The 230,686-nt window shown below is 68.0% G+C and carries 209 protein-coding genes, 4 tRNA genes and 4 pseudogenes (1 of these 217 cut by a window edge); 126 read left to right on the plus strand and 91 right to left on the minus strand.

What is annotated here, in order from left to right; translation table 11 throughout:
• The 3 genes and pseudogenes from A5758_RS09740 to A5758_RS09750 form a co-directional block, all read right to left on the minus strand.
• Positions 1-268: pseudogene (locus A5758_RS09740) on the minus strand (hypothetical protein); the annotation flags it as partial.
• On the minus strand, positions 265-1,095 hold the full coding sequence (locus A5758_RS09745; RefSeq protein WP_067739467.1) for a carbon-nitrogen hydrolase family protein: 831 nt from the start codon (positions 1,093-1,095) through the stop codon (positions 265-267). The pseudogene A5758_RS09740 and the gene A5758_RS09745, both read right to left, overlap by 4 nt.
• A 27-nt stretch (positions 1,096-1,122) precedes the next feature.
• Positions 1,123-1,647 (minus strand): DUF2505 domain-containing protein, encoded by a 525-nt coding sequence (locus A5758_RS09750; RefSeq protein ID WP_067209466.1) that lies wholly within the window; start codon positions 1,645-1,647, stop codon positions 1,123-1,125.
• 26 nt (positions 1,648-1,673) lie between these two features.
• Here A5758_RS09750 and A5758_RS09755 point away from each other — a divergent pair, with 26 nt between their 5' ends.
• Together A5758_RS09755 and A5758_RS09760 are read left to right on the plus strand one after the other, a co-directional pair.
• Positions 1,674-2,771 carry a UDP-N-acetylmuramate dehydrogenase gene (locus A5758_RS09755; RefSeq protein ID WP_067739469.1) on the plus strand — a complete coding sequence of 366 codons (1,098 nt, stop codon included), beginning with the start codon at positions 1,674-1,676 and terminating at the stop codon, positions 2,769-2,771.
• Positions 2,772-2,804: 33 nt separating this feature from the next.
• Positions 2,805-4,178, plus strand: a complete 1,374-nt coding sequence (locus tag A5758_RS09760; protein ID WP_369816422.1) for an Ig-like domain-containing protein — start codon at positions 2,805-2,807, stop codon at positions 4,176-4,178.
• Here the strand turns inward: A5758_RS09760 and A5758_RS09765 are convergent.
• Complete coding sequence (locus A5758_RS09765) at positions 4,162-4,911, minus strand: SDR family NAD(P)-dependent oxidoreductase (protein WP_067739474.1); 750 nt, start codon at positions 4,909-4,911, stop codon at positions 4,162-4,164. The genes A5758_RS09760 and A5758_RS09765 overlap by 17 nt on opposite strands.
• Before the next feature lie 243 nt (positions 4,912-5,154).
• Between A5758_RS09765 and A5758_RS09770 the strand changes: the two genes are divergently transcribed.
• The 6 genes from A5758_RS09770 to regX all read left to right on the plus strand — a co-directional run bounded on the left by A5758_RS09770 (position 5,155) and on the right by regX (position 11,103).
• On the plus strand, positions 5,155-6,405 hold the full coding sequence (locus A5758_RS09770; RefSeq protein WP_231987285.1) for an ROK family protein: 1,251 nt from the start codon (positions 5,155-5,157) through the stop codon (positions 6,403-6,405).
• A 29-nt stretch (positions 6,406-6,434) separates the two neighbouring features.
• Positions 6,435-7,736 carry a D-inositol-3-phosphate glycosyltransferase gene (gene mshA, locus A5758_RS09775; RefSeq protein ID WP_231987270.1) on the plus strand — a complete coding sequence of 434 codons (1,302 nt, stop codon included), beginning with the start codon at positions 6,435-6,437 and terminating at the stop codon, positions 7,734-7,736.
• A complete protein-coding gene (locus tag A5758_RS09780; protein WP_067209488.1) occupies positions 7,733-8,242 on the plus strand; it encodes a YbjN domain-containing protein in 510 nt (169 codons plus the stop codon). Before mshA ends, A5758_RS09780 begins: the two co-directional genes overlap by 4 nt.
• 10 nt (positions 8,243-8,252) lie before the next feature.
• Positions 8,253-9,002: a phosphoglyceromutase gene (locus tag A5758_RS09785; protein ID WP_067209491.1), complete on the plus strand. Its 750-nt coding sequence runs from the start codon at positions 8,253-8,255 to the stop codon at positions 9,000-9,002.
• A gap of 153 nt (positions 9,003-9,155) precedes the next feature.
• A complete protein-coding gene (locus A5758_RS09790; RefSeq protein WP_156622570.1) occupies positions 9,156-10,370 on the plus strand; it encodes a cell wall metabolism sensor histidine kinase WalK in 1,215 nt (404 codons plus the stop codon).
• A 49-nt stretch (positions 10,371-10,419) separates the two neighbouring features.
• Entirely contained in the window at positions 10,420-11,103 is a 684-nt protein-coding gene (regX, locus tag A5758_RS09795; RefSeq protein ID WP_007167631.1) for a two-component sensory transduction protein RegX, read from the plus strand.
• 111 nt (positions 11,104-11,214) lie between these two features.
• Here regX and A5758_RS09800 read toward each other — a convergent pair whose 3' ends face one another.
• Positions 11,215-11,433 carry a ferric uptake regulation protein gene (locus A5758_RS09800; RefSeq protein ID WP_067209498.1) on the minus strand — a complete coding sequence of 73 codons (219 nt, stop codon included), beginning with the start codon at positions 11,431-11,433 and terminating at the stop codon, positions 11,215-11,217.
• Positions 11,434-11,982: 549 nt separating this feature from the next.
• Here A5758_RS09800 and A5758_RS09805 point away from each other — a divergent pair.
• The 4 genes and pseudogenes from A5758_RS09805 to A5758_RS26515 all read left to right on the plus strand — a co-directional run.
• Entirely contained in the window at positions 11,983-12,405 is a 423-nt protein-coding gene (locus A5758_RS09805) for an MmpS family transport accessory protein (RefSeq protein ID WP_197503837.1), read from the plus strand.
• Positions 12,402-15,338 carry an RND family transporter gene (locus tag A5758_RS09810; protein ID WP_067212885.1) on the plus strand — a complete coding sequence of 979 codons (2,937 nt, stop codon included), beginning with the start codon at positions 12,402-12,404 and terminating at the stop codon, positions 15,336-15,338. Before A5758_RS09805 ends, A5758_RS09810 begins: the two co-directional genes overlap by 4 nt.
• Before the next feature lie 189 nt (positions 15,339-15,527).
• Positions 15,528-16,757, plus strand: coding sequence for a PPE family protein (locus tag A5758_RS26415; protein ID WP_067739483.1), 1,230 nt, complete (start codon positions 15,528-15,530; stop codon positions 16,755-16,757).
• A gap of 17 nt (positions 16,758-16,774) precedes the next feature.
• Positions 16,775-16,960: pseudogene (locus tag A5758_RS26515) on the plus strand (PE/PPE C-terminal domain-containing protein); the annotation flags it as partial.
• 35 nt (positions 16,961-16,995) lie between these two features.
• On the opposite strand, the gene A5758_RS09820 reads toward A5758_RS26515, so the two are convergent.
• The 3 genes from A5758_RS09820 to A5758_RS09830 are packed head-to-tail and all read right to left on the minus strand — an operon-like array spanning position 16,996 to position 20,128.
• Positions 16,996-18,849 carry a GMC family oxidoreductase gene (locus A5758_RS09820; protein WP_067739485.1) on the minus strand — a complete coding sequence of 618 codons (1,854 nt, stop codon included), beginning with the start codon at positions 18,847-18,849 and terminating at the stop codon, positions 16,996-16,998.
• The gene (locus A5758_RS09825) at positions 18,846-19,175 is read right to left on the minus strand and encodes a hypothetical protein (RefSeq protein WP_067212893.1); all 330 of its coding nucleotides are present in this window, start codon (positions 19,173-19,175) and stop codon (positions 18,846-18,848) included. The genes A5758_RS09820 and A5758_RS09825 overlap by 4 nt, the downstream gene beginning before the upstream one ends.
• Positions 19,172-20,128 (minus strand): hypothetical protein, encoded by a 957-nt coding sequence (locus A5758_RS09830; protein ID WP_067739487.1) that lies wholly within the window; start codon positions 20,126-20,128, stop codon positions 19,172-19,174. Before A5758_RS09830 ends, A5758_RS09825 begins: the two co-directional genes overlap by 4 nt.
• Positions 20,129-20,170: 42 nt before the next feature.
• On the opposite strand from A5758_RS09830, the gene A5758_RS09835 reads away from it, so the two are divergent.
• On the plus strand, positions 20,171-20,923 hold the full coding sequence (locus tag A5758_RS09835) for a FadR/GntR family transcriptional regulator (protein WP_067739489.1): 753 nt from the start codon (positions 20,171-20,173) through the stop codon (positions 20,921-20,923).
• Here the strand turns inward: A5758_RS09835 and A5758_RS09840 are convergent.
• Entirely contained in the window at positions 20,886-21,671 is a 786-nt protein-coding gene (locus tag A5758_RS09840; protein WP_067212899.1) for a hypothetical protein, read from the minus strand. The genes A5758_RS09835 and A5758_RS09840 overlap by 38 nt on opposite strands.
• A 115-nt stretch (positions 21,672-21,786) precedes the next feature.
• On the opposite strand from A5758_RS09840, the gene A5758_RS09845 reads away from it, so the two are divergent.
• The 9 genes from A5758_RS09845 to A5758_RS09885 all read left to right on the plus strand — a co-directional run bounded on the left by A5758_RS09845 (position 21,787) and on the right by A5758_RS09885 (position 29,270).
• Entirely contained in the window at positions 21,787-22,803 is a 1,017-nt protein-coding gene (locus tag A5758_RS09845) for a Ppx/GppA family phosphatase (RefSeq protein ID WP_067212902.1), read from the plus strand.
• Positions 22,800-23,735, plus strand: coding sequence for a hypothetical protein (locus A5758_RS09850; RefSeq protein ID WP_067739491.1), 936 nt, complete (start codon positions 22,800-22,802; stop codon positions 23,733-23,735). Before A5758_RS09845 ends, A5758_RS09850 begins: the two co-directional genes overlap by 4 nt.
• Before the next feature lie 24 nt (positions 23,736-23,759).
• A complete protein-coding gene (locus A5758_RS09855; protein ID WP_067739492.1) occupies positions 23,760-24,602 on the plus strand; it encodes a sugar phosphate isomerase/epimerase in 843 nt (280 codons plus the stop codon).
• A 14-nt stretch (positions 24,603-24,616) separates the two neighbouring features.
• Complete coding sequence (locus tag A5758_RS09860; RefSeq protein ID WP_067739494.1) at positions 24,617-25,462, plus strand: thioesterase family protein; 846 nt, start codon at positions 24,617-24,619, stop codon at positions 25,460-25,462.
• A gap of 27 nt (positions 25,463-25,489) precedes the next feature.
• On the plus strand, positions 25,490-26,365 hold the full coding sequence (proC, locus tag A5758_RS09865) for a pyrroline-5-carboxylate reductase (protein WP_197503839.1): 876 nt from the start codon (positions 25,490-25,492) through the stop codon (positions 26,363-26,365).
• 140 nt (positions 26,366-26,505) lie between these two features.
• On the plus strand, positions 26,506-26,760 hold the full coding sequence (locus tag A5758_RS09870) for a cell division/environmental response transcriptional regulator (RefSeq protein WP_066956383.1): 255 nt from the start codon (positions 26,506-26,508) through the stop codon (positions 26,758-26,760).
• A gap of 159 nt (positions 26,761-26,919) precedes the next feature.
• A complete protein-coding gene (locus A5758_RS25155; RefSeq protein ID WP_003402602.1) occupies positions 26,920-27,021 on the plus strand; it encodes a 30S ribosomal protein bS22 in 102 nt (33 codons plus the stop codon).
• A 51-nt stretch (positions 27,022-27,072) separates the two neighbouring features.
• On the plus strand, positions 27,073-28,200 hold the full coding sequence (locus A5758_RS09880; protein WP_067212914.1) for an SDR family oxidoreductase: 1,128 nt from the start codon (positions 27,073-27,075) through the stop codon (positions 28,198-28,200).
• Positions 28,182-29,270, plus strand: coding sequence for a lysophospholipid acyltransferase family protein (locus A5758_RS09885; RefSeq protein WP_197503841.1), 1,089 nt, complete (start codon positions 28,182-28,184; stop codon positions 29,268-29,270). Before A5758_RS09880 ends, A5758_RS09885 begins: the two co-directional genes overlap by 19 nt.
• A gap of 59 nt (positions 29,271-29,329) precedes the next feature.
• On the opposite strand, the gene A5758_RS09890 is transcribed toward A5758_RS09885, so the two are convergent.
• The 5 genes from A5758_RS09890 to A5758_RS09910 all read right to left on the minus strand — a co-directional run bounded on the left by A5758_RS09890 (position 29,330) and on the right by A5758_RS09910 (position 32,500).
• Positions 29,330-30,259 carry a cyclopropane mycolic acid synthase family methyltransferase gene (locus tag A5758_RS09890; RefSeq protein ID WP_067739496.1) on the minus strand — a complete coding sequence of 310 codons (930 nt, stop codon included), beginning with the start codon at positions 30,257-30,259 and terminating at the stop codon, positions 29,330-29,332.
• A 10-nt stretch (positions 30,260-30,269) separates the two neighbouring features.
• Positions 30,270-30,779, minus strand: coding sequence for a MaoC family dehydratase N-terminal domain-containing protein (locus A5758_RS09895; protein WP_067739498.1), 510 nt, complete (start codon positions 30,777-30,779; stop codon positions 30,270-30,272).
• 45 nt (positions 30,780-30,824) lie between these two features.
• Positions 30,825-31,730 carry an HAD family phosphatase gene (locus tag A5758_RS09900; protein ID WP_067739500.1) on the minus strand — a complete coding sequence of 302 codons (906 nt, stop codon included), beginning with the start codon at positions 31,728-31,730 and terminating at the stop codon, positions 30,825-30,827.
• A gap of 178 nt (positions 31,731-31,908) precedes the next feature.
• Positions 31,909-32,199 (minus strand): WXG100 family type VII secretion target, encoded by a 291-nt coding sequence (locus A5758_RS09905; protein WP_067739961.1) that lies wholly within the window; start codon positions 32,197-32,199, stop codon positions 31,909-31,911.
• Positions 32,192-32,500 carry a WXG100 family type VII secretion target gene (locus A5758_RS09910; protein ID WP_067739502.1) on the minus strand — a complete coding sequence of 103 codons (309 nt, stop codon included), beginning with the start codon at positions 32,498-32,500 and terminating at the stop codon, positions 32,192-32,194. Before A5758_RS09910 ends, A5758_RS09905 begins: the two co-directional genes overlap by 8 nt.
• 59 nt (positions 32,501-32,559) lie before the next feature.
• On the opposite strand from A5758_RS09910, the pseudogene A5758_RS09915 reads away from it, so the two are divergent.
• The 7 genes and pseudogenes from A5758_RS09915 (at position 32,560) to A5758_RS09945 (ending at position 38,751) form a co-directional block, all read left to right on the plus strand.
• Positions 32,560-32,924: pseudogene (locus A5758_RS09915) on the plus strand (glutaredoxin family protein).
• Positions 32,925-32,931: 7 nt separating this feature from the next.
• Complete coding sequence (locus A5758_RS09920) at positions 32,932-34,302, plus strand: glutamyl-tRNA reductase (RefSeq protein WP_067739504.1); 1,371 nt, start codon at positions 32,932-32,934, stop codon at positions 34,300-34,302.
• 13 nt (positions 34,303-34,315) lie between these two features.
• Positions 34,316-35,260 (plus strand): hydroxymethylbilane synthase, encoded by a 945-nt coding sequence (gene hemC, locus A5758_RS09925; protein ID WP_067213192.1) that lies wholly within the window; start codon positions 34,316-34,318, stop codon positions 35,258-35,260.
• A gap of 23 nt (positions 35,261-35,283) precedes the next feature.
• Positions 35,284-36,939, plus strand: coding sequence for a uroporphyrinogen-III synthase (locus A5758_RS09930; RefSeq protein ID WP_067212935.1), 1,656 nt, complete (start codon positions 35,284-35,286; stop codon positions 36,937-36,939).
• Positions 36,940-36,942: 3 nt separating this feature from the next.
• The gene (hemB, locus tag A5758_RS09935) at positions 36,943-37,923 is read left to right on the plus strand and encodes a porphobilinogen synthase (protein ID WP_082939642.1); all 981 of its coding nucleotides are present in this window, start codon (positions 36,943-36,945) and stop codon (positions 37,921-37,923) included.
• A gap of 1 nt (position 37,924) precedes the next feature.
• Complete coding sequence (locus tag A5758_RS09940) at positions 37,925-38,491, plus strand: DUF3093 domain-containing protein (RefSeq protein WP_067739506.1); 567 nt, start codon at positions 37,925-37,927, stop codon at positions 38,489-38,491.
• Entirely contained in the window at positions 38,488-38,751 is a 264-nt protein-coding gene (locus tag A5758_RS09945) for a hypothetical protein (RefSeq protein WP_067739508.1), read from the plus strand. Before A5758_RS09940 ends, A5758_RS09945 begins: the two co-directional genes overlap by 4 nt.
• On the opposite strand, the gene A5758_RS09950 is transcribed toward A5758_RS09945, so the two are convergent.
• On the minus strand, positions 38,738-39,163 hold the full coding sequence (locus tag A5758_RS09950; RefSeq protein WP_067739965.1) for an STAS domain-containing protein: 426 nt from the start codon (positions 39,161-39,163) through the stop codon (positions 38,738-38,740). The genes A5758_RS09945 and A5758_RS09950 overlap by 14 nt on opposite strands.
• A 320-nt stretch (positions 39,164-39,483) precedes the next feature.
• Between A5758_RS09950 and A5758_RS09955 the strand changes: the two genes are divergently transcribed.
• Positions 39,484-40,722, plus strand: coding sequence for an acyltransferase (locus A5758_RS09955; protein ID WP_067739967.1), 1,239 nt, complete (start codon positions 39,484-39,486; stop codon positions 40,720-40,722).
• A gap of 91 nt (positions 40,723-40,813) precedes the next feature.
• Positions 40,814-41,500 (plus strand): GDSL lipase, encoded by a 687-nt coding sequence (locus A5758_RS09960; RefSeq protein ID WP_067213202.1) that lies wholly within the window; start codon positions 40,814-40,816, stop codon positions 41,498-41,500.
• 1 nt (position 41,501) lies between these two features.
• Here the strand turns inward: A5758_RS09960 and A5758_RS09965 are convergent, their stop codons facing one another.
• The 3 genes from A5758_RS09965 to A5758_RS09975 form a co-directional block, all read right to left on the minus strand.
• Positions 41,502-44,819 (minus strand): LuxR C-terminal-related transcriptional regulator, encoded by a 3,318-nt coding sequence (locus tag A5758_RS09965; RefSeq protein WP_067739510.1) that lies wholly within the window; start codon positions 44,817-44,819, stop codon positions 41,502-41,504.
• A 257-nt stretch (positions 44,820-45,076) separates the two neighbouring features.
• A complete protein-coding gene (locus tag A5758_RS09970) occupies positions 45,077-47,224 on the minus strand; it encodes an acyltransferase family protein (RefSeq protein WP_067739512.1) in 2,148 nt (715 codons plus the stop codon).
• Between the two features lie 8 nt (positions 47,225-47,232).
• Positions 47,233-48,096: an alpha/beta hydrolase family protein gene (locus tag A5758_RS09975; protein WP_304441255.1), complete on the minus strand. Its 864-nt coding sequence runs from the start codon at positions 48,094-48,096 to the stop codon at positions 47,233-47,235.
• 389 nt (positions 48,097-48,485) lie between these two features.
• Here A5758_RS09975 and A5758_RS09980 point away from each other — a divergent pair, with 389 nt between their 5' ends.
• The 4 genes from A5758_RS09980 to A5758_RS09995 are packed head-to-tail and all read left to right on the plus strand — an operon-like array spanning position 48,486 to position 53,202.
• On the plus strand, positions 48,486-49,631 hold the full coding sequence (locus A5758_RS09980) for an LLM class flavin-dependent oxidoreductase (protein ID WP_067739514.1): 1,146 nt from the start codon (positions 48,486-48,488) through the stop codon (positions 49,629-49,631).
• 4 nt (positions 49,632-49,635) lie between these two features.
• On the plus strand, positions 49,636-50,991 hold the full coding sequence (locus A5758_RS09985) for an MFS transporter (RefSeq protein ID WP_067739516.1): 1,356 nt from the start codon (positions 49,636-49,638) through the stop codon (positions 50,989-50,991).
• Positions 50,992-51,046: 55 nt separating this feature from the next.
• A complete protein-coding gene (locus tag A5758_RS09990; RefSeq protein ID WP_156622574.1) occupies positions 51,047-51,787 on the plus strand; it encodes a class I SAM-dependent methyltransferase in 741 nt (246 codons plus the stop codon).
• Positions 51,788-51,807: 20 nt separating this feature from the next.
• On the plus strand, positions 51,808-53,202 hold the full coding sequence (locus A5758_RS09995; RefSeq protein ID WP_067739518.1) for an amino acid permease: 1,395 nt from the start codon (positions 51,808-51,810) through the stop codon (positions 53,200-53,202).
• On the opposite strand, the gene A5758_RS10000 is transcribed toward A5758_RS09995, so the two are convergent.
• Positions 53,199-53,726 (minus strand): hypothetical protein, encoded by a 528-nt coding sequence (locus A5758_RS10000; RefSeq protein WP_067739520.1) that lies wholly within the window; start codon positions 53,724-53,726, stop codon positions 53,199-53,201. The two genes, A5758_RS09995 and A5758_RS10000, sit on opposite strands and share 4 nt — an antisense overlap.
• A gap of 144 nt (positions 53,727-53,870) precedes the next feature.
• Between A5758_RS10000 and A5758_RS10005 the strand changes: the two genes are divergently transcribed.
• A complete protein-coding gene (locus A5758_RS10005; protein ID WP_369816415.1) occupies positions 53,871-54,257 on the plus strand; it encodes a MarR family winged helix-turn-helix transcriptional regulator in 387 nt (128 codons plus the stop codon).
• 106 nt (positions 54,258-54,363) lie between these two features.
• Positions 54,364-55,326 carry a non-homologous end-joining DNA ligase gene (gene ligD, locus A5758_RS10010; RefSeq protein WP_067739524.1) on the plus strand — a complete coding sequence of 321 codons (963 nt, stop codon included), beginning with the start codon at positions 54,364-54,366 and terminating at the stop codon, positions 55,324-55,326.
• Positions 55,327-55,353: 27 nt separating this feature from the next.
• Here the strand turns inward: ligD and A5758_RS10015 are convergent, their stop codons facing one another.
• Complete coding sequence (locus A5758_RS10015) at positions 55,354-55,746, minus strand: nitroreductase family deazaflavin-dependent oxidoreductase (RefSeq protein ID WP_067739526.1); 393 nt, start codon at positions 55,744-55,746, stop codon at positions 55,354-55,356.
• Positions 55,747-55,819: 73 nt separating this feature from the next.
• Between A5758_RS10015 and A5758_RS10020 the strand changes: the two genes are divergently transcribed.
• Genes A5758_RS10020 through A5758_RS10055 form a run of 8 tightly spaced genes read left to right on the plus strand, consistent with a single transcriptional unit; the run spans position 55,820 to position 63,467 of the window.
• A complete protein-coding gene (locus A5758_RS10020; RefSeq protein WP_067739528.1) occupies positions 55,820-56,164 on the plus strand; it encodes a hypothetical protein in 345 nt (114 codons plus the stop codon).
• Between the two features lie 57 nt (positions 56,165-56,221).
• Positions 56,222-57,553, plus strand: coding sequence for a glutamate-1-semialdehyde 2,1-aminomutase (gene hemL, locus A5758_RS10025; RefSeq protein ID WP_067739530.1), 1,332 nt, complete (start codon positions 56,222-56,224; stop codon positions 57,551-57,553).
• Positions 57,553-58,161 (plus strand): histidine phosphatase family protein, encoded by a 609-nt coding sequence (locus tag A5758_RS10030; protein WP_067212977.1) that lies wholly within the window; start codon positions 57,553-57,555, stop codon positions 58,159-58,161. The genes hemL and A5758_RS10030 overlap by 1 nt, the downstream gene beginning before the upstream one ends.
• Positions 58,162-58,163: 2 nt before the next feature.
• Positions 58,164-58,751 (plus strand): TlpA disulfide reductase family protein, encoded by a 588-nt coding sequence (locus tag A5758_RS10035; RefSeq protein WP_067739535.1) that lies wholly within the window; start codon positions 58,164-58,166, stop codon positions 58,749-58,751.
• On the plus strand, positions 58,748-59,527 hold the full coding sequence (locus A5758_RS10040) for a cytochrome c biogenesis CcdA family protein (RefSeq protein WP_067739537.1): 780 nt from the start codon (positions 58,748-58,750) through the stop codon (positions 59,525-59,527). The genes A5758_RS10035 and A5758_RS10040 overlap by 4 nt, the downstream gene beginning before the upstream one ends.
• Before the next feature lie 47 nt (positions 59,528-59,574).
• Positions 59,575-61,152 carry a cytochrome c biogenesis protein ResB gene (locus tag A5758_RS10045; RefSeq protein WP_067739539.1) on the plus strand — a complete coding sequence of 526 codons (1,578 nt, stop codon included), beginning with the start codon at positions 59,575-59,577 and terminating at the stop codon, positions 61,150-61,152.
• Positions 61,149-62,126, plus strand: a complete 978-nt coding sequence (gene ccsB, locus A5758_RS10050) for a c-type cytochrome biogenesis protein CcsB (RefSeq protein WP_067212988.1) — start codon at positions 61,149-61,151, stop codon at positions 62,124-62,126. The genes A5758_RS10045 and ccsB overlap by 4 nt, the downstream gene beginning before the upstream one ends.
• Before the next feature lie 42 nt (positions 62,127-62,168).
• Positions 62,169-63,467: a MinD/ParA family protein gene (locus tag A5758_RS10055; RefSeq protein WP_231987272.1), complete on the plus strand. Its 1,299-nt coding sequence runs from the start codon at positions 62,169-62,171 to the stop codon at positions 63,465-63,467.
• 8 nt (positions 63,468-63,475) lie between these two features.
• Here A5758_RS10055 and A5758_RS25710 read toward each other — a convergent pair whose 3' ends face one another.
• Positions 63,476-63,637: a hypothetical protein gene (locus A5758_RS25710; RefSeq protein ID WP_156622576.1), complete on the minus strand. Its 162-nt coding sequence runs from the start codon at positions 63,635-63,637 to the stop codon at positions 63,476-63,478.
• Positions 63,638-63,722: 85 nt separating this feature from the next.
• Between A5758_RS25710 and A5758_RS10060 the strand changes: the two genes are divergently transcribed.
• Positions 63,723-64,043 carry a DUF4229 domain-containing protein gene (locus A5758_RS10060; RefSeq protein ID WP_067212992.1) on the plus strand — a complete coding sequence of 107 codons (321 nt, stop codon included), beginning with the start codon at positions 63,723-63,725 and terminating at the stop codon, positions 64,041-64,043.
• Positions 64,044-64,049: 6 nt separating this feature from the next.
• Here the strand turns inward: A5758_RS10060 and fabH are convergent, their stop codons facing one another.
• Positions 64,050-65,057, minus strand: a complete 1,008-nt coding sequence (gene fabH, locus A5758_RS10065; protein ID WP_067739543.1) for a beta-ketoacyl-ACP synthase III — start codon at positions 65,055-65,057, stop codon at positions 64,050-64,052.
• A gap of 168 nt (positions 65,058-65,225) precedes the next feature.
• On the minus strand, positions 65,226-66,098 hold the full coding sequence (locus A5758_RS10070) for a 1,4-dihydroxy-2-naphthoate polyprenyltransferase (protein ID WP_067739546.1): 873 nt from the start codon (positions 66,096-66,098) through the stop codon (positions 65,226-65,228).
• A gap of 71 nt (positions 66,099-66,169) precedes the next feature.
• Between A5758_RS10070 and A5758_RS10075 the strand changes: the two genes are divergently transcribed.
• A complete protein-coding gene (locus A5758_RS10075) occupies positions 66,170-66,949 on the plus strand; it encodes an S-methyl-5'-thioadenosine phosphorylase (RefSeq protein ID WP_197503903.1) in 780 nt (259 codons plus the stop codon).
• Positions 66,946-67,974 (plus strand): NAD(P)-dependent oxidoreductase, encoded by a 1,029-nt coding sequence (locus tag A5758_RS10080; protein WP_067739550.1) that lies wholly within the window; start codon positions 66,946-66,948, stop codon positions 67,972-67,974. Before A5758_RS10075 ends, A5758_RS10080 begins: the two co-directional genes overlap by 4 nt.
• A 5-nt stretch (positions 67,975-67,979) precedes the next feature.
• Here A5758_RS10080 and A5758_RS10085 read toward each other — a convergent pair whose 3' ends face one another.
• Positions 67,980-69,653 carry a hypothetical protein gene (locus A5758_RS10085; RefSeq protein ID WP_067739552.1) on the minus strand — a complete coding sequence of 558 codons (1,674 nt, stop codon included), beginning with the start codon at positions 69,651-69,653 and terminating at the stop codon, positions 67,980-67,982.
• A gap of 278 nt (positions 69,654-69,931) precedes the next feature.
• Here A5758_RS10085 and A5758_RS25715 point away from each other — a divergent pair, with 278 nt between their 5' ends.
• The 3 genes from A5758_RS25715 to A5758_RS10100 are packed head-to-tail and all read left to right on the plus strand — an operon-like array spanning position 69,932 to position 72,865.
• Positions 69,932-71,548 (plus strand): hypothetical protein, encoded by a 1,617-nt coding sequence (locus tag A5758_RS25715; RefSeq protein ID WP_067739554.1) that lies wholly within the window; start codon positions 69,932-69,934, stop codon positions 71,546-71,548.
• Positions 71,549-71,555: 7 nt separating this feature from the next.
• On the plus strand, positions 71,556-72,209 hold the full coding sequence (locus A5758_RS10095; RefSeq protein WP_067739556.1) for a glycosyltransferase family 2 protein: 654 nt from the start codon (positions 71,556-71,558) through the stop codon (positions 72,207-72,209).
• Entirely contained in the window at positions 72,206-72,865 is a 660-nt protein-coding gene (locus A5758_RS10100) for a DUF2064 domain-containing protein (RefSeq protein WP_067739558.1), read from the plus strand. Before A5758_RS10095 ends, A5758_RS10100 begins: the two co-directional genes overlap by 4 nt.
• Positions 72,866-72,871: 6 nt before the next feature.
• Here A5758_RS10100 and A5758_RS10105 read toward each other — a convergent pair whose 3' ends face one another.
• The 10 genes from A5758_RS10105 to A5758_RS10150 all read right to left on the minus strand — a co-directional run bounded on the left by A5758_RS10105 (position 72,872) and on the right by A5758_RS10150 (position 81,053).
• Positions 72,872-74,224 carry a hypothetical protein gene (locus A5758_RS10105; RefSeq protein WP_067739560.1) on the minus strand — a complete coding sequence of 451 codons (1,353 nt, stop codon included), beginning with the start codon at positions 74,222-74,224 and terminating at the stop codon, positions 72,872-72,874.
• 11 nt (positions 74,225-74,235) lie between these two features.
• On the minus strand, positions 74,236-75,315 hold the full coding sequence (menE, locus tag A5758_RS10110) for an o-succinylbenzoate--CoA ligase (RefSeq protein WP_067739970.1): 1,080 nt from the start codon (positions 75,313-75,315) through the stop codon (positions 74,236-74,238).
• Between the two features lie 68 nt (positions 75,316-75,383).
• Positions 75,384-75,686 (minus strand): DUF3349 domain-containing protein, encoded by a 303-nt coding sequence (locus A5758_RS10115; protein ID WP_067739566.1) that lies wholly within the window; start codon positions 75,684-75,686, stop codon positions 75,384-75,386.
• Between the two features lie 56 nt (positions 75,687-75,742).
• Complete coding sequence (locus A5758_RS10120) at positions 75,743-76,042, minus strand: hypothetical protein (protein WP_067739568.1); 300 nt, start codon at positions 76,040-76,042, stop codon at positions 75,743-75,745.
• Entirely contained in the window at positions 76,042-77,277 is a 1,236-nt protein-coding gene (locus A5758_RS10125) for an inorganic phosphate transporter (protein ID WP_067213027.1), read from the minus strand. The genes A5758_RS10120 and A5758_RS10125 overlap by 1 nt, the downstream gene beginning before the upstream one ends.
• Before the next feature lie 97 nt (positions 77,278-77,374).
• Positions 77,375-77,782 carry a VOC family protein gene (locus A5758_RS10130; RefSeq protein WP_067213030.1) on the minus strand — a complete coding sequence of 136 codons (408 nt, stop codon included), beginning with the start codon at positions 77,780-77,782 and terminating at the stop codon, positions 77,375-77,377.
• Between the two features lie 27 nt (positions 77,783-77,809).
• Positions 77,810-78,706, minus strand: a complete 897-nt coding sequence (locus tag A5758_RS10135; protein WP_067739570.1) for an SDR family oxidoreductase — start codon at positions 78,704-78,706, stop codon at positions 77,810-77,812.
• A 40-nt stretch (positions 78,707-78,746) separates the two neighbouring features.
• Positions 78,747-79,649: a 1,4-dihydroxy-2-naphthoyl-CoA synthase gene (locus A5758_RS10140; RefSeq protein ID WP_067213034.1), complete on the minus strand. Its 903-nt coding sequence runs from the start codon at positions 79,647-79,649 to the stop codon at positions 78,747-78,749.
• A gap of 13 nt (positions 79,650-79,662) precedes the next feature.
• A complete protein-coding gene (locus A5758_RS10145; protein ID WP_067739572.1) occupies positions 79,663-80,118 on the minus strand; it encodes a nitroreductase family deazaflavin-dependent oxidoreductase in 456 nt (151 codons plus the stop codon).
• 11 nt (positions 80,119-80,129) lie between these two features.
• Positions 80,130-81,053 (minus strand): aldo/keto reductase, encoded by a 924-nt coding sequence (locus A5758_RS10150; protein ID WP_067739574.1) that lies wholly within the window; start codon positions 81,051-81,053, stop codon positions 80,130-80,132.
• Positions 81,054-81,134: 81 nt separating this feature from the next.
• Between A5758_RS10150 and A5758_RS10155 the strand changes: the two genes are divergently transcribed.
• On the plus strand, positions 81,135-81,689 hold the full coding sequence (locus tag A5758_RS10155) for a TetR/AcrR family transcriptional regulator (protein ID WP_067739576.1): 555 nt from the start codon (positions 81,135-81,137) through the stop codon (positions 81,687-81,689).
• 117 nt (positions 81,690-81,806) lie between these two features.
• Here the strand turns inward: A5758_RS10155 and fadD8 are convergent, their stop codons facing one another.
• Positions 81,807-83,408, minus strand: coding sequence for a fatty-acid--CoA ligase FadD8 (fadD8, locus tag A5758_RS10160; RefSeq protein WP_067739578.1), 1,602 nt, complete (start codon positions 83,406-83,408; stop codon positions 81,807-81,809).
• 66 nt (positions 83,409-83,474) lie between these two features.
• Between fadD8 and A5758_RS10165 the strand changes: the two genes are divergently transcribed.
• From A5758_RS10165 to A5758_RS10190, 6 genes are read left to right on the plus strand one after another with little or no spacing between them, the layout of a single operon-like run.
• Positions 83,475-85,079, plus strand: a complete 1,605-nt coding sequence (locus A5758_RS10165; protein WP_067739580.1) for an amidohydrolase — start codon at positions 83,475-83,477, stop codon at positions 85,077-85,079.
• 50 nt (positions 85,080-85,129) lie between these two features.
• A complete protein-coding gene (locus A5758_RS10170; RefSeq protein WP_231987287.1) occupies positions 85,130-86,056 on the plus strand; it encodes an o-succinylbenzoate synthase in 927 nt (308 codons plus the stop codon).
• Positions 86,053-86,835: an alpha/beta fold hydrolase gene (locus tag A5758_RS10175; RefSeq protein ID WP_067739584.1), complete on the plus strand. Its 783-nt coding sequence runs from the start codon at positions 86,053-86,055 to the stop codon at positions 86,833-86,835. Before A5758_RS10170 ends, A5758_RS10175 begins: the two co-directional genes overlap by 4 nt.
• A gap of 57 nt (positions 86,836-86,892) precedes the next feature.
• The gene (menD, locus tag A5758_RS10180) at positions 86,893-88,518 is read left to right on the plus strand and encodes a 2-succinyl-5-enolpyruvyl-6-hydroxy-3-cyclohexene-1-carboxylic-acid synthase (RefSeq protein WP_067739586.1); all 1,626 of its coding nucleotides are present in this window, start codon (positions 86,893-86,895) and stop codon (positions 88,516-88,518) included.
• Complete coding sequence (locus tag A5758_RS10185; protein WP_067739588.1) at positions 88,493-89,059, plus strand: DUF3592 domain-containing protein; 567 nt, start codon at positions 88,493-88,495, stop codon at positions 89,057-89,059. The genes menD and A5758_RS10185 overlap by 26 nt, the downstream gene beginning before the upstream one ends.
• A gap of 38 nt (positions 89,060-89,097) precedes the next feature.
• Positions 89,098-90,252 (plus strand): glycosyltransferase family 1 protein, encoded by a 1,155-nt coding sequence (locus tag A5758_RS10190; protein WP_067739590.1) that lies wholly within the window; start codon positions 89,098-89,100, stop codon positions 90,250-90,252.
• A gap of 89 nt (positions 90,253-90,341) precedes the next feature.
• Here the strand turns inward: A5758_RS10190 and A5758_RS10195 are convergent, their stop codons facing one another.
• Positions 90,342-91,196 (minus strand): hypothetical protein, encoded by an 855-nt coding sequence (locus tag A5758_RS10195; RefSeq protein WP_067739592.1) that lies wholly within the window; start codon positions 91,194-91,196, stop codon positions 90,342-90,344.
• 396 nt (positions 91,197-91,592) lie between these two features.
• Here A5758_RS10195 and A5758_RS10200 point away from each other — a divergent pair, with 396 nt between their 5' ends.
• Positions 91,593-92,216, plus strand: coding sequence for an FHA domain-containing protein (locus tag A5758_RS10200; protein WP_067739594.1), 624 nt, complete (start codon positions 91,593-91,595; stop codon positions 92,214-92,216).
• A 12-nt stretch (positions 92,217-92,228) separates the two neighbouring features.
• Here the strand turns inward: A5758_RS10200 and A5758_RS10205 are convergent, their stop codons facing one another.
• From A5758_RS10205 to A5758_RS10230, 6 genes are all read right to left on the minus strand, one after another.
• Positions 92,229-92,990 carry an RNA polymerase sigma factor gene (locus tag A5758_RS10205; RefSeq protein WP_067213072.1) on the minus strand — a complete coding sequence of 254 codons (762 nt, stop codon included), beginning with the start codon at positions 92,988-92,990 and terminating at the stop codon, positions 92,229-92,231.
• A 189-nt stretch (positions 92,991-93,179) separates the two neighbouring features.
• A complete protein-coding gene (locus A5758_RS10210; RefSeq protein ID WP_067213074.1) occupies positions 93,180-93,365 on the minus strand; it encodes a hypothetical protein in 186 nt (61 codons plus the stop codon).
• Between the two features lie 214 nt (positions 93,366-93,579).
• Complete coding sequence (locus A5758_RS10215; protein WP_067739596.1) at positions 93,580-93,816, minus strand: hypothetical protein; 237 nt, start codon at positions 93,814-93,816, stop codon at positions 93,580-93,582.
• 90 nt (positions 93,817-93,906) lie between these two features.
• Entirely contained in the window at positions 93,907-96,990 is a 3,084-nt protein-coding gene (locus A5758_RS10220) for a lantibiotic dehydratase (protein WP_067739598.1), read from the minus strand.
• 9 nt (positions 96,991-96,999) lie between these two features.
• Positions 97,000-99,156, minus strand: a complete 2,157-nt coding sequence (locus tag A5758_RS10225; protein ID WP_067739600.1) for a peptidase domain-containing ABC transporter — start codon at positions 99,154-99,156, stop codon at positions 97,000-97,002.
• Positions 99,153-99,608: a hypothetical protein gene (locus A5758_RS10230; protein ID WP_067739602.1), complete on the minus strand. Its 456-nt coding sequence runs from the start codon at positions 99,606-99,608 to the stop codon at positions 99,153-99,155. The genes A5758_RS10225 and A5758_RS10230 overlap by 4 nt, the downstream gene beginning before the upstream one ends.
• A 309-nt stretch (positions 99,609-99,917) precedes the next feature.
• Between A5758_RS10230 and A5758_RS10235 the strand changes: the two genes are divergently transcribed.
• Positions 99,918-100,115, plus strand: a complete 198-nt coding sequence (locus A5758_RS10235; protein WP_231987274.1) for a hypothetical protein — start codon at positions 99,918-99,920, stop codon at positions 100,113-100,115.
• Here the strand turns inward: A5758_RS10235 and A5758_RS10240 are convergent.
• Positions 100,096-101,364, minus strand: coding sequence for a cytochrome P450 (locus A5758_RS10240; RefSeq protein ID WP_067739974.1), 1,269 nt, complete (start codon positions 101,362-101,364; stop codon positions 100,096-100,098). The genes A5758_RS10235 and A5758_RS10240 overlap by 20 nt on opposite strands.
• A gap of 225 nt (positions 101,365-101,589) precedes the next feature.
• Here A5758_RS10240 and A5758_RS10245 point away from each other — a divergent pair, with 225 nt between their 5' ends.
• The gene (locus tag A5758_RS10245; RefSeq protein WP_067739604.1) at positions 101,590-104,763 is read left to right on the plus strand and encodes an adenylate/guanylate cyclase domain-containing protein; all 3,174 of its coding nucleotides are present in this window, start codon (positions 101,590-101,592) and stop codon (positions 104,761-104,763) included.
• Positions 104,764-104,785: 22 nt separating this feature from the next.
• Here the strand turns inward: A5758_RS10245 and A5758_RS10250 are convergent, their stop codons facing one another.
• Together A5758_RS10250 and A5758_RS10255 are read right to left on the minus strand one after the other, a co-directional pair.
• The gene (locus A5758_RS10250; RefSeq protein ID WP_197503843.1) at positions 104,786-105,325 is read right to left on the minus strand and encodes an SRPBCC family protein; all 540 of its coding nucleotides are present in this window, start codon (positions 105,323-105,325) and stop codon (positions 104,786-104,788) included.
• 209 nt (positions 105,326-105,534) lie between these two features.
• Complete coding sequence (locus A5758_RS10255) at positions 105,535-106,998, minus strand: FAD-dependent oxidoreductase (RefSeq protein ID WP_067739609.1); 1,464 nt, start codon at positions 106,996-106,998, stop codon at positions 105,535-105,537.
• A gap of 478 nt (positions 106,999-107,476) precedes the next feature.
• Here A5758_RS10255 and A5758_RS26520 point away from each other — a divergent pair, with 478 nt between their 5' ends.
• The 6 genes from A5758_RS26520 (at position 107,477) to A5758_RS25170 (ending at position 115,143) form a co-directional block, all read left to right on the plus strand.
• Positions 107,477-109,501 (plus strand): AAA family ATPase, encoded by a 2,025-nt coding sequence (locus A5758_RS26520; protein WP_369816416.1) that lies wholly within the window; start codon positions 107,477-107,479, stop codon positions 109,499-109,501.
• Entirely contained in the window at positions 109,482-110,498 is a 1,017-nt protein-coding gene (locus A5758_RS26525) for a hypothetical protein (RefSeq protein ID WP_369816417.1), read from the plus strand. The genes A5758_RS26520 and A5758_RS26525 overlap by 20 nt, the downstream gene beginning before the upstream one ends.
• Positions 110,495-113,149: an adenylate/guanylate cyclase domain-containing protein gene (locus tag A5758_RS10265; protein WP_067739976.1), complete on the plus strand. Its 2,655-nt coding sequence runs from the start codon at positions 110,495-110,497 to the stop codon at positions 113,147-113,149. Before A5758_RS26525 ends, A5758_RS10265 begins: the two co-directional genes overlap by 4 nt.
• A 475-nt stretch (positions 113,150-113,624) precedes the next feature.
• On the plus strand, positions 113,625-114,299 hold the full coding sequence (locus tag A5758_RS10270; protein ID WP_067739611.1) for a LuxR C-terminal-related transcriptional regulator: 675 nt from the start codon (positions 113,625-113,627) through the stop codon (positions 114,297-114,299).
• A gap of 257 nt (positions 114,300-114,556) precedes the next feature.
• Entirely contained in the window at positions 114,557-114,868 is a 312-nt protein-coding gene (locus A5758_RS25720; protein ID WP_156622579.1) for a hypothetical protein, read from the plus strand.
• Positions 114,868-115,143, plus strand: coding sequence for a DUF3761 domain-containing protein (locus tag A5758_RS25170; RefSeq protein WP_231987288.1), 276 nt, complete (start codon positions 114,868-114,870; stop codon positions 115,141-115,143). Before A5758_RS25720 ends, A5758_RS25170 begins: the two co-directional genes overlap by 1 nt.
• Before the next feature lie 100 nt (positions 115,144-115,243).
• On the opposite strand, the gene A5758_RS10280 is transcribed toward A5758_RS25170, so the two are convergent.
• Positions 115,244-116,068 carry an SDR family oxidoreductase gene (locus tag A5758_RS10280; protein WP_067739613.1) on the minus strand — a complete coding sequence of 275 codons (825 nt, stop codon included), beginning with the start codon at positions 116,066-116,068 and terminating at the stop codon, positions 115,244-115,246.
• 55 nt (positions 116,069-116,123) lie between these two features.
• Between A5758_RS10280 and A5758_RS10285 the strand changes: the two genes are divergently transcribed.
• Positions 116,124-116,816: a demethylmenaquinone methyltransferase gene (locus A5758_RS10285; RefSeq protein WP_067739618.1), complete on the plus strand. Its 693-nt coding sequence runs from the start codon at positions 116,124-116,126 to the stop codon at positions 116,814-116,816.
• Positions 116,817-116,823: 7 nt separating this feature from the next.
• On the opposite strand, the gene A5758_RS10290 is transcribed toward A5758_RS10285, so the two are convergent.
• Both A5758_RS10290 and menJ read right to left on the minus strand, forming a co-directional pair.
• The gene (locus A5758_RS10290; RefSeq protein WP_067213104.1) at positions 116,824-117,177 is read right to left on the minus strand and encodes a DUF732 domain-containing protein; all 354 of its coding nucleotides are present in this window, start codon (positions 117,175-117,177) and stop codon (positions 116,824-116,826) included.
• Positions 117,178-117,268: 91 nt separating this feature from the next.
• Positions 117,269-118,507 (minus strand): menaquinone reductase, encoded by a 1,239-nt coding sequence (gene menJ / locus A5758_RS10295; RefSeq protein ID WP_156622580.1) that lies wholly within the window; start codon positions 118,505-118,507, stop codon positions 117,269-117,271.
• Between the two features lie 15 nt (positions 118,508-118,522).
• On the opposite strand from menJ, the gene grcC1 reads away from it, so the two are divergent.
• The 3 genes and pseudogenes from grcC1 to A5758_RS25175 all read left to right on the plus strand — a co-directional run.
• Positions 118,523-119,539, plus strand: a complete 1,017-nt coding sequence (gene grcC1 / locus A5758_RS10300; protein WP_067739620.1) for a nonaprenyl/(2E,6E)-farnesyl/geranylgeranyl diphosphat synthase — start codon at positions 118,523-118,525, stop codon at positions 119,537-119,539.
• An 84-nt stretch (positions 119,540-119,623) separates the two neighbouring features.
• Positions 119,624-120,484 (plus strand): zinc metalloprotease HtpX, encoded by an 861-nt coding sequence (htpX, locus tag A5758_RS10305; protein ID WP_067739622.1) that lies wholly within the window; start codon positions 119,624-119,626, stop codon positions 120,482-120,484.
• Positions 120,485-120,535: 51 nt separating this feature from the next.
• Positions 120,536-120,679: pseudogene (locus A5758_RS25175) on the plus strand (toxin-antitoxin system HicB family antitoxin); the annotation flags it as partial.
• A 9-nt stretch (positions 120,680-120,688) separates the two neighbouring features.
• Here the strand turns inward: A5758_RS25175 and A5758_RS10310 are convergent.
• The 6 genes from A5758_RS10310 to A5758_RS10335 form a co-directional block, all read right to left on the minus strand.
• On the minus strand, positions 120,689-122,242 hold the full coding sequence (locus A5758_RS10310; RefSeq protein ID WP_067739624.1) for a SulP family inorganic anion transporter: 1,554 nt from the start codon (positions 122,240-122,242) through the stop codon (positions 120,689-120,691).
• A gap of 245 nt (positions 122,243-122,487) precedes the next feature.
• Positions 122,488-123,513: an NAD(P)H-dependent glycerol-3-phosphate dehydrogenase gene (locus tag A5758_RS10315; protein WP_156622581.1), complete on the minus strand. Its 1,026-nt coding sequence runs from the start codon at positions 123,511-123,513 to the stop codon at positions 122,488-122,490.
• Between the two features lie 71 nt (positions 123,514-123,584).
• Complete coding sequence (locus A5758_RS10320) at positions 123,585-125,096, minus strand: NAD(P)/FAD-dependent oxidoreductase (RefSeq protein ID WP_067739628.1); 1,512 nt, start codon at positions 125,094-125,096, stop codon at positions 123,585-123,587.
• A 71-nt stretch (positions 125,097-125,167) separates the two neighbouring features.
• Entirely contained in the window at positions 125,168-125,794 is a 627-nt protein-coding gene (locus A5758_RS10325) for an RES family NAD+ phosphorylase (protein WP_197503845.1), read from the minus strand.
• Entirely contained in the window at positions 125,791-126,297 is a 507-nt protein-coding gene (locus tag A5758_RS25725) for an antitoxin Xre/MbcA/ParS toxin-binding domain-containing protein (protein ID WP_197503846.1), read from the minus strand. Before A5758_RS25725 ends, A5758_RS10325 begins: the two co-directional genes overlap by 4 nt.
• Positions 126,298-126,360: 63 nt before the next feature.
• Positions 126,361-126,852, minus strand: coding sequence for a YajQ family cyclic di-GMP-binding protein (locus A5758_RS10335; protein ID WP_066956577.1), 492 nt, complete (start codon positions 126,850-126,852; stop codon positions 126,361-126,363).
• 69 nt (positions 126,853-126,921) lie between these two features.
• On the opposite strand from A5758_RS10335, the gene A5758_RS10340 reads away from it, so the two are divergent.
• A tRNA-Tyr gene (locus tag A5758_RS10340) sits at positions 126,922-127,005 on the plus strand.
• Between the two features lie 166 nt (positions 127,006-127,171).
• Here A5758_RS10340 and A5758_RS25730 read toward each other — a convergent pair.
• The 4 genes from A5758_RS25730 to A5758_RS10355 all read right to left on the minus strand — a co-directional run bounded on the left by A5758_RS25730 (position 127,172) and on the right by A5758_RS10355 (position 131,457).
• A complete protein-coding gene (locus A5758_RS25730) occupies positions 127,172-127,405 on the minus strand; it encodes a hypothetical protein (protein WP_156622583.1) in 234 nt (77 codons plus the stop codon).
• 241 nt (positions 127,406-127,646) lie between these two features.
• Entirely contained in the window at positions 127,647-128,783 is a 1,137-nt protein-coding gene (locus A5758_RS10345) for a PPE family protein (RefSeq protein WP_067739634.1), read from the minus strand.
• Between the two features lie 828 nt (positions 128,784-129,611).
• Positions 129,612-130,541: a DMT family transporter gene (locus tag A5758_RS10350; protein WP_067739636.1), complete on the minus strand. Its 930-nt coding sequence runs from the start codon at positions 130,539-130,541 to the stop codon at positions 129,612-129,614.
• A gap of 46 nt (positions 130,542-130,587) precedes the next feature.
• Positions 130,588-131,457 carry an oxidoreductase gene (locus A5758_RS10355; RefSeq protein ID WP_067739638.1) on the minus strand — a complete coding sequence of 290 codons (870 nt, stop codon included), beginning with the start codon at positions 131,455-131,457 and terminating at the stop codon, positions 130,588-130,590.
• A gap of 91 nt (positions 131,458-131,548) precedes the next feature.
• Between A5758_RS10355 and A5758_RS10360 the strand changes: the two genes are divergently transcribed.
• From A5758_RS10360 to A5758_RS10385, 6 genes are all read left to right on the plus strand, one after another.
• A complete protein-coding gene (locus A5758_RS10360) occupies positions 131,549-132,535 on the plus strand; it encodes a diacylglycerol kinase family protein (protein ID WP_067739640.1) in 987 nt (328 codons plus the stop codon).
• Between the two features lie 459 nt (positions 132,536-132,994).
• The gene (locus tag A5758_RS10365) at positions 132,995-136,234 is read left to right on the plus strand and encodes a fatty acyl-AMP ligase (protein ID WP_067739642.1); all 3,240 of its coding nucleotides are present in this window, start codon (positions 132,995-132,997) and stop codon (positions 136,232-136,234) included.
• An 18-nt stretch (positions 136,235-136,252) separates the two neighbouring features.
• Positions 136,253-137,161 (plus strand): metal-dependent hydrolase, encoded by a 909-nt coding sequence (locus A5758_RS10370; protein ID WP_067739644.1) that lies wholly within the window; start codon positions 136,253-136,255, stop codon positions 137,159-137,161.
• A 17-nt stretch (positions 137,162-137,178) separates the two neighbouring features.
• Complete coding sequence (locus tag A5758_RS10375) at positions 137,179-138,084, plus strand: alpha/beta fold hydrolase (protein ID WP_067739646.1); 906 nt, start codon at positions 137,179-137,181, stop codon at positions 138,082-138,084.
• Positions 138,085-138,094: 10 nt separating this feature from the next.
• A complete protein-coding gene (locus tag A5758_RS10380; RefSeq protein ID WP_082939650.1) occupies positions 138,095-139,171 on the plus strand; it encodes a PDR/VanB family oxidoreductase in 1,077 nt (358 codons plus the stop codon).
• Between the two features lie 191 nt (positions 139,172-139,362).
• Entirely contained in the window at positions 139,363-140,658 is a 1,296-nt protein-coding gene (locus tag A5758_RS10385; RefSeq protein ID WP_067739648.1) for an NRAMP family divalent metal transporter, read from the plus strand.
• Between the two features lie 6 nt (positions 140,659-140,664).
• On the opposite strand, the gene A5758_RS10390 is transcribed toward A5758_RS10385, so the two are convergent.
• Positions 140,665-141,654, minus strand: a complete 990-nt coding sequence (locus A5758_RS10390) for a cation diffusion facilitator family transporter (protein WP_067739979.1) — start codon at positions 141,652-141,654, stop codon at positions 140,665-140,667.
• Between the two features lie 180 nt (positions 141,655-141,834).
• On the opposite strand from A5758_RS10390, the gene A5758_RS10395 reads away from it, so the two are divergent.
• Positions 141,835-142,056 (plus strand): hypothetical protein, encoded by a 222-nt coding sequence (locus A5758_RS10395; protein ID WP_067213164.1) that lies wholly within the window; start codon positions 141,835-141,837, stop codon positions 142,054-142,056.
• An 84-nt stretch (positions 142,057-142,140) separates the two neighbouring features.
• Here A5758_RS10395 and A5758_RS25735 read toward each other — a convergent pair whose 3' ends face one another.
• The gene (locus tag A5758_RS25735) at positions 142,141-142,386 is read right to left on the minus strand and encodes a hypothetical protein (RefSeq protein WP_156622584.1); all 246 of its coding nucleotides are present in this window, start codon (positions 142,384-142,386) and stop codon (positions 142,141-142,143) included.
• Between the two features lie 580 nt (positions 142,387-142,966).
• Positions 142,967-143,707, minus strand: coding sequence for a 2-thiouracil desulfurase family protein (locus tag A5758_RS10400; RefSeq protein WP_156622585.1), 741 nt, complete (start codon positions 143,705-143,707; stop codon positions 142,967-142,969).
• A 174-nt stretch (positions 143,708-143,881) separates the two neighbouring features.
• On the opposite strand from A5758_RS10400, the gene A5758_RS26035 reads away from it, so the two are divergent.
• The 3 genes from A5758_RS26035 to A5758_RS10415 all read left to right on the plus strand — a co-directional run bounded on the left by A5758_RS26035 (position 143,882) and on the right by A5758_RS10415 (position 148,424).
• Positions 143,882-144,826 (plus strand): rubrerythrin family protein, encoded by a 945-nt coding sequence (locus A5758_RS26035; protein ID WP_197503848.1) that lies wholly within the window; start codon positions 143,882-143,884, stop codon positions 144,824-144,826.
• A 2-nt stretch (positions 144,827-144,828) separates the two neighbouring features.
• On the plus strand, positions 144,829-147,381 hold the full coding sequence (locus A5758_RS10410; protein ID WP_067739652.1) for a cation-translocating P-type ATPase: 2,553 nt from the start codon (positions 144,829-144,831) through the stop codon (positions 147,379-147,381).
• Between the two features lie 128 nt (positions 147,382-147,509).
• The gene (locus A5758_RS10415; RefSeq protein ID WP_082939509.1) at positions 147,510-148,424 is read left to right on the plus strand and encodes an alpha/beta hydrolase; all 915 of its coding nucleotides are present in this window, start codon (positions 147,510-147,512) and stop codon (positions 148,422-148,424) included.
• 5 nt (positions 148,425-148,429) lie between these two features.
• On the opposite strand, the gene A5758_RS10420 is transcribed toward A5758_RS10415, so the two are convergent.
• The 4 genes from A5758_RS10420 to A5758_RS10435 form a co-directional block, all read right to left on the minus strand.
• A complete protein-coding gene (locus A5758_RS10420) occupies positions 148,430-149,779 on the minus strand; it encodes a hypothetical protein (protein WP_067739654.1) in 1,350 nt (449 codons plus the stop codon).
• Positions 149,780-149,883: 104 nt separating this feature from the next.
• Positions 149,884-151,122 (minus strand): cytochrome P450, encoded by a 1,239-nt coding sequence (locus A5758_RS10425; RefSeq protein WP_067739981.1) that lies wholly within the window; start codon positions 151,120-151,122, stop codon positions 149,884-149,886.
• Positions 151,123-151,272: 150 nt separating this feature from the next.
• Complete coding sequence (locus A5758_RS10430) at positions 151,273-152,466, minus strand: MFS transporter (RefSeq protein ID WP_231987275.1); 1,194 nt, start codon at positions 152,464-152,466, stop codon at positions 151,273-151,275.
• Complete coding sequence (locus A5758_RS10435) at positions 152,453-153,343, minus strand: NYN domain-containing protein (protein WP_067739656.1); 891 nt, start codon at positions 153,341-153,343, stop codon at positions 152,453-152,455. The genes A5758_RS10430 and A5758_RS10435 overlap by 14 nt, the downstream gene beginning before the upstream one ends.
• A gap of 109 nt (positions 153,344-153,452) precedes the next feature.
• Here A5758_RS10435 and A5758_RS10440 point away from each other — a divergent pair, with 109 nt between their 5' ends.
• Both A5758_RS10440 and A5758_RS10445 read left to right on the plus strand, forming a co-directional pair.
• The gene (locus A5758_RS10440; protein ID WP_067208783.1) at positions 153,453-154,325 is read left to right on the plus strand and encodes an alpha/beta fold hydrolase; all 873 of its coding nucleotides are present in this window, start codon (positions 153,453-153,455) and stop codon (positions 154,323-154,325) included.
• 45 nt (positions 154,326-154,370) lie between these two features.
• Positions 154,371-155,741: a cytochrome P450 gene (locus tag A5758_RS10445; RefSeq protein WP_067208786.1), complete on the plus strand. Its 1,371-nt coding sequence runs from the start codon at positions 154,371-154,373 to the stop codon at positions 155,739-155,741.
• Here the strand turns inward: A5758_RS10445 and A5758_RS10450 are convergent, their stop codons facing one another.
• The gene (locus A5758_RS10450) at positions 155,742-156,908 is read right to left on the minus strand and encodes an FAD-binding domain (RefSeq protein WP_067739658.1); all 1,167 of its coding nucleotides are present in this window, start codon (positions 156,906-156,908) and stop codon (positions 155,742-155,744) included.
• Between the two features lie 151 nt (positions 156,909-157,059).
• Positions 157,060-158,313, minus strand: a complete 1,254-nt coding sequence (locus A5758_RS10455) for a cytochrome P450 (RefSeq protein ID WP_067739660.1) — start codon at positions 158,311-158,313, stop codon at positions 157,060-157,062.
• A 99-nt stretch (positions 158,314-158,412) separates the two neighbouring features.
• On the opposite strand from A5758_RS10455, the gene A5758_RS10460 reads away from it, so the two are divergent.
• Positions 158,413-158,820 carry a hypothetical protein gene (locus tag A5758_RS10460; RefSeq protein ID WP_067739662.1) on the plus strand — a complete coding sequence of 136 codons (408 nt, stop codon included), beginning with the start codon at positions 158,413-158,415 and terminating at the stop codon, positions 158,818-158,820.
• Positions 158,821-158,827: 7 nt separating this feature from the next.
• Here A5758_RS10460 and A5758_RS10465 read toward each other — a convergent pair whose 3' ends face one another.
• Positions 158,828-161,041: an FUSC family protein gene (locus tag A5758_RS10465; protein WP_067739986.1), complete on the minus strand. Its 2,214-nt coding sequence runs from the start codon at positions 161,039-161,041 to the stop codon at positions 158,828-158,830.
• Between the two features lie 107 nt (positions 161,042-161,148).
• Here A5758_RS10465 and galT point away from each other — a divergent pair, with 107 nt between their 5' ends.
• From galT to A5758_RS10485, 4 genes are all read left to right on the plus strand, one after another.
• On the plus strand, positions 161,149-162,228 hold the full coding sequence (gene galT, locus A5758_RS10470) for a galactose-1-phosphate uridylyltransferase (protein ID WP_197503850.1): 1,080 nt from the start codon (positions 161,149-161,151) through the stop codon (positions 162,226-162,228).
• Entirely contained in the window at positions 162,225-163,316 is a 1,092-nt protein-coding gene (locus A5758_RS10475) for a galactokinase (RefSeq protein ID WP_067739669.1), read from the plus strand. The genes galT and A5758_RS10475 overlap by 4 nt, the downstream gene beginning before the upstream one ends.
• A complete protein-coding gene (locus A5758_RS10480) occupies positions 163,313-164,032 on the plus strand; it encodes a Mut7-C RNAse domain-containing protein (protein ID WP_067739673.1) in 720 nt (239 codons plus the stop codon). The genes A5758_RS10475 and A5758_RS10480 overlap by 4 nt, the downstream gene beginning before the upstream one ends.
• Before the next feature lie 411 nt (positions 164,033-164,443).
• Positions 164,444-165,127 carry a PAS and ANTAR domain-containing protein gene (locus A5758_RS10485; RefSeq protein WP_197503859.1) on the plus strand — a complete coding sequence of 228 codons (684 nt, stop codon included), beginning with the start codon at positions 164,444-164,446 and terminating at the stop codon, positions 165,125-165,127.
• A 3-nt stretch (positions 165,128-165,130) separates the two neighbouring features.
• Here A5758_RS10485 and A5758_RS10490 read toward each other — a convergent pair whose 3' ends face one another.
• Together A5758_RS10490 and A5758_RS10495 are read right to left on the minus strand one after the other, a co-directional pair.
• The gene (locus A5758_RS10490; protein ID WP_067739674.1) at positions 165,131-165,616 is read right to left on the minus strand and encodes a hypothetical protein; all 486 of its coding nucleotides are present in this window, start codon (positions 165,614-165,616) and stop codon (positions 165,131-165,133) included.
• Positions 165,617-165,706: 90 nt separating this feature from the next.
• Positions 165,707-166,381: an LpqN/LpqT family lipoprotein gene (locus A5758_RS10495; RefSeq protein ID WP_067739677.1), complete on the minus strand. Its 675-nt coding sequence runs from the start codon at positions 166,379-166,381 to the stop codon at positions 165,707-165,709.
• A gap of 189 nt (positions 166,382-166,570) precedes the next feature.
• On the opposite strand from A5758_RS10495, the gene A5758_RS10500 reads away from it, so the two are divergent.
• Positions 166,571-169,201 carry a GH92 family glycosyl hydrolase gene (locus A5758_RS10500; protein ID WP_067739679.1) on the plus strand — a complete coding sequence of 877 codons (2,631 nt, stop codon included), beginning with the start codon at positions 166,571-166,573 and terminating at the stop codon, positions 169,199-169,201.
• 13 nt (positions 169,202-169,214) lie between these two features.
• On the opposite strand, the gene A5758_RS10505 is transcribed toward A5758_RS10500, so the two are convergent.
• Positions 169,215-171,593, minus strand: a complete 2,379-nt coding sequence (locus A5758_RS10505; protein WP_067739681.1) for a lysylphosphatidylglycerol synthase transmembrane domain-containing protein — start codon at positions 171,591-171,593, stop codon at positions 169,215-169,217.
• Positions 171,594-171,753: 160 nt separating this feature from the next.
• On the opposite strand from A5758_RS10505, the gene A5758_RS10510 reads away from it, so the two are divergent.
• Positions 171,754-172,701 carry a class I SAM-dependent methyltransferase gene (locus A5758_RS10510; protein ID WP_067739988.1) on the plus strand — a complete coding sequence of 316 codons (948 nt, stop codon included), beginning with the start codon at positions 171,754-171,756 and terminating at the stop codon, positions 172,699-172,701.
• On the opposite strand, the gene A5758_RS10515 is transcribed toward A5758_RS10510, so the two are convergent.
• The gene (locus A5758_RS10515; RefSeq protein WP_067211651.1) at positions 172,698-173,420 is read right to left on the minus strand and encodes a TVP38/TMEM64 family protein; all 723 of its coding nucleotides are present in this window, start codon (positions 173,418-173,420) and stop codon (positions 172,698-172,700) included. The genes A5758_RS10510 and A5758_RS10515 overlap by 4 nt on opposite strands.
• A gap of 110 nt (positions 173,421-173,530) precedes the next feature.
• On the opposite strand from A5758_RS10515, the gene A5758_RS10520 reads away from it, so the two are divergent.
• Positions 173,531-174,649: a DUF2235 domain-containing protein gene (locus A5758_RS10520; RefSeq protein WP_067739682.1), complete on the plus strand. Its 1,119-nt coding sequence runs from the start codon at positions 173,531-173,533 to the stop codon at positions 174,647-174,649.
• Positions 174,650-174,661: 12 nt separating this feature from the next.
• Positions 174,662-175,222, plus strand: coding sequence for a phospholipase D-like domain-containing protein (locus A5758_RS10525; protein ID WP_067739684.1), 561 nt, complete (start codon positions 174,662-174,664; stop codon positions 175,220-175,222).
• An 11-nt stretch (positions 175,223-175,233) separates the two neighbouring features.
• Here the strand turns inward: A5758_RS10525 and recD are convergent, their stop codons facing one another.
• From recD to recC, 3 genes are read right to left on the minus strand one after another with little or no spacing between them, the layout of a single operon-like run.
• Entirely contained in the window at positions 175,234-176,940 is a 1,707-nt protein-coding gene (gene recD, locus A5758_RS10530) for an exodeoxyribonuclease V subunit alpha (protein WP_369816423.1), read from the minus strand.
• A 2-nt stretch (positions 176,941-176,942) separates the two neighbouring features.
• Complete coding sequence (gene recB / locus A5758_RS10535; RefSeq protein WP_067739990.1) at positions 176,943-180,242, minus strand: exodeoxyribonuclease V subunit beta; 3,300 nt, start codon at positions 180,240-180,242, stop codon at positions 176,943-176,945.
• The gene (gene recC / locus A5758_RS10540) at positions 180,242-183,544 is read right to left on the minus strand and encodes an exodeoxyribonuclease V subunit gamma (protein WP_067739689.1); all 3,303 of its coding nucleotides are present in this window, start codon (positions 183,542-183,544) and stop codon (positions 180,242-180,244) included. The genes recB and recC overlap by 1 nt, the downstream gene beginning before the upstream one ends.
• A gap of 157 nt (positions 183,545-183,701) precedes the next feature.
• On the opposite strand from recC, the gene A5758_RS10545 reads away from it, so the two are divergent.
• On the plus strand, positions 183,702-184,535 hold the full coding sequence (locus A5758_RS10545) for a lysophospholipid acyltransferase family protein (protein WP_067211667.1): 834 nt from the start codon (positions 183,702-183,704) through the stop codon (positions 184,533-184,535).
• Positions 184,535-184,969 carry an SRPBCC family protein gene (locus A5758_RS10550; protein ID WP_067739691.1) on the plus strand — a complete coding sequence of 145 codons (435 nt, stop codon included), beginning with the start codon at positions 184,535-184,537 and terminating at the stop codon, positions 184,967-184,969. The genes A5758_RS10545 and A5758_RS10550 overlap by 1 nt, the downstream gene beginning before the upstream one ends.
• Before the next feature lie 7 nt (positions 184,970-184,976).
• Here the strand turns inward: A5758_RS10550 and A5758_RS10555 are convergent, their stop codons facing one another.
• On the minus strand, positions 184,977-185,843 hold the full coding sequence (locus tag A5758_RS10555) for a cyclopropane mycolic acid synthase family methyltransferase (RefSeq protein ID WP_067739694.1): 867 nt from the start codon (positions 185,841-185,843) through the stop codon (positions 184,977-184,979).
• 176 nt (positions 185,844-186,019) lie between these two features.
• Here A5758_RS10555 and A5758_RS10560 point away from each other — a divergent pair, with 176 nt between their 5' ends.
• Genes A5758_RS10560 through A5758_RS10575 form a run of 4 tightly spaced genes read left to right on the plus strand, consistent with a single transcriptional unit; the run spans position 186,020 to position 188,827 of the window.
• A complete protein-coding gene (locus tag A5758_RS10560) occupies positions 186,020-186,535 on the plus strand; it encodes a nitroreductase family protein (RefSeq protein WP_067739696.1) in 516 nt (171 codons plus the stop codon).
• Positions 186,536-186,559: 24 nt separating this feature from the next.
• Entirely contained in the window at positions 186,560-187,309 is a 750-nt protein-coding gene (locus A5758_RS10565) for a class I SAM-dependent methyltransferase (RefSeq protein ID WP_067739698.1), read from the plus strand.
• A gap of 41 nt (positions 187,310-187,350) precedes the next feature.
• Positions 187,351-187,818, plus strand: coding sequence for a cyanase (gene cynS, locus A5758_RS10570; RefSeq protein WP_067739699.1), 468 nt, complete (start codon positions 187,351-187,353; stop codon positions 187,816-187,818).
• 1 nt (position 187,819) lies between these two features.
• Positions 187,820-188,827 (plus strand): patatin-like phospholipase family protein, encoded by a 1,008-nt coding sequence (locus tag A5758_RS10575; protein ID WP_067739701.1) that lies wholly within the window; start codon positions 187,820-187,822, stop codon positions 188,825-188,827.
• 124 nt (positions 188,828-188,951) lie between these two features.
• Here A5758_RS10575 and A5758_RS10580 read toward each other — a convergent pair whose 3' ends face one another.
• The 3 genes from A5758_RS10580 to A5758_RS10590 all read right to left on the minus strand — a co-directional run bounded on the left by A5758_RS10580 (position 188,952) and on the right by A5758_RS10590 (position 191,284).
• On the minus strand, positions 188,952-189,647 hold the full coding sequence (locus tag A5758_RS10580; protein ID WP_067211692.1) for a crotonase/enoyl-CoA hydratase family protein: 696 nt from the start codon (positions 189,645-189,647) through the stop codon (positions 188,952-188,954).
• Between the two features lie 20 nt (positions 189,648-189,667).
• Positions 189,668-190,501: a hypothetical protein gene (locus tag A5758_RS10585; protein WP_067739703.1), complete on the minus strand. Its 834-nt coding sequence runs from the start codon at positions 190,499-190,501 to the stop codon at positions 189,668-189,670.
• Between the two features lie 69 nt (positions 190,502-190,570).
• Positions 190,571-191,284 (minus strand): MBL fold metallo-hydrolase, encoded by a 714-nt coding sequence (locus tag A5758_RS10590; protein ID WP_067211698.1) that lies wholly within the window; start codon positions 191,282-191,284, stop codon positions 190,571-190,573.
• A gap of 137 nt (positions 191,285-191,421) precedes the next feature.
• Here A5758_RS10590 and A5758_RS10595 point away from each other — a divergent pair.
• The 11 genes from A5758_RS10595 to rplA all read left to right on the plus strand — a co-directional run bounded on the left by A5758_RS10595 (position 191,422) and on the right by rplA (position 196,188).
• Positions 191,422-191,494: transfer RNA gene (locus A5758_RS10595), tRNA-Thr, on the plus strand.
• 51 nt (positions 191,495-191,545) lie between these two features.
• Positions 191,546-191,619 (plus strand) — tRNA-Met (locus A5758_RS10600).
• Between the two features lie 43 nt (positions 191,620-191,662).
• A complete protein-coding gene (gene rpmG, locus A5758_RS10605) occupies positions 191,663-191,830 on the plus strand; it encodes a 50S ribosomal protein L33 (protein WP_007167776.1) in 168 nt (55 codons plus the stop codon).
• 48 nt (positions 191,831-191,878) lie between these two features.
• A complete protein-coding gene (gene hadA / locus A5758_RS10610; RefSeq protein WP_067211701.1) occupies positions 191,879-192,358 on the plus strand; it encodes a (3R)-hydroxyacyl-ACP dehydratase subunit HadA in 480 nt (159 codons plus the stop codon).
• Positions 192,345-192,773 carry a (3R)-hydroxyacyl-ACP dehydratase subunit HadB gene (hadB, locus tag A5758_RS10615; protein ID WP_067211706.1) on the plus strand — a complete coding sequence of 143 codons (429 nt, stop codon included), beginning with the start codon at positions 192,345-192,347 and terminating at the stop codon, positions 192,771-192,773. The genes hadA and hadB overlap by 14 nt, the downstream gene beginning before the upstream one ends.
• A gap of 12 nt (positions 192,774-192,785) precedes the next feature.
• Complete coding sequence (gene hadC, locus A5758_RS10620; RefSeq protein ID WP_067211708.1) at positions 192,786-193,286, plus strand: (3R)-hydroxyacyl-ACP dehydratase subunit HadC; 501 nt, start codon at positions 192,786-192,788, stop codon at positions 193,284-193,286.
• Between the two features lie 145 nt (positions 193,287-193,431).
• Positions 193,432-193,504: transfer RNA gene (locus A5758_RS10625), tRNA-Trp, on the plus strand.
• A 93-nt stretch (positions 193,505-193,597) separates the two neighbouring features.
• The gene (gene secE / locus A5758_RS10630) at positions 193,598-194,053 is read left to right on the plus strand and encodes a preprotein translocase subunit SecE (RefSeq protein WP_066952009.1); all 456 of its coding nucleotides are present in this window, start codon (positions 193,598-193,600) and stop codon (positions 194,051-194,053) included.
• A gap of 27 nt (positions 194,054-194,080) precedes the next feature.
• A complete protein-coding gene (gene nusG / locus A5758_RS10635; RefSeq protein ID WP_067739705.1) occupies positions 194,081-194,875 on the plus strand; it encodes a transcription termination/antitermination protein NusG in 795 nt (264 codons plus the stop codon).
• A gap of 44 nt (positions 194,876-194,919) precedes the next feature.
• Complete coding sequence (gene rplK, locus A5758_RS10640; protein WP_067211717.1) at positions 194,920-195,348, plus strand: 50S ribosomal protein L11; 429 nt, start codon at positions 194,920-194,922, stop codon at positions 195,346-195,348.
• Positions 195,349-195,480: 132 nt separating this feature from the next.
• A complete protein-coding gene (rplA, locus tag A5758_RS10645) occupies positions 195,481-196,188 on the plus strand; it encodes a 50S ribosomal protein L1 (RefSeq protein WP_067739707.1) in 708 nt (235 codons plus the stop codon).
• 19 nt (positions 196,189-196,207) lie between these two features.
• Here the strand turns inward: rplA and A5758_RS10650 are convergent, their stop codons facing one another.
• From A5758_RS10650 to A5758_RS10690, 9 genes are all read right to left on the minus strand, one after another.
• The gene (locus tag A5758_RS10650) at positions 196,208-197,425 is read right to left on the minus strand and encodes an RNA polymerase sigma factor (protein WP_067739709.1); all 1,218 of its coding nucleotides are present in this window, start codon (positions 197,423-197,425) and stop codon (positions 196,208-196,210) included.
• Positions 197,426-197,434: 9 nt separating this feature from the next.
• Positions 197,435-198,130, minus strand: coding sequence for a YciI family protein (locus A5758_RS10655; RefSeq protein WP_067739711.1), 696 nt, complete (start codon positions 198,128-198,130; stop codon positions 197,435-197,437).
• A gap of 94 nt (positions 198,131-198,224) precedes the next feature.
• Positions 198,225-199,121, minus strand: a complete 897-nt coding sequence (mmaA4, locus tag A5758_RS10660; RefSeq protein WP_067739992.1) for a hydroxymycolate synthase MmaA4 — start codon at positions 199,119-199,121, stop codon at positions 198,225-198,227.
• An 84-nt stretch (positions 199,122-199,205) separates the two neighbouring features.
• Complete coding sequence (locus A5758_RS10665) at positions 199,206-200,087, minus strand: cyclopropane mycolic acid synthase family methyltransferase (RefSeq protein ID WP_067739714.1); 882 nt, start codon at positions 200,085-200,087, stop codon at positions 199,206-199,208.
• A gap of 136 nt (positions 200,088-200,223) precedes the next feature.
• The gene (locus A5758_RS10670) at positions 200,224-201,084 is read right to left on the minus strand and encodes a cyclopropane mycolic acid synthase family methyltransferase (protein WP_067739716.1); all 861 of its coding nucleotides are present in this window, start codon (positions 201,082-201,084) and stop codon (positions 200,224-200,226) included.
• An 88-nt stretch (positions 201,085-201,172) separates the two neighbouring features.
• Positions 201,173-202,078, minus strand: a complete 906-nt coding sequence (locus A5758_RS10675; RefSeq protein ID WP_067739718.1) for an alpha/beta fold hydrolase — start codon at positions 202,076-202,078, stop codon at positions 201,173-201,175.
• Entirely contained in the window at positions 202,078-203,421 is a 1,344-nt protein-coding gene (locus tag A5758_RS10680) for an AarF/ABC1/UbiB kinase family protein (RefSeq protein ID WP_067739720.1), read from the minus strand. The genes A5758_RS10675 and A5758_RS10680 overlap by 1 nt, the downstream gene beginning before the upstream one ends.
• A 41-nt stretch (positions 203,422-203,462) precedes the next feature.
• Positions 203,463-204,068, minus strand: a complete 606-nt coding sequence (locus tag A5758_RS10685) for a DinB family protein (protein WP_067739722.1) — start codon at positions 204,066-204,068, stop codon at positions 203,463-203,465.
• Positions 204,069-204,070: 2 nt separating this feature from the next.
• Positions 204,071-204,604: a DinB family protein gene (locus tag A5758_RS10690; RefSeq protein ID WP_067739724.1), complete on the minus strand. Its 534-nt coding sequence runs from the start codon at positions 204,602-204,604 to the stop codon at positions 204,071-204,073.
• Between the two features lie 45 nt (positions 204,605-204,649).
• On the opposite strand from A5758_RS10690, the gene A5758_RS10695 reads away from it, so the two are divergent.
• From A5758_RS10695 to rplL, 5 genes are all read left to right on the plus strand, one after another.
• Positions 204,650-208,822 (plus strand): NEW3 domain-containing protein, encoded by a 4,173-nt coding sequence (locus tag A5758_RS10695; protein WP_067739726.1) that lies wholly within the window; start codon positions 204,650-204,652, stop codon positions 208,820-208,822.
• Complete coding sequence (locus A5758_RS10700; protein WP_067739729.1) at positions 208,819-209,430, plus strand: malonyl CoA-ACP transacylase; 612 nt, start codon at positions 208,819-208,821, stop codon at positions 209,428-209,430. The genes A5758_RS10695 and A5758_RS10700 overlap by 4 nt, the downstream gene beginning before the upstream one ends.
• Positions 209,431-209,435: 5 nt before the next feature.
• Positions 209,436-210,344: an ROK family protein gene (locus tag A5758_RS10705; RefSeq protein ID WP_067211757.1), complete on the plus strand. Its 909-nt coding sequence runs from the start codon at positions 209,436-209,438 to the stop codon at positions 210,342-210,344.
• Positions 210,345-210,610: 266 nt separating this feature from the next.
• On the plus strand, positions 210,611-211,213 hold the full coding sequence (rplJ, locus tag A5758_RS10710; protein WP_067211760.1) for a 50S ribosomal protein L10: 603 nt from the start codon (positions 210,611-210,613) through the stop codon (positions 211,211-211,213).
• Positions 211,214-211,246: 33 nt separating this feature from the next.
• A complete protein-coding gene (rplL, locus tag A5758_RS10715; protein WP_066951972.1) occupies positions 211,247-211,639 on the plus strand; it encodes a 50S ribosomal protein L7/L12 in 393 nt (130 codons plus the stop codon).
• 57 nt (positions 211,640-211,696) lie between these two features.
• Here rplL and A5758_RS10720 read toward each other — a convergent pair whose 3' ends face one another.
• Entirely contained in the window at positions 211,697-212,398 is a 702-nt protein-coding gene (locus A5758_RS10720; RefSeq protein WP_369816418.1) for a TetR/AcrR family transcriptional regulator, read from the minus strand.
• A 62-nt stretch (positions 212,399-212,460) separates the two neighbouring features.
• Between A5758_RS10720 and A5758_RS10725 the strand changes: the two genes are divergently transcribed.
• The 11 genes from A5758_RS10725 (at position 212,461) to A5758_RS10775 (ending at position 229,608) form a co-directional block, all read left to right on the plus strand.
• Positions 212,461-213,954 carry a carotenoid oxygenase family protein gene (locus A5758_RS10725; protein ID WP_067739730.1) on the plus strand — a complete coding sequence of 498 codons (1,494 nt, stop codon included), beginning with the start codon at positions 212,461-212,463 and terminating at the stop codon, positions 213,952-213,954.
• A gap of 169 nt (positions 213,955-214,123) precedes the next feature.
• Positions 214,124-215,134, plus strand: coding sequence for an ABC transporter ATP-binding protein (locus A5758_RS10730; protein ID WP_046186730.1), 1,011 nt, complete (start codon positions 214,124-214,126; stop codon positions 215,132-215,134).
• A 393-nt stretch (positions 215,135-215,527) separates the two neighbouring features.
• Positions 215,528-219,034, plus strand: coding sequence for a DNA-directed RNA polymerase subunit beta (locus tag A5758_RS10735; protein WP_156622586.1), 3,507 nt, complete (start codon positions 215,528-215,530; stop codon positions 219,032-219,034).
• Between the two features lie 42 nt (positions 219,035-219,076).
• Positions 219,077-223,027: a DNA-directed RNA polymerase subunit beta' gene (locus tag A5758_RS10740; protein WP_067739733.1), complete on the plus strand. Its 3,951-nt coding sequence runs from the start codon at positions 219,077-219,079 to the stop codon at positions 223,025-223,027.
• Between the two features lie 186 nt (positions 223,028-223,213).
• A complete protein-coding gene (locus A5758_RS10745; protein ID WP_067739736.1) occupies positions 223,214-223,861 on the plus strand; it encodes a dihydrofolate reductase family protein in 648 nt (215 codons plus the stop codon).
• A gap of 27 nt (positions 223,862-223,888) precedes the next feature.
• Positions 223,889-224,644, plus strand: coding sequence for a deoxyribonuclease IV (locus tag A5758_RS10750; protein WP_067739738.1), 756 nt, complete (start codon positions 223,889-223,891; stop codon positions 224,642-224,644).
• Positions 224,645-224,654: 10 nt separating this feature from the next.
• A complete protein-coding gene (locus A5758_RS10755) occupies positions 224,655-225,494 on the plus strand; it encodes a PHB depolymerase family esterase (RefSeq protein ID WP_067739740.1) in 840 nt (279 codons plus the stop codon).
• Between the two features lie 51 nt (positions 225,495-225,545).
• Positions 225,546-227,174: an acyl-CoA dehydrogenase family protein gene (locus A5758_RS10760; protein ID WP_067739744.1), complete on the plus strand. Its 1,629-nt coding sequence runs from the start codon at positions 225,546-225,548 to the stop codon at positions 227,172-227,174.
• A gap of 8 nt (positions 227,175-227,182) precedes the next feature.
• On the plus strand, positions 227,183-228,121 hold the full coding sequence (locus tag A5758_RS10765) for a crotonase/enoyl-CoA hydratase family protein (protein WP_067211782.1): 939 nt from the start codon (positions 227,183-227,185) through the stop codon (positions 228,119-228,121).
• A 3-nt stretch (positions 228,122-228,124) separates the two neighbouring features.
• Positions 228,125-228,844 (plus strand): PaaX family transcriptional regulator C-terminal domain-containing protein, encoded by a 720-nt coding sequence (locus A5758_RS10770; protein WP_067739746.1) that lies wholly within the window; start codon positions 228,125-228,127, stop codon positions 228,842-228,844.
• Complete coding sequence (locus A5758_RS10775; protein WP_067739748.1) at positions 228,841-229,608, plus strand: crotonase/enoyl-CoA hydratase family protein; 768 nt, start codon at positions 228,841-228,843, stop codon at positions 229,606-229,608. The genes A5758_RS10770 and A5758_RS10775 overlap by 4 nt, the downstream gene beginning before the upstream one ends.
• Positions 229,609-229,629: 21 nt before the next feature.
• On the opposite strand, the gene A5758_RS25180 is transcribed toward A5758_RS10775, so the two are convergent.
• Positions 229,630-230,391, minus strand: a complete 762-nt coding sequence (locus A5758_RS25180; RefSeq protein ID WP_082939652.1) for a DUF732 domain-containing protein — start codon at positions 230,389-230,391, stop codon at positions 229,630-229,632.
• A gap of 193 nt (positions 230,392-230,584) precedes the next feature.
• A protein-coding gene (locus A5758_RS10785) for a DUF3060 domain-containing protein (protein ID WP_067211794.1) crosses the window boundary here: on the minus strand, positions 230,585-230,686 show its end. 384 nt of this gene lie beyond the right edge of the window; 102 of the gene's 486 nt are visible here — the last part of the coding sequence; the start codon falls outside the window, past its right edge; the stop codon is at positions 230,585-230,587.

Genomic DNA, 230,686 nt, shown 5'->3' on the forward strand with positions numbered 1-230,686 from the left:
TGATGGTGCCCTGGAAGGCCGGACCGGCCTCGGTGACGCCGAGGTGCAGCGGGTAGTCGGGCCGCTGCATGTTCGGCGGGGGCGTGCCGATCCGTTCGGTCTGACCCGGCGGCGGACCTGCGGCGGGAGGCGGCGGCGCGGGGGCCGGGCCGCCGGTGTTGATCCGCTCGGTCGGCCGCTCGGTGGGGGGCTGGCCGAAGGGGCCTTGGTTGGCCGGACGGCCCCACGTCGACGGGTCGGAGTTCGGTGGTCCCTGTGGGTTCGTCACCCGACTGATTCTGCACTATCGAGCTGAGCAAAATCTGAGTGGTTGCGCAGCACCGCGATGCTCTCGCGAGCCTTGGCGACCCGATCGACGTCGATGTCGGCAAGCACCAACTGCGGTGCGGAGCCGGCGGACGCGACGACCTCGCCGAACGGGGAGGCCACCAGGCTGCCGCCCACCCCGGTGGGCGCGCCCGACCCGGTCAGGGACTCGCCCGGGTCGGCCTGGCCGGCAGCGGCGACGTAGCTCATCGAATCGAGCGCGCGGGCCCGCGCCAAGAGCGTCCACTGGTCGAGCTTGCCGGGCCCCGCGCCCCACGATGCGCAGACGGCGATCAGCTGGGCGCCGCGGCGGGCCAGCTCGGTGTACAGGGCCGGGAAGCGGATGTCGTAGCAGACGGTCAGCCCCACCCGCACGCCGGCGACCGTGATCACCACCGGCTCGCGGCCGGGTGCGACGGTGCGTGACTCGGTGAAGCCGAAGGCGTCGTAGAGGTGGATCTTGTCGTAATGCGTGTCCGGCTCGTTGGGACTGCCCGGACCGGCCGCGATCAGTGTGTTCTTCACCCGTCCGTCCCCGGCCGGGGTGAACATGCCGGAAATCACCGTGATGCCGCAGTCGGCCGCGATGCCCCGCACCCCGGCCGCCCACGGCCCGTCGACCGGCTCGGCGATCGGCGCCAGTGGAACGCCGAACCGGCACATGGTCGCCTCGGGGAACACCACCAACTTCGCGCCGGCGTCGGCGGCCCGGCCGCTGTACTCGTGCACCAGGTCCAAGTTGGCGGCCGGATCGGTGCCGCTGAGGATCTGCGCCAACGCGATTCGCATGAGCGCCAGCTTAGGCTCGACGCGGTCTCACGCCATTCCCGCGATCCACTCCGTGGTGAACCGCTGCTCCGCCGCCACCAGCTCGGCCAGTCGGGTGCCGATGATGTTCTCCAGCTTGCCGCCGATGATCGGGACGCGTACCTGGACGGTGGCCCGGAAGGTCAGTCGGGCACCGCCCGTCTGCAGGATTGTCGAGAGCGTGGCGGAGCCCTTCAGATTCACCGGGGCGTCCAATATCGAGCCGGCGACCGAACCCTGCGCGGCGCCGTCCGCAACGGGTCCCCAGATCTCCTCGCGCCTGATGCGGAGGTCGCCGCTGTGCAACTGCGTGACCATCCCCGGCAACTTGTGACTGTGGATCACCTGCACGGTGACAACCTCGACGGTGTCTTCGTCCCCGGTTTCACCGCCGACCCGCATCGATTCCAGCGTGGCGAGGTCAACACCGGACCCGGCCAGCCGTGCCCGCCAATAGGTCTCGTCCGTGAACGCCCGATGCACCTCTTCAACGCTGCCGTCGTAGTCGGCCGACAAGTCGAATGAACGCGGCATAGCAGGTGAGGCTACCGTTACGGGCCATGAAATCCAGCGATGCCGGTTCGACATTCGCCGGCGCGCATGTCGCCGAGGCGGTGTCGCTCGCGCCGCTGACGACGTTGCGGGTGGGGCCGGTCGCGCGCCGCCTGATCACCTGCGCCAGCACCGAACAGGTGATCGCGGCGGTGCGGGAGCTGGATGCCGAAAGCCGTGCGGGAGAACATGCCCCGGTGCTGGTGTTCGCCGGCGGGTCCAACCTGGTGATCGCCGATACCCTGACCGACCTGACCGCCGTGCGGTTGGCCAACAGCGCCATCACCATCGACGGCGGCCTGGTGCGCGCGGAGGCGGGCGCGGTGTGGGACGACGTCGTGGTCAGTGCCATCGAGCACGGTCTGGGCGGGCTGGAATGCCTGTCCGGGATCCCCGGGTCGGCCGGGGCCACCCCGGTGCAAAACGTCGGGGCCTACGGTGCGGAAGTCTCCGACACCATCACCCGGGTCCGGGTATTGGACCGCGGCAGCGGCCAGGTGCACTGGGTGCCGGGCGGCGAGCTCGGCTTCGGCTACCGCACCAGCGTGTTCAAGCAGGCCGCGCCCGAAACTCCTTGGGTGGTACTGGAAGTCGAGTTCGCCCTGGACTCGTCGGGCCGCAGTGCGCCGCTGCGCTACGGCGAACTGGCCGCCGCGTTGGGGTTGAGCGGCGGCGAGCGGGCCGATCCGCTGGCGGTCCGCGAGGCGGTGCTGACGCTGCGGGGGCGCAAGGGCATGGTGCTCGACCCGGACGATCACGACACCTGGAGCGTGGGGTCGTTCTTCACCAACCCGGTGGTCGCGCCCGAGGTGTACGAGCGGCTGGCCGCGAGCGTCCAGGGGGCGGTTCCGCACTACCCGGCGCAGGACGGCGTCAAGCTGGCGGCGGGCTGGCTGGTGGAGCGGGCCGGTTTCACCAAGGGTTATCCCGACGATCCAGCGGCGCGCTGCCGGCTGTCCACCAAGCACGCGCTGGCGCTGACCAACCGCGGCGGCGCCACCGCCGACGAGGTGATCGCACTGGCCCGCGTCATCCGCGACGGGGTTCGTGATGTGTTTGGTGTCACATTGCAACCCGAGCCTGTCCTGCTCGGCTGCAGGCTGTAGCTCCGAATCCTTCGGAAGACCGACCCGGCCCCGATTTGTCGCGGCGGAGTTGATGGATTTTGCCCGGTATCTTTGACTTTCGTGAGCACGTCGCACCCCCCGCCGCCGATCAACCGGCGTGTGGCTTTGGCGACCCTCGGACTGGGGGTCTTCGCCCCCAGCCTGTTGGCCGCGTGTGGCGGCACCACGGCCAAGCAGGCCGAGAAGAAAGAGCAGCCCGCGCCGCAGCTGAAGTTCCAGCCGGCCGATGCGACCGAAAACGTCGTGCCGATCGCGCCGATCAGCGTCCAGATCAGCGACGGCTGGTTCCAGCACGTCGCGCTGACGAATTCCGCGGGCAAGCCCGTGGCGGGCAAGTTCAACTCCGACCGCACCGTCTACACCACCACCGAGCCGCTGGGCTATGACGCGACCTACACGTGGAGCGGCTCGGCCGTCGGGCACGACGGCAAGGCGATCCCGGTGAAGGGCAAGTTCACCACGGTGTCTCCCACCAAGAAGATCGGTGGGGCCTTCCAGTTGGCCGACGGCCAGACCGTCGGGGTGGCGGCGCCGATCATCATCCAGTTCGACGCGCCGATCTCCGACAAGGCCGCCGTCGAGAAGGCGCTGACCGTCACCACGAATCCGCCCGTCGAGGGCAGCTGGGCGTGGCTGCCCGACGAGGCGCAGGGCGCCCGGGTGCACTGGCGCACGCGCGAGTACTACCCCGCGGGCACGACCGTCAACGTCGACGCCAAGTTGTACGGCCTGCCGTTCGGCGACAGCGCGTACGGGGCCGAGGACATCTCACTGAACTTCCAGATCGGCCGCCGGCAGGTGGTTAAGGCCGAGGTCACGTCGCACCGCATTCAGGTGGTCAGGGACGAAGGCGTCATCATGGACTTCCCGTGCAGCTATGGCGAGGCCGACAAGGCGCGCAACGTCACCCGAAACGGCATCCACGTGGTCACCGAGAAGTACGCCGACTTCTACATGTCCAACCCGGCCGCCGGCTACAGCCATGTGCACGAACGTTGGGCGGTGCGGATCTCCAACAATGGCGAGTTCATCCACGCCAACCCGTCGAGCGCCGGCGCGCAGGGCAACACCAACGTCACCAACGGCTGCATCAACCTGTCGACCGGCGACGCGGAGCAGTACTTCCAGTCGGCGATGTACGGCGACCCGGTCGAGGTGACCGGGAGCTCGATCCAGCTGTCCTACTCCGACGGTGACCTCTGGGATTGGGCCGTCGACTGGGACACCTGGGTCGCCATGTCGGCGCTCCCGCCTGCCACCGCGCACCCGCCGTCCACTCAGATTCCGGTGACCGCACCGGTCACGCCGTCGACCGCACCGACCCTGTCCGGCACGCCGACGACGACGACCACCTCGTCCAGCCCGGCGACTAGCCCCGGCGGTTGAACCGGGTGGCCGACGCCTGGTCGCGCGGCTTCATGACGATCAGGTCGAGGTCGACGTGGGGCGGCCGCGAGGCCACGAAGCCGATCACCTCGGCGACGTCGGCGGCAACCAGCGGTGTGAGGCCGGTGTAGACGGCGTCGGCGCGTTGTTGATCGCCGTCGAAGCGAACCAGCGAAAACTCGGTCTCGACTGCGCCGGGCGCGATCTCGGTCAGCCGCACCGGCTTACCCAGCAGCTCGCCGCGCAGCGTGCGGTGCAGCGCTCCCTGGGCGTGTTTGGCCGCCGTGTACCCGGCGCCGCCGTCGTAAACCTCAAGTGCGGCAACCGAAGTCACCGTGACGATCAGGCCGTCACCGGAGTCGATGAGCTTGGGCAGCAGCGCTCGGGTGACCCGCAGCGTGCCCATCACGTTGGTCTCCCACATCCACCGCCAATGCTCGAAGTCTGAATCGGCGACCGGTGCCAGCCCGCGGGCGCCGCCGGCGTTGTTGACCAGCACGTCCACCCGGGCCAGTTCGTCGGCCAGAGCGGCGACCGCCGCGTCGTCTGTGACGTCAGCCACAATCGCGGTTCCGCCGATCTCCCGTGCCAGGGCGATGATCCGCTCCGCCCTGCGCGCCACCGCGACCACGTGGAAGCCCTGCGCAGCGAGGGTCTGGGCCGTGGCCTCGCCGATTCCCGAGCTGGCGCCCGTGACGACCGCGACCCGTTCATTCCTGACATTTCCAACCATAGAAACAACCTTAGTGAGCGTGCTAAATTTTCTTGGTGCACCTCAGCGCCCTGTCCAGCACCACCACCGCGTGTCTTCGCGCGGCGGGTGCGTGTTGTTGTCGCGCACTTTGCCGCTCCTGACTTTTTCAGGCGTGGCCAGTGACGGCCAACAAAAATCGGACAAAGGACGCTCGTGCGCTCGAATACCCTCACCCAGCCTCATCGTTCGCCCACCCGTGCCAGCTACCAGGGCCACCGGTCGGTGCGTCGTCAAATCGTGCCGCCGGCACTGCACATCGCCGACTCGGCGGCGGCCTCGGTGTTCCGGGCCGTCCGATTGCGCGGCCCCGTCGGGCGTGACGTCATCGCCGGCGTTACCTCGCTGAGCATTGCGACGGTCAACCGCCAAGTCATCGCCCTGCTCGAGGCCCGGTTGCTGCGGGAACGCGCCGACCTGGCCGTCTCCGGAGCGATCGGACGGCCACGCGTGCCGGTCGAAGTCAACCACGAACCGTTCGTGACGCTGGGCATCCACATCGGCGCCCGGACCACCAGCATCGTGGCCACCGACCTGTTCGGTCGCACGCTCGACACCGTCGAGACACCGACACCGCTCAGCCCGGCCGGGCCCGCGCTGGCTTCGCTGGCCGAGAGCGCCGCTCGTTACCTGCGGCGTTGGCATCGGCGCCGCCCACTGTGGGTCGGCGTCGCGATCGGCGGCACCGTCGACAGCGCCACCGGTCACGTCGACCACCCCCGGCTCGGTTGGCGGCAGGCGCCGGTCGGCCCGGTGCTGGCCGACGCGCTGGGACTGCCCGTGTCGGTGGCCTCGCACGTCGACGCCATGGCCGGGGCCGAGCTGCTGCTCGGCATGCGGCGATTCCTGCCCAGCTCGCCCACCAGTCTCTACGTCTACGCCCGCGAGACCGTGGGCTACGCGCTGGTGATCGGCGGACGGGTGCACTGCCCGGCCAGCGGCCCCGGCACCATCGCGACGCTGCCCGCCCACTCCGAGCTGCTGGGCGGCACCGGCCAACTGGAATCCACCGTCAGCGACGAGGCGGTACTGGCCGCCGCCCGCAGGCTGCGGGTCCTGCCGTTCGCTTCCCCGGGCCGGCCCAACGCGCCGGCCGCCGGCATCGCCGACCTGCTGAGGCTGGCCCGGGCCGGCAACGAGCAGGCCAAAGAACTGCTGAACGAGCGCGGCCGGGTGCTCGGGGGGGCGGTCGCGTTGCTGCGCGACATGCTCAACCCCGACGAACTGGTCGTCGGCGGCCAGGCTTTCACCGAGTACCCGGAGGCGATGGAACACGTGGAGGCGGCCTTCGCCGAGCGCTCGGTGTTGCCGCCGCGCGATATACGCGTCACCGTCTTCGGCAACCGGGTCCAGGAGGCGGGCGCGGGGACCGTGTCGCTGGGCGGGCTGTACGCCGATCCGCTCGGGGCGATGCGGCGGGCCGGGGCGCTGAATCCGCGGCTGCGCGACGTCGCCGTCGACGAGTCTTCCGCTTAGCGCGAAGCCATGTCCTGGGCGTTGGGCTGGTGAGCGGAACGTCCTGTAAAGATGACAGAGTGCGGCACGATGACGTATTCCGGCTGAAACCGCGCCGCGTCGCAGTGTTGGCGGTGCACACCTCACCATTGGCCCAGCCGGGCACCGGCGACGCCGGGGGCATGAACGTCTATGTGCTGCAGACCGCGCTGCACCTGGCGCGGCGGGGCATCGAGGTGGAGATCTTCACCCGGGCCACCGCGTCCGCTGACCCGCCCGTCGCGCGGGTCGCGCCCGGCGTGCTGGTGCGCAACGTGGTAGCGGGGCCGTTCGAGGGCCTGGACAAATACGACCTGCCCACCCAGCTGTGCGCGTTTGCCGCCGGGGTGCTGCGCGCGGAAGCGTCGCACGAACCGGGTTACTACGACATCGTGCACTCGCACTATTGGCTGTCCGGCCAGGTCGGCTGGCTGGCCCGCGACCGCTGGGCGGTGCCGCTGGTGCACACCGCGCACACGCTCGCCGCGGTCAAGAACGCGGCCCTGGCCGCGGGTGACGCGCCCGAGCCGCCGCTGCGCACCGTCGGTGAGCAGCAGGTCGTCGACGAGGCCGACCGCCTGATCGTCAACACCGACGATGAAGCCGGGCAACTGATCTCCATCCACCGCGCCGACCCGGCGCGCATCGACGTCGTCCACCCAGGAGTGGATCTCGAGATGTTCCGCCCGGGCGACCGCCGGGCGGCCCGGGCCGCGCTGGGGTTGCCGCTCGACGAAGACGTGGTGGCGTTCGTCGGGCGGATCCAGCCGCTGAAGGCGCCCGACATCGTGCTGCGCGCCGCTGCGAAATTGCCGGGCGTGCGCATCGTGGTGGCGGGCGGGCCGTCGGGCAGCGGCATGGCCTCCCCGGACGGGCTGCGGCGGCTGGCCGACGAGCTCGGCATCGCGGCCCGGGTGACCTTCCTGCCCCCGCAGTCCCGCAACGACCTGGCCACCTTGTTCCAGGCCGCCAGCCTGGTCGCCGTGCCCAGCTATTCGGAGTCGTTCGGCCTGGTAGCCGTCGAGGCGCAGGCGTGTGGCACGCCGGTGGTGGCCGCCGCGGTCGGCGGTCTGCCGGTGGCCGTGCGCGACGGGGTCACCGGCACGCTGGTGTCCGGCCACGACGTCGATCAGTGGGCCGACGCCCTGGATCGGGTGCTGCGGCTGCGCGCGCCACAGGCCGAGGCGATGAGCCGCGCGGCCGCCGAGCACGCGGCCACGTTCTCCTGGGAGAACACCACCGACGCGCTGCTGGCCAGCTATAGGCGCGCGATCCGCGCGTACACCGCCGAGCGAAGTGGGGTGGGCGCATGACGTCCACTGTGGAGCAGGTGATCGAGGACGCGCTGCAGGCGAGCGGTCTGGAGTACTCGAAACACGAGGGGGCGCACGGCGGGCTGTCCGGCCTCTTGGTGGAGCTGCCCGGCGAGCGCAAACTCAAGACCAACACCATCCTGAGCGTCGGCGAGCATTCGGTGCGCATCGAGGCGTTCGTGTGCCGCAAGCCCGACGAGAACCACGAGGGCGTCTACCGCTTCCTGCTCAAGCGGAACCGCCGCCTCTACGGGGTGGCCTACACGCTGGACAAGGTCGGCGACATCTACCTGGTGGGCCGCATGTCGCTGGCGTCGGTGGACGCCGACGAGATCGACCGGGTGCTCGGGCAGGTGCTCGAAGCGGTGGATTCGGACTTTAATACGTTGCTGGAGTTGGGTTTTCGCTCGTCGATACAGAAAGAGTGGGAGTGGCGGGTGTCCCGCGGCGAATCGCTCAAGAACCTCGAGGCGTTCGCTCACCTGATCGACGAAGACGACGAATAAGCTAGCCGGCATGGGAGACACTGCCACGCTGGTGCTGCTGCGCCACGGCGAGAGCGACTGGAATGCCCTGAACCTTTTCACAGGTTGGGTGGACGTCGGGCTGACCGAAAAGGGCCGGGCCGAGGCGGTGCGCAGCGGGGAGCTGCTGGCCGAACAGAACCTGTTGCCCGACGTGCTCTACACCTCGCTGCTGCGCCGCGCGATCACCACCGCGCACCTGACGCTGGACGCCGTCGACCGGCTGTGGATCCCGGTGCGGCGCAGCTGGCGGCTCAACGAACGGCACTACGGGGCGTTGCAGGGGCTGGACAAGGCCGAGACCAAGGCCCGGTACGGCGACGAGCAGTTCATGGCCTGGCGGCGCAGCTACGACACGCCGCCGCCGCCGATCGAGAAGGGCAGCCGGTTCAGCCAGGACACCGACCCCCGGTACGCCAACATCGGCGGCGGCCCGTTGACCGAATGCCTGGCTGACGTGGTGGTCCGGTTCCTGCCGTACTTCACCGACGTCATCGTCCCGGACCTGCGCAGCGGCAAGACGGTGTTGATCGTCGCGCACGGCAACTCGCTGCGGGCCCTGGTCAAGTACCTCGACCAGATGTCCGACGACGACGTCGTCGGGCTCAACATCCCGACCGGGGTTCCGCTGCGCTACGACCTGGACGCCGACCTGCGGCCGGTCGTGCCGGGCGGCACCTACCTGGACCCGGAGGCGGCCGCCGCGGGTGCGGCGGCGGTTGCCAGCCAGGGGCGCGGGTAACGCCGGGCCGCGGGGCAATTGCGAGTTTTAAAGGCCTGTTTGCCGAACATCGCGTTAACGGGAGTGGAACACCTGAAGCGCAAAGTGTGACTTGTCCGATTTTGGCCTCGTTCCGCTAGGGCGGCGTTCAGGAAGATTTGTAGGATTTGCTATGTGACTGTGTTCTCGGCGCTGTTGCTGGCCGGGGTCTTGTCCGTGCTGGGGCTGGCCATAGGGGTAGCAGCCGGGACGCGGCTGTCGCCGAAAGCTCGCCGGCAGCGGGCGAGCACCGAATGGACCGGGATCACCGTCGCGCAGATGCTGCAACGCATCGTCGCGCTGATGCCGCTTGCAGTCGCGGTGGTGGATTCCCACCGCGACGTCGTCTACCTCAACGACCGGGCCAGGGAACTGGGCCTGGTGCGCGACCGGCAACTTGACGACCAGGCGTGGGAGGCGGCCCAGCAGGCGCTGAGCGGGGTCGACGCCGAATTCGACCTGCGGCCGGCCAAACGGGCGGCGGGCCGGTCCGGGCTCTCGGTGCACGGGCAGGCCCGGCTGCTCAGCGAAGAGGACCGCCGGTTCGCCGTGGTGTTCGCCCACGACCAGTCCGACTATGCGCGCATGGAGGCGACCAGGCGTGACTTCGTGGCCAACGTCAGCCACGAGCTGAAGACCCCGGTTGGCGCCATGGCCCTGCTCGCCGAGGCCCTGTTGGCGTCCGCCGACGATCCCGAAACCGTTCGCCGCTTTGCCGAGAAGGTGCTCGTCGAGGCCAACCGGCTGGGGGACATGGTCGCCGAGCTGATCGAGCTGTCCCGGCTGCAGGGCGCGGAGCGGTTGCCCAACGTCACCGAGGTGGACGTGGATACCGTTGTGTCCGAGGCGATTTCACGCCACAAGGTGGCCGCCGACAACGCGCATATCGAGATTCGCACCGATGCGCCCAGCGGCTTGCGGGTGCTGGGCGACGAAACGCTTCTGGTCACCGCGCTGGCCAACCTGGTGTCCAACGCGATCGCCTATTCGCCACCCGGTTCGCCGGTCTCGATCAGCCGCCGGCGCCGCGGCGACAACATCGAGATCGCCGTCACCGACCGTGGCATCGGGATCGCTTTGGAAGACCAGGAGCGGGTCTTCGAGCGGTTTTTCCGGGGGGACAAGGCACGCTCGCGCGCTACTGGCGGCAGCGGGCTGGGCCTGGCCATCGTCAAACATGTCGCGGCCAACCACAACGGCAGCATCGGCGTGTGGAGCAAGCCGGGGACCGGATCGACATTCACGCTGTCGATTCCGGCCTACACGGACAATGACGAACAACCCGAGCAACCGCAGGGTCGCGAAGTGCGGCCCAACAGGTCACAACGAGAGGAAGAACTAAGTCGATGACCCGCGCTTACGACGATGCAGAGCATCGCGATGACAAGGAGTGGCGCGCATGACCAGTGTGCTGATTGTGGAAGACGAGGAGTCGCTGGCCGATCCGCTGGCATTCCTGTTGCGCAAGGAGGGCTTCGAGGCCACGGTCGTGACCGATGGACAAGCCGCGCTGGCTGAGTTCGATCGTGGGGGCGCCGACATCGTGCTGCTCGATCTGATGCTGCCGGGCATGTCGGGGACCGATGTGTGCAAGCAGCTGCGCGCTCGCTCGAGCGTGCCGGTGATCATGGTGACCGCGCGGGACAGCGAGATCGACAAGGTCGTCGGGTTAGAGCTGGGCGCCGATGACTATGTGACCAAGCCGTATTCCGCGCGCGAGCTGATCGCCCGGATCCGCGCGGTGCTCCGCCGCGGCGGTGACGACGATTCCGAAATCAGCGACGGTGTGCTCGAGTCCGGACCGGTACGGATGGACGTCGAGCGGCACGTCGTCTCCGTCAACGGCGACACGATCACGTTGCCGCTCAAGGAGTTTGACTTGCTGGAGTACCTGATGCGCAACAGCGGTCGGGTGCTGACGCGCGGACAGTTGATCGACCGGGTGTGGGGCGCCGATTACGTCGGCGACACCAAGACGCTCGACGTCCACGTCAAGCGGTTGCGGTCCAAGATCGAAGCCGACCCGGCCAACCCGGTCCACCTGGTGACCGTGCGAGGGCTGGGCTACAAGCTCGAGGGCTAGCTTTTCGGCTCGAAATGCGGGTGGTCGTTTCGGCGCTCCCCGGTAATTCAGTCGGCACCGAGCCGTCAGAGCGCACGAAATGATGAGCGCGTTGATTGGTGGAAGCGCCGATTATCGCGCGGCCCTGGCGCCTTCGCGACGGCCCTTCTCTTTCGCGTGGGTGGAGCAGCAATGCGCCATGTCGCAATGGAACCGGTCACTGCATTCATGCGAACAATAGATTGACGCGGCCGGAAGCCAGCCCGGATCGGACAGGTCGCGCCGTCGGTCGTTTGGATCGAAGGTGTGGCCGCAATGTACACAGGTCTTGACCTTGGTCTTGGTGGCCATATCGGTCAGGGTACGCGCCGCGGCCCCAAATCGGTGCCGGTTTCAGATCGACGAGACGCGCCTATTGTGCAATTCCACGCAAAGGTCTTTGCGTCAGCGAATTACTTTTTGAAACTAACTCAGTCGTCGTCCGTTGCCGCCTGCGCCGCAGTTCGGCACGACCGGCGCGGTCATCTCAATGAAATCGACGGCGCAACAGGTTAATAGGCGGTAAACTCGGCGCCTCGTAGCGAATTGGCCTGCAGGACAGAACGTTTCCATGTCGCGACGCAAGCTGCCGTTCCGAGGGTCTTTCGCCTTGCAATGCGGTTGTGCTGTGCACACGCGAGTGACCCACCCCGGTGCCGCGTCAAACGGATCAGGTGGGGTACGACGAGCGGCGCGGTCACGGCCCGGGCGGTGACGTGGTTGCGACACGGCGGCCCACCGCAGGAATTAATTCGGCAGCGATGGCGTTTGGGGTAGCCGTGGCGCACGCGACGAAATGCTCGAACGGATGAAGTCCCTTAGCATCGGCCCATCGGGCAATCGTGGTCGGGGGGAACGGTGTTGACGCTGCTCAAGCGGGGATGGGTCGCGCTCGTCGTGGTCGTGGCAGCGGTGATCGGAGGCGTTGCGGTGGACCGCCTCAACGGTGTCTTCCCGGGGCCCGGCGTACCCAAGCCCGATCCGCGGGACGCGACCCCGCCGTACGCGGCCAAGACCGCCATCTACGAAATCCTGGGACCGCCCGGCACGACCGGCGTCGTCAACTGGATGGATGCGGACGCGCAACCGCAGAAGGCCAGCTTCACCACGCTGCCGTGGTCGCAGACGATCGTCGCCGAGATGCCCGGCATCTTCGCCTACGTCATCGCCCAAGGTGACAGCCCCTCCCTCGGCTGCCGGATCACCGTCGACGGCAAATTGGTCGACCAGCAACAGGTCGACGCGCGTGATGCGCAGGTTTCCTGCTTGGACAAGTCCGCGTGACCGACGACGCCGGCGACACTGACGAAATCCCCGTCGCACAGCCCACCGACGTTGAGCACAAACCGCGGCTGGCCCGCACCATCCGCGTGCTGGCGCTGCCTATCGTCGTGTTCTGGGTGCTGATCGCGGTCGGCGTCAACGTCTTTGTCCCACAGCTGGAAAAGGTTGCCGAGGAGGTCTCGGTGCCGCTCTCGCCATCCGACGCGCCGTCGGTGACCGGGATGAAGAGAATCGGGGAGAAATTCAAGGAGTACGACTCCGACAACCTCGTCCTGGTGACCCTGGTTGGTGACAAACCCCTCGGCGAGGACGCTCACCGGTACTACGACGATCTGGTCAAGAAGCTGCAGCAGGACACCGAACACGTCGAGCATGCGCTGAATTTCTGGGGGCAGCGATTCACGTCTTCGGGTGTCGAGAGCTACGACCACAAGGCCGCCTACGTCCAGGTCAACCTGCGCGGTGACCAGGGCGGGGCCGTCGGCGACAAGTCGGTCGCCTCGGTTCGCAAGATCGTTGCGGACTCGAAGCCGCCGCCGGGGGTGAAGGCATACGTCGCCGGTCAGGGAGCCCTCACGGCCGACACGATCGTTGTCGGCGACGCGAGTCTGGCCAAGATGACGATCATCACCATCGTGATCATCGCGATCATGCTCACGTTCGTCTACCGATCCGTCGGCACCGTGCTGTTGACGATGGTCATCCTGTTCGCCGGACTGGCCACCGGCCGAGGCGTGGTCGCGCTGCTGGGCGCGACCGGCATCATGGGGCTCTCCACCTTCGCCGTCAACTTGCTGACGGCACTGGCCATCGCGGCCGGTACCGACTACGCGATATTCATGGTGGGCCGCTACCAGGAGGCTCGCGAACGGGCCCTGGACCGCGAAGCCGCCTACTACGACACGTTCGCCGGTGTCAGCAAGGTGGTGCTGGGCTCGGGACTGACGATTGTTGGGGCGCTGGCCTGTCTGCATTTCACTCGGCTGCCCTACTTCAGTTCGCTGGCATTTCCGTGCGCAGTGGGTCTGCTGGTCGTGGTGGCCGCCGGGGTGACCCTGACGCCGGCGCTGATCGTAGTCGCCAGCCGCTTCGGTCTTTTCGACCCGAAACGAAAGTTCAACTACACGCGCTGGCGCCGTCTGGCGACGGCCATCGTGCGGTGGCCGGCGCCCATCCTCGCGACTTCCGTCATCCTGGCGATCGTCGGCGCCCTGGGCTTGATGGGCTTCAATCCGCGCTACAACGACCTGTACTACCTGCCGCAGAGTGCTTCCTCAATCCGCGCGTACACCGCGGCCGATCAACACTTCACCCAGGCCCGTTTGAATCCGGACCTGCTGATGATCGAATCGGACCACGATCTGCGCAATCCCGCCGACATGCTGGTCCTCGACAAGGTTGCTGGAGCAATCTTCCGGGTGCCGGGCATCGAACGGGTGCAGAGCATCACCAGGCCACTGGGTCCGCCAATTCAAAACGGATCCATCCCGTTTCAGCTCAGTGTGCAGAGCGCGCCGATCCGGGACAACCTCAATTACCTGAAGGCCCGTGTCGGCGACATCAAAAAGATCACCGGGTTTCTCGACACCCAGATCGCCCTGTTGGAGCGCCAGTACGCGGTGACGCAAAAGCTTGCGAACGCAGCGGACGACAGCTCGAAAACCACGGGGGAGACGGCTGCCATCACGGACGAGATTCGCGACCATATCGCGGATTTCGACGACTTCTGGAGACCGATTCGCAGTTACTTTTATTGGGAGAGGCACTGCTACGACATCCCGATCTGCTGGTCGTTACGATCGCTCTTCGACGCGCTGGACGGCTTCGATGAACTCGCCGAAAAGTTCCACGCCCTCACCAGCGACCTCACCAACACGGCTGCGGCCACCCGCGAATTGCTGGCGATCATTCCCGAGAATATCGCTGTCTCGAAAGCGATCCGGGATACGACGCTGACCATCTACAGCACGTTCGACAACCTCATCGTCCAGTTCGACCGGCTGACCGACACGAACTCCGTGATGGGCAAGTCCTTCAACGACTCTCAGGTGGAGAGCCTCTTCTACTTGCCGCCGGAGATCTTCCAGAACCCGGACTTCCAGCTGGGGTTGAGCTTGATGGTGTCGCCGGACGGCAGGGCCGCTCGCTTCATCATCACTCACACAGTGGATCCCGCGACGACGCAGGGAATCTCGTCGGTTGATCAGGAGCGCCAAGCGGCCAAGGAGGCGCTGAAGCTCACCTCGCTGCAGAACGCCGACATCTACCTCGGCGGTACGGCAGCGACGTTTTACGACATCGCCAACGGCGCGAAGTATGACCTGATGATCGCCGGGGTGGCCTCGATCGTGCTCATCTTCATCATCATGGTGCTCGTCACCCGCGCCTTGGTCGCTGCGGCAGTCATCGTCGGCACGATCGTGATGTCGCTGGGGGCCGCGTTCGGGTTCTCGACACTAATCTGGCAACACCTTCTCAATTTCCAGTTGCACTGGGTGGCAACCGAATTCGCACTTATCGTGCTGTTGGCTGTGGGCTCGGATTACAACCTGATGCTGGTGTCGCGGATCGAGGAAGAGATCGGAGCCGGCTTGAAAACGGGACTCATCCGCGGCATGGGTGTTACCGGCCCGGTGGTGACTGCCGCCGGTGTGGTGTTCGCCGTAACCATGGGCGCGATGATCACCAGCGATCTGCGGGCGATCGGCCAATTCGGCACAACGATCGGCCTCGGCCTCCTGTTCGACACCTTCGTCGTCCGGTCGCTCATTACGCCGTCGATCATGACGGCGATGGGACGCTGGTTCTGGTGGCCGAAGCGGGTGCGCGTCCGTCCGGCCAGCCAGATGCTTCGGTCCGTCGGGCCGCGCCCGCTGGTGCGTGCGCTGCTGTACCAACCGCGCCACGCGGTTTCGCGGGACTCGCAGACCTAGCACGCGTCAGAGGGATTCCCGCAGCTGCGGGCCGCCGGCCTCGGGGCCGAATCGGCGCGGCTTGATTTTCACGCGCCGTCTACGCCAAACGCTGGTGCTTTACCACCTCGACCGTTATTCTATCGCCGTTGAAAAATTATTCCATAACTGTTGAAAACCGCCCTGACGGCCGCGGAGAGGACTGACGACATGGACTTTGCGTCACTGCCTCCGGAGGTCAACTCCGGACTGATGTATGCCGGCCCCGGGGCGGCGCCGATGCTTGCGGCGGCGGCGGGTTGGGACGCGCTGGCCGCCGAGCTGGAGTCCACGGCCGGCGGCTACGCGGCAGAGCTGGCCGGACTGACCGGCCAGTCGTGGTCGGGCCCCTCGTCGCTGCTGATGACGGCCGCGGCCACCCCCTATGTGGAGTGGCTGTCGATTGCAGCTGCTCAGGCTGCGCAGACCGCCGCCCAGGCCTACGCGGCGGCCGCGGCCTATGAGGCGGCGTTCGCGATGACGGTGCCCCCGCCGGTGATCGCGGCCAACCGGGTACAGCTGATGGCGCTGATCGCGACCAATTTCTTCGGGCAGAACACAGCGGCGATCGCGGCCACCGAAGCCCAATACATGCAGATGTGGGTACAAGACGCCACGGCGATGTATGGGTATGCCGCCGCGGCTGAGACCGCCGCCACCCTGACCCCGTTCGACGAGCCGCCGCAGACCACCAACCCGGCCGGGCAGGGCCTCCAGGCCCAGACGGTGGGGCAGGCCACCGGCAACGCCACCCAGCAGCTGGCCTCAACCAACGCCACGATGCACACCCTCAGCTCCACCACCGTCGGGCCCGTCGCTCCCGGCGAAACCGCCACCGCCGCGCCGGGCGACACCATCACCCTCGGGGCAAACACCGGCATGTTCGTCAACAGCGGCTCCATCACGATCACCGGCCCGGGCACTAACCTCATCAGCTTCGGCTCCGTGATCGTCAACCCCGGCAGCACAATTCACACGATCATCGACTGTTCCGAGGGCGGTGTTCTGATCCCCGGGGGCGTTGACGTGACCGCCGGCTCCGGCCCCCTCGTCCTTACCCCCGGCTCGTTCCAGGAAGTCTTGGTCACCCTCGTCAACGGCTCCGCCACGCTCCCCGTTGTCGGCACGGAACAGGTCGCCGTCCAGACCTTCGCAAACACCGCCACCGCTATCGCCGGCCCCGCCGGCGCGTCCATCACCAACGTCTTCGGCACCGTCAGCATCGCCTCCGTTACCCCCATCCCCAGCTCATCGAGTGCATTGGGGGCCGCTGTAGGCGGGCTGGCCTCGCCAGGCCTGGCGGGTACCGCAGGCATTCAGCCTCAGCTCGACGTGGATGGGTTGTTGGAATGGGCTCAAACCATTTCGGGCGCCGACCTGGCAACTGCCGGTTCAGGGTAGGCATGGCAGGAGGCGACATGCGGTGGCCGTTCCACCCCTCGTCCGGGGTTGGCGCGCCGTCCGCAGGAGTCGGCGAGGCGGCCTCACTCGGTTCGCTGTCCGTGCCGCCGGCCTGGACGACGACCGCCCCGCAGGTCGAACCGGCGCTGTCCGCAACGGTTTTCAGCGTTGACGCCGCCCCGCCGGGGCGCACGTTCCGGGAGGCGCTCATGGCAACGGTGACTGGGCGCGCACTCGATCAGCTGCGTGCGCCCACCACTTCGTCGGCTACGCCCAACGCCAGCGCCATGATCGACACCTGCGGGTTGACCTCCGGGCAGCTCGGCAAGATCGAGGCGTCGGCGACCCATACACCGTCCACGCCGCGCAGCCGCCCGGTCTCGTCGACCGGACAGAGCTGAGCGTCGACGCCGGCGGCGGCCGTGCCGGTCGGGTGAAAGGCGGCCAGGTGCAAGCTCTTTGGGTCGCTGCGGCGCAAGGCGTCCTGCAGGGCGGGCAGCGATGTCACCGTCGTCGCGCCCGGTAAACCCGTGAGCACCTCGGTCGCCCCCGCCGCGAACAACAGCCGGCCCATGGCCTCGATTGCGACGACGAGCTTGGCGATGTCGGCGCGGGAGATGTTGTAGCGCACCAGCGTTTCGCCGCGCACAGACGACACCGAGCCGACGCCGCGATCGGCCACCATGGCGCCGAACGTCGCCACCCGGGGCGCGGTGTCCAGCCAGCCGAGCAGCTCGGCGCCATAGCCGGGAAACACCATCGAACCCATGCCGGGCGGGGTTGAGGTCGCTTCGATCAGCACGCCGTGTGATTCGTGAAGCTCGTGAACCGCTGCGCTTTGCAGCACCCCGTGCCAGGCGACGACGTCGTCCTCGAAACGCCCGGCGAGCATCGTCGCCGGATGCAGCGCCAGGTTGCGACCGAGCCGCGGGTGCGCACCGAAGCCGCTGCGCCGCAACAGCCCCGGCGTCTCGGTGGCGCCGGCCGCCACGATGACCGTGTCGGCCAGCACGTCCAGCGCCGTGCCGTCGGCCCGGCGGGCCCGCACGCCCCGGGCGCGCCCGTGCCGATGCAACACCCGCTCGACGCGGGCATCGGAGATGATCCGCGCGCCCGCCGCGCACGCCTCGGGCAGCGCGTTGAGGTGCACGCCGAACTTGGCGTTGCGGGGACAACCGATCGCGCACTGGCAACAGCCTTCGCAGCCCGGCGCGTTGCGCGGAATCGGCGCCGCCCGCCAGCCCAGCGTGGCAGCGGCATCCAGCAGCAGCCGCCCGTTGCGGCCCATGACCTCCAGCGGCACCGGGGCGACCCGCAGCGTGTGCTCGACGTCGTCGAGGCGCTCGGTCAGCCGGTCCGAATCGGCGAGGGCAAGCCCGAACTCGTCACGCCAGCGCCGCTGCACGGCCGCCGGCGGGCGGTAGCAGGTGCCGGAGTTCACCACCGTGGTGCCGCCGACCGCCCGGCCGATGGGCAGCACCACCGACGGACGTCCCAGGGCGATGGTGGCCCCGGCGCCGCGGTACAACCCGGCATAGCGGTCGATGGGATGAGTGGTGCGGAATTCCTCGACCGTCCAGCGGCGCCCCTCCTCGAGAACGACGACGTCCAGTCCGGCCCGCGCCAGGGTGCGGGCCACCATCGCGCCGCCGGCACCGGACCCCACAATCACCGCATCCGCGGTGACGACGGACCCGCTCTCGGCCGAGGAGACGACGTTCAACGTCGCGTCGGGCCGGGCCGTTCCCTGTTCTTTGGCGTGCGAAAGTAGTTCCGGCGCATAGGTTTCAGCGCCGTTAGCCAAGAGTACAATCGCCTTCATGGCCTCGACGGCCGCGCCGGCGTCCGGGCTCAGCGCGGCGACGCGCCGCACCACCTGCTCGCGCCGGTCGGGGCCGAGCCGGGGCAGTGACCGCCCGGTGGTGACGTAGCTCGCCGCGGCCAGCGCGAGCATCCCGGCGCGCATCGCGACCCGCGATGTCGTCGGCAGCTGTCGCAGGTAGCGCTCGACGCGGTCGGTCAGCTCGGGCGGTGTCGGGCCGCCGTATTCCTCGGGTAGTAACGCGCTCCCGAACGACGCGACCAGGCTCATATCACCCGCGCGAGCCGGCGGCCCATCTTGATGAAGAACGGATAGGTGGCGAAGATGGCAGCCGCCGCGGCGTGCAGCGGCCAGTCCGCTTCAGCGGTGTTCACGCCGAAAACCCCGCTGTTCCACATGAAGTCGCGGCCATTGCGGGCGCGGAAGGGCCGCCACAACACCCCCAATCCGGGGACGTTGTTGTACAGCCCGAACGACCCGCCGAAGAAGACGCCCAGCGTGGCGGCCTCGGCGACATCGCGACGGTCGGCGGGCAGCCGCCGCTCGATGAGCACGCCGGAGGCGAACAGCAATGGTGGGTCCAGCAGAAAGCTCATGTCGGAATCCTTTCGTTGACGTCGGGTGCCGCGCGGCCGCGCAGGCCCACTTCGGCGTGCCCGGTGCCCAGCACCGACCAGTGCCGGTCGTCGATCTCGATGTGGACGTCGGCTTGTTCGGTGTTGGTGCACACCGCCTTACCGCCGTCGGGATCGGTGTATTGCAGGCTCACGCATCTGTCCGCCGGCTGGTCGATCCGGATGAGCACCCGGCGGCCACCGATGCGTCCCTCCAGCTGCCAGTGCTGCAGACCGAGCGTCGTGCGCATCCGCAGTGACGGCAATGGGCTTGCGGGCCAATCCTTTCCGTCGATCCGAAACCGGACGAACGCCATCGGCGCGAGCCTGTTCAGGCCCGGCTTGTGCGAGACGGCGGTGACCGCCTCGCACACGTCACCGTTGCCGAGGTCGGCATGGACCCATGCCCAGCGTTTGGCATTGCCGTGTCCGTAGATGTGGGCGACGCCGCCGCGCCACCCCTCGATGCGCGCGGCGGCGTCGTTGATGGTCAATGAGCCGGTGAAGTCGGCGGTGGGGGCCAGGACGACCTGGGCGCCCGGCAGCAGCTCGCGCTCCCAGGCGGCGCGGGGAAACGTCCACAGCGGTCCGCCGGTGTCGGTCCAGGACAGATCCCAGGCGAGTGATCCGGCGCGTCCGCTCAGCCGTTCGTCGCCCACCCGCACGTCCTCGGCGTCGAACCACCAGGGGCCGGCCGCGGGCCGGGCGGGCACGGGCCCGAACCGCTCGGTGCGGGGCGGCCCGTCGGGCGCAAACCAGGTGGCCCAGCCGTGCGCGTAGGCAGCGTCGGCGCCGGCCAGCGGGGCCACCGTCTCGCAGTGCACCCACAGCCCGGCGCGCGTCACCGGATCCGAGAGGGTGGCGTACCAGACCTCCAGGCGCCCGGCCTTGCCGCGCCAACGCGGGGCCGCTGCCGATCGCATCTCGCCGTCCATTGCTCACCTTCCGTGGATTCGTCCACTATATTGGTTGAGCCAATGAACCAGTCAAGTCCGCTGCGTCCGCCCGACCGCCAACGCGTCGATGAACAGATCGCCGCGTCCATCACCGACGCCATCCTCGACGGCGCGTTTCCGCCGGGTTCGGCGTTGCCTCCCGAGCGCGAACTGGCCGAACAGCTCGGTGTCAACCGCACGTCGCTGCGGCAGGGTCTGGCCAGGCTGCAGCAAATGGGCCTGATCGAGGCCCGGCACGGCAGCGGCAACGTGGTGGCTGACCCGCAGGCGCTCACCCACCCCGCGGTGGTCGAGGCACTGGTCCGCAAATTGGGCCCCGAGTTCCTGGTGGAACTGTTCGAAATCCGGGCCGCCCTGGGCCCGTTGATCGGGCGGTCGGCCGCGCGGCACGGCGCCCGCGGGGATGCCGAGGCCCTACGCGCCGCGTTGGACGCGGTCCGCGGGGCCGACAGCCCGGCCGCGCGCCAGGCCGCCGACCTCGCCTACTTCCGGGTGCTCATCCATCACAGCCGCAACCGCGCGCTGGCGTTGCTGTACCGCTGGGTCGAGCACGCCTTCGGCGGCCGCGAGCACGACCTCACCGCCGCTTATGACGACGCCGCACCCGTGGTAGCCGGCCTCAGTGCCATCACCGACGCCGTGCTGTCGGGCGACGAGGCTGCGGCGGCCGCCGCGGTGGAGGAGTATCTGCGCGCCAGCGCACAGCGAATGATCTTGTCTTACAACAAGACTGGAGCTACTCGGCGAGGCGAGTCGCCGGATGGACCGCGATGAGCCCCAACTTGCTACGGCGCTTGCACATCGCCGCCAGTTCCGCGTAGGCCTTGGCGCCGAGCAGCTCGGTGAGCTCATCGGCCATGCTCTCCCACACCTGCTTGGCGCCGACGTGGGCGCCGGGGTCGCCGGTGCAGTACCAATGCAGGTCGGCACCCCCGGAGCCCCAGCCGCGCCGATCGTATTCGGTAACAGTGGTTTTGAGGATTTCGGTGCCGTCGGGCCGCGTCACCCACTCCTGGCTGCGCCGGATGGGCAACTGCCAGCAGACGTCGGGCTTCATGGTCAACGGCGCGACGCCCAGCTTGAGGGCTTTGCTGTGCAGCGCGCACCCGGGGCCGGCGGGGAAGCCGGGCCGGTTCAAGAAGATGCAGGCGTCCTTGTGTTTGCGGGTGCGGTACTGGGCTTGTCCGTCGTGCTCGTCGAGCTCCAGATATCCCTTGCGGCCCAAGCCCTTTTCGCGGAACTGCCAATCTTCGTCGGTCAGGTGCTGCACGGCGTCGTCGAGCCGGGCGCGGTCGTCGTCGTCGGATAAGAACGCCCCGTGCGAACAGCATCCGTCGTCCGGGCGGCCGGCCACCGTGCCGTGGCAGGCGGGCGTGCCGAACACGCATGTCCAGCGCGACAGCAACCAGGTGAGATCGGCCGCGACCAGGTGCTCGGGATTGTCCGGGTCGTAGAACTCCACCCACTCACGGGCGAAGTCGAGTTCGACCTCGTGCCCCGGTTCCGGATAAGCATTCGCCACGGGTCCACGTTAGTCGACGATTCCGGCTCTTCGGCTTGCTGACACTCTGGGCCCGACGGTGCAACATCGGCAACCTCCACAGCGGGCCGCATCTTCGCCGACTAGGTTGTTTCCCGTGCGATTGGGCGTGCTCGACGTGGGCAGCAACACGGTGCATCTGCTGGTGGTTGATGCGCACCGTGGTGGGCATCCCACGCCCATGAGTTCGACCAAGGCCACGCTGCGCCTCGCCGAGTCCATCGACAGCTCGGGCAAGATCACCAAGCGCGGCGCCGAGAAACTTATCTCCACGATCGACGAGTTCGCCAAGATCGCGGACAGCTCGGGCTGCGCCGAGCTGATGGCCTTTGCCACGTCCGCGCTCCGTGACGCGGTGAACTCCGACGACGTGCTCACCCGCATCCGCAAAGAAACCGGTGTCGAGCTGGAGGCTCTCAGTGGCGTCGACGAGTCGCGGCTGACCTTTCTGGCCGTGCGCCGCTGGTATGGGTGGAGCGCGGGGCGGATCATCAACCTCGACATCGGTGGCGGCTCGCTGGAAATGTCCAGCGGCGTCGACGAGGAGCCCGAGGTTGCCCTGTCGCTGCCGCTGGGTGCCGGCCGATTGACCCGCGAATGGCTGCCCGACGATCCGCCCGGCCGCCGCCGGGTGGGGATGCTGCGGGACTGGCTGGACGCCGAGCTCGCCGATGCCGCCGTGACCGTGTTGGAAGCCGGCGCCCCCGACCTGGCGGTGGCGACGTCGAAGACGTTCCGCTCCTTGGCACGGCTCACCGGCGCGGCGCCGTCGGCGGCCGGACCGCGGGCGAAAAGGACGCTCACAGCAAACGGCCTCAGGCAACTCATATCTTTCATCTCTAGGATGACGACCGCTGACCGGGCCGAACTGGAAGGGGTGAGCGCCGAGCGGGCGCCGCAGATCGTGGCGGGTGCGCTGGTGGCGGAGGCGAGCATGCGAGCGCTGTCGATTGAATCGGTGGATATCTGCCCGTGGGCATTACGGGAAGGTCTCATCTTGCGCAAACTGGACAGCGAAGCCGACGGAACGCCCCTCATGAAGCGATCCGTGCGCGATGCTGGAGGCCAGGCAGGTGATCGGGACGGGAACCGATCGAGAGGCGACAAAGCATGACCGGACCACATTCCGAGACCGAGAGCCCCGGCACTCGGCCGATCTCGGTGGCCGAACTTCTGGCCAAGAACGGAACCATCGGCGCCCCGGCAGTCACGCGGCGTCGGCGCCGCCGGCGCGGCGATAGCGACGCGGTGACCGTCGCCGAGCTGACCGGCGAGATTCCGGTCATCCGCGACGACCAAGAGGACCCCCGCACGGCCGAACGGCCCGGCGCCGAACCCGTCGTTGCCGCCTCCGAGCAGCAAACCGAAGACAAGCCCGCCACCGCGTACTGGTCGCAGCCGGAGCCGCGCTGGCCCAAGTCGCCGTCGCAACCCGGCAAGGCGGCGGGGCCTGAGCGCAGCGCGTACCCGCGCCCCCTGAGCCACGTCGAGCCGGGGGACGCCAACGGCACCGGGCAGTCCGGTGCCGAGGGCATGAATCCCGACCCGCTGGACCACTACAGCGATCTCCCGGTGGACGTGATGGATTCGGAGGTGCGCGACGCCGAACCCGCGCTGGAGGACTCCGCATACGTGCGTTCCTTCCTGCGCACCGAGATCGATGAGGCCGAAGAGGACGCAGACCCGCTGGCCACTGGATTCGTAGCGGACGAGCATCACCTCGACGGCGAGACCGTGCGCGCGGGCGCGGCCACCGACGTCCACCCGGCGCAGGGCAGGCTCGAGTCGCTGTGGCGTGGCAGCTTGGTCGTATTTCAGTCGATTCTGGCCGTCGCTTTCGGCGCGGGATTGTTCGTCGCCTTCGACCAGTTGTGGCGCTGGAACAGCATCGTGGCCTTGGTGCTCTCGGTGCTGGTGATCCTGGGCCTGGTGGCCGGCGTTCGGGTGGTGCGCAAGACCGAGGACATCGCCAGCACGTTGATCGCGGTCGCGGTGGGGTCGCTGATCACCCTGGGCCCGTTGGCGCTGTCGTTGCAGTCGGGCTAGGCGGACCCGGGACCACACAGACCGTTGCGCCCAGCTATCAAAGTCGGACTTTCGACGGCCTCGGTGTACCCATTGCGGGCCGAGGCCGCCTTCGAGTACGCGGCCCGGCTCGGCTACGACGGCGTCGAGCTGATGGTGTGGGCCGAGTCGGTCAGCCAGGACATCGACGCCGTCCAGAAGCTGTCCCGCCGCTACCGCGTACCGGTGTTGTCGGTGCACGCGCCCTGCCTGCTCATCTCGCAGCGGGTGTGGGGCGCCAACCCGATCTCCAAGCTGGACCGCAGCGTGCGGGCGGCGGAGCAACTCGGCGCGCAGACCGTCGTCGTGCACCCGCCGTTTCGCTGGCAGCGTCGTTACGCCGAGGGATTCAGCGACCAGGTCGCCGAGTTGGAAGCGTCGAGCGACGTGATGGTCGCGGTGGAAAACATGTTCCCGTTCCGGGCGGACCGGTTCTTCGGGTCCGGCCAATCGCGGGAGCGGATGCGCCGGCGCGGCGGCGGCCCGGGGCCGGCGATATCGGCGTTCGCGCCCTCGTACGACCCGCTGGACGGCAACCACGAGCACTACACGCTGGACCTGTCCCACACCGCGACCGCCGGCAGCGACTCGCTGGACATGGCGCAGCGGATGGGGGGCGGGTTGGTCCACCTGCACCTGTGCGACGGCAGCGGGCTGCCCGCCGACGAGCACCTGGTCCCCGGACATGGCACGCAGCCCACCGCCGAGGTGTGCCAGATGCTGGCCGGCAGCCACTTCGCCGGCCACGTCATTCTGGAGGTGTCCACGTCCAGCGCGCGCAGCGCCAGTGACCGCGAAAGCATGCTCGCCGAATCGTTGCAGTTCGCCCGCACACACCTGCTGCGCTGATAACCCAGGAGACCATGAACGCGTTATTCACCACCGCAATGGCCTTGCGGCAGGTTGACCCCGGCGTCTTTGAGGGTGAGCTCAACAAGCACTGGACCATCGGTCCGAAGGTGCACGGCGGCGCGATGCTGGCGCTTTGCGCCAACGCCGCCCGCACCGCCTGCGGCGCACAGTCGCCGTCCGGCTTCGAACCGGCCCAGCAACCCGTCGCGGTGTCGGCGAACTTCCTGTGGGCCCCCGATCCGGGCCCGATGCGGTTGGTGACCTCGATCCGTAAGCGCGGCCGCCGGATCAGCGTCGTCGACGTCGAGCTCACCCAGGGCGACCGCACCGCGGTGCACGCCGTGGTCAACCTCGGCGAGCCGGAACATTTTCCGCCCGACGGTGATGCCAAGCCGCTGCTGTCGGCCAACCCGGTCGTGGGCCTGATGGCACCCGAGCCCCCCGACGACATCGCGCCGATCGGGCCCGGGCATCCCTTGGCCGGCCTGGTGCACCTCGGCGAAGGGTGCGATGTGCGTCCGGTGCTGTCGACCCTCGGGCCGTCCGCCGACGGCGGCCCGCCGGTGATCCAGATGTGGGCGCGCCCGCGCGGGGTGGCTCCGGACGCGCTGTTCGCGCTCATGTGCGGGGATCTGTCGGCGCCGGTCACCTTCGCCGTGGAGCGCACCGGCTGGGCTCCCACCGTCCAGCTGACCGCCTTCCTGCGCGGACTGCCTGCCGACGGGTGGCTGCGAATCATCGCGACGTGCACCGAGATCGGACATGACTGGTTCGACGAGGACCACACCGTCGTCGACAGCCTGGGTCGCCTGGTGGTGCAAGCCCGCCAATTGGCGTTGGTCCCTGCCGCCGGGTAGCCGCCGCTGTCTGCGATGCTGTCGGGCATGGCAAGAATCGCGATCGTCGGTGGCGGCAGCATCGGGGAGGCACTGCTGTCGGGTCTGCTCCGCGCGGGCCGGCAGGTGAAAGACCTGGTGGTCGCCGAACGTGTTCCCGAGCGCGCCCAGTATCTGGCCGACACCTACTCGGTGTTGATCACTTCGGTGGCCGACGCGGTGGAGAACGCATCCTTCGTCGTGGTCGCGGTCAAGCCCGGCGATGTGGAGCCCGTGATGGCGGAGCTGGCAAAGGCGGCCGCCGCGTCCGAGAGTGACAGCGCCGAGCAGGTGTTCGTCACCGTCGCGGCGGGGATCAGCATCTCGTATTTCGAGTCGAAGCTCCCGGCCGGAACGCCGGTGGTCCGCGCGATGCCGAACGCGGCGGCACTGGTCGGCGCGGGGGTGACGGCGCTGGCCAAGGGCCGGTTCGTCACCGTCCCGCAGCTCGAGGGCGTCTCGGCCCTGTTCGACTCGGTCGGCGGGGTGCTGACCGTGCCGGAAGCCCAGATGGACGCCGTGACGGCGCTGTCGGGGTCCGGCCCGGCGTACTTCTTCTTGATGGTGGAGGCCCTGGTGGACGCCGGGGTCGCCGCGGGCCTGAGCCGGGACGTGGCCGCCGACCTGACGGCGCAGACGATGGCCGGGTCCGCGGCCATGCTGCTGGAACGGATGGACGCCGAGCGGCGGCCGGGCGAGGGGGAGGCGCCGGGGTTGCGGGTGGACGCCACGGCGACGCAGCTGCGGGCGACCATCACGTCACCCGGTGGCACCACCGCCGCGGGGCTTCGCGAACTGGAAAAGGGCGGACTGCGGGCGGCCGTCGATGCGGCGGTTCAGGCCGCCAAAACGCGCTCTGAGCAGCTAAGAATTACATCGGAGTAATCCAAGAATTTTAAACTGATTGTCCCCCACCAGTACCAGTAACCCCATTAGTCCCGCTATTCTCCTCTTTGTATGCACGTGTGGGTGCCAGCGGAGGGGAAGCCGCTGGCATTGCGCGGGCCTGACACGATTGGGTTGCGATGACGTCTACGAACGGGCCATCGGCGCGAGATTCCGCTGGTAAGCGGGACGCCGGTTCCGGCGAGGGCCAGCAGGGCAGGACACAATTCTTGACGGTCGCCGAGGTGGCGGCGTTGATGCGGGTCTCCAAGATGACGGTGTACCGACTGGTGCACAACGGCGAGCTGCCCGCGGTCCGGGTCGGGCGGTCTTTCCGGGTGCACGCCAAGGCGGTGCACGACATGCTGGAGACGTCTTACTTCGACGCGGGCTGACCCCGAAACTGGCTGCTTGCGCGGAGTGTGCGGGCAGCCGGCGGTGCGCTTCGCGGTTACGCGGCGGTCGTCGACGCCGGTTTGGTGTTCGGTGCGTCCCGCCGGGTAAAGTATCCGGGTCAATCCTGCTTGCAGGTCACGGGTCAGATAGCGGAGTTCATGGGTTCAGTAATCAAGAAGCGGCGCAAGCGCATGTCCAAGAAGAAGCACCGCAAGTTGTTGCGCCGCACACGGGTGCAGCGCAGAAAACTCGGCAAGTAGGCCCGCCCGCGGCGTAATGCTGCGGTCTCTCCCGGTGGATAGGCTGTTTGGGTGGATCAGTCGAGTGGGGATGGCGCCGGAACCGGCGACACCGCGAGCAACACGGTGCATTACCCCAAGGTTGTGCTGGTTACCGGTGCGTGCCGGTTCCTGGGCGGCTACCTGACCGCTCGGCTCGCGCAGAACCCGATGATCAACGCGGTCATCGCGGTGGACGCGATCGCGCCCAGCAAGGACATGCTGCGCCGGATGGGCCGCGCCGAGTTTGTGCGTGCCGACATCCGTAATCCCTTCATAGCCAAGGTGATTCGCAACGGCGACGTCGACACCGTGGTACACGCGGCAGCGGCGTCGTACGCCCCGCGGTCCGGGGGCACCGCGGCGTTGAAGGAAATCAACGTGATGGGTGCGATGCAGCTGTTCGCGGCCTGCCAGAAGGCGCCCTCGGTGCGCCGCGTCGTGCTCAAGTCGACCTCCGAGGTGTACGGGTCGAGCGCTCACGATCCGGTGATGTTCACCGAGGACAGCACCAGCCGTCGACCGCTGCGCGGGGGTTTCGCCAAGGACAGTCTCGACATCGAGGCGTACGCGCGCGGTCTGGGCCGGCGCCGCCCCGATATCGCCGTGACGATCCTGCGGCTGGCCAACATGATCGGGCCGGCCATGGACACCACGCTGTCGCGGTACCTGGCCGGGCCGCTGGTGCCCACGATGTTCGGCCGCGACGCGCGCCTGCAGCTGCTGCACGAGCAGGATGCGCTGGGCGCGCTGGAGCGCGCGGCGATGGCCGGCAAGGCCGGCACCTTCAACATCGGCGCCGACGGGATCATCATGCTGTCGCAGGCGATCCGGCGGGCCGGCCGGATTCCATTGCCGGTGCCCGGTTTTGGCGTCTGGGCGCTCGATTCGCTGAGGCGGGCCAATCGCTACAACGAGATCAGCCGCGATCAGTTCGCCTACCTGAGTTACGGCCGGGTCATGGACACCACCCGGATGCGCTCGGAGCTCGGATATCAGCCGAAATGGACGACGGCCGAGGCTTTCGACGACTACGTCCGCGGCCGCGGCATGACTCCCATTATCGACCCGCATCGGGTACGCTCCCTGGAGGGTCGAGCCATATCTTTAGCTCAGCGCTGGGGTAGCCGAAATCCAGTTCCGTGGGGTGGGGTCAGGTAGGTATCGTGGCTGGTGAAACCAGAGCCAATGTCATTCCACTGCATACAAATCGGGGTCGGGTAGCGGCGCGTAAAAGAGCCGATCAGCGGGCGGAGTCAGCTCGCCAGCATCCTTCCTTGCTTTCGGACCCGCACGGCCGGGCTTCAGCCGAACAGATCGCCGCTGTCGTCCGCGAGATCGACGAGCATCGGCGTGCCGCGGGCGCTGGATCGGCGGACGCCCCGCTCAACGAACTGGCTCAGCGCGTCGCCGCGGTTGCCGGCTTCCTGCGTCAGCGGCTCACGGGTGACTACACCGTCGATGAGTTCGGCTTCGATCCGCACTTCAACAGCGCGATCGTCCGGCCGTTGCTGAGGTTCTTCTTCCGGTCGTGGTTCCGGGTCGAGGTCAGCGGAATCGAAAACCTGCCCAGCGACGGGGCCGCGTTGGTGGTGGCCAACCATGCCGGGGTGTTGCCGTTCGACGGGCTGATGTTGTCGGTGGCCGTCCACGACGAGCATCCCGCCCAGCGGGACATGCGGTTGCTCGCCGCCGACATGGTGTTCGACCTGCCCGTGGTGGGTGAGGCCGCCCGCAAAGCGGGCCACACGATGGCCTGCACGACGGACGCGCACCGGCTGCTCGCCGCCGGGGAACTGACCGCCGTGTTCCCGGAGGGCTACAAGGGGCTGGGGAAGCGCTTCGAGGACCGCTACCGGTTGCAGCGGTTCGGCCGCGGGGGCTTCGTGACGGCTGCGCTGCGCACCAAGGCGCCCATCATCCCGTGCTCGATCATCGGTTCGGAAGAGATCTATCCGATGCTGACCGATGTGAAGATGCTCGCCCGGCTGTTCGGCCTGCCCTACTTCCCGATCACGCCGCTGTTCCCGCTGGCGGGGCCGGCCGGGCTGGTGCCGCTGCCGTCGAAGTGGCGCATCGCGTTCGGTGAGCCCATCTACACCAACGACTACGCCGCCTCCGACGCCGAGGACCCGATGGTCACCTTCGAGTTGACCGATCAGGTTCGCGAGACGATCCAGCAGACGCTGTACCGCTTGCTCGCCGGCCGGCGCAACATCTTCTTCGGCTGAACCTCTCCTGACGCGAAAACGCCCCGGAGCCAACGGCTTCGGGGCGTTTTGCGCTTGGATTACTTGACCATTGTGAACTGGCAGACGTTGGTGTAGCCGTCGCGGAACAAGTCCGAGCAGCCCCGCAAGTACTTCAGGTAGATGTCGTAGGTCTCCTGCCCCTTCAGGGCGATCGCCTCGTCCTTGTGCGCCTCGAGGGCATCGCCCCAGGCGGTCAGCGTCGGCACGTAGTTCTTGCCGATGAAGTGGCGTCGCTCGATCTTGAAACCCGCATCGTTCGCGTACTTGTCGACCAGGTTGACCTGGGGCAACTTTCCGCCCGGGTAGATCTCCTTCAGGATGAAGCTGATGAACCGCAGCAGGGTCATGTTCACCTGCAAGCCCATCGCTTTGCCCTCCTCGGCGGTGGGCACCACGATCGAGTGCAGCAGCATGCGGCCGTCGTCGGGCAGCAAGTCGTAGTACTTCTTGAAGAAGGTGGCGTACCGCTCGTATCCGGCGTCGCCGGCTCCGTCGGCAAAGTGCTCGAACGCGCCCAGCGACACGATGCGGTCGATCGGTACGTCGCCGGGGAATTCCTCCCAGCCTTGGATCCGCACCTCCTTGCGGCGGGGGCTGTCCATCTTCTCGAATTCGGCCACGCAGTGGGCGTACTGGTTCTCGCTCAGCGTCAGGCCGATGACGTTGACGTCGTACTCGGCCACCGCGTGCCGCATGGTCGAGCCCCAGCCGCTGCCGATGTCGAGCAGCGTCATGCCGGGCTCGAGGTTCAGCTTGTCCAGGGCCAGCTTGCGCTTGGCGTACTGCGCCTCTTCCAGCGTCTTGGTCAGATTCTGCGGGTCTGGATTCTCGTCGAAGTATCCGCAGCTGTAGGTCATCGACGGGTCAAGCCAGAGCTTGAAGAATTCGTTCGACTTGTCGTAATGGGACCGGACTTTCTCGACCGGTGGCTTGAGCTGGGTGCTACCCGTTTCCCCCTGTGAAGTCATAGATTCGACCCTACTTTCCGGCTGATATGGATGCGACTGCGGCCACTGTTGCATCAGTGTCGGCTTGGGTTGTGGCTTCCCCCAGCATCGTCACGACGCTGGTGATAAGCGGGTTCCCGTCGGCATCGGTGACTTCGCTGCGGATCTCAGCGAGCACGGTGCCATGGGATTCGATCACCGAGTCTAGATAGGTGTCGAAGAAAAGCATATCGCCGGCCACGATCGGTCGGTGGAACTTGAACTTCTGATCGCGGTGGATCACCCGGGCGATGTTGATCGGAATGCTGAACTTGGTGAAGATCTCCAGCTGCACGCGCCGTCCGGCGATAGCGAGGAACGTCAGCGGGGCCAGCAGCGAGTCGTAGCCGGCAGCGGCGGCATCGGCCTCGCTGAAATGCGTCGGATGCTCATCCTTGATCGCGATCGCGAACTCCCGAATCTTCTCGCGTCCGACCAGGAAGTAATCCGGGGCCCGATAATGGCTGCCGATGAGTCCTTCGGCTTCTTTGGGGGTCGTCATGCCGCTGTCGCTCTCCGCTCGAATAGGTCTCAGCGGCGCAGCCTATCAGCGCGATTGTCGTCGGGACGCCACCGCGGCCAGTGCGCCACCCGCCGCGCCCAGCGCCAATGCCGACGGCACCCCGATCCTCGCGGCCTTGCGGGCGGTGCGAAAGTCGCGGATCTCCCAGCCGCGTTCGCGGGCCAGTGTGCGCAGGCGGGCGTCGGGATTGATGGCGACGGCGGTGCCAACCAGCGACAGCATGGGCACGTCGTTGAAGCTGTCGGAGTACGCCGTGCAGCGTTTGAGGTTCAGCCCCTCCCGGATGGCCAGCGACCGCACGGCGTGTGCCTTCCCGGTGCCGTGCAGGATGTCGCCGACCAGCCGCCCGGTGAATACGCCGTCGACGGACTCGGCGACGGTGCCCAGGGCGCCGGTCAGGCCGAGCCGCCGCGCGATGGTCGCCGCGAGTTCGTACGGCGTGGCGGTGATCAGCCAGACCTGCTGGCCCGCGTCGAGGTGCATCTGCGTGAGCTCGCGGGTGCCCGGCCAGATCTTGTCGGCGATGATCTCGTCGTAAATCTCCTCGCCCAGAGCCACCAGTTGTTCGACGGAGCGGCCCTCGATGAAGGCGAGCGCTTTGCGCCGGCCGGCGGCGACGTCGTTGCTGTTCTCCTTGCCGAGGATCTGGAATTTGGCCTGGGCGTAGATGAAGCCGAGCACATCGCGGTACGTGAAGTAGTTGCGCGCCGCCAGCCCGCGGCCGAAGTGCACCGCCGAGGAGCCCTGCACCAACGTGTTGTCCACGTCGAAGAAGGCGGCCGCGGTCAAGTCGATCGGCGGCTGCGGGCGATCCTCGGCGGCGGTTTCCTCCCGCAGGCCTTCCAGCGCGCGGGCGGCGCTGGCCTCGGCGGCCAGCGACTCCAAGTCAGCGCGACTGAGGTCTCCGTTGACCGGGTCAGAGGAAGTCATCGCCAAACCTCCTAGATCGCTGTGTTGCCTGGCGACCCAGTGGGTCCCGATGTTCAACCCTATCCGGGAGGCGTGGGGAGGGCTGTGTATGTCCGGCTTCTCGTCCACGTCCGATGGGCTCGGGGGTGCGGCCTATTGTCTTCCCCCCGGGCAGCGCCGCCCCAGCGGCGCCATCTGCTCACGACCACATACCGAGATTCGTCGACACGGCGCCGGTGTAGTTGCCGTGCGCGGTCGTGGCTACCTTCTCGAGTTGCGCCAGCGCCTCACGCATCATCGCCTCGCCGCGCACCCAGTGCTGATGCGCCCCGGCATGGGCCGCGGCGGCCTCACCCGTCCACGCGGCGTGCAAACGTCTTACCCGAGAATCGATTTCGGCGATCATGTCCTCGGCGTAACGCTGAAACATCGCCATCCGCTGCACCGCATCGGCCAGCGCCTGGGGATCCACCCGGAACGCCTCAGCCACCACGCACCGCCCGCTCCGCCTGGGCGGACCCGGCCTCGTTGGCCTGGTAGCCCTCGCCGGCCTGACCCACCAGGTGCGCCAGCATCGACAGCCCGAGCTGTACCTCTCGGGCGCCCCGATGCCATAGCTCCCATGCCGAGGCGTATGCCGTTCCCGACGCCCCCTGCCAGCCGCCCAGCACCCGACCGACCTGATCGTCGAGCCGGCTCAACTCGGCCGAAAGGTGCTCGGCCGCGCCGCCGATGGAAACGGCATGGCTTTGCATCACCACCGGATCAACCCGCAGCGTGTCGTCAGCCATGGCCGGAACATAACGCCTGGTAGGTGGCCTCACAAGTCACCGATGCCACACTGGTGGCCATGACCGACGCCCCCCGGCGGCCGCACGTGGAGCTACTGACCCGAGACGGCTGCACCATCTGCGAACGCGTACACGCGCGACTCGGTGAATTGGCGGCTGAGCTGGGCTTCGACCTGTCGACGATCGACGTCGACGCCGCCGCATCGGCCGGCAACCCGGCGCTGCGGGCCGAGTTCGGCGACCGGCTGCCCGTGATCCTGCTCGACGGCCGCGAGCACAGTTACTGGGATATAGACGAGGCCCGGCTGCGCGCGGATCTCGCTCGATGAGGGCCGCCGGGCAATTATTTGGTAGCCCACCTGATAAACGATTACCGTGGAAACCAGTTCAATTACTGGAGAAAGCAAGGGAGCTGGCCAGGTGATGCTGCCGTGAGCGTCTTGCTTTTCGGGGTTTCGCACCGCAGTGCGCCGGTCTCCGTCCTGGAACAACTCACCATCGACGAATCCGATCAGGGCAAGATCGTCGACCGGGTGTTGCAGTCGCCGCTGGTAACCGAGGCGATGGTGCTGTCGACGTGCAACCGGGTCGAGGTCTACGCGGTGGTGGATGCCTTCCACGGCGGGCTGGCGGCAATCGGGCAGGTGCTGTCGGATCACTCCGGAATGTCGATGGGGGACCTGACCAAGTACGCGTACGTCCGCTACAGCGAGGCCGCCGTCGAGCACCTGTTCGCGGTGGCCAGCGGTCTGGACTCCGCTGTCGTGGGTGAGCAGCAGGTGCTCGGCCAGGTGCGCCGCGCGTATGCCACCGCGGAAACCAACCGCACGGTCGGCCGGGTCCTTCATGAGCTGGCCCAGCGGGCGCTGTCGGTGGGAAAGCGGGTGCATTCCGAGACCGCCATCGACGCGGCCGGCGCCTCCGTGGTGTCGGTCGCCCTGAACATGGCCGAACGCCGGCTGGGCGGGCTACAGGGCAAGACCGCCGTGCTGGTCGGTGCCGGCGCGATGGGCGCCTTGGCGGCGGCCCACCTGACCCGGGCCGGTATCCGGCACGTGCACGTCCTGAATCGGTCGCTGTCCCGGGCGCAGCGGTTGGCCCGCAAACTCCGCGAATCCGGTGTCCAGGCCGACGCGATGTCGCTCGACCGCTTGGCCGACGCGGTGGCCGACGCCGACGTCATGGTCAGCTGCACGGGCGCGGTGAGCCCGGTCGTCACGCTGGCGGACGTGCACCACGCGCTGGCCGCCGCGCGCCGCGACGAGTCGGCCCGCCCGTTGGTGATCTGCGACCTGGGCATGCCGCGTGACGTGGACCCCGCGGTCGCCGGTCTGCCCGGGGTCTGGGTCGTCGACGTGGACCGCGTGCAGCACGAGCCGTCGGCGCACGCCGCGGCCTCCGATGTCCACGCCGCGCGCCACATCGTGGCCGCCGAGGTCGCCGCCTACCTGGCGGGGCAGCGCATGGCCGAGGTCACGCCGACGGTGACCGCATTGCGCCAGCGCGCCGCGGACGTGGTGGAGGCGGAGCTGTTGCGCCTGGACAACCGGCTGCCCGGCCTGGAGAGCGCCCACCGCGAGGAGGTGGCGCGCACCGTGCGGCGGGTGGTGGACAAGCTGCTGCATGCGCCCACCGTGCGGATCAAACAACTCGCCAGCGCCCCCGGCGGGGACAGCTACGCCGAAGCGCTGCGCGAACTCTTCGAACTCGACCAGACCGCCGTCGACGCCGTCGCCGCGGGCGAATTGCCCGTCATATCAACGGGATTCGACGCCGGAACGCAAGAACCGTCCGCCGAGTAGCCGATTGCCGAACGTGATCCGGATAGGTACCCGGGGCAGTCTCTTGGCCACCACCCAGGCCGGCGTCGTCAGGGACGCCTTGATCGCCAACGGTCATCCCGCGGAGCTGGTGATCATCACCACCGCCGGCGACCGCTCGTCGGCGCCCATCGAGACCCTGGGCGTCGGCGCCTTCACCACCGCGCTGCGGGAGGCCATCAACGACGGCCGGGTGGACGCCGCCGTGCACTCCCACAAGGATTTGCCCACGGCGGACGACCCGCGGTTCACCATTGCGGCCATCCCGCCGCGCAACGACCCCCGCGACGTGGTGGTTGCCCGCGACGGGCTGGTGCTCGGGGAGTTGCCGGCCGGTTCGCTGGTGGGCACCTCGTCCCCGCGGCGGGCAGCGCAGCTTAGAGCATTGGGTCTCGGTTTGGAAATCCGCCCCCTACGAGGCAACCTAGATACCAGGTTGAACAGGGTAAGCAATGGTGATCTCGACGCGATCGTGGTAGCTCGGGCCGGACTGGCCCGACTCGGTCGCCTCGACGATGTCACCGAGACGTTAGAGCCGGTGCAGATGTTGCCAGCACCGGCTCAGGGTGCGCTCGCGGTCGAATGCCGCGCCGGCGATGGGTTGGTGGCAGTGCTGGCGGAGTTGGACGACGCCGACACGCGCGCGTCGGTCACTGCGGAGCGAGCCCTGTTGGCCGAACTGGAGGCCGGTTGTTCCGCACCGGTGGGCGCGATCGCCGAGGTGGTCGAGTCCATCGATGAGGAAGGCCGAGTCTTCGAAGAGCTGTCGCTGCGCGGGTGCGTGGCGGCACTGGACGGATCTGACGTGATCCGCGCGTCCGGCATCGGCACCGCCGATCGGGCGCGTGAGCTGGGGGTTTCGGTCGCCGCAGAGTTGTTCGAACTCGGCGCCCGAGAACTCATGCAGGAAGCGCGGCAGGACCCGGCACGAGGAAATTAATTGCGAGTGACGTGGGAGCGACAATGACGACGCGAGGGCGTAAGCCGAGACCCGGCCGCATCACGTACGTGGGCTCTGGTCCCGGCGATCCGGGACTCTTGACTACCCGGGCCGCCACGGTATTGGCGAACGCCGCCTTGGTGTTCACCGACCCCGACGTGCCGGAGCCGGTGCTGGCGCTGATCGGCAAAGACCTGCCGCCGGTTTCGGGCCCGGCGCCCGCCGATGCCCCTGCCGGGCACGGCGACGCCGCCACCGGCGCGGAGCAACCCGCGGTGATATCGGCCGGTCCCGATGTCCGCCCGGCGCTGGGCGAGCCCGCCGAGGTGGCGAAGACGCTGACCGCCGAGGCCCGCACCGGCGTCGACGTGGTGCGGCTGGTGGCTGGGGATCCGCTGACGGTCGACGCGGTCATCACCGAGGTGAACGCCGTCGCGCGGAGCCACCTGCACCTCGAGATCGTGCCCGGCCTGGCTGCCACGGACTCCGTGCCCACCTACGCGGGGTTGCCGCTCGGCTCGTCGCACACGGTTGCCGACGTCCGCGACCCACATGTGGACTGGGACGCTTTGGCCGCGGCGCCCGGCCCGCTGATCCTGCAGGCGACCACGTCGCATCTGGCCGATGCGGCGCGCACCCTGATCGAGCACGAGCTGGCCGAGTCCACTCCGTGCGTGGTGACCGCGCACGGCACCACCTGCCAGCAGCGTTCGATCGAGACCACGTTGGGCGGTCTGACCGACTCGGCCGTGCTGGGCGCGACGGACCCGGCGGGCCCGTTGACCGGGCCGCTGGTGGTGACCATCGGCAAGACGGTGGCCAGCCGGGCGAAGCTGAACTGGTGGGAGAGCCGCGCCCTGTACGGCTGGACCGTGTTGGTACCGCGCACCAAGGACCAGGCCGGCGAGATGAGCGAGCGGCTGACGTCCTACGGTGCGCTGCCGATCGAGGTGCCGACCATCGCCGTCGAGCCGCCGCGCAGCCCCGCGCAGATGGAGCGGGCAGTCAAGGGTCTGGTCGACGGCCGCTTCCAGTGGGTGGTGTTCACCTCCACCAACGCGGTGCGCGCGGTGTGGGAGAAGTTCGGCGAGTTCGGTCTGGACGCCCGCGCCTTCTCGGGCGTGAAGATCGCCTGTGTCGGCGAGTCCACGGCCGATCGGGTGCGCGCCTTCGGGATCAGCCCCGAATTGGTGCCGGCCGGGGAGCAGTCGTCGCTGGGTCTGCTGGACGACTTCCCGCCCTACGACAGCATTTTCGACCCGGTGAACCGTGTCCTGCTGCCGCGGGCCGACATCGCCACCGAGACGCTGGCCGAGGGGCTGCGCGAACGGGGCTGGGAGATCGAGGACGTCACCGCCTACCGGACGGTGCGGGCCGCCCCGCCGCCGGCGGAGACGCGGGAGATGATCAAGACCGGCGGGTTCGACGCGGTGTGCTTCACCTCCAGCTCCACGGTGCGCAACCTGGTGGGCATCGCCGGCAAGCCGCACGCGCGGACGATCATCGCCTGCATCGGTCCCAAAACCGCCGAGACCGCCGCCGAGTTCGGTTTGCGGGTGGACGTGCAGCCCGAAACGGCCGCGGTCGGTCCGCTGGTCGATGCTTTGGCCGAGCACGCCGCGCGGTTGCGCGCCGAGGGTGCGCTGCCACCGCCGCGTAAGAAGAGCCGCAGGCGCTAGCCGATGGCCTACCCGCGGCAGCGCCCGCGTCGGCTCCGCTCCACCCCCGCGCTGCGTCGTTTGGTGGCGCAAACGTCTTTGGAGCCAAGGCATTTGGTGCTGCCGATGTTCGTCGCCGACGGTATCGACGAGCCGCGGCCGATCGCGTCGATGCCCGGCGTCGTGCAGCACACCCGCGACTCGCTGCGCAGCGCCGCGGCCGACGCCGTCAACGCCGGCGTTGGTGGGCTGATGCTGTTCGGCGTGCCTCGCGACGAGGACAAGGACTCGATGGGGTCGGCCGGCACCGACCCCGATGGCATCCTCAATATCGCCCTGCGGGACCTGGCCAAGGATCTCGGCGACGCGACGGTGCTGATGGCCGACACCTGCCTGGACGAGTTCACCGACCACGGCCATTGCGGCGTGCTGGACGCCAGGGGCCGGGTCGACAACGACGCCACCCTGACCCGGTACGTGAAACTGGCTGTCGCACAGGCGGAGTCGGGCGCACACGTGGTCGGGCCGAGCGGGATGATGGACGGCCAGGTGGCCGCGATCCGCGACGGCCTGGACGCCGCCGGTTACACCGACGTGGTGGTCTTGGCCTACGCCGCGAAGTTCGCCTCGGCGTTCTACGGCCCCTTCCGAGAGGCGGTCAGTTCCAGCCTGTCCGGGGACCGGCGCACCTATCAGCAGGAGCCGGGAAACTTCCGCGAGGCGCTGCGCGAGATCCGGCTGGACCTCGACGAGGGCGCGGACATCATCATGGTCAAACCCGCGATGGGTTACCTCGACGTGGTGGCCGCCGCGGCGGACGTCTCGCCGGTGCCGGTGGCGGCCTACCAAGTCTCGGGGGAATACGCCATGATTTGTGCTGCGGCCGCGAATAATTGGATCGACGAGCGGGTGGCGGCGCTTGAGTCGTTGACCAGCATCCGCCGTGCCGGAGCCGATATCGTGCTGACCTATTGGGCCGTGGACGCGGCCGGTTGGCTTTCGTGAGATGGGGCTTGCTTTGACATCACAGTCGACGAGGGGCGAGCCGAAGCCGTTGTTCTACGAGCCGGGCGCCAGCTGGTGGTGGGTGGCATGGGGCCCGGTGGCCGCGGGCTCGATGATCCTGATCGAGGTCTGGAGCGGCGCCCCCGTGTCGTTCTTGATCCCGGTGATCTTCCTGATCCTGGTGTCCGGGTTCGTCGGATTGCAGGTCAAGGCCGCCCGGATCCACGTCTCGGTCGAGCTCACCGAAGACGCCCTGCGTCAAGGCACCGAAACCATCCTGGTGCGCGAGATCCTCAAGGTGTATCCCGACGCCGAAAACCACGAAGCGTCCGGTAAGGAGCTGGCCCGGTGGCAGTCGGCGCGGGCGCTCGGCGAATTGGTCGGGGTGCCCCGGGGCCGGATCGGCATCGGGCTCCAGCTCACCGGAAAACGCACCGTTCAGGCCTGGGCCCGCCGGCATCGCCAGCTCCGCGATGCGCTGACCCCGCTGGTTCAGGAGCGGGTCGAACCCGCCGGCTCGGATGCCATCGACGCCGACCGTGACGACGAAGCCGGGCCCGCACAGTGAGCGCCCCACGCTGGGGTACCAGGGTCCTGGTCGAACTGGGCCTGGCCTGCGCGGCGTTCGTCGGCGCGGGAGTGAGCTGGTCGCGTTCGCACCACCTGGTGGCGGTGGCGCCCATCGCGGACGGGCAGCCGTTCACCACGTCAACGGTGTATGACCCGCAGCTGCTGTTGCTGACCCTGTTGCTGCTGGCGAGTGCTGGGGTGCTGGCGGTGGTCGGAACCGCCCGACACCTCCGTGAGCGGCGCTCTAAGACGTCCTGACCAGCGGTAGTGCCAGCCGACGGCGCCGGGCGATGGCGTCGGCCAGGTCGTGCAGTGCCTCGGGCACCGAGTGTTCGTCCGAAAACCCGCTGTCACCCAGGGATTCGGTGACCGCCGGGCTCGCGACCAGCGTCCATTGCACCCCTTCGGCGCGGCAGTCGTCATCGAAGGTTTGCAAAAGCGAAATGCCCGGCCCAGCAAATTGGGTGACGCCGCTCATGTCGAGCACCACGCGGTCTTCTCCGACGATGAAACGGCGAATGTACCCGGCGACTCGTTCGGCATTGAGAGCGTCGATTTCACCCCGGATCGTCACCACGGTGGCCAGCTGGCGACGGTGGGCCCGGATCCAAGCGCCGTCGCAGTGGAGGATGCCGTTTTGCTCCCGCGTCAGGACTTCGGCGATCGTCATGAACACCCCTCGCTCTCCGTGGCGTTCGCTGTGCTTCTGACGCTAAACCCCAAGCTTAAGGAGGGTGAAAGCCGCATCTAACGTTTTGCTAAGAAGCGATTGTCCCCGCCATTCCCGCCCTTTCCGAGCAAAGGTCGCCAGGCGCGAATTGTCGGCGAAAGGCCGCATGCCACACCACAACCGTCCGCGCACCGGGGCCATTGCGCTGCTAGGCTGCCATGGCTGCCGGTTGCGATGCGGGGGCTTGTGACATCGCGTGGTCGCCCGGTCAGCCGACTAACAGGCGAATGGAACAGCAGAGTCCAGGCGGAAAGAGCATCGTGCGCGGCGCAGAGATCAGGGGCGAGATCAAGGCCCTGACGGGGCTCCGCATCGTCGCCGCGCTGTGGGTCGTGCTGTTTCACTTCCGCCCGATGCTGGGCGACGTGGGGACCGATTTCCACGACGCCCTCGCGCCGGTGCTCAACTGCGGAGCCCAGGGCGTCGACCTGTTCTTCATCCTCAGCGGATTCGTACTGACCTGGAACTACCTCGACCGGATGGGTCGGTCATGGTCGACGCGCGCGACCCTGCACTTCCTGTGGCTGCGGCTGGCCAGGGTGTGGCCGGTGTACCTGGTCACGCTGCACCTCGCCGCCCTCTGGGTGATTTTCACCCTGCACGTCGGCCACGTTCCGTCGCCCGACGCCGCCCAGCTCACCGCGATCAGCTATGTGCGCCAGATCCTGCTGGTGCAGCTGTGGTTCGTGCCGTTTTTCGATGATTCGAGCTGGGACGGGCCCGCCTGGTCGATCAGTGCGGAATGGCTGGCCTATCTGCTTTTCGGCCTTCTGGTGCTGGTGATTCTGCGGATGAAGCAGGCGACGCGGGCGCGGAGCCTGATGTTGCTGGCGTTCGCGGCGGCACTGCCCCCCGTGGTCATGCTCCTGGCCAGTGGCCACTTCTACACCCCGTGGAGCTGGTTGCCGCGGATCGTCACCCAGTTCACCGCCGGCGCGCTTGCTTGCGCCGCGGTGCGCAGGCTGCGGCTGACCGATCGCGGCCGCCGACTGGCGGGCTACCTGTCCCTGCTTCTGCTGGCCGCCATGGTGGGCGTCCTCTACTGGTTCGACGCGCACCCGATCTCCGGGGTGGTGGAGAACGACAGCGGCGGCGTGGTCGACATCCTGTTCATTCCGCTGGTGATCACGCTGGCCATCGGCGTCGGCAGCCTGCCGAGAGTGCTCTCTACCCGGTTGATGGTCTACGGAGGCCAGATCTCGTTCTGCCTGTACATGGTTCACGAGCTGGTGCACACCGCATGGGGCTGGTCCGTCGAGCAGTTCGAGCTTCGGCCGCAGGACAATCCATGGAAATGGAACATCATTGGCCTGCTTGCGATCGCCGTGGTCATCTCGATCGTGATGTATCACTTCGTGGAAGAGCCCGCCCGCCGCTGGATGCGCCGGATGGTCGACGTCAAAGCCGTCACCGCGAGAAGCGAGCCCGACGAGCCGCCGAACGGCACGGTCCATCCGATCGACCGCTCGCTGGAAGCCGTTTCGGTCCGCGCGGTGTGACGGTTGCGTTAGCGCACGGCCGCGAGCCGGCGGCGGATAATCGATGAAAATACGGTGGCACATGACGATGCCGTTGACGGGGGAGGTAGTGGTGAGTCGTCTGGCCACCTTTGTCATCGGCCTGACTTTTCTGGTCGGCGTCGGCATCGCATACCCCGCTCAGGTGCGCACGTACGACACGCTGACCCTGGATTTCCGGTTGAACCACATTGCCGTAGTAGGGGACTCGTATACCACCGGCACCGGTGAAGGTGGGCTGGGCCCGAGGTCATGGCCCGCCCGCGCCTGGGACGTACTCGCCGCGCGCGGCGAACGGATCTCGGCCGACGTCGCGGCCGAGGGCAGGGCCGGCTACGGCATGCCGGGCGACCATGGCAGCGTGTTCGAGGACCTGACCGCAAGGGCGGTGCAGCGCGACGATGTGCTGGTGGTGTTCTTCGGCTCCCGCAACGACGAGACCATCGATCCGGGTCTGATAGCTCAAAAGGCCCGCAGCACATTCGATCTGGCTCGCCAGCTGGCGCCGTCCGCACGGTTCCTGGTGATCGGACCGCCGTGGCCGACCGCCGATGTGCCCATCCCCATGCTGCAGGTTCGCGACGTGCTCGGCGCGGCGGCGGCGGCCGCGGGTGCGACGTGGGTCGACCCGATCGCTGAAAGCTGGTTCGTGGGTAGGCCCGATCTGATCGGGGCGGACGGTGTGCACCCGAACGACGCCGGGCATCAATACATGGCGGACAAGATCGCCCCGCTGATCCGCACGCAACTGTCGACCTGACCTAGCCGTGCCGGGCCGCTTCCTGAGCGAGCTGCACACGCGATGACACGGCGAGCTTGGTGTAGACGTGCGTGAGATGAGACTGCACGGTGCGCGGCGAGACGAACAGCCGCGCGGCAATGTCCTTGTTGGGCAGCCCTTCGCCGACGAGCCGTACGACGTCGAGCTCGGTCGGCGTCAGCGACTCCCAACCGCTGGCCGGTCGCCCGCGTGCACCGCGGCCCCGCTGCGCGTAGCTGATGGCCTCGGCGGTGGACAGCGCGCTGCCCTCGGACCATGCGGTGTCGAAAGGTTTGGGACCCAAGGTTTCTCGTACCTGGGCCAGCGCCGCGTCGAAGTCCGCTTGAAAGACTTCGAAGCGTACCTCGCCGTGCCGCTGCCGCATGCCGTGGGCTGCACCCAGAAGCCGGGCGGCGTGCTCGGGATTGGCTTCGGTGGCCAGTGCTGCCAGGCGTTCCAAAGTGTCGGGGATCTGCAGGTACCTCCCGGTACCCTCGGCGGACTCGATGGCCGCGTGCAGGTCGCGCTCGGCCTGTTGGAGCTCACCTTGGGCGGTGGCAATCGAGGCGCGCGCCGTCAGCGCCTTCACCTGATGACATCCTGGAACCGACGCCACCGTTTCGTCCGCCCAGCGGCGGGCGGCAACCAGGTCGCCGCAGGCCATGGTCGCCTCGGCCGTCGGCACCAAGCTTCTGACGAACAGTTCCTTCAGGTCAGAGGTGTGCCCCCAGGCGGCATCGCAGGCCTGCTTGGCCGCCGCGAAGTCGCCGCTTGCCAGCGCCGCATTCGCCAGTGCCAGGTACGCGGTGTCCTCGTGGAAACCGCCCATGGCTGCGCCGTTTTCGAGGGCGGCTTGCGCCGCGGCCCGGGCAGCCGCGGCATCGCCGGTGAAGGCGAGCGCTTGTGCCAGCGTCATCAGACCGAAAGTCTCCATCGGCAGGTCCTCGGCGGCGCGCGCCTCCTCGACCAGCCAATTGGATACCTGCAGAGCCTCGGCCAGCTTGCCCTGCAAGGCAAGCGCACCGCTGAGGAAAACCCGGCTGTACCGAGACATGAAGCTGTCGCCGAGCGCGTCGGCGAGGGCTCGCCCCTCCTCGCCGGCGGCCTGCGACGGGACGGGATCACCGGAGACGTTGCCGACGAAGCACTGGTAGGCGCGCACGTGGTAGAGCGCCGCACGATCGCCCGTAGCGCGAGCCAGATCGGCCGCCTCGGCGAAATACGACCCCACCAGTTCGGCGTCATTCATCGCCAGCATCCCGCAGGTCAGCAGGGTGTGCACGACGAGCTCCTGATCGTCGAGCTGGCGCGCGGCGGCCAGGGCTTCTTCCGCGCGCTGCAGGCTGAATGGGGCGGAGAACCAGACCGCCAGCAGACCCGCGTCGGCGACCGCCCGCGCCCAGACCCCGGGCGCGACGTCGGCGTCGCGGTACCGCTCGTCGCCGAAGACGGCCTCAAACCCCGCCACGCCTTCGCGGAACCGTGCGCGCGTCACCCATAGCCGCTGCAGGGCCGAGACGAGCTGCAACGCCGGCTCGAACTCCCCGGCGTCGCAACTCCACGAGTGGGCCGCCCGCAGGTTGGCCATCTCGAGTTCGGCCCACGGGACCAACGGCGTCCCGTCGCCGCGCATCCGCGCTTGCAATGCCACTGCAGCGCCGGTGTAGTGATCGCGGTGCCGAATGCGCACGGCCTCGGCCTCGCCCGACTCGGCCAGCTTTTCCAGGCCGTACTGGCGGACGGTCTCCAGCAGCCGGTAGCGCATCATGCCGTCGATTTCCTCGGTGACGATCAGCGACTTGTCGACGAGCAGCCCGAGCAGGTCGATGAGCTGGAATTGCTCCACGTCGGTGCCGGCGCCGACGGCGTGGGCGGCGTCCAGGTCGAACCCGCCCATGAACACTGCCAGACGGCGAAACAGGATGCGTTCGGGTTCCGTGAGCATGGCGTGGGACCAGTCGATGGAAGCGCGCAGCGTCTGCTGGCGGCGAACCGCGTTGCGCGCGCCTCCGGCCAGGAGGCGGAAGTTGTGATGGAGGCTGTCGACGATCTGGGTCAGCGACAGGGTGCGGGTCCGCGCAGCCGCCAGCTCGATCGCCAGCGGCATGCCGTCCAGGCGCCGGCAGATCTCGGCGATGGTAAACGAATTATCCTCGGTGCGTTGGAAATCCGGTCTGGTGCGGCGGGCGCGGTCGACGAACAATTCGAGGGCTTCGCCGTCGACCGACAGTGACGGCACGCGCCAGGTCAGTTCTCCGGCGACGCCGATCGGCTCCCGGCTGGTCGCCAGCACGGTGACATCCCGGCCCGCATCGAGCAGCGCCACGACCAGAGCCGCGCTGGCGTCCAGTAGGTGCTCGCAATTGTCCAGTACCAACAGCATTTTGCGGTCTCGAACGAACTTCGACACCGTCTCCATGGTGGAGCGGCCCGGCTGGTCGGCAAGACCCAAGGTGCGCGCCAGGGTGACCGGCACGACGAGGGGATTGGTGACCGGAGCCAGGTCGACAAACCAGGCCCCGCCGGGGAACGCGTCCGCAACCTGCTCGGCGACCTGCACCGCCAACCGTGTCTTGCCGACACCCCCAGCGCCGGTCAGGGTCGCCAACCTGTTGTCCCGCAAGATCTGTCCGATGTCGCTGATCTGCGTGCCACGGCCGACGAAGCTGGTCAACTGTGTCGGAAGATGGCCATTGGCAACGTCATTCGCCCCGCGCAACGGTGGGAAGTCGTTGGTCAGGCCGGGATGATTGAGTTGCACGATGCGTTCCGGCCGCGGCAGGTCGCGCAACGGGTGGACGCCCAGATCGGTCAGCCAGGCATCGGCCGGTAACCGGTCGAGCACCAGCGGTTCCGTGGCACCGGACAGCACGGTCTGCCCACCGTGGGCAAGGTCGCGCAGCCGCGCCGTGCGATTGATGGTGGGTCCGGCGTAGTTGCCCGCATCGCGCAGCTGGACCTCGCCGGTGTGCAGGCCGATACGGATCCGGATCGGCGGCAACACGGCTAGTTGAAGTTGAAGCGCACAGGCGACGGCGTCGCTGGGGCGCGCGAAGGCGACCACGAAGCTATCGCCCTCGCCCTGCTCGACGGGCCGGACCCCGCCGTGGTCGGCGACGAGATTGTTCACGGTTTGATTCAGCTGCTCGAGCGCCGTCGTCATGGCGTCGGACTGGGTCTCCCACAGCCGGGTGGAGCCCTCCACGTCGGCAAGCAGCAATGTCACGGTCCCTGTGGGCAGCTCGCTCACGCTCTGCTCGCTCCAGTCCAGCAGCGGCGTGTCCGCCGACGAATGAATGTCGATCATGTTAGCCAGCATGCAGGGACGGTGAGTGGCAAACATCAGCGAAAGCGCGTAACTCCGCCTGCCACTACGCGGAGCTACGACCCGGGTTCAGTCCTCGGCGTGCCGTTCGTAGTCCCATCGCTCCAGGCGGGCTTGCAAGTTCAGCAAGCCGAACCCGGCGATCGGAGCGGCGGCCGTAATGCAGGCCAGCAGCAGCGGAGTCATCCCCACAACCTCCTAAAACCCTTTGCTGATATGACGTTCGTCGACCACCAGAAGTTCATTGCCGTTCACCCGCCTGCCAGGGCGCGATCTGCCAGCGCGCCCATCACCGGCGCGAGCAACTGCGCGTACTCGGTCGTCACGTGGTTGTCGTCGCGGAACACCAGCGTGTTGCCGACGATCGTCGGGCAGCGGTCGGGGGTGCAGAACAAGTCGGTGAGATCGGCGTACTGGCCGCCGCCGGCCGTGGTTGCCGCCCGCTCGGCGGCGATGCCGTCGTCGTCGACCGCGGCGGACCGCGCCGGCGCGCAGGCGCCGGCGTCGGCGAGGTGGGCGGAAAGGCAGGTGGGCACGGAGGAACGGGGATCCGGGGCGGGCCCCAGAATCAGTACCGCCGCGCCGCTGCTGCGCAACTGCGCCACGGTCCGGCCCAAGGTGTCGATCCAGGTGGGGTCGTAAGAGGTGAAGCTGAAGTCCGCGCCGTAGCGCCGGCTCATGTCGACCACGACCAGGCGCGGGTGTTCGGCGGCCAGGCGGCCCATGATCTGGCCGCGCCACTGCTCGCACTCGGTGTACTCGCGACCCAGGTAAGGGCTGAGGATGTGCAGATCCTGCAGCGGGCAGGTCACTTTGGCCAGCGTCTCCAACCGCCAGTGCCGCTGCTCGGCGACCAGCTGGAACGCCGGGTCCCACATGGCGGCGTGCGAGTCGCCGATCAACGCGACGGTCGTCGGAGACGCGAAATCACCTGTAGCACACTCATTTTGCCCTACTTCGCGCCAGGAGCGCACACACCCGTTGACGAAGACGGCGGCCTTGTCGGCGGGCGCTTTGGCGAGCGGGGGATCCAGATTGGCGGGGACGGCCTTCAGGTTCGCCGATGCGGCGACGGCCGCGCGGGCCTGCGCGAAGACGTCACGCACCGCGGCCTCCTGCGGGCTGACGTTGGGGGCGGCGGTGGGAGGCACCGCGAGGATGTTGGCCCGCGGGGCGGCCATCCCGTGACCGACCGGCACCGGCATCACATTCAGCAGCAGCACGCAGGCGCACGCGGCGGCCGCGCTGGCGGCGCCCGCGACGGCCAGGCTCGCCTTCGCCGACCGGCGTAGGGCGGCGGCGAACCGGCCGGGGTTTTCGACCAGGTGCAGGGTGATGATGGCGAGCCCCGCCGAGACGGCCGTCGCGGTCAGCCTGGCCGGCAGGCCGGCGGGCTCACCGAGCAGCGCCGGCATGAGCAGCAGCACCGGCCAGTGCCACAGGTACCAGGAATAGGAGATCCGGCCGATCGCGCGCATCGCCGGCCGGCACAGCAGCCGACCGGCCCCCAGGCCGCGGGTGACGCTGCCGCCGCCGATGACCAGCGCGGTGCCGAGGACCGGCAGCAGCGCGGCGGTGCCGGGGTAGGGGGTCCGGGCGTCCAGCTGCGTGGAGGTCAGCAGGATCAGCGCCAGGCCGCCCCATCCGGCGATCGACGCGGTCAGCAGCGACAGGTGACGCCAGTGCCGGATCGAAAGGGCCACCAGGCCACCCGCGGCCAGTTCCCAGGCGCGGGTCGGCAGCGAGAAGAACGCCCAGGGCGGCGACGTCCGGGTCCACAGCACGGCCGCCGCCAGCGACGCCGCCCCGACCACTCCCAGGACCACCGCGTACGGCGCCGCGCCCCGCAGCGCCGGGACGCGCCGCACCAGCCAGGCCGTGCCGATGATCAGGACCGGCCAGACCAGATAGAACTGCTCCTCCACGCCCAGGGACCAGTAGTGCTGGAACGGCGACGCCAGGTGCGCGGTCAGGTAGTCGGTGCCCTGGGTGGCAAACCGGTAGTTGCCGACATAGAGGGCGCTGGCGATGCCGTCGAGGAACACGCTGCGCGCCTGCAGCGGCGGCAGCACGGCGGCCGCACCGATGGCGGTGAAGACGCCGACGACGGCCGCTGCCGGCAGCAGGCGACGGGCGCGCGCCGCGTAAAAGCGGCCCAGCGCAACGGTATTGGTGTCATTGACTTCGCGGACCAGCAGCCCGGTGATGAGGAACCCGGAAATGACGAAGAACACGTCTACGCCTATGTAGCCGCCGGTTACCCCCGGGATGCCCGCGTGGTACAGCACGACCGCGATGACCGCGACCGCCCGCAAGCCCTCGATGTCGGGGCGAAATCCGGTCCGCTTCACCGCCCGCTCCTCGGGACGGGTGGGGAGTTCGTTCGGCCGGACGCTCATGGTCTCCGCTAGGACGCCATCCAGGCAAGCTCGCCGGGCAATTGCGCCCGCCAGTAGACGATGTCGTGGCCGCCCAGCGAGAAGCTGCCCGCCGGCGGCGTCTTCAGCTGATTCACGAATTGCCGGGTGGCCGAATAGAACCGGTCGAAAGTGCCGCAATCCACGCGCAGCGGAATCTGCGACAACGCCGGCACGCCCAGCACGCTGTTCTGCGTAAAGTCGTCATCGCTGTCGAACGCCTTGGGGGCGCTGTCGGCGAACGACGTATACAGCGCCGGACTGATCGCGCAGATCCCCGCGGTCCGCGCCGGCCCCAGCTTGGCGCCCAGGTGCAGCGCCCCGTAACCCCCCATCGACCAGCCCATGAAGCCCACCCGGGAGGTGTCGAAACCCATCGAGGACAGCATCGGCAACAGCTCGTCGAGCACCATGGCGCCGGAGTCGGTGCCGTCGGCCCGTTTGTGCCAGTAGGAGTCGCTGCCGCCGTCGACGCCCACCACCGCGAACGGCGGCTTGCCCTCCTTGACCAGCTGGACCAGGCCCCTCTCGGCGCCGCAATCGAGCATCATGTTCGCGTCGCCGTCCTTGCCGTGCAGGGCGATCACGGGTCGCAGCATCCCGGTTTGGCCCGGCGGCAGCGCGATCACGTAATTCGTCTTCACCCCCCCGCGGGCGGCGGAGACGAACGAACCCGTGAGCTTGGTCGGGAGGTTGCTGCTCGCCGCCGACGGCTCGAACGGGGCGGGAGCCTGCGGCAACGTCGCGGCTAGCGGCCTGACCGGATCGAGCAGGGCGCTTAACGCGAACACGCCAGCGGCTCCCAGGCCGGTGCCGGCTCCCCTCAGCACCGCCCGGCGTGTCAGGTCAGGCATGATCGCAATAATGCCGCGCTGACCGGGCATTCCTGCCCGAGCCACGCCGAAATGGAACATTTGTGTGATCTCGCGTGACCGATCGGTCATGAACCGGTTACCTGTGGTGCACCGGAGGGCGGGTCTAGCGGCCGAGTTGCGCCACCGTGCTACGGCCATCATTGCGACGCCTACCGGTATCGCCGCGCGCTGCTATTCCCTTGTGCCAGAGGAGAAAAGACGGGTATGGGGCGGGTTAGGTCGATTCCCCGGCAGGACGCCTCCCGCCGCGGCGCCACCACTTCCGGACGGGGATGCAATCTCGACGGTTTCAACCCTCCCGTGCCGGACGCAAGTTCCGCAGGATGGAGCTTTCGTGCCTGGCGTCGTGGAGTGAAAGAGGATTGAGGATGAGTCTGGCGTTCCATTGGTTTCTGCCGACCTACGGTGATTCCCGGAACCTGGTGGCGGGCGGACACGGGACGCCGATGTCCGGGGACCGGCCCGCCACGCTGAAGTACCTGCACCAGATTTGTGCGGCCGCCGAAGACAATGGCTTCGAGGCGGTGCTCACCCCCACCGGATTGTGGTGTGAGGACGCCTGGTTGACGACGGCGATGCTGGTCGAGGCCACCGAGACGCTGAAGTTTCTGGTCGCCTTCCGGCCCGGGCTGCTGAGCCCCACCCTGGCCGCCCAGATGGCCGGGACCTTCCAGCGGCATTCCGGCGGGCGGCTGCTGCTCAACGTCGTCACCGGCGGCGAACCGCACGAGCAGCGGGCCTACGGGGACTTTCTCGACAAAGAGGCGCGTTACGCGCGCACCGCCGAGTTCTTGCACGTGGTCCGCCAACTGTGGACCTCATCGCAGCCGGTCACCTTTGCGGGAGAGCACATTCGCGTCGAGGGCGCGCAGCTGAACAATCCGCCCGATCCGGTGCCGGCGGTGTTCTTCGGCGGATCGTCGGCATCCGCCGGCCCGGTCGCCGCCAAACACAGCGACGTCTACCTCACCTGGGGTGAGCCGCCTTCGGCGGTCGCGCAGAAGCTCGACTGGATCCGTGGGCTGGCCGGGGACGCCGGCCGAATCCTGCAGTACGGCTTGCGTATTCATGTGATCAGCCGCGAAACGTCCGAGCAGGCGTGGGCCGAGGCCGACCGGCTGCTGGCCGCCGTCGACCCGGCCGACGTCGAGCGGGTGCAGGCCAGCCTGGCCCGCAGCGAATCGGAGGGCCAGCGCCGCATGCTGGACCTGCATGGCGGAAGCAGCAGCCGGCTGCTGGTCGGACCCAACCTGTGGGCCGGCGTGGGGCTGGTCCGCGGGGGAGCGGGCACCGCGTTGGTCGGGTCGCACGCCGAGGTCGCCGAACGGCTGGCCGAATACGCCAAACTCGGCATCACGCACTTCATCCTGTCGGGATATCCGCACCTGGAAGAGGCCTACTGGTTCGGCGAGGGCGTCCTGCCGCTGCTGGAGCGAATGGGCTTGTGGCGCCGCCCCAACGGCCAGCCGCACCCGGCATCGGCGACGCCGTTCGCGGTCGCCTCGGCCCACTAAGACCATGGCGGCCACCCTGCCCGCGCCGGCGACCGGCGCAGGCCTCAACGCGAGCGCCCGCGCGGTCGAAGAGTCCGCAGCGCAGCAACGCGGGCGGCTGCGCATCGTCGTCGCGGCCAGCCTGTTGGGCACCACCGTGGAGTGGTACGACTTCTTCCTCTACGCGACCGCGGCGGGCCTGGTGTTCAACAAGGTCTTCTTTCCCAGCGAGAGCTCACTTGTCGGCACGCTGCTGGCCTTCGCGACATTCGCCGTCGGGTTCGTCATGCGGCCGGTCGGCGGGCTGGTCTTCGGCCACATCGGCGACCGGATCGGTCGCAAACGCAGTCTCGCGCTGACCATGCTGATCATGGGCGTCGCCACGGCGTTGATCGGGGTGTTGCCCACCGCCGCGCAGATCGGGGTGTGGGCGCCGCTGCTGCTGTTGGCGCTGCGGATCCTGCAGGGATTCGCCCTCGGCGGCGAGTGGGCCGGTGCCGTGTTGCTCGCCGTGGAGCACAGCCCAAAGGGCCGGCGCGGCCGCTTCGGGGCGATCCCGCAGATCGGACTGGCGCTCGGATTGGCTTTGGGTACAGGGATTTTCGCGTTCCTGCAAATCGCCTTGGGTCCGGCCCGCTTCCTCGCCTACGGCTGGCGCATCGGTTTTCTGCTCAGCCTGGTGCTCGTGGTGATCGGAGTCGTGGTGCGGTTGCGGGTCGAGGAGACACCGGCCTTCCGCGAGCTGCGTGAGCTCGAGGCCACGGCCACGGTGCCCATTCGCGAGATCGTCCGCGAACCCCGCTCGCGGCGAAACACCGTGTTGGGCTTGCTGTCTCGCTGGGCCGAAGGCTCGGCGTTCAACACCTGGGGCGTCTTCGCGATCAGCTACGCCACCGGGGCGTTGGGCTTCAACCGGGTGTCGGTACTCGTCGTGGTGACCATCGCCGCCCTGTTGATGGCGGTGCTGCTGCCCGTGTCCGGGGCGCTGACCGACCGGTTCGGCGCCCGCCGGGTGTACCTGGCCGGCGTGGCCTGCTACGGCATCGCGGCGTTCCCCGCCTTCGCGCTGTTCGGCACCAGGAACCTGGTCTGGTTCGCGGTGGCGCTGATCGTCGTGTTCGGCGTGGTGCACGCGCTGTTCTACGGGGCGCAGGGCACGCTGTACTCGTCGCTATATCCCACCAGCACGCGCTACACCGGTCTGTCGTTCGTGTATCAGTTCTCGGGCATCTACGCCTCCGGCGTTACTCCGATGATCGTGACCGCGCTCATCGCGGCCCTCGGCGGTGCGCCATGGCTGGCGTGCGGGTACTTGGTGGCGACGGCCGTCATCAGCGTGCTCGCCACGGCACTGATCCGCGAGCAAGACCTACATCTTTGAGCTGACTTCGCACTAGTGTCGTTCCCGTCGGGAGTCGCGAGGAAGCGAGAAGGCAATGACTGACGGGAACGTCGCCGGTTTCGAGCCGCTGTATGACGAGGCAGAACATACCGACGGGTGGATTCCGTGGGACATCGGCGGCCCCCAGCCGGCCGTGCAGCAGTTGGTGGCATACGGCGGGATCCGCGGCGACGTACTCGATCCGGGCACGGGCCCCGGGTATCACGCCATTCACTTTGCAGCGCATGGATATTCGGCAACAGGGATCGATGATTCCCCCTCGGCTATCGAGCGCGCCAAGCGCAACGCCGAGCGGGCCGGGGTCCAGGTCGATTTCCAGGTGGCCGACGCCACCAGGCTAGAGGGTTTCGAGGGTCGATTCGACACGGTGGTGGACAGCGCGTTCTATCACGTGTTCCTGAATGACGAGGACACCCAGACGCGGTACGCGCAGGCGCTGCACCGGGCCACCAGGCCCGGGGCGCGGCTGTACATGTTCGAATTCAGCCCCCACAACGTCAACGGCCTGCAGTGGACGGCCATACCCGCCGACAACTTCGAGCGGGTGTTCGGCGCCAACGGATGGCGCATCGACTACCTGGGCAGCACGACCTACCAGGCCCGCTTCCTCAAGGAGACGTTCGACGCCATGAAGACGCTCGCGTCCGAGCAGCAGGGCGAGATTCTGCAGCGGATGCGGCCGCTGGTACACCGGCTGGGCGTCATCGACCCCCTGCTGGAAGACCACCGGGTGCACCTCCCGGTGTGGTCGGTGGTGGCCACCCGCCTCGACTGATCACCGCTGCACCGACCGGCATGGCTAGCACTCCGCAACTGCGCCAAGGGCTGTCACAGCGCCAGCTCAGCATGATCGCCCTCGGCGGCGTCATCGGTGCCGGCTTGTTCGTCGGCTCGGGTGTGGTGATCAAAGACACCGGCCCCGCGGCGTTTCTGACGTACGCGCTGTGCGGCCTGCTGATCGTCCTGGTGATGCGAATGCTGGGCGAGATGGCGGCCGCGGACCCGTCGACCGGATCGTTCGCCGATTACGCGGTCAAGGCGCTGGGCGGCTGGGCGGGTTTCTCGGTTGCCTGGCTGTACTGGTACTTCTGGGTGATCGTGGTCGGCTTCGAGGCCGTCGCCGGCGGGAAGGTCCTCAACTACTGGTTTCACGCGCCGCTGTGGCTGCTGTCGCTGTGCCTGATGGTCTTGATGACAGCGACCAACCTGTTCTCCGTCTCATCCTTCGGTGAGTTCGAATTCTGGTTCGCCGGAATCAAAGTCGCGACCATCGTGATCTTCCTCGGTGTGGGCACGGCCTTCGTGCTGGGACTCGTGCCGGGCCATCACGGCGGGCTGGCCAACCTCACCGCGCACGGCGGCTTCTTCCCGAAGGGCGTCGGGGCCGTCTTCGCCGCCATTGTGGTGGTGATCTTCTCCATGGTCGGCGCCGAGATCGTCACCGTGGCCGCCGCGGAAAGCCGGGACCCGGAACTGGCGGTCCAGAAGGCCACGAGATCGGTGGTGGCGCGGATCGGCGTCTTCTTTGTGGGGTCGGTGTTCCTGCTGGTGGCGATATTGCCTTGGGACTCCGTGGAACTCGGCGCCTCGCCATACGTGGCCGCGCTGAACCACCTGGGGCTGCGTGGCGCGGACCAGGTGATGAACGCCGTGGTGCTCACCGCGGTGCTGTCCTGCCTGAACTCCGGACTGTATACCGCGTCGCGCATGCTGTTCGTGCTAGCCGAGCGGGGCGAGGCCCCGACACGGTTGGTCAGATTGAGCGGGCGTGGTGTTCCACACATCGCGATTTTGTGCTCGTCGGCGGTCGGGTTCGGCTGCGTCATCATGGCGCGCGTCGCGCCCAACACCGTGTTCCTGTTCCTGCTCAACTCCTCGGGCGCCATCATCTTGTTCGTCTACTGGCTGATCGCGCTTTCGCAGATCGTCCTGCGCCGCCGCACCCCCGCCGAAAAGCTGCGGGTGAAGATGTGGTTCTTCCCGGTGTTGTCCATCCTCACCCTGGCCGGTATCACGGCCGTGCTGGTGCAGATGGCCTTCGACCGCTCGGCGCGCAGCCAGCTCTGGCTCAGCCTGTTGTCGTGGGCGGTGGTGATCGGGGTGTACTTCGCCGCCCGCGCCCGCGGCCGAATCGGTAGTCGCGGCGCGATCCCCGCGGGCGAGCAGGGAACTGAGGCCTCGGGCCGTTAATCGTCGGTGCTTTGCCGACCGGGCGCCATGCGGCGGGGCATCCGCATGTGTTCCTCGGCGCGACGCCATGTCACCGTCGGGACGAATCGCTCGTCAGTCCAAGTCGCCGATTCCACCCGCACCCGTCCCCGCCAATTCTTCACGATTTCGGCGTGCACCGGCCAACGGATGAAACGGCGTAAATCGCTTCTGCTGTCCCAGACGGATAGCGATCCGCCGCGCCGCTCCGCAGGCTTGCCCCAGAGCCACAGCCCGACCGCCCCGTGCATGATCGGCCAGCTTTCCGCCAGCTTGATACCGAGTTCGGCGACCTGCTGCCAGTCCTTTTCGGATTCGGTATGAAAGTCGGTGAAACTCACCACAACCGGGAGCCGGGTTGAGTCGGACGGGCCCGGCAGCCAGTCGGTGCTGATGAGTCCGGCGCCGGGCGTGATCGGCGGTTGGCCGGCCGCTTTCGCCCCACCCGAGGATGACCGGCCATCCTCACCGTTGGCCAGGACGTCGCCGGGTTGGGTTGTGGTCATGGACAGCTCCTATGTCAGATGGCAGGCCCGTACCGGTGCGGATAAAATAATAAGCGATAGTAGGTAATATGACAATGCATATAAAATACCAATGTCTATCATCACGACATGGCACGAAAGTCGACGCGTCCAGATCTTGCGGCAATGCTCGTGCCGCTGACCCGTCAAGCCGTGGCCGCCGAGCGGCCGGTGCTGGCGGCGCACGGCCTGTCGATGTGGGGTTACGTCATTCTCAGCGCGCTTGACGGCTCGCCGATCCGCACGCAGGCGGCTCTCGCCGAGGCGATCGGCGCCGACAAGACGCGCATCATTCCCATCCTCGACGAACTGCAGGAGCGCGGCTACATCGAACGCTCACCCGATCCCGATGACCGTCGCGCGCGCCTGCTTGCGATCACTAGCGCCGGACGCTCGATCAAGAGTGCCGCCCAGCGCGACATCCAAAGCGGCGAGGAGCGCTGGCTTGGGCAGCTGTCCACCAGCGACCGAAACGTATTTCTGCGTGTGCTGCGCCAGCTGGCGTTCGGTTGAACAAGTCGACCGATGACCTAGTGTTCTGCTATGTGACCCACGCCGTGAACCGCGCCGCGGGGCGTCGGTCCCGTCGCGGCTGGTGTGGACCGCCGGTCGGTGTGTCATGACAGCCGACGAGCGCCCCGCCGGTGTTGATGTGACCAACCTGGACCAGCCGCTGAGCCCGGACGCCGGAGCCACCAAGCGCGACCTGATCGACTACCTGGATGCGGTGGCCGACCGAATGTTGCCCGTCCTGGCCGGTCGCGCGCTCACGGTGTTGCGCTTGCTGCGGGGCCAAGCCGCATTCATGCAGAAGAACGTGCCGAAATACGCACCGGCCTGGGTGCGGACCGTCCCGGTATGGGCTGAAGCATCGAAACGCCAAGTGCACTATGTCGTCTGCGATGACCTGCGGACGCTGCTTTGGCTGGCCAATCAGCGCGCCCTCGAATACCACCCGTCGCTCGGACTGGCCGATGACCTGCGTCGGCCCACCCATTTGGTGCTCGACCTCGACCCGCCGGCCGACGACGACTTCCCCGCCGTGGTCGCCGTCGCCCACCTGGTCCGGCAGGCGTTGGCCGACAGCGGCTTGGCGGGCGCGGTGAAGACCAGCGGCGCCAAGGGGATTCACGTCTTCGTACCGGTCGACGGTGCCGCCGCGGTGGACGACGTCGCGGCGGCTACCCGGGCGCTCGCCGCCCGCGTCGAAGCACTCGACCCGCGAAGGGCGACAACGGCTTTCATCGTGGCCGACCGCGCCGGGAAGGTGTTCGTCGACTCCACCCGGACCGGCGGGGCGACCGTCGTCGCCGCCTACAGCCCGCGCCTGCGCCCGGGCATGCCGGTGTCCTTTCCGCTCGCCTGGTCGGATCTCGATTCCGCACGCCCCGGCGACTTCACCATCCACACGGCGATCGATGCCCTTGCCGGGCGCGACCCGTGGGCCGAGCACATGCCCGATCCGCAGCGTCTGCCTGACGATCTGATCGAGCAGGGCCGCGCGATTCCGGTCGCCCGGGTGGCCGCGATGCACGAGGGCAAACGGCGCGCGCGGGCCCGCCGGACGACTCCTGGGGCTTGACGACCTTCCGGGCGTGCGGGCACCACCTCACTCGGTCCTGGTGAGCATCACCGCCTGCTCGAACGGCAGCCGGGCGAACACCGAGCGGCCCCGTGTCACATACCGGGCCGCCTCGTCCTTGGTGACCACTCGCGGCTCGGCGATGCCGAAGCTCTTGCCGTTGCGGCGCATGCGGCCGCCTCCCGACGCGGTCAGGTTCTTCAGCCAGTCCCGGTCCGGCCCGTAGGTCAGCAGGATCGCCACCCCGGGCTTGCCGTCGACATCTGTGCTGAACACATTCACCGGGGTGCGGTACGGCTTGCCCGAGCGGCGGCCGACGTGTTCGACGATGGCGAACGGTGGCAGCCGGCCGGCCCACAGCCGCTGAACCGGATTGGTGACGCGACGGTTGAATCGGGCGAGCCCCTGCGGCATCTGCATACCGCTATCCAACTCGCCTGCGCCGCCGGGTATCAACCCAACTCTTGGCTGCGATCGGGTCTAGTGTCTGAACATGGGCGACTCGCCAGGTAACGAAGCGGCCCAGCGTGCCGAGGAGTTGCTGCTCAGGGGCCGAGACTTGGCGGCGCGCAAGCCCGTCACCTGCGAAGACGTCGAGCGCGCGACCGACCGCGCCCAGCATGCGCATGAGCGGGATCAGGAGGCGCACCGCCGGGAGCGGCAGCGTCACTACGAGGCCGCCGCCGCGCACGAGCGGGCCGCCGAAGTGCACGAGCTGGCGGTCGACGAGGGGCTCGGGGACGTCGACGAGCACCGGCGCTCCGCGGAACGAGAGCGCGAGGCCGCCCGGCGTGACTTCCAGGCCGCGCAGCAAGCGGAGCGGCAAGGCGATGCCTAACCCTTCCTGCTACACCCTGTAGTTGAACCGGCCGCGGGGGCTGGGACACTGGTTGTCATGGGAAGCAGTGACCAGGCGACCGCGCACGCCGCGACGACGGCGGCGTCGGCCCGGTTGTTCGAGGATGCCTGCGCCGTCATCCCCGGCGGGGTGAACTCCCCGGTGCGCGCGTTCACCGCGGTGGGCGGGACCCCGCGCTTCATCACCGAGGCCCGCGGGTGCTGGCTCACCGACGCCGACGGCAACCGCTACGTCGACCTGGTCTGCTCCTGGGGCCCGATGATCCTGGGCCACGCGCACCCCGCCGTCGTCGAGGCGGTCGTCCGGGCGGCGTCTCATGGGCTGTCGTTCGGCGCGCCCACGCCGTCGGAGAGCGAGCTGGCCGCCGAGATCATCGGGCGGGTGGCGCCGGTCGAACGGATACGGCTGGTCAACTCCGGCACCGAGGCGACGATGAGCGCGATCCGGCTGGCCCGCGGGTTCACCGGCAGGCCCAAGATCGTCAAATTCTCCGGCTGCTATCACGGCCACGCCGATGCGCTGCTCGCCGACGCGGGCTCCGGGGTGGCGACGCTGGGTCTGCCGTCCTCGCCCGGGGTCACCGGCGCGGCGGCGGCCGACACGATTGTGTTGCCGTACAACGATATCGACGCCGTGCGGCGGGTGTTCGCCGAATTCGGCGACCAGATTGCCGCGGTGATCACCGAAGCCAGCCCGGGCAACATGGGCGTCGTCGCGCCCGCGGCCGGGTACAACGCCGGGCTGCGCGCGATCACGGCCGAGCATGGCGCGCTGCTGATCGTCGACGAGGTGATGACCGGTTTCCGGGTCAGCCGAAGTGGTTGGTACGGAATCGATCCCGTCGCCGCCGACCTGTTCACCTTCGGCAAGGTGATGAGCGGCGGACTGCCCGCGGCCGCGTTCGGCGGGCGCGCCGAGGTGATGGAGCGGCTGGCGCCGCTGGGGCCGGTGTATCAGGCCGGCACGCTGTCGGGCAACCCGGTGGCGGTGGCCGCCGGCTTGGCGACGCTGCGCGCCGCCGACGCCGACGTCTACGCCGCGCTGGACGCCAACGCCGACCGGCTGGCCGGCCTGCTCTCCGAGACGTTGACCAGCGCCGCTGTGCCGCACCAACTTTCGCGGGCGGGCAACATGCTCAGCGTGTTCTTCGGCGACGCGCCGGTGACCGACTTCGCGTCCGCGCGGGCCAGCCAGACGTGGCGTTATCCGCCGTTCTTCCACGCCCTGCTGGACGCGGGCGTCTACCCGCCCTGCAGTGCTTTCGAGGCATGGTTCGTCTCGGCGGCGCTGGACGACACGGCGTTCGACCGGATCGCCGACGCCCTGCCCAACGCGGCCCGCGCGGCCGCCCAGGAGGACAAGCCCTGATGGCCGAGCAAACCCGCATCCACGTCGTGCGCCACGGCGAGGTGCACAACCCCAGCGGCGTCCTCTACGGCCGGCTGCCCGGGTTCCACCTGTCCGACCGGGGCCGTGAGCAGGCGGCCGCGGTCGCCGATGCGCTGTCCGGCCGCGACATCGTCGCGGTGGTCGCCTCCCCGCTGCAGCGGGCCCAGGAAACCGCCGCGCCCATCGCCGCCAAGTACGACGTGGCCGTGGACACCGACCACGACCTGATCGAATCGGCGAACTTCTTCGAGGGCCGCCGCGTCGGCCCCGGCGACGGCGCCTGGCGCGACCCGCGGGTCTGGTGGCAGCTGCGCAATCCGTTCACCCCGTCGTGGGGCGAGCCGTACGCCGAGATCGCGGCGCGGATGGCGACCGCGGTGGACAAGGCCCGAGCCCGCGCAGCCGGCAGCGAGGTCGTATGCGTCAGCCATCAGCTGCCGGTGTGGACGCTGCGGCTGCACCTGACCGGCCGGCGGCTGTGGCACGACCCGCGGCGCCGCGAGTGCGGGCTGTGCTCGATCACCACCCTGGTGTACGAGGGGGAGCGGCTGGTCGACGTCGAGTACCAGGAACCGGCGGGCGCTTGATCATGCGGCGACTGGCGACGGCCGGGGTCGTACTGACGACCCTGGTTGTCGGCTGTTCTTCCGGTCGCGACGCGGTGGCGCAGGGCGGCACGTTCGAATTCGTCTCGCCCGGCGGGAAGACCGACATCTACTACAACCCCCCGTCCGGCCGCGGCCACCCCGGTCCGCTGTCCGGGCCGGACCTGGCGGACCCCGCTCACCCGCTGTCGCTGGACGATCCGATCTTCGCCGGCCGCGTCGTCGTCATCAACATCTGGGGGCAGTGGTGCGGCCCATGCCGGGCCGAGGTCAGCCAACTGCAGCAGGTGTACGACGCCACCCGCGACAAGGGGGTGTCCTTTCTCGGCATCGACGTGCGCGACAGCAACCGGCAGGCAGCGCTGGACTTCGTCAACGACCGCCACGTGACGTTCCCCTCCATCTACGACCCGGCGATGCGCACGCTGATCGCGTTCGGCGGCAAGTACCCGACCACCGTGATCCCGTCCACGCTCGTCCTGGACCGTCAGCACCGGGTCGCGGCGGTATTCCTGCGCGAACTGCTGGCGGCCGACCTGCAGCCCGTGGTGCAGAAGGTGGCCCAGGAGTGAGCGGGTTCACCCAGATCGCCGCCGCCGGACCGCTCCTGGTGGCCCTCGGCGCGTGCCTGCTGGCGGGGCTGGTGTCGTTCGCCTCGCCCTGCGTGGTGCCGCTGGTACCCGGCTACCTGTCCTACCTGGCCGCCGTCGTGGGCGTGGACGAGCAGCCGCCGCCCGGCGCCATCAAGGCCCCACCGTCGGCGCGGTGGCGGGTCGCGGGCTCGGCGGCGCTGTTCGTCGCCGGATTCACCACGGTGTTCGTGCTGGGTACCGTCGCCGTCCTCGGCATGACGACGGCGCTGATCACCAACCAGCTGCTGCTGCAACGGGTCGGTGGCGTGCTGACGATCGTGATGGGGCTGGTGTTCGTCGGCCTCGTTCCCGCCCTGCAGCGCCAGGCCCGGTTCAGCCCGCGGCAGCTGACGACGGTCGCCGGGGCACCGCTGCTGGGCGCGGTGTTCGCGCTGGGCTGGACGCCGTGCCTGGGGCCGACGCTGGCCGGGGTGATCACCGTGGCCTCGGCCACCGACGGCGCGAGCGTGGCTCGGGGGATCACGCTAGTGATCGCGTACTGCCTGGGGCTGGGCATCCCGTTCGTGCTGCTGGCCTTCGGCTCGGCGGGCGCGGTGGGGGCGCTGGGCTGGCTGCGCCGCCACACCCGGGCCATCCAGATCTTCGGGGGCGCGCTGCTCATCGCGGTGGGTGCGCTGCTGGTCAGCGGCGCGTGGAACGACTTCGTCTCGTGGCTGCGCGACGCCTTCGTGTCCGACGTGAGGCTGCCGATTTGAGGCAAGTTCTCGCTTGGGCCCGCAACACCTGGCGCGCGCTGACGTCGATGGGCACCGCGCTGGTGCTGCTGTTCCTGCTCGCGCTGGGAGCGATCCCCGGGGCGCTGCTGCCGCAGCGCAGCCTCAACGCCGGCAAGGTCGACGACTACCTGAAGGCCCACCGCGTCATCGGGCCATGGCTGGATCGGCTGCAGGCCTTCAACGTGTTCTCCAGCTTCTGGTTCACCGCCGTCTACGTCCTGCTGTTCGTCTCGCTGGTCGGCTGCCTGACCCCGCGGATGATCGAGCACGCCCGCAGCCTGCGCGCCACCCCGGTGGCCGCCCCGCGCAACCTGGCCCGGCTGCCCAAGCACGCCAGCGCCGAGATCGAAGCCGACGCCGACGAACTGAACGCGCTGGCGAACCAGATCACCGGCCGGCTGCGCGGCTGGCGCACGGCCATCAGGCATGACGGTGAAGCCGTCGAGGTGTCCGCCGAGAAGGGCTATCTGCGCGAGTTCGGCAACATCGCCTTCCACTTCTCGTTGCTGGGCCTGCTGGTCGCGGTGGCCGTCGGCAAGCTGTTCGGATACGAGGGCAACGTCATCGTGATCGCCGACTCCGGCCCGGGCTTCTGCTCGGCCTCGCCGGCCGCATTCGACTCGTTCCGCGCCGGCAACACCGTCGACGGCACGTCGCTCAACCCGATCTGCATACGCGTCAACGACTTTCAGGCGCACTACCTGCCGTCCGGGCAGGCCACCTCGTTCGCCGCCGACATCGACTACCAGGCCGGGCACGATCTGGCGGCCAACAGCTGGCGGCACTACCTATTGGAGGTCAACCACCCGCTGCGGGTCGGCGGTGACCGGGTGTACCTGCAAGGCCACGGCTACGCACCCTCCTTCACCGTGACCTTCCCGGACGGTCAGACGCGCTCGTCGACCGTGCAATGGCGACCCGACAACCCGCAGACCCTGCTCTCGTCGGGGGTGGCGCGCATCGACCCGCCCGCGGGCAGCTATCCCAACGCCGCCGATCGCCGACAGCACGAGATCGCGATCCAGGGCCTGCTGGCGCCGACCGAGCAGCTCGACGGCACGCTGTTGTCGTCGCGCTTCCCGGCCCTGAACGCCCCCGCGGTGGCCGTCGACATCTACCGCGGTGACACCGGGCTGGACACCGGACGACCGCAATCGCTGTTTACGCTCGATCCGCGGCTGATCCAGCAGGGCAGGCTGACCAGGGAAAAGCGTGTCAACCTGCGCGCCGGGCAGGAGGTGCGGATCGACCAGGGTCCGGCGGCCGGGACCGTCGTCCGCTTCGACGGCGCCGTGCCGTTCGTCAACCTGCAGGTATCCCACGACCCCGGGCAGGCCTGGGTGCTGGTCTTCGCCATCACGATGATGGCGGGCCTGGTGGTATCGCTGCTGGTGCGCCGGCGCCGGGTGTGGGTCAGGCTTACCCCGGGGGCCGGTACGGTGAACGTCGAACTGGGCGGGCTGGCGCGCACCGACAACTCCGGCTGGGGCGACGAGTTCGAGCGGTTGACCGAGCGGGTGCTCACCGGCCTGGATGAGCCCGGCGCGGCGCAGTCACCCAAGCCGCCCGCGTCCAAAAGGAGTTCTCAGGTGGACGTCAAATGAACACGGTGCACGTCAACATCGGCTTGGCGCGGTACTCCGACTGGGCCTTCACCTCGGCCGTGGTGGCGCTCGTCATCGCGCTGTTGCTGTTGGCCTTCGAGCTGGCCTACGCCGGCGGCCGCCGCGTCGACCGGCGCGAGCAGATGCTGGTCGGTGCGGTGTCCTCCGACAGCTTCACCCCCGGCATCGTCGAGGAGGCGCCCGGCCGGCCGTTGGACGAACGGGTGGGGCGGGCCGGGCTGGCCGTCGTCTACCTCGGCATCGGGCTGCTGCTCGCCTGCATCGTGCTGCGCGGCCTGGCCACCCTGCGGCCGCCGTGGGGCAACATGTACGAGTTCATCAACCTGACCTGCATGTGCGCCCTGCTTGCCGGGGCCTTCGTCCTGCGCCGCCCGCAGTACCGCCCGCTGTGGGTTTTCCTGCTGGTGCCGGTGCTGATCCTGCTCACGGTGTCCGGCCGCTGGCTCTACACCAACGCCGCGCCGGTGATGCCCGCCCTGCAGTCCTATTGGCTGCCCATCCACGTGTCGGTGGTCAGCCTGGGCTCCGGGGTGTTCATGGTCGCCGGCATCGCCAGCATCCTGTTCCTGTTGCGTACGTCTCGGCTGGGCGAACCCGGGGCCGAGGGCGCCCTGGCCCGGATCGTCCGGCGATTTCCCGACGCGCAGACCCTCGACCGCGTCGCCTACCGGACCACGATCTTCGCCTTCCCGGTGTTCGGCTTCGGGGTCATCTTCGGGGCGATCTGGGCCGAGGAGGCCTGGGGCCGGTACTGGGGTTGGGACCCCAAGGAGACCGTGTCCTTCGTCGCGTGGGTGATTTACGCCGCGTACCTGCACGCCAGGTCGACGGCGGGCTGGCGCGACAGGAAGGCGGCCTGGATCAACGTCGCGGGGTTCGTGGCCATGGTCTTCAATCTGTTCTTCGTTAACCTGGTGACTGTGGGCCTGCATTCGTATGCGGGCGTGGGGTGACCGCAGCGACCGACCCAAGTAACACAACAAGGGGGAGTGCACGTGTCCGACCATCCAATGACGGGCGTCGGGACGCCCGATCAACCGACGACGCAATTGCCTCCGCAGGAGTTGTCCGCCTCGCCGTCGCCGGAAAACGCTGACGAGTCGCTGGCCGACGGCGGCGAAGCGCCGACTCGCGCCTTCGCCGGATTCCGCACCGAGCGGCGGGTCCCCGGCCCCGAGCGGCGCGAGGCGCCGCCGCCCACCACGCCCAGGCCCGCGGGGATGCCGCCGTGGGACGCCACCCCGGTGACCGGCATCCCGCGGGTCGACCCGACCGCGTACGGCGCCTACTACACGGGCCCGGCCGACGCGCCGCCCCCGCAAGCCCCGCCGCGCCCGGAGCCGCTGCCGCACACGCCGTACCCGGAGCTGTCCACCGGCATGCTGCTGCGGCCCGTCAAGCCGCCGCCCTCCGAAGGCTGGCGGCGACTGCTCTACGAACTGTCCGGCCACCTGATCAACCTCGGGGAGGGCCCCCGGGCCGCCCGCTACAACAACCTGGTGGCGCAGGTGAACCGGCCGTTGCGCGGGTGCTACCGGATCGCGCTGTTGTCGCTCAAGGGCGGGGTCGGCAAGACGACCATCGCCGCGACCATGGGCGCCACCTTCGCCTCCATCCGCGGTGACCGGGTGGTCGCGGTCGACGCCAACCCGGACCGCGGCACCCTGAGCCAGAAGATCCCGCTGGAGACGGCGGCGACGGTGCGCCAGCTGCTGCACGACGCCGGCAGCATCGAGCGCTACAGCGATGTCCGCCGCTACACCTCGAAGGGCCCGAGCGGGCTGGAGGTGCTGGCGTCGGAGACCGACCCGGCCATCTCGGAGGCGTTCGGCGCCGACGACTACACCCGGGTCCTGGACGTCCTGGAGCGGTTCTACGGCTTGGTGCTCACCGACTGCGGCCCGGGACTGCTGCATTCGGTGATGTCGTCGGTACTGGAGAAGGCCGACGTTCTCGTCGTGGTCAGCTCGGGATCCATCGACGGGGCCCGCAGCGCGTCGGCGACGCTGGACTGGTTGGACGCGCACGGCCACGAGGAGATGGTCCGCAACTCGGTCGCGGTCATCAACGGGGTGCGGTCGCGAACGGGCAAGGTCGACATGAACAAGGTGGTCGACCACTTCTCCCGCCGCTGCCGCGCGGTTCAGATCGTGCCGTTCGACCCGCACCTCGAGGAGGGCGCCGAAATCGAGTTGGACCGGCTCAAGCGGTCGACCCGCGAGGCGCTCACCGAGCTGGCGGCCATTGTCGCCGACGGGTTCCCGGGTGACCAGCGCAATCCCGGAGTCGCGTAGAGCGAGCCTTAACGGGGGTTGTTGTCCCCGTGCCCTAACCGCCGTAAGAAGTCTGGATCGTCGTCCGGCCCGATAACGCGCGTCTTCGCCCGGTTGGTTTGTGACCGAGCCGTCCGCCAGCCAACGTAGATCAGCGTCCCCAACATCAGGACGAGCAGCAGGTAGAGCACTCAACACCTCCGTTGACGAATATACCCGCGTCGTAGGCTCTCCCCTGTGTCAGAAGGAGCTAGCGACAACAGCGCTGGGGACCGCGTGGACGAGGGCGGGCCGCAACGCGCCGGCCGTCGGGCGGTCGTCGACGTTCTGCTCTACGCGGGGGCGCGGCTGCTGCTGGCGGTGGCGCTTGCCGCGGCAATCTACGGGGTGGCGCGCCTGATGGGTGTCAGCCAGTTTCCGATCGCGGTCGCCGCGTTGTTCGCTCTCATCATCGCCATGCCCCTGGGCATTTGGCTGTTCGGCCCGCTGCGCCGGCGCGCTACCGCGTCGCTGGCGATCGCCGGCGAGCGCCGGCGCCGGGAGCGCGAGCAATTGCGGGCGCGGTTGCAGGGTGAGGCGCCGACCGACGACGCGTGAGACCGGTCAGAAGTTGGGCATCCGGACGACCTGCGCGGCGTAACTGAGGCCCGCGCCGTAACCGATCAGCAGGGCGAGGTCGCCCGGCCTGGCCGCCCCGGTCGCCAGCAGTTCGGCCATCGCCAGGGGGATGGAAGCCGCCGACGTGTTGCCGGTGTGCTCGATGTCGTTGGCGACGATGGCGTCCGGCCGCAACTCGAGGCCCTTGGCCAGGACCTCGTTGATGCGGCTGTTGGCCTGGTGCGGCACGAACACGTCGATCTCATCGGGCCTGACGCCCGCCGCGTCCATCGCCTGCCGGCCGACCTTGCCCATCTCGAATGCCGCCCACCGGAACACCGCGCTGCCCTCGAGCCGCAGGAACGGGCGGGGCCCCGTGGGGGCGTCCATGTAGTCGATCCAGTCGATGTCCTGGCGTATCGCCAGGGCCTGCTCGCCGTCACTGCCCCAGACGGTCGGCCCGATGCCCTGATCGGGCGTCTCGCCGACCACCACTCCGGCCGCGCCGTCGGCGAAGATGAAGCAGTTGGTGCGGTCCTGCATGTCCACGGTGGGGGACAGCTTCTCCGAACCGAGGACCAGCACCTTGGCGGCGGTCCCGCCGCGGATCATGTCGGCCGCGACACCGAGCGCGTAGCCGAACCCGGCACACCCCGCCGAGACGTCGAACGCGGGCACGCCGGTGGAGCCCAGCGCCGCGGCGACGGCCGGGGCGCAGGCCGGGGTCTGCAGAAAATGCGTGCTGGTCGCGACGATCACGCAGTCGATGTCCGACGACGTCAACCCGGCGTTCGCGATCGCCTGCCGTCCGGCCTCGGTGGCCATCGACGCGGCGGATTCGTCGCGGGCGGCGAACCGGCGGGTCTTGATCCCGGTGCGGGAGTAGATCCACTCGTCGGACGATTCGATGTTCTCGCAGATCTCGTCGTTGGTGACCACCCGTTCGGGGCGGTACGCCCCGACGCTGAGCATGCCGATGTTCGTCGGTCCACTGGTCGCGGCGATCTGCTTCATTGCTGTCCCCGATCGGTGCTCGCTGTGAACGGCCATCGGTCCCCGACGCCGGTCCCTCATTGTTATCGGATCCGGTCGCGCTAGTTCACTCGAGTGTGCATTTACGGCGGCGACACGCCGCGAAACGCCGCCGCCAGTGCACAGTCAACGCCGCGGGCGCACGCTCGGTCAGCCGGCCAGCGCCAGCGCCGCGGCCACCGCGATCGCCCAGGCGACCATGGCCAGCCCGGTATCCCGCAGCACGGGAATCAACTCTCGGCCGCCGCGTCCCGATCGCACCGGACCCGCCGCACGCAGCGCCAGGGGCGTGGCAACGAATCCCACGGCGCACCACGGCGTCGCCGCCATCAGCACCAGGGTCAATATCCCGGCGGTCGCCAGCAGCGCCTGGTACAGCAGGCGGGTGCGGGCGTCGCCCAGCCGCACCGCCAGCGTGATCTTCCCCGACTGCGCGTCGGTGGGAATGTCCCGCAGGTTGTTGGCGACCAGCACCGACGACGACAACGCCCCGATCGACACCGCGAGCGCCACCCCCACCCAGTCCACCCGCAGCGACTGGGTGTACTCGGTGCCGAGCACGGCCACCAGGCCGAAGAACACGAACACCGCGACCTCACCGAAACCGGCGTAGCCGTAGGGTTTCGAGCCGCCCGTGTACAGCCACGCGCCGGCGATGCACACCGCCCCCACGGCGATCAGCCACAGCGCGCTGACGAGCGCGAGCGCCAGGCCGGCCGCCGCCCCGAACGCCAGGCTCGCCACCGCGGCGGCCAGCACCGAGCGGGGGGACGCCAGCCGCGAGCCCACCAGGCGCACCGGGCCGGCCCGGTCGTCGTCGGTGCCGCGGATGCCGTCGGAGTAGTCGTTGGCGTAGTTGACACCGACGGTCAGCGCGACCGCGACGGCCAGCGCCAGCAGCGCCTTCCACCACACCGCGGATCCCAGCCACGCCGCCGCGCCGGTGCCCGCGACCACCGGCGCCACCGCGTTGGGCAGCGTCCGCGGCCGCGCACCAGAGATCCACTGCCCGAAATTGGCCACGCACGCATCCTGCCAGGGGCCCGGCGCGCCCCCGCACCCGCGATCGGCGTGGGGCCATGCACCACAATGGGCTGATGCTCGGAGTCATCGGCGGCAGCGGCTTCTACACCTTCTTCGAGTCCGACACCCGCGCCGTCGACGTCGACACCCCGTACGGCCCGCCCAGCGCCCCGGTGACGATCGGCGCCGTCGGGGGACACGAGGTCGCGTTCTTGCCCCGGCACGGGACCACACACCAGTTCTCGGCGCACACCGTGCCGTATCGGGCCAACATGTGGGCGCTGCGCAAGCTCGGGGTGCGACGGGTTTTCGGCCCGTGCGCCGTCGGCAGCCTGAACCTCAACAACGGACCGGGCGCGGTGGTGGTGCCCGACCAGCTGGTGGATCGCACCAGCGGCCGCCCCGACACGTACTTCGACTCCGGCGGCATCCACGTCGACTTCGCCGACCCGTACTGCCCCACCCTGCGCGCCGCGGTGGCCGGCCTGCCCAATGTGGTCGACGGTGGCACCATGGTCGTGATCCAGGGCCCGCGGTTTTCCACGCGCGCGGAAAGCCAGTGGTTCGCCTCCGCCGGGTTCTCGCTGGTCAACATGACCGGCTACCCGGAGGCGGTGCTCGCGCGTGAACTCGAAATGTGCTATGCCACAATCGCTTTGGTCACCGACCTGGACGCCGGTATCGCGGCCGGCGAGGGCGTGACGACCGTCGAGGTGTTCGCCGAATTCGAGAAGAACATCGGGGGATTCAAGGAGCTGGTGCGCCAGGCCATCGGCCGCGTCGCCGACGAACACAACTGCACGCACTGCCTGCCGCACACCGGCGTCACGCTGCCCCTCGAGCTGCCGTGAGGGTGTTGCTCACCGGGGCGGCCGGTTTCATCGGTTCGCGGGTGGCCGCGGCGCTGCGGTCGGCGGGCCACGACGTGGTCGGCGTCGACGTGTTGCTACCGGCGGCCCACGGCCCGAATCCGGTGCTGCCGCAGGGATGTCACCGCGTCGACGTCCGCGACGCCGACGCCCTGGCGCCCCTGCTGGACGGGGTGGACCTGGTCTGCCACCAGGCGGCGATGGTCGGTGCGGGCGTGGACGCCGCCGACGCCCCCGCCTACGGCGGCCACAACGATTTCGCCACCACGGTCCTGCTGGCGCAGATGTTCGCCACCGGGGTGCGCCGCCTGGTGCTGGCGTCGTCGATGGTGGTGTACGGGCAGGGCCGTTACCACTGCGGGCAGCACGGACACGTCGACCCGTTGCCGCGGCGGCGCGCCGACCTCGACGCCGGGAGCTTCGAACACCGTTGCCCGATCGGGGATGAGGAACTGCAGTGGCGCCTCGTCGACGAGGACGCCGCGCTGCGACCGCGCAGCCTGTACGCGGCCAGCAAGACCGCGCAGGAGCACTACGCGCTGGCGTGGTCGGAGTCGACGGGCGGTTCGGTGGTGGCGTTGCGCTACCACAACGTCTACGGCCCCGGGATGCCGCGCGACACCCCGTATTCCGGGGTGGCGGCCATCTTCCGGTCGTCGCTCGAAAGGGGCGAGCCGCCAAGGGTTTTCGAGGACGGCGGCCAGATGCGGGACTTCGTCCACGTCGACGATGTGGCCGCCGCGAACCTCGCGGCGACCCAGGAGATCGACGGATTCACCGCGGTCAACGTCTGTTCCGGGCGGCCCGTCTCCATCCTGCAGGTGGCCGGCGCGCTGTGCGACGCGCGCGGCGGTGCACTCTCGCCCGTGATCACCGGCCAGTACCGCAGCGGCGACGTGCGCCACATCGTCGCCGATCCGTCCCGGGCGGCCGAGGTGCTCGGCTTCCGCGCGGCCATCGACCCGGCCGAGGGCCTGCGCGAGTTTGCGTTCGCCCCGCTGCGCTGAGCGCCCTACGCCTGCGGCGGCCGGTAGATCTTGGGCTTCTGGACCGGAATCTGTCGCGTCGCGGAGTCGTCGCCGCGGAAGAGCCGCGGGCCGGTGGTGATCCGGGTGGTGGCCGCGGCCGACGGCGGGGCGGCGTGGCCCACCGGGACCCGCGCCCTCGGCGCGGCCGGAGCGCCGCCCGCCGGCACGGCGGGCTTGGGGACGGCGCGGCGGCGGCGCACGCGGCGGCCGCGCAGCTGCCCGGTGACGATGGCGGCCCCCAGGATGCACAACGCCAGTCCGCACAGCGTCACATCGAAGGTGCTGGTGATCTGCTGGGCGAGGTTGTTGCCGTAGACCGGGTGCTGCGCGGGGGAGTTGGCTGAGTCCGCGAACCGTGGCGCCAGCACCACGCCCACGACGACGCGGGCGACGCTGAGCGTGGCGACCAGACCGCACAGCGACGAGATCAGTCGCGCCGAGTGAGCGGCGTGGCGCAGGTTGATGCGCAGCCAGATCGCCAGCACCGCGGTGGCCAGATCGAACGCGGCCAGGACCATGCTGTCGTACCGGGAGAAGGGGTAGTCCAGGCTCACGGCGACGAAGAGGTCGGTCAACCGCATCAGCATCGAGCCCACGCTCCATACGGCGATGAGCAGCAAGCCATTTCGGGCCGCCACCCGCCAAGCGCTCTCCTCGGCCCCGGTCGTGTTGCGGTGACCGAACAGGGTTTGCGGCGCGAACATCGCGGCGGCCGCCGCCCACGCCAAATAGCCCTCGAAGCCCACCCCGGCGGTCGACGTGTTCTGCGCGATGCCGTGGAACGCGTCGACATCCCGCCCCAGGGGCAGGATCCACACCAAGATCCCGGCGACCAGTGTCGACGTGCCGAGCGCGACGGTGGCCAGCCGCCCGGCCCTGGTGCTGCGCAGCAACCACCTGGCGGCGACCAGCACGGCCACCAGCGCCACGGCGCCGTACACCACCGCCGTCACAATGACCGCCACGTTCTGCTTGCCGAATGCGCCGGCGCCGCCGGTGTTCTGCAGCGCGTAGCGAACCCGCCAGTACAGGTTGAAGCCAAAGCTGAGCGCCGCCAACGCCATCGACGCGTAGCCGATGAGCCGGGCCGACCTCAGCCAGCCGGTGTGCTCGTCGCCCTCGGGAACCGGTCCCGTGTGGGCGCCGGCGGCCACCGCTTGGGCGCTCAGCATGCAGCCGGCGATTCCCACCCACGCCCCCGGCCCCACCCCGCCCGGCACGTTGACCGTGCCACCGAACCGGACGGTCTCGAACGCGTCGAAGACCACGAACGCCAGCACCAGCAGCGCGTAGGGGACGTTGAGTCCCAGGCGAATCCGGCCCGCCCCCGCGGGGTTGAAACGCGCGCCGGAGGACCTCCAGGAACCGGCCACGGCGACGGCGACGACGGACAGCGCGGTCACGGCGAGCAACATCGCGAAGAGGGTCGGACTGCTGCCGGGGATCCCGACGCCGAAGTACAGATTCCACGGCAGGAACAGCGCGAAGACGAGCAGCGCGATCGCGGTCAGGTCGCTGACGATGTGCCAGCGCCGTGTCGTCGCGTTCCCCGCCACCGGCGGAGCGCCGGCGGCCGGCCGGATGATGCGAGCGGTTTGCTGCGCCTGACCGGGATCGATGGGGCCGGTCGGCGCGTCGTCACTGCTCTGGATCACCATGCCCCCCGGAATTCAAGGACGGTCAATCGTGGCGCAGGTTCGGTCGCGCTGCGGGTGAATACCCTGCCGAGGCGGCCGGACTGCTCGCTTGCGAACATATTCTCCGTTCGGACGCCCTCGCAGATTCCCCCGCGACCGTCCTGTCGTTCGAGAAGCTGGTTACGCTGCGCTATGGGCAAACATTGTCGCCCGAATAACGGATACTGCCAACGGTATCGCAAGTGTAATGATGCCGGGACATTGCTGGTCGTGGGGTAGCCAGCCGAAGGAGAACCGGGATGGACGTCGTGTTGGGGGTCGCGGTCACGGGCCCGGTTGCCCGCTTGGCGCTTGTCGGGCCGGGCGCGGACGTGATCGACCAATCCGTCGTCGACCTGGAGGAGAACCCGGTCGGCAAACTCACCGAGACGGTGGTGGGCACCAATCGGCTCCTGGCGGACGAGAACCACCGGCTGGTCGGCACCCGGGTGTGCTGGAGCGACGATCCTCGGGCCGGCCAGCTACGGCAGGCGCTGGAAGATTCCGGCGTTTCCAACGTCGCGTTGCTCTCCGATTCGCAGGCGGTGGCCGCCCTGATGCGCGCGGCCGGCCGCCCCGGCGCCGCCGCGCTGGTGCTGGACGACGCGACGGCGACGCTGTCGGTGCCGGGTTCCGCCGATGACCAAAACGCGCCGCCGACCGTGCTGGCCAGGGAGGCGGTCGCCGGCGGCGACGCGACCGCGATGTTCAACACGATGATGGCCCAACTCAGCGCCCAGGCCGACGCCCCGGGCGACGTGTACCTGGTGGGCGCTTCGCCCGAGCTGGCCCAGGTCGCCGACCAGTTCCGCGATGCGTCGACCATGCGGGTGCAGGTCGCCGACGACCCCTCCTTCGCGATCGCCCGGGGCGCGGCGATGGCCGCCGCGGCGCAGACGGCGTTGTCGGCCGGGGATGCCACGGCGATGGCGCCGGCCGTGGGACTCACCGGCGACGAGACCGCGATGGCGCCCGGGCTCACCGGGGATGAGACCGCCATGGCGCCCGGGCTCACCGGGGATGAGACGACGCTCGTGCCGCCGGCAGATGTGGAGGAACCACAGCTGGCGTACTCGATGACCGACGATGCCGAGCCGTTCGCCGGCGACGAGTACGGCCCCGAATACGACGACGTCGACGACTTCGACGAGACCACGGCCATCCCCTCGCGGTTGAGCCGCCGATCCTTGGTGGTGGGCAATGCCGTGCTCGCCTTCGCGGTCATCGGTTTCGCGTCGCTGGCCGCCGCGGTGGCCATTGCGGTCCGTCCCACCGCGAGTCAACAGCCGGTGGTGGGACACCAGAACGCCGCCCCGGGCAAGTTCATGCCGTTGCTGCCGACCCAGCAGCAGGCGCCGGTGCCACCGCCCCCGGTTGATCAGCCCAACGCGGGTTTCCAGGGCGGCGTCATCCCGGACGCCAACGGTCTTATTCCGGCACAGGGCGGCGGGCCGGCCGTCCCCGCTGCGCCGGTGTCGCCCGGCTTCGTACCCAACCCGAATCCCGCTGTGCCCGTTCCGGTCCCGATCATCGTTCCGGTCCCGGTGTATCCCCCATACAACCCGCCGACGTTCACGACGCCGACGACCACGACGACGATCACTACCACGACACCGACGACCACGACACCGACCACGACGACGCCCACCACGACGGAGCCGTCCACCACAACGCCAACCACGACCACGCCGACGACAACGACACCGCACGTGACCACGACCACCCCGCCGACGAGCTCGAAGGAGCCGTACACCTCGACCCAAGCGCCGACAACCCAGGCGCCGCCGCCGAGCACGCACGAAACGACGGCGGCGCCGCACACGCAGAACCCGCAAACGCTCGCCCCGCAGGAGCCACGCATCCATCGCGGGTTCTGAGGCGTCCATGCCCGAGGCCGTCACGGTGGTGCTGCCGTGTCTCAACGAGGAGGAGTCGCTGCCCGCGGTGCTGGCGGCCATCCCCGCCGGATACCGGGCGCTGGTCGTCGACAACAACAGCACCGACGACACCGCCGGGGTCGCGCGGCGGCACGGCGCCGAGGTTGTGGTCGAGCCGCGGGCCGGGTACGGCTCGGCGGTGCACGCGGGCGTGGTGGCCGCGAGGACGCCGATCGTGGCGGTGATCGACGCCGACGGCTCGATGGACGCCGGGGAGTTGCCGCGGTTGGTCGCCGCGCTCGAGCAGGGTGCCGATCTGGTGATCGGACGGCGCCGGCCGGTAGCCGGGCTGCATTGGCCGTGGGTGGCCCGGGTCGGCACCGTGGTGATGAGCTGGCGGCTGCGCACGCGCCACGGATTGCCGGTTCACGACATCGCGCCGATGCGGGTGGCCCGGCGCGAGGCGCTGCTGAATCTCGGTGTCGCCGACCGACGTTCGGGTTACCCGCTGGAGCTGCTGGTCCGGGCCGCGGCCGCCGGCTGGCGCGTGGTCGAATTCGACGTCAGCTACGGCCCCCGCACCGGCGGTAAGTCGAAGGTCAGCGGTTCGCTGCGGGGGAGCATCACCGCGATCCTCGACTTCTGGAAGGTGATCTCGTGACACTGCCGGTGACGCTGCTGGTGGTCGCGAAGGCACCCGAGCCGGGCCGGGCCAAGACCCGGCTCGCGGCGACGGTCGGGGACCTCGTTGCCGCCGAAGTCGCCGCCGCCGCACTGCTGGACACGCTGGACGCGGTGGCCGCCGCGCCTGTGGCGACCCGGGTGGTGGCGATGACCGGCGACCTGAGCGCCGCAGCCGCCGCCGACGAGATCCGGCAACGGCTGCGGTCCTTCACGGTGATTCCTCAGCGCGGCGAAGACTTCGCCGACCGCCTCGCCAACGCGCATGCCGACGCCGCGGACGGCTATCCGGTGGTGCAGATCGGAATGGACACCCCGCAGGTGACCGCCGACATGTTGATCGACTGCGCGCGACGCTTGCAAGAGGCGCCGGCGGTGCTCGGGCCGGCCGTTGACGGCGGCTGGTGGGTGCTCGGTTTGCGGAGCCCCGAAGCGGCCGAGTGCCTGCGCACAGTCCCGATGTCGCAGCCCGATACCGGACTGCTGACGTACCGGGCGTTGCACGACTTGGGAATTGGAGTGTACCCGGCGCCGGAGCTCGCCGACTTCGACGTCGTCGACGACGTGGCCGCGGTGCGCGAGGCGTGCGGGCCCGCCAGTCGCTTCGCGAAGGCGACCCGGGCGGCCGGCCTGTAGCCGCGCCTACCAGTTCGTGACGATGAGGGTGTTGAGCAACAGGGCGCCGGCGACGTTGAGCGCGAGCCACACCCGGTGCGACCGGACGGGCAACAGCGCGGGCGCCGCGGTGAGCCAGATGGTGAAGGGCAGCCAGATGCGCTCGACCTCGGCCTTGCTGAGCATGCTCAGGTCCGCGCAGGCGATGGCGGCGAGCGCCGCCAGCAGCAGCAGGTGGAACCCGGAGCGGCGGCGGATGGCCACCGCGTCGAACACCCGGCTGACGCCGGCGACGCTGCCCAACCCGATCGCACACACCACCGCCGCCAGGTTGGCCCAGCTCCAGTACGCAAACGGGCGGTCTTTGGCGATGCCCTGCCAATAGCGTTGCTGCACAAGGGTATAGCCGTCGAACCAGTAGAACCCCGCGACCGCGAAGGCGACCGCCACCGCCACCGCGGCCAGCGTCGCCGGGCCGAGCGCCCGCAGCACCGCGCGCCAGTCGGCGGCCGATGCCAGCACCGCCAGGGCCGGGAGCCCCATCAACATCAGGCCGTAGTTACAGAACACGCCCCAGCCCAGCAGCAGGCCCGCGGCGGCGCCTGTCAGGGCGGGGAACCGGACCGGTCGGTGCACCGCCATGGCCAACAGCGCGATGCCCCATGCCGCGACCCCGGCGAAGTAGCCGTCGGCGGAGACCGCGACCCAGATTGCGGTCGGCGCCACGGCCACGAACGGCGCGGCGCGTCGCGCGGTCTGCTCGTCGGCCAGCGCGCGAACGGCGATCAGCACCGCGGCCGCGGCGCTGGAGCCGACCAGCAGGCACAGCAGCCCAGCCCACGCGCCCCCGTGCAGGCCGATCCGATCCAGCCAGACGAAGGTCAGCAGCGCCCCGGGTGGATGCCCGGACACGTGGGTGGTCCAGGAGTTCGGTTGGTAGTCGACGATCCGGCTCGCGAACGTGCGCACCGTAGCCGGGATGTCGGCGATGCTTCCCACCTGGGACAGGTACTCGTCCCGGGTGGTCAGCCGGCCGGCGAAGCCGCGCTGCCACCCGTCGATCATCGCCAGCGCGAAGGCCCAGGCGCAGGCGGTGGTCCAGGTGCTCAGCGTCAGGATCCGCCACGAAAGGCGTTGCGCCAGAAGCGGTCCCCACGCAACGGCGGCAATCGCTAGGGCGACGGCAGGCCCGGTACCCCAACTGGCGTGGATCTCCCAGGCGCCGAAAATCGGCGCGGCCCCGGTGTGCGTGCCGAACCGCTCCTGCCCCACATCGGTCCGCGGCCGCACGCCCCAGTGCAGCCGCGGCAGGATGAACGCCGCCCCGACCAGCACCACCCCGGCCGCGACGGCCGCTAACTCCCGACGTGCCACCCTCACGGTCGACCAGCCTATTGATCGCCGGAACCGGCGAAGCGGCGCACCAACGCCGCCCGGTCGACCTTGCCGATGCCGCGCCGCGGCAGCGCGTCGACCACGTGCAACTCGCGCGGGGCGGCGGTGACGTCCAGGGTGCGCGTCACGTGGGCGCGCAGCGCGTCCAGCGTCGGCGCCGAGCAACCCTCGACCAGCACGATCGCGGCCACCACCCGCTGGCCCAGCCGGTCATCGGGCACGCCGAAAACCGCGCAGTCCACCACGGCGGGATGGGCGCCCAGCGCCGCTTCGACCAGCTGCGGCAGCACGGTCAATCCGCCCGTGCTGATCGCGTCGTCGGCGCGGCCCAGCACGGTCAGCACGCCCGCCTCGTCGACAACGCCGAGATCGTCGGTGCGGAACCAGCCCGGCTCGGCGAACGGGTCGGGGTCCACCGGATTGCGATAGCCCTTGGCCAGGGTCGCGCCCCCGAGGGCGATGCGCCCGTCGTCCACCCGGACCAATACGCCGCGCAGCGGTACGCCGTCGTAGACGCAGCCACCGGCGGTCTCACTCATGCCGTAGGTCCGAACCACGGTGATGCCGGCCGCCGCCGCGGCGTCGAGCACGCCCTCCGGGGCCGGTCCGCCCCCGAGCAACACGGCATCGAGTTCGGCGAGCGCGCCCGCGGCCGCCGGATCGGCCAGCGCCTTGGCCAACTGCGCCGCGACCAGCGACGTGTAGCGTCGGCCAGGTCCCAATCGCCTTATCGCGCCGGGCAATTCGGCCGCATCGAAGCCCTCGGAGACGTCCAGCTCGACGGGCGTCGAGCCCGCGAGCGCGCTGCGCACCAGCACCTGCAGCCCGGCGATGTGGTACGGCGGCAACGCCAGTAGCCAGCCGCCCGGGCCGCCCAGGCGGTCATGGGTGGCCGCGGCGCTGGCCGTCAGCGCGGCCGCCGTCAGCAGGGCGCCCTTGGGCGCACCCGTGGTTCCCGAGGTCGTCACCACCAGGGCCACGTCGTCGTCGATGTCTGCCCCGACCCGCAGGGCCGCCGCCAACGCTTCCGAGCCGGGGGCCAGGGCGACCAGGGCGGGGTCGCGGCCAGCCAGCACCCGTTCCAGGGCGGGCAACAGTGACGAGACGGCCGAACCCGGCAGGACGGTCTGGGCGCGCAGTACGGCTATGCGGGGTCCTCGACCTGGTCCGCGTCATCGAACGGCCAGCCCTGCGCTTCCAACCGGACCCGCACCCGCTCGACGTCGTCGGGGGTGGGCAGCTCGTCGGTGATCTTGCTGATCAGCACCCCGATGTCGACGTCGTCGAACTCGCTGCGCCGGATCAGCTCGCAGGCAACCTCTTTGACCTCATCGTTGGACATGCGGCGCGCCAGCAGCGCCAGCACCGGGAAGGTGTCCGTCGGCGGGACACCTTCCGGGTATCCCGCGCGCAGCCACGAGACGATCGAATTGAGAAATCCGTTCACGCTGGTCCAACTCCCCCCGGTGTCCGGCTCGTTGACGCGGTGGGCATCGCTCGATGCTACTTGGGCTTGGCTCCAAGGAACGCGACGCCGGTGTGATGGGCGACGAAGTCCCGGGAGATGTACGCCAGAGCAAAGGCGATCGCCAGCAGGACCACCGCATAGATCGCCCATGCGAGGGCCAGCAGCATCGGGTTCTTCTGTGCCGAGCTGCCATCGGTGCTCACCTGCCCGGCTCCCACCGCGTGGAATCGGAGCCCCAGGGCGAACAGCCCCGGCAACGCGGCTCCGGCCAGCATGGCGAAGAGCAGGATCTTGAGGGAGGCCTGGTAGTTGAACCAGTCGCTGAAGTGACTCATCAAGCGTTCGCCTTCATCGTGGGGTCGTCGGAGTCGTAACGCGGGGTGCTGCCCACCTTGGGGCCACCGTCGGAGGGCGGTTCGTGGCCGTCCGCGGCGTCGAGCCCGGCGGTCAGATCGCCCTGCCATTCGGCGTTGACGTTGTTGTGGTCGACCTTGACCTTGCGCGACCGGACGTAGATGGTCGCCGAAACCGCGATCAGCAGCGCGAAGCCGACGATCGCCCCGGGGTAGCCGCCGATGTAGTGCACGATCCAGTAGGTGACCGCACCGACCAGCCCGGCCAGCGGCAGCGTCACCAGCCAGGCGACACCCATGCGGGCGGCGACGCCCCAGCGGACCTCGCCGCCGGGCTTGCCGAGCCCACTGCCCAGCACCGAACCCGTGCACACCTGGGTGGTCGACAGCGCGTAGCCGAAGTGGGCGGAGAGCAAAATCACTGCGGCCGAGGAGGACTCGGCCGCCATGCCCTGCGGCGACTGGATCTCGACCAGCCCCTTGCCCAGGGTGCGGATGATGCGCCAGCCACCCAGGTAGGTGCCCAACGCCATCGAGACCGCGCAGCCGACGATGACCCACAGCGGGGGCATGGCGGCATTCTTGCTGATCGAGCCGTAGGACATCAGCGCCAGGAAGATGATGCCCATCGTCTTCTGCGCGTCGTTGGTGCCGTGCGCCAGCGAGACCAGCGACGCCGAACCCCACTGGCCGTAGCGGAAGCCGGCCTCGGTGCGCTTGGTCGGGATGCCGCGGGTGATCCGGTAAACCAGCCAGGTCGCCACCGCGCCGACCAGGATGGCCAGGATCGCCGACACGACGGCCGGGATGATCGCCTTGGACACCACGCCCTTCCAGATCACCCCGTGCGCGCCGACGGCCGCCATGGTGGCGCCGACGATGCCGCCGATCAAGGCGTGCGAGGAGCTGGAGGGGATACCGAGGAGCCAGGTCATCAGGTTCCACACGATGCCGCCGACCAGGCCGGCGAAAACCAACTCCAGCGTCACGATGTGCCCATCGATCAGGCCCTTGGCGATCGTGGCGGCGACGGCGGTGGACATGAACGCGCCTACCAGATTCAGCACCGCGGACAGTGCGACCGCCGCCTTGGGCTTGAGCGCGCCGCTGGCGATGGAGGTCGCCATCGCGTTGCCGGTGTCGTGGAAGCCGTTCGTGAAATCGAAAGCCAGTGCCGTGATTACGACGATGATCAAGAGGAACAACTGGATGTTCACAGCGCCCGATTCTGGTGGTAGTGGGATTCCATTGTCGAATGCAGGAAGACCTGAATCGCGGGTGTATTTTGAGTCGTCGCCAGATGTTACCTCTCAGTTAACCGGAATTTCCCTGCGGTTTACCCCGGGTGTCGCGGCGTAGCGGGTGGTCAGGCGGGATTTGAACGAAGATCAGCGTGATCCCGTCCGGGTCGGTCACGTGCATCTCGTATAGGCCCCACGGTTCTTGGCGCGCCTCGCGTGCGATCGGCACGCCGCGGCTTTGCAGCTCGGCCTGGGTCGCTTCGATGTCGCGAACCTGGAGCCACAGCGCGCCGGGGAACGGGCCCCGGGAATGGTCCGGGGAGCCGTAGCCCGCCAGCTCCAGCAACGACTGGCCGGCGAAAAAGACTGTGCCCGCGCCGTATTCGCGGGCTATCGCGAGCCCGATCTGGTCCCGGTAAAACGTCAACGACTGCTGATAGTCCGCCGGCCGGAACAGCATCCGGCTGGCCAGGATCTCCATAGCGTCGTGTCTATCACATGGGCCGGTTCAGCTGCCGTTTTCGCGGTTGGGTTGGATCCGCTGCCGCTGCATGAGCGTGTTCACCAGCCGGGGACCAAACGTGTCGATCGCCTTCGCGGCGATCGCCATCCGCGGCGCGATCCGCACCGGCCGGGTGCGGGCGGCGGTCAGCATCCACTCGGCCGCCTCGTCCGACGTGAGCGCCGGCATGCCCTCGTACGCCTTCGTCGGCGCGATCATCGGTGTGGCCACCAGTGGGTAGTACAGCGTCGTCGAATGCACACCCTTGCGGCCCCACTCCGTCTCCACGACGCGGCTGACCGCCGACAGCGCCGCCTTCGATGCGTTGTAGACCGCGAACAGCGGCGACGCCTCCGACAGCACCCCCCAGGTGGAGACGTTGATGATGTGGCCGTCGCCGCGCTCGAGCATGCCGGGCGCCAGCCCACGGATCAGCCGCAGCGGCGCGTAGTAGTTGAGCGTGATGGTCCGCTCGACGTCGTGCCAGCGCTCCAGCGACTCGGCCAGCGGCCGGCGGATGGACCGGCCGGCGTTGTTGATCAGGATGTCCACCCCGCCGAGCCGCTTCTCGACGTCGGCGACCAACGTGTCGACGGCGTCCATGTCGGAGACGTCGCACGGCAGGGACAGCGCGGTGCCGCCCGCCGTGGTGATCCGTTCCGTGAGCGCATCGAGCAATTCCTGTCGGCGCGCGACGACGGCCACCGTCGCGCCCTCGCGGGCCAGCAGTTCGGCGGCGGCCTCGCCGATGCCCGACGAGGCGCCGGTGAGCAGGATGCGCTTGCCGTTGAGGTCGACCGGCCTGATGGCGGGCCGGTTGATCAGCACCTGCGGGGCCATCGGGGGGCGCATGGTGGCCAGGACGAGCTGATCGGTGATCCGGCGCAGGGGACTCTTGCTCACGTGGGGAGTCTAGGGGCGGGGCTCGTCGGCCCGTTCGGCGCTAGAAGTAGCGCGGGAACCGGCTCCAGTCCGGCGGCCGCTTCTCCAGGAAGGCGTCGCGGCCCTCGACGGCCTCGTCGGTCATGTAGGCGAGCCGGGTGGCCTCGCCCGCGAACAGCTGCTGACCGACCAGCCCGTCGTCGAGCAAATTGAAGGCGAACTTCAGCATCCGTTGCGCCTGAGGCGATTTGGCGTTGATCTCGGCGGCCCACTCGATTGCGGCCTGCTCCAGGTCGGCGTGGTCGACGACCGCGTTGACCGCGCCCATGTGGTGCATCTGCTCGGCGGTGTACGCGCGGCCGAGGAAGAAGATCTCGCGGGCGAACTTCTGTCCGACCTGGCGCGCCAGGTAGGCGCTGCCATAGCCGCCGTCGAAGCTGCCGACGTCGGCGTCGGTCTGCTTGAACCGGGCGTGCTCGCGGCTGGCCAGGGTGAGATCGCAGACCACGTGCAGGCTGTGCCCGCCGCCGGCCGCCCAGCCGTTGACCAGGCAGATGACCACTTTCGGCATGAACCGGATCAGCCGCTGCACCTCGAGGATGTGCAGCCTGCCGGCGCGGGCGGGGTCGACGGTCTCGGCGGTGTCGCCGCTTGCGTACTGGTAACCGCTGCGCCCGCGGATGCGCTGATCGCCGCCGGAGCAGAACGCCCAGCCGCCGTCTTTGGGGGAGGGGCCGTTGCCGGTCAGCAGCACCACGCCCACGTCGGGGGACATCCGGGCGTGGTCGAGCACCCGGTAGAGCTCGTCGACGGTGTGCGGCCGAAACGCGTTGCGCACCTCGGGCCGGTCGAACGCCACCCGCACGGTCGCATCGGTGACGTGGCGGTGGTAGGTGATGTCGGTCAGGTCGTCGAACCCGGCCACGGGCCGCCAGGCCTGGGCGTCAAAGGGATTGTCAGTCAAGGTTTTCGAACTCCTATACCGGGTCCAGGCGAAATACTGCGCAGCGGCCGGCCAGGGCTTCGAACTCGTCGGGGCGCCCTTCGCTGACGAGCCCCGCCCGCTTCATGAAGCCGACGCCCGTCGGCACTTCGGTGGGGAAGAGCCGCAGGATCGGCCGCGCGTCGGCGGCGGACAGCTCGGCCATCCGCACCCTCTGGACGTGACGGCCGCGCGCGATCGTGGCATCACCGGAGGCCCGCACGTTGGCCACCCAGTCGGCGCCCGGGAACCCGGCGACGACGTACTGCCGGCCGTCGACGGTCATGGGGGTCACCGGGGTCGAGCGGGCCGCGCCGGACTTGCGGCCGGTCACCGTCAACACGACGGGGCTCTCGCCGCCGAAACTCATTCCCAGCCGCGACATCTGGATGAAGACCTTGTTGGCCGGCTTCAGCCACCACGGCGGCTTGATCGGTTTGCCGCTTCCCATACCCAGCGACGTTACCTCTGGAAGGACTCCACACCATGGGGCTGGGGCTCGGTTGCGCCGATGGCGTCCAGCCTTTCCAGCGCTTCGGCATCCAGGGTGACGTCGCCCGCGCCGAGGTTTTCCTCGAGGTGCCCGACGGATCGCGTGCCGGGGATCAGCAACGTGTTCGGCGCGTGCGCCAGCAGCCACGCCAAGCCGACCTGGGCGCCGGTGGCGCTGAGCTGGCCGGCGATCTCGGCCACGACCGGATGGTCGGCGACCTTCGGGAAGCCCGGGAACGACGAGCCCAGCGGGAAGTAGGGCACCCACGCGATGCCCTCGTCCGCGCAGAGTTGCAGGGCGGCTTCCTGTGAGCGGTCGAGCAGGCTGTAGGCGTTCTGCACGCAGACGATGCCCGCCGGCAGCGCGCGCCGCACCACGTCCACCGGCACGGCGCTGATGCCGATCGCGCCGATCTTGCCCTCGTCGCGCAGTGCGATCATCTCGGCGAGCTGGTCGTCGACGTCCACGAGCTGATCGCCCTCGGCGGCCACGCCGGGCCCGAGGTCCATGCGGCGCAGGTTGACCACCGGGACGGAATCCAGGCCGAGCTGTCGCAGGTCGTCCTCGACCGCGGCGCGCAGCTCCGCGGGCTTTTGCGCAGCCGCCAGCGGGATGGGCTGTTCGCCGGTGAAGCGCGCCCCGACCTTGCTGACGATGACGAGGTCGTCGGCGTAGGGGAACAGCGCCGCCCGGATCCGGCGGTTCACCTCGCCGGGGCCGTAAAACGACGCCGTGTCGATGTGGTTGACGCCGAGCTCGACCGCGCGGCGCAGCACCGCGGCCGCGTCCTCGACGGACGGGGCCTCGAACAACTGCATTGCGCCGTAGCCGATGCGCGCGACGGTCGACGCGCCGATGGTGCCGGGACCGCCGGGCCGTGGTTTGTCCGTCATGGTGCTCCCTAGTGCCACACTGGAGGAAATGCGGAGGATCCTCCGCTTATCGCAGCGTAGCAGAAACGGAGGTGCCTCCGCTTGGCGGAGATCCGATCGGACGCGCGCCGGAATCGCGAGCGGCTGCTCGAGGTGGCGACGGCGGCGTTCGCCACCGCCGACGGGCGACCGGTGTCGCTGGAGGCCATCGCGCGCGAGGCCGGCGTGGGGATCGGCACGCTGTACCGCCACTTCCCGAATCGAGAGGCGCTCGTCGAGGCGATCTACCGCGCCGAGCTCGACGAAGTGGCCGCGGCGGCCGAACGGCTGCTCAAGCGCCACCCGCCCGAGACGGCGCTGCGCCGCTGGATGGACCGCTACGCATCATTCGTGGCCGCCAAGCGTGGGATGGCCGAGTCGCTGCAGGCGATCTTCGCCTCCGGCGCCATGCAGGCCAGCCAGACTCGTGACAGCATCGTCGGCGCCGTCGACCTGCTGTTGCGGGCCGGCGTCGAGGACGGCAGCCTGCGCCCCGACGTGCAGGCCGACGATGTGGTGTCCAGCCTGATCGGCATCTTCCTGGCCAGCGGCTCGCCCGAGCAGACCGGCCGCATGCTCGACCTGCTGGTCGCCGGCGTCACTGCACCCCCAACGTGAAGCTGGTTTCACGCACGGCCCCGAACGTGAAGCTAATTTCACGCCCGGCGCAGCCCGACGCCCGGCTGGCCGGGCGCTAGGCCGCGAGCGCCCGCACAGCCGGGCGCTCGAGCACAATCAGCCGACGGCGCGGCCGGCGCCCTCCCAGAACTGGGCGCGCACGGCTTTCTTGTCCGGCTTGCCCAGCGCGGTCACCGGCACCGACTCGACGACGATCACCTGCTTGGGCGATTGCACCGAACCCTTGCGCTCTTTAACCGCGGACTGGATCTCGACCGTCACCCGCGCCACCGACTCCTCGTCGGAGGGATGGTCGGGTCGCAGCACGATCACCGCGGTAACGGCTTCGCCCCACTTCTCGTCCGGCGTGCCGATCACGCACACTTGCGCGACGGCCGGGTGCTCGGCGACGACGTCCTCCACTTCCCGGGGGAACACGTTGAATCCACCGGTGACGATCATGTCCTTGACCCGGTCCACGATGAACCAGAAGCCGTCCTCGTCCTCGCGGGCCATGTCACCGGTGTGCAGCCAGCCGTCCTTGAAGGTTTTGGCCGTCTCCTCCGGCAGGTTCCAGTACCCGCCGCTCAGCAATGGCCCCGACACGCAGATCTCGCCGACCTCACCCTGTGGCACCTCGTTGCCGTCGGCGTCCAGCAGTGCGGTGCGGGCAAACAGGGTGGGCCGCCCGCAGGAGGTGAGCCGCTTCTCGTCGTGGTCCTTCTTGGCGAGGTAGGTGATCACCATCGGGGCCTCGGATTGCCCGTAATACTGGGCGAAGATCGGCCCGAAGCGGCGGATGGCCTCGGCCAGTCGCACCGGGTTCATCGCTGACGCGCCGTAATAGACCGTCTCCAGCGAGGACAGGTCGCGGGTATGCGAATCCGGGTGATCCATCAGCGCGTAGATCATCGACGGCACCAGCATGGTCGCGGTGATCTTCTGTTCCTCGATCACCCGCAGCACCTCGGCCGGATCGAACTTGGTCAGCACGACCAGCTCGCCGCCCTTGATGATCGTCGGCACGAAGAACGCCGCCCCGGCATGCGACAGCGGCGTGCACATCAGGAAGCGCGGGTTCTCCGGCCACTCCCACTCGGCGAGCTGGATCGTGGTCATCGTGGTGATCGACTGCGCGGTGCCCAGCACACCCTTGGGCTTGCCGGTGGTGCCGCCGGTGTAGGCCATCCCGCCGATGTGGTCGGGCGGAAGGTCGGCGGCCACCAACGGCTGCGGCGGATACTTCGCGGCTTCGGCCACCAGGTCCACCGCGGAATCACCCAACGCTTCGGGGACCGGGCCGATTGTCAGCACCTGCTTGAGGCCGGGCACCTTCTCCAGCAGGCCCAGCGCCCGCTCGACGAACATCGGGTTGGGATCGATGATCAGCGACGTCACGCCGGCGTCGCCCAGCACGTAGGCGTGGTCGTCCAGGGAGCCCAGCGGGTGCAGTGCCACGCGCCGGTAACCCTGGGTCTGGCCGGCGCCGATGATCATCAGCACCTCGGGCCGGTTCAGCGACAGCAGCCCGACGGTCGCGCCGGTGCCCGCACCGAGCGCCTCGAACGCCTGAATGTACTGGCTGATGCGCTCGGCGAGCTGTCCACCGGTCAGCGTGGTGTCGCCGAGATGCAGCACCGGCTTGTTCTTGTTGCGCTTGAGCGCACCGACGGTCAGGTGTCCGGAATGAATGGGGTGGCGCAGCAGATCGTCACTCATGGGGCAAGACTAGAACGTGTTGCAATTCCGGTCAGCCACCCCCTCGCAGCACTAGCATCCCTGCACATGGCCGATGCAGAGCTCGTCATCACCGGAACGATCCTCACCGTCGACGACGCGCGGCCCACCGCCGAGGCGCTCGCCGTCGCCGGCGGGCGCCTCGTCGCCGTCGGCAGCCGCTCCGATGTGGCCAAGCTGACCGGCCCCGACACGCAGACAATCGAAGTCAGCGACGGCTGCGTCATACCGGGATTCGTTGAGGCGCACGGTCATCCGCTGATGGAGGCCTTGGCGCTGTCGGACCGCATCGTCGACATCCGGCCCGTCACCATACGAAACGCCGACGACGTCGTCGCCGCCGTCCGCCGTGAGGTCGCCGCCAGGGGAGCGGCCGGCGCGTACTTGAATGGCTGGGATCCGCTGCTGCAGTCCGGGTTGCCCCAGCCGACGCTGGCCTGGCTGGACGAGGTCGCCCCCGATGGGCCGCTGATCATCATCCACAATTCCGGGCACAAGGCCTACTTCAATACGCACGCCGCACAGCGCGCCGGCCTGACTCGTGACACGCCCGATCCCAAGGGCGCCCGGTTCGGCCGCGACGCGCACGGGGACTTGGACGGCACCGCCGAAGAAACCGGCGCGGTGTTCCCGCTGCTGGCCGGCGCCATCGCGCCCGGCGACTACCCGGCGATGCTGCGCGCCGAATGCGCCCGGCTCAACCGCGCCGGCCTGACCACCTGTTCGGAGATGGCCTTCGACCCGGCGTTCCTGCCGCTGGTCGAGCAGCTGCGCGACGAGCTGACGGTCCGGCTGCGCACCTACGAGATCTCCAATCCGCAGATGCACACCGACGCCACCCCCGGCCAGGGCGACGACATGCTGCGCCAGGTCGGCATCAAGATCTGGGTGGACGGCTCCCCGTGGGTCGGCAACATCGCCCTGTCTTTTCCGTACCTGGACACCGACGCCACCCGCACCATCGGGGTGCCGCCCGGCTCCTGCGGGCACGCCAACTACACCCGCGAGCAGCTGAGCGAAATCGTCGGCGCCTACTTCCCGCTGGGCTGGCCGATGGCCTGCCACGTGCAGGGGGACGCCGGGGTGGACACCATCCTCGATGTCTACGAGGAGGCGCTGAAACGCCACCCGCGCGACGACCACCGGCTGCGCCTCGAGCACGTCGGCGCCATCCGGCCCGAGCAGCTGCAGCGCGCCGCCGGCCTCGGGGTCACCTGCAGCATCTTCGTCGACCAGATCCACTACTGGGGTGACATCATCGTCGACGGCCTGTTCGGGCCGGAGCGCGGATCCCGTTGGATGCCAGCGGGTTCCGCGGTGGCCACCGGTATGCGCATCTCGCTGCACAACGACCCCCCGGTCACACCCGAGGAGCCGCTGCGCAACATCAGCGTCGCCGTGACCCGGACGGCGCCCAGCGGCCGGGTCTTGGCGCCCGAGGAGCGGTTGACGGTCGAGCAGGCCATCCGCGCGCAGACCATCGACGCGGCCTGGCAGTTGTTCGCCGACGACGTGATCGGCTCGCTGGAGGTGGGCAAGTACGCCGATCTGGTGGTGTTGTCGGCCGACCCGCGGGCCGTGCCGCCCGAGGAGATCGCCGACCTGGACGTCCGCGCGACGTTCTTGGCGGGCCGGCAGGTCTACGGCGCGTGACGCCCGCGTGTCAGGACCTGCTTGACGGCCTGCACGTGGTGGCGCTGCCGATGCGGGTGCGCTTCCGCGGCATCACCACCCGCGAGGTCGCGCTCATCGAGGGCCCGGCGGGCTGGGGCGAGTTCGGGGCCTTCCTGGAATACGCGCCGCCCGAGGCCGCGCACTGGCTGGCCGCCAGCATCGAGGCCGCCTACCGCCCGCCGCCGCCGCGGCGGCGCGACCGCATTCCGATCAACGCGACCGTGCCGGCCGTCGACGCCGGCCGAGTGGCCGAGGTGTTGGCCCGGTTCCCCGGCGCCCGCACGGCCAAGGTGAAGGTCGCCGAGCCTGGCCAGACGCTGGCCGACGACGTCGACCGGGTCAACGCCGTGCGCGAACTCGTGCCGACCGTGCGGGTGGATGCCAACGGCGGCTGGACCGTCGAGGAGGCGGTGCGGGCGGCCATCGCGCTGACCGCCGACGGCCCGCTGGAATACCTCGAACAACCGTGCGCGACCGTCGACGAGCTCGCGGCCCTGCGCCGGCGGGTCGACATGCCGCGCGTGCCGATCGCCGCCGACGAAAGCATCCGCAAGGCGGACGACCCGCTCGCCGTGGTCCGCGCCGGCGCCGCCGACATCGCGGTGCTGAAAGTCGCCCCGCTGGGCGGCGTTGCGGCCATGCTTGCAATCGCCGCGCAGATCGACATCCCGGTCGTGGTTTCCAGCGCGATCGACTCGGCGGTCGGCATCAGCCAGGGCCTGGCCGCCGCGGCGGCCCTGCCGGTACTGAGCCACGCGTGCGGGCTCGGCACCGGCGGGCTGTTCGTAGAGGATGTGGCCGACGTCGCCGCCCCGGTCGACGGCACCCTGGCAGTCGGGCCGGTCACCCCCGACCCGGCGCGGCTACGGGCCCTCGCCGCGCCCGCGGAGCGGCGGCAGTGGTGGATCGACCGGGTCAGGGCATGCCACGCACTCCTTGTACCGTCGTCCGAGTGATCAACCTGGCTTACGACGACCGCGGCTCCGGTGAGCCGGTGGTGTTCATCAGCGGTCACGGCGGGGCCGGCCGGACCTGGCAGCCGTATCAGGTTCCCGCGTTCTTGGCGGCCGGCTACCGCGTCATCACCTTCGACAATCGGGGCATCGGCGCCACCGAGAACGCGCAGGGTTTCACGACGCGGACCATGGTGGCCGACACGGCGGCGCTGATCGAAGGACTGAATGCGGCTCCGGCCCGCATCGTGGGGATGTCGATGGGTGCATTCATCGCCCAGGAACTCATGCTTGCCCGGCCCGAACTCGTCAGCTCCGCGGTGTTGATGGGCACCCGGGGCCGCATGGACAAAACCCGCGAGTTCTTCCGCGACGCCGAGGCCGAGCTGGCCGACGCCGGTGTCCAGTTGCCGAGCTCGTATGAGGCGAAACTCCGTCTGCTGGAAAACTTTTCGCACAAGACGCTCAACGACGACGTCGCGGTCGCGGACTGGATCGCCATGTTCAGCATGTGGCCCGTCAAGGCCACCCCGGGAACGCGTTGCCAGCTCGACATCGCCCCGTACACCAACCGGTTGCCGGCCTACCGCAGCATCGCGACGCCGGTGCTGGTGATCGGCTTCTCCGACGACGTGTTGACGCCGCCCTACCTGGGGCGCGAGGTCGCCGACGCGCTGCCCAACGGCCGTTACGTGCAGATCCCCGACGCCGGCCACCTCGGCTTCTTCGAGCGCCCGGACGCCGTCAACGAGGCGGCGCTGAAGTTCTTCGCCAGCAACTAGTTCTGGCGCCACCTCTGCTCCGCGCCCCCGGTGGGCGGGTTGTGACAGGCTGTACTGGTGAACCCCTCGACGACACAGGCGCGCGTCGTCGTTGACGAGCTGATCCGCGGCGGCGTCCGCGACGTGGTGCTTTGCCCCGGGTCGCGCAATGCGCCGCTGGCGTTCGCGCTGCAGGACGCCGACCGTTCCGGCCGGATCCGGCTGCACGTCCGCATCGACGAGCGCACCGCCGGCTACCTGGCCATCGGGCTCGCGATCGCCGCCGGCGCCCCGGTGTGCGTCGCGATGACGTCGGGCACCGCGGTGGCCAACCTCGGGCCGGCCGTGGTGGAGGCCAACTACGCGCGGGTGCCACTGATCGTGCTGTCGGCCAACCGGCCCTACGAAATGCTGGGCACCGGGGCCAACCAGACCATGGAGCAGCTGGGCTACTTCGGCACCCAGGTCCGCGCCGCCATCAGCCTGGGCCTGGCCGAGGAGGCGCCCGAACGGCTGGAGGCCCTCAACGCCACCTGGCGATCGGCCACCTGCCGGGTCCTGACTGCCGCTACGGGATCTCGCACCGCCAACGCGGGCCCGGTGCAGTTCGACATCCCGCTGCGCGAGCCTCTGGTGCCGGATCCCGAACCGCACGGCGCCGCGATCCCGCAGGGACGACCCGGCGGACGGCCGTGGACGTACACACCGCCGGTCACGTTCGACCAGCCGCTGGACATCGACCTGTCGCCCGACACCGTCGTCATCGCCGGACACGGCGCGGGCGCGCACCCCAACCTGGCCGAGTTGCCGACCGTCGCCGAGCCGACGGCACCGGCCCCGGCCAACCCCCTGCATCCGCTGGCCCTGCCGCTGCTTCGTCCCAAGCAGGTGATCATGCTCGGCCGCCCGACGCTGCACCGGCCCGTCTCGGCGCTGCTGGCCGACCCGAAGGTGCCGGTGTACGCGTTGACCACCGGGCCGCGCTGGCCGGACGTCTCGGGCAACTCACAGGCGACCGGCACGCGGGCGGTGACCACCGGGACGCCGAATCCGGCGTGGCTGAAGCGCTGCGCGGAGGTCAACAGGCACGCGATCGACGCGGTGCGCGGCCAACTTGAGGCGCACCCGCTCACCACCGGCCTGCACGTCGCCGCGGCGGTGGCCGGCGCGCTGCGGCGCGGAGACCAGCTGGTGCTAGGCGCGTCCAACCCGGTCCGGGACGCGGCGCTGGTCGGCCTGGACACCCACGGCATCCAGGTCCGCTCCAACCGCGGGGTCGCCGGCATCGACGGCACCGTGTCCACCGCGATCGGGGCCGCGCTCGCCTACGAGGGACGCACCGTCGCGCTGATCGGTGACCTGACGTTCGTCCACGACAGCTCCGGTCTGCTGATCGGCCCCACCGAGCCGACACCGCGCAACCTGACCATCGTGGTCTCCAACGACAACGGCGGCGGCATCTTCGAACTGCTCGAGCAGGGCGACCCGCGGTTCTCCGATGTGTCGTCGCGAATCTTCGGAACGCCGCACGACGTCGATGTAGGCGCGCTGTGTCGCGCCTATCACGTTGAGAGCCGCCAGATCGAGGTGGACCAGCTCAGCGCGGCCCTCGATGAACCCGCGGCCGGGATGCGGGTGCTGGAGGTCAAGGCCGACCGGTCTTCGCTGCGGCAGCTGCATGCGGCCATCAAGGCGGCCCTGTGAGGGTTTCGTGAACTACCCGAAAAGGGTGCTGCACATACTGATTCATGGCCGCAGCGATAAGCCGCCGAGCACCCCGTCGAGAATTGCGTTGCGCTGGGCGCGGATTGCGGTGCTCATCGTGGCCGGCTTGGTCACCTTGCAATCGGCCCTGCTCGTCGCGGGCGCCTGGCGCAACGACCTTGCGATCCAACACAACATGGGGGTGGCGCAGGCCGAGGTGCTCAGTGCCGGGCAGCGCCGCTCGACTATCGAATTCGTCACACCCGAGCGGGTCACGTACCGTCCGGAGCTCGGCGTGCTGTACCCGTCGCATCTGGCCACGGGCATGCGAATTTACGTCGAGTACAACAAGAACGACCCGAATCTGGTTCGTGTGCAGCACCGCAATGCCGGGCTGGCCATCATCCCGGCGGGGTCGATCGCGGTGGTGTGCTGGCTGGTGGCGACGGTCCTCCTGGTAGGCCTGGCGCTGCTGGACAAGATGCTCGATCGTCGCGCTGAGGCTCCCGACCAGCAGATTTCGCACGACGTATGCCCGTAGGCAACCTTGTCGAAAGTCGGTGCTGACACTGTGGTGTTGTGCGCGTTGCCATCGTCGCCGAATCGTTCCTGCCGGAAGTCAATGGTGTCAGCAACTCGGTGATCCGGGTGCTCGAGCACCTGCGCCGGACCGGTCACGAAGCCCTCGTCATCGCCCCGGACACCCCGCCCGGTGCGGCCCCGGCGGATCGCGTCTACGACGGGATCCGCGTGCATCGGGTTCCGTCGCGGATGTTTCCCAAGGTGACCACGCTGCCCCTCGGTGTGCCGATGCCCCGGATGGTGAGCGTGTTACGCGGATTCGACCCGCACGTTGTGCATTTGGCCTCGCCGGCGCTGCTGGGTTACGGCGGGGTGAAGGCGGCCCGGTGGCTGGGGGTGCCGACGGTCGCCGTATATCAAACGGACGTACCGGGTTTCGCGGCGAGCTATGGCATTCCCATGACGACACGGGCCGCGTGGGCCTGGTTCCGCCATCTGCACAGCCTCGCCGACCGAACCCTGGCGCCGTCCAGCGTGACAATGGAATCACTTGTGGCGCATCGCTTCCCGCGGGTTCACCACTGGGCACGCGGGGTCGACGTGCTGCGGTTCGCCCCGTCGGCGCGTGATGAGGCACTCAGGCGGCGATGGTCGCCGCAAGCCAAGCCGATCGTCGGCTTCGTGGGCCGGCTGGCGCCCGAGAAGCACGTCGAGCGGCTGATCCCGCTGGCGGGCCGAGACGACGTGCAACTCGTCATCGTCGGTGACGGCGTCGACCGAAGCAGGTTGCAAAAGGCGATGCCGACAGCGGTTTTCACCGGAGCGCTGTACGGCGACGAACTCGCAACGGCGTACGCCAGCATGGACGTCTTCGTGCATCCCGGCGAGCACGAAACGTTTTGCCAAGTCGTGCAGGAAGCGCTGGCGTCGGGGTTGCCGGTGATCGCCCCCGACGCCGGCGGCCCACGCGACCTCGTCACGCCGTGGCGCACCGGTTTGTTACTGGGCGTCGGCGAATTCGAGGCGAGGTTGCCCGCGGCCGTCACCCATTTGATCGACGAACGCCACCGCTACGCGCTGGCCGCCCGGCGCAGCGTGCTCGGCCGCAGCTGGCCGGTCATCTGTGATGAGCTGCTCGGCCACTATGAGGCGGTGCTCTCGCCGTTTGCCCGCAGGCGGATGTTCGCCAAGCGGTACGCACTGGGCCAGTGAGTTAGCGGTCAGCCCTGCGGACAACGCTTATGGCGAGTCCTCGAAAGGGCTGGCTCGGACGTCTCGTAGTTAACCCCAGGGTACTGACGTCAGTCCTCAGGCCGATGGAATTCGCCGGGCGGGGCGTCCTGAATCGGATTGTCGGGTCGCCCCATATGTGGTCGCTCTCCTGCCTGGCCGGAGCGCGCCGCTAGCAGATGCGCAATCCGTTGCGGATCTGCCACACCCGCCAGTTCCTTGAGAAAGGAATAGACCCCCTGCAAGGGAAAGCGGAACGGTTCGTCCGTCGTCTTACGCAGCACGGCGCACGCGAGACTGTCCCGGATGCCCGGATTGGCGGCGACTATCTCGGAAGTGATCTGGCCTGGGATGATCGGCACCATCATGCTGTCGCTCGACAGCACGGCTAGCAGGACCTCATAGCCGTTCGCGGTGGCCAGATCGTGGAAGAACCCCGGCTGAATGTTGTATAAGCCGTGGTCGACCCATCCCAGGCACGGCGTCCAGTGGATCATCACGCCCCCCGGGGCGGTGTGATCGTGAATCGCCTTGTAGCAATTGGCCTGATTGAAGACATGTTCAGTCGTGCCGTTGTTGATGCAGACGTCGAACCTTGTCCCAAGGTCGAAGGGCAGGTTGAGATCCTGCTGCAGGCGGTAGTGATTGGGCGGGAGCAGATCGATGGCGTTGTAGCTGCGGAAGTCGAACAGGGCTCTGTAGATTCGCTTGGCGTCGGCATAGACCTGGGCCATGCCGTCCGGCGCCGTCTCGGCCAGCAACGCGTCGCTCCGTGGCCCTTCGGGGAGCAGGAGCGGGATCGCCTGCGCCACATCGATCATGGTCTCGGCTTCGCCGAATTCCAGGAGGCGGCCTTGCTGAGGAAGCAGACCGCGGCGCGACGCCTCCAGCAGGAAGCTGAGCTCGATATTCGTGATTGCCATCATGAAGTTGGGCTAGGGATGCTGCGACGCATGCTCGTAGATTTTATGGCTTGTGGCCGGCACGGAAGACGGCTTCCAGCGATACCGTTATCTTCGGAACACATCCCAGGCCTGGCCTGTCGGCCTTCGTCGCGGCTAATGAGCTGTGTCGAAAATGCCCACCACGGTCCAACCGCAACTGGGCATCGCCGACCCGATACTCCGATAGGGGTCGATCCCGACGCACGGCGGCGACGCCATCGACACCGGTCGGTGATGGTCAGACGATGACGGGATCCCGGACAGGCTTGCGATACTGGGGGAATGTCGGCAGCCAAGCGGGCGATTTTTGGCTCAGCGGACGGTTCCCGGCCAAGCTCTGCGTCGCAGGGGCAGAATTGGCCTGATAGGAGGGTCAGCATGTCTTCCCATTTGGAGGTGTGGAAACCGTCAGGGCGGGAGCTGATCGCGCTGAGCGGTGAACGACTGACCCTCGGCAAGTCCTTGACCAACGCGGTGTCGTTCGAGCACGATCCGACCGTGTCCCGCGTACACGCCGTCTTGGAGAACTTCGGTCAAGCGTGGTCCGTGCGGGACCTGGGTAGCCGCAACGGCACCTATGTCAACGGAGAAAAGATCGCTGCGGAACGGATTCTGCGGTCTGGCGACGAATTGCGGCTCGGCAGTTCACGGTTGGTCTTCTGGATGACCAGGGGCGCTGACGAAGCACCGGCCGATCAAGAAACCGAAACCGGCAAGTCCATCCTGCGGCCGCCTCGGATGACCCAGCGCGAACTCGACGTCCTCAAAATTTTGTGTCGCCCCTTCGTATCCGACGACCCGTTTCCCGAGCCTGCATCGGTTCGTCACATGGCCCAGGAGCTATTCGTCACGGAAGCAGCCGTCAAGCAACATCTGCAACATCTGTACGACAAGTTCGGCATCAAAACCGATGGAGATCGACGGGTAAGACTGGCCAACGCGGCCATCCGGCTCGGTGCCGTCAACCGCTCCATGCTGCGTGACCGTCGCACGCAAGGGTGAGCGGCCCGGTGACTAGGAGATCTTGTCGAGCACCCCGCCGCCGAGCATGGCGACCGCATTGAGGGCACTGCGACGGTATTCGTCACATGTGGGGCACGACTCGATATGGCGGGCAATGCGTTTCCGCATCAGCACGGTGAACTGTTCGTCCCAGCCCGACAGATCCGCGGCGAGCCGGGGGCATCCGTTCCGCGGGGCGCGCCGTGCCACCAATAGCGCACCCAGCGAGCGTTCGATGGTGTCGCGCAGCCGCTGCAGGAGCTTCTTGGTGGAGTCATAGCTGATGCCCAGCGCTTGCGCGAGCTCGGTTCCGGTCACGCCGTGACGGTAGGCAAGATCCAGCACGTGGCGGTCGCGCTCGGACAATCCGCAGGCGGCTTGGGCGATCAGTTCGCGGAGCTCGTTCTGGGCCGTCAGCGTAAACGGCCCCGGACCCGTCGCCACATCATCGGGCAGCTCGTCACAGGCGGCCTCCCGGCGACGTTCGGATAGGGCCCGCAGGGCGCGGCGACGGGCGATGGCGTAAAGCCAGGGCCTCAGCTTGTCCGCATCACGGAGCTTCGGCAACTCTGTCGTCGCGATGCAGAAGACCTCCTGTACGCAGTCGGAGGCCGCGTGGCGGTCACGCAGCATGCCGACGCAGTAGGCGTGAAGTGGGGCTGCATAGCGGTTGTAGATGCTGGCCAACGCCGCCCGATCGCCGGTCGCCGCTGCGCGGGCGAGGTCCGTGTCGCTGATAATGCGATGCTTCGGCACCGTGGTCATGAAAGTCATGACTGAAATGCTCGGGGATGGTGGGTGATTTCGTAATTACCGTGGAAGCCAGTTTCACCTTCCGCAGGGGAAGGGTTTCCTACCTATTTGGTAAGGGTCGGTACCTGGAGAACGCGTACGACCACCGCCCCATAACCGATGTAACGGTTATGGGGCGGTGGCGACGATTGTGACGTGTGTTGGAGCAGCTCACGCCTTCGTCTTGGTGTGCGCCGTGCGCGTGCCGGTGCCGTTTCCGGTGCCCGTTCCGGTGCCGTTTCCGGTGCCGGTACCGGTGCCGTTGCCGCGGCCGCCGTGGGCGATGCGCAGCTCGTCAGCGGTCAGGGTGCGGATGCTCTGTCGGCGCAGCGCAATCTTGTCGTGGTTGATACTCATTTGATCTTTCCTTCTTGTGTGATGTGGTGACGGCAAGCCCGGGCGGGCCCGCTCATAGGTAGGAGCGCCGGCGACCTCGAAGGGTGACCATTTTTCCGCGGAATTCGCAGATTCGTGGCACCCGGCCGGTTACTTGCCGCACGGCGAGAACCGCCCCGCAACCGATGGCAAATCGGTTGTGGGGCGGTTTGTTTGGGACGAGCGCCGTACTCTGCTAGGCCACCGTCAGCGTCTGCGGGGGTGAATGCGTAGCCGTCAGCGTCGGATTGGGGCGGGTGCCTGTGTGCGTTCCCGTGGTGGGCAGCGTGGTGTGCTTGGTGGTCTGGCCCGAGCCGTTGCCACCGCCGGTGCCGTTGCCGCCCTCGCCGCCGTGGGCCATGCGCAGCTCGTCGGCGGTCAGGGTGCGGATGCTCTGCCGGCGCAGTGCCAGCCTGTCGTGATTGGTGTTCATTTTGTTTCTCCTTGCTGTGATTTGTGTTGGCGCGGAACTGTTTTGGGCCGTGCTCACAGGTAGAAGCGTCATGCCAGGCAAAACGTGACGCTATTTTGCCCGCGCTAATTGGCTCGCGTAGTGGCGATCAAGAAAGCTCAGCAGGATGAGTTCGTGGGTGCGGGCGGCCGAGCGCAGCAGCCGCACGGCGTTCAGGTGGCTGAGGCTGTGCAGTATCCGCGCATAGGGCTGAGTCAGCTCACCGCGCCCGGACAGGTCCGCCAGCTCCGAGAGCAAGGGCACTATTCGCTCGGATCGCTGCCTGAACGCCTGGCGTACGGGTTCGTATGGGTGGTCCTTGGTGTCGTCGAGCAGCGCGGTGACTTCCGCACGCTCGCGGCGCCAGTGCTGGCCGATCCCGGGATCCAGGTTGGCTGCGTTGGGGTATTCCGGCCGGTAGCCGTCGGCCCCGTCCTTGGCCCAGTCGCGCCGCTCCTGTATGTCCAGGCCGGCATCGGCCAGCAGGCGGTCGGTGGCGTATAGGCACAGCCGCCAGCGCGCATCGGCCGCGTCGCCGCCATAGAGGTCAAGCAGGCCCATGATTTTCAGCACGGCCTCACTGTCGGCCGCGTGGATCCGCTCGGCCAGTTCGATGCCGGCGTCGCCGCCGTACCGTTCGATCTCGCGGTGGTACGTGTCCGTCGCGAACTTCCATATCGTCCCGTCGCCGAGCTGTGGTGCCAGTGCGTCGGTCAGCGCCGGCAAGGCGTGGTCCCGCAATGCCGTCGGGTCACCGTGCAACCGAAGCCGCAGATGATGTTCGGGGTCGGCGTAGCGCAGGAAGAACCAATGGTCGACGACGCCGCTTTCGCGCAGCTGTTTCACGACGGGTCCCACGGCGTCGGTGAGAATGCGATCGGCGGACGCGGTGCCCGTATACGCCTTGAGGTAGAGCCACTGGCTGCCCGGGCCGAAGGTCCGGCGCACCTTCGGCGGGGTCCACAGCCCGGGCGCCGGTGCCGGCTCGCCACGCCGGATGAACGGCACGATGAGTTCGTGGGCGAATCGGCCCTGTGGCCCGGTGGCGATCCCGGTGGGCAGGACCTCCTCGATGATCGCCTCGGTCCGCCCGCGCAGCACCTTGGCGGCCGCGGCCGTGAGAACAGGGCTTGTGGTGTCGACGTACAGGCGGTTGTCGCCGTCGGCGATGAGCAGCTCACCGGGCAGTCCCCGCTCGCGAGCCAGGGCCGCCCATCCGGCTAAAGCGTCGGAGGCGTCGGGTTTCGTGACCTTGGAGATCTCGGCCGCCGACAGCCGCCAGCGGGCCCGGGCCAGCACCAGGCGCCCGGCGGTGACCCGCGGCAACGCCGGCGCCGCTGACAGGGCGCCCCAATCCCACGCCAGCCCGCCGGTCACCCCGTCGCTTTGCAGCGCCGCGAGGAACCGGTACACCCCGAAGCCGCGCCACGCCGGATTGTGCGCCGTGGTCAGCCGCGGCCTTACTTCGGCGCCCAGCCGCGGGCTGTGGAGGACGACGCGGTCACCGTCGAGACGCACGGTCAGCTCATCGACACTGAGCTGACGATCCGCGGGTGCGCCCGAACGCCCCAGCAGGACCAATTCGTAGTCGCGCAGCACCGGCCGGGCCAAGACATTGCCGACTCGGCCTTCCGGCAGGTGCACGATCTCGGCGAACACCACACCGGGGGACTGGACTTCCTCGGCGCGCAGGTGGGCTCGTACCGCGTGGTGCAGTCGCGTGTCGCCGTGACAGAACCGGCCGAGCAGCTGTGCTCCCGAAGGCCCGTAGGCGCAGTCGATTTCGACACCGTCCTCGAGCAGGTTCGCGTTGACCGCCAGGCCGTCGGGCAATGGCAACGGCGGTGGCAGATCTTTCTGTGACGATTCAAGGCGCGCGACCGTGGGGGCGTCGAGTTCGAGGCTCGCGGCGCCGCTCTCACGCGTGCGCATGACCAGATCGAGCAGGGCGGCGTCGCGCGCGGTGAACGCGTACTGCGGAGTGACGCCGCCGAGGTCGAGCCCGGCCAGCAGCGGCGACTCGTCGGCCGCCGGGTGCGCCGACGGGTCGAACCCGATCCCCATCTCCTCGTCGAGCGCCTCCATCAGCGCGACCTCTCGGTCCTCGTAGCGCGCCGCGAACTGCTGCTTGAACCGAGTCAGCGCCAGATCCTCGCCGCCCGTGGACAACCGGTGCAGCAGTTGCACCCCCTCGGCCAGCAGCTTCACCGTGTCGGATCCCAGGGTCAGACCCGACCCGGCCCGGTGCAGGTCGACCTGGATCAGCCGGGCTTCGTCGCCTTCACCGGCCAGCTCGAGCAGCTGTGTGGCGGTCGCCGCGTAGGCCTCGGGCGGATTACCCAGCCCGGCGGCGTCCAGGCGTGCGAGCTCGTCGGAGACCCGCCGCAACGCGTCCGAGGTGGCGGCGAAGTCCGGCCCGCTCAGCGACGACATCAGCTGGGTCAGCGGTTCCGGGCCCGTCACCGCGGGCTCGGCCACCGGCGTCAAGACCTTGGCCTCGATCAGGGCATCGACGTATTCGCGTGCCTCGTCGCGCTCGACCCCCACCCGTTTGGCCACGGCGTCGACAACCTTGTCCACCGCGCAGCCACCGGCTGCCGCATCCAACGCACAACGCAACGGCGCGTCGTCCTCGACCACGACCAGATGATGCGTGCGACGGCCCTCGCGAAGCCGGCTTTCGATGAGCCGCATGGCCCCGGCGGCGTGGTAGCGGCTGGAGTTGGGCTCCACCATCATGGTCTGTCGTGTCGACGCATCCGCCAACAGCCGCTCGACCAGCGCCGCCAGCACCTCCGTGTCGGGTCGGCTGTGCCGGCTGATCCCCTCCGGGCCGTCGACCACCAACGCGGTGGTGTCGCTCAGCTCTCCCAGCGAGCAGCCGGCGAAGAGTCCGAAAGGCGTTGCGCGGGTGCACATGCGGGTCAGATACGCAGTCACCGAGGCGATCACCCGGTCGTCCGCATCGCCGGCTGCCAAGCGGCGCATCAACCCGGGCGAGGCGAGGTGGAGCGCCTCACGAATCTCCGGCCGTGCGACCAGGTTGCGCCAGTAGGTGGAATCGGCGCGCAGGCGCTCCAATTCGTTCAGCGGCAGCAACGGCGCGCGCATCACGAAGAAGCCACTCGGCGTCAGCGCGGATGTTGAATCGTTCATTTCCAGCTCCTAATGCGTTGTCTCGCCGACGAGTTGGCCCGCGACGAGTTGTGCGTAGTGACCACCCGCGGCCATCAGGTCGTGGTGGCAGCCTGATTCGACGACCCGGCCCGCGTCCATCACCACGATGTGGTCGGCGTCGATCACGGTGGCCAGTCGATGCGCGATCACGATGACGGTGCATCCGAGCCGGGCAATGTTGTCGTGGACCCTCGCCTCGGTGACGGTGTCGAGACTGCTTGTCGCCTCGTCAAGCAACAAGATCCGCGGCCGGGGAGCGAGCGCGCGGGCCAGGGCAAGCCTTTGACGTTGACCACCCGACAGCGAGGCGCCCGCGTCCACGAGCGGGGTGTCGAGCCCCATCGGCATCGCGCGAATGTCCTCGGCGATGCCGGCCAGCTCAGCCGCCGACTCGAGCCGGTCCAGCGGCAGGCTGGGGTTGCCCAGCACCAGGTTGTCGCGAATGGACAGCCCGAAAATGTAGGGGTCCTGCGTCACGACTCCGATTTGAGAGCGCACACTGCGCGGGTGCAGGGTGGCAAGGTCCACGCCGTCGAGCAGGACACGCCCCTCCGAGGGCGAGTAGAGACCGAGTAGCAGCCGGCCCAGCGTGGATTTGCCTGAGCCCGAACGCCCCACGATGGCCAGGACCTGTCCGGGCTGCACCTCGATGCTGGCACCATCGACGACCGGTGGGCCATGTGGGGTGTAGCGGAAGGTGACCCGTTCGGCGCGCACCGATCCGGTTAGCTCGGGCGCTTGCCGGAGCTCGCGGCCGGCGGTTTCGGTAGGGGTGTCGAAGACGTCGTCCAGGCGGGCGAGGTAGCTGCCGAGCAGCTGCACCTGCAGCGCAGTGGCGACCAAGATGCCAAGTGGCTCAAGGAATCCGGTTGCCAGCGCAGCCAGGGCAAGCATCGTGCCCAGCGAGAGCTTTCCGCTCGACGTGAGGTCGGCGCCAACCAGCAAAACCGCGATCGGGGAGAGTAGCGCCAGCCCATGGATGGCGGTCGACACCAATGCCTCGAGGCGCCCGCGGCGCATCGAAACGTTCAGTTCGGCAACGAACAGGTTGGTCCAGTGCGATACCGCGCGACGCTCCGCTCCGGCTGCCTTGAGCGTTTCGACCCCGGAAAACATCTCGAAGGCATAGGACTGGGATCGGGCTTCGGTCGCCAGTGCTTCCCCCATCAGGTGCTGGTTGCGGCGGCGGGCGGCCAGCAGAACCGCGACCTGGGCTGCGCCCAGCGCGAAGACCAGAAGTCCAAGGGCCGGCGACAGGGCGAATATGACGACCAGATAGAGGGTGGCCAGCGTGCCGTCGAGTAGCGCGGAAATGGTTCCCGTGGTCAGGATCTCGCGGACCGTCGCGTTGCTGCGCAATCGCATCATCAGATCTCCGGATGAGCGCTTCAGAAAGAACGCGTACGGCAGGTCCACCAGGTGCTCGAGGAAGTCGAGCGTCATGTCGACGTCCAGCCGGCTGCGCAGCCGCAACAGCAAGTGCGCGCGCAGGTACGTCGCGAGCACCGAGTAGGCGATCAGCGCGGTCATCACCGCGGCGAGCACCTTCAGCAACTGCCCATCGTTGTTAGGCACCACGCGATCGACGATCACGCCGGTCAGCACCGGCACCGCCAGCGCCATCACGCGCACCACCACCGAAGTGGCCAGTACTTTGCCGAGTCCGCTCGATCGGGACAGCAGGCGACGGGCGTGATGGAGCGCGCCGGGGGCCCTGCGCCCACCTGACGCAAATGTGTCGGTGGGTTCCAGCATGACCGCGACGCCGCTGTAGAGATCGTTGACCGCGGCCCAGCCGAGCCGATAGCGGCCGGCAGCCGGATCGACGATGGTCACACCACGCCGCGATGTCGAATCTAGGACAACAAAATGCGCTGCACCCCAATGCAATACGGTGCCGCGAGGCAGGTACCGCAGGTCGTCGAGCTCGGTGGCCACCCCGCGCGCCCGCAAGCCGAACGAGGACGCGGCTTCGGCAAGGCGCAACGCGTCGACACCGTCGCGCCCGGTCCCGGTGGCGTCGTGCATCTCGGCGAGCGAAACGTGGCGGCCGTGATACCCGAGTGCCATGGCAAGCGCGGCGGCACCGCAGTCGGCCATCTCAGCTTGGGCGATATACGGGATCGCGCGCCGGCCCCGCATCATCGCAGCCTCGGCAGCAACACGCTGATCAGCCGCTGCCGGCCCTTGGGGACGACTAGTTCGCCGGCCGGTTCCGAAGCGGGCCGCTGCAACTGGGCCGTCACCGCAGTGGCCGTCACCTCGACGACGACCGCGCCCTGCGTTGTGCCGGAAGCGTCGCGAAATCGCGCGGCCGCGCCGCGGGCCGGCGGTGTCCCGCCATCACGGGTCGCCGTGACCGTCGTGCCTTGCGCGACGGCCGGCAGCGCCTCGGTCTGTGCGGCGCTGACGGTGCCGGCGGCAACGGCGCCGGCCGCCGACAGCACACCGAGTGTGACGAGTCCCGCGTTAATCCACCCCTGTTGCTTGATCAGTTCGCCGGGGCGGGTGGCCGCGGACTGGCGGTCGCGCCAGCGCTCACGAAACACTGACTCGTGACGGATTTCGCCGTCGTCGCCGTCTCGGTCGGCTTTCATTCGTCTCTCCTAAGTGTCGGTCCCGGAAGGGCCACTCACACGGGTAGGAGGACTGACGGCGGGAAAGGGTGACACATTTGCGGATGTGTCGGCGTCGACGCTGAATCCCACGCCTTCTGCATGCAGATATCACTGGCCGATCGCCAGGGTTGCGTGGATTGGTTGTCGCGATGCGCGATTTTCCATTCGATACCCTGACTGCAGGGTAAGTAGCGAGACGAAAGAATCGAAACCGCAATAGGAATGGAGTCCGGAGCGATGATTACGACACGTGCTGAGGCGGCGCAATATGTCAAGGATGCTGGAGGGTTGAAGCTTGTCGTTTTCGGAGCCGATGGGCACGAGGTCGCCGCGATGTTCGTGCAAGGATCGGTGACGTACAACCAGGAGGAAGCGACCTTCATCGCCGTCGCTGAGGACGGTCATCCGTTGGGCGAACTGTTCGTCGATGAATCGGTCGGCTATGACGAGAACATCGATGCCTTCGTCATCCGCACCGCGCGATAGTCGCGGTGTTCATCGGTATCGGGTCGAATTCGATTGGCAGCGTCGTCGGTCCGCTCAGCCCGGTGAGGGGCTTCCATGGGGCGGGGCCGGTGCGGCGGGCGTTGGGCATACGCTGTGCCATGGTCGCCAGGGCTTCGGCGAGCTCGAGGCGGGCCAGGTTGGCGCCCAGGCAGTAGTGCATACCGGCGCCGAACGTCTGCATCGCGGGGGCTCCCACCCGGGTGATATCGAGTCGGTCGGGGTTGTCGTAGACGGCGGGATCGCGGTTGGCGGCGGCGGTGTTCGCGATGACCAGGGTGCCCGCAGGGATTACCACCCCAGCGATTTCAACGTCCTCGAGAGCGATACGCAAGGTGGCGGCGGCGATGGGGGAATGCCGCATCGTCTCTTCGACCGCACTGTTCGCGAGGTCGGGATGCTCTGTTAGCAACTCCCACTGGTCGGGACGGTCGCACAGCGCGTGCACGGAGGCGGCCAGCTGGTTGCGGGTGGTGTCGGTGCCGGCCACGAGCAGGCCCGCTGCCAGCATTCGCAGCTCGTCGGCGTTGAGGTGATCGCCGTCGTCCTCGGCGCGGATGAGGTCGGAGACGAGGTCGTCGGTCAGGCGGTGGCGTCGCTGCGCGACCATGTCATCGATGTAGGCGTCGAGTTCTTCCCAGGCGGCCAAGATGGTTCGCTGGTGGGCGGCGACCTCCCAGCTGAAGGCCTTGAAGATGTCGTCTGTCCATTCCGAGAACAGCTTCCAGTCCTCGGCCGGGGCGCCCAAGAGCGCACAGATGATCGGGATTGGGTATTGACGGGCGATGTCGGTGACCACCTCGCAGCGCCCAATTGCGGCGTGGTGGTCCAACAGTCCGGTGATCACCTCGACGATCGTCGTGCGCAACCGCGCGGTGGCTCGCGGAGTGAAGGCTTTGGACACCAATCGGCGCAGCCGGTGGTGCTCGGCACCGTCGAGACTGATCAGGTTGGTTGCGACGCGCTCCCACAGTGGGCCGGTCGTGATGCCCTGGGAGGCAAGGAACATGCCCTGGGGTAAGCGGAATCGCGGGTCGCGCAGCACGCTTCGGACTAGTTCGTAGGTCAGCACCTCCGGCCCGTGCGGGCCGATCGCAATCGGCGCCCGGCGTCGCGCCTCGTGGAGAATCAGGTGAGCCTCATCGGGGCTCAGGCAATGTTCGTAATCGATCGTCGGAAGGCCGGCATCAAAGACGCTCGGGCAAGTCGAGGCGTCAACCGTGGTGATCATGGTGGTGCTCCCGAGGGCGTCGGTTAGTACTTCCGCCACCAACTCTCGTTGGCGGGAGAACACCCCACACGCGTAGTCGACTACCTGTCTTGCGGTATCACCACTCCCGCAAAGCGCTTGGGCTCATCGGGCCGTCGGATGAAAACGATAGCGCTCGACGCAACGAGAAATTAGCGTATTGAGTCGGGCGCTTGAACGTAGGTGCCGGGATTGGCGGAGGGTCGGATGACGACCAAAGCAGCGTGCCGAAGGTGCGGCACCGAGCTTTTAGAGAACGCACGATTCTGCCACGGTTGTGGCGCCCCAGTCCGGGACCCCGATAGCCGCGCCGAGTACAAGCAAGTCACGGTCCTCTTCGCCGATGTTGTTCATTCGATGGATATCGCCTCGACGGTGGGGGCGGAGCGGCTCCGCGAGATGATGATGAGCCTCGTCGACCGTGCCACGGCGGTGGTGCAACGTTTCGGCGGCACGGTGGACACGTTCACCGGCGACGGGATCATGGCCGTATACGGTGCCCCGGTCGCGTTGGAGGACCACGCTGTCCGTGCTTGCCTTGCGGCGCTGGGCATCCAAGAGGAGACCGCCCGGCTCGCCGCTGAGGTGAAAGCCCGCGACGGTGTCGAACTGGCCTTGCGGATAGGGCTCAATTCCGGTCAGGTCATCGCCGGGGAAGTCGGCTCAACATCGTTGCGCTACACCACCATCGGGGAGCAGGTCGGTATGGCGCAGCGGATGGAATCGGTGGCGCCGCCGGGCGGGGTGATGCTCAGCGTCTTCACCGCACGACTGGTCGGCGGCGCGGCGACACTGGGTGAACCGGAGACGGTCCACATCAAGGGCACCCACGAACCAGTCACCGCCTACCGCCTGTTGGGAATCGGAGACCGGCATCGCGCCACCGAGCGCGCTGAACCGGATCTCGTCGGTCGCCGGTGGGAAATGTCCGCCGTCGAGGGCTTGTTGGGCGAGGCGCTCGGCGGACATGGCGCTGTGGTTGAGGTGGTGGGCGAACCCGGGATTGGCAAGAGCCGTCTGGTGCGCGAGGTCGCCGCGCTCGCCGCGCTCCGGGGCGTGCAGGTGTTCAGCGCCTTCTGCGAGTCACACACCAGCCAGGTTTCGTTTCGTGCCGTGGCGCATCTGTTGCGGGCGGCCATCGGCGTCGACGGTCTTGACGGGCAGGCGGCCCGCGCCCGAGCGCGAGAGCAAATCCCAGGCGCAGACCCTGAGGACGCGCTGCTGCTGGATGACCTGCTGGGCATCGCCGACCCGAGCACTGCCGTACCGGCGATCGATCCCGATGCGCGTCGGCGGCGGTTGGCCTCGCTGGTCAACACCGCCATGTTGTCCCGCCAAAGCCCGGCGGTCTGGGTGATCGAGGACGCCCACTGGATCGATGAGGTCAGCGAGTCGATGGTGACCGATTTCCTTACGGTGATTCCGCAGACGCCCTCGCTGGTGTTGGTCACCTACCGACCCGAATACCACGGGGCATTGGCTCGGGTTGACGGTGCCCGCACGGTAACCCTTGCGCCGCTGAGTGATTCAGAAACCGCAGCGCTGATCGCACATCTCCTCGGCTCCGGCCCGTCAGTCGACGCACTGGGCCAGAGAGTGGCCGAAAGGGCCGCCGGCAACCCGTTCTTCGCCGAGGAGTTGGTGCGCGAACTCGCCGAGCGCGGTGTGCTGCGCGGGGAGCCTGGTGCCTACACCTCGGCGGCTGCGGTCGGCGAGGTGAGCGTGCCGGCCACGTTGCAGGCAACCATTGCCGCGCGGATCGACCGGCTCCATCCCAAAGCCAAGCGCGCGCTGAGCGCCGCTGCGGTCATCGGCTCGCGGTTCGGCCTCGACCTACTCATGGTGCTAGGTGTTGAGCCGGTGGTTGACGATTTGGTTGCGGCCCAGGTCATCGACCAGGTCAGCGTTGCCCGGGAGCCGGAGTACATGTTCCACCATCCGCTCATTCATTCGGTGGCCTACGAAGCACAGTTGAAATCGGATCGCTCCGATTTGCACCGACGGGTGGCGGCCGCGATCGAAGGCCGCGACCCTAAATCGGGCGATGAAAACGCGGCGTTGATTGCGCAACATTTGGAGGCCGCCGGTGATCTGCACGCCGCCTACGGCTGGCACATGCGCGCCGCAACCTGGGCGACCAACCGCGACATCAGCGCAGCGCGGCTGAGTTGGGAGCGAGCGGCGGAGATCGCCGATGCCCTGCCCGCCGACCACGAGCAACGAGCGGCCATGCGCATCGCCCCGCGCACCATGTTGTGTGGGACCGGTTGGCGAGTCCATGCCGGCGTTGCCGGTGACCGCTTCGACGAATTGCGGGAGTTGTGCAGCGCCGCCGGCGACAAGGCGTCACTGGGCATCGCGACGGCTGGATTGGTGGTCGGCTACGCGCATCAGGACCGGGTCCGCGACGCGTCGCAACTGGGATCGGAAGCCTGGGCCCTCGCCGAATCGCTCGGAGATGCGACCTTGACGGTGGGGCTGTCCTTCCCGGTGATCTACGGCAAGATCGAGGGCGCCGAGTGGTGTGACGTGCTGCGGTTGTCACAGGCCGTTGTCGACCTGGCCGACGGTGATCCGTCAAAAGGCAACTTCCTCGTCGGGTGTCCGTTGGCGCTCGCCTTTGCGTCGCGGGGCATGGCTCGTTATTTTCTGGGCCGGCCCGGATGGCCGGGAGACCTGCGGCGCGGCGTCGCGATGGCTCGCCGCGCTGACCCGGCGTCCTACGCCGGGGCTGTCGGGTATGTCTACTTGCTGGGTGTGCCGTTTGGCGTGCTAAGCCCAGATGATCGTGCGCTGCACGAGGTCGAGAACGCGCTACGAGTCGCCGAGCGATCCAGCGATGACGTCGTGGTGGGCTTCATCCGGGCCACGTTGGGCGTTGCGTTGTTGCACCGCAACACGATTGGGGAGCGCAGCCGCGGACAGCAACTGTTGGCCGAGGTCGGGGAGGTGTTCCTGAGCCGACGACACAACCTGAGCGATTTGCCTATCGTCCAGGTCTACTCGGCACGTGAGACGGCGAGGCGCGAAGATCCCGATGCCGCCATATCGGTGATACGCGCCGCCACCGACCATCTGTTCGGCCACGGACGTATGCCGCTGTGGGGCATTCCGGCCACGGCTGTACTGGTGGAGACGTTGCTCGATCGCGGAGCCGACGGCGACGTGGCCGAAGTGGAGGCCGCAATTGACCGACTGGCGGTCGCGCCGGCCGATGAAGGTCTGGTGATGCGTGACATCTGGTTGTTGCGGCTGCGAGCGTTGCTGGCCCGGGCCCGCGGTGATGCGGCCGCCTACCGCGGCTGTCGGGATCGCTACCGTGAGATGGCGAAAGCGTCTGGCTACGAAGGGCATATCGTGTGGTCCGAGGCGATGCCCTGACGGCGGCCATTCGGGGGCATGCTCACCGTGTCTTGCGTTGGCCAGTTTCTTCAAGCACGTCGCGCAGGCGGTTGAGCGACGTGACAAATTCTCGCTCGGTCCGGGCACGCAACAGTAACAACGGCGCGATCGCCCCCACCTCGAACGTCATCTCACGGGTGATCTCTGTTCGCTGTTCACCGGCCGGTGCGCACCGGTAGGTGATGGACCCGATCTCGCGCCGCCACAGCCGCCCGATCTGTCTCCACCCGCGGATGCGCCAAAGATTCGGCGGTTTGTCGGCAACGACGATCCAGGCGATCGGGTCCAAGAACCATGCGAGGCCTTGCGTGCGCTCGACGAACTGGTCCCCGTAGGTAGCGTGGCGATCGACAGGCTCGCCCTCGAGTTCGCGCGTGATCCGAAAGTAGCGCTGCCAGTTTCGGGGCGTGCTGACGAATCTGTACGCCACTTCAGGATCAACGGCCACGGTAACCTGAGTGAGCCATCGACCCGGGGTCGAGAGCACTGCGCGCGCGGTCGTTTCAGTCACGGCAAATCGTTGATCGTTCGAGCTGTTCACGAGTTCTCCTCTCAGTGCATGCGGAAAATCGTGTGCCACCAAACGATGACTCTTGTCCTATTGCCCCGACCCGGGTAGGGCCTCCGTGCCATTGGGCAAGGGTCGAAGGTCCTCGTTCCCTAACCTGGACCGCCCATCGACCCCTTTTAGTCCACTTCACTCACCGTTGGGTTGAGCTCGGGACCAGTCAGCCTGGCGCCGGGTAGGCGCTACGCGCTCAGTGGCCCGCAACGGATTTCGAATCGCTCCCGCACCGTGTCGAGAACACGGCGTTGGCGCTCGCACTCCCGACGGTGCGTGAGCATGAACCTTGCCAGGCCCGGCACCCGCCGCGGTAGCGGGTACCACTTATCGAAATCGAGGCCGTTCTCGGTGAATACGCGGCTGGGGACGTTGTCGTATATCAGGCTGAGGTTGTGCTGAACGAGCGCGAAGAGCACGTACGGAAATGCCAGCGGCGCCTTCTGCCTCAGATTCATCCAATCTATCTCGTAGAGCGGGATATCCCTGAGCTTGCCGAGGAACAGCAGGTGGCCCAGGAAATATCCCATGAACGCCGGCAAGTGCAGCATGGCCGACCGCACATTGATGGAAACGACTGCGCCACTGGGCGAAACGTAGGGCTCGTACGGGTATTCGTCGGGAAACTTGACGTATCCCGTGCAATTGACGACCCAGCTGCCCGCATCGATCGTCTTCGTCGATCCGCTCCGGAACACCAACTCGGTCGTGCCGTTGCGATCGACGACATCCTCGAAGTAGTCCATCACCAGGTCGTTCAGCCCGGCGGAGATCGTGCGGTTTTCGGCCTCGGACAACACTCCCAACACGAAGTTGTCCGCCTGGGGGGTCAGGAATGTGCCATGCGTGGCGCGATACCAATCCTGCACCTCTGATTCGTTCGTGCCGTCGTACCGGTGACTTAACTGTGTGGCGACTGCGCTCGGCGGTGTGCCCGCCCACCAGCGGCGGGCGCCGCTCGGCAACAGATCGTCGCGGCTGGAGAAGAATGTGCCGCGGCCGGCGACGAGGTTGACCTGGCGGCCGGGGTATGCCGTGATCAGTGCGTGCGCGGTGTCCATCGCGGTCTTTCCGCCGCCGATGATCCACACCGGCGCATCGCTTTCCCTGATGTCGCCGGCCAGCACGTCGCAGTAGTCGGGCGACACCGAATGGACGCGCTTGCTGGAGATGTCCAGCGGTTCGTTCGGCGTGACTCCCAAGCCATAGGCTTTGATCAAGCGTTTCGTCTCGACGACGAGCACCCGGCCGTCGGCGGCCCTACAGGTGACTCGCACGATTCCGTTCGCCTCTTCTTCCGACTCGAAGTCCCAGCCGAGAAACTCGTCGACCTGCACGCGCTCGCGTATCACGTTGACGCAGTGCTGAAAATGGTCGAGCACTTCACCCTTGGTGGCCAGGTAGCTGCGGTCCTTGCCGAGGGTCCACTCGATGTTGCCCGCCGTGAACATGGGGTGCGGCTGGTGCAGGCGGACATAGGGGTAGACGTCGACCCACATGCCGCCGACGCGAGCCCGGCGGTCGACAAGGATCACCTTCTGATCGCGGGATAGGTATCGGCTGGCGGCGAACAGGGCGTTCAACCCGGCGATGCCGGCGCCGACGATGCACACGTCGCAGGTTTTCACGGGACCGGACTCGAGTGCGGACATCGGACCGCCTTTCCTCGCAGATGCCCACAATTATGTGTCCGCATCGTGCCGCCGTAGTGAGTAATCGACTACTTCATCCAGTGACTACTGCCGCCCGGGGCGGTTTGCTGGAGGCTTTTGGGCCCAAAAATCTCCAGCGCTGTCCGCGACTGAGCTACAGATGGCGTGTGACCGAGCTGGCGCGGCCAGAGAAAGACGACATACGAGACGTTCACAACGTTTGTGTCGGATTCGGAAGCCGAAGCCAACAGCTACCTCAATACATCGCCGGCGGCCTATCCTTTGAGAACCACAGCAAACGCTGGGGTCCGGATCAGCGGAGGGTCGGATGACGGCCGTAGCAGCGTGCCGGACGTGTGGCACAGAGCCGCTGGAGCACGCCCGGTTCTGTCACGGGTGTGGCTCACCAATCCACGACGGCAACATCGCGGCGGAGTACAAGCAGGTCACGGTTCTGTTTGCCGATGTCGTCCATTCGATGGCCATCGCGGCGGCCGTCGGAGCAGAGCGGCTGCACGAAATCATGGCGACCCTGGCCGACCGCTGTACCGCATTTGTGGAGCGCTACGGCGGCACAGTGGACAAGTTCACCGGTGACGGGATTATGGCGGTGTTCGGCGCACCGGTGGCTTTGGAGGATCATGCTGTCCGTGCCTGTCTGGCGGCCTTGGGCATCCAGGAGGAGGCGAAGCGGCTTGCCGTCGACGTCCGAGGGCGCGACGGTATGGACTTTCAGCTGCGTGTTGGTCTCAATTCCGGTCAGGTGATTGCTGGTGAGATCGGCTCAAGGTCATTGGGTTACACCGCCATTGGCGAGCAGGTCGGTATGGCTCAGCGGATGGAGTCGGTGGCGCCGCCGGGTGGTGTGATGCTCAGTGCATCGACAGCGCGACTTGTCGAGAAGGTGACGATCCTCGGCGAATCAGAGTTTGTTCGGCTCAAGGGTGCGGACGAGCCGGTAGCCGCCCGCCGGCTGTTGGGCATGCAGGAGGGCCACCGCGTGACCGGGCGTGCTGAGTCGAAGCTGGTCGGGAGGCGGTGGGAGATGTCCGCTGTCGAGGGCTTGTTGGAGCGGGCCATCGACGGCCATGGCGCCGTGGTGGGCGTGGTGGGGCCCCCTGGCATCGGGAAGAGCCGTCTGGTGCGTGAGGTTGTGGCGATGGCCGCTCGGCGCGATCTGAAGGTCTACACCGCATTCTGCGAGTCGCATACCGGCCAGGTCCCCTTCCATGTCGTCTCGCGATTGCTGCGTGAGGCAATCGGCGTCGAAGGTCTTGACCCGCAAGCCGCCCGCGCAGTGACAAAGCGCCAGGCGTTTTCCGACGCCGAACCGGAGGACCTCGCGCTCTTCGAGGATCTACTCGGGATCAGGGATCCGGACGCGCCATCTCCCCGGATCGATCCAGACGCGCGCCGAAGGCGCCTGACCGCCATGGTCAATTCCGCGACTTTGGCCAATCGGACCCCGGCCGTCTATGTCGTCGAAGATGCCCATTGGATCGACGAATCCAGCGAAACAATGCTCGCCGACTTCCTTACCGTGGTCCCGCGGACCCCGCTGCTGACGATCGTCACGTATCGACCCGAGTACCAAGGTGCGTTGGCCCGGGTGCTCGGGGCGCAAACCATAGCCCTCGCGCCGTTGAGGAACACCGAGACCGCCGCCCTCGTCTCCGAGCTGCTCGGGCCGGACCCCTCGGTCGGCGAACTGAGTCAGAAGATCGCCGAAAGGGCCGCCGGTACACCCTTTTTCGTTGAGGAGATCGTCCGCGAGCTGGCCGAACGGGGTGTCCTCCAAGGAACGCTCGGCGGATATATCTCGACGGCGGAGGCCGCCGAGGTGCATGTCCCCGCCACACTGCAAGCAACGATCGCCGCGCGCATTGATCGCCTTTCACCGGCGGCGAAACGCAGCTTGAGCGCTGCGGCGGTGATCGGGTCGCGGTTTGACCTCGACCTGCTGACCGCGCTGGTAGTCGAACCTGTGGTTTCGGACTTGGTGGCGGGCCAGCTCATCGATCAGGTCAGGTTCGCTCGCCAGCCGGAGTATGTATTTCACCATCCGCTGATCCGTGCAGTGGCCTACGAATCACAGCTCAAATCGGATCGCGCCGACTTGCACAGGCGGCTGGCTTCCATGATCGAAGAGCGCGATCCGGCCTCGGCGGACGAGAACGCCGCGCTGGTCGCCGAACACCTCGAAGCGGCGGGCGATCTGCGCGCCGCCTATGCCTGGCGTATGCGCGCCGGGGCGTGGTCGACCACTCGGGATATTCGTGCGGCGTGGCTGAGTTGGGATCGCGCCCGCCAGATCGCCGACGCGCTGCCCGACGACGACCCGGATCGCACCTCGATGCGGATCGCGGCTCGAACCCATGTTGTGCGGCAACGGCTGGCGAGTGGATTGGGACATCTCCACGCGGTTGGACGAGTTGCGGGAACTCTGCACCGCCGTCGGCGACAAGGCGTCCTTGGCGATTGGGATGGTCGGGCTGGTGCCTGAGCACTACATCCATGGCCGCATAACGGAAGCGTCCCAGGTGGCTTCGGAACTCACGACGCTGGTCGAGTCGCTCGGCGACCCGACGCTGCTGATCGGATTCGTCTCCACGATCCCACCAAGCAAGTTTGGCACTGGTGAGATGCGAGAGATGCTGCGCTATTCGCAGAACGCCATCGACCTGGCTCACGGTGATCCGACCAAGGGAAATTTCATTATCGGCGCGCCATTGGCGATCGCCTTCGCGATGCGTGGCACCGCCCGGTACGCCTTGGGGGACTCTCGGTGGCGTGAGGACTTCGACCGGGCGGTCGAAATGGCGCGCGGGGCGGACTCGTTTTCGCGGGCGATGGTCAGCCTGTTCGCCTACGCGGGGGCGATGGAGATGGGGGTGGCGTTGGTTGATGACGCCGCATTGCGCGACATCGAGGAAGCGCTGGGGATCACCGAGCAGTCGGGCGACGATCTCGTGCTCGGACTCGTCTCATTGGCGCTGGGGATCGCGCTGATGCATCGGGAGTCTCCAACTGACCGCGAGCGTGGGATGACAGTACTGGGGAAAGTTCGGGACTTGTGCCTCAATGGGCGGTTTTACCTGAGCGAGGTGCGGGCCATCGACGTGTACGCCGCCCGGGAGGCGGCGCGGCGGGGTGACCGCGACGACGCGTTACCGGTGCTGCGCGCAACCGTCGATGAGGTGTTGCGTTCGGGGCAGTTCGGTCATAGTGATTCAGGCACCGCCGTTTTGGTCGAGACTTTACTGGAGGGCGGCGACGAGGCTGAGGTCGCCGAGGCCGAGGCAGCTATTGAGAGGTTGGCCGCCGTTCCGGCCGAGGAAGGGCTGGTGATACGTGAAGTCTGGCTGTTGCGGCTTCGCGCTTTGCTCGCCCAGGCAATTGGCGATGAGACCCACTATCGCGAATACCGGGATAGCTACCGCGACATGGCGAAAACGCTGGGTTTCGAAGGACACATCGCGTGGGCGGAGGCGATGCCATGACGCCAGCTGCCCCGTCCGGGGTGGTGACGTTTCTGTTCACCGATATCGAGGGTTCGACCCGTCGATGGGAATCAGACGCCGAGGCAATGCGATCGGCCCTCGTGGCGCACGACGATGTGTTGCGTTCTGCGATAGATGTATACGGCGGTTGCGTCTTCAAGCACACCGGTGACGGGATGTGTGCCGCATTCACATCCCCAAGGTCTGCCGTGGATGCTGCGGTTGCCGCGCAGCGGCAGCTCGAGTTGCCGGTGCGCATGGGGCTGGCGACCGGCGAAGCCGAGCTCAGAGACGGCGATTATTTCGGAGCAGTGCTGAATCAAACGGCCCGCGTGATGGCCGCCGGACACGGTGGTCAGATCCTCGTGGCCGACTCGACTGCGGGTCTCATCCGCGGCGTTGAGCTCATCGATCTGGGACCCCGCCGGTTGCGGGATCTCTCGACTCCGGTTCACCTGTTTCAGGTCCAAGCCTCCGGCCTGCGCTCGGATTTTCCCGCGTTGCGGGCACTTGATTCGAGTCGCGGAAACTTACGCCGCCAGACGACCACCTTCATCGGCCGCGAGTCCGAGGCCTCAAGGGTTCAAGCCGCTCTGAAGACTCATCGCCTCGTGACGTTGACCGGGGTGGGCGGGGTCGGAAAGACGCGCCTGGCAACCGAGGTGGCGGTGCGGCTGGCTGATGAGTTTCCCGACGGTGCTTGGTTTTTCGAGCTGGCCGCCGTCACCGACCCCGCGGCGGTTCCCGACGCGGTGGCGGCGGTGTTGGGCATAACCCAGCAATCGGGAAAAACAATGACCGAGTCGGTGGCGTCCGCATTGGAGGGCAGGGTTCGGCTGTTGGTGTTCGACAACTGCGAGCACGTTGTCGACAGTGTCGCGGAGCTGGTCGAGGCGATCCTCGCCGCATCGGCGACGGTGACGATCCTGGCGACCAGCCGCGAAGGATTGGGCGTCAGCGAAGAACAGTTGTGGGGCGTCCCATCGCTTGACGTCAACTCGGGAACCGATTCCGCCGCGGTGACACTTTTCGTCGACCGCGCCCGAAGTGTCGTGACGGACTTCTCGCTAACTCAGCCCGACGCGATGGACGCCGTGGTGGAAATCTGCCGCAGGCTGGATGGGATCCCGTTGGCAATCGAGCTGGCGGCCTCGCGGATGGCATCCATGACCGCCGGTGAGGTGAGGGATCGTCTTGATCAGCGGTTCCGGCTGCTGGTCGGCGCCAGGCGTGGCCTGTCCCGCCACCAAACCCTGCGTCATGCGGTGGCGTGGTCCTACGAGCACCTCGATGACGCGGAAAGGGCGCTGCTGGAGCGGTGCTCGGTGTTCGCAGGCGGATTCGACCTCCAAAGCGCTTGTGCGGTGATGGGTTCCGGTGACGACTACGCCGTCCTCGACCTGCTCGATGCCCTGGTGCACAAATCGCTGCTGGTCGCCGACCGGTCGTCGGGGCGGACCCGATATTCGATGCTCGAAACGATCCGCCAGTTCGCCGAGGACCAACTGGTCGTTCGCGGGGAAGCGCCCGAGATCCGGGCCACGCACTCGAAGTATTTCGCCGGACGCGAAGACGACATCATGGCCCTGTGGGACAGCCCCCGCCAGCACGAGGCCTACGCCTGGTTCAGCGTCGAGCTGGCCAATCTGCGCACTGCGTTTCGTTGGGCCGCGGACCAAGCCGATCTGGACACCGCTGCCGCCATCGCCGCCTATGCGGCGCTCCTCGGCGCTCTGGTCGCCAACTATGAGCCGATGGCCTGGGCCGAGGAGCTCATCGAGCCCGCCCGCGCCGTCGATCATCCCCGGCTCGCGAGTCTGTACGTCAACGCGGCGCAGTGCTACTGGACTGGGCGGATCGAGGAGGCTGTCGGCCATGCCGATGCCGGCCAGACGGTGATCGGGAGTGGTGGCGAGGTGCAGATCGGCGCCGAGGGCGCGCTCACTGCTGTCTACCCGTTCATTGGCCAACCCGAACGAAACGTCGACTGGTGCCGCACCCAGCTCGCACGCGGCCGCGACACCCATACGGTCACCCAGGCGATGCTGGTCGTCGGACTGGCGGTCGCCGGGGCCGGTGAGGAAGCGAGGGCCGCTGCGAACGGGCTGGTGGACGCCGCCGAAGCCACCCACAACCCCTGGGCGCTCGCGAACGGGCTCTACGCCTACGGCTTCGCATTCCGTGACGCTGACCCCACCCGTGCGCTGGAAGCGCTGCGCCGGGGCCTGGTGATCGCCCAAGACAGCGGTAGCCGCGCGGCCGAATCACTGCTGTCAATCGTCCTGTCTCGGCTTGAGGCCGAACACGGCGACCCGCTGGCGGCGCTTGATCACATCACTCTGGCAATCCGCAACTTCTACGACGCCGGCAATGTCGCCTATATCCGATTCGCGCTGGCGACTCTCGCGGTCCTCCTCGACCGCCTCGGACGCCTCGGGCCGGCGGCCATCATTGCCGCTTTCGCATTCGATCCCCTCAACGCAGCGGAAGTCAGCACCGCCATCACCCACCTGTGCGATGTTCTCGGCGACCAAAGCTACGAATCGCTCACCCGCAAGGGAAAAGCGATGACCATCGCCGAAATGGTGACCTACGCATACGAGCAAATCGACCAGGCCCGAACCGAACTGACCGCGGCCGCCTCGAAATAGACAGCGAGAAGGGCTGAGTGCAATGCCCGAACTCAGTTGCGGCGTGAGGCCCGCTCGTCGGATGCCCGGGCAGTCTCGCCCAACGCCTGACGCGCCCGCTCGGAATCCGCCGCGCTAACTACAGTCGCCTTGCGGTGATGTTGCGGTGACGGACCAACAAGGGGCGCCGGGTATGCCAGAACTCATGGGTTTTTCGCATGTTGATATTCAACGAGGTCATGATTATGTGTCTGCACCGTGCTGCCGGAATGAGTAATCGACTATTCCACTAATGACTACCAACTTCCGCGGCGGCTTGTCGGGTGTTATGGCGTTTGAGCGTGCCTGACCTGATCGGGTAGCGGGCTACACGAGTCGAGAGATATCCAGCGTTGTCTGCGCCCAGCAACGCCCCAGCCGGCAATGTTTGCCGATTAGTCGAAAGGGGAATTTTCGGGCTTTGGAGTGCGGCTCGTTTAGCAGGGGATTTTGCGAGGTGTCTGGGGCAGGTGGCGTTCAGCCGGAGGTGTCGCTCGTCATCATCGACGGCCAGCACGTCGTGCACATCGGCATCGAGGCATGGGTAAGTGGGGCGGAGCCGCCCATCAAGATCGTGGGAAATTACCTGAATCCGGCGGAGTTCATGTCCGTCGACCCGGCGGCAGTCGGCGATGTGGACGTCGTCCTGTTTGCACTGCAATACGACGACGGTCCCGAGTTCGGCGCCCTTCGTCGGCTCAGTCAGGCGGGCAATCGAGTCGTCGTCTACTCGTACCTCGCCAGCGACGAAATCATTCTGACCAGTCTTGACGCCGGAGCCGTGAGCTACGTGGCAAAGGCGGAGAGCGGCATTCATTTGTGCGAGGCGATCTGGGCGGCGTGCACGGATACGCCCTACGTTGCCCCGAGGATGGCCAAAGCGCTGCTGAGCGACCGGACCGTCGGCCGACCCCGCCTGAGCGAGCGGGAACGAGAAGTCCTCATCGCGTGGTTTCAGACCGAGAACAAAGAGCAGGTTGCCAAGAGGCTTTTCATCGAGCCGTCGACGGTCCGTACCCATTTGCAGCGAGCCCGCGCGAAATACGCGGCGGTCGGCAGACCAGCGCCGACCAAGTCGGCACTGATTGCCAGGGCGATCCAGGACGGCATCCTCAGCCTCAACGACCTGTGATCTAGTTTGCGGGCGCATCCGCCGGGCTAAGCCACACATTTCAACAAAGGGGCTACAGTCCCTGTCGTCCGTTCGGCGGATGGTGACCTAGCAAAGATTGGCTTACTGTGACGTCCGGGGGAAAGTCACGCGTCGCGTCCGCCAGCGGATGTTCAACGACTGCACCGCAATCAATCAATAAACAACGTGGGTCGTGGGGCTCTAACTCACGAACCAGAGGAGATCAATCCATGACGAGAATGCTCGCGGGAGCACCTATGAAGAAAGTCATCGCTGCGGCCGGTATCGGCGCAGCGCTCATCACCATCCCCGTGGTGGCGGCCGAAACCGCCTCGGCAGATCCCGGCCAGAACTGCAGGACCGAGTGGAACACCATGTACAACGTGCCCGTCGGCGTCCGCACGACCTGTTTCAACCCGGACGGTAGCTATCACGTGTGCACATCCATCGGCACGGACGGTAAAGGACCCGGGACGTGCTGGGACTATCCGGCTCCTCCTCAGATGGCCGGACAGCCCACGTTCAGCCCGCCCGTGCCTGGTGTGCCGCCTCCACCGCCGCCAGCATGATGATTCGCAAGATTTTGGCCGCATCGGCTATTGCGGTAGCAGCCATCGGCGCGGCGTCACCCGCCGCTGCCCAACCAACGACACCGACGCCGACACCACCACCGTCTGGGCCCACCGCCATCTGTACCGACGGCACCGCCTCCAACAGTCTGCACAGGAGCGGTACCTGTTCCCACCACGGCGGTGTCGCGCAATGGTGTCCTTGCCGTACCAACTCACCCGCAACCGGGCGATATGACGGGCACGGAGGGTTCATTACCAGCCGCGGCGTGTGATGGAGCGCGCCCCCGCCGTGGCGGCACGTATCACCCTGCTACACAAGGTGATTCGCAGCACTGCGCGGGAGCGACCGGCTCGTAAGCCGGTTGTCGCTAGCTACCCTTGCGCCAGCTCCGCAACGGGCTGCCATTCCTCCCAGGTGCGCAGCCGGCTCTCATAGTCGGCCTTGGCTGTTTCGAGCGGTGATGCGCCGAAAAACACTCGCAGGGGCGGCTTTTCGGCGTCGACGACCTTCAGCAGCGCTGTGGCGGATGCCTCCGGGTTGCCCGGGCTGGCCCAGCGCTTGCTGCGCTCGGCCTGCACGGCGGCGCGAACGTTGTCGTACTCGGGGAGCGGATCGGCCAGCTTGGCCGAATCCCCGGCCCAGTCGGTGTCGAAGCCGCCCGGCTCGATCAACGTGACGCGCACGCCGAACGGGGCGACCTCCAGGGCCAGCGCCTGCGAGAAGCCTTCCAGCGCCCACTTCGATGCGTGGTAGGCGCCGAGCAACGGGAACGCGGTGATGCCACCGATCGATGACACCTGGATGATGTGGCCGCTGCGCTGCTCGCGCAGGTATGGCAACGCGGCCTGGGTGATCCACAGCGCCCCAAACACGTTCGTCTCGATCTGTTCGCGGGCCTCTTGCTCGGAGAGCTCCTCGACGAACCCGAACTGGCCGTAGCCGGCGTTGTTGACCACGATGTCCAGGCGCCCGAAGTGGTCGTGCGCCTGCTTGACCGCGGCGAAGTCAGCGTCCCGATCGGTGACGTCCAAACGGAGCGGCAACAGCGCGTCGCCGTACTTCTCGGCCAGGTCCTCCAGCGACGCCGTGTTGCGCGCCGTCGCCGCGACCCTGTCGCCGCGCTCCAGCGCCGCGATCGCCCATGCCCGTCCGAAACCCCGCGATGTACCGGTGATAAACCAAACTTTTTCAGTCACGCAGCGGTACAACGCCGATGTCGCCACCTAATTCCCGGCAGGTAGCGTCTTCATCGTGAATCGCGCGGCGTTGGACAAGGACCCCCGGGATGTCGCGTCGATGTTCGACGGCGTCGCCCGGCGCTATGACGTGACCAACACCGTCCTCTCGCTGGGGCAGGACCGCTACTGGCGGCAAGCCACCCGGTCGGCGCTGGCGATCGGACCCGGCCAAAAGGTGTTGGACCTGGCCGCGGGCACCGCGGTATCCACCGTCGAGCTGAGGAAATCGGGGGCGTGGTGTGTGGCGGCCGATTTCTCGGTCGGCATGCTGGCGGCGGGTGCCGCGCGCAACGTGCCCAAGATCGCCGCCGACGCCACGCGGCTGCCGTTCGGCGACGACGTATTCGACGCTGTCACAATCAGTTTCGGTTTGCGCAATGTCGTGGACCCCCAGGCGGCGCTGCGCGAGATGGCGCGTGTCACCCGGCCGGGTGGGCGGTTGGTGGTGTGCGAATTCTCCACGCCCACCAACCGGATCTTCGCCACGGCCTACAAGGAGTATCTGATGCGTGCACTGCCGCGGGTGGCGCGCGCGGTCTCCAGCAACCCCGATGCCTACGTCTACCTCGCGGAGTCGATCAGGGCGTGGCCGGACCAGGCGAGCCTGGCGCACGACATCTCACGTGCGGGATGGGCGGCGGTGCGGTGGCGCAACCTGACCGGCGGCATCGTGGCCTTACACGCGGGGTACAAGCCCCTGCGTTGAGAACGACCTAGTGGGTACCGGCGCGCTGGACGAAGCCGACCTGGTCGGGGCAGTAGTGGTCAACCGCGGCGCCGAGGAACTGGAACGCCTGGCCCTGGGTGGTGCCCCGCGGCAGGTTGTGCTGAATGAAGTTGGCCGACTTGTACGGGTCGCCGTCCACACCCCTGCCGATCCGGTCGCAGGTGATCTTGCCCAGCCAGGCGAGCTGGTCCTGCGGCTGGTAGATGCCGAAGCCGTTGACGGTGTTCTTGAACGGGGCGTCGTAGTCATTAGACGGCGGCGGCGAGGCCAGCGCGGGCGCGGCCAGCGCGATGGCGGCGGCGGCCAGGCCACCGATAGTAGCCAGCTTCGTTCCCTTCATTAGCCGGACTATACACCGCTCGCCCGAAGCGCGCGGAAAATTGTCAACTGCCGCCACCAGGCCGGTAAGTCTCTTTCCGCACGTCAGCGGCTCAACTGAACGGCACTCGGCGATCGATCAGCCGAGACAGCCGCCCACCGCCCCGCCAGGCCCGCGCCACCCAGTCGGCGTCGTCATCGGTGACCAGGTTGGCCATGACCCTTACGGCGAGGGTCATCAGCTTCGGGGAGCGCATCGCGATCGGCCCCGTAGAAGGCAGAAACCGCTGAAAGGTCAGCAACAAGGCCAGCCGGCGCGCGACCGAGAACCCCCGGCCGTAGTGCTGCTGCAGCAGCGACGGCCACACGTGGGACAGGTCTTGAGAGGGGCGACAGCAGTCCAGCAGTTCGGCCGCCAGCCGCCCCGTTTCCAGCCCGTAGTCGATGCCCTCGCCGTTGAGGGGGTTGACGCAGGCCGCGGCGTCGCCGATCAGCATCCAGTTGGGCCCGGCCACCCCGGACACCGCGCCGCCCATCGGCAGCAGCGCCGACGCCACGGCCCGCGGCGGCCCGGTGAAGCCCCATTCGTCGCGGCGCAGGTCGGTGTAGTAGTTGATCAGCGGTCGCAGCGCCAGGTCGGCCGGCCGTTTCACCGTTGACAAAGCCCCGACGCCGATGTTCACCTCACCGTTGCCCAGCGGGAAGATCCAGCCGTAGCCGGGGAGCACCGCGCCGTCGGGGGAGCGCAGCTCCAGATGCGACGTCAGCCACGGGTCGTCGGCGCGCGAAGTGGCCAGGTACCCGCGGGCCGCGACGCCATAGACCGTCTCCTGGTGCCAACGCCGACCTAGCTTGCGGCCCAGCGAAGACCGGGCCCCATCGGCCACGATCAACTGGCGGCAACCCACCTCCGTGCCGTCGGCCAACGTCAGCGACACCACTCGTCTGGACGAGTCATGATGCACCGCAACGGCTTTCGTTCCCAGCATCATCCGCGCACCGGAATCCTCGGCGACCTTACGGATCCGGTCGTCCAACTCGAGCCGGGCCACCGCGCTGCCGGTCGAGGGAAACGACGGGCCCGGCCAGTCGACTTCCACCTCGCCGCCGAACCCGCTCATCCGCAGGCCGCGATGCCGGATGCGGGTGTCCAGCCAGTCGCCCAGCCCGAGGCGCTCGCACTCGGCGACCGCGCGGGGGGTCAGCCCGTCACCGCAGGGCTTGTCCCGCGGAAAGCTGGCGGAGTCGATGACCAGGACGTCGTTGCCCGCGCGTGCGGCCCACGCGGCGGCAGCCGAACCGGCGGGTCCGGCGCCCACGACCACCAGGTCGGCTTGGGTCTCCACGCTCACCAGTATGTTGGTCGAGTGAGTACTCCGGCGACGGTGGTGGCGGGCGTTGACTTCGGTGACCCCGCGTTCGCCGCGACGGTGCGCGACGGCGTCGGGCGGATCGAGCAGCTCATGGACACCGAACTGCGCAGCGCCGACGAGGTGATGACCGAGTCGCTGACGCACCTATTCAAGGCCGGCGGCAAGCGATTCCGGCCGTTGTTCACGGTTCTGTCCGCCCAGATCGGGCCGGACCCCGACGCGCACGACGTGACCATCGCCGGCGCGGTCATCGAACTGGTTCACCTGGCCACGCTCTACCACGACGACGTGATGGACGAGGCGGAGGTGCGCCGCGGCGCCCCCACCGCGAACGTCCGCTGGGGAAACAACGTCGCGATCCTGGCCGGGGACTACCTGTTTGCCACGGCATCGCGGTTGGTGTCGCGGCTGGGACCCGAGGCGGTGCGGCTGATCGCCGAGACGTTCGCCCAGCTTGTGACGGGGCAGATGCGCGAGACGCGCGGCCTGACGGGCCCGGCCGAAGGGGCCGACCCGATCGAGCACTACCTGAAGGTGGTCTACGAGAAGACCGCCTGCCTGATCGCCGCGGCGGGCCGGTTCGGCGCCATGTTCTCGGGCGCCGATGCCGAGCAGGTCGAGCGGCTCAGCCGGCTCGGCGGCATCGTGGGCACCGCCTTCCAGATCTCCGACGACATCATCGACATCGACAGCGACTCGCACGAGTCCGGCAAGCTACCGGGCACCGACGTCCGCGAGGGCGTGCACACCCTGCCGATGGTCTACGCGCTGCGCGAACCCGGGCCCGACGCGGCGCGGTTGCGTGAGCTGCTGGCCGGGCCCATCGAGGACGACGATGCGGTGGCCGAGGCGCTGGCGCTGTTGCGGGCGTCCCCGGGCATGGCGAAGGCCAAGCACACCTTGGCGGAATACGCGGCCCAAGCGCGCGACGAGCTGGCCCTTTTGCCCGACGTTCCCGGCCGGCACGCGCTGCAGACGCTGGTCGAATACACCATCAGCCGGCACGGATAGCGCGTCGGTGGAACCCGGAGGGTCATCTCGGGCGTTGAATTGACAACAGTCAAGCAATGAACGGGCTCTCGTAGGAGGACATCGATGACCTGGCATCCCCATGCCAACAGGGCTAAGACCTTCGCCCTGCTGGTCGGTATGTCCGCGTTGATCGTGTTTGTCGGGTCGCTGTTCGGCAGGACGGCGATGTTCCTGGCGGTGCTGTTCGCCGTCGGGATGAACATCTACACGTACTACAACAGCGACAAGCTCGCGCTGCGGGCGATGCACGCGCAACCGGTGTCCGAGCTGCAGGCGCCGATGATGTACCGGATCGTGCGCGAGCTCGCCACCGCCGCGCACCAGCCGATGCCCCGGCTGTACATCAGCGACACCAACGCGCCCAACGCGTTCGCGACCGGCCGCAACCCGCGCAACGCCGCCGTCTGCTGCACCACCGGCATTTTGGACATCCTCAACGAGCGTGAGCTGCGCGCGGTGCTGGGACACGAGCTGTCCCACGTTTACAACCGCGACATCCTCATCTCCTGCATCGCCGGCGCGATGGCGTCGATCATCACCGCCCTGGCCAACATGGCGATGTGGGCCGGCATGTTCGGCGGTAACCGGGACGGCGAGAATCCCTTTGCGCTGCTGCTGGTTTCGTTGCTGGGCCCGATCGCCGCCACCGTGGTGCGGTTGGCGGTGTCCCGGTCGCGCGAGTACCAGGCGGACGAATCGGGCGCGGTGTTGACGGGCGACCCGCTGGCTTTGGCGTCGGCGCTGCGCAAGATCTCGGGTGGTGTTCAGGCCGCCCCGCTGCCGCCGGAGCCGCAGCTGGCCAGCCAGGCGCACTTGATGATCGCGAACCCGTTCCGCGCGGGCGAGCGTATTGGGTCGCTGTTCTCGACGCACCCGCCGATCGAGGACCGCATCCGGCGCCTGGAGGCGATGGCCCGGGGCTAGCTAGCGCGAAGCGCCGACCGCGCAGCAGGCTGTGGCCGCCATAGCGGGAAATTCCTGGTCAGAACGTCGCCGCAGCTGCATGGCCGCCTGGGTGCTGGAAGCTGTCGAGCAGGGGTGCCGATGAACCAGTGGATAGTCCAGAAACTCAGCGGGCGAAGGCCGAGCAGCACCTTCGGGCTCTCCGGGTGGGATTAAACACGCCACTCAGGCGGCGGCCTCGGGCCTTTCGGGTCCGATGGCCTCACTTGCATCCCTGCGAGTGGAATGGCCCGTCTCGAGCCTTCCCCGGATGCGCACCGTGCCGCCGTTGGCCTCATGCTGGTGCTGCCAGTCGCTGATCGCCTGGTGCGCCGCGTGATCCAGGTAGTGCACCGAAACCTCAACGGTGACAACGGATCCGGCGGGTATGGACGCCAGCACCCGCGTCAGCCGCGGGAGCGCCAGGAATGTGCAGGCCGCACCCTCGATGAGCACCTGCCACCCTCCGTCGACGGGCTTGGCATCGACCTTGGCCCGGATCACCCGCCAACCGGTCAACGCGATTGCCAACGCGAGCCCGATCAGGACGCCGTGCAGCAGATTGAGGAAGACGACGCTGACGGCGGTCACGACGTACACGGCGAGATCGCCATGCTTCATGGCGGTTTCGATGTGTGCCGGCTTGAGCAGCTGAATGCCGATGACGATGAGCAGGCCGGCAAGTGCGGCGGTGGGGATCTCGTCGACCAGCCCGGCGAACGGGATGGTGAACAACAGGATCCATACGCCGTGCATCAAGGCCGAGGCGCGCGATTTGGCGCCCGCGTTGACATTGGTGGAGCTGCGGACGATGACACCGGTGACCGGCAGCCCTCCGACGGCCCCCGACACGATGTTGGCGGCGCCTTGTCCGACCAGCTCGCGGTCGAAGTCGGTGCGCGGCCCGTTGTGCATGCGGTCGACCGAGACCGCCGATAGCAGGCTCTCGACGCTGGCGATGAGCGCGACGGTGATCACGCCGATCGCCACCGCGCCCCAGTTGCCGTGCGGAATGTCGGGCAGTTGCAACGCGTCCAGCGGCGACCCCTCTAGGTCGATCCGGCGCACATGGAACGGAAAGACGACCGACACCACCGTCACGCCCACGATCGCGACCAACGGTCCCGGAACGCGGCGCACCTTGGCAGGAACCCACCGCCAGCCCACGAGGATGACGATGACCAGTACGCCCAGGATGACCCCGGGCCGGTGCGCACCGATGATCTGGCCCGGCAGGCCGATGAGATTGTGCCAGGCCGTGCTCTTGGACTTTCCGCCGAGCAGCACGTGCGCCTGCTGCAGCGCGATCGTGATGCCGATGCCGGCCAGCATCGCGTGTACCACCACCGGTGAGATCGCCAGGGCCGCCCGTGCGACGCGGCTGAGGCCCAACAGCACCTGCAGGGCGCCCGCGGCGACAGTGATCAAACACGTTACGCCCCAACCGAAGTCGGATACCAGGTCGGCGACGACGACGGTCAGGCCGGCCGCGGGGCCGCTGACTTGCAGCGGTGATCCGCCGATGGCGCCGACCACGATGCCCCCGACGATCGCGGCGATGAGGCCGGCGAGCACCGGGGCGTTGGATGCGATCGCGATGCCCAAGGACAAGGGGAGTGCGACCAGGAAAACCACGAGTGATGAAGGAAGGTCATGGCGGATGATCGATCGCACTCGATCTTTGCGTGCGTCCTTGGCCTGGTCGGGAGGTTGATTGCCGAGCTGTTCGATGTTTTGCATCGGTCTCGTCCCTCGTTAGGAGTTAGCGGGGGAAGTTCCGATATCCGCCCCGAATTGCGTGGTATTACGTCGGCGTAACACCTTGGCGCACAAACGGTTGCGACCCGGCCGGATCCACAGGATCATGGCCGGGAACCCCTGGCTGCGTTAGTGACGGTATTTTGCTGGCAAACCCCGGGTCAAGCGGACGGGCCAAGCCCATATGGAACGCAAAGATTTAAATTCCGCATCATCTGACGGACATCTCAGAAGCCCGAACCGTGCACCTCGTGGCCCGGGACCTCGGCGATCAGGCCCCGGTAGGCCTCTTCGACGCTCGACCCATGGTTGATCACCGCGTCGACTTCGCGGGCGATCGGCATGCTCAGTCCGAACTCGTTGGCGAACTCCATGATCACGCTGGCGGCCTTGACGCCCTCGGCGACCTGGTTCATCGAGGAGATGATCTCGTCGATCGGCTTGCCGGCGCCCAGTTGTTCGCCGACGTGACGGTTGCGGCTGCGCTGGCTGGTGCAGGTCACGATGAGGTCGCCCAGGCCGGCCAGGCCGGGGAAGGTCTCGGGATTGCCGCCCATGGCCACGCCGAGCTTGGTCATCTCGCGCAGCGCGCGGGCGATCACCAGCGCGCGGGTGTTTTCCCCGATGCCCAGGGAATAGCCCATCCCGACTGAGATGGCGTAGACGTTCTTCAGCGCCCCGGCCATCTCGACGCCGATCACGTCGTCGGTGGTGTACACCCGGAAACGCCGGGTGCGGAACATTCCGGACAGCCGGGTCGCCAGATGCTGGTCGGGCATGGCCAGCACCGCCGCGGCGGCGTAGCCCTCGCCGACCTCGCGCGCGATGTTCGGCCCAGCCAGGATGCCCGCGGGATGGCCGGGCAGGACCTCCTCGATGATCTGCGACATTCGCATGTTGGTGCCCTGCTCGAGGCCCTTGACCAATGACACCACCGGCACCCACGGCCGCAGTTCCTTGGCCAGCTCGGCCAGCACGCCCCGGAAGCCGTGGGAGGGCACGCCCATCACCACGACGTCGGCGGAGTTCGCCGCCTCGGCGAAGTCGGTGGTGGCGCGCAGGGTGTCGCTCAACACCACGTCGTTGCCGAGATAGCGGCTGTTGCGGTGCTTGTCGTTGATGTCGCTTGCGGTCTCCTCCGAGCGGACCCATTGCAGCGTCGGGCCGCGGCGCGCGCAGATGGACGCCACCGTGGTTCCCCAGGAACCGCCACCAAGGACAACGACTTTGGGTTCACGCTTCTCAGCTGCCATGGCGATCAGCGTATTGCCGACACCTGTCATTTAGTAGCAGTTCACGAACTTCCGGCAGCGCCGGATAGCGGTCAGCCCGCCAGCGGTGCCCGGTCGGATGCCCGGCCGAACACCATCGATTCCTCGACGCGGTCGAAGCGGTAGTCGATGGCGTCGGCGAGGTAGTTCTGCCGCACGTTCCAGGGCCGCTTGGTTCCCGATTTCGGCAGCGCGTGCACCGACCGCAGCACGTAGCCGGCGTTGATGTCCCACGACGGCTTCTCGGTCATCGGCTCGTTGCCCCGATGCGGGTAGGCGTGGGTGTAGCCGTGAGCGGTCATGTGCGCCAGCAGCTTTGCCGTGGCCCGGGCGGTGATGTCGGCGCGCAGCGTCCATGATGCGTTGGTGTAGCCGACGCACCAGAACAGGTTTGGCACGTCCTCGAGCATGTGGGCCTTGTAAACGAAGCGGTCGTTGGTCTTGATCTCGTTGCCGTCCAGGCTGATCGCGGTCCCGCCCAAGGCCTGCAGCTGCAGGCCGGTGGCGGTGACGATGATGTCGGCGTCGAGGCGCCCGCCGGATTTCAGCGCGATGCCGGACGCGTCGAAATGGTCGATGTGATCGGTGACCACGTCGGCGCGGCCGGCGGCGATGGCGTTGTACAGGTCGGCGTCGGGGATCAGGCACATCCGTTGGTCCCACGGGTTGTAGCGCGGTTTGAAGTGGGTGTCGACGTCATAGCCGGCGGGCAGGCTGCTGATCGCCTTGCGCCGCAGCAGCCATCGCACCAGCCCGGGCGCCTTGCGCGACAGGGCGAAGAACACCGCTTCGGTCAGCGCGCTGTACATCCGGACCACGAGATGGGCCAGGCTGCGGGGCAACACTTTCCGCGCGACGGCGGCAACCGTGCCGTACTTCGACGCCGAGATGAGATAGGTGGGCGAGCGTTGCAGCATGGTCACTTTGGCGGCCCGGTCCGACAGCGAGGGAAGCAGCGTCACCGCGGTGGCCCCGCTGCCGATCACCACGACCTTCTTGCCGGTGTAGTCCAGGTCTTCCTGCCAGTGCTGGGGATGCACCACTACGCCGCCGAAGGTTTCGATGCCGGGGAATTCGGGGGTGTACCCCTCGTCGTAGTTGTAGTAGCCGCTGCCGAAGAAGAGAAATCGGCCTCGGTACAGCTTCCGCGCGCCGTCCTGCTCGACGGTGACCGTCCAGGTGTCGGTGGACGAATCCCAGTCGGCCGAGCGGACGTAACTGTTGAATCGAATGTGGCGATCGATGCCGTACTTGCGCGCGGTGGCGGCCAGGTACTCACGGATGTGGACGCCGTCGGCCACGCCTTCCTTTCGCGTCCACGGCTCGAACGGGAAGGACAGCGTGAAGATGCTGCTGTCCGAGCGCACCCCTGGGTAGCGGAACAGGTCCCACGTGCCGCCGATCTGCGCGCGCCGCTCCAGGATGGTGTAGGTCAGCTGGGCGTTGCGCTCGCTGATTCGGTAGGCCGCGTCGATGCCGGAGATGCCGGCGCCGACGATGATGACGTCGGAGTAGTCGGCCTCGGTCGGTGTCTGGCCGTCGGCTTCCTGGGGAGTCACGGTCATCGTGAACCTCGCTCACATTGTGGGACTGGTCACTAGAGTAGGCACCCACCGGTTGGCCGGGCCAGTGATCGTCATAACGGCTCCATCAGCACGTCGACGTGCAGCGGCGCACACCGGTCGATCAGCCAGATCTGGTCGGCGGGGCTGGCGAAGATGCGCGCGTGGGATGGGTCCTGAGCGAAGGCTGGGTCTGTTCCGGGGCCGCACCTGTCGCCGAAGAAGACGTAGGCCTTGGTGTCGTTGCATTGCCGCGACATCCACACCAGCCCATCCAGCCCGGCGCCGTGCGCGGCTTCGGCCCAACGCACCGTGGTGTCGTAGCTCGACGCCGGGCTCGCCGTGAGTTCGGTGGCGGTGACCTTGAGGCGTCGCAGCCCGGTGCCGTGCAGCACGCCCAGACGCACGGGCCGGGTCACTTCCAGCCGGACGAGCACTTTGTCCGCGTATTGGTCGTAGGGGAGCAGGCCACCCTCGACGGGAATGTCGTGCAGGAGCGTCTCGGCGATGGCCGCATCCTCGGTATCGGCCCCGTACATGATCGGCACGACCGGGTCGCCGAAGAAACCGAATCGGGTGCGCGCGCCGATGCCGGGGTTGAAGTCGGTGGCGGTGCGCGCCGCCGACAGCACGCGGTAGAGCGGGTGTCCCGCCGGCAGGGTGGCCGTGGCCGGGTCGAACGGGTCCGGGGGTCGCCTCACCACGAGACGGCCAGGGCCTCCGCAGCGACCGCAACGACGCGATCCGGCTCGGTGGCGAGGCGGTCCACGGGCCGCTGCCCGTCCAGGTAGGTGGTGGGCGAGCACAGCCACTGCACCAGCCCGGCCTCCGACCAGCCGTTGTCCTCCGCGATCTCGCGCAGCCGGGCGATGACCGCCAGCGGTTTCCCGTCCGGGCCGAACTGGAATCCTGGGTAGGCGAGGTAGTTGCCGCGCCGCACGGCGAGCAACGCCTTGTTGCGGTGGGCGGTGGTGGCCAGGTTGCGCGGCGCGCTGGACCGTGAGCCCATCCGCTTACCGGCGTCGGTGCTGCTCAGCATCCCGAACTCGGCCTCGATACGGGCGTACAGGTTCTGCTCGGCCTGCACCGCCCGCGCCACCGCGGGCTCGGTGTAGACGGCGACCGACGACAGCGCGACGCCCACCGCCTGCGCGCTTTCACGTAGGCGCTCGTGGGCGGTGGCCAGCTCGGCGACGGTGGTCATGGGCATCGCTCCAAAGTTCGGTTCGTGCAGCTCATTCTACTGCACGAACCGAACGCACGGGAGCTACCGGTAATTGACGAACTGCAGCGCGACGTCGAGGTCGGCCTGCTTGAGCATCGAGATGACGGCCTGCAGGTCATCGCGCTTTTTGCTGCTGACCCGGATCTCGTCGCCCTGGATCTGCGTCTTGACGCCCTTGGGCCCGTCGTCGCGGATCAGCTTGGTGATCTTCTTGGCGTGCTCGCTGTCGATGCCCTGCTTGAGGGTGCCGCTCACCTTGTAAGTCTTCCCCGACGCCTGCGGTTCGCCGGCGTCGAAGGCCTTCATCGAGATGTCGCGGCGGATCAGCTTCTCCTTGAAGACGTCGACGGCCGCCTTGACGCGCTCCTCGGTCGACGACGTCAGCTCGATAGCCTCGTCGCCCTTCCACGCGATCGTGGTGTCGGTGCCGCGGAAGTCGAAGCGGGTGGCCAGCTCTTTGGCGGCCTGATTGAGTGCGTTGTCGACCTCTTGGCGCTCGACTTTGCTGACAATGTCGAACGATGAGTCCGCCATTCGATCCGTCCCTTCATCCGGTGATGGCCGTTTGTGCTTTGTCTACCCCCTCGTTGTAACCTGTCTGGCGGCAGGTTGCCCGAGCGGCCAATGGGAGCGGACTGTAAATCCGTCGCGAAAGCTTCACAGGTTCGAATCCTGTACCTGCCACCAACGTTCGTCAGGGACTAGTTTGTCCCGCTGCGGCCGGCTTCAGTGCAGAGTGAGTAGGCATGAGCTGATCGGCCCGCCACAGCCCGTCCCGGGCCCATCGGTTTGAGCGCCCCAAGGGGTGCAGGGCTATGTGGGAAGGGCTGAAACCCGGGGCGCGGACCCAGAGTTACCCACAAACTTGGCCCAACTGCCCGTCAAAGGGGCTTGCGCCTTCGCAATCGCCCAGCAGATGTCTGCGCATGGCGTTATCGTGCGGGAATCCGCCGATGCAAGCCTGATGGGCGGCGGGATCAGTGATGCCGCTACAGGGATCGTCGGCGTGTGCTTGTGCCGCCGGAATGCAGAGCAGCGCCAGCGCTATGGCTGCCGCCGCCGACACCCCCGTTAATGCCTTCTTCACGGGTTGTCCTTTCTTGACCCCTGATGGTCACCGATTATGGGGTACATCGAGGCAGACGGCGACTCGACGCGCATGTGTTAGTCGCCGAAAACCCAACCAGCAAACTAGTTAGATCGATCGATCAATCAGGCACGAGAGCGGCACCGCTGTCTCGAGACCTTCATGGCCCAGAGTAAATGCTTGCAGTACAACGTATTTGGTCGAGACCGGCGAACCCGCTACACCCGCCGGATGCCTTCGTCTATCCGCCTGACGGAGGTGGCCGCATGATATTGCCGAAGATCGGCGGGCCATAGCCCTTCTCGTCGGGCTTATCCCGCTGGGCCTTACGTGCCCCCGGTGGCATCGGCGGGATGAACATCGGAGTGAGCGGCGCGCCCTGGGCCGTCGTTGCCATCAACGGGCCCTGTGCGGCAGACAGCTGGATCGGGGCGGTGACCGCCGAAGGCGGGACCACGAGATTGCCAACGTACATGCCCTTGCCCAGAGAAGCGGTGGCCGAACTCTCTACCGCACTGGCCGTAGCGGCGGGCGTGGGATAGGGCGTGGCATAGATGTTGGGAGCCCCTCCCACGGCCTCGGGACCGGTGATGTTGTAGGCAATGGCCAGGTTGCGGGGGGTGGCGGCCAGGACGTCTGGGAACTGACCGGGGAAGTAATCGTGGCCGCCCGTGACCAAACCTATAAGGGACTGAGGGTTGAAGACACCGCTGCTGACCAGGTTCTGCAGATAACCGTTGACGGTCTGAACGAACGGATTGGCGAAGAATTGCGCGGGGTCGGGTGCTGCCGCCGGGGCGAGTGCCAGCGGGGCGGCCGCTGCCGCCCTGCCCACCGCAGCCGTTTGAACCGTAGCGGCGGCCGGAGTGGTCATCGGGGACGGGGCGTTAAACGTCGGCATCGCCATGGTCTGGAGGCTGCTGGCTTGATAGCCCAGCATGGCGGTCGTGTTATCCGCCCACATCTGCAGGTACTGGGTCTCGGTGACAGCGATGGCGGGAAAGTTGATACCGAAAACGTTTGTCGCGATCAGGTGCGCCAGCAGCGCGCGGTTTGCGGTGACCACGCTGGGATGCACCATGGCGGCCTGGGTGCCCGCGAACGAGCTGGCCATCGTGGTAGCCGCCATAGACATATGAGCGGCCTGCAGCGAGGCGGTCTGTAGCCAGGCGACATAGGGAAGGGTGGATGCGGTCATTGCCGTCGCTGATGGCCCCTGCCAGGGAATGGCCGTAACGATGGAAGCGTAGCCGGCGGCGGTCTGCCCCAGCTCGATTGCCAGCTGGCGCCAGGCCTCGGCAGCGGTGAGCCATGATCCGGGCCCCGGCCCTGAATGAATCAGTGCCGAGGTGATCTCGGGAGGAGCCCAGAAGTCCATTGCTGACGCCTGTCAAAGCTTGGAGTCGATAATCCTGATGCCTCGCATGCGGGCCTGCGCGGCCTGAGGTCCGCTAAGGGACCGATTCTCGCGTCCCACGTGTTGTCCCTTTCGGTGACGTTCCTGCCCCCTACGTGGCCCGACTGGTCGATTGACAGCGTATTCGCCCGCGGGGTTACTCACTTCGGGAATTGTGAGATTCATTTGGTCAAGCCGCGGCGCCGATTCGGCGGCGCTTCGCGACGTCTATTCGTCACCAGCGCCGAAAGCCAGGGCAGTCGCTCCGGATTCCGACCCTGAATCTTTCCGCGAAACGCGCCAGTGGACGCCTGTGCGGGTCAGACCGCCAGGATCGGGTTCGGTCGAAAACCCCTGGCACACACATAGGGCCTAAGTGGCGAACCCATCTGGCCCACGGGAGGGCAGAGACTTTCGAACCCAGGCGTCCCGACAAATTTGGCCCAGTTGTCCGTAGTCGGGGCTGGCCTCGCAATTGCCCATTCGGGGGCCGTGCATCGTGTCATCGGTCGGGGATCTGTCGATGCAAGCCTGGTAGGCCGTGGGATCCGTGATGCCGGCACAAGGGTCGGCGCGCGCTTGTGCTGGTGGAATGCAGAGGGGTGCCAGTGCCATCAGCGCCGCCACGGACGCCTTCATTGCCCTCCTCATCCTTTCTTCCTCTCCTGATCCCCGATGGCCGCCGTGTTAGAAGCCACCGACACAAGTGTCGCACTTTGTGATGACGGCAGTCGAGCATCGCGCAAACCTGCGCAGCCGGCGACAGGCTCGAATCATGTACCTGCCCCAACGTTCGTCGGACCGGAGGGTTCACCCGCTCAAGCGTTGCGGCGACGGCGGTTTCGGCTCGTCGGCGGTCCGCACGTCGCGGCCGGCGCCGGCCGACACGGTCGCGGCCTCGCCGTGAGCCAGCCCCACCGTCGCGACGATCACCAACGCCGCCGCCACGGCCAGCACGACCCAATCAAAGCCGTGGGCGTCCAACGTCTCGCCGAGGACGGTGATCCCAAGAACCGCGCCGACAATGGGTTTCGCGGCGATGATCGTCGGCAACGACGCGGTCAAAGCGCCTGCGCGGTAAGCCGATTGATGGAAGATCATTCCGGCCGCCCCACAGAACACCCAGCCGTACAGCTCGGGTCTGGTCCACAACTGCTCGGGGTTGTGTTCGAGGATGTCGACTACGCCCTTCATCAGCACCGCGAACACCGCCAGCAACGAACCGGCGACCGCGGCCAGCAGCAGCGCGGCCACCGGGCGGTCCGACCAGATCCGGGCGCCCAGCAATCCCAGGAGCAGCGGCGGGCCCATCGCGATGGCGACGATCAGCCACACGTGTGGCGCTGCGCGCTGCTCGCCGCCGGTCGGATCGCCGACCGCGATGACGACCACCAACGCCACGGTCAGCAACAACGCCCACACCCACTCCGCGCGGGTGACCGGGTGGCGGCTCATCCGCGCGTAGATCGGCAGTGCGAACAGCAGCGCGGTCACCTGCAGCGACATCACCAACAGCACCGAGCCCTTGTCCAGGGCCGCCGCCAGCAAGATGTAGCTGGCGATGTCTCCGAGACCGCCCATCCACCAACGCGTATCGCGCAACAGCATGCCGAAGAGTGCCAGGTGGCCGACGGGTTTGTCGGTGACCTCCTGGGCGGAGCGCTGACGGACCACGTTGCCGATCGCCGACGCCAGCGCGGCGCACAGGGCGAGAATCGCCGCCATATCAGCCCTCGACATGCCACTAATCTAGTCGGGCCCCGGCAAACCGCCCGCCGAGCTCGGTTCAGAGCGGGAACGCGGTACCCGTGAGCTCTTCGGATAAGTCCCACAGCGCCGCGGCGGTGCCGGCCCGCCTGGCCGGCCAGTTACGCCAAGTCGGCTGGGTGCGGCCGTACAGACCGAAGCGCGGACCGACGAAGGTGTCGCCCGGCAGATCCTGCGACACCGCGTACAGCGTCTGGCGGGCGCCAAAGTCGGCATCGGTGGACACAATGCGGTCGACCGCCAACACCGCCGCGTCGCCCAGCTTTCGTCCGGAGTTGCCTTGCAGGTTCGTGTGCGACCAGCCGGGGTGGGCGGCCAGCGCGCGCAGGGGAGAACCGGCGGTGCCCAGACGCCGCTGCAGTTCACTGGTGAACAGCAGGTTGGCCAGCTTGGACTGGCTGTAAGCCAGCCACGCCGAATATGGGCGGGACTGCCAGTTCAGGTCTTTGAGGCTGATGTAGCCGAAGTGGTGCATCAGCGAGGACACCGTCACCACCCGGTCGGTCAGCTTGGGCAGCAGCAGGTTGGTCAACGCGAAGTGGCCGAGGTGGTTGGTGCCGATCTGGCCCTCGAAGCCGTCGGCGGTCACTGCAGGTTTGGTGGCCATGATGCCGGCGTTGTTGACCAGCACGTCCAGCGTGGACATCTCGTCGGCGAAGCGCCGCACCGACCCCAGGTCCTGCAGGTCGAGTTGGCGCACCTCGACGTCACCGGCCATCCGCTCGGCGGCGGCCTTGCCCTTCTCCGTGTTGCGCACCGCCAGAACGACGCGGGCCCCGGCCCGCGCCAATTCCCGCGCGGTGACCTCGCCCAGACCCGCGTTGGCCCCGGTGATCACGACGGTGCGTCCGGCGAACGAAGGCAGGTCTGCAGCGGTCCAACCAGGCATGCAGCCCACCCTAACTACGTGATCTCACCCGCCGGGACGCCGCAGGTATCGTGCGTGGGATGGCCGGCGGAACCTCACCTGGGCGCCACGGATGTACCTAGGGGTCATCGTCAATCCGCTCGCGCGCAGGAATCGCCGCGGGCGGGGCGACCGCGTCGCCGAGTTGCGCCGCATCGTCGGTTCGTTCGGCGAGGTGCACGAAACCGCCTCGATCGAGGACCTCGGCAAGACCCTGGACCAGCTCCATCCACGGGTCACCCACCTCGTCGGGGACGGCGGCGACGGCGCGCTGCACTGGTTGATCAACGAGATCGAGCGTTGCGAGAGCGACCCGGAGCGCTGGCCGACATTCGTCCCCACCAACGGCGGCAGTGTCAACGCCGTCGCCCGCAAGGCGCGCGTGCGCGGCCGGCCCGATGCCATCATCCGCGCGCTCGCGGCCGCCGCCGAGGCGGATCGGCCCCCGCCCGAGATGCGCCTTGACACCTTGCAACTCGACGGTGAGACCGCCGACGGCGCCGCGTTCCATCGTCTGTGCTTCGGACTGGCCGCCGGGGGTGTCGGAAATCGGTTCTACGACATGTATTACGGGAAACCCGATCATGGCCGAGGGGAAGTCGTTCGGGTGATCGGTCGCTCGTTCCGCGACTACCTCGGTACAAAAGTCGGCCGTTCGCAGAACTCCAATTACGCGTCCGTGCTGTTCGCCCCGACGCGCGCCCGGGTCGTCATCGACGGCGAGGAGGTTCCGACACGGATGCACCGCGTGCTGCACGCCGGCGCCATCGACCTGCGGATCGGCGGGCCGTTCCGGCTTTTCCCGAAAGCCGAGAAGCCCGGCGCGTTGCACTTCCAGGCCGGCGAGGTGCGGCCTTCGCTAATCGTTGCGCAACTGCCCGCGGCGCTCACCAACGGCACGCTCCGGGGTCGTGGGGTGCGCGACGTCAATGGCCGCGAAATGATCATCGAGGCCGACGGGGAGCCGCTCTCACCGATCATCGACGGCGAACGGTTCGTCGGTATCACCCGGCTGGTGGCCCGCGCCGGCCCGCTCATCCGCGTCGCCCAGACCGGCTGACTCCGCATCTCAGTAGATCCGCAACGCGGGGGCCGACTGAACCGTGGCGGAAATCACTTGCCAACGTCGTCCGCAAGCGCGAGATTTCAAATCGTTCGGGCGCGGCTATGCCCTTTGCGTCGGCGATACGAAATGGCGGCACAATTGCGCACGGATTCGAAGGCAAGAATTCAGCATCAACGTAAATACGCATCTCAGTATTCGCGGGCTTGCTGAACGCTTTACCGACCAAAGTCCCTGGTGAACGAGGAAACTGAAATACTGAAGTCCGTAGTTGAGGATGGGGCTCCCCGCAATGTGTGACGTTGGGAAAGCCTATCCTGTGAGATCAATGTGCAGTGTCGGAAAAGCCTCTGCACGCTTTGCCTCGTGTCCATTAGCGGCGTTACATTGGGCTTTATCGATTGATCCCAAAGTTCTTATCGCTCATAGTGGACCTGGAAGGGGGTGGCTCCTGCGATGGAGACGCTCATTGATCACCTGCACATGCGGGAAGCGCTGACTCCGGACAAGACCCTCTTCCGGTTCGTCGACGACGAAGGCCGCGAGCAGGAGCACTACACCTACCAGAGTTTCGCCGAGCGGACGCGCGAGCTGGCCGCCTACTTGTCGGCGGAGGCCGGGCTGCGCCCGGGAGATCGCGCGCTGCTGGTCTACCCGCCCGGCCTGGAGATGGTTGCGGCGTTCTATGCGTGCGCCCGCCTCGGGGTGGTCGCCGTGCCGGTCAGCCCCCCGCTGCCGATGTCGTTCGAGTCGGGACTGGCCAAACTCAGCTTCATCGCCCGCGACTGCCAGGCGAAGGCGGTGCTGTCGACCAAGCAGTTCGAATACGACTACCGCCTGCTGCTCAACCACCTCGACGATGGGTCGCCCTGGCCGGACGCCCAACGACCCCCGGAACTGCCCTGGTACGGAACCGATGGCACACAGGACTTCGGCGGCACGCCCGTGCCCGACACGCCTGGACCGGTGCTCTTCCTGCAGTACACGTCCGGCTCCACCAGCGACCCCAAGGGCGTGGTGGTCAGCCACGCCAACGTCATCGCCAACGCGTCGGCCTTTGCCGGCGGCGAGGTGCTGGTCAGCTGGCTCCCGCAACACCACGACATGGGCCTGATCTCGGCCTACCTGTTCATCCTGCTGGTCGGCGGGACCACACACGCGATGTCCCCGCTGGACTTCCTCAAGCGACCGTCGGCCTGGCTGCGGCTCATCAGCGACGTGCGCGCCACCCACACGCCGGTGCCCAACTTCGCCCTCGAGTTGTGCCTGCGCGAGGACAAGCTGCCCACGTCCGAGCTCGCCGGGATCGACCTGAGCAGCCTGGAGAGCATCGTCGTCGGCGCAGAACCGCTGCGCGCCAGCACATTCGCCCGCTTCCGGCAGCGTTTCGCCCCCTACGGCCTGGAGCCGAACGCGCTCACCGGCGCGTACGGCATGGCCGAAAACACCCTGATCGTCTCGCTTCGCGGGCGCCAGACGCTGGCGCTGAACAAGCGCGCGCTGGAGAACAACCTGGCGCGGGTCGAAAAGGCCCAGCCCGAGAACAGCAACCAGGCCCCGGTGGTGAGCTGCGGCAAGCCCATCGACGGCAACGTCGTCCGCATCGTCGATCCGGAATCCGGGCAGGCTCTCGGCGAGGGCCGGGTCGGCGAGGTCTGGCTGGACGGGCCGTCCAAGGGCGGCGGCTACTGGAACCGAACGGAGCTGAGCGCGGAGGCCTTCGCGGCCCGCATCCCCGGCGACACCGAGCACACCTACCTGCGAACCGGCGACCTCGGCTTCCTGTACGAGGGCGAGCTGTTCGTGTGCGGCCGCAGCAAGGACCTGATCATCGTGCGCGGCGTCAACTGCTACCCCTCCGACATCGAGGGCATCGTGGAGCGGTCGGCTCCGGAGGTCCGCGGCGGCTGCGTCGCCGCCTTCTCGGTGGAGCACGACGAGCAGGAAGTGCTGACCGTGGTGGCCGAGGTGCGCGGAGAGCACGCGCGACCGGATGGCAAGGCCCTGGCGCGGGCCATCCGGCGGCACGGCCACATCGACCCGCACACCATCGCGTTCGTGCCGCCGCACAGCATTCCCAAAACCACGTCGGGCAAGATCAGGCGCTCGTCGACGCGTCAGCTCTGGCTGGACGGCAAGCTGCCCGTCCTGTCGACCTACACGCACCAGCCGCACGACCGGGCCGAGGCGAACCCCGGGCCGCTGGACCGGTTCCGGAATCTGATCGAGAGCTACGACCTCACCGGCGAGGAGGACTGCTCTTTCGCGGACCTCGGCATCGACTCGCTGGCGCTCGCCGAGCTGCGCGCCGACCTGCAGGCCCTGCTGGAAGAGCACGGCGCGGGGGAGCTGGCCGAGGAGGTCAACACGCGGCTGCTGCAGCGGCTGACGGTCGCCGAGTTCTTCCGTCTCATGCGGCAGTTCGGTGAGGGGTCCGGGCAGCCGCTGGACGCGCTACGTCAGGCACTGGAACAGATCTCGGCCGAGTACGAGGCCTACGAGATGTCGCGGATGCGTGCCGACGCGCAGCTTCCGCTGCCGGCGCTGCCGCCGGCGCGCTCGGGCACGCCCAGCGACATCCTGCTGACGGGCGCGACCGGATTCCTGGGGCCGTTCCTGGTCAGCAGCCTGCTCGGCCGGACGTCGTGCACCGTCCACGCACTGGTTCGCGCCACGGACGAGGCACACGGCCTGGACAGGATCGTCGCGTCGCTGCGCAAGGCGCGGCTGTGGTCGCCGGCCCTGGAAGCCGAGGTCCGCAAGCGGGTGCGCGTGGTCTGCGGTGACCTGGCCGCACCGCAGCTGGGCATCGGCGAGCAGGGGTTCCAGAGGCTGGCCGAGGGCGTCGACGCCATCGTCCACAACGGCGCCCTGGTCAACTACGTCAGGACCTACGACGCCCTGCGGCCCGCCAACGTGATCGGGACGCACGAGCTGTTGCGGCTGGCCATGACCACGCACCGCAAAACCTTCCACCTGGTCTCCAGCACCTTCATCTACGGGTGGAGCGTCAAGCCGGTGGTCGGGGAGTCCGACGCGAACCTGGAGATGAACGCCCTGGACTTCGGCTACTCACAGACCAAATGGGTCGCCGAGCAGCTGGCGTTCGCCGCCCAGCGGCAGGGGCTCGACGTGCGCATATTCCGGCCCTCGCTGATCTCGCCGACCAGCGCGGGGTTCGGCAGCCAGGACGACATCCTGGTGCGCACCATGGCGTTCATGATCGAGCACGGCGTCGCCGCCAACGCGCTCAACCAGCTCAGCCTGCTGCCCGCGGACCTGATCGCCGATCACATCGTCGCGTTGATGGAGTTGCCGGCCGAGGAGGGCACGGTCTTCAACATGACCGCGGACGATTACTACAACATGACCGACATCACCCGGGTCCTGACCGAGCGTTACGGCTACCGCTTCGATTACCGCGACATCCCGTCGTTCGCCGCAGAGATGAACCGTCGGTGCACGCCGCGGGATCCGATCTACCCGCTGGTCGATTTCCTCACCCGCTCGGCGGACAAGATCGCGGCGATGCGGGACAAGCGCTACGGCAACAGCCAATACCAAAGTGCGCGCGCGCTGGCTGCGGTCCGGCTGCGTGAGCCGGCGCTGGCGGAGACGGTCGAGAATCTCGTCCGGTTCTTGCGCAGTGAGCGCCTGATCACCGAGGCTGAGGCCGAGGCGCAACGCAGCGCCTAACAAGCAAGGGGGTCCACCATGTTCACCGTCGACGACCAGGCGACGGGTCCACATGACGCGTCGCTCGACCATGAGCGGATCGTCCTGCAGGCACGTGACGTCGACTTCGACTGGGCGACGCTGCCGTTCTACTACGTGCCCAACGAGCCCTTCACCACCCACTTCTGCAACGTGCTGCACCTGCTGCTGCCCGCCGGCGAGGAGTTCATCGTCGACGCGTTCAAGAACACGTTGCCGATGATCAAAGACGATCAGCTGCGGCTGGACGTGCAGGGTTTCATCAGCCAGGAGGCCATGCATTCCCAGGCGCATTCGGGGGTGCTGGGCCACTTCGCGGCCAACGGCGTCGACGTCACGCCGTTCACCGACCAGATGGCCTGGCTGTTCTCCCAACTCATCGGGGACCGGCCCGGATGGGGTTGGCGGCGACGCCAGAGCTGGCTGCTCGAGCGGGTGTCGATGGTGGCGGCCCTCGAGCACTACACCGCCATCCTGGGCGAATGGATCCTCGACACCCCGCAACACGACGCCCTCGGCACCGACCCGGTGATGCTGGACCTGCTGCGCTGGCACGGAGCGGAAGAGGTCGAGCACAAAGCGGTGGCGTTCGACACGATGAAGCACCTGCGCGCCGGCTACTGGCGCCAGGTGCGCACCCAGCTGCTGGTGACGCCCGCGCTGCTGTGGTTGTTCATTCGCGGCGTGCGGTTCATGTATTCGGTCGACCCGTACTTGCCGCCGGGGACCAAACCGCGCTGGCGCGACTACTTCAGCGCGGCACGGCGTGGCCTGGTGCCCGGCCCCTTCCAGTTCCTGCGGGTCGTCGGTGCCTACTACACGCCGAGTTTCCACCCCTCCAAACTCGGCGGAGTCGGGCGCGCGGTCGACTACCTGGCTCGATCACCAGCCGCCCGCGCGGCGCACTGAGCTCCCGGAGTTCGCGAATGACCCAGTGCAGCAACGTAATCGCCTCCGACGGCGTATCCCTCGCGGTCCACGCCCGCTCGGAGATCGACCTTGGGCGCCCGACCATCTTGGCGATCCACGGCTACCCGGATAACCACCACGTGTGGGATGGGGTCGCCGAGGAGCTCGGCGGGCGCTTCAACTTCGTGGCTTTCGACGTGCGCGGCATCGGTGCCTCGTCCAAGCCGGCGAGGCGCTCGGGATACCGCCTGCCCCAACTTGTTTCCGATATCGGCGCGGTGATCGACAGCCTCGGCGTGGACCAGGTGCACCTGGTCGCCCACGACTGGGGTTCCATCCAGGCCTGGTCGGCGGTCACCGACGACGCGGTGATGCGCAAAGTCGCCTCGTTCACGTCGATCTCCGGCCCGCACCTGAACTACGCGGGCAAGTTCCTGCGGTCCGCGCGCACGCCCCGCGGCGTGTTCGACGTGCTCAAGCAGGCGCTGGCGTCCTCGTACATCTGGTTCTTCCTGTGTCCGGGGGTGCCCGAGCTGGCGATCTGGTCCCGGGCGACCGTGGCGGTCTTCGCCGCGGTCGAACTGATCGGCCGCCCACGCGGCACCGGCCGGCAGCGCGCGGCGACCACCCGGTCGATCCGCGACTACCTCAACGGGCTCAACCTGTACCGCGCCAACATGCCGGGGCCGTTCCTGGCTCCGGGAAAGCAGCTGCCGGAGACGACCGTCCCCGTGCAGGTGCTGGTGGCGCGCAAGGACTATTTCGTGTCCCCGCCCCTGCAGCGGTTCACCGGCTCGATACCGGCCCGCGGCAGGGTAATCCCGATCGAGGGTGGGCATTGGGTGGTGTCCTCCCATCCCGACGTCATCGCCCGGCTCACGGCCGAATGGGTCAACCAGGTCATCGACATCCGACAGGCATAGGAAATTCGCAGTGGCACATGCGATTTGGAGTAGCAGACCCGCCGACCTGTACGGTCGCCGCAAGCGCGACCGTCTCTACACGGCGTTGTGGGGAGTCGGCACCCTCTTCGGTGGGTTGGCATCGGCGTCGCGGTGGGACCCGTCTCGGGTCGTGCCGGTGCCGCGTACCAACGCCGCGGTGGTCACCAAGCGCGAACTTCTCACGCCCGACGTGGTCGCGTTGACACTCGCCGATGCTCAAGGCGGACTGCTGCCGTCCTGGACTCCCGGCGCGCACATCGATATCCGGCTGGCTTCGGGCCGTCGCCGCCAGTACTCACTGTGCGGTCCACCCGGTCGGCGCACCGACTACCGCATCGCGGTGCGCCGGATCGCCGACGGCGGCGGTGGCTCGATCGAGATGCACGACGCCTTCGACGTGGGCGACACGGTCGAGTTCGAGGGCCCGCGCAACGCGTTCTATCTCGTCACCGACGAGCGCGAGGTGTTGTTCGTGATCGGCGGCATCGGGGTGACACCCATCGTGCCCATGGTCCGGCTCGCCCAGCAGCACGGAATCGACTGGCGCGCGACGTATGCCGGGCGCAGCCGGGAGTACATGCCGCTGCTCGACGAGCTCGTGGCGATCGCGCCCGACCGGGTAACCGTGTGGGCCGACGACGAGCGCGGCCGCATCGCCACCGCCGGCGAACTGCTGGCCGACGCCGGGCCCGCGACGGCCGTCTACGTGTGCGGCCCGACCGCGATGCTCGAAGCGGTGCGTACGGAGCGCGGCCGGCACGCGAACGCGCCCCTGCACTACGAACGCTTCGGCCCGCCGCCCGTCGTCAACGGTGTCCCGTTCGAGTTGGAACTCGCCCGCTCGGGGCGCGTGCTCGGCGTCCCGGGGAACCGGTCGGCGCTGGACGTGATGCTCGACGGCGACCCGAGCACCGCCTACTCGTGTCAGCAAGGCTTCTGCGGCACCTGCAAGGTGAAAGTGCTTGCGGGGCAGGTTGATCGCCGCGGCCGCACGGTGGAGGGCGACGGCGAGATGCTGGTGTGCGTGTCCCGGGCCAAGGGCGATCGACTCGTGATCGACGCCTGACCCGGTCGGACGCACGCCTGCCGGGTTATCTCGTCCCTTGCGCATGCCCCGGTGACGTACTCTCGCATTCGGAGAGGGCAGATCGCAGATTTGAGAATGCCGCTCTTCAGCGAAACTGCAGCGGTTAGGTGAGCCTTAGTTATCATCGGCAGTCGGGCCGTGACGCAGTCGTGTGAAGGAATGGGGCAAGGGTGACCGATACCACCACACCAGTGGCGGAAGAATTCGACGGTCCGCCGTCGGTGTCGCTGCGGGCCCGCGGCCGCTGGCTGCGGTGGGGGCTGCTCGCGGTCTGGGGCCCCGGTCTGGTGGTGATGTTGGCGGACACCGATGCGGGGTCGTTGATCACCGCGTCGCAGTCCGGCGCCCAGTGGGGCTACCGGATGGTGCTGCCGCAGCTCATGTTGATGCCGATCCTCTATGTCGTGCAGGAGATGACGGTGCGGCTGGGCATCGTCACCAAGCGCGGTCATGGCGCGCTGATTCGGGAGCGCTTCGGCCGCGGCTGGGCGTGGCTGTCGGCCTTCACGCTGTTCGCCTCGGCGATCGGGGCGTTGCTGACGGAGTTCGCCGGCGTCGCCGGGGTGGGGGAGCTGTTCGGTGTTTCGCGGTGGGTCAGCATCCCGGTCGCGACCGCCGCGCTGCTGGCGTTGGCGTTCACCGGCAGCTACCGGCGCGTCGAGCGCATCGGTCTGATCATCGGCGCGGCCGAGCTGGCGTTCCTGGTCGCCATGGTGCTGGCGCGGCCGCGGCTCAACGCGCTGCTGGACGGCTTGTCCTCGATGCCGCTGGGCAACTCGTCATATCTGCTGTTGGTCGCGGCCAACGTCGGCGCCGTCATCATGCCGTGGATGGTCTTCTACCAGCAGGGCGCCGTGGTGGATAAACGGTTGTCGGAGGCCACCATTCGGCAGGCCCGCTACGACACGGCCACCGGCGCTGTGCTGACCCAGCTGATCATGATCGCGGTGGTCGTCACGATGGCCTCGACGGTGGGGGAGCACGAGGGCGGGGTCTCCCTGAACACCGTTGGCGAGATCGCCAATTCGCTCACCCCCTACCTGGGCCGCACCGGCGGGACGGTCCTCTTCGGGTTGGGAATGCTCGGCGCGGCGCTGGTCGCCGCGATCGTTGCCTCCCTCGCCGGGGCGTGGGGGCTCGCGGAGGTCTTCGGGTGGCGGCACACGCTCAACGAGCGGCCCAACCGTGAGACCGCCAAGTTCTACATCACCTACGGACTCGCCCACGTCGTCGGCGCCGTTCTCGTCCTGGCGAGCGTCGACCTGGTGAACCTCGCCGTGGACGTCGAAGTGATGAACGCCCTGCTGCTGCCGATCGTGCTGGGATTGCTGCTGGCGCTGGAGGCAAAGGCGTTGCCCGAGCAGTGGCGCATGCGCGGGCCGCACAAATACATCACCTGGGTTCTGTGCCTCGTTGTCATGGGCTTCGGGCTCTACATGGTTCCGCAGGCGCTGGGCTTGACTTAAGACGTCCTATTCGTCGTGGTGCGCCGGGTAGGCGTGCACGAGTGCGCTGTTGAGCTTCGGCACCGCGTGAGTCAGCTCGTGTTCGGCGTCATGAGCGATGCGGTGGGCGTCCTCGAGGCTGGTGTTGGGATCGATGTCGAGTTCCGCGTCGGCGTGCAGCTGGTGACCTATCCAGCGCATCCGGATGCTGCGCACGCTGCGGACGCCCGGCCGGGCGGCCAGGCACGCCTCGGCGGTGTCGACGAGGCTCGGGTCCACCGCATCCATGAGCCGGCGGAAGATGTCGCGCACGGCGCGGTACAGCACGGCTACGATCGCCACCGTGATGATCATGCCGACGACCGGGTCCGCAATCGGGTAGCCCAGAGCAACACCGATCGCTCCGAAAAGCACTGCCAGCGAGGTGAATCCGTCGGTCCGCGCGTGTAGGCCGTCGGCGACGAGGGCGGCCGAGCCGATCCGGCGGCCGACCCGGATCCGATAGCTCGCGACACCCTCGTTACCGAGGAAGCCCACGATGCCGGCCACCGCGACCCAGGCGACGTGCTCGACGGCGACGGGGTGGATGAGCCGCAGGATGGCCTCGTAGCCGGCGATGATCGCCGACAGGGCGATCATGCCGATGACGAACAAGCCCGCGATGTCTTCGGCGCGCCCGTAGCCGTAGGTGTATCGGCGGGTTGCCGCGCGACGGCCCAACGAGAACGCGATCCAGAGCGGGACCGCGGTCAGTGCGTCCGAGAAATTGTGAATGGTGTCGGCAGCCAGGGCGATCGACCCCGACACGACGGCGATGACCACCTGCATGGCGGCGGTCGCGGCCAGGCCGATGAGGCTGACCTTGACCGCCCGGATGCCGACGGCACTGGATTCCAGGGCGGTGTCGACGCTGTCGGCGGCATCGTGGCTATGCGGGACGAAAAGCTGGGCCATGATGCCGCGGAGCCCATGGGCATGTTGATGCCCATGGTGGTGGTGGCCGCTCCCCGCGGTCATCGCCACGCTGCCCGCTTACCTGCATGCATACGCAGATAATAAGTCACCTACCCTGCGCACGCGAGCGCTCGCCCGCGGCGGCATGAGACCACCCGATTAAGGGCTTCCGCGCAATCGGCGAACCTTGCCGCCCGGTCATGGCAAGGACGATGATCGTGACTGACGGCTAAGGAGTCGATCATGTTGCTCAACAGATTTGCCGCCTGGACCGGGTGGCTATCCACGCTGCTCGCGTTCGCGGCGCTCCCGATGGCGCTCTTCGCGGCCGGCACCGGCCACCTGGGTTGGGCGATGGTGGCGGCCGCCGCGCTGCTGTCCTGCGTAGGCCTCGGGGCCGGCGTGGTCGCGGCGGTCGTGCACTACGACCACCGACATCACCGAAGCACTCCCCACCTTTTCTAGCGGCTTCGACGCGTCATCGCCCGAATGGGTTCGGGCGCAACCCATCTCTGTCCGCATTCGCGGCCTTGACGGCGCGCCCCGCGCCTAACAATTGATATGAGGAATACAACCGGTGTCGCCACCGGGACCGTTGAAGTCCCTGGTGGGCTGACTGGTTTCGGGCGCTCCCGGATGGTCTGTGGCCGGCGGTGCCGGCGCGGCGGTGGATGTCGGGGTTGCAATCGGTGTGGTTATGTTGCTGAGCAATTGGCTGCCGCCAAAGTCTGGCGCCAAACCCAGCATTGTTGCACCGCTGAACAGCGCGATCGCCGTCATCGCTCGAGATTTCATGAGAACCTCCATTCTCGATTGTGCATAAGCCTAAATGTCGCGCTCATATACCCCCTAGGGGTAGGGACTTAGGTCCTTTGCTTTGCGGGAAGGCATACAGAAGCGGCTGTTTGATCCAATGAGGCCGCGGTGACGTCGGTCCATCAAGGCTTGGCCGGCGGCGAATCGCCGTGATGGGCTTGCAGTCGAGAGAGGCCGTCGTGGAGTCCCCGGGCGATTTGGCCGGGGACATCGGAACCGAGATCCGGTGACGACTCGCAATGGCAAGTCAGATCACTGAACGGGTTCGGGTCGGCGCTGGCCGGTGGCGCTACTCCCGCATCGGCGCCGGCGACGATTGCGATACTGACGACGGTTCTCGTAATCACTTGATAAATAGCCACTTACAGCCTGCTGCCAGCGGTGCAATCGACGCCGCCGCCATGCGTGGAGTCGGTGGGCTCGCAGCAGCAAGACCCCGCTGCTTCCATTCGGCAACCATACCCCCGTAGGGTAAATACATCAACGCAAGCGTCGCCGAAGGTGTCTAGTCGTCACAGGTGCAACGGGAGTCGGCACAGCTGAGGCATCGGGAAGCAGATCAGTGGCTTCGGAAGCCGTTGGAGGGCGTCTCTCGGTTTGCGACTGCCCCGAGCGTCCGCAAAGTGTCCGCGGCGAGCAGCGCCTGCCGTGAACCGCGAAGCTCCGCGGCGAGGTCGTGTTCGAGCGCCGGGACCTCCAATCCCCGGCGGCGCAACCGTCGATCCAGCGCCGCGATGAACAAGCCCTCGCCCTTGCGGCGGCACCCGAGAACGGCCCGCTCGTTCATCACATCGCGCGTCAGGGCGGCGGCCGGACATGACGCGACCACCTCCAGCGAGGCCCGCATGTCGAGCGTCGTGGTCACCCCGCACGACGGCGAGGCGCCGATCCCGACGATGCCGGCCACCGTGATCCCGGACCGCTGGTAGTCGACAACGTCGCGGGCGACCTGCCGCGCCAAGCGCCGATAGACGAGGCGGGTCCAAAGCACGAACGCGCGCAGCAGTGGGCCGCGCAGCGGATACAGCAATCCGCCCTTGGAGTGGTACAGGCGCAGGCTGTGGGGCTTGAGCACCCCGCCCCAGGCCAGCCGCTCCGGGCACGGCAGCTGGTGAATCCCGTAACCGGCGCTGATCAGCTCCTCGACCGCCTCCGGCACCGCACCGGATCGGGTGGCGCCGCCGGCGTAACGCGTGTTTTCGTTCAGCAGGCAGTGCGAGACGAGCACAACCCGCCGGCCGCGCTCATCGCGCAGTCGGTCGAGCAGCTGCGCTGGGGACGGCGCCGCTCTACCGCGCATGATCGACACGGTATCTCGGCTCGGGTGACGCGGGAGTCGCTTTCGGTGTCGGCTCGCATCCGAAGATCACCATTACCAGATCACGGGACTTCCGCCTCTAGGTCCGGCCTGCCGCACACAATTACTGTCGCTCCTACGGCAAGACGATTGGCACATCAAACTGTGGGGTTGATCATGTCTCAAGCCAAGTGGTCGTTGGTTGTGGTCTGCACGGCCGCACTGTTGGTGGCGGCATGCTCGAGTCACCGGGCGCCGCCGGCATCGTCATCCACCTCCCCCCTGGCCGATTCCACCCGATCAAATGCGTTGTCAGCCATGCACGGCGAGGCGCTCGCCCATGCGAAGTATCTGGCTTACGCCACCCAGGCGCAGCAGGCCGGGCGGACCCAGGCTGCGCAGGACTTCACCAACGCCGCCCAGACCGAGCACATGGATCACTTTGCGCGCCAGGCCGATCTGGTCGGGCTGGGCAGCGACATCGCGGCCAACCTGCGCGACGCGATCAACGGCGAGACCAACGAGGCCAACACCATGTACCCGGGTTTCGCCAAGCAGGCCACCGCCGACAACGACCCGGCCGCGGCATCAGCCTTCAACGAGATCGGCACCGACGAGGCAACCCACCTCAAGCACTTCCAGGCGGCACTAGAGGTGGTCAGCAACCCTGCCAGCGGCGCGTCGGTACCGGCGGGCGCAACGCCGGCGCCGGTGGCCATCACGGCCGGGAGCCCGCGGTCGTCCGGGGCCACGCTGGCGAACCTGCGTACGGCGATGCAGGGCGAGGCCTTCGCCTACGCCAAATACCTGCGCTACGCCGATCAGGCAAGACGCGACGGTAACTCGGCTGTGGCGCAGCTCTTCACCAACACCGCCAACTTCGAGTTGAACGAGCATTTCGCCACGCTGGCCACGCTGGCCGGGTTGGTGGCCACCGACACCAACGCGAACCTGCAAGACGCGATCAACGGTGAGCAGCACGAGGCCGATGTCATGTATCCGGACTACGCTCGCCAGGCCGATCAGGCCGGAAACCCTCAGGCCGCCAATCTGTTCCGGGAGATCGCAGGCGACGAGAAGATGCACCAGCAGATATTTCGGACAGCGCTCACCGCTTCGTGACCATGGCTGAGGCGGGACGCGGCACCGCCCTGCCGGGATTAACTGCCCAGGAGGCCGCGCGCCGGCTCGCAGCCGACGGCACTAACGAGTTGGCAGCCCAAAAGCGCCGGAACTTGCTGCAGGAGGCCTGGGACGTCATCCGCCAACCCATGCTGCTTCTGCTCCTCGGGGCCGGCCTGGTGAATTTCCTTCTGGCGGAGCCGCTGGACGGCATCATGCTGATGGGTTTCGTCGTCGTCGTCATCGCGATTTCGATCTATCAGGAGCACAGAACCGAACGGGCCTTGGCCGCATTGCGTGACCTGTCTTCGCCCAGGGCGCTCGTGGTACGGGACGGGATGCAGATGCGCATCGCCGGCCGCGACGTCGTGCGAGGGGACGTCGTGCTGCTCGCCGAGGGCGACCGGGTTCCCGCAGACGCCGCATTGCTTGACTGCGCGAACTTTTCGGTTGACGAGTCGGCGCTGACGGGCGAATCCGTTCCGGTGCGGAAGGTGTCGATCGAGCCTGCGACCGTGTCGGCGGCCATGGGTCGGCCCGGCGGGGACGCGACCCCATGGGTGTTCTCGGGAACCCTGGTGGTCAAAGGTCACGGCATCGCAGAGGTCAAGCAGACCGGCGCAGGTACCGAGCTGGGGAAGATCGGGACCGCGTTGCGCACCATAAAGCCGGAGCGCACCCCACTTCAGCGCGAAATCGACCGTTTGGTCGGGATTTTGGCCGTTCTTGGGGTGGGTGTCGCGGTTGCCGTCGTTATCGTTTACGGGCTGACGCGAGGCAACTGGCTTGCGGGCGTGCTCGCGGGCATCGCGACCGCGATGGCGCTGCTGCCGGAAGAGTTTCCGGTGGTCCTCACGGTTTTCCTGGCGCTGGGCGCCTGGCGAATGTCGCGCAAGCGGGTTCTCACCCGCCGTCCCCCGGTCATCGAGACCCTGGGGTCGGCGACCGTCTTGTGCGTAGACAAGACCGGCACGTTGACGCTCAACCGGATGACCGTGCGCCAGCTCATCGTGGATGGGCAGGCGCACAGCCTCGGTGCCGGCCCGCTACCTGAGGGGTTTCACGCCATCGCGGAGTTTGCGGTACTGGCCTCGCCGGTTGATCCGTTCGATCCCATGGATAAGGCGTTCAAGGAACTTGGCGAGAAGTACCTGTCCGGAACGGAACACGTGCACGCCGAGTGGGAGCTGGTGCGTGAATATCCGCTCTCGGAAAAGTTGCTGGCACTGTCCCACGTGTGGCGCTCACCCGACGGGGGCAAATTCGTGATCGCCGCCAAGGGTGCGCCCGAGGCGATCGCGGACCTGTGCCACTTCACCGCCGACGAGGTCGCCGCACTCACCACGGACGTTGAGCGAGCCACGGCCGGCGGCCAACGGGTCCTGGCGGTGGCCTGCGGGCACTTCGACTCCGACACCGCGTTACCGGCCGAGCAGCACGACTTCCAATTCGAATTCCTCGGGCTGGCCGGTCTTCATGACCCCGTGCGGCCGGGTGTGGCCGAGGCGGTAGCCGAATGCCGGCGTGCGGCTATCCGCACGATCATGATCACCGGCGACTATCCGGGTACCGCATTAGCGATCGCCCGCGACATCGGCTTGGACCATGCTGCTGGCTGCATTACGGGCCGGGAGCTCGACACGATGTCCGATGACGAGTTGGCTCACCGCATCCGGTCAGTCAGCATTTTCGCGCGGATGGTGCCCGAGCAGAAGCTGCAACTTGTCCGCGCTCTGCAAGCCAACGGCGAAGTGGTCGGTATGACGGGCGACGGGGTCAACGACGCTCCGGCATTGCGAGCGGCCGATATCGGCATCGCAATGGGGGCGCACGGCACCGACGTCGCCCGCGAATCCGCAGCGCTCGTCATCACTGACGACGACTTCGCTTCGATCGTTGGGGGAGTGAGTCAGGGCCGCGGTATTTTCGATAATTTGCGAAAAGCGATGTCCTACGTGATCGCTGTGCACTTGCCGATCGTGGGCATGTCGCTCGTCCCGGTTTTCGTTTCTGGCTGGCCGCTGGTGCTGCTGCCCGTCCAGATCGCTTTCCTGGAACTGATCATCGATCCTGCGTGCTCGGTGGTGTTTGAATCTGAGGAGATCGACCCGAAGATCATGGACGCGCCACCCCGTGGCCTGAACGAGCCGATGTTCGGCTCGCGCGTGCTGACTATCGCTGCGCTCCAAGGCCTTTCAGTCCTCGCGGTCACCCTCGGTGTTTACCTGTGGGCGGTGCTCAACGAGCGGCCTGATAATGTCATCCGCTCGGTGACTTTCGTCGCGCTCGTCGTCGGCAATCTCGCATTGATTTTGGTGAATCGATCATGGCGGTTGCCGATCTGGCGGACGTTCCGTGAGCGGCGTAATCGCGCCCTGAAGTGGATACTAGGTGCGACGGCCTCGCTTCTCATCGTGGTGCTGACACTGCCCGGACCGCGGCGCGCCTTCAACTTCGGTCCGATTACACCGTGGGACTGGCTGATTGCCGTCGCGGCCGGTTTCATCGGTGTTGCGTGGTTCGAGATCTATAAAGCGGTCGTAGCGCGGCGCTGACAAACCGGAGAATGCTTCCCGCTCAGTAGGGGCCAAGGTCACCGAAGAGCAGTCCTGTTGGTTCTGGCGAAGTGGCGCGCCGCGGGGCAGATTGGAAACACGGTGTACCGACTCAGAGTGGAATCGACGTGTCAGTGCTTGAGGAAGTGTTCTTCGAGTCCGGCGGGGTGCGGTGCGCGGCCGATCTCTACCGGCCCGCGAAAGTGAGCGACAGGCTCGCATGTGTGGTGATGGGACACGGCGGCAGCGCCACCAAGCGCCTGGGTCTGCCCGCGTACGCGGAGAAGTTCACCGCGGCGGGCCTGGCGGTGCTGGCGTTCGACTACCGGCATTTCGGAGCCAGCGGCGGCGACCCTCGGCAAGTCATCAACGTCGCCGAACAACAGGATGACTACCGGGCGGCGGTGCGATACGCACGCGGCCGTGACGACATCGATCCGCGTCGAATTGCCTTGTGGGGGACGTCCCTCAGCGGTGGTCACGTGCTGGCGGTCGCCGCCACGGATCCCGAAATAGCCGCCGTGGTGACGCAGGTCCCGCTGATTGACGGCTGGCACCGGGGCCGCGGGCTGCGGGAGCGTCTCAGTTGGGACGTGACGTGGCGGACGCTGCAATTCACCGTCGCAGCGGTGCGCGATGTGGTTGGCGCGAAGTGGGGTCGGGAGCCGTATCTGGTTCCGGTGGTTGCCGATCCCGGCCACGCCGCGGTGTTCACGGAGCCCGAGGCAAAGGCCGCATTCGAGGTGCTGGGCGGCGAAGCCGTCGGCTGGCGCAATGCGCTGGCCCCCCGCATGCTGTTCGCGCTGCCGCGTTACCGCAAAGGTACCGCGGAGAAACTGCGCATGCCCGTCCTGATGTGCGTGGGGGACCACGACCTGCAAGCGTCGCCCAGGTTCGCGGTACGCATCGCGTCGGCGATGAATAACGTTGAACTGCACCGCTATCCGGTGGGGCACTTCGATGTCTACACGGGCGCGCTCTTCGAGGCGATCAGCTCGGTGGAGGCGGAGTTCCTGCGCCGCCACTTGACACGGGACCCCTGACAAGTTCAGGACCAGGGGCCCGGGAAGTGGCCGTCCTGGTCTTGCACCATCACGATGTCCTTGCAGTCCCCGTTCAAGGCCGCGGCATTCTCGCCGCGGCATACCAGCGTCCAGCCCGAGATTCGAGTGAAGGGCCGAACGGACCAAGTGGTCGCAATCGGATCGGTGGCGGGCAGCGCGAGCACGGCAAACGTATTGCCGGCGTTTGTGATGTAGAGGTGGTCTTCAAAGAACGCCACCTTGGCGATCGACATCTTCTTCGCGTCGTCCCGCGTCTTCAGATAATCCCACTGCTGGCTGCGCAGGTTCCACACCCCGAAGCCGAACGCGGAGTTCTCCGAATCATGGCCATCGACAAACAATTTCCCGTCGGACAGCGTCGCGGATAACCCGCCACCGGGAATGCGGTCTGAGTCACCGACCTTGATGACGGCTTTGGCGTTGAGGTCATAGAACATGGTCGACAGCACCGGGGGATTGTAAGAATCCCAGTGCGTGATCTGGACCAGTTTGTTTGGGCCATCCGTCAATTCGGCATCCACACTGCGGATGTCGTTGTCCTGATAAATCGCCTCCCCGCTGGGCCGGCGCAGCTCGGCACCCGACGTCTTGGCGGGGTCGGTGTTGCGTTGAAACGCGAGGACGTCCAGCCAGGCACGCCCGGATTGTGGGTCGCTCCACGGCATCGACAGGTCGGCGCCGGAGAGGAGCACGGTCCGGGGCGGTGACGTGGCGCCGTGCCCGTCGGTGAAGGCGTTGGTCCACGCCACACCCGTCGCGGTCGAGGCGAGCCCCCAATCCTTCGCCGCGGTGAACTTGAGGTCGGGGGTCGGCGGCTGCAGTTCTTTTGTCGCCAACGGTTGAGCCGCCTTGAAGTCGTAGGCGTACGCGGTCGCCTTGGTGACTGCGGGTTGTTGCGCCTGGGCGGGTTTGACGGTCGTGACGATGTAGACGACCCTCATGTCGTCCGCCGTGCCCGTCAGGGCGCAGATGGCACCGGTGACGTTCTCGCCGGGGGCGACCGCCGGAACGGCCGGCGCGATGTATTGGCCGGTTTTCGGATCGAAGATTTTCGGCCGGATGTCCTCGAGCGCGGATTTGCTCGTCGAAAGTTTGTCAGGGCAACCGAAGTACGCCGTTCCGCCGTAGCTTTTCCAATCCTTCTCCAGCGGACCAGTTATCGCGGCTGGCGACGGAGCCGCGCTGGTGGCGGTTTTCGACGAAGAAGTCGAGGTGGTCGGGGTCGCCGCGGGCGGGGACGCGGTTTCCGAACAGGACACGACGGCCAGGCAGGTGACCGACGCGACGAGGGCAAGCCCGCATTTGGGCACAGTTTGCCCCGTGAAAGCCCGCATCGGAAAACCCCCGTTAAGTTCGTGTAACCAACGAGCGTAAGGCGGGCCGGGACTAACCGCGACTTGTGTCAGGCGGTCTTCGTCACACCCGGCCCGCCGACCGGCTACCGGTCGAACTCGATGGGCAGGCTCTTCGGCCCGCTGAGGCTCACCATCGGTTTCCACGGAACCGGTCCCGCGGTGCGCGGGTTGAGCAGGCGGCCCGCGATGACGTTGAGCGCCTCGGCGATCTCGCGGCGGGCCAGGTTGGCGCCCAGGCAGTAGTGCACGCCGCCGCCGAAGGTCAGGATGGGCGGCGCCCCCTCTCGCGTGATGTCGACCCGGTCGGGCTCGTCGTACACCGCCGGGTCGCGGTTGGCCGCGGCCGTGTTCACCAGGACCATCGTGCCGGCGGGAAAGAGGTAGCCGTCCAGCTCGGCGTCCTCGACCACCAGGCGAAGGGTCCCGCACGCGATCGGCGAGTGGCGCATGGTCTCCTCGACCGCGCGCATCGCCAGTTCCGGGCGCTCCTTGAGCAGGCCCCATTGCTCCGGGTGCTCGCAGAGGACGTGCACCGAGGCGGCCACCTGGTTCCGAGTGGTGTCCGTCCCCGCCAGCAGGAGGCCGCCCGCGAGCATCCGCAGCTCGGCGGTGTTCAGCCGGTCGCCTGGAAAAGTCGGGTCCTCGGCGCGAATCAGGTCCGAGAGCAGGTCATCGGTCAAGCTGTGCCGCCGCCGCGCGACCATGTCGTCGACGTAGGCGTCGAGCTGGTGCCAGGCGTTCATGACGACAGGCTCAACCGCGCGCAGGTCGACGCTGAAGCTGAAGGCCTTGAACACGTCGTCCGCCCACAACGAGAACTGCTGCCAGTCCTCGCGCGGAGCGCCGAGCAATGCGCAGATGATCGGGACGGGGTAGGGGCGCGCGAGGTCGGCGACGACGTCGCAGCGACCCGCGTCGATGACCGTGTCCACCAGCTCGTTCATCACCTCGACCATGGTGTCGTGCAGCCGCAGGGTCGCGCGGGGCGTGAACGCCTTGGACGTCAGGCTGCGCAGCCGATGGTGTGCGTCGCCTTCCAGGCACAGCAGGCTGTTGATCACCTTGTCCCACAAGGGGCCCGACGTGACGCCCTGGACCAGCAGGTTGATCCCCGGCGGGATGTGGAATCGGGCGTCGCGAAGAACGGAGCGGACGAGGTGGTAGGAGAGGACTTCGGGTCCGTGCGGCCCGATGGCGACGGGAGCCTGCCGTTGCGCCGCCTGCAGGCGGGGATAGACGTCGGCCGGGGTTTCTTCCGCGCCATAGGCCAACGTCGGCAGATCGGCATCGAAAACGCTTGTGGGAGCGGTACCGACGGTCATGACGGTCTCCTCGAGGTCGCGCGAGCGATGCGTTCGCGACAACTTTCACACAATGTATGGCCGTACCGATTGGGTGTCAACGATCTTGCGGCTTCGCGGCCCAACGGGCCATACAAATTGGAAGGCGTGTGTGGCCGTGCGGTTTGAGGCCTACCCGTGTCTCATGCCGCGGACCAGTTGGTCGCCGATCAGCGCGACCGCGAACACGGCGCCGGTGACTCCCGAAATGATCAGCGGCAGTTGACCGTTCGCGCCCCAGAGTAAGCCCGCCCACAACCCCGCCGCCAGGACGGCCAGTCCGATGAGGCCCTGGAACAGGCCCTGAGCGCTGGCCTGGTGCTCCGGGTCGACCAACCCCGAAATCCAGGCCTTGCCCACCCCGTCGGTGCACCCGGTGAACAGCCCGTAGGCGCCGATCAGCAGCCACGCCGTCACGGTGTCGGTGGTCAGTCCCAATCCGATGTAGCCGATCGCGAAGAATGCCAGGCCGAGGCCGAACAACGCCGGCCTGCCGACGCGGTCGGCCAGCGATCCGGCCGGGTAGCTGGCCAGGGCATACACCGCGTTGTAACCGACGTACGCCAGAATCACCCCCACCACCGAGAAACCAATCTCGTTGAGCCGCAACAACAGCAGGGCGTCGGGAAAATTCGCCACGCTGAACAGCACGAGGAATGCGGTCACCCGCCAATACGGCCGCGGCAACGAGCGCACGCCGGCCCACATCGATTGCCGCTGCGCTCGCGGGGCGCGACGGCTGCGCTCGCGCACCAGGAAGACGAGCGCCACGCTGAGGACGGCGGGCGCGATGGCGACATACAACAACGGCGCGATCCGGTGGTCGAGCAGCTCATAACCCACCAGCCCGAGCAGCGGACCGAAAACGGCGCCGAAGGTGTCCATCGCGCGGTGGAAGCCGAAAACGCGGCCGCGCAGTGCCTCGTCCACATCGTCGACCAGCAGCGCGTCCCGCGGCGCACCGCGCACGCCCTTACCGAGCCGGTCGACGACGCGACCCGCGAGCACGCCCGGCCACGCCGCGGCCACCGCGATGATCACCTTGCCCAGCGCCGCCATCCCGTACCCGGTGGCGATCAACGGGCGCCGGGCGAACCTGTCGCCGAGTGGCCCCGAGGCGAGTTTCGTCAGCGAGGCGGCGCCCTCGGCCGCGCCCTCGACGGCTCCCACCACCGACGGCGGCGCACCCAGCACCGCCGTCAGGTAGATCGGCAACAGCGGATACAACAGCTCACTGGCCGTGTCCTGCAGAAACGAGACCCCGGAGAGCACCCGGACGTTGCGAGTGAGCCAGCGGGCCCCCACGTCGGGTTCACTCTGGGGCACGAAGCCGGACCATCCGTGTCGTCGACGTCTCGTCCAACTCGACGACATCGGACCGCGAACGCAGGAAATCGCTGAATGACCGGAATCCCAAGGATTTTTCGCTGAACGACGGGTCCATCCGCTTCATCTGTGCCTTCACCGCCGAATTGTGCAGCCAGTCGACGTCGTCCTTCTCCAGGCCGATTTGCAGCGCACGCGTCAGCAGCGCGGTGGCGGCGGCCTGCGGATCGGGTGGCTCCGGCTCGTCGGGCTGCGCCGGCTTGGCGCGCCCGGCCCGTTGCTTGGACGGCTTCGCCTCCGCCTCGCTCGCGGCCTGTGGTTCGAGCGCCGGCACCCCTGGCAGCGAGTCGTAGATGACGAACTCGTCGCAGGCCGCCGCCAGCGCCCGGCTCGATGCGCCGGCCACCCCGATGCCCACGACGTAGCGGCCGAGCCTCTTGCAACGCTGGGCCAACGGTATGTAGTCGGAGTCGCCGGCCACGACCACCACGTGGGTGAGGTCGGGGAGGCGGAACATGTCCTCGACGGCGTCGACGGCCAGCCGGATGTCGGCGCCGTTCTTGCCGTAGGCCGCGGCGGGGAACAACTGGACCAGGTCGACCGCGCGGGCCACCAGCTGCCCGCGGTACCCGGCGTTGATATCCGCCGACCAGTCCGCATAGGCGCGGGTGAGCACCAGGGTCCCGAACGACGACGCGAAGTCAAGAATCGCGCCGACGTCGACGGTGGCCCGGTCCAGCCGCTCGGAATACTGCTCGAGGCCCTTGGCTTTGTCGCGCTGGAACGAGCTGCGGCCGTTGACCTGGTCGTATCGGGAGATCACGATGTTGTCGAAGTCGAGGTAGACGGCCACGCGGGCCGCAACCGGTTCGGTCATGGACTAAATCATGGCTGAGGCGTCGGGCACTGTGGGGACCGGAAGCGTTTTCCGTCACGATTCGCCCGATCTCGGCCGTAAGCGAGGCGAGAGCGGGTATCCCCGAACAATGAACGAGTTGAAGTATCTGGAGCTGCACGGCGATCGCGTCGCCTACCGCGACGAGGGCGACGGCGAGGTGCTCCTACTCATCCACGGGATGGCCGGAAGCTCGGAGACGTGGCGATCGGTGATACCGACGCTGTCGAAGAAGTTCCGGGTCATCGCCCCTGACCTGCTCGGCCACGGCGAGTCGGCGAAACCCCGGACGGACTATTCGCTGGGCGCCTTCGCGGTGTGGCTTCGTGATCTGCTCGACGAACTCGGCGTCAGCCAGGCCACCCTGGTCGGTCAGTCGCTCGGCGGCGGGGTCGCGATGCAGTTCGTCTACCAACACCCCGACTATGCCAAGCGGTTGATCCTGATCAGCAGCGGCGGCCTGGGCCCCGACGTCGGCTGGGTGCTGCGGCTGCTCTCGGCGCCCGGCGCGGAGCTGGTGCTGCCGATCATCGCGCCGAAGCCCGTCCTCGCCGTCGGCAATCGGCTCAGGTCGTGGTTGCGTGGCGCCGGCATCCATTCGCCGCGCGGGGCCGAGATGTGGAGCGCCTACTCGTCGCTGTCCGACGGCGAGACCCGGCAGTCGTTCCTGCGCACGCTGCGATCGGTGGTCGATTACCGGGGCCAGGCGGTCAGCGCGCTCAGCAGGCTGCGGCTGCGCGACGACTTGCCGGTCATGGCGATCTGGGGCGAGCGTGACGCCATCATTCCCGTCGATCACGCGTACGCCGCGCACGAGGCCCGTACCGACGCCAGGCTCGAAATCCTGCCCGACGTCGGCCACTTTGCGCAGGTCGAGGCGCCGAACCAGGTGGTCGAGCTGATCGAGGACTTCATCGCGACCGGCGACCGCCGCCAAACGGAGAGCTCACAGCTGCACATGTGATCTAGGCGTCGCTTCGGTGCGCAGGCCCGTCGTAAAATTGCGGTGATGCGCACTGCCGCGCCTACCGCGCTTCCGCCGGGGCCCCGGCTGCCCCGGGCGGTACAGGCCGCGTTGATGCTGCACCGTGGATCGCACTTTGTCGCCGCCTGCCGCCGTCGTTATGGGAGCGTGTTCACGCTGCGCGTCGCGGGCATGGGAACGCTGGTGTATCTGGCCGACCCGGCAGACATCAAGGCGGTGTTTGCCGGTGACCCGCACGTCTTCCATGCCGGCGAAGCGAATTCGATTCTGAGCGGGTTGCTCGGCGATACCTCTCTACTCGTCATCGACGAGGACGTCCATCGGGATCGCCGCCGTCTGATGCTGCCGCCGTTCCATCGCGACGCCGTCGCACGCCAGGCAGGACTGATGGCCGAGATCGCGGCCGCGAACGTCGCCGGTTGGCCGGTGGGACAGAGCTTCGCGGCCGCGCCCAAGATGTCGGAGATCACCCTCGAGGTGATCCTGCGCACTGTCATCGGCGCCACGGACCCGGCTCGGCTCACCGCGCTGCGTGAAATCATGCCGCAGCTGCTCACCGTGGGTTCGTGGGCGACGCTGGCACTGGCGAAGCCGGAGCTGCAGGGCTACCTCCCATGGCGTGGCCTGCGTCGGCGAATGGCCGAAGCCGACCGCCTGCTTTACGCCGAGATCGCCGAGCGCCGCGCCGACCCCGACCTGGCCGGGCGCACCGACGTGCTGGCCATGCTGGTACGCGCCGACGACGGCGGGCGCACGATGTCCGACCGCGAGCTGCGGGACCAGCTGATGACGTTGCTGGTGGCCGGGCACGACACCACCGCCAACGGGTTGTCCTGGGCGCTCGAGCGGTTGACCCGCCACCCGGCCATCTTGGCCAAGGCCGTGATCGCGGCCGAGGCCAGCGCCGCGGGCGATCCGGCCGGTGACGAGTATCTCGACGCGCTGGTGAAGGAGACGTTGCGGATCCGTCCGGTGGTGTTCGACGTGGGGCGGGTGCTCACCCAACCGGCCGAAGTCGCCGGCTACCGGCTGCCGGCCGGGGTCATGGTGGCGCCGGGAATCGGGCTGGTGCACACCAGCGCCGCGGTGTACCCGGATCCGGACCGGTTCGATCCGGACCGCATGCTGGGCGCCACCCTGACCCCGACGACGTGGTTCCCTTTCGGCGGCGGCAACCGCCGCTGTCTGGGCGCCGGCTTCGCCATGGTCGAGATGCGCGTGGTGTTGCGCGAGATTCTGCGCCGGGCCGAGTTGCGCACCACCACCGCGGCCGGCGAACGGCAGAAGCTGAAATTCGTTGTCCTGATACCGCATCGCGGCGCGCGCATTCGATTGAGGGCAATCAAAGACGTTCCGGCCGCAGCGCCGGCGACCAGGCAGACGCCGGCGCGGTAGCTATATGCCGTAGTCCGGCAGAGCTAATTCCTTGCGCACGTTGCCGGCGAAAAGCGTTGCCACGGGTGCGAAATTCATCGTCCGCATCGCCAGGTTACGTAGCCACAGCCCGAGGTGGGTCTTCGTGGCGAAGGCCGGGATGTTGCGCGCCGCGCCGGCTTGCTTGGCCTTGATGAACGGTCTCAGGCGCGCCTCGTAGGCATCGAAGGCGCGGCGATGGTCGGCCCCGGCGCGGGCGAGCTCGCCCGCCAGGATGTACGCCTCGGCGATCGCCAGGCCGGTGCCCTCACCGCCAAGCAGCGAGATGCACCCGGCCGCGTCGCCGAGCAGCAGCACCCGGCCGCGTGACCAACGGTCCATCCGGATCTGGCTGACGACGTCGAAGTACAGATCGTCGACGTCGTCGAGCTTTGCCAACATGTCCCGGCTTTCCCAGCCGATGGCGCCGAATTCTTTGCGCAGCTCGTCTTTTGGCGACATTCCGGTGCCGTCATGCCCGGCGCGGAAGACGAATAAGAACATGCTGCGGTCCCTTCGCAGCGCGACCCGCGACACCTGCCGGCCGGGAACGGCGTAGTTGACGTAGACCAGTTCGTCACGCGCCGGGTAACCCTCGACCACGCAGGCCGCGACCTTGCAGCCGAGGTAGTGCTCGATATCGTTGTCGGGCCCAAAGACCAGACGACGGACGTTGGAGTGCAGGCCGTCGGCGCCGATCAGCAGGTCGAAGTCGCGCGGCGCGCCCTTGTCGAAGCTCAGCCGCACAGTGTCCCCGTCATCGTCGACGGTGGCGATGCTGTCGCCGAAGATCGTCTCCACCTTGTCCTCGATGGTGGCGTAAATGGCCGCGGCCAGATCGCCGCGGGGCAGGCTGACCAGATCGTCGCCGAACATGCGGCGAAAAACGCTGACGTCCACGTCCGCTCTCACCTCGCCGCGCGAGTCGACGGAGCGCACCTTCTCAATTTGGTAACCCGCGGCGCGGATCCGCTCTTCGATACCCATGCGCTTGGCCACCTGGTAGCCGACACCCCAGAAGTCGATCATGTAGCCGCCGGTGCGAAAGTGTGGTGCCTGTTCGATCAGCGTCGGCGTGTGGCCGGTGCAATGCAGCCAGTGGCCGAGCGCCGCGCCCGCCACGCCGGCACCACTGATGGCGATTCTCATGATGTTCTCTACGCTCGCACCACTGCCGAGCGGCCTCTAGCCGCTCACGGTGGAACGTTCGCAATTCGCCGCCCATCAGTAACGCGGCGGCGGACGTTGACGCACGCCGGCGATCATTTCCATTCGACGGCCGGTGAACGTGACGCTTGGTCTAGTGGACGACGGGGGTACCCGCGCCCCGGTAATCGACCTGCCAGTGCTTGATGCCGTTGATGAACGACGACCGCAGCCGCTCGGGATTCGCCAGCGGAGTCAGGTCGGGCAGGTGATCGGCGAGCGCGTTGAACATCAAGTCGATCGTCATGCGCGCCAGGTTTGCGCCGATGCAGTAGTGCGCTCCGGTGCCGCCGAATCCGACGTGCGGGTTCGGGCTGCGCAGGACGTTGAAGGCGTACGGGTCGTCGAAGACTTCTTCATCGAAGTTGGCCGACCGGTAGAACAGCACCACGCGCTGGCCCTTGCCGATCCGGACACCGCCGAGCTCGGTGTCCTGGCACGCGGTGCGCTGAAAGGCCGTGATCGGTGTGGCCCAACGGATTATCTCGTCGGCGGCGGTCTTGGGTCGCTGTGCCTTGAACAACTCCCACTGTTCCGGATAGTCGGTGAAGGCCATCATTCCCTGCGTGATGGAGTTGCGGGTGGTCTCGTTCCCGGCGACGGCCAGGGTGACCACGAACATGCCGAATTCCGCATCGGACAGGTGCTGGCCTTCGGCATCGGCCTGTATCAGCGTGGTGACAATGTCGTCACCGGGATCTTCGCGCTTGCGTGCGGCCAATTGCATTGCATACCAAATCAATTCGCCTGCGGAGGTCAACGCGTCGTTTCCGGCGAACTCCGGATCGTCGCTGCCGATCATATTGTTGGTCCAGTCGAACAGCTTGTCGTAATCCTCCTGCGGAACCCCGAGTAGCCCGGAAATGGCCTGCAGCGGCAATTCGCAGGCAACCTGACGGACGAAGTCGCCCGACCCGGCCGCCGCGGCTTCGGTCACGATGCGCCGCGCTCGCTCCGATAATTCGGCGCGCAGCCGCTCGACCGCGCGGGGCGTGAAGGCCCGCGAGACGATCTTGCGCAACCGGCTGTGCTCGGGGTCGTCCATCATGATCATCGACGCCCGGCCCGCCTCAATCTGGCCGGCCGCCAAGTCGTCCCGGTAACGCGGAACGATCGACTTGGTCGCGGACGAGAAGACGTCGCTGCGCAGCGAGACATCGCGGATGTCGCGGTGCTTGGTCACCACCCAGTAGCCCCCGTCGCCGAACCCGCCGGCGTCGGGCGCCTGCTCGTTCCACCAGATCGGCGCCGTCGCGCGCAGTTCGGCGAACTCCTGCACCGGCAGCCGGTGGGCATAGATATCGGGGTCGGTGAAATCGAAGCCCGGCGGGAGGTTCGGTGTGGCCATCGGACTTCTCCTGGAGACGTGCCTATTGGGATCGGTAGCAAACCCGACATGTCTTACTGCCAGCACCATAAAGCCGAGCCTTGAAGAAAAGAAGCCTTCATGAAAATCATTGCGATCGTGGCGGCCGGCCTCGCCGCCGGCGCGGTGGCGGGGGCCGGTTGCGCGCAGGCCGAGATCGCCGCGGCGCCCGTGCCGAGCCACGCCTACCCGTTGGCACCGGGCGGGCAGTCCGATCCCGAAGCCGATGTCGAAGAGCTGCAGCGGCAGGTGTCCGAACTGCACGACAACTGGGACAACCTCATCCCGCCGCAACGACAGCAACGGCTGACGCAGCTGCAGCAGCAGGCCACGACCGTGTCCAACGAGGTGCAAAACCTCCCGCCGGCGCAGCGGCCGGGGGTGGAAATGCGACTGTTGCAAACCATGTTCGCGTTGTTCGACCTGGTGCGAAAGGCCCAAGGGCCCAATCAGCCCTGCTACTTTCCCGCGTGCCTGCCGGGCCTCTGATCGGCCATCAGCCCCGAATCGGGCTGGGCGCCTTGGCCGTTTCGCGCCCGCCCAGGTTGGTCGCCGCGGTCACGACGGCTCGCTCGATCTGACGCAACGCGTGCACCGCGGTGAGGAATCGCCGGGTATCTGGCCCCGGGTGGCCCGATGATCCCGCCTCGCCGTCTCGCTGCCGGGCCAGAGTTTCGGCGGCGTCGAGCTCGTCGGCGGCCGAGACGATGGTCGGCGCGCGGCCGCTGCCGATCGCGGCGGCCAGCGCGTCGATGTTGCGCCGCGTCTGGGCGGCGGCGGCCGAGAAGGTGTCGGCAAGGGGCTGCGACCCCACCGGGTCCTGGTACTGCTCGCTGCTGCGCGCCAGGCTACGGCCGTACCGGTCGCAGGCCGCGAAGATGCGCAGCGCCCGGCGAATGCTGCGCCGGCCCGCAAGGCCGGCGACTCCAGCCAGCAGCGGCTTGGCGGTGACCCGGAACTGCTGCAGGTCCCGGTCGAGCTGGCGTGCCTGCTCCGACGGGCTGACGCTCTCGTCCTCACCGAACATGGTCGCGGCGGACACCTCGATCAGGGCCGACAGGCTGGCCAGAAACGTGCGGGTGTCGTCGCGGATCGCGGCCCTGGTGTGCGTGGGCAGCACGACGATGGCCACCGTCGCTCCGATGACCGCACCGAGCGCGGTCTCTTCGATCCGCAACATCAGTACGCCGAATGAGAATTGGCCGAGCAAGCCGTACAGCAACGCCAGCATCGTGGTGATCCAGAAGGTCATCAAGCTATAGGTGACCGTCATGAAATAGAAGGCGCAGAACAGACACACGAATATGCCGGCGAGCGCGGCCGTCCGGTCGCCGGCCAGCAACGTGGCCACCAGCACGCCGCAGGGCACGCCGAGCAAGGTGCCGAGCAGGCGTTGCCAGCCTTTGGTCAAGGTTTCACCCCACGAGTTGGTGCCGGCGAAGATGACGAACGCGGCGATCACCGCCCAGTACCAGCGGGCCGGCGACACCAGTTCGCCGGCGACGATCGCCAGCGACGCGGCGACGGAAACCTGGATGGCCTGCCGGGTGGTCGGTCGTAGGCCCGCCGGCTGCGCTTCTTCGGCGGCCTCGTCCGGGGGCGCGTCGTCGCCGGCCGGCGGCCGCTCGCTATCCCTAGTTTCCACGTTGCCGACACCCCCGGTGGCGGCGTGGTCGACGATGGCCCGGACGTCGGAAGTCGCTGTCGCGGCGTTGATCACCGCCAGGGCGAGGCGGAGCACGGCGGCGCTGCCCGGGTCGTCGTCGGCGGGGCCGCACTGCTCGTCCAGCAGCCGCTGCGCTTGGGCGGCGGCCTGTCGAAGGCCGCCGGGTTCGGGGAGGCGGATGGCGCGCGCCAGCCGCGAGAGCGCGTCGACGAGCTCGGCCCGCGTTTGGCTTGGTATGGCGTCCGGGTTCTCCGCGGTCAGCGCCGCGGCCCGGCGCCCGGCCGTGGCCACCCATTCGACGGCCAGCTCGGCGTCCAGCAGCCACGGCGCCAACTGTTCGGCGGTGACACCCGGCCACAGCATGGCGGGGTCGGCCTTGTCCTCGATCTGGCTCTGCACCATCAGGGCGGTCTCGTTGAGCCGGAGGGTGCGCGCACGCATGCGACGCCGGCGCCGTTCGTCGAGGCGGCCGGTACGCACGGCTTCGGCCGTGGTGTCGACGACGATCGCCATCCGGGCCCGCAACGCCCGGACGGTCGCCCACAGCACGCGCTCCGGCCGGTCGGGCATGACGTAGGTGGCCATCACGAATGTGCAGACCGTGCCCACCGCGACCGCCCCGATCATCCACGGCAGCTCCGAGATGCGCGCTCGCAGATACAGGGTGAAGAAGTAGGACATGAACGCGACCATGCCCAGCGCCCGGCCGCGCGCCCCGAAGCGGCGAACGTACGCGGCGGTGAACACCACCACCACGAACACCACGTCGCTGACCACCTGGTGGGACGCGAGCACCGCGGCGGCCGTGATGGAGACGGCCGCGGGCAGGGGCAGCAGGGCCATGGTGATCCGCTGCTGGTGCGGGTCCGGCTCGTTGACGGAGCGCGACGCGACCATCGTGATGACGACGCCCAACAAGGCGACGGTCAGCGGCTGTCCCGTCGCCCGGGTCAGGACGTACAGCGCCAGCAGCGAACAGCCGAGCGCGGCCGTCGTCCGCGTCGCCATCCGCAGCCGGAGCAGACCGGGATCGGAGCCGATCACCCAGTTGCTGGCTTGTTCGTAGAAAACGCTGATCGCCACGCCCCCCTTCCCGCCTGTTGAACGCATCATGGTTACCCGAACTTCGGCACAAGCTAGTCTTCGACATCGTGACAGCGCCGACGCGGGCGAAGCTGGCCGATGGCCGTGACCTGCTGTTCTTCGCGCTGCCGGGGCACCGTCCGGCGCCGGTCGAAGACCGTAGGCCGCTGCCGGCGCGCGACGGGCAGCAGACCGAGTTGCGGTTCGACCAGACGATGGGGCAGTGGGTGATCGTCGCGGCGCTACGCCAAGACCGCATCTACAAGCCGCCCCCCGACCAGTGCCCGCTGTGCCCCGGTCCGACGGGGCTGACCAGCGAGGTGCCCGCCCCGGACTACGACGTCGTCGTCTTCGAAAACCGGTTTCCCAGCCTGTCCGGCACCGGACCGGCGCTCGCTCCCGCCGGTGACGGCTTCGTGTCCGCCCGGGGGCAGGGCCGCTGCGAGGTGATCTGCTTTTCCAGCGACCACACCGGCTCGTTCGCGGGGCTGGCACCGGCGCACGCCCGACTGGTCCTCGACGCGTGGCGGCACCGCACCGGCGACCTGATGGCCACCCCGGGCATCGAGCAGGTGTTCTGCTTCGAGAACCGCGGCGAGGAGATCGGGGTGACGTTGACTCACCCGCACGGTCAAATCTACGGCTATCCCTATCTGACGCCGCGAACCGCCGCCATGCTGGGCCAGGCGCGCCGGCATCGAATGCACCACGGCACCAATCTCTTTGCCGACCTACTGGCCGGCGAGGTCGCGGACGGCAGCCGAATCGTCGCGCGCGACGACCTGTTCACCGCGTTCGTGCCGTTCGCCGCGCGCTGGCCGGTCGAGGTGCACATCTATCCGAACAGGTTCGTGCGCAACATCATCGAGCTCGACGAGGACGAACTGGACGGGTTCGCCCGGGTCTACCTCGATGTGCTGAGGCGATTCGACCGGATGTATTCCTCTCCGCTGCCCTATATTTCGGCGTTGCACCAGTACGCCGATACCGACGCGCAGGCCGACGGCTACTTCCACGTCGAGTTGATGTCGATCCGGCGCAGCGCCACCAAGCTCAAGTACCTGGCGGGCTCGGAGTCGGGGATGGACGCGTTCATCAGCGATGTGACGCCCGAGAGCGTGGCCCAGCGCCTGCGGGAGCTCGCGTGACCGTCCGGTACTCCGCGCCCGGGCGGATCAACCTGATCGGGGAGCATACCGACTACAACCTGGGTTTCGCGCTGCCGATCGCGTTGCCGCAACGCACTATGGTGACGTTCACGCCAGACCGCGGCGATGCGATCGCCGTGGCCAGCGACCGCGCGGACGGGACGGTGCGCATTCCGTTGGATACCGCTCCCGGCGGCGTGACCGGCTGGGCCGCCTACGTGGCCGGCGTGATGTGGGCGCTGCGTCAGGCCGGCCACCCGGCGCCCGGCGGCACGATGCGGATCACCAGCGACGTGGCGATGGGCTCGGGGTTGTCGTCGTCGGCGGCGCTGGAGTGCGCTGCGCTGGGCGCCATCGCTGCCGCCGCCGGGGTGCGCATCGACCCGAAGGAACAGGCACGGCTCGCCCAGCGCGCCGAGAACGACTACGTCGGCGCCCCAACGGGTTTGCTCGACCAGCTGGCCTCGCTGTTCGGCCGGCCGGCGACCGCGCTGCTGATCGATTTCCGCGATGTCACGGTCGCGCCGGTGGCCTTCGATCCGGATGCCGCCGGTGTCACGCTGCTGGTGATCGACTCCCGCGCCCCCCACAGCCACGCCGACGGCGACTATGCCGCGCGCCGCGCGTCGTGTGAGCGGGCGGCCGCGGATCTCGGGGTGTCGTCGCTGCGCGAGGTCCAGGACCGCGGTCCGTCGCTGGCCGCCGCGGTGCGCGATCCGGTCGACGGCCGCCGGGCCCGCCATGTGCTGAGCGAGAACCAGCGGGTGATCGATTGTGTTGCGGCGCTCAATGTTTCGGACTTCGCCGAGGCGGGGCGAATCTTCAGCGCCTCGCACGCGTCCATGCGTGACGATTTCGAGATCACCACCGAACACATCGACCTGATCGCGGACACCGCGGTGCGGGCGGGCGCCCTGGGCGCGCGGATGACCGGCGGGGGGTTCGGCGGCTGTGTGATCGCGCTGGTGCGGACCGACCGCACCGGCGCGATCGGTGAGGCGGTGCGACGCGCGGTGGGCGACGCCGGTTTCGAGCAACCGGTGATCGCCCGAACCCGTGCCGCCGCCGGCGCGGGGCCGGGTGGGTGACCGAACCGATCGGCGATGTCGAAGTTCGGGCGTTCGCCGAGCTCAACGATTTCCTGCCCGCCGAGTCGCGCGGCCTGGCGGTGCGCCGCCCCTTCCGGCCGCACCAGACCGTCAAGGACGTGCTGGAGGCGATGGGCATCCCGCACACCGAGGTCGACCTCGTCCTGGTGAACGGGTCCCCGCGGGACTTCGCCTACCGCCCGAGTTTCGGCGACCACATCGCCGCGCACCCCGGGCCGCGGCGGGTGCACGATCCGCGGTTCGTCGTCGACGTCAACCTCGGAAGGCTGGCGTGGCTGCTGCGGCTGCTCGGGTTGGACGTGTGGTGGTCGAACGACGCCGACGACAAGACGCTGGCCGACATCAGCGGCGAGCAGCGCCGGATCCTGCTGACCCGTGACCGTGGCCTGTTGAAGCGCCGCGCCATCACGCATGGCCTGTTCGTCCGTTCCGATGATCCCGAGGAGCAGGCGCTCGACGTGCTGCGACGGCTGGACCTGGGTCACCGGCTGGCGCCGCTCACCCGGTGCGTGCGCTGCAACGGCACGTTGAGCCGGGTCAGCAAGGACGAGGTGATCGATCAGTTGGAGCCGCTGACGCGCCAGCACTACCAGGAGTTCAGCCGGTGCTCGGAATGCGGGCGGATCTACTGGCCCGGGTCTCACTACACGAAGTTGGTCCGGCTCGTCGAGAAGCTGCGCGACCAGCTGGGTTGACCGTCCAGGCGCCAATTCCGTGGTCCTAGCGGTGACACGCCCCCAGAGCTGTAACGTAACGGATATGCCAGGGATGACGTGCGCAGTGTGCGGGGCGGGCTTCTCGGCCCGGTCCGACGCGGTCTACTGCACGGCGGCCTGCCGGCAAAAGGCTCACCGCGCCCGATCGGCGCGCCGGACGACCGTGCTGCGGGAGGCTCTTCGGCGAAGCGGCGAGACCGGCCGGGGTGCGCACGCTGATGCCGCCAGATCGCTGCGGCGTTCCGCGGCCAGTTCCATGCAACGCGCGCGGGAGCAGGTCGACCGATCGCGCGAATTGTGCCGCGTGTCCGAGCTTCGGCTGCGGCAAAGCGACGTCATCCGTCAAGCGTCGCTCACTGCGCAGGCGGCGACGTCAAACAGGGAGCGTGCATGGTGGCCTGGGAGCTAGACGGCCAGACGGCGGCGGTGGAGCAGGCCTTGGCCGGCGGTACGCCGCAGCGCGCCGGTTGGTTTCGCTTCTACTTCGAAGACCAGCGCTGGGAATGGTCGGAGCAAGTGCAGCGGATGCACGGCTACGAACCCGGAACGGTGACCCCGACCACCGAGCTGGTCATCTCCCACAAGCATCCCGAGGATCGCAACCAGGTGGCGGCAACAATCAACGAGATGGTCGAACGCCGGCGGCCGTTCAGCACCAGGCACCGCATCGTCGACACCCGCGGCAACACCCATGACGTGGTCGTGGTGGGCGAGCAGTTCTGCGACGGCAGCAGCGAGGTCATCGGCACCCACGGCTTCTACGTCGACGTCACACCGACATCGAACCGCGAACGCGAGGAGAACATCAGCGCGGAGGTGGCCGAGATCGCCGAGCGGCGCGGCGCCATCGACCGGACCAAGGGAATGTTGATGCTGGTCTACGGCGTCGACGAGCTCGCGGCTTTCAACCTGCTCAAATCGTTGTCCCAGGTGCGCAACATGAAGCTGGGCGTGCTCGCCGAACAAATCGCGAAAGACTTCTCCGAATTGGGCAAGGAGCTGATCGCGTCACGCTCACGGTTCGACCAACGCCTCCTCACCGCGCATCTGCGGGCGGGCAGCTCCGACGAGTAGCGGCTATTCAGCCGGAGTCAGGCGCACCGCTCCCAGGTGCATGCGGTCGACCGCCTCGGCGAACTCCTCGCGCGTCGGTATGCGTTGATCGCGAAACTTCAGTCCGATCATCCGCTGGGCGCGCCGAACGCCGTAGGACTCGGCGCAGCGCAGGAAGAGGTCAGAGACGACGGCGCGGTCGCGGATGAGCTCCCCGCGCATCGCGGTCTGCTTGCCGTCGTAGACGACTTGCGCGGGCGCACCGCCGCGGAAATTCTGTTTCCACGGGGCGCCGGTCAGCGCGTACAGCTGATTGTCAATCATGTGGGCGCTCACCGGAAGTGAGAACGGCCGGCCCGTTTTTCGTCCGGTGAAGTTCAGCACCATGAGCTGTTTACGGGCGGCGCCGGCGAGCGGGGTGCGCAGCAAGAAGCCCAGCATCGGGTTGACGATGCGCAGCAGCGCCGACGGGGGGTGCCCGGCGTCTATCGCATAGGACTGCTCTGGCATGCGATTACCGTAAGGCCAATGGGGTTCCGTGGCCTAGCGATGAGGTGATGGCGCCGCGGAGGGGTCCCCGCGGCGCCATCGCGTGCCTCGTCAGGGGGTGATGGTGGTCTGGTCGTCGATGATGTTGGTGGCGTCCATCAACGGACCCTGATCGGCTTGCGGGCCCTCCGCGTTGAGCTGAAGCACGAAGACCGCGCCTTGGCTCGGGATCACCACCGTCTTCTGCGCGATGACGCGCGTGCCGCCGTCCTTCTGATACGTGCCGCCGATCTGCCACGCCTGGAAGCCGCCGAGCGTGGACGCTTTGCCGTCACCGCTGCCCTCGTATCCGGGCAGGTTCTGCACCTCGCCCGGTGCGTACTGGATGATCTTCGCCGGGTCCACGTCGCCGGTGAACTTGGAGAGCAGCGCCGAGACGGTGGGCGGATCGGCGGGGTTGCTGGGCTGGGTCATAACAATGCCGCCATACGACGTGCCGGAGTTCTGGTTGAGCTGCCAACCGGCGGGCACCGGAAGGTCGACGTTGGGGCCAGGATCGCCGTGGTGAACGGGTGTCTCGGTGATGTGGTTGTCCTTGACGTAGTCCGCGATGGTGTATTTCGCTTTCGCGGCCGGGGCGGAGCTGGTTGCAGCCGACGTCGTGGACGTCGAGGTGGATGTGGACGTCGAGGTGGACGATTGACTGCCGGACTTGTGGTCATTGCCGCAACCGACGAGCGCCAAACTCAGCGCTACGGAAATGGTTGCTAGCGTCAAATGTTTCATAATCCAATCTCCCGAAAATTGGGGCCGGTACCAGCGCCGGCCACGCCGAAATGACAGTAGCCGAAATGGCCTGCAACTTCGCCGGTATCTTTTGCACTTTTTGGCGGTAACGCGACCGGCCCGTAAATCGTTATCCAATTCGTGTGGAAAACACTCACCCAGAACCGCGTTGTCCAGTAAGAGACAGGTATGCGGTCACGAAGGGCCCTCGTCGCGCTGCTGGCGGCGTCGGTCGTCTTCATGGCTTTCGTCGCTGCGGCGCCGCCCATTGCGTACGACGGTGAGCCCGGATTCGTTGCCAATCCGGTCGACCACGTCGCCACGCTGGTGGGCACCGGGACGGGCGGCCAGACGGTGGGGGAGATCAACAACTTCCCCGGCGCCACCGTGCCGTTCGGAATGGTGCAGTATTCACCGGACACCGAGGGCAATTATGCCGGCTACAACTACGACAACCCGCGCTCTACCGGATTCAGCATGACCCACGCCTCTGTGGGCTGCGCCGCGTTCGGCGATATCTCAATGTTGCCGACCACCAACGCAATTGGCTCGCAGCCGTGGAGGGCCTGGGAGCGAATCGCCCACGACGACACCGAACGCGGCGTGCCGGGCTATTACACGGTGCGGTTTCCGGGAACCGGGGTGAAGGCGGAACTCACCGCCACCACGCGCACGGGTGTCGGCCGATTCAGCTTCCCGCGCAACGGCCGCCCCGCCCTCCTCCACGTGCGCTCCGGCGCATCGCTCGCGGGCAACTCCCGCGCCACCATCCAGATCGGTGAGGACAACACCACGATCACCGGCTGGGCCACCAGCGGCGGATTCTGCGGAAAGAACAACACCTACACGGTCTATTTCGCCATGAAGTTCAGCCAGCCCTTCACCTCCTACGGGGCCTGGGACGGCAATGCGGTTTATCCCGGTGCGCGCAGCGCGAATTCGCCATACAGCGGTGGATACGTCGAATTTCCGGCCGGGGCGGTGTTGGAGGTGCAGACCTCGATCTCCTACGTCGGCATCGACGGAGCTCGGGCCAACCTCGCGGCGGAGGGTGCTGCGAGCTTCGACGACGTCCGCGGCGCCGCGTCGAGAATGTGGAACACCTCGCTGTCTCGCATCGCGGTTGCCGGCCGCAATGCCGACGATCTGGAAACGTTCTACACCGCGCTGTATCGATCGCTGTTGCACCCCAACACCTTCAACGACGTGGACGGACGTTACGTGGGATTCGACGGTGCCGTGCACACCGTGGTCCCGGGGCACACGCAGTACGCCAACTTCTCCGACTGGGACACGTACCGATGTTTGGCGGCTTTGCAGGCGCTGCTGTTTCCGGACCGGGCGAGCGACATGGCCCAATCGCTGGTGAACGACGCCGAGCAGAGCGGAGCGTTGCCGCGCTGGGCGCTGGCCAACGCCGCGACCGCGGAGATGAGCGGGGACAACGTGGTACCGCTCATCGTGAACTTTCACGCCTTCGGGGCCGAGGACTTCGACACCCAGACGGCCCTGCGCTACATGGTGAATGCGGCGACGAAAGGCGGTGTCGGACTCAACGGTTACGTCGAGCGGCCGGGAATCGACACGTACCAGCGATTCGGTTACGCGCCGTTCTCCTTCGAGTTCCGCACCGATGGCTGGGTCGCCGCCGCGTCGATCACGCTCGAGTGGTCGGTCGACGACTTCGCCATCTCGCGGTTCGCCGATTCGCTCGGAGACAAGGCGACCGCCGCCGAATTCCAGGTTCGGTCGCAGTACTGGCAGAACCTGTTCAATCCGACCACCCGGTACATCTCGCCCCGCAGCTGGACCACTTTCTTCCGCGCCGGCCCGGCGTTCGTGGTGTCCCCGTCGGACTTTGGCCAGGTCGGCTTCGACGAGGGCAACGCCGCGCAGTACGTCTGGTGGGTGCCGCACAACGTGGCCGGCCTGGTGACGGCGCTGGGGGGCCGCCCGGCGGTGGCCGGCCGACTCGACGGTTTCACCAGGAAACTCAACGTCGGTCCCAACGAGCCCTATCTGTGGGCCGGCAACGAACCCGGCTTCGGCGTGCCGTGGCTGTACAACTACATCGGTCAACCCTGGAAGACGCAACGCACGGTCGACCGGGTCCGCGGGCTGTTCGGACCGACGGCCGACGGGGAGCCGGGCAACGACGATCTGGGCGCGCTGGCCAGCTGGTACGTCTGGGCTGCCCTGGGCCTCTACCCGAGCACCCCGGGGACCTCGATCCTTACCATGGCCGCGCCGCTCTTCGATCGTGCCGCGATCGCGCTTCCCGGCGGCAAAACCATTCGGATCTCCGCGCCGGGTGCGTCCGGACCGCACCACCTCAAATACATCAGCGGGCTGCGCGTCGACGGCCGGCCAAGCGATCACACGTGGTTGCCCGAGTCCTTCATCCGCACCGGCGGGGACCTGGACTTCTCGCTCGCCGGCTACCCGGACAGGCGTTGGGGCACAAATGAATCGTCCGCGCCGCCCTCGTTCGGTACGGGCAGTGCGGCCGTAACCGTCAACGTCCCCAGTCCCATCGTCACGATCCAGCCGGGCACGACGGGCACCGTGAAACTCGACGCCCAACGAATGATCGGTGATGCCGGCGGCTACACCGTCACCGGCACCGCCTCGGACGTCGGTATCACCGTGACGCCCACGACGGGACAGTTCTCCCCGGACGGGTCGGCGACCATCGACGTACCCATCAAGGTCGAACGGTCGGTGCCCCCGGAGTATTACCTGGTGTACTTGACCTCTGCCGTCGGCCAAAGCGCGCGCACCTCAACCATTCTCGTGGTCGTGCAGCCGGGAACGGAGTGATCCGGGGCGCGCTTTAGATCATTTCGTTCTTGGTCAACCACCGCATCACCGGCCAGCCGGCGAACACGGGCAGCCAGCAGGTGAGCACCCGATACAGCAGAACGGACGGCACGCCGACGGCTGCCGGCACCCCGAAGGCGGCCAGGCCACCGATCAGCGCCGCCTCGACCGCCCCTACCCCGCCGGGCGTCGGCGCGGCTGACGCCAGTGTCCCGCCGACCATGGTGACCACGGTGCAGGTGACGAACGAAGCACCACCGCCGAATGCTTCGACGCTGGTCCACAGGGCCAGCGCCGCACCCAGAGTCGTTCCCGCGCAGCCGAGTACGATCAGCGCCAGTCGTTTCGGTTCCCGGGCGACCTCGACGAGGTCTGTTGTCACCTCTTTGAGTTTGGGGCGCACGTCGGTGGCCAGCCAGCGTCGCAGCGTGGGGACGAACAGAAAAGTGCCGACAATCCCGAGCGCCAGGCCCGCGATCAGGTAGAGGACCGTGGCGGTCGGAACGAAGTGAGACAGGTTCATCGACGCGCCGGCGACGGTGCTGAACAGGATCAGCAACACGAGGTGCATGATCACCTGCACGGATTGCTGCAGGGCCACCGCCGTGGTGGCCCGCACGGCGGACAGCCCGCCACCCTTTTGCAGGTACCGTGTGCTCAGCGCGAGGCCGCCCACTCCGGCCGGGGTGGTGGTGGCGGCAAAAGTGTTGGCCACCTGCGCGATTGACAGCCTCCAGAAGTTCACCGTCTCGTCGGCGGCCGCCCACAGCGCGGCGGCCGCCCCGACGTAGGTCAGCGCCGAGACCCCCAGGCCCAGCAGCGCCCACCACCAGTTCGCGGTCCTCAGTTGGGAGAAGAACGTGGGCGCGGTGCTGATGAAGGGGTACGCGACATAGACCAGGGCGCCGAAGAGCACCAGCTGGATGATCTGGCCGCGGGTGAATCGGGTAATGGTTTCGGGTTTGATCCGATCGGCACCGGTCTGCCGCTTCACCTCCGCGCGGGCGGCCGATATGACGGCGCCCGCATCCGAGATGGACCTGCGAATGGGTCGCGGCACAGCGACTTTCGTCAATCGACGCGACGCGTTCAGGATGGTATCCCGGTCGAACGCCTCGATCGCGGCGGCCACCGCCGATTTGGGGTCATACAGGGCCGAGGTCGTCACCAGCAGCTGGGCGATGTCGGATTGAAGTTGAGCTTCGGTGGCGCCGTATTCGGCGCTGTGGAAGCCGCCGAAGAGCACGGCGCCGTCGTCGACGGTGATTTCGTTGCCCCGCAGGTCGCCATGCGCGATCTGCTGGTCGTTGAGGCTCCGCAGCGCTCGCCACACATTCTCCACCGGCGTGGACTGCGCGCATCGGCCGAGAGGCAGGCCATCAGGCGGCTTGTGCGAGTACAGGATCCAGCCCCGATCGAGGGTGGCGACGGCGATCGTCGCGGTGTTGGCCAGGTTCACCTGCCCGATGGCGATCGTCATCAGGGCGCGATGCTCGACGGCGCGGCGCATGGAGGTCACCAGGGGCGCGGTCTCGGTGTCGCGCAGCCGCAGCTTGATCCACAGCTGGCGCAGCGTGCCGCCGCTGCGCTGATGCGGGCCGTAAAGCTCGACGACCGCTGCGCGGTCGGGCTCGTCGCCTCCGGCCGAAAGGACGAGCGGGCCGCGGCCAGCCGGCCGGACCACGCTGAGCCGCGAAACCACGAACCCGCGCCTGGCCATCGCGCGCACGGCCGCCTCAAGGGGCACCTCGAGCGCGGGGGTGCCGACCACGAGCACCACCAGCGAGCCGACGAGCCAGCCGACGGCCAGGCCCAGCAGGGCGCGGGCCGGCACGATGGCGCTGACGACGAGGTGGATCGGCACGAACGCCAGTAGCAACGCCCACCACCAATGCCGCCAGCGCGCGGGCAGCCACGGCCCCGAGACGGTCAGCACCGCCGCCAGCATCCCGATCCAGCGCGGGTCGTCGAGGAACTGCCCCAACACGGTCTGCAGGCGTTCGGAGAGGTCGAAGTGCCAGCGGGGCGCCGAAAACCCGTTGCCGCCCACCGACAGCGGCAGCGCCGCGAGTAGCGCGGCCGCCGCATACGCCCCGAGCAGTTTCCATTGCCGGCCGACGATAAGACCGATCAAGATCATGAAGGGCAGGGCCAGGATCGCCAGGCCGTACGCGAGATACACCAGATCGGCCTGTCGGGGGGAGAGCACCCCGACGATCTGCGAGATCGACTTTTCCAGCGCGTCCCACTGCGGCCGGGTGATCAGCGAACTGGTGATCACCACGGCGAGGAAGGTCGCGCTCGCGGCCAGCCGCAGGATGTCGTTGGTGCGCCGGGTCAACGGCTGCAGCAAGCTGCCGGAAACGCTGATCTCGCGCCCGTCGACTCGCATGTTGTGACGATCCTTCGGATCCGTTCGGCGCCGCTGATCGATCCCGCTCGCCGGCTCGCCGACAACTTAACGCCCATACCCGCTTGCGCGACAGCTCCCACCCATCGGGCGCGCGTAGGGTCGTGTACGTAGGTGAGCTAGCGAATCGGAGGGCGTGAGCGTGGGGAGAACGGACAACGACACCTGGGAGATCACCGAGAGCGTGGGGGCGACGGCGCTGGGGGTGGCCTCCGCCCGCGCGGCCGAGACGCGCAGCGAGAATCCCTTGATCCGGGATCCTTTCGCGCAGGTTTTCCTCGACGCCGCCGGCGACGGGGTGTGGAACTGGCATTCGGCGCCGCAGCTGCCGGACGCACTCGTCGAGGCCGAACCCGAGTTGCCGTTGCAGATGCAGGCGATGGTTGGCTACATGGCCTCGCGTACAGCCTTTTTCGACGAGTTCTTCCTGGCCGCGACGCGCGCCGGCATCCGGCAGGCGGTGATCCTGGCGGCGGGCCTGGACGCGCGGGCATGGCGGCTGCAGTGGCCGGACGGCACGACCGTCTATGAGTTGGACCAGCCCCGGGTGCTGGACTTCAAATTGTCGACTCTGGCCGAACACGGGGCGCAGCCCGCGTGCCACCGGATCGCCGTCCCGGTCGACCTGCGCCACGATTGGCCGGCGGCGTTGCGGCAGGCCGGGTTCGACCCCTCGGCGCCCAGCGTGTGGTCGGCCGAGGGGCTGATGCCGTACCTGCCGGCCGCCGCACAGGAGCTGCTGTTCGACCGCGTCCACGGGCTGACCGCCCCCGGCAGCCGGGTGGCCGTGGAGGCGCTGGGTCCGAAGTTCCTCGATCCGGAGTTCCGCGCGAAGCGCCGTGCGCGGATGGATCGGGTCCGCGCCTTGATGGCGCGGGTGGACCCCCACCGAGAGGTGCCGAGGACCGACGAGCTGTGGTACTTCGAGGAGCGCGAGGACGTCGGTGACTGGTTCCGCCGCCATGGCTGGAGCGTGACCGTCACCCCGTCCGACAAGCTGATGGCCGGCTACGACCGCGCAGCGCCCAAGGAGGTCGAGGACGCCGTGCCGGGAAACCTGTTCGTGTCCGCCGAGCGGGCGGGAAACTAGCGGCCGTCTGCTTCGGAGTCCTCGCGACGGCCGGCGCGCCAATGCCGGTATCCGCGGCGTGCGGCGAACGCGCCGACTACGGCGGTGACGCACCAGACCGCGATCGCGGCGTACGCCAACGGCGACGACCGGTTCCCGATCGAGGCGCCCAGCGCGGTATAGACGAACGCTCGCGGGACCGACCCGACGAACGCGCCAATGGCCATCTGCCACAACGGAACTCCGAATGCCCCGAACGCATAGGACGCGAGCGCGTCGGAGATGCCCGGGACGAAACGCTGACCGACCACCGCCCACAGGCCGCGGCGTTCGACCAAGGCGTCCATTCGGTCGGTTCGTTTCGGCCCCAACAGCGCACGCGCGCTGTCCCGGCCGGCCCGGCGGCCGATGAGGCTGGCGACAACCGCGGTACCCACGGTCGCGCCGAGCGTCACGAAGACACCGAGGACAGGACCGAACAACAGCCCGCTGGCCGCGGCCAGAATCGAGCCGGGCACGAACAACGCGCCCAGGACGGCCGATACGGCGACGTAGGTCACCGGCGCCGCCGGACCAGTCGCCGACACCGCGCGCCGCACCTCCTCGACGTTGATGATTCGCGCGATGGCGACCAGGTAGAACAGCACGAGGAGGAACACGACGAACACGCCGAGCCGCACGATGTGAGTACGCCGGGAGGTGGGGTGGGCGTCGGGTAAGGAATCGTCGCTGTCGTCCATGCTGACCGCGATTCTTCCGCACCGGCCCGCGAAAGACGTCACGGCCCGTGCGCGGCCGCCGTAGAGTGCTACGCATCAGGGAGTTGAATACCTGTGAGAGGCCTTCCTCGATGCCCGAGCACCCTGAACCACCGCGGGGCAAGCGGATTGTCGTCTGCCTCGACGGCACCGCCAACCAAATCGGAGCCGGGAATCTCACCAATGTCGCCAAGCTCTTCGAGATGCTGGAGAAGGACGATCCGGTCGGCCAGCTCGCCTACTACGACCCCGGTGTCGGCACCTTGGCGCCGGCATCGGCGCATTCGTCGCTGTCCCGCGCCAAGGACTTACTGTTCGAGCAGGCATTCGGCCTGGGGCTGAAAGGCAATGTCGCACAGGCCTACCGGTACGTGATGCAGCATTGGCGTCCCGGCGACGCGCTCTACATCTTCGGCTTCAGCCGCGGCGCCTACACCGCGCGTGCGTTGGCCGGCATGTTGCTGCGGCCGGGGTTGCTGCGGCCCGGCTCGGAGAACCTGCTGCCGTACGCGGTCGAAAAGTACGCCATCAACCGGTATTTCACCGAGGACGAATATGCCCACTGGGCCGAGTTCGCCCGCGCGTTCTGCTGGCGCACCGAGGGCGAGCCGCTGTTCTCCACTGTGCGGCAGAACAGCCCGAATCAGGTGTGGTACCACGCGGTGCCGGTGGCGTATCTCGGCCTGTGGGACACCGTCAAGGCGGCCGGCTTCCTGCGGTTCGGCAACCTGCGCTGGCCCTACACCCGCTCGCTGCCCAACGTCGCGCGCATCCGGCACGCAGTCTCGATCGACGAACGCCGCCGCCCCTACCGGGAGTACCTCGTCGAACGCCATCCGCGGGGGCTGGAGGAACGCTGGTTCGCCGGCGTGCACGCCGACGTCGGCGGCACGTTCATGCCCGATCACCGGCTCGCGACGATCGCGTTGAAGTGGGTCACCGACGGGATCGTCGGCGAACTGGCGATCGACGCGGCGGCCTACCGGCAGCAGTGCGCGGTGACCGAAGACTTCGCGGACGCGCCGATCCACCACAACGGCAAGCTGTGGTACCTGGTCGGCTGCCGGCGCCGGCCGATGGGTCCCGACGCACTGGTGCATCCGAGCGTGCTGGTGCGCCGTCGCGACGACCCGGGCTACTTACCGAATTTGACCGAAGAGGCGCAACGGCTCAGCGCCGACCCGACCGACTGGACGTCCCCCGCGTTGTGAAGGAGAAACGCCATGGCACTCAGTTCGCTGACCACTCTCGACCAGTACAAAGCCGCGCCGTTTCCACCAGGCTATCCCGACAACACGCGAACGTTCTACAGTCCGGTCGACCGTGTCCATGAGGCGCTCAAGGACTTGTTGACCTCGGCCGACAAGAGCATCGTGGTCGCGATGTACGGCTACGATGACACCGAACTGAATTCGGTGCTGCAGTCGTCGCTGAACGACGAAAAGATCTATGTGCAAATGAGTCTCGACTCCATTCAAGCCGCGGGGAAGTCCGAGCGCACTCTGCTGGCCCCGTGGCTCAACGACAAGACCGGCAACAGCATCGCGATCGGTCACAGCGAGAAGTCGGCGATCATGCACCTGAAGATGGTGATCATCGACGGCGTCGACGTCATCACCGGTTCGACCAACTGGTCCACCGGCGGAGAATCCAAGCAGGACAACCAACTCACCGTGATCCGGGACCCGTACGTGTGCGCGGAAGCCCGTTCACGGATCGACATCATTCACGACGGCATGCTCAAGCAGATGGCGGCCAAGACGCAATCCGGCGGTGCGCACTAGCCGACACCGCCCTAACCTGAGGCGCGCAGCCGCTGCGCCAGTCCGGTCGCCCGCACGGCGCGGCGCTCGATCGCCGCGCGCACCGAAGCCTCGGAACCTGCCACCCGGACCTTGGTCTTCGCCCGCGTCACGGCCGTGTAGAACAATTCGCGGGTCAGCAGCCGCGAATCCTCCGGCGGCATCAGCACCGTCACCTCGTCGGCCTGGCTGCCCTGGCTCTTGTGGATCGTCATGGCATGCATCGTCTCGATGTCGGTGAGCCGGCTGGTCGCGAAGCTCAGCGTCCCGGCGGCGCCGGCGATGACGGCCCGCAGCCCGTCGCTGCCGACCACGACCACTCCGGCATCCCCGTTGTAGACCTTGAGCCCATAGTCGTTGGCGGTCACCAGGACTGGCCGACCGGCATACCACGCCGAAGATATCGGCTGACCGGTCTCCTCCGCGAGCCAGCGCTCCACCTGCCGGTTCCAGTGCGACACCCCGTACGGTCCGTGCCGGTGCGCGCACAACAGCCGGTGCTCGTCGAGCGTCGCCAACGCCGCCCCGGTGGCGCCGAGCACCGCGGCCTCCCGCACCCTCAGCGCGTGCGGAACCAGGACCGCGCGCAGCCGGTCGGTCGGCCCGTCGGAGTCGAGCCACTCGACGTGGTCGCCGCCGGCCCGCAGCAACTCCAGCACGCGGTCGGCGTCGCCGATCCGAATCGCTTCGGCCAGCGCACCGATCGACTCGCCGAAGCGATGCGGCGTGCGCAGGGCCGCGACCCGCACGTCGTCGCGGGTAGCGAGCCCGTCCACCAGATCGGCCAGCACCGCGCCGGCTTCCACCGAGGCGAGCTGGTCGGGATCGCCCACCAGGATCAGCCGGGTATCGGGTCGTACCGCCTCCAGCAGGCGGGCCATCATCGTCAGCGATACCATCGACGTCTCGTCCACGACGATGACGTCGTGCGGCAGCCGGTTTCCGCGATTGTGCTTGAATCGCACCGACGTATCCGGCCGCGAGCCCAGCAGTCGATGCAGCGTCGTCGCCGGCAAGCCCACCAGGCGCGCCCGGTCCGCGGCGTCCAGCCGCTGCACCTCGGCGGCCACCGCCTGGGCGAGCCGCGCCGCCGCCTTGCCGGTCGGCGCGGCCAGCGCGATCCGGGGCCGCGGGAGGCCGTCAAGCTCGGCCTGCCCGGCCAGCACAGCGAGCAGCCGTGCCACGGTGGTGGTCTTGCCGGTGCCCGGCCCGCCCGTCAGCACGGTAACCGCTTGCGAGACCGCGATTTCGGCGGCCGCCCGTTGCTCGTCATATCCGGGTGGAAAGAGCCGCTCCAGGGCGGGCGCGTCGCTCTTCGCCCGGGGAACGGAGAGCGCGAGCAGGTCGGCGCACACCTGTTGCTCCTCGAGCCAGTACCGGTCCAGGTACATCAGTTCCCCGAACAGCCGCAGCACCGGCGGCGAGCCGAGCAGCGGACTGGACCGCACGGCGGCCATCCACTCGTCGGCGTCGGGCCAGGGCAGGTCCGCATCGCCGACCTGCGCGGCAACCGCCCGCAGGTCCACGCACACCGAACCGCCCCGCAGCGCGCGCACCAGCAGCGCGACCGCCAGCGCCACCCGCTCGTCGGGCTCGCCGGCGAGCGCCGTAAGCCGCTGCGCCACATGGACATCGGCGGCCTCGAAGACGCCGGCCTCGGTATACGTCCGCAGCAGGCCCTCGGCGGCGATCGCCTCCAGCGTCACGCGATCGCCCTCCCGTCGAGCAGGTCCGACAATTCGGCTACCAACGATGACGGCGGCCGCCAGCTGAACACCCCCGCCGGGTGCCCGTCGACCACGGGTGTGGCCGCGCCGCACATCCCGCGCACGAAGAGGTAGAGGACGCCGCCGAGATGCCGGGCCGGGTCGTAGTCGGACAGCCGCCACCGCAGAAACCGGTGCAGCACAACGCTGTACAGCAGCGCCTGCAGCGGGTAGTCCGAGTGCAGCATCCCCTCGACCAGCCGTGGCCGCTCGTAATCGGCGGACGTCAGCATCCTGTCGGGATCGCCGAGCCAGTTGGTTTTGTAGTCGACCACCAGATAGCGGTGCGCCGCGCCGTCGGGCACGCGCAGCACGGCGTCGACGGAGCCGGTGAGGTAGCCGCGCAGCGGCTGGTCACCAAGGGGGCGGCTGATCAACCGATCGGCATAGGACGCCAGCGCGTCGTCGGCCGGTAGGTGCGCGCGCAGTAGCGCCCCCATGTCCGCCAGGCGGATCTCGGGCGCTGCCGAGCGCAGATCGCCGCCGGCCAGCGGGAACTCGAAGTCCAACTCGCGCAACCGATCCCGGAGCCCGATCCGGCGCAGGGTCAGATCTCCGGCCAGCGGACCCAACGGCGTGTCGTGCATCGGCACCATGGCCGCGGCCAGCACGTCCGGGGCCACGTCGACCGGCCACCACACCGAGTGGCTGCGGATGTGCGACTCCAACTCGGCGGCCAGATCGGTGGCCAACGGGTCGGTCGTCTCCAGCACGGCGTGCACCAGCGTGCCGAACTTCGCGCCCATCGGCAGGTCCGCCATCGGCGACGGCACTTCCGGCCCGGATACGCCCTGGGCCAGCGGAATATCACCGGCTTCGTCGTCCAATTCGGTGACCTCCGGCTCGCTGCTCACCCCGATGGACCCGAAGGTTTCCGCCACCCGGATCAGGCCGGAGTACGAGGTGCGCCGCCACCCCGTGTCGATGGCGCGGTGAAAGTGGCGGCTGTCCAGGCCGGAGGGCACCGGCTCGGGCGGCACGGACGGCGCCGCGGCCACCACCGACCGCTCGATCACCGGACCGCCCGCCTCCTCCCATTCGCGCAATCGGGCCATCGCGTCGTCGTCGGAGATCTTGGGCGGTTCGCATCGGTCGGGTACGAAGGCCTCTCCCGGTCGGCGGCCGCGCAGCAGCCGCGACAATCCGCCGTTGGGCTCGTCGAACGCCGGCGACCACCACGCCACGACCTGCGCCTGGGCGCGGGTCAGCGCGACATAGGTAAGCCGGCTGTCGTCGCTGGCGTCCTCCTTGCGGCCCAGCCTCTCGACGGTTTGGAAGTCGGGACTGTCCTTGCCGCCGATGTGCAGGCAGCGCACGCCCTCGTCATGGAACAGCACCACGTCGCGGTCCTGGGTATTGCGGTTGAACGCGAACGGCAAATACACGATCGGGTATTGCAGGCCCTTGCTCACGAACACGGTCATGATCTGCACGGCCGCCGCATCACTGTCCAGGCGCCGGTTGCGTTCGGGCGCGCCGCCGCGTTCGTCGCGTTGCCTGCGCAGCCAGTCGCGGAGCGCGGGCAGGCTGGAGCGCTCCCGGTGCGCGACCTCCTGCAGCAGCTGCGCGATGTGTGCCAGGTCGGTCATGTGGCGTTCGCCGCCGTGGGCGGACAGCACGCGATCGCCCATGCCCGACAGCTGGGCGGCCTCGAAGATGGCCGCGACGCCGCGTTCGCGGGCGTGACCGGCCCACTCCCGCAACGTTTCCGCGACCCGGTCGGTCAGGGTGTCACCGCCGGTCGCCAGCGATTCCGCGGTTTCGCCGAAGAACATCGTCGCCGCCGCGGCGCGCACCATGCCGGGCCGGTGCGGTTGGTCGAACGCCTCCAGCAGGCAGAGCCAGTCCTCGGCGGCGTCCGAGGAGAACACGTCGGAGTCGCCCGTGTACACCGCCGGTACGCCCGCGTCACACAGCGCCTTGAAGCAGGCGGCGGCGTCCTTGTGCTTCTCCACGATCACGGCGATGTCGCGGGCCTGCAGCGGCCTGCCGCCGAATGTCGCGCCGCCCGCCAGCAACGCACGGACATCGGCGGCCAGGTCGGCGCCGATGTGCGCCCGCAGCTCGTCGATGGGCAGGTTTTGAATCCCGCGACGGCCCAACGTTTCTCGTTGCACCACCCGCAACCGGAACGGGTCGTTGTGCGGGGCGCCGGCGAGCCGGTGACCCCGGTGGTAGGCGTCGACATCGTCCACCACGATCGCGGGGTCGCCCAGTTGGGCGCCGCGCAGCACCACCTGCAGGCGATCGATGAGCGCCGCGTCGCTGCGCCAATTGACGGCCAGCGTCTTCTTCTCACCCGCCGTCTCGGCCGCCCGCAGATACGTCACGATGTCGCCGCCGCGAAACGCGTAGATGGCCTGCTTGGGATCACCGATGAGGATCACCGTCGAGCGCCCGCTGAACGCGCGGTCGATCACCTGCCATTGCACCGGGTCGGTGTCCTGGAACTCGTCGACCATGACGATCGGCCAGCGGTGATGCATGCGGACCCGCGCGGGGGAGTCGTCGGTGGCCAGCGCATCGGCGAGCCGGCTCAGCAGGTCGTCGTAGTCGAGGACGCCCAGCCGCCGCTTGCGCGTGTCGAGTTCCGCGAGAACGTCTTTCGCGAAAGTTACGCACACGGCGGCCCGCGAACCGGGCTCGGGGTCGCGCGGCCGCAACTGCGTCGAGGGATTCCTGACGACCTCGCGCGCCAGCCGCAGCGCCTCGCGGTAACCCAGAGCCGGATCGTCGCGCTCCTGCCCGAAATGCGCGAGGTAGAGGTCGTCGACGATCTGGACGATCAGCTCGTCGAGGCTCTCCAGCAGCGTGACGTTCGCGGCGGTGTCGCCGGCCACGCCCAGCGACTTCAACACCAGCTGGCAGAACTGGTGCGTGGTGGCGATCGTCGCCGCGTCGAAGCGGGCCAGCGCGTCGCGGAGGCGCTGCTTGCGCACCGCGCGCTGGTCGTCGGTGCCCTCCAGAAGATAGGCCACCAGCTCGTTGGCGCCGGTACCGTCGCCGAAAGCGGCCACCGCCTCGACCATTTGGCCGCGCACGCGCTCCCGCAGCTCCTGGCTGGCGGCACGACCGAACGTGATGAGCAACATCTGGTCCAGCGTCGCCACGCCCTCGGCGACGTAGCGGGTCACCAGGCCGGCCAGCGCGAACGTCTTGCCGGTGCCCGCGCTGGCCTGCAGCACGGTGGTGGACCGATCGGCGGGCAGCGGTCCGAGCAGGTCGAACCGCTCGATCATGTCGGCTTCCTTTCGGCACGCAGCATCGGCAGCCAAACCCGGGCGGCGTACGCGCCCAGCCGGGTGTCTTCGCTGTCGTGCTCCTCACCCGGGCGCGGCGGCCCCATCAGGTCGGTCAGCCGCGTGTTCTTGCCCCACGCGCGCACGTGTGCGGGTGCGGAGTCCTCCGCGGGATACCGCTCACTGGATTTCCACCGGTATTGCGCCTCGCGCAGCGGATCGTCGCCGCAGTGCCGGGCGGCCGCCCATGCATAGGATGTCTTGATGGGCAACGGAATCGGCTCCCGGCGCCCGGCGTCGTAGATCGCCACCAGCTCACGCAGCACCGCCGAGGCGTCCTCGTGTGGCCGCCCGAGCCCCTCCACCCGCGGGGTGGTGCCCCTCTTGAGGCGGCCGATGCACACCGCCGACCAGTCGCAGTCGGGGTCGTGAGCGATCAACGCCAGCAAGGGAATCCACGACTCGAGCAGATGCTTGCCGTCCAGCTTGGAGTAGGTCACCGACACCAGCCGCTCCCCGTACACCGGTGCCACCGTGCCCGTGAGCCGCCGTCCGGAGCCGAGATCGATGTCGACGTCGTACGCCCGGGCGTCGGCCCGGCGGTGCTGCTGCGCGGCGGCCGCCAGCAGGGCGGCCTGATCGCGAATCTCGGTTGCCCTGCGCCAGCCCAGTTGGCCCGGTGGCAGGGTCCCCCGCCGCCACTCGGCCTGCCGGGCGTCGTCCGGTGTCCACCCGCGCAGGATGTCGCTCAGCATTCGGTCGCCGACCGTCCACTCCTCGAGGCCGTCGAGGTCGACGGGCATGGCGTCCTGCACGCCGTCCACATCCCGCGGCAGCGTGAACTCCAGGGCGCGGAAGAAGCCCTTGACCGGGTCCTTGAAGAAGCTCACGAGGTCGGCGAGGATGACGTCCTCGGCCGGCGGTGCCGGCAGCGGTCCCGAAATGAACCGGGGCGCTTCGCCGCGTTCGCCCGCGGCGGCCCGCGCCGCCCGCAGCACGGTCGGGTCGAAGCTGAACGGATCTTTCGGCACCAGCTTTCCCGGGATGACATTGCGAACGTCGAAGGGCTGCAACGGATGCTGGACGACGATGCGCCCGCGAACCTTGCCCGTCTTCTCGCTCGACGCGGTAATGTCCAGGGTGTCCAGAAGCTCGGCCAGCGGCACCGCGGGCGGGCGCGGCTGGCCCGAGTACTCGTTGGCGCCGGTGTAGGTGATCACCAGCTTCTCGGTGGCCGCGCCGATGGCGTCCAGCAGCAATTGCCTGTCCTCCGAACGGATGTCGCGTTCGCCGGTCATCGGGTCGCGGGCCAGCGCGTCGTCGCCGTCGACGACACCGAGCCGGGGGAACACGCCGTCGTCGAGGCCCACCAGGCACACCACCCGGTGCGGCACCGAGCGCATCGGGACCATGGTGCAGACCGTCAGCGTGCCGCTGCGGAAGTTGGCCCGCGTCGGGCGCCCGGCGAGGCGCCCCTCGAGCAGTGCACGGATGTCGGGCAGCCGCAGCATCGTGCCGGCGTGCGGTCCGGCGTCGGCCAGCGTCGAGGCGAACTCCCGGTGCATCTGACTGGTCTGCCACAGGTCCGAGTCGTCGATGCGCGTCAGCAGCTCGATACCGTCGGCCAGCGCGGCCAACCAGTCGCGCGACGGCCGCGCGCCCGTGAGCGAGTCGACCGCATGTTGCAGGCGTTCCACGAACTCGGCGAACTGCCCGGCCAATTGGACGCGATTGCTGCTGACATCGTCGAGGGGCAATGTCGCGTCCAGCCAGGCGTGCGAGTCGTCGGACATCGCGACGCCGGCCAGCACCCGGTCGATGCCGAAACGCCAAGTGTTGTGCACGAAGTCGACGTGGTACGGCCGCCGATGTTCCTGGTCGAACCCCCACCGGATGTTGGCCTGCCGGACCCAGCGGGTGATGGCCTCCAGGTCGTCGTCGGTGAAATCGAATCGGGCGCGCACGGGTGCCACCTCGGCGAAGTCGAGCACCTCGCTGGCCGTCACCCGGCTGCCGGCCAGCGCCAGCAACCGCGAGGCCACGCCGAGCAGCGGATTGGTCTGCAGCGGAGAGCGGTCTGCGAGCCGCACCCGCAACCGATGCGCGGGATGCGCGCCGTGCACCACGTCGCCCAGCCCGAAATCGGCGACGATCAGCGGCGCGTACGTCTCGATGTCCGGGCACATCACCAGGATGTCGCGCGGCTCCAGCGTCGGGTCGTCCTGCAGCAGGCCGAGCAATACCTCGCGCAGCACGTCGACCTGGCGCGCCGGCCCGTGGCAGTTGTGTATCTGCACGGAGCGGTCATCGTCGGCGAGGTTACGCCCCTGCGGCCGAACGGTATCCGCGGCGATGTCGGATTGCAGCCAGCCGAGCAGCGTGCCGGGACGTTCCGGCGCGGGGAGATGCTCGTCGGTCTGCGGATCGGCGGGCAGGCCGCGTTGGAGTTCACGCAGGTCGCGCCCGAGCGTGGCGAGCAGCGGATGGCCCACGGTGCGATGGCCGGTGTCCGCGCGGCGGGGGATGGCACCGCGGGTGCCGGCCAGCGCGCGCCACAATTGGTCGCTGGGATGAGGCAGCCACAGGTGCAACTCGTGGTGGGCGGACAACGCGTCCAGCAGCTCCACGTCGGTGTACGCCAACCGGGTATGGCCGAACAGGGACAGCCGCGCCGGCAGGTCGGCCCGACCTTCGCGCAACCCGGTGAGGGTCTTCTGGTGCCGGATGTGCGGGGGATCGGCGGGCACGGCGGCGACCAGCGCCCGCCAGAGCTCCGGTTCCCAGGCCAGGTCGGGGTCGAGGCCACCCGGATCGCCCGCCAGCCAGTCGGCCAGCAGGCTCGGACGTTGCCTGGCGTACGAGGCGAACAGGCCGGCCAGCCGGCGTGCCACCGAGTAGCGGCGGCCGCGGCGCAGCTCGGCCTCCGCCTCCGTCGGCGCGAAGTGGCCCAAATGCGTTGCCAGGGTGCGGCACCACGGCTGATCCAGCGAGCGGTCGATCACCTGCAGCAGCGACCAGGCCATCGCGTCCGGCGACCACGGATCCTCGTCCGCGGTGCCGGTGAGTTCGGCGATCAGGGAGCCGGGGCTACGGAATACCACCCCGGCGCACACGCCATCATTACCCCGGGCACGACCGAGCACATGCGAGAGCCGCTGGCTGAGCCAGCGCTCCACGCCGCGCGCGGGCACCAGCACCAGTTCTTCGGCGAACGGGTCGGTCTGCGGGTTTGCCAGCAGGGCGCCGAGGCCGTCGGCAAGGAGATCGGTGCGTTCGGCACGGTGGAGATGAAGCGCCATTGCGGTGCAACGATAGACCCCGACACCGACACCGGGAGGCAGGACGGCCTTCGAGGTCGCGTGCCGGCGCGATCACCGGGCGGTGGTGACCCATCGCCCGCCGCGATAGCGACAAAAGTCCCTGCACCGGTCGGCTCCGCTGTGCCAGGCTGAACCCATGGCCGGCGTCGCGGATGCCATCGGGTGGGTGAGTAGGCAGATCGGGGACCGGGTTCCCAAGGCGGACCTGGATCAGCGCGACCCGGACTTCATCCGAGACCAGCTGCCCGGCACCTGGCTGGTGGCGTCGCTGTATTTCCGGGCCGACGTCCGCAGACTCGACCGCATCCCGGCGCACGGCCCGGTGCTGCTGGTCGGCAACCACAGCGGCGGCAACGTCCCGCCCGACACCTTCGTCTTCACCCTGGCGTTCTGCTCGTACTTCGGCGTGGAGCGCCCGTTCTATCAGCTCGCGCACAACCTGGTCACCCTCTACCCGCCGCTGCGCTGGCTGCGCAAATTCGGGACCGTGGCGGCCAGCCCCGAAAACGCCCGTCTCGCTTTGGAATCCGGCGCAGCCGTGCTGGTGTACCCGGGCGGCGACTACGAGGTATTCCGCCCGTCCTGGCAGCGGCACGTCGTCGACTTCGGTGGTCGTAAAGGCTTCGTGCGGCTCGCCCGGGAGACCGGCGTGCCGATCGTTCCGGTGGCCAGCGTCGGCGGCCAGGAGACGGCATTCTTCCTCGGCCGCGCGCAGTGGCTGGCCAAACTGTTGCTGCTCGACAAGGTGGTCCGGCTCAAGAGTGTGCCGATCTCGCTGGCGCTGCCGTGGGGCCTCAACGTCAGCGACCTGCTCGGGCATATCCCGTTGCCCGCAAAGATCGTCATCGAGGTGCAGGAGCCGATCACGGTGCACGACGATGACCAGGCGGTGTACGACGCGGTGATCGCCAGCCTGCAGGCCGGTGTCGATCGGCTCGCCGCCCAACGCCGATTGCCGGTGATCGGCTGATGCGCGTCGAACGGCGGATCGTCGTCAATGCGGACCGCGACACCGTGTGGAAGGTGCTCAGCGACCCGGATCGCTACCCCTCGTTCCTGCCGCACCTGGAGCGCTGGGAGACCCTGACCGAGGGCCCGGCCCGGGTGGGCGCCCGCTACACCGTGCTGTGGAAGATCGGCTCGATCCCGGTGGGCGGCATCGCCGAAGTGGTGGAGTTCGATACGGCGCGGGATCTGGCCTGGATCAACATCACCGGCGTCACACAGCGGGGCCGGTTCCGGTTGCGCGACGCCGGGCCGGGCCGAACCCGGGTGACATTTCGGCTCGCCTACAGCTCGGAGGGCGGGCTGCTGGGCCTGATCGCCGACCGGGTGGCGGCGTTCTGGGTCGGTCGTTCCCTCGATGAGAGCCTGAAAAGCCTTCGGCGCCTTGTCGAGTCGTGACCTGCGCCTACTTGGCCAGTGTGAACTGGTTGATATCGATGTAGCCGTCCCGGAAAGCCTTGGCGCAACCGGTCAGATACCTCATGTATCGCTGGTACACCTCTTCGGACTGGATCGCGACCGCCTCGCTGTGGTGTGCCTCGAGCGCCGCGGCCCACAGGTCGAGCGTCCGGGCGTAGTGCAGCTGCAGCGACTGCCTGCGCAGGAGGTTGAAGCCCATCTTCGAGGCGTGGAACTCCACCATCTCGATCGGCGGCAACTGGCCGCCCGGGAAGATCTCAGTGGCGATGAAGCTGTTGAAGCTGGTCTGCTCCTCGGTCATTGGCAGGCCGCGTTCGAGGATCTGCTCCGGGATGAACATGGTGATCGTGTGCAGCAGCATCACCCCGTCGTCGGGCAGCACCCGGAAGGCCGTCTGGAAGAAATCGTCGTAGCGGTCGTACCCGAAGTGCTCGAAAGCGCCGATGGAGACGATCCGGTCGACGGGCTCGTCGAACTGTTCCCAGCCCTGCAGCAGCACCCGCCTGCTGTGGGTGGTGTTCATGGCGTCGAACATCTTCTGCACATGGGCGGCCTGGTGCTCGGACAGCGTCAAGCCGATGACGTCGACGTCGTATTTCTCGATCGCGCGGCGCATGGTGCCGCCCCAGCCGCAGCCCACGTCCAGCAGCGTCATCCCGGGCCGCAGGCCTAGCTTGCCGAGTGCCAGGTCCATCTTGCGGAACTGCGCCTCTTCCAGCGGGATGTCTCGCATGCGATCGAAGTAGGCGCAGCTGTAGGTCATGGTGGGGTCGAGGAACAGCCGGAAGAAGTCGTCGGACAGGTCGTAGTGCGCCTGGACGTCCTCGAAGTGCGGCGTCAGGTTCTCCGTCATACCAGCTACGCGCCTTTCTGAAACCGGGCCATTCAGCTGTACACGAGCGGGCGGCTCAGCTGGTTCACCCTGACTTCCCGTAACTGCCGGAATCAAACTTCGGCGCGCGTATGCGGGGAATTCGGATGAGGCTACCCCCGTTTACCCGGAGTCGGCTGGAGAATGAGGAGGAACAAATGGAGGCTTGGGACGCGATCCGCGCCCGGCGCAACGTCCGGCAGTACAAACCGGACTTGATTTCCGAAGACGACCTCAACCGCATCGCCGAGGCCGGGTGGCGCGCGCCGTCGGCGAAGAACCGCCAGCCGTGGGACTTCGTGATCGTCACGGACCGGGCGCAACTGCTGGACCTGTCGACCGTCTGGCAGGGCGCGGGGCACATCGCCGCCGCGGCGGCGGCGATTGCCATCGTGGTGCCCGTGCCGCCCGACGAGCGCCGGGTGGTGACCGACAATTACGACGTCGGGCAGGCCACGATGGCGATGATGATCGCGGCCACGGACCTGGGCATCGGGACCGGGCATTCGTCGGTGGGGGACCAGGAGAAGGCGCGGGCCATCCTCGGTGTCCCCGAGGACCGGCTGGTGGCCTTCCTGCTCGGCGTCGGCTATCCCGCCGACCGCCCGCTCGCCCCGATCCGCACACCGAACCGGCGGCCGTTCGACGAGGTCGTCCACCACGGTCGTTGGTGAGGAAGCGGTCTTAAGCTCTTCACCGTGCACGACCACCGGGGCGACTACGGAATCGACGGCTCGTTTCACACCGTCTCGGCGCGCTGGCAGGTGATAGGCATCGCCGCGCAGGCCGCCGGCCTGGCCGGGTGGGGCGCTATCAGCTGGGTGCGCGGCAAGCGGGTGCCGGCTGCGCTGGCAGCGACGTCGGCCATTGGGATCGCTTCTAGCGCAGCCCTTTACGCGTACGCGACGCGGGTCGGCAAGTTCGTCGTGTGGGACCGGGTGCTGGGCGACCTCGAGCTGCGGGGCGACGAAACGGTGCTCGACCTCGGCTGTGGGCGCGGTGCGGTGCTGCTCGCCGCGGCCAAGCGGTTGCCGAGGGGCCGGGCGATCGGCGTCGATCTGTGGCACGCCGACCAGACTGACAACTCCCCGGCCGCCACCCTGGCGAACGCGGCGCTGGAGCACGTCGCCGATCGCGTCGAGGTGCACACCGCCGACATGGCCGCCCTGCCCTTGGCCGACGACAGCGTTGACGTGATCGTCAGCAACCTGGCCATCCACAACATCGCGACGCGCGCCGGCCGGCGCAAGGCTCTCGACGAAGCGGTCCGGGTGCTGCGCCCGGGTGGGCGGCTGGCCATCGCGGACCTATGGGAGACGCGCCAGCATGCCGCGCACCTACGGGAACTGGGTTGGCGAAACGTGCGGCGCCGCAACCTCGGCTGGCGCATGTACTACGGCGGTCCGTGGTTTTCCACGCGCCTGGTCACCGCGACGAAGCCGGGGTGAGGACCGCCCGATCCTCACGGCACGCGTCGCCGCCGGCGTGCATGCTTGGGGCCATGAACAGACACGAGATCACCGAGCAGATCGTCCTGGCCCGCCTGAGGCTCGGCCTGACGTGGCAGCAGCTGGCCGAGGCCATCGATCGGCCGGTGGTATGGACCACCTCGGCGCTGCTGGGCCAACACCCCATTCCCGCTGAGCTGGCAAGGATTCTCGCCGAGAAGCTGGACCTGGAGGAGTCGGTGGTGCCCGTGCTGGCGGCACCGCCCATGCGTGGGGGGCTGCCGACCGCCGTGCCGACCGACCCAACGATCTACCGCTTCTACGAGGCCCTGCAGGTTTACGGCGGCGCCATCAAGGAGCTGATCCACGAACAGTTCGGCGATGGCATCATGAGCGCGATCAACTTCAGCGTCGACCTGCAGAAGAAATCGCACCCGTCCGGCGACCGCGTCGTGGTGACCCTGGACGGCAAATTCCTTCCATATCAATGGGTTTCGGCGGGTACCTGAAATGGCCGCCGAGGCGAAGCCGGTAGACCTCGTTCTCTCCGGCGGCGGCGTGAAGTTCATCGGCCTGGTCGGCGCGGTCGCCGCGCTCATGGATGCCGGCTACTCGGCCTATCGGGTGTCGGGTGTTTCGGCCGGATCGGTGGTCGCGGTGATCTCGGCGGCCGCGTCCAACGGGGATCAACTGACCAGTGGTCAGGTCAGGGAACTCGCGCTGTCGGTGCCGTTGCGCAGTTGGCGGGACGCGGGCCCGGTGCCCTTCGTCGGGTCTGCCTGGGGGCTGGTGCGAGACACGGCCATGTACCGCGGCGATTTCGCCCACGAGTGGATCCGAAGCGAGCTGAAGAACCTGGGGGTTGTCACGTTCGGTGATCTCGCGCTCGACGACGCCGACCTTCCTCCCGAACGGCGGTACAAGGTGGCGGTCACGGTCGCCGATGTCACCGCGGCGCAGCTGGTGCGACTGCCCTGGGACTATCAGCGGCTTTACGGGCTCGATCCCGACGAGCAACCCGTCGCGGACGCGGTCCGCGCCTCGATGGCGATCCCGTTCTTCTACCCCCCGGTCAGGCTGACCGACACCATGGGGCTCACGTCGAACCTGGTCGACGGCGGGGTGCTGTCGAATTTCCCGGTCGACTCGCTGGACCGCACCGACGGTAAACCGCCGCGCTGGCCGACGTTCGGGATCACGGTGATGCCCAAGCTCGCCGAGGGCGTGGAACAGGTGTTCCCGGCGTTGCGCCCGCTGGGTTTCCTCAAGCAGTCCGCCCTGCTGCAAAGCCTCTTCACCACCATGCTGGTCGGCCATGACCAGGCACAGCTGAGCCTGCCGTGGGTCAAATGCCGCACCATCGGAGTCGCGTCCACCGACGTGAGCGTTCTCGACTTCGGTATTTCCAGGGGGCGCCTGGAAGAGCTCTGCGACAGGGGCTACGCGGCCGCGCAGGATTTCTTGTCGACCTGGGACTGGCCGGCGTATCTGGACCGCTTCCGATCGTCGCGGAAGTGAAGTGACGGCACGTCGCGCACATGTCAGACTGGCGGCGAGGAGGCGAAGGAACGCGGTGGCGGCTAGCAGCGGCCACCGCGTTCGCCATTCAGTTAACGTCGTGGCCAGGGGGTCAGCGGCCGCTTTACAGCCCGAACTCGGCCTCGATGCCGTCGATCCCGGCCCGAATGGCCTTCAGCGCGTCGGCGCGGGCGCGCAACTTCGTTGCGGCGTGGGCGTGTTGGTGCAGACCGGCGAATTCACGCGCGGCCTCCTCGGCCCGACTCACCACCATCTCCGGCAGCACGATCTCGTCGACGAAGCCGGCGGCCAGCGCGGTCTCACCGAAGAACGTCTTGGCGAGCCCGGCGGCTTGCTGGTAAGCCGACTGCGTCAGCCGCAGCTTCATGATCTCCAGCGCTGCGTACGGGATGACCATGCCGATCGCCACCTCGTTGGCCTGAATGTTGTAGGCGTGCGCGGCCACTCGATGATCGCCGGACGACAGCAGGAACGCCCCCATCGCGATGGCGTGGCCGGTGCAGGCCATCACGACCGGCTTGGGATGGGACAGCAGCCGATAGGACAGCTCGAAGCCGCCCCGCAGCATGTCGATCGCCGGCTGCGCCTCGCCCGAGGTCAGGATCTTCAGGTCGAATCCGCCACTGAACACCCGGTCGTTGCCGGTGATCACCAGCGCCCCGGCGTTGTCCGCCTCGGCCCGGTCGATCGCCTCGCCCAGCGCCTGCTGCATCGTCGGACCCAAGGCGTTGACCTTGCCGTCGTCCATCTTGATGACCGCGATGGAATCCTTGAGGCTGTAGTGGACGGGGCCGCTCATCGGTTGCTGGCTCCTTGCCGTCACGCGGGCTGACTGTGGTGTTTGCCCAGGTCGTCCTCGGCATCGCCCCAGCGCAGGCTGACATCGGTGGGCTCATCGACCTGGCGGGTGCGCCATCTGTCCTGCGTTTCCCGCACCGCGCCGTTGATCCGCTCAATCTCGCTGCGGAACACCTCGGGACGGGTTTCCTTGCTCGCGTAGTGGAAGTAGGTCAGCAGCCCGCGCAGCAGCTCCAGCTTCTGCTTCTCCCGCTTCGCCAGGTCGTGGGTCGTCATCAGCTCGATGCGCTGGACGGGCGGCAGGGAGTCCCAGTCCAGCACCACCTGGGTCTCCAGCGGAACGCGCTCGCGCTCCCAGAACCGCCGCCCGTGCCGGCGCTCCGGCCGGTCGAAGTAGCTGATGGTGCCGGTGAAGCGAGACTCGATGCCACTGCCGATCTCGGCGCGGTCGAGCGCCGAATCCCACACCATGCGGCATTCCTGGCCGGGGGCCAGCACCGGCAACTCGCGGGGGAGTCGCAGTTCGGCGACGTCGGCGTAGCCATCGGTGGCGTTCTCGTATTCGGCCACCGTCGGCGGATTCATGAACGAGAACGTGATGTCGTACGCCGCGGTCTGACCGAAGTTCCTGACCACCAGTTCGATGACGTGCCAGTCGGCGGGATGCGGTTCCATGAACATCGCGACTTGCGGCCGGGTCTGCTCCGCGACCAGTCGGCGATTGCGGGTGATCTGCCGGTTGGTGAAGATCAGCGTGACGACGGCGAGCGCAATCGCCGCCCACGCCGCCCACGCGATCCAGGTGCTGGACCCAACGTGCGTGATTCCGTGCCAGCCGTCCTGGATCCACCCCATGGAAGCCACCCTCCGCTTATATCACAGGCCGATTGCCGGCTCGTCCCGATCGAGCGATCGCCGCCCGCCTCAGCCGCCCATCAGCATTCGCCACTGCGCCAGGTCTGCGGCGCGATAGACGTAGTTGGAACGCTTGACTTCCGACAACGATGCGCTCGGTTCCGCCGAATACCAGTGCCCGGGAAAAACCGTCGGGTCACCGGGCAGGGTCGCGAGTTGCTGCAGGCTGCGGTACATCTCGTCGGAGTCGCCGCCGGGAAAGTCGGTCCGGCCGCAGCCCTCCAGGAACAACGTGTCACCGGCCACGAGGCGACCATCGAGCAGGAAGCACTGGCTGCCGGGCGTGTGGCCCGGCGTGTGCAGCAACTCGATCTCGATGTCGCCGATGCTGACCTTGTCGTGATTCTCGTGGGCGGTGAGGTCACCCATACCGATCCCGGTGACTCGCGAAACCCATTGTGCCTCATGGGTATTGACATGCACCGGCACGGCTTTCCGTTCCAGCAGCTCGGCCAGGCCCTGCAGGGTGAAGCCCATCATCGATCCGCCCACGTGGTCGGGATGATGATGGGTCACCAGCACCCCCGACAGGTGCATGCCGTCGGCCTCGAGCGTGTCGAGCAGTTCGCCGGCGGCGTAGGCGGGGTCGACCACCACGCAATCGCCCGTTTCACGGTCGCCGATCAGGTAGGCGAAGTTGCGCATTTGGGTCGCAAACATGTCGCCGGCGGCGAAATCGCGCCCCGAGAGCAGTTGACGAAAGTACAGCCGGTCCGTTGACACGTGACCAGACTAGGACGTGCCGGCGAAGGGTCCGCAGCGCGCAGGCGACTGAGGGGTCCAAAGCCCGTGGTTTGGTCCGGTTGCGCGCCAGGTTGTACCCTCTTTTAGGCCCGCGGCACTGTCGATTCGGGTGAACGGCCCCCTTAGCTCAGTCGGTAGAGCGTTTCCATGGTAAGGAAAAGGTCAACGGTTCGATTCCGTTAGGGGGCTCGGCGGACGCCGAGCAGGCGCGGCGGCTCAACCCCGAATGGGGTGGCCAGAGGCGATGTAGCTCAGTCGGTTAGAGCGAACGACTCATAATCGTTAGGTCGCCGGTTCGAGTCCGGCCATCGCTACAACACAACAATGCACTTTTGAGAGATTTGAGAGAGAACCGTCATGGCTTCCAGTACCGACGTACGGCCGAAGATCACCTTGGCATGCGAGGTGTGCAAGCACCGCAACTACATCACCAAGAAGAATCGGCGGAACGACCCCGACCGCATGGAGCTGAAGAAGTTCTGCCCGAACTGCGGCAAGCACCAGGCGCACCGAGAGACGCGCTAGCCGCGCCCGCGAGTGATTATTCAGACTGACTAGGTAGATTCTAGAGCCGTGCCGTTAACCGAAGACATCATCGGTATGCACTACCGCTATCCCGACTATTACGTCGTGGAGCGGGAGAAGATCCGCGAGCACGCCGTCGCCGTGCAAAACGACGACGCTGCATTCCTCGAGGAGAAGGCGGCGGCAGAACTCGGGTATGACGGGCTGTTGGCCCCGTTGACGTTCATCTGCGTGTTCGGCTACCAGGCGCAGACGGCGTTTTTCAAGTACGCGAACATCGCCGTCCAAGACGCGCAGATCGTTCAGGTCGACCAGGTGCTGAGGTTCAAGGCGCCGATCGTGGCGGGCGACAAGCTGTACTGCGACGTCTATGTGGATTCAATGCGGGTGTCGCACGGCACCCAGATCATCGTGACCAAGAACATCATCACCAACGAAGCCGGTGACGTTGTGCAGGAGACCTTCACGACCCTGGCGGGTCGTGCGGGTGAGGATGGAGAAGAGGGATTTTCTGATGCCACTGCGTGAGTTCAGCTCGGTGAAGGTGGGTGACCAGCTCCCCGAGCGGACCTACCCGCTGACCCGTCAGGATCTGGTGAACTACGCGGGCGTCTCGGGCGACCTGAACCCGATCCACTGGGACGACGAGATGGCCAAGGTCGTCGGGCTGGACACCGCGATCGCGCACGGCATGCTGACCATGGGCATCGGTGGCGGCTACGTCACCGCGTGGATCGGTGACCCCGGTGCGGTCACCGAGTACAACGTGCGGTTCACCGCGGTGGTGCCGGTGCCCAACGACGGCAAGGGCGCCGAGCTGGTCTTCAACGGCCGGGTGAAGTCGGTCGACCCGGAGACCAAGTCCGTGACCATCGCGCTGACGGCCACCACCGGCGGCAAGAAGATCTTCGGTAGGGCCATCGCGTCCGCGACTCTCGCGTAGCGGGGCCTGTTAATGGCGCTAAAAACCGATATCCGCGGAATGATCTGGCGGTACCCGGACTACTTCGTCGTGGGCCGTGAACAGCTCCGCCAGTTCGCCTTGGCCGTCAAGGACCGCCACCCGGCCCACTACAGGGAGGACGCGGCCGCCGCGCTCGGCCACGAAGCGATCCTCGCGCCGCTGACCTTCGCGACCATCTTCGCCAAGCTGGTCCAGCTGGATTTCTTCCGGCACGTCGACATCGGCATGGAAACTCTGGTGATCGTGCAGGTCGATCAGCGGTTCGTGTTTACCAAGCCGATCAAGGCCGGCGACAAGCTGTGGGCCCGGATGGACGTAATGTCGGTGGACGAGCGGTTCGGCGCCGACATCGTGGTCACCAAGAACATGTGCACGAACGAACAGGGTGAGCTGGTCATGGAGGCCTACACCACGCTGATGGGCCAGCACGCCGACCAGGCGGAGAACCTGCGTTGGGACCCGGAGTCCGGGCAGGTCGTCAGAACGGCGTAATTAGTATCTGACTCGCGCGTCGATGTACACTCGGACCTCGGGGTTTTCCCAGCATCAGCGCGCTTTCCGTGAAGTCGAGCAATCGGAAGGCGCGCGTGTCATGTAAGCCCCGGCAGGTAAGCGCAGGTTGGCCTGCCAACCGCGAAGGGGCGTAGCTCAACTGGCAGAGCAGCGGTCTCCAAAACCGCAGGTTGCAGGTTCAAGTCCTGTCGCCCCTGCTGAACACGAAGGCGTGCCATGGTGGACACTGGAATAGTGGGCGTCCACCACGGGACGGCCCGCGGGACATTAGCAAACTTAAGGAGCATGCGGTGAGCGACGAAGGCGACGCTGCCAACGACGCCACAAGCGACGGCGCTGACAGGGAGGACGACCGCGCGAACGGCGGTCGGACCGCTGTGGTGACGCGGCCGCAGCGCCCCACCGGCAAACGATCCCGGCAGCGGGCGGCCGACGCCGGCGAGGACGTCGACGTAGAGTCGGCGGACGAGGCCGAGGTTGCCAAAGAGGACAAGGCCACCAAGGGCGCCAAAGCCAAGAAGGCCAAGAAACCGAAGAAGCCAGGGGACCGTTCGGCCAACCCGTTCGTGTTCGTCTTCAACTACCTCAAGCAGGTGGTTGCCGAGATGCGGAAGGTTATTTGGCCCAACCGCAAGCAGATGCTCACCTACACATCGGTGGTGCTGGCTTTCCTGGCTTTCATGGTGGCGCTGGTCGGCCTCGCGGACTTCGGCCTCACCAAGCTTGTGCTGCTGGTGTTCGGCTGAGCGAGAAGACAGAGAGGACTGAAAACCGTGACTACCTTCGACGGTGACACGTCCGCGGGTGAAGCGGTCGACGTAGAAGAGCGCGCCGAGGGCGCTGCGGAGGCCCCGGAAACAGCCCCGGAAACGGTCGCAGAAGCGGCCCCGGAAACGGACGCCGAAACCTCAGCGGCCGAGGCTTCCGAGGAGTCGGCCGAAGAGGTCGACCCGGCGGCCGCGCTCAAGGCGGAACTGCGCCGCAAGCCCGGCGACTGGTACGTCATCCACTCCTACGCGGGATACGAGAACAAGGTCAAAGCCAATCTCGAGACCCGTGTGCAGAACCTGGACGTCGGCGACTACATCTTCCAGGTCGAGGTGCCCACCGAAGAGGTCACCGAGATCAAGAACGGTCAGCGCAAGCAGGTCAATCGCAAGGTGCTGCCCGGCTACATCCTGGTGCGCATGGATCTGACCGACGACTCGTGGGCCGCGGTGCGCAACACGCCGGGCGTCACCGGTTTCGTCGGGGCGACGTCGCGCCCATCGGCCCTGACGCTCGACGACGTGGTCAAGTTCCTGCTACCGCGGGGCGCGGCCAAGAAGGCCGCCAAGGGCGCGGCCACCACCGCCGCGGCCGCCGAGGCGGGCGGCCTGGAGCGTCCGGCCATCGAGGTCGACTACGAGGTCGGCGAATCGGTGACGGTCATGGACGGGCCATTCGCCACGCTGCCGGCGACCATCAGCGAGGTCAACGGCGAACAGCAGAAGCTCAAGGTGCTGGTGTCGATCTTCGGCCGCGAAACGCCGGTCGAATTGACGTTCAGCCAGGTCTCCAAGATTTAGCTCGGGCCCTTACGCCCACCCCCAGGAAGGAACACCAACATCTCATGGCCCCGAAGAAGAAAGTCGCTGGGCTGATCAAGCTGCAGATCGTGGCGGGGCAGGCCAACCCTGCGCCGCCGGTCGGACCCGCGCTCGGCCAGCATGGCGTCAACATCATGGAGTTCTGCAAGGCCTACAACGCGGCCACGGAGAGCCAGCGCGGCCAGGTCATCCCGGTGGAGATCACGGTCTACGAGGACCGCAGCTTCACCTTCGCACTCAAGACGCCGCCCGCCGCCAAGCTGCTGCTCAAGGCCGCCGGCGTGGGCAAGGGCTCGGCCGAGCCGCACAAGACCAAGGTCGCCAAGGTCACCTGGGACCAGGTTCGTGAGATCGCCGAGACCAAGAAGACCGATCTCAACGCCAACGACATCGACGCCGCCGCCAAGATCATCGCCGGCACCGCCCGGTCGATGGGGATCACCGTCGAATAGTTCGAACACCAACACCGTGGGACGACAATGCGGGCCGCTGGCGGCCCGAGGAGAAGTCCGACAAAATCAAACACCGTGGGAGGGCCAGCTTCGGCCCGCTAACCACGACCCAACACCGGATTGGATGAATCAATGAGCAAGAACAGCAAGGCATACCGCGCCGCCGCCGAGAAGGTGGACCGCAACAACCTGTACAGCCCGCTCGAGGCGGCCAAGCTCGCCAAGGAGACCGCGTCGGCCAAGCAGGACGCGACGGTCGAGGTGGCGATCCGGCTCGGCGTCGACCCCCGTAAGGCGGACCAGATGGTCCGCGGCACGGTCAACCTGCCGCACGGCACCGGTAAGACCGCCCGCGTCGCGGTGTTCGCGGTCGGCGACAAGGCCGAGCAGGCACAGGCCGCCGGCGCCGACATCGTCGGGAGCGACGACCTGATCGAGAAGATTCAGGGCGGCTTCCTGGACTTCGACGCCGCGATCGCGACCCCCGACCAGATGGCCAAGGTCGGCCGCATCGCTCGCGTGCTGGGCCCGCGCGGCCTGATGCCGAACCCCAAGACGGGCACCGTCACGCCCGACGTCGCCAAGGCCGTCGCCGACATCAAGGGCGGCAAGATCAACTTCCGCATCGACAAGCAGGCCAACCTGCACTTTGTCATCGGCAAGGCGTCCTTCGACGAGAAGGCCCTCGCCGAGAACTACGGCGCCGCGCTCGACGAGGTGTTGCGGCTCAAGCCGTCCGCCTCGAAGGGCCGCTACCTGAAGAAGATCACCGTGTCGACGACCACGGGCCCGGGCATCCCGGTCGACCCGGCCGTCACCCGCAACTTCGCGGACGCCTGAGTTTCTTCGCCGACGCGAATCACCCGCCACACTCCGCGATGCGGCGGCGCAGGAACTCGCGGCCCGGCTCGGAACCGTTGACTCGCAACGCTTCTCGGTACCAGATGACGGCATCGGCCGGCCTGCCCGCACGCCTGAGCAGGTCGGCGCGCACCGTCGCGACCAGATTGGAGCGGGCGAGCCGGAGGTCGTGGGCCACCTCGTCCAGGGCCGCGAGGCCGGCGTCGGGTCCGTCGCGGAAGCCGATCGCCAGGGCGCGGTTGGCGCGCACGACGGGCGAGTCGGTCAGCCCCAGCAGCCGGTCGTAGGCCGCGCAGATGGTGGCCCAGTCGGTCTGGTCCCAGGACGGCGCCGTCGCGTGCAGCGCGGCGATCACCGCCTGTGGCAGATAGGGGCCCGTCGAGCCCTCGGCCCGGCGTAATCGGTCCAGCCCCCGGGCGATTCGGCCGCGGTCCCACCGGCGACGGTCCTGCTCCTCGAGCGGCACCAGCATTCCGGCGTCGTCGACCCGGGTGGCTCGTCGCGAATCGTGCAGCAGCACCAGGGCCGCCAGCGCGTGGGCCTCGGGCTCGTGCGGCATCAGCGCGCACAGCTCGCCGGCCAGCCTGATCCCCTCTTCGCACAGCTCGTCGCGGATCGCCGACGGGCCCGCCGTGGACCAATAGCCTTCGGTGAACACCGAGTAGACGCAACCGAGCACGTGCGGAGTGCGTTCGGGCAGCAACTCGGCGGGCGGCACCCGCAACGGGATGTTGGCGTGCCGAATCTTGTTCTTGGCGCGCGTGATTCGCTGCCCGATCGCCGCATCGGTCTGCAGCAGCGCGCGGGCGATCTCGGGGACGGTCAGCCCGGATACCAGCCGCAGGGTGAGCGCCAGTTGGGATTGGCGGTCCAGGGCGGGGTGCGCGCAGGTGAACATCATCCGCAGCTCGTCATCACGAACGGGGGACGGGTCGGTGTGATCGGTGCGTGCCCGGATTTCGTCTATCACGGCCGCCAATTCCTTTCCGGGACGGACGGATTCGCGGCGCAGGCGGTCGCGCGCCCGGTTGCGGGCGACGGTCACCAGCCAACCGCCGGGATTGTCCGGCAGGCCGTCACAGCCCCAGCTGCGAAGCGCCTCGGCGCAGGCTTCCTGGACGGCGTCCTCCGCGATGGTGAGGTCGCCGGACCACCGCGCGAGCGCGGCGACGGCGGCCCCCCATTCCCGACGAAAGACGCCGTCCAGGTCGGACACCGGCGACGCTCAGAGCCCCGAGAGCCCAGCCAGCTGCCGCACCTGCACCGTCGAGGCGGGGATCATCGAGGCCAGCTTGATGGCCTCTTCGCGGTCCGCGGCACTCAACAGATAGATCCCGGTGGCGATTTCGGCGCCTTCCACATAGGGCCCGTCGGTGATCAGGACCTCGCCATCGCGCACCCGCACGGTCGTTGCCGTGGACCGATCGTGCAACGCGGCGCCGCCGATGATGTGATCGCCTGCGGCCGCATGGAGATCGGCGTGCTTTGCCGCCACCGCTTCCCACTCGGGTGTGCCCGGCGTGTGCGCGGATTCGGCCGGCTCCAGCAGCAGCGCGAGCCAGTCGTTGCCGGTGAGCCCGCGGGACAGCTCGACCGAGTGCACCGTGGGCCAGACCTCCACCGCGCCGAACGTGGCGAGCGGGACGTCACGCGCCAACGCCAGCGCCTCGTCGAGGTTTTCGGCTTCGAACAGGTAGAAGCCGCAGGCCACTTCGGCGGATTCGGCGAAGGGGCCGTCGGTGACCACCGGTGCATCCGGGCCGCCGGTGATGACCGCCGCGGCGGCGGCGGGCGCCAGGGCGTCCCCGGATTTGATCGCCACGCCGGCGTTGGCGTGAAACTTTCCCCAGGCGGCCATCGCGTCCGGGCCTTCGGGCGCGCGGTCCTGTTCCCTGCTGATCAATAAGGCGAAGTACTGCATCTCTCGTCACCTCCAGATAGCGAGCGAAGCCCCGTGCTCCACTCTCTACCTATCCGACGAACGACGCAGCCCTAATCCGACAGCGGCGGAGAAATCAGCTGACGGCTCCCGGCTTCAGGTACGTCACCAGGCTGACGTCGAGCGCCTCGTCGGTGAAGTAGTACTCGCAGCCGCGCAGGTACTTGATGTAGCGGTTGTAGACCTCTTCGGACGTGACCTCGATGGCCTTCTGCTTGTTGGACTCCAGTGTGTCGCCCCAGATGTGCAGCGTTTTGATGTAGTGCGGTCGCAGTGAAAGCGGTGCGGGTACAACGAATCCCGCCTTCTCGCCATGGTCGACCATCATCTGGGTGGACGGCAGCCGGCCACCCGGGAAGATCTCGGTGAGGATGAACTTGATGAACCGGGCCGTCTCGAACGTCAGCTTCTTGCCGCGGGCGGCCAGGTCGTACGGGTGGTAGCTGACACTGCTCTGAACGGTCATCCGGCCGTCGTCGGGCATGATGTCGAAAGTCCGCTTGAAGAAGTCGTCGTAGTTCTCGTGCCCGAAGTGCTCGAAGGCCTCGATCGACACGATGCGGTCGACGGGCTCGTTGAAGTCCTCCCAGTTCTGCAACCGCACCTCACGCGACCGGTTGGTGTCGATGGAGGCCAGCACCTGCTCACAGCGGGCGTGCTGGTTCTTGGACAGGGTCAGGCCGATGACGTTGACGTCGAACCGCTCGACCGCGCGCTTCATGGTGGTGCCCCAGCCGCAGCCGATGTCCAGCAGGGTCATCCCCGGCTTGAGGTCCAGCTGGTCCAGGTTCAGGTCGATCTTGGCGTACTGGGCCTCTTCCAGCGTCATGTCGTCACGCTCGAAGTAGGCGCAGCTGTAGGTCCGGGTGGGGTCTTGGAACAGGGCGAAGAAGTCGTCGGAGACGTCGTAGTGCGCCTGAATGTCCTCGGGGGCCGTGCGTATCTTCGTCGGGCTAGCCGGTTGATCAGCCATTTTCGTCTGGTTCTCCTGGATGAAGTTCACTGCGTATTTCCCACGGCTTTGCCTCGGGGGTGTGACGTGCAACGATACCCAACTCTACTTTTCCAGCGTGAATTGGTTGCAGTCGATGTACCCGGTGCGGAAAGCCCCGGCGCAGCCGGTCAGGTATTTCATGTAGCGCTCGTAGACCTCTTCGGACTGGATCCTGATGGCTTCGTCCCTGTGCGCCTGCAGGGTGCCGGCCCACAGATCGAGGGTCCTGGCGAAGTCGCTCCGCAGAGACTGGACGCCAGTCACCCGGAAGCCGATCTTCGCCGAGTGCTCCTCGATGGTCTCGATCATCGGCAGCCGTCCGCCCGGGAAGATGTCGGTCAGGATGAACTTGATGAACCTCGCCCAATTCATCGTCAGGGGCAGGCCACGCTCGATGGCCTGCTTTCCGTGCAATGCCGTGATCGAGTGGAGCAGCATCACGCCGTCGTCGGGCAGGGCGGCGTAGGCGAATTTGAAGAAGTCGTCGTAGCGGTGAAAGCCGAAGTGCTCCAACGCCTCGATGGTGACGATGCGGTCCACCGGTTCGCTGAAGTCGGCCCAGTCGCACAGCAGCGCCCGCCGCGACCGGCCGGTGTCGATGCCGTCGAGCACCTGCTGGCAATAGGCATGCTGATTTTTGGACAGGGTCAGCCCGACGACGTTGACGTCGTATTTCTCGGCGGCGCGTTTCAACACCGAACCCCAACCGCAGCCGACGTCGAGCAAGGTCATCCCCGGCTCGAGCCCCAGCTTGTCGAGCGTCAGGTCGAGCTTGGCGAGCTGCGCCTCCTGCAAGGTCATGTTCTCGCGGGGGAAATACGCGCAGCTGTAGGTGCGGGTCGGATCCTGGAAGAGCGCGAAGAATTCGTTCGACAGGTCGTAATGCGCCCGTACGTCGTCGAGATTGGACCGCGTACGAATAGCACCGGCCGGGTTGTCGGACATATCCCTCCCGAGCGGACGGGCACCAGAGAGGCGACCATCCTCGGGCGAGGCTACTCGCCGGGGATCGAAAACACCGCATTTGCGCGCGCGTGCGCCGGAGTTTTCGCGGGTCTGCCTCTCGGCCCCCGCGCATGCGCTACTTGGTCAGCGTGTACTGGGCAACGTTGGAGATGCCCTTGCGGAACAGGTTCGCGCAGCCGGTGAGATAGCGCATGAAGCGGTCGTAGACCTCTTCGGATTGGATGGCGATGGCGCGTTCGCGGTTGGCCTCCAGATTGGCCGCCCACATGTCCAGTGTCCGCGCGTAATGCGGTTGCAGGTATTGGGTCTGCTCGAGCGAGAAACCGCTGTCGCGTGAGAGGTCGACGATATCGGGTTCACCGCACATCTGCCCGCCGGGGAAGATCTCCTTGCCGAGAAAGTGCAGGAAACGCAGGTCTGACATCGTGATTTTCATGCCGACTTCGCGCCAGTGCGACTGCGGATGCGTGAAGATGCTGTGCATCAGCATCCGGCTGTCATCGGGGAGGGTCTTGTAGGCCCAATCCCAGAACGCGGGCCAACGTTCCTTCTTGAACGCGTCGAAGGCCTCGAAGCTGATGATCCGATCGACCTGCTCGTCGAACTCTTCCCAACCCTGCAGCCGGGCCTCGGCCCGCCGCGTCGTGGGAATGGCGGCCAGCCGTTCTTTGGTGCGCGCGTAGTGGTTGCGGCTCAGCGTGATGCCGATGACGTTCACGTCGTATTTCTCAACCGCGCGAACCACGGCCCCACCCCAGCCACACCCGACGTCGAGCAGCGTCATGCCCGGCTCGAGGTTCAGCTTGTCCAGCCCCAGATCGAGCTTGGCGAGCTGCGCCTCTTCGAGCGTCATGTCGTCGTTCTTGAAGTAGGCGCAGGTGTACACCATGTTGGGGTCGAGGAACAGCGCGAAGAAGTCGTCTGAGATGTCGTAGGTTGCCTGCGACTCTTCGTAATACGGCTTCAGTTTGGCCATTGGTGGACCCACCTCCTTGGACAACCGTACAACTCCGCGATACGGACTGGGCTCGCGGGGGAAGCGTTTCTTGCGAGTTGTTTTTGGCTCAGTTCGCCTTGGCGAAGTTGCCCGCCAGCACGCCGATCACCTGGTCCCACAACTGCTGTGGCAGATCATGGCCCATCCCGTCGAATAACACCAATCGGGCACCGTCGATGGTTCTGGCCACCGCGCGGCCGCCGAACGGCCGCATCAGCTTGTCCGCCCGGCCGTGAATCACCACGGTCGGGGCGGCGGTCCGCCGGTTGTAGTGCCTCAGGCTGCCGCTGCCCAGCACGGCGTCGAAATGCCGGGCGACACCCCAGGGGTAGTAACTGCGCTCGTAGCTTTCGATGGCCTCGGCCCGAAGTTGCTCCTCGGAGGCCAAAAAGCGCCGGCTGCCGATGATCTTGCTGACCCGGATGGAGTTGTCGACGATCACGTCGCGCGGCGAGCTCGGCGGCGGCCCCTTGATGAGGGCCAGCAGCTGGCGCGGACCGGGCGGCGGCAGGAAAGCCGAATTGTTGCTGGAGAAGATGACTCCGAGGGTTCTCGTCCGCTCGTGGAATCGCGCCGCGAAAATCTGGGCGATCATGCCGCCCATCGACGCGCCCACGATGTGTGCGTGCTCGATGCCCAGATGATCCAGCACGGCCGCGGCGTCGTCGGCCATGTCCTCGAGCTTGTATGCCGCTTCGCTCGGCAGGCCCAGCCAGGAGCGCGCGAGCCGCGTCACCAGCGGCTGCGCCGAGCTGCGGTGCTGGGTTTTGCTCGACAGCCCGACGTCGCGGTTGTCGTACCGGATGACGCGCAGCCCGTGGCGGACCAGCCGCTCGCAGAAGGCGGTTCGCCACAGCAGCAGCTGGGCGCCCAGCCCCATGATCAGCAGCACGGGTGGGTCGTCGATGTCGCCCATGTCCTCGTAGTAGAGCTTCAGGTCTCCGGAGGTGGCGTGCCCCGTGCGGATCTGCATCAGACTTCTTCGGACTGGTGCTCGCGGCTTACCTCGACCATGAAGTTCGCGAAGTAGCCGGTCAGCTGCGGATCGGACATCATCTGCCACTTGGGCGCGAGCAATTTCATGTACCGCTCCACGTAGAGGAACTGCTTGCCGATCAGCACCAGCTCGCGGGGCAGCTTGACGTCGTAGGCGTCGGCCAGGGCCGACAGCTGCCGCCCGATGTCGGCGTAGGACAGGTCGCCCAGCGTCTGCATGGTCAGCGGGGTGGCGAAGCGCTCCAGGTCCTTGGCGGCCTGGGCCTCGGGCTTCATGGTCCCGACGGCGCCCATCAGCACGACGATCTTGCCCGCCGCGGCGTGGTCCTTCTTGACCAGCAGCGCGTACACCAGCTCGCGCAGCAGCCAGCGGGTGCGCGGGTCGATGCGGCCCATGATCCCGAAGTCGAAGAACACGATGCGGCCCTGGTCGTCGACGTAGAGGTTGCCGGCGTGCAGGTCGCCGTGGAACAGCCCGTGCCGCAGGCCGCCCTCGAAAAGCGAGAACAGCAGCGCCTTCACCAGTTCGACCCCGTCGAACCCGGCCTTGCGGATGGCGGCGACGTCGTCGATGCGGATGCCCTGCACGCGCTCCATCGTCAGCACCCGCTCGGAGGTGAAGTCCCAATGCACCTGCGGCACCCGGATGTTCTTACCCAACGGCGACGCGTGCAGGTGCGAGACCCACGCGTCCATCGACTGCGCCTCGAGCCGGAAGTTCAGCTCCTCGGCCAGGTTGTCGGAGAAGTCGGCGACCACGTCCTGCGCCGAGAGCCGGCGGCCCAGCTTGGCCAGTTCGACGGCCTGGGCGAAGCGTTTGAGGATCTGCAGGTCGGCGGCCACCCGGCGCCGGATGCCCGGGCGCTGGATCTTGACGACCACCTCCTCGCCGGTGTGCAGTGTCGCGTAGTGCACCTGGGCGATCGACGCCGACGCGAACGGCGTCTCCTCCCACTTGGCGAACAGGTCGGCGGGATCGCTCCCGAGCTCCTCGACGAAGAGTTTGTGGACCTCTTCGGTGTCGGCGGGCGGCACCCGGTCGAGCAGGCCGCGGAATTCGCGGGACAGCGATTCGCCGAACGCCCCGGGGCTGGACGCGATGATCTGACCGAATTTCACGTACGTCGGGCCGAGGTCGGCGAAGGTCTGCGGGAGCTGCTTGAGCACCTTCTGCTGCCACGGGCCCTTGCCCGGCAGCTTCGTGACGACGCGCGCGGCGGTGCGGGTGACCTGCCAACCGGTGACGGCCACCCGGGCCGCTTCCACCGGCAGCGGCACCCGGTCAAGCCTGGCCACGTCTCGATGTTTGGTAGAGCTCATCCCAGCAGTCTGCCAAATCGGCGGAGTCAGTCCCAATTTCTCTAGCTCGGACGTCCGTCGCCTTTCCAGGGTTGCACCCACCCCTGGATCGCCCAGCCCTCCAGCCCGGCGATCAACTCGTACATGGTCGCGCCGTCGATGGTCTCGCGGATGATGTCGGCGTGCCCGGCGTGCCGGGCCAACTCGTTGATCACATGCAGGATCACCCAGCGCACCGACCAGGCCTCCTGGTCCTTGGGAAACCACGGGATGTCCTGCGGAACCGGCACCGCCGCGTCGAGGTCCGCGGTCTCCGCCAGGCGCAGCGACCTCGCGTTCTGTTCTTCGAATGCCCGCAGCAGGCCGGCCAGCGTCTCGTCGGGCCGCATCACGTGCTGATCCGCGAACTCCTGGGTGATCTGTTCGAACGGGCGAGTGTCTTTCGGCGGCGCGTCCGGGGCGGCCGCGACCCGCGCCATCCAGCTGCGCTGCATCCCGGTGGCGTGCTTGATCAGCCCGCCGATCGACAGCGCGCTGACCGACGGGGTCGACCGCGCCTGTTCGTCGGTCAGGCCGTAGGACACCGCGAAATACGCGCTTTGGTGGTAGGCCAGGTATTCGCGCAGGGCGCTGCGTTCGTCGGCTACGGGCCGGGCAAGAGCGGGCATTCTCAGGCCTTCCGGTCGGTGATCTGGCGATGAACGTAGAGGTCTCGAAGACAAGCGATCTCGGCGCCGTGGTGGATCGCTTCCCGGTTGATGTGCAGGACGAGCTCACTCAGCTGGTGCTCAGCGTAGGGCCCTTCCGCGGGACCGCAGCGGCGGCTTAGATCCGCTGCCGAGAGCGACCGCACTCCGTTGATCCACTTGGCGTAGCAGTCATCGAGCTGTCTTAATGCGGTGGCGGCGTCGGTGGCGTAGTTCCAACTCAGGTAGTCGGCGGGCGGCCCACCGAAATGGTTGTGGTTGCGCATGGCGAAAACTCCGACGATGACGTGTGCCATGCGCCAGGCGATCGTGGTGAACGGCGGCGGGGTGGGGGCCGGGTAGGTGTAGTCCACCGAACCGTCCGGCTGTACCGTCCAGCAGTTCGGCACCGGCCGCCAGAAATACTCGTGATCGGTCAGGCCTTCCAGCCGAGGGCGCAAATGTCCCCGCCAGTGCCAGTCGAGCTGGTCGGCCAGTTGGGTGGTGATGTCCGCCATGGCGCCTAGCTTTCCAGCACTGGGTGACACCCGTAAGGTTCGGGGATGCAGCTGGTTTCGGCCCACTCGACCGAGCTGTTCGTCGGGCCGCCGGACACACCGTTGCAGCTCGCCCGCGTCACCGTTTCCGCAGTGGCCGCCCCGACCCCGGTCCGGGTCGACGGGGACGGTTTGACCGGGGAGGCCGTGGCCGGGGTCGGCGACGAGGTGATCGAGGTCCCGGTCAGGGTGGAGCGTCCGGTCGTCGGGCAGCGGCGGGCGGCCCGTGCGCTGGCCGCCGGCGCCGCCGAGCCGTTCGAGTTCGTCGTGGCCGAGCCCGGCTGGACCATGTTCATGGTCAGCCACTTCCACTACGACCCGGTCTGGTGGAACACCCAGGGCGCCTACACCAGCGAGTGGACCGAGGACCCGCCGGGACGCGCCCGGCAGACAAACGGCTTCGCGCTGGTGCACGCGCACCTCGAAATGGCCCGCCGCGAGCCCGAGTACAAGTTCGTGCTGGCCGAGGTCGATTACCTCAAGCCCTATTGGGACACCTGCCCCGAGGACCGCGCCGACCTGCGTCGGTTCATCGCGCAGGGCCGGGTTGAGGTGATGGGCGGCACGTACAACGAACCCAACACCAACCTGACCAGCCCGGAAACAACCATCCGAAACCTGTTGCACGGCATGGGCTTTCAGCGGGATGTGCTGGGCGCCGACCCGGCCACGGCCTGGCAGCTGGACGTGTTCGGCCACGACCCGCAGTTCCCCGGGCTGGCCGCCGACGCCGGGCTGACGTCGAGCTCGTGGGCCCGCGGCCCGCACCACCAGTGGGGGCCGGCGCTGGGCGGCGGGGACGTCGAGCGGATGCAGTTCAGCAGCGAGTTCGAATGGATCTCGCCGTCGGGCCGCGGCCTGCTCACCCATTACATGCCCGCGCACTATTCGGCGGGCTGGTGGATGGACTCGGCGACGTCGGTGGCCGAGGCGGAGGACGCCACGCTCGAGCTGTTCGAACAGCTCAAGAGGGTCGCGCTGACGCGAAACGTGCTGCTGCCCGTCGGCACCGACTACACGCCGCCGAACAAGTGGGTCACCGCAATCCACCGCGACTGGGCCGCGCGCTACACCTGGCCGCGCTTCGTGTGCGCGCTGCCGCGGGAATTCTTCGCGGCCGTGCGCGCCGAACTGGCCGAGCGCGGCCTCGCGCCGTCGCCGCAGACCCGGGACATGAACCCGATCTACACCGGCAAGGACGTGTCCTTCATCGACACCAAGCAGGCCAACCGTGCCGCGGAGAACGCCGTCCTGGAGGCCGAGCGGTTCGCCGTGTTCGCCGGGCTGATGGGCGGCGCCGAGTACCCGCAGGCGGCGCTGGCCAAGGCGTGGGTGCAGCTCGCGTACGGGGCGCATCACGACGGCATCACCGGCTCGGAATCCGACCAGGTCTACCTCGACCTGCTGACCGGCTGGCGCGACGCGTGGGAGCTGGGCCGCGCGACTCGCGACGCGTCGCTGGCGCTGCTTTCCAGCGCGGTCGACGGTGACGTCGTGGTGTGGAACCCGCTGGCGCAGAAGCGGACCGACCTCGTCACCGCGCGGCTCGACCCGCCGCTCGCGGGCGGGGTCCGGGTGCTGGACGTCGACGGTGCCGAGTTGCCCGCACACGTCGAGCACGGTGGCCGGTCGGTCACCTGGCTGGCGCGGGAGGTGCCGTCGTTGGGGTGGCGGGCCTACCGGCTGGTTCCCCACGACGGCCCGGGCGGCTGGGAACCCGTGGCGGGCTCGGCGATCGCGAACGAGCACTACCGCTTGGAGGTCGACCCCTCGCGCGGCGGGGGAGTCGTGTCCCTGGTCGCGGACGGCCGTGAGCTGATCGCAGAGGGCCGGGTGGGCAACGAGCTCGCGGTCTACGAGGAGTACGCGGCGCACCCGACGCAGGCCGAGGGCCCCTGGCACCTGCTGCCGAAGGGGCCGGTGGTGTGCTCGTCGGAGTCACCGGCCCGGCCGCGGGCCTACCACGGCCCGCTGGGGCAGCGGATCGTCGTCACCGGGCGCATCGGCACCCTGCTGCGCTACACCCAGACCCTGACGCTGTGGCGCGGGATACCGCGAGTGGACTGCCGCACCACCATCGACGAATTCACCGGGGCCGACCGCCTGGTGCGGCTGCGCTGGCCGTGCCCGGTGCCGGGCGCCATGCCGGTCAGCGAGGTCGGTGACGCCGTCGTGGGGCGCGGCTTCGCGTTGCTGCATGACGGGACCGAATCGGTGGACACCGCGCGGCACCCGTGGACGCTGGACAACCCCGCCTACGGCTGGTTCGGCCTGTCCTCGGCGGCGCGGGTCCGGGTGGGCCCGCCGCACAGCCAAGCCGTGCGCGCGATCTCGGTGGCCGAGGTGGTGTCGCCGGACGAGGCGGTGTCCGGTCCGCTCGCCCGCGAGCTGATGGTTGCGCTGGTCCGCGCCGGGGTGACGGCGACCTGCAGCGGCGCGGACAAGCCGCGCTACGGCCACCTCGACGTCGATTCGAACCTGCCCGACGTGCGCATCGCGCTGGGCGGACCGGCCAGCAACGCGTTCACCAAGGCGGTGCTGGCGCAGGCGGAGCCGGTGTACGCGGAAGACCTCGACCGCCAGTTGGCGACGACGGGGCGCGCCAGGGTCTGGGTGCCGGCCGCGACGCCGTTGGCCGCGGTGTGGGTGCCGAGCGCGGACCTGCGCGCGCCGGACGCGCTGCCGGTGCTGGTGATCGCCGGCCGCGACGCGGAGAGCCTGGCCGCCGAGATCGCGTCGGTGGCCGACGACCTCGGCGACGCCGAAATCGTCGTAAGCCAAGGGGCGCCGGCGGGAACTGGCGAATTCGAGGACCGCACCGTCGCCCTGCTCAACCGGGGCGTGCCCAGCTTCGCCGTCGACGCCGAGGGCACCCTGCACACAGCGCTGATGCGGTCCTGCACCGGTTGGCCGTCGGGCATCTGGATCGACGAGCCGCGCCGCACCACCCCGGACGGCTCGAACTTCCAACTGCAGCACTGGACACACGCTTTCGACTACGCGCTGGTCTGCGGGGCGGGCGACTGGCGGCGCGCCGAGATCCCCAGCCGCAGCGCACAGTTCTCCCACCCGCTGCTGGCGTGCGCGTCCGGCAGGGCGGGGGGCGTGTCGCCCGCGGCGGGATCCCTGCTGGGCGTCGAGCCCGCGGGCCGGGTGCAGCTGGCGGCGCTCAAGGCGGCCGGCAACCCGCTGACGGCGGGTAGCGCCCGGCCGGTCGACCCGAGCGCGGTGGCCCTGCGATTGGTGGAGACGACGGGGTCGCCAGCCGGCGTGGTGATCGGCTCGGACATCGGCGAGGTCAGCGACTTCCGCGACGCCGACCTTCTCGAAAAGCCGCGCGCCGGCAGCCGCCCGCTCGACCTGCACGGCTATCAGGTGGCCACCGTGCTGGCCCGATTCCAAGCGCCCCCCGTGCCGACGGGGCCGCGCGCGGTGGCCCCGCAGGCCGAAGCCGCCCAGCCGTTGTACGCGCGCTACTGGCTGCACAACCGGGGCCCCGCCCCGCTCGGCGGGCTGCCGGCCGTCGCTCATCTGCATCCCGCGCGGGTGGCCGCCGAGCCCGGCGACGAGGTCATGCTGCGCCTCACGGCGGCCAGCGACTGCAGCGACGCCACCCTGACCGGGGCGGTCACGCTGGTGTTTCCGCAGGGCTGGTCGGCCAAGCCCGACGAGCTCCCCCTGACACTGCGCAGCGGCGAATACCTCGAGACCGACGTGGCGGTGTCGGTGCCCGCCCGCGCCGAGCCGGGGCTTTACCCGGTTCGCGCCCAGCTCCGCATCGGCGGGGAAGAGTTCCCGCCCGCTTGGCGACAGACGGTCGAGGATGTCTGCCTGGTCGAGGTCGGCGGGTGCCACGAGGCGCAGCCGGTCTACCTGGTCGACGGGCCGACCGACGTCGAGTTGACCGCCGGTGCCTCGGCGGTGCTGACCGTCAGGGTCGGCACCCACGCCGGTGCGGACCTCGCGCTCGAGGCGCACCTGATCAGCCCGTGGGGCACGTGGGAGTGGCTGGGCCCCGCCGCGGTGGGTGCCGTGCTGCCCGCGCACGGCACCGTTGACGTGCACTTCGACGTGAGCCCGCCGGCCGGGCTGGACCCCGGCCACTGGTGGGCCCTGGTCCGGTTCGGCTGCGCCGGCCGGCTGGTCTACACCCCGGCGGTAAGGGTGACGGTGACATGAGCGTGGTCGCGACGGTTGCCGGCGTTCCGGTCCTTGTCGACGAGGTCGACGTGGCCGAAGCGCGGTTGCGCGGCGGGCCGGCCGCGGCCGCGCTGCCGGCCGGCGGCACCGCGGAGGGGCGTCAACTGCGGCGCTGGCTGACCCAGCTGATCGTGACCGGGTGGGTTGTCGCCGCCGAGGCCGACGCGCGCGGCCTGAGCGCGGCGGGTGCGCCGACCGAGGCCGAGCTGCTGCCCAACGCGACGGCCCGGCTGGAGCTCGGCAGCGTCACCGCGGCCGCGCTGGCCGACCCGAGGGCGCGGGCGCTGTTCGCCCACATCACCGCCGCGGTGCGGGTCACCGACGAGGAGGTGGCCGCCTACCACGCCCGCAACCCGCTCCGGTTCGCCGAAGTGCGTCACGAGCAGCACGGCTGGCGGGGCCCGGCACCGGTCGGGCCGCCGCTGGACGACGTGCGGCCGGCGATCGCCGACCACCTGCGGGGTGCCGCGCAACGGCGCGCCTTCCGGGTCTGGCTGGACGCACGGCGGGCAGAGCTGGTGCGGCTCGCTCCCGGCTACGAGCATCCCGGCGACCCCCGCCAACCCGACAACGTCCACCGGCACTGATCGCGATGCTCACCCTCTGCCTGGACATCGGCGGCACCAAGATCGCCGCCGGCCTTGCCGATCCCGATGGCACGCTGGTGCACACCGTCATCCGGCCCACGCCGGGCGGCGGTGGGGCGGAGGAGGTCTGGGCCGCGGTCGACGCGGCCATCGCCGACGCGCTGCGCGCGGCCGACGGTGCGGTCGCCGCCGTGGGCATCGGTTCCGCCGGCCCCATCGACCTGCGCGGCGGAACCGTCAGCCCCATCAACATCAAGGGCTGGCAAGGGTTTCCGCTGCGCGACAGGGTGGCCGCCGCCGTGCCGGGTGTGCCCGTGCGGCTCGGCGGTGACGGCTTGTGCATGGCGCTGGGTGAGCACTGGCGCGGCGCGGGTCGCGGCGCCGATTTCCTGCTGGGCATGGTGGTGTCCACCGGTGTGGGTGGCGGATTGGTGCTCGGCGGCGTCCCCTACACCGGCCGCACCGGCAATGCCGGCCACGTCGGGCACGTGGTGGTGGAGGACGAGGGGCCGCCCTGCGTGTGCGGCGGGCGCGGCTGCGTCGAGACCATCGCGTCCGGACCGTCGATGGTGCGGTGGGCGCGGGCCAACGGTTGGTCCGCGCCGCCCGCCGCGGGCGCCCGGGACCTGGCCGCCGCGGCGGCGGCCGGTGAGCCCGTCGCCGACCGGGCGTTCCGCCGGGGAGCCACCGCGCTCGCGGCGATGATCGCCTCGGTCGGCGCGGTCTGCGACCTGGACCTCGTCGTCATCGGGGGAGGCGTCGCGAACTCCGGCCGTCTGCTCTTCGACCCCTTGCGGGCGAAGCTGACCGAGTACGCCAGGCTGGACTTCCTGGCCGGGCTGCGGGTGGTGCCCGCCGAACTCGGCGGCGAGGCCGGACTGGTCGGCGCCGCCCGGTTGGCGGCCCTCGACTGACCGCCCGGTCACCTGGACGCCGCCGTTTTGGCTGACGGGGGCGGGTCAGGCTATCCTGATGGCCGATCCACCGAAGACCGTCGGTCACCGAGAAATCGGTTGAAGGTCCGGGAGCATCCCGGCGGCCCACGCAGGAGGACGAGGCAACAACGCCGGCACCCGCCGGCGTCTTTCACGCCCCGGCCGCTTCCTGCGCCGGGGCGTTCGTCGTTCTAAAGGTGAATCACAGACGACACGTCGCATCGCTTTCACTTCAGGAGGTACGCATGGCCCGGGCTGACAAAGCCACCGCCGTTGCAGACATCGCCGAGCAGTTCAGGGAGGCGACCGCGACCCTGATCACCGAGTACCGCGGTTTGACCGTGGCCAACCTGGCCGACCTGCGCCGGTCGCTGAGCGGATCCGCCACCTACTCGGTGGCCAAGAACACGCTGATCAAGCGGGCGGCGTCGGAAGCCGGCGTCGAAGGTCTCGACGAACTGTTCGCCGGACCCACCGCCATCGCGTTCGTCACCGGGGAACCGGTCGACGCGGCCAAGGCCATCAAGACCTTCGCCAAGGACAACAAGGCGCTGGTCATCAAGGGCGGCTACATGGACGGCCGCGCGTTGACCGTCGCCGAGGTCGAGCGCATCGCCGACCTGGAGTCGCGCGAGGTGCTGCTGGCCAAGCTGGCCGGCGCGATGAAGGGCAACCTCGCCAAGGCCGCCGGCCTGTTCAACGCGCCCGCCTCGCAGGTTGCCCGCCTCGCGGCCGCGCTGCAGGAAAAGAAGGCCGCAGAAGCCCCCGCGGCGCCTGCAGCGGCCGCCCCAGAACCAGCTTCGGAAGCACCCACTGAGGCTCCGGAAACCCCGGCCGAAGCCGAATAACCCCAACCGCAAATCAGGAAGGACCCAAACACCATGGCGAAAATGTCTACCGACGACCTGCTCGATGCCTTCAAGGAAATGACCCTGTTGGAGCTCTCCGACTTCGTCAAGAAGTTCGAGGAGACCTTCGAGGTCACCGCGGCCGCTCCGGTCGCCGTCGCCGCGGCCGGCCCGGCCGCCGGTGGCGCCCCCGCCGAGGCCGCCGAGGAGCAGTCCGAGTTCGACGTCATCCTCGAGGCCGCCGGCGACAAGAAGATCGGCGTCATCAAGGTGGTCCGCGAGATCGTCTCCGGCCTGGGCCTCAAGGAGGCCAAGGACCTGGTCGACGGCGCGCCCAAGCCGCTGCTGGAGAAGGTCGCCAAGGAGGCCGCCGAGGAGGCCAAGACCAAGCTCGAGGCCGCCGGCGCCACCGTCACCGTCAAGTAGCTCCACTCGCAAAACCCCCGGGACCGCCCTGCGGCGCTCCCGGGGGTTTTCGTGTGCTCAGCCTGCCGACCGCAGGGACTGCGCCACCCGTTCTGGTGAATCGCCCAGCGCCACAAACAGTTTCAACGTCATTGATTTCATCACCGGCGCGACAGCGGCGCCGTCGTCGCCGTAGAAGCCGGCCAATTCGAGCATGACGAACCCGTGAAGCAACGCCCAGAACTGGGCGGCTGTGGAAACGACGGTCGCGTCGTCGGCTGCGGAACCAACGGTGATTCGCCCCGCCCGCGCGGACCGCTGCACCGCGCGAACCACATGCGCGAAGCTGGGGATATGCCGCTCGATCTCGGCGACCGTGAGGGCCAAGACGTTGCCCGCCGGGGCATGAATGCCATGAGCGCTGGTACTGCCGAACATCAGGCGATACATGTGCGGTCGCTCGATCGCATAGCGCCGGTACGCGGCACCGAGGGCGAACACATCGGCGACCGGGTCAGCGGTCTCCGGCACCATCAGCGCGGCGTCGAACTGCCGATAACCCTCCGCGGCCACCTCGGCGATCAGGCCCCGCATCCCGCCGAAATGCGTGTACACCGCCATCGTCGACGTTCCGGCCGCGCCGGCGACCTTGCGGGTCTGCAGCGCGTCGGGCCCATGCTCGTTGAGCAGGTCGACGGCCGCGGACAGCATCTCGTCACGGACACTGCGTTGCCCGGCCGGCGTGGTGCCCGAAGTCGCTTCTGAAGTCATCGTTGCCATCTTCCCATCCGCGGCGTACCGTGCCTATAACAACGTCATATCAATGTTATAGGAGCTCAGCGATGACGTCCGCGCAAATCGCCGAAACCCGGAATCCCTATCTGGAGGGCGTGCTGGCGCCGGTGCGCGCCGAAGTGACCGCCACCGACCTGCCCGTCACCGGTCGCATCCCCGAGCACCTCGACGGACGCTATCTGCGCAACGGGCCCAACCCGGCCGAGGAGGTCGACCCCGCCACCTATCACTGGTTCAGCGGCGACGGGATGGTGCACGGCGTCGCGCTGCGCGACGGCAAAGCCCAGTGGTACCGCAACCGCTGGGTACGCAGCCTGTCGGTGTGCGCCGCCCTGGGCGAGCCGACGCCGGGCCGGCTCGACCCGCGGGCGGGGATGCTCTCGCTGGGCGCCAACACCAACGTCCTGGCCCACGCCGGGCGCACCCTGGCGCTGGTCGAGGGTGGTGTGGCCAACTACGAGCTGACCGACGAGCTGGACACCATCGGGACTTGCGACTTCGACGGCACCCTGGCCGGCGGCTACACCGCCCACCCGCACCGCGACCCGCGCACCGGCGAATTGCACGCCGTCTCTTACTCGTTCGCCCGCGGGCGGACCGTGCAGTACTCGGTGATCGACACCCAGGGGCGCGCGCGCCGCAGGGTGGACATCGATGTGTCGGGGTCGCCGATGATGCACGACTTCTCGCTGACCGACAAGTACGTCGTCATCTACGACCTGCCGGTGACGTTCGACCCGATGCAGGTGCTGCCGGTGACCATGCCCCGCTGGCTCGGCCTGCCGGCCCGGCTGGTGATGCAGTCGCTGATCGGGCGCGTGCGGGTGCCGACCCCGCTCAACGCGATGATGAACCGAAACCCGAAGCACTCCGACCGGATGCCGTACGCCTGGGACGCCGACTACCCGGCGCGCATCGGGGTCATGCCGCGCGAGGGCGGAAACTCCGACATCCGCTGGTTCGACATCGAACCCTGCTACGTCTACCACCCACTCAACGCCTACTCCGAGATGCGGGACGGGACCGAGGTTTTGGTGCTCGACGTGGTGCGGTACGCGCGGATGTTCGACCGCGACCGGCGCGGGCCCGGCGAAGCCCCGCCGACCCTCGAGCGCTGGACCATCAACCTCGCGACCGGCGCGGTCAGCACCGAATGCCGTGACGACCGGCCGCAGGAATTCCCGCGGATCAACGAGACGCTGCTGGGCCGGGAACACCGCTTCGGCTACACCGTCGGCGCGTCCTTCCAGGGCGCCGCGCCCGCGCTGTACAAGCACGACTACGCCACCGGGGGCAGCGTTGTTGCGCAGCTCGATGCGGACCTTTTGCTCGGCGAGATGTCCTTTGTGCCCAACCCCGGCGCCTCCCCAAAAGAACGAGCAGAGGACGACGGCATTCTGCTGGGCTACGGCTATCACCGCGGCCGCGACGAAGGCCAGTTGGTGTTGCTGGACGCCGCGACGCTCGAGCCGGTGGCCACCGTGCACCTGCCGCAGCGGGTGCCGATGGGCTTCCACGGCAACTGGGCGCCCACTGGCTAACGTGAGTTGAATAGGACGCCCTTCGCCGAGCGCTGCAGGATCTCAGGTCAGCCAATTTTTGCCGGCTGTGCCGCGCAACCCTGATGCCGTGCAGCAAGCGTGCGCTACAGTGACTCATGCCACATAAAAGGGCAGGTGGCGGGCATATGCGTCGACGGAAGGATCTCCCATGGGTGTCGCTATTGAGGTGAACGGCCTCACCAAGTCCTTCGGGTCGTCGAGGATTTGGGAAGACGTGACGCTGGAGATCCCTGCCGGGGAGGTCAGCGTCCTGCTGGGCCCGTCGGGTACCGGCAAATCGGTGTTCCTGAAGTCCCTGATCGGTCTGCTGCGACCGGAGCGCGGCTCGGTCGTCATCGACGGCACCGACATCCTGCAGTGCTCGGCCAAGGAGCTCTACGAGATCCGCACGCTGTTCGGCGTGATGTTCCAGGACGGCGCGCTGTTCGGTTCGATGAACCTGTTCGACAACGCGGCCTTCCCGCTGCGCGAGCACACCAAGAAGAAGGAAGGCGAGATCCGTGACATCGTCATGGAGAAGCTGACCATGGTGGGTCTGGGTGGCGACGAGAAGAAGTTCCCCGGCGAGATCTCCGGCGGTATGCGCAAGCGCGCCAGCCTCGCCCGCGCCCTGGTGATGGACCCGCAGATCATCCTTTGCGACGAGCCCGACTCGGGTCTGGACCCGGTTCGTACGGCCTACCTGAGCCAGCTGATCCTCGACATCAACGCCCAAATCGACGCCACCGTCCTGATCGTCACGCACAACATCAACATCGCCCGCACCGTGCCGGACAACATGGGCATGCTGTTCCGGCGCAAGCTCGTCATGTTCGGCCCGCGCGAGGTGCTGCTGACCAGTGACGAGCCGGTGGTGCGGCAGTTCCTCAACGGCCGCCGCATCGGGCCGATCGGCATGTCCGAGGAAAAGGACGAGTCGACGATGGCCGAGGAGCAGGCCGCCCTCGAGGCCGGTCAGCACGCCGGCGGTGTCGAGGAGATCGAGGGAGTGCCGCCGCAGATCGTCGCGTCGCCGGGAATGCCGGAGCGCAAGGCCGTCGGCCGGCGCCAGGCGCGGGTGCGCGAGATTCTGCACACCCTGCCGCAGAAGGCACAGGCCGCGATCATCGACGACATGGAGGGCACCCACAAGTACCGCGCGCACGAAGTCGGCGACTAGACGCCCGGTCCGAGCTTCGCGATAACATCGCGTAACTCGGCGGCCCGCCCTCTTGACGACGGGCCGTAAACCGGCCAGTCTGTTGGGCAGCATGTATCCAGTGGAAAGTCGAGATGCCAGCCAGCGCCGATGTCCCTGGATCGCTTGTGCTGGACAGTTGAGGAATGCGCCGCCCTGCGCTATTGTTGGACGTTGCGCTGGCTACCTCCTGCCCACCTCACCCGCCACTTGACAATGTGGTCTAAGCCTGAGCCCCCTCTAGCGGCTTAGTTCTTTAGTTGTGCGCGTGAGATTGGGACAGATTGTTCGCCGGCCAAACCGACACAATTCGCGGCGAACGCAACCGGTGGTCCCGGTTCTCGTGAGTCGCACGAGGTGCTGGAAGGATGCATCTTGGCTGATTCCCGCCAGAGCAAAACGGATCGCCCACAAAGTTCCTCTAATGGAAGTTCCTTAAACGGCTCCGTACCCGGAGCGCCCAACCGAGTTTCCTTCGCCAAGCTCCGCGAACCGCTCGAGGTTCCCGGCCTGCTCGACGTGCAGATCGACTCCTTCGAGTGGTTGATCGGCGCACCCCGTTGGCGCGAGGCCGCGGCCGCCCGCGGCGACGTCAAGCCGGTGGGTGGTCTCGAGGAGGTGCTCGACGAGCTCTCCCCGATCGAGGACTTCTCCGGCTCGATGTCGCTGTCGTTCTCCGACCCCCGCTTCGACGAGGTCAAGGCGCCGGTCGACGAGTGCAAAGACAAGGACATGACGTACGCGGCCCCGCTGTTCGTCACGGCCGAGTTCATCAACAACAACACCGGCGAGATCAAGAGCCAGACGGTGTTCATGGGCGACTTCCCGATGATGACCGAGAAGGGCACCTTCATCATCAACGGGACCGAGCGCGTGGTCGTCAGCCAGCTGGTGCGCTCGCCCGGCGTGTACTTCGACGAGAGCATCGACAAGTCCACCGAGAAGCTGCTGCACAGCGTCAAGGTGATCCCCAGCCGCGGCGCGTGGCTGGAGTTCGACGTTGACAAGCGCGACACCGTCGGCGTGCGCATCGACCGCAAGCGCCGCCAGCCCGTCACCGTGCTGCTCAAGGCGCTCGGCTGGACCAACGAGCGGATCCACGAGCGGTTCGGCTTCTCCGAGATCATGATGGGCACGCTGGAGAAGGACAACACCGCCGGCACCGACGAGGCGCTGCTGGACATCTACCGCAAGCTGCGTCCGGGCGAACCGCCGACCAAGGAGTCCGCGCAGACGCTGCTGGAGAACCTGTTCTTCAAGGAGAAGCGCTACGACCTGGCCCGTGTCGGCCGCTACAAGGTCAACAAGAAGCTGGGCCTGCACGCCGGTGAGCCGATCACGTCGTCGACGCTGACCGAGGAAGACGTCGTCGCGACCATCGAGTACCTGGTGCGCCTGCACGAGGGTCAGGCCACGATGACCGTCCCGGGCGGCATCGAGGTACCGGTGGAAACCGACGACATCGACCACTTCGGCAATCGCCGGCTGCGTACTGTCGGCGAGTTGATCCAGAACCAGATCCGGGTAGGCATGTCCCGGATGGAGCGGGTCGTCCGCGAGCGGATGACCACCCAGGACGTCGAGGCGATCACGCCGCAGACGCTGATCAACATCCGGCCGGTGGTCGCCGCCATCAAGGAGTTCTTCGGCACCAGCCAGCTCTCCCAGTTCATGGACCAGAACAACCCGCTGTCGGGTCTCACCCACAAGCGCCGCCTGTCGGCGCTGGGCCCGGGTGGTCTGTCCCGTGAGCGGGCCGGCCTGGAGGTCCGCGACGTGCACCCGTCGCACTACGGCCGGATGTGCCCGATCGAGACCCCGGAGGGTCCCAACATCGGCCTGATCGGCTCGCTGTCGGTGTACGCGCGGGTCAACCCGTTCGGCTTCATCGAGACGCCGTACCGCAAGGTGGTCGACGGTGTGGTCACCGACGAGATCCACTACCTGACCGCCGACGAGGAGGACCGCCACGTCGTGGCGCAGGCCAACTCGCCGATCGACGACAGCGGCCGGTTCGAAGAGTCGCGCGTTCTGGTTCGCCGCAAGGCGGGCGAGGTCGAGTACGTGCCGTCGTCCGAGGTGGACTACATGGACGTCTCGCCGCGCCAGATGGTGTCGGTGGCCACGGCCATGATTCCGTTCCTCGAGCACGACGACGCCAACCGTGCCCTGATGGGCGCCAACATGCAGCGCCAGGCGGTTCCGCTGGTGCGCAGCGAGGCGCCGCTGGTGGGCACCGGCATGGAGCTGCGCGCCGCGATCGACGCCGGCGACGTCGTCGTCGCGGACAAGGCCGGGGTGATCGAGGAGGTCTCCGCGGACTACATCACCGTGATGGCCGACGACGGCACCCGGCACACCTACCGGATGCGCAAGTTCGAGCGCTCCAACCACGGCACGTGCGCCAACCAGTCGCCGATCGTGGACGCCGCGGACCGGGTCGAGGCCGGCCAGGTCATCGCCGACGGTCCGTGCACCGAGAACGGTGAGATGGCGCTGGGCAAGAACCTGCTCGTGGCGATCATGCCGTGGGAGGGCCACAACTACGAGGACGCGATCATCCTCTCCAACCGCCTGGTCGAAGAGGACGTGCTCACCTCGATCCACATCGAGGAGCACGAGATCGACGCCCGCGACACCAAGCTGGGCGCCGAGGAGATCACCCGGGACATCCCGAACGTCTCCGACGAGGTGCTGGCTGACCTCGACGAGCGCGGCATCGTCCGCATCGGCGCCGAGGTCCGCGACGGCGACATCCTGGTCGGCAAGGTCACCCCGAAGGGGGAGACCGAGCTGACCCCGGAGGAGCGGCTGCTGCGGGCGATCTTCGGTGAGAAGGCCCGTGAGGTCCGCGACACCTCGCTGAAGGTGCCACACGGCGAGTCCGGCAAGGTCATCGGCATCCGGGTGTTCTCCCGCGAGGACGACGACGAGCTGCCCGCCGGTGTCAACGAGCTGGTGCGCGTCTACGTGGCCCAGAAGCGGAAGATCTCCGACGGCGACAAGCTCGCCGGCCGGCACGGGAACAAGGGCGTGATCGGCAAGATCCTGCCCGTCGAGGACATGCCGTTCATGCCGGACGGCACGCCGGTGGACATCATCCTGAACACCCACGGTGTGCCGCGACGGATGAACATCGGCCAGATCCTGGAGACCCACCTCGGGTGGGTGGCCAAGTCCGGCTGGAACATCGAGGGTTCGCCCGACTGGGCGGCCAACCTGCCCAAGGCACTGCAGAGCGCGGAGCCCAACGCCATCGTCTCGACGCCGGTGTTCGACGGCGCCCGGGAGGCGGAGCTGCAGGGGCTGCTGTCCTGCACGCTGCCCAACCGGGACAACGAGGTGATGGTGAACGGCGACGGCAAGGCGGTGCTCTTCGACGGCCGCAGTGGTGAACCGTTCCCGTACCCGGTGACGGTCGGCTTCATGTACATCATGAAGCTGCACCACCTGGTGGACGACAAGATCCACGCCCGCTCCACCGGTCCGTACTCGATGATCACCCAGCAGCCGCTGGGTGGTAAGGCGCAGTTCGGTGGCCAGCGGTTCGGTGAGATGGAGTGCTGGGCCATGCAGGCCTACGGCGCCGCGTACACGCTGCAGGAGCTGTTGACCATCAAGTCCGACGACACCGTCGGCCGGGTCAAGGTGTACGAGGCGATCGTCAAGGGCGAGAACATCCCCGAGCCGGGCATCCCGGAGTCGTTCAAGGTGCTGCTCAAGGAGCTGCAGTCGCTTTGTCTGAACGTCGAGGTGCTCTCGTCGGACGGCGCGGCGATCGAATTGCGCGAAGGCGAGGACGAGGACCTCGAGCGGGCTGCGGCCAACTTGGGAATCAACCTGTCCCGCAACGAATCCGCGTCCGTTGAGGACCTGGCTTAATCACTTTTAGTTACTAAAACCCGCAAGGGGAAAGGAAGTTACGTGCTCGACGTCAACTTCTTCGATGAACTCCGTATCGGCCTCGCCACCGCGGAGGACATCAGGCAATGGTCTTACGGCGAGGTCAAGAAGCCGGAGACGATCAACTACCGCACGCTGAAGCCTGAGAAGGACGGCCTGTTCTGCGAGAAGATCTTCGGACCGACTCGCGACTGGGAGTGCTACTGCGGCAAGTACAAGCGCGTCCGCTTCAAGGGCATCATCTGTGAGCGCTGCGGCGTCGAGGTGACCCGCGCCAAGGTCCGCCGCGAGCGGATGGGCCACATCGAGCTTGCCGCGCCCGTCACGCACATCTGGTACTTCAAGGGTGTGCCGAGCCGGCTCGGTTACCTGCTCGACCTGGCCCCGAAGGATCTCGAGAAGATCATCTACTTCGCGGCGTACGTGATCACGTCGGTCGACGACGAGATGCGGCACAACGAGCTGTCCACGCTCGAGGCCGAAATGATGGTGGAGCGCAAGGCCGTTGAGGACCAGCGCGATGCCGACCTGGAGGCCCGCGCGCAGAAGCTCGAGGCCGACCTGGCCGAGCTGGAGGCCGAGGGCGCCAAGGCCGACGCCCGCCGCAAGGTGCGCGACGGCGGCGAGCGGGAGATGCGCCAGCTCCGTGACCGGGCCCAGCGTGAGCTGGACCGGCTGGAGGATATCTGGAGCACCTTCACCAAGCTGGCCCCCAAGCAGCTGATCGTCGACGAGAACCTCTACCGCGAGCTCGTCGACCGCTACGGTGAGTACTTCACCGGCGCCATGGGCGCGGAGTCGATCCAGAAGCTCATCGAGAACTTCGACATCGACGCCGAGGCCGACATCCTGCGTGACGTCATCCGAAACGGCAAGGGGCAGAAGAAGCTTCGCGCCCTCAAGCGGCTGAAGGTGGTCGCCGCCTTCCAGCAGTCGGGCAACTCGCCGATGGGCATGGTGCTCGACGCGGTGCCGGTCATCCCGCCGGAGCTGCGTCCGATGGTGCAGCTCGACGGTGGCCGGTTCGCCACGTCCGACCTGAATGACCTGTACCGCCGCGTGATCAACCGCAACAACCGCCTCAAGAGGCTGATCGACCTCGGTGCGCCCGAGATCATCGTCAACAACGAGAAGCGGATGCTGCAGGAGTCCGTCGACGCGCTGTTCGACAACGGCCGTCGTGGTCGTCCCGTCACCGGGCCGGGCAACCGTCCGCTCAAGTCCCTGTCGGATCTGCTGAAGGGCAAGCAGGGTCGGTTCCGCCAGAACCTGCTCGGTAAGCGCGTCGACTACTCGGGCCGTTCGGTCATCGTGGTCGGCCCGCAGCTCAAGCTGCACCAGTGTGGCCTGCCCAAGCTGATGGCGCTGGAGCTGTTCAAGCCGTTCGTGATGAAGCGGCTTGTCGACCTCAACCACGCGCAGAACATCAAGAGCGCCAAACGCATGGTGGAGCGGCAGCGTCCCCAGGTGTGGGACGTCCTCGAAGAGGTCATCGCCGAGCACCCGGTGCTGCTGAACCGCGCACCCACCCTGCACCGGCTGGGCATCCAGGCCTTTGAGCCGATGCTGGTGGAAGGCAAGGCGATTCAGCTGCACCCGTTGGTGTGTGAGGCGTTCAACGCCGACTTCGACGGCGACCAGATGGCGGTGCATCTGCCGCTGAGCGCGGAGGCCCAGGCCGAGGCGCGCATCCTGATGCTGTCGAGTAACAACATCCTGTCGCCCGCGTCCGGACGTCCCCTGGCCATGCCGCGTCTGGACATGGTGACCGGGCTGTACTTCCTCACCACCGAGGTGGACGGCGACAAGGGCGAATTCCGTGCGGCCGCCAAGGATCAGCCGGAGGTCGGCGTGTACTCCTCGCCGGCCGAGGCGATCATGGCCGCCGACCGCGGCGTGCTGTCGGTGCGGGCCAAGATCAAGGTGCGACTGACGCAGCTGCGTCCGCCCGCCGAGATCGAGGCCGAGCTGTTCGGTGCCAACGGCTGGCAGCCGGGCGATGCCTGGATGGCCGAGACCACGCTGGGCCGGGTGCTGTTCAACGAGCTGCTGCCGGTGGGCTACGCGTTCGTGAACAAGCAGATGCACAAGAAGGTGCAGGCCGCCATCATCAACGACCTGGCCGAGCGCTACCCGATGATCGTGGTCGCGCAGACCGTCGACAAGCTCAAGGACGCCGGCTTCTACTGGGCGACCCGCAGCGGTGTCACCGTGTCGATGGCCGACGTGCTGGTTCCGCCCCGCAAAAAGGAGATCCTCGACCATTACGAGGAGCGGGCCGAGAAGGTCGAAAAGCAGTTCCAGCGCGGCGCTTTGAACCACGACGAGCGCAACGAGGCACTGGTGGAGATCTGGAAGGAAGCCACCGACGAGGTCGGTCAGGCGCTGCGGGAGCACTACCCGGCCGACAACCCGATCATCACGATCGTCGACTCGGGTGCCACGGGTAACTTCACCCAGACCCGAACGCTGGCCGGCATGAAGGGCCTGGTGACCAACCCGAAGGGTGAGTTCATCCCGCGTCCGGTCAAGTCCTCGTTCCGTGAGGGCCTGACCGTGCTGGAGTACTTCATCAACACGCACGGCGCTCGAAAGGGCCTGGCGGACACCGCGTTGCGTACCGCCGACTCGGGTTACCTGACCCGTCGTCTGGTGGACGTCAGCCAGGACGTCATTGTCCGTGAGCACGACTGCGAGACCGAGCGCGGCATCCTCGTCGAGCTGGCCGAGCGTCAGCCCGACGGCACCCTGATCCGCGACCCGTACATCGAAACATCGGCGTACGCACGGACTCTGGGTGCCGACGCGGTCGACGAGGCCGGCAACGTCGTCGTGCGCCGCGGTGAGGACCTGGGTGACCCGGAGATCGACGCCCTGCTGGCGGCCGGCATCACGCAGGTCAAGGTGCGCTCGGTGCTGACCTGTACCACCGGCACCGGCGTGTGCGCGACCTGCTACGGGCGGTCCATGGCCACCGGAAAACTGGTCGACATCGGCGAGGCCGTCGGTATCGTCGCCGCCCAGTCCATCGGTGAGCCCGGCACGCAGCTGACCATGCGTACCTTCCACCAGGGTGGTGTCGGTGAGGACATCACCGGCGGTCTGCCCCGGGTGCAAGAGCTGTTCGAGGCCCGCGTCCCGCGCGGTAAGGCGCCGATCGCCGACCTCACCGGGCGGATCCGCCTCGAGGAGGGTGAGCGCTTCTACAAGATCACCGTCATTCCCGACGACGGGAGCGAGGAGGTCGTCTACGACAAGCTCTCCAAGCGGCAGCGGTTGCGGGTGTTCAAACACGACGACGGTTCCGAGCGGGTGCTTTCCGACGGCGACCACGTCGAGGTGGGCCAGCAGCTGATGGAGGGCTCGGCCGACCCGCACGAGGTGCTGCGCGTGCAGGGCCCCCGCGAGGTGCAGATTCACCTGGTCCGCGAGGTCCAGGAGGTCTACCGGGCCCAGGGTGTGTCGATCCACGACAAGCACATCGAGGTGATCGTGCGCCAGATGCTGCGCCGCGTCACCATCATCGACTCGGGTGCGACGGAGTTCCTGCCCGGCTCGCTGATCGACCGCGCGGAGTTCGAGGCGGAAAACCGCCGGGTGGTGGCCGAGGGCGGCGAGCCCGCCGCCGGCCGTCCGGTGCTGATGGGTATCACGAAGGCGTCGCTGGCCACCGACTCGTGGCTGAGCGCGGCGTCCTTCCAGGAGACCACGCGCGTGCTGACCGACGCGGCGATCAACTGCCGCAGCGACAAGCTGCAGGGTCTGAAGGAGAACGTGATCATCGGAAAGCTGATCCCGGCCGGAACCGGCATCAACCGGTACCGCAACATCCAGGTGCAGCCGACCGAGGAGGCCCGGGCCGCCGCGTACACGATCCCGTCCTACGAGGATCAGTACTACAGCCCGGACTTCGGCCAGGCCACCGGCGCCGCGGTGCCGCTGGACGATTACGGTTACAGCGACTACCGCTAGTTCGACAAGAAAAGAGCCCCCGCCCGGTGCGGGGGCTCTTTTCTTGTTCGCGAGCAGACACAAAATCGCATGAATCTGGCTGCGCTGGTGCGAGTGTCTGCTCGTCAGTCGAAGCGGTCAACGGCGATGAGTTCGGCCAGCGGTCCAGGTCTACCTTCTGACTGTCGAAGACCTCAGGAGGAACGCGTGGCCCAATTGCTCAGGGTCCAGAATTTCATGTTGTCGCGCGATGGGTTCGGCGCCGGGCTCAACCAGTGTTTCGAGCGCCCCTTCGGCGACGCCGACCAAGGTGCCCTGTTCGCCTGGGTCGGCGCGACCGCGAGTTGGGTGGGCCGCAGCGAGCCCGGCGGTAGTCGCGGCCTCGACGACTACTTCACCCGCGACTTCACCAACAACATCGGCGCGGAGATCATGGGCCGCAACAAGTTCAGCCCGTACCGCGGCCGGTGGCAGGACCATCCCGACTGGCAGGGGTGGTGGGGTGACGAGCCGCCGTTCCACACCCCAGTGTTCGTCATGACGCACTACGACCGTCCGCCGTTGGCGCTGTCGGACACGACGTTCCACTTCGTCTCCGGAGATCCGATGAGCGTCCTGGATCAGGCGAAGATGGCCGCCGGCGGCAAGGACGTCCGGCTCGGCGGTGGCGCGAGCACCGTGCGCCGATTTCTGGACGCGGGCCTCGTCGACGCTCTTCACGTTGCGGTCGCGGAGGTGGAGATCGGCGCCGGATCGCGGCTCTGGGAGTCCCCCGAAGAGCTCGAGGACAGGTTCCACCACGAGGTGGTGCCCAGCGCCAGTGGGGTCACGCATCACTTGTTCTGGCGGCGATGACGGCCGCTCGCCAACTACACTGGCCGCGTGCTCATCGGTTCACACGTCCACAACGACGACCCGCTGGCCGCTGCGCAGGCGGATGGCGCCGACGCGGTGCAGTTCTTCCTGGGCAACCCGCAGAGCTGGAAGAAGCCCAAGCCGCGCGACGACGCCGAGGTGCTCAAGGCGTCCACCATCCCGCTGTACGTCCACGCGCCGTACCTGATCAACGTGGCATCGGCCAACAATCGCATCCGCATCCCGTCGCGCAAGATCCTGCAGGACACCTGCGACGCCGCCTCGGAGATCAACGCGACGGCCGTGATCGTGCACGGCGGCCATGCCGACGACGACGACATGGAGGCCGGCTTCGAACGCTGGGTCAAGGCGCTGGACTACCTGGAAACAGACGTGCAGGTGTACCTGGAGAACACCGCCGGCGGCGACCATGCGATGGCCCGCCACTTCGACACCATCGGCAGGTTGTGGGATCGCATCGGCGACAAGGGCATTGGATTCTGCCTGGACACCTGCCACGCGTGGGCCGCGGGTGAGGAGCTGATCGACGCGGTCGACAGGATCAAGGCCCTGACCGGACGCATCGACCTGGTGCACTGCAACGACTCGCGCGACGCCGCCGGCTCGGGTGCCGACCGGCACGCCAACTTCGGCACCGGCCAGATCGATCCCGAGCTGCTCGCCGCGGTCGTCAGGGCGGCCGACGCGCCCGTCATCTGCGAAACCGCAGACGAGGGCCGCAAGGACGACATCGCGTTCCTGCGGGAAAAGACCAGCGGCTGAGTTACGGCCTGTGCTCGGTAGGCTCGCGGCGCTTCTCGGGGTAGTCCTTCTGGCTGTGGGTTGTTCGCCGCTGAAACCTGAGCCGCCCTCGGGCTTCGTCACCGGCACCAGCTTGCACCACATCAATGTGGGCGGACACGATCGCAGCTATCGGCTCTATGAGCCCCCGGGAGCATCGGCTTCGGCGCCGCTCGTCGTGGTGCTGCACGGCTATTCCGGGAGCGCGAGGCAAGTCGAAAGGGATTACGGCTGGGATGCATTGGCCGATTCGGCCAAGTTCGTCGTCGCCTACCCGGATGGGCTAGACCGGGCCTGGAACGTCGACGGGGAGGGCTGCTGCGGCCGGCCGGGCCGGGAGGGTGTCGACGACGTCGCCTTCGTCAGCGCGGCCGTCGCCGACATCGCCAAGCACGTCAGCACCGACCCCGCCCGCATCTATGTCAGCGGCATGAGCAACGGCGGCATCATGGCCTACACGCTGGCTTGCGCCACCGATATCTTCGCCGCGATCGGTCCGGTGGCCGGCACGCAGCTGAACCGCTGCCCCAACCCGCGTCCGATGTCGATCATGCACATCCACGGCACCGCGGATCGGCTGGTGCCCTACGGCGGCGGGCAGGGTTTCAGCGTCATCAACGGGCCCTCGGTACCCGACGTGAATGCGTTCTGGCGCAACGTCGATCAGTGCGCCGCCCCGGCCACCACGACGAATGGCCCCCTCACCACGTCGACGGCGGGATGCGCGGGCAGCCGCGGCGTCACGCTGATCACGATCGAGGCGGGCGGCCACGAGTGGCCCCCGTTCGCCGCGCGTACGCTGTGGGAATTCTTCGCCGCGCACCCACGGTAAAGCCCTATTACACCTCTTGTGCGGCTGTCGGAAAAATGTAACATGAGTGTCATGTCGGATACGCATGTCGTCACCAATCAGGTCCCTCCGCTGGAGAACTACAACCCCGCGACGTCCGCAGTGCTCGTCGAGGCCCTGATCCGCGAGGGCGGGGAATGGGGCTCAGAAGAGGTGAACGAGGTGGGCGCGATCGCGGGTGGCCGCGAAGCGCAGCGGTGGGGCGAGCTCGCCGACCGCAACCGGCCCATCCTGCACACCCACGACAAGTACGGCCACCGGGTCGACGAGGTCGAGTACGACCCGGCCTACCACGAGCTGATGCGCACGGCGATCGCCACCGGCATCCACGCCGCACCGTGGGCCGACGACCGCCCGGGCGCGCACGTGGTGCGCGCGGCGAAGATGTCGGTCTGGAACGTCGAGCCCGGCCACACCTGCCCGATCTCGATGACCTACGCCGTCGTTCCCGCGCTGCGCTACAACCCGGAGCTCGCGGCGGTCTACGAGCCCCTGCTGACCAGCCGTGACTACGATCCCGAACTCAAGCTGGCCACCACCAAGCGCGGCATCACCGCCGGCATGTCGATGACCGAGAAGCAGGGCGGATCCGACGTGCGCGCCGGCACCACGCAGGCGACCCCGAACGGCGATGGCAGCTACAGCCTGACCGGCCACAAGTGGTTCACCTCGGCGCCGATGTGCGACATCTTTCTTGTCCTCGCGCAGGCCCCGGGCGGGCTGTCGTGCTTCCTGCTGCCGCGGGTGCTGCCCGACGGCACCCGCAACCGAATGTTCCTGCAGCGGCTGAAGGACAAGCTCGGCAACCACGCCAACGCGTCGAGTGAGGTCGAATACTCTCGTGCGACCGCGTGGCTGGTGGGCGAGGAGGGCCGCGGCGTACGCACCATCATCGAGATGGTCAACCTGACCCGGCTGGACTGCACCCTGGGCAGCGCCACCAGCATGCGCACCGGATTGACCCGCGCCATCCACCACACCCAGCACCGAAAGGCGTTCGGCGCCTACCTGATCGACCAGCCGCTGATGCGCAACGTGCTGGCCGACCTGGCCGTGGAGGCCGAGGCCGCGACCATCGTCGCGATGCGGATGGCCGGCGCCACCGACAAGGCGTTGCGCGGCGACGACCAGGAGGCGCTGCTGCGCCGCATCGGCCTGGCGGCCAGCAAGTACTGGGTGTGCAAGCGCGCCACCCCGCACGCCGCCGAAGCGCTGGAATGCCTGGGCGGCAACGGCTATGTCGAGGACTCGGGCATGCCGCGGCTGTTCCGCGAGGCGCCGCTGATGGGCATCTGGGAGGGCTCGGGCAACGTCAGCGCGCTGGACACGTTGCGCGCCATGGCCACTCGGCCCGAATGCGTCGAGGTGCTGTTCACCGAACTGGCCGAAAGCGCCGGCGCGGACCCGCGACTCGGCGGTCATGTCGAGCGCCTGCGGCAGGACCTGTCCGACCTGGACACCATCGCGCACCGGGCCCGCAAGGTGGCCGAGGACATCTGTCTGGCGCTGCAGGGCTCGCTGCTGGTGCGCCACGGCCACCCCGCCGTCGCCGAGGCCTTCCTGACCACCCGGCTCGACCGCCAGTGGGGTGGGGCCTACGGCACCATGCCCGCCGGCCTGGACCTGGCCCCGATCCTCGAGCGTGCCCTGGTCAAGGGCTGAGTCCCAATATGACTCACGCGATCAGGCCGGTCGACTTCGACAACCTGAAGACCATGACCTACGAGGTCACCGACCGGGTTGCCCGGATCACCTTCAACCGGCCGGAGAAGGGCAACGCGATCGTCGCGGACACCCCGCTGGAGCTCTCGGCGCTGGTCGAGCGCGCCGACCTCGACCCCAATGTGCACGTCATCCTGGTGTCCGGCCGCGGCGAGGGGTTCTGCGCGGGCTTCGACCTGAGCGCCTACGCCGACCGCACCGGCTCGGCCGGCGGGACCGGGGCCTATGCGGGCACCGTACTGAGCGGAAAAACCCAGGCGGTCAACCACTTACCCGACCAGCCCTGGGACCCGATGATCGACTACCAGATGATGAGCCGGTTCGTGCGCGGTTTCTCCAGCCTGATGCACGCCGACAAGCCGACGGTGGTCAAGATCCACGGTTACTGCGTGGCCGGGGGCACCGACATCGCGCTGCATGCCGACCAGGTGATCGCCGCCGCCGACGCCAAGATCGGCTACCCGCCCACGCGGGTGTGGGGCGTCCCGGCGGCCGGGCTGTGGGCGCACCGGCTCGGCGACCAGCGCGCCAAGCGCCTGCTGTTCACCGGTGATTGCATCACCGGCGCGCAGGCCGCCGAATGGGGCCTGGCGGTCGAGGCGCCGGATCCGGCGGACCTCGACGAGCGCACCGAACGGCTCGTGCAGCGGATCGCCGCGGTGCCCGTCAACCAGCTGATGATGGTCAAGCTCGCGCTGAATTCGGCTCTGCTGCAACAGGGTGTGGCCACCAGCAGGATGGTCAGCACCGTGTTCGACGGCGTTGCCCGGCACACCCCGGAAGGGCACGCCTTCGTCGCCGACGCCGTGGAGCACGGCTTCCGGGACGCGGTGCGGCATCGCGACGAACCCTTCGGTGACTACGGCCGCCGCGCGTCACAGGTGTAACCCATGCCCACCATGACGGCCCGGTCGGTGGTGCTCAGCGTCCTGCTGGGGGCCCACCCGGCGTGCGCCAGCGCGAGTGAATTGGTCAAGCTCACTGCCGATTTCGGCATCAAAGAGACCACCCTGCGGGTGGCGCTGACCCGCATGGTGGGTGGGGGCGACCTGATCCGCTCCGCCGACGGCTACCGGCTCTCGGATCGCCTGCTGGCCCGCCAGCGGCGGCAGGACGACGCCATCAACCCGCGAGTCCGGCCGTGGCGCGGGGAGTGGATCACGCTGATCGTGACCAGCGTGGGCGGCGACGCACGCACCCGGGCGACGCTCCGAAATGCCTTGCACGCCAAGCGATTCGGCGAACTGCGCGAAGGCGTCTGGATGCGACCCGACAACCTCGAGCTCGACCTCGACCCAGAGATCGACGCCCGCGTGCGCGTCCTGCGGGCACGCGACGACGATCCCGCCCAGTTGGCCGCCCAGCTGTGGGACCTGCCGGCCTGGGCCCGGGCCGGCAGCCGCATGCTCGACGAGATGGCCACCGCGCCAGACATTCCCGGCCGTTTCGTGGTCGCGGCGGCGACGGTGCGGCACCTGCTGACCGACCCGGTGCTGCCCGACGAACTGCTGCCGGACGACTGGCCCGGCGCCCGGCTGCGCGCGGCTTACCACGACTTCGCCACCGAGTTGCTCGAGCGGCGCGAACCACTATTTGCGGAGGCAAAATGAACGATCCGGTGCGTATCGAACGCAACGGCCCGGTGACGACGGTGGTCCTGAACCGCCCGGCGGCGCGCAACGCGGTCAACGGCCCCACCGCCGCGGCGCTGTACGCGGCGTTCGACGAATTCGACTGCGACGACACCGCGTCGGTCGCCGTCTTATGGGGAGACGGTGGAACATTCTGCGCCGGAGCCGATTTGAAGGCCTTCGGTACACCGGACGCGAACGCCGTGCACCGGACGGGCGCGGGCCCGATGGGTCCGACGCGGATGGTGTTGTCCAAACCCGTGATCGCCGCGGTGAGCGGCTACGCCGTCGCCGGGGGCCTGGAGTTGGCCCTCTGGTGCGACCTGCGGGTGGCCGAGGAGGACGCCGTGTTCGGGGTGTTCTGCCGCCGGTGGGGGGTGCCGCTGATCGATGGCGGCACCGTGCGGCTGCCGCGGCTGATCGGGCACAGCCGCGCGATGGACATGATTCTCACCGGCCGCGGCGTCAAGGCCGACGAAGCCCTCGCGATGGGGTTGGCTAACCGCGTCGTGCCCAATGGCCAGGCGCGGCAAGCGGCGGAGGAACTGGCCTCGCAACTGGCCGCGCTGCCGCAGCAGTGTCTGCGGTCCGACCGGCTTTCGGCGCTACATCAATGGGGGACAACGGAACCCGAGGCGCTCGACTTCGAATTCGCCAGCATCTCCCGCGTCGCCGCCGAGGCGAACGAGGGGGCCGGACGGTTCGCCGCGGGCGCGGGCCGGCACGGGGCACCCGCCGGCTAGCCGGCGCCTCGGGTCGGTCTCTTACGGCGCGAGCCTCACCCTGCCCGGCGGCGTGGGCGGCGTGGGCGGTGACTCCGGACCAGTGCCGGGAGGGCCGCCAGGCGCAGGAGCAGCAGGCGCCTCCTGTTGCGGTCCCGGTTGCGGTTCCTGCGCCGGGGGTGGTGGTTGTTGCCGTGGAGACGGCGTCGCGACCGGCGCGGGTGGCGTCAGGATCTGGGCTGTCGGCGGCGGCGGTGGCGGAAGTTGCGGTGGGTCCGGCTGGCCGGTTTCCCCCAAGGGGACCATGCGCACTGTCGATTGGGGCTCCCGAAGGTCGCTCCACGAACTGGCGGCGATGTACGGATTCGAGGTGCTCCGCGGCGTCGACTCGCTCGATCCGGGCACGGGATTCGCCATGGCCTGAAGGGAAGCAATCTTCGGTTGATCGTTGGGACAGTAGGCCTCGACTGCGGCGGAGATGAAGCGGGCAATGGTGCGGTTGACGCGGTCGGGAGGGTATTGGCCGCCACCGGAGTTGGCATTGAACGCCCGTTCCTTCATGTCGGCGACCACGCCGTCCACGGGCATTCCGCCATCGAGTTGGCGACAAATTCTGTGGGCTGTGGCGATGAGGCTCGGGACGTTCTCGAGCGCAGGGATTCCTTTCTGGTCGAGCAGCGCCACAAACTGATCGTCGGGGTTGGGGTCGGCCGCCGCTGCGCCGTGGGGCAGCATCGCGACGCCGGTCAGTACCACGATGGCCGTAACCAGTGCGCGGGCGTGGTTAGTGGTACGGGTGAGCATGGCTGGATTCCGTTCTGCTGGCAGAATCATATGCCCCGGATCTGCCCGCGGCACCTCGGCGGCGCGGCGTGCGGGTCAAACACCGCACGGCCGCAGAAGTAGCGGTGCCATTCGCCCCGGCCGCAACGCATCGGGGTATGAAAGTCGTTGTGGCGCAATGGCAACCTGCGTGCGCAAGCTACCTGATTGCCGGCTAGCCGCCCTTGGTGATGGTGTTGCCCGAACCCAGGTTGTCGACCTTGGGCTCACCGTCTTTGTAGGTGATGGTGTTGTTCAACCCGACCACGCTGATGCG

It is taken from the genome of Mycobacterium sp. 852014-50255_SCH5639931 (assembly GCF_001665605.1).
GTDB classification, from domain to species: Bacteria; Actinomycetota; Actinomycetes; order Mycobacteriales; family Mycobacteriaceae; genus Mycobacterium; species Mycobacterium paraffinicum.

Excerpts from the sequence above, each read along its gene's own strand:
- A5758_RS09745 (WP_067739467.1), bottom strand. The coding sequence starts at position 1,095 with ATGCGAATCGCGTTGGCGCAGATCCTCAGCGGCACCGATCCGGCCGCC.
- A5758_RS09750 (WP_067209466.1), bottom strand. The coding sequence starts at position 1,647 with ATGCCGCGTTCATTCGACTTGTCGGCCGACTACGACGGCAGCGTTGAA.
- A5758_RS09755 (WP_067739469.1), top strand. The coding sequence starts at position 1,674 with ATGAAATCCAGCGATGCCGGTTCGACATTCGCCGGCGCGCATGTCGCC.
- A5758_RS09765 (WP_067739474.1), bottom strand. The coding sequence starts at position 4,911 with ATGGTTGGAAATGTCAGGAATGAACGGGTCGCGGTCGTCACGGGCGCC.
- A5758_RS09780 (WP_067209488.1), top strand. The coding sequence starts at position 7,733 with ATGACGTCCACTGTGGAGCAGGTGATCGAGGACGCGCTGCAGGCGAGC.
- A5758_RS09785 (WP_067209491.1), top strand. The coding sequence starts at position 8,253 with ATGGGAGACACTGCCACGCTGGTGCTGCTGCGCCACGGCGAGAGCGAC.
- regX (WP_007167631.1), top strand. The coding sequence starts at position 10,420 with ATGACCAGTGTGCTGATTGTGGAAGACGAGGAGTCGCTGGCCGATCCG.
- A5758_RS09800 (WP_067209498.1), bottom strand. The coding sequence starts at position 11,433 with ATGGCCACCAAGACCAAGGTCAAGACCTGTGTACATTGCGGCCACACC.
- A5758_RS26415 (WP_067739483.1), top strand. The coding sequence starts at position 15,528 with ATGGACTTTGCGTCACTGCCTCCGGAGGTCAACTCCGGACTGATGTAT.
- A5758_RS09820 (WP_067739485.1), bottom strand. The coding sequence starts at position 18,849 with ATGAGCCTGGTCGCGTCGTTCGGGAGCGCGTTACTACCCGAGGAATAC.
- A5758_RS09825 (WP_067212893.1), bottom strand. The coding sequence starts at position 19,175 with ATGAGCTTTCTGCTGGACCCACCATTGCTGTTCGCCTCCGGCGTGCTC.
- A5758_RS09830 (WP_067739487.1), bottom strand. The coding sequence starts at position 20,128 with ATGGACGGCGAGATGCGATCGGCAGCGGCCCCGCGTTGGCGCGGCAAG.
- A5758_RS09835 (WP_067739489.1), top strand. The coding sequence starts at position 20,171 with ATGAACCAGTCAAGTCCGCTGCGTCCGCCCGACCGCCAACGCGTCGAT.
- A5758_RS09850 (WP_067739491.1), top strand. The coding sequence starts at position 22,800 with ATGACCGGACCACATTCCGAGACCGAGAGCCCCGGCACTCGGCCGATC.
- A5758_RS09860 (WP_067739494.1), top strand. The coding sequence starts at position 24,617 with ATGAACGCGTTATTCACCACCGCAATGGCCTTGCGGCAGGTTGACCCC.
- proC (WP_197503839.1), top strand. The coding sequence starts at position 25,490 with ATGGCAAGAATCGCGATCGTCGGTGGCGGCAGCATCGGGGAGGCACTG.
- A5758_RS09870 (WP_066956383.1), top strand. The coding sequence starts at position 26,506 with ATGACGTCTACGAACGGGCCATCGGCGCGAGATTCCGCTGGTAAGCGG.
- A5758_RS25155 (WP_003402602.1), top strand. The coding sequence starts at position 26,920 with ATGGGTTCAGTAATCAAGAAGCGGCGCAAGCGCATGTCCAAGAAGAAG.
- A5758_RS09890 (WP_067739496.1), bottom strand. The coding sequence starts at position 30,259 with ATGACTTCACAGGGGGAAACGGGTAGCACCCAGCTCAAGCCACCGGTC.
- A5758_RS09895 (WP_067739498.1), bottom strand. The coding sequence starts at position 30,779 with ATGACGACCCCCAAAGAAGCCGAAGGACTCATCGGCAGCCATTATCGG.
- A5758_RS09900 (WP_067739500.1), bottom strand. The coding sequence starts at position 31,730 with ATGACTTCCTCTGACCCGGTCAACGGAGACCTCAGTCGCGCTGACTTG.
- A5758_RS09910 (WP_067739502.1), bottom strand. The coding sequence starts at position 32,500 with ATGGCTGACGACACGCTGCGGGTTGATCCGGTGGTGATGCAAAGCCAT.
- A5758_RS09930 (WP_067212935.1), top strand. The coding sequence starts at position 35,284 with ATGACGACGCGAGGGCGTAAGCCGAGACCCGGCCGCATCACGTACGTG.
- hemB (WP_082939642.1), top strand. The coding sequence starts at position 36,943 with ATGGCCTACCCGCGGCAGCGCCCGCGTCGGCTCCGCTCCACCCCCGCG.
- A5758_RS09940 (WP_067739506.1), top strand. The coding sequence starts at position 37,925 with ATGGGGCTTGCTTTGACATCACAGTCGACGAGGGGCGAGCCGAAGCCG.
- A5758_RS09950 (WP_067739965.1), bottom strand. The coding sequence starts at position 39,163 with ATGACGATCGCCGAAGTCCTGACGCGGGAGCAAAACGGCATCCTCCAC.
- A5758_RS09965 (WP_067739510.1), bottom strand. The coding sequence starts at position 44,819 with ATGCTGGCTAACATGATCGACATTCATTCGTCGGCGGACACGCCGCTG.
- A5758_RS09970 (WP_067739512.1), bottom strand. The coding sequence starts at position 47,224 with ATGAGCGTCCGGCCGAACGAACTCCCCACCCGTCCCGAGGAGCGGGCG.
- A5758_RS09975 (WP_304441255.1), bottom strand. The coding sequence starts at position 48,096 with ATGCCTGACCTGACACGCCGGGCGGTGCTGAGGGGAGCCGGCACCGGC.
- A5758_RS09980 (WP_067739514.1), top strand. The coding sequence starts at position 48,486 with ATGAGTCTGGCGTTCCATTGGTTTCTGCCGACCTACGGTGATTCCCGG.
- A5758_RS09985 (WP_067739516.1), top strand. The coding sequence starts at position 49,636 with ATGGCGGCCACCCTGCCCGCGCCGGCGACCGGCGCAGGCCTCAACGCG.
- A5758_RS09990 (WP_156622574.1), top strand. The coding sequence starts at position 51,047 with ATGACTGACGGGAACGTCGCCGGTTTCGAGCCGCTGTATGACGAGGCA.
- A5758_RS09995 (WP_067739518.1), top strand. The coding sequence starts at position 51,808 with ATGGCTAGCACTCCGCAACTGCGCCAAGGGCTGTCACAGCGCCAGCTC.
- A5758_RS10000 (WP_067739520.1), bottom strand. The coding sequence starts at position 53,726 with ATGACCACAACCCAACCCGGCGACGTCCTGGCCAACGGTGAGGATGGC.
- A5758_RS10005 (WP_369816415.1), top strand. The coding sequence starts at position 53,871 with ATGCTCGTGCCGCTGACCCGTCAAGCCGTGGCCGCCGAGCGGCCGGTG.
- ligD (WP_067739524.1), top strand. The coding sequence starts at position 54,364 with ATGACAGCCGACGAGCGCCCCGCCGGTGTTGATGTGACCAACCTGGAC.
- A5758_RS10015 (WP_067739526.1), bottom strand. The coding sequence starts at position 55,746 with ATGCAGATGCCGCAGGGGCTCGCCCGATTCAACCGTCGCGTCACCAAT.
- A5758_RS10020 (WP_067739528.1), top strand. The coding sequence starts at position 55,820 with ATGGGCGACTCGCCAGGTAACGAAGCGGCCCAGCGTGCCGAGGAGTTG.
- hemL (WP_067739530.1), top strand. The coding sequence starts at position 56,222 with ATGGGAAGCAGTGACCAGGCGACCGCGCACGCCGCGACGACGGCGGCG.
- A5758_RS10030 (WP_067212977.1), top strand. The coding sequence starts at position 57,553 with ATGGCCGAGCAAACCCGCATCCACGTCGTGCGCCACGGCGAGGTGCAC.
- A5758_RS10035 (WP_067739535.1), top strand. The coding sequence starts at position 58,164 with ATGCGGCGACTGGCGACGGCCGGGGTCGTACTGACGACCCTGGTTGTC.
- A5758_RS10045 (WP_067739539.1), top strand. The coding sequence starts at position 59,575 with ATGGGCACCGCGCTGGTGCTGCTGTTCCTGCTCGCGCTGGGAGCGATC.
- ccsB (WP_067212988.1), top strand. The coding sequence starts at position 61,149 with ATGAACACGGTGCACGTCAACATCGGCTTGGCGCGGTACTCCGACTGG.
- fabH (WP_067739543.1), bottom strand. The coding sequence starts at position 65,057 with ATGAAGCAGATCGCCGCGACCAGTGGACCGACGAACATCGGCATGCTC.
- A5758_RS10085 (WP_067739552.1), bottom strand. The coding sequence starts at position 69,653 with ATGGTGATCCAGAGCAGTGACGACGCGCCGACCGGCCCCATCGATCCC.
- A5758_RS25715 (WP_067739554.1), top strand. The coding sequence starts at position 69,932 with ATGGACGTCGTGTTGGGGGTCGCGGTCACGGGCCCGGTTGCCCGCTTG.
- A5758_RS10095 (WP_067739556.1), top strand. The coding sequence starts at position 71,556 with ATGCCCGAGGCCGTCACGGTGGTGCTGCCGTGTCTCAACGAGGAGGAG.
- A5758_RS10120 (WP_067739568.1), bottom strand. The coding sequence starts at position 76,042 with ATGAGTCACTTCAGCGACTGGTTCAACTACCAGGCCTCCCTCAAGATC.
- A5758_RS10130 (WP_067213030.1), bottom strand. The coding sequence starts at position 77,782 with ATGGAGATCCTGGCCAGCCGGATGCTGTTCCGGCCGGCGGACTATCAG.
- A5758_RS10145 (WP_067739572.1), bottom strand. The coding sequence starts at position 80,118 with ATGGGAAGCGGCAAACCGATCAAGCCGCCGTGGTGGCTGAAGCCGGCC.
- A5758_RS10150 (WP_067739574.1), bottom strand. The coding sequence starts at position 81,053 with ATGACGGACAAACCACGGCCCGGCGGTCCCGGCACCATCGGCGCGTCG.
- fadD8 (WP_067739578.1), bottom strand. The coding sequence starts at position 83,408 with ATGAGTGACGATCTGCTGCGCCACCCCATTCATTCCGGACACCTGACC.
- A5758_RS10165 (WP_067739580.1), top strand. The coding sequence starts at position 83,475 with ATGGCCGATGCAGAGCTCGTCATCACCGGAACGATCCTCACCGTCGAC.
- A5758_RS10170 (WP_231987287.1), top strand. The coding sequence starts at position 85,130 with ATGCGGGTGCGCTTCCGCGGCATCACCACCCGCGAGGTCGCGCTCATC.
- A5758_RS10185 (WP_067739588.1), top strand. The coding sequence starts at position 88,493 with ATGCGGCCATCAAGGCGGCCCTGTGAGGGTTTCGTGAACTACCCGAAA.
- A5758_RS10195 (WP_067739592.1), bottom strand. The coding sequence starts at position 91,196 with ATGATGGCAATCACGAATATCGAGCTCAGCTTCCTGCTGGAGGCGTCG.
- A5758_RS10200 (WP_067739594.1), top strand. The coding sequence starts at position 91,593 with ATGTCTTCCCATTTGGAGGTGTGGAAACCGTCAGGGCGGGAGCTGATC.
- A5758_RS10205 (WP_067213072.1), bottom strand. The coding sequence starts at position 92,990 with ATGACTTTCATGACCACGGTGCCGAAGCATCGCATTATCAGCGACACG.
- A5758_RS10210 (WP_067213074.1), bottom strand. The coding sequence starts at position 93,365 with ATGAGTATCAACCACGACAAGATTGCGCTGCGCCGACAGAGCATCCGC.
- A5758_RS10215 (WP_067739596.1), bottom strand. The coding sequence starts at position 93,816 with ATGAACACCAATCACGACAGGCTGGCACTGCGCCGGCAGAGCATCCGC.
- A5758_RS10220 (WP_067739598.1), bottom strand. The coding sequence starts at position 96,990 with ATGAACGATTCAACATCCGCGCTGACGCCGAGTGGCTTCTTCGTGATG.
- A5758_RS10225 (WP_067739600.1), bottom strand. The coding sequence starts at position 99,156 with ATGATGCGGGGCCGGCGCGCGATCCCGTATATCGCCCAAGCTGAGATG.
- A5758_RS10230 (WP_067739602.1), bottom strand. The coding sequence starts at position 99,608 with ATGAAAGCCGACCGAGACGGCGACGACGGCGAAATCCGTCACGAGTCA.
- A5758_RS10240 (WP_067739974.1), bottom strand. The coding sequence starts at position 101,364 with ATGATCACCACGGTTGACGCCTCGACTTGCCCGAGCGTCTTTGATGCC.
- A5758_RS10245 (WP_067739604.1), top strand. The coding sequence starts at position 101,590 with ATGACGACCAAAGCAGCGTGCCGAAGGTGCGGCACCGAGCTTTTAGAG.
- A5758_RS10255 (WP_067739609.1), bottom strand. The coding sequence starts at position 106,998 with ATGTCCGCACTCGAGTCCGGTCCCGTGAAAACCTGCGACGTGTGCATC.
- A5758_RS26520 (WP_369816416.1), top strand. The coding sequence starts at position 107,477 with ATGGCCATCGCGGCGGCCGTCGGAGCAGAGCGGCTGCACGAAATCATG.
- A5758_RS26525 (WP_369816417.1), top strand. The coding sequence starts at position 109,482 with ATGGTCGGGCTGGTGCCTGAGCACTACATCCATGGCCGCATAACGGAA.
- A5758_RS10265 (WP_067739976.1), top strand. The coding sequence starts at position 110,495 with ATGACGCCAGCTGCCCCGTCCGGGGTGGTGACGTTTCTGTTCACCGAT.
- A5758_RS25720 (WP_156622579.1), top strand. The coding sequence starts at position 114,557 with ATGAAGAAAGTCATCGCTGCGGCCGGTATCGGCGCAGCGCTCATCACC.
- A5758_RS25170 (WP_231987288.1), top strand. The coding sequence starts at position 114,868 with ATGATTCGCAAGATTTTGGCCGCATCGGCTATTGCGGTAGCAGCCATC.
- A5758_RS10290 (WP_067213104.1), bottom strand. The coding sequence starts at position 117,177 with ATGAAGGGAACGAAGCTGGCTACTATCGGTGGCCTGGCCGCCGCCGCC.
- htpX (WP_067739622.1), top strand. The coding sequence starts at position 119,624 with ATGACCTGGCATCCCCATGCCAACAGGGCTAAGACCTTCGCCCTGCTG.
- A5758_RS10310 (WP_067739624.1), bottom strand. The coding sequence starts at position 122,242 with ATGCAAAACATCGAACAGCTCGGCAATCAACCTCCCGACCAGGCCAAG.
- A5758_RS10315 (WP_156622581.1), bottom strand. The coding sequence starts at position 123,513 with ATGGCAGCTGAGAAGCGTGAACCCAAAGTCGTTGTCCTTGGTGGCGGT.
- A5758_RS10320 (WP_067739628.1), bottom strand. The coding sequence starts at position 125,096 with ATGACCGTGACTCCCCAGGAAGCCGACGGCCAGACACCGACCGAGGCC.
- A5758_RS25725 (WP_197503846.1), bottom strand. The coding sequence starts at position 126,297 with ATGACCACCGTCGCCGAGCTGGCCACCGCCCACGAGCGCCTACGTGAA.
- A5758_RS10335 (WP_066956577.1), bottom strand. The coding sequence starts at position 126,852 with ATGGCGGACTCATCGTTCGACATTGTCAGCAAAGTCGAGCGCCAAGAG.
- A5758_RS10345 (WP_067739634.1), bottom strand. The coding sequence starts at position 128,783 with ATGGACTTCTGGGCTCCTCCCGAGATCACCTCGGCACTGATTCATTCA.
- A5758_RS10350 (WP_067739636.1), bottom strand. The coding sequence starts at position 130,541 with ATGTCGAGGGCTGATATGGCGGCGATTCTCGCCCTGTGCGCCGCGCTG.
- A5758_RS10355 (WP_067739638.1), bottom strand. The coding sequence starts at position 131,457 with ATGCCTGGTTGGACCGCTGCAGACCTGCCTTCGTTCGCCGGACGCACC.
- A5758_RS10360 (WP_067739640.1), top strand. The coding sequence starts at position 131,549 with ATGTACCTAGGGGTCATCGTCAATCCGCTCGCGCGCAGGAATCGCCGC.
- A5758_RS10365 (WP_067739642.1), top strand. The coding sequence starts at position 132,995 with ATGGAGACGCTCATTGATCACCTGCACATGCGGGAAGCGCTGACTCCG.
- A5758_RS10370 (WP_067739644.1), top strand. The coding sequence starts at position 136,253 with ATGTTCACCGTCGACGACCAGGCGACGGGTCCACATGACGCGTCGCTC.
- A5758_RS10375 (WP_067739646.1), top strand. The coding sequence starts at position 137,179 with ATGACCCAGTGCAGCAACGTAATCGCCTCCGACGGCGTATCCCTCGCG.
- A5758_RS10390 (WP_067739979.1), bottom strand. The coding sequence starts at position 141,654 with ATGACCGCGGGGAGCGGCCACCACCACCATGGGCATCAACATGCCCAT.
- A5758_RS10395 (WP_067213164.1), top strand. The coding sequence starts at position 141,835 with ATGTTGCTCAACAGATTTGCCGCCTGGACCGGGTGGCTATCCACGCTG.
- A5758_RS25735 (WP_156622584.1), bottom strand. The coding sequence starts at position 142,386 with ATGAAATCTCGAGCGATGACGGCGATCGCGCTGTTCAGCGGTGCAACA.
- A5758_RS10400 (WP_156622585.1), bottom strand. The coding sequence starts at position 143,707 with ATGCGCGGTAGAGCGGCGCCGTCCCCAGCGCAGCTGCTCGACCGACTG.
- A5758_RS26035 (WP_197503848.1), top strand. The coding sequence starts at position 143,882 with ATGTCTCAAGCCAAGTGGTCGTTGGTTGTGGTCTGCACGGCCGCACTG.
- A5758_RS10410 (WP_067739652.1), top strand. The coding sequence starts at position 144,829 with ATGGCTGAGGCGGGACGCGGCACCGCCCTGCCGGGATTAACTGCCCAG.
- A5758_RS10420 (WP_067739654.1), bottom strand. The coding sequence starts at position 149,779 with ATGCGGGCTTTCACGGGGCAAACTGTGCCCAAATGCGGGCTTGCCCTC.
- A5758_RS10425 (WP_067739981.1), bottom strand. The coding sequence starts at position 151,122 with ATGACCGTCGGTACCGCTCCCACAAGCGTTTTCGATGCCGATCTGCCG.
- A5758_RS10435 (WP_067739656.1), bottom strand. The coding sequence starts at position 153,343 with ATGACCGAACCGGTTGCGGCCCGCGTGGCCGTCTACCTCGACTTCGAC.
- A5758_RS10440 (WP_067208783.1), top strand. The coding sequence starts at position 153,453 with ATGAACGAGTTGAAGTATCTGGAGCTGCACGGCGATCGCGTCGCCTAC.
- A5758_RS10445 (WP_067208786.1), top strand. The coding sequence starts at position 154,371 with ATGCGCACTGCCGCGCCTACCGCGCTTCCGCCGGGGCCCCGGCTGCCC.
- A5758_RS10450 (WP_067739658.1), bottom strand. The coding sequence starts at position 156,908 with ATGAGAATCGCCATCAGTGGTGCCGGCGTGGCGGGCGCGGCGCTCGGC.
- A5758_RS10455 (WP_067739660.1), bottom strand. The coding sequence starts at position 158,313 with ATGGCCACACCGAACCTCCCGCCGGGCTTCGATTTCACCGACCCCGAT.
- A5758_RS10460 (WP_067739662.1), top strand. The coding sequence starts at position 158,413 with ATGAAAATCATTGCGATCGTGGCGGCCGGCCTCGCCGCCGGCGCGGTG.
- A5758_RS10485 (WP_197503859.1), top strand. The coding sequence starts at position 164,444 with ATGGTGGCCTGGGAGCTAGACGGCCAGACGGCGGCGGTGGAGCAGGCC.
- A5758_RS10490 (WP_067739674.1), bottom strand. The coding sequence starts at position 165,616 with ATGCCAGAGCAGTCCTATGCGATAGACGCCGGGCACCCCCCGTCGGCG.
- A5758_RS10495 (WP_067739677.1), bottom strand. The coding sequence starts at position 166,381 with ATGAAACATTTGACGCTAGCAACCATTTCCGTAGCGCTGAGTTTGGCG.
- A5758_RS10500 (WP_067739679.1), top strand. The coding sequence starts at position 166,571 with ATGCGGTCACGAAGGGCCCTCGTCGCGCTGCTGGCGGCGTCGGTCGTC.
- A5758_RS10505 (WP_067739681.1), bottom strand. The coding sequence starts at position 171,593 with ATGCGAGTCGACGGGCGCGAGATCAGCGTTTCCGGCAGCTTGCTGCAG.
- A5758_RS10515 (WP_067211651.1), bottom strand. The coding sequence starts at position 173,420 with ATGGACGACAGCGACGATTCCTTACCCGACGCCCACCCCACCTCCCGG.
- A5758_RS10520 (WP_067739682.1), top strand. The coding sequence starts at position 173,531 with ATGCCCGAGCACCCTGAACCACCGCGGGGCAAGCGGATTGTCGTCTGC.
- A5758_RS10525 (WP_067739684.1), top strand. The coding sequence starts at position 174,662 with ATGGCACTCAGTTCGCTGACCACTCTCGACCAGTACAAAGCCGCGCCG.
- recC (WP_067739689.1), bottom strand. The coding sequence starts at position 183,544 with ATGGCGCTTCATCTCCACCGTGCCGAACGCACCGATCTCCTTGCCGAC.
- A5758_RS10545 (WP_067211667.1), top strand. The coding sequence starts at position 183,702 with ATGGCCGGCGTCGCGGATGCCATCGGGTGGGTGAGTAGGCAGATCGGG.
- A5758_RS10550 (WP_067739691.1), top strand. The coding sequence starts at position 184,535 with ATGCGCGTCGAACGGCGGATCGTCGTCAATGCGGACCGCGACACCGTG.
- A5758_RS10555 (WP_067739694.1), bottom strand. The coding sequence starts at position 185,843 with ATGACGGAGAACCTGACGCCGCACTTCGAGGACGTCCAGGCGCACTAC.
- A5758_RS10560 (WP_067739696.1), top strand. The coding sequence starts at position 186,020 with ATGGAGGCTTGGGACGCGATCCGCGCCCGGCGCAACGTCCGGCAGTAC.
- cynS (WP_067739699.1), top strand. The coding sequence starts at position 187,351 with ATGCTTGGGGCCATGAACAGACACGAGATCACCGAGCAGATCGTCCTG.
- A5758_RS10575 (WP_067739701.1), top strand. The coding sequence starts at position 187,820 with ATGGCCGCCGAGGCGAAGCCGGTAGACCTCGTTCTCTCCGGCGGCGGC.
- A5758_RS10580 (WP_067211692.1), bottom strand. The coding sequence starts at position 189,647 with ATGAGCGGCCCCGTCCACTACAGCCTCAAGGATTCCATCGCGGTCATC.
- A5758_RS10585 (WP_067739703.1), bottom strand. The coding sequence starts at position 190,501 with ATGGGGTGGATCCAGGACGGCTGGCACGGAATCACGCACGTTGGGTCC.
- rpmG (WP_007167776.1), top strand. The coding sequence starts at position 191,663 with ATGGCTTCCAGTACCGACGTACGGCCGAAGATCACCTTGGCATGCGAG.
- hadB (WP_067211706.1), top strand. The coding sequence starts at position 192,345 with ATGCCACTGCGTGAGTTCAGCTCGGTGAAGGTGGGTGACCAGCTCCCC.
- hadC (WP_067211708.1), top strand. The coding sequence starts at position 192,786 with ATGGCGCTAAAAACCGATATCCGCGGAATGATCTGGCGGTACCCGGAC.
- rplK (WP_067211717.1), top strand. The coding sequence starts at position 194,920 with ATGGCCCCGAAGAAGAAAGTCGCTGGGCTGATCAAGCTGCAGATCGTG.
- rplA (WP_067739707.1), top strand. The coding sequence starts at position 195,481 with ATGAGCAAGAACAGCAAGGCATACCGCGCCGCCGCCGAGAAGGTGGAC.
- A5758_RS10655 (WP_067739711.1), bottom strand. The coding sequence starts at position 198,130 with ATGCAGTACTTCGCCTTATTGATCAGCAGGGAACAGGACCGCGCGCCC.
- mmaA4 (WP_067739992.1), bottom strand. The coding sequence starts at position 199,121 with ATGGCTGATCAACCGGCTAGCCCGACGAAGATACGCACGGCCCCCGAG.
- A5758_RS10665 (WP_067739714.1), bottom strand. The coding sequence starts at position 200,087 with ATGTCCGACAACCCGGCCGGTGCTATTCGTACGCGGTCCAATCTCGAC.
- A5758_RS10670 (WP_067739716.1), bottom strand. The coding sequence starts at position 201,084 with ATGGCCAAACTGAAGCCGTATTACGAAGAGTCGCAGGCAACCTACGAC.
- A5758_RS10675 (WP_067739718.1), bottom strand. The coding sequence starts at position 202,078 with ATGCAGATCCGCACGGGGCACGCCACCTCCGGAGACCTGAAGCTCTAC.
- A5758_RS10680 (WP_067739720.1), bottom strand. The coding sequence starts at position 203,421 with ATGAGCTCTACCAAACATCGAGACGTGGCCAGGCTTGACCGGGTGCCG.
- A5758_RS10685 (WP_067739722.1), bottom strand. The coding sequence starts at position 204,068 with ATGCCCGCTCTTGCCCGGCCCGTAGCCGACGAACGCAGCGCCCTGCGC.
- A5758_RS10690 (WP_067739724.1), bottom strand. The coding sequence starts at position 204,604 with ATGGCGGACATCACCACCCAACTGGCCGACCAGCTCGACTGGCACTGG.
- A5758_RS10695 (WP_067739726.1), top strand. The coding sequence starts at position 204,650 with ATGCAGCTGGTTTCGGCCCACTCGACCGAGCTGTTCGTCGGGCCGCCG.
- A5758_RS10700 (WP_067739729.1), top strand. The coding sequence starts at position 208,819 with ATGAGCGTGGTCGCGACGGTTGCCGGCGTTCCGGTCCTTGTCGACGAG.
- A5758_RS10705 (WP_067211757.1), top strand. The coding sequence starts at position 209,436 with ATGCTCACCCTCTGCCTGGACATCGGCGGCACCAAGATCGCCGCCGGC.
- rplJ (WP_067211760.1), top strand. The coding sequence starts at position 210,611 with ATGGCCCGGGCTGACAAAGCCACCGCCGTTGCAGACATCGCCGAGCAG.
- rplL (WP_066951972.1), top strand. The coding sequence starts at position 211,247 with ATGGCGAAAATGTCTACCGACGACCTGCTCGATGCCTTCAAGGAAATG.
- A5758_RS10720 (WP_369816418.1), bottom strand. The coding sequence starts at position 212,398 with ATGGCAACGATGACTTCAGAAGCGACTTCGGGCACCACGCCGGCCGGG.
- A5758_RS10725 (WP_067739730.1), top strand. The coding sequence starts at position 212,461 with ATGACGTCCGCGCAAATCGCCGAAACCCGGAATCCCTATCTGGAGGGC.
- A5758_RS10730 (WP_046186730.1), top strand. The coding sequence starts at position 214,124 with ATGGGTGTCGCTATTGAGGTGAACGGCCTCACCAAGTCCTTCGGGTCG.
- A5758_RS10760 (WP_067739744.1), top strand. The coding sequence starts at position 225,546 with ATGTCGGATACGCATGTCGTCACCAATCAGGTCCCTCCGCTGGAGAAC.
- A5758_RS10765 (WP_067211782.1), top strand. The coding sequence starts at position 227,183 with ATGACTCACGCGATCAGGCCGGTCGACTTCGACAACCTGAAGACCATG.
- A5758_RS10770 (WP_067739746.1), top strand. The coding sequence starts at position 228,125 with ATGCCCACCATGACGGCCCGGTCGGTGGTGCTCAGCGTCCTGCTGGGG.
- A5758_RS10775 (WP_067739748.1), top strand. The coding sequence starts at position 228,841 with ATGAACGATCCGGTGCGTATCGAACGCAACGGCCCGGTGACGACGGTG.
- A5758_RS25180 (WP_082939652.1), bottom strand. The coding sequence starts at position 230,391 with ATGCTCACCCGTACCACTAACCACGCCCGCGCACTGGTTACGGCCATC.